A 229235-nucleotide genomic window follows, 5' to 3' on the forward strand; every position below is an offset into this window, starting at 1 on the left:
GGGATTGCTGGTATTTGTTGAACTGTGCATAATCAGCTCCAGAACGTTTTTGAATGCAGCACGAATAACCACCCGGCCAGGTGGTTTTTTTTCGCCTGCGATTTGGTCGTGCGGGTGAATTGGGTGTCCTGCGCATCCGTGGTAGCTTTCTGTCTCCACAAAAGAATGCCTCGGAGGTTGGATACATGAAGCTGAATAGGGAGTTGCAGCGCGCACTTTTGGAAGAGTTGCGAGATTTCTATCCTCGCCGAAGTCCATCGGCGTACCACCTGGACGGACACTCTCAGGTCGAGTGCACAAGCAACCTCCTGTACCTGGAGGAGCACGGACTCGTTGAAAGCGGCGTGAAACTCGGAATGAACAGCGGATCTGTGACATTCACTCAGGCACGGATCACAGCAAGAGGAATGGACTTTCTTGAGGAGGATGGAGGTCTTGGCGCAGTCCTTGGAACCGTAACGATCAAAATTCATGAGGACACCCTCCGCGATCTCCTGGAAAGGAAAATCCTTGAGAGTGATGCGCCGCCAGAAGAGAAGAGCCGTCTGACCCAGGGACTGAAAGAGCTCTCTGGCGAGGCCATAAAACACCTGACATTGAAACTATTGGATGAGGGGGTTGGGCACCTGCCGGCAGCAGTTGCGCTAATTGGTACGTACCTTCAGTAACCCCACTGGCGACATTGGCGGTCGCCAGCTCGAACTTGGCGTAACCGATTTTCGAGCGCTCACCACCAGCCGAGCCCCACAACTCAAGCCAGAACTCTGGTAGGTCCAGTCCGGCAATCGAAGGAATGATTTCGGTACTTTCAGGGCTGCAACGCCCCGCAATTGATACCTGCACAACCTGGCTCTGCGTGACCTTCATGTCAGGCGACCTTCACGGAGGCTTTCAGCTGCGCAAGAGCGCTCTCGGCATGATCAATCTCGCGAAGGATGCGTGCACGCTCGACCTGATCTACCCGGCCATCAGCCATCGCCGCATGCGTCTCGACAGTTACCTCGGCAAACTCAAGCGTGGCGCGGCCCAGCGCTTCGTGGATGTCGATCGCTTTGGGCTGATCCGTCTTGAAAATCGAATAACCGAACTCGCCAGCCAGCGCAGCCAATGGCCGCATGTCCTCGGTATGCAGCAGCAAGGAGTACAGGTGCTTCACGTTGAACCAAGCGCCGTCGTAGTTTGCGTTAGCGCGCTGGAGCAGGCTCACCGGCGGCATGCTCATCAAGGTGGCGAGATTCTTGGTGTGCGCATCCTCTACAGTGGCGTCACAAGCCCTCAAAAAATCCTGCATACCTAAAACCTCGAAATTCTTTACGTGGCGCCTTGCAGGTGCAGAGGCGATCATTTTCTCAATTGAACGGCGGACAGGGATGTCAGGCGGCGGACTGAGCGCCCTTCTGGGGGATGCACAGCTCACGCGCAGTAATTTTCCCGCCAGTCAACTCTTCTGCCTTGAAAGCTTTTTCAGCGCGCATCGGGTGGATACCAGCAACCCAGTACGAAACTGCTGCCTGTGAAACGCCGAGCGCCAAAGAGGTTTTTGTTTGCCCGCCGAAGTAGTCGACGAGCCTTTCGATAGGGGTCATATGAGAGCCCTCCTGATAAGCCTGCTTATATCCTAAGTAGAAGCACGCTTATTTGCAAGCCGATAAGGGAACTTATAAATTCATGTGCATGAGCACACTTGCAGAACGCGTAAAAGCAGCCCGTGAACACGCCGGCCTGAAGCAGGCGCCCCTGGCAAAAATGGTGGGGGTTGAACAGCCTGTTATTTCCCAGCTGGAGAGGGGCAAAAACCTACAGAGCGCGCATCTTCCAAAGATTGCGCACGCCACAGGCGTGAGCGCTATTTGGCTGTCGGACAACATTGGGCCGATGGTTGTCGAAGCTAGAGAAGAGTCGAATGTGTCCATGGCGGAGCAGCCGGCACATAGTTATCGCTACCCAGTGATCAGCTGGGTATCAGCCGGCTCCTGGGCCGAGGCCGTAGAGCCCTACCCTGCCGGCATATCGGATCGCTACGAGTTTTCCGAATACAACTCGAAAGGCCCAGCTTTCTGGCTTGAGGTGAAAGGCGACTCCATGACCTCCCCGGTCGGCACGAGCATTGCCCAGGGTTCCCTAATCTTGGTAGACACAGAAGTCGAGGCGACGCCGGGCAAGCTTGTTGTAGCTAAGCTCCCAGACAGCAACGAAGCCACCTTTAAAAAGCTAGTCAGTGATGGTGGGAAGCTGTATCTAAAGCCGCTTAACCCTGGGTACCCCACTGAAGTCTTTGATGAGAACTGCCGGATCGTTGGCGTAGTAGTGCAGGCCACCCAGAAGTTTCACTATTGAGTGCGGAGGCCCCATGCCTCTCACCAAACCGAACCAGCAACTGCGCAGCGGCCTGAAAGAGGCTGGGGCCCTGCTCAAGTGGTCGGGCGTTGATCTGATGCAGGCTGTCCGAGGCTGGCCAGGAAGATGAAGTCAAGAAATTGCTGAAGATCGCGGCGAGCTACAAGGTGATGGAGGACGAACTCGCGAGTTATGCGGATGAGGTGAAGGTGGAAAGGATTGCGCTAGGGAAGGTCGAATAATTGATGGCGCTAGAGCTGATAGCTTAATAGCAGAACAACAGCAAAACAAAGGAATGAGGCCCAGTATAATAATGAGCGATATCAAGGACTTAGTTAGTTTTCCGGGCGTCTTAGGCCCAGGCCCCGCCCAGGGTGAGCTTTTCCATGTCGAAAGACAGATCGAAATCGACGGCGTGGAAATGGGGGTGCTCGAAAATGGAGTCCCCTACCTCACAGAAAGCGGTCTTGCACGAATGTGCGGGATTGATAGGAAAGTGCTCAATCGCCTGGCTATCAATTGGCCAGAAGAGAAGTTAAAAGAGCGCGGGAACGCCATTAACGAAATGCTCCAATCTGCCCAGTATTTCGAATCTGGACTGTACTTAAAGTCAGAACTCAACGGCTCGGAAGTAAATGCCTACACAGAACCTGTTTGCATGGCGCTTCTTGAGTACTATGCATTTGTCACAAAGGATCCACGAGCAGAAGCAGTAAAAGCGTTCCGTCGCCTAGCTCGGGAGACATTCCGAACACTAGTCTATACGGCGGTGGGGTATTCGCCTGAACAGAAGGTTCTTGAGAGCTGGCGCCACTTCCACGACCGAGTCGACATGACGGCAACATCTGTTCCATTTGGCTATTTCAGCGTTTTCAGAGAAATAGCATCTATGATCGTCCCCATGATTCGGGCTGGAGTTATGATTAGCGACAGAGTCGTTCCAGACATCTCAGTCGGAAAGGCGTGGAGCGAGCACTGGGTGACCAACAGCCTTGAGGCAACTCATGGTGGGCGTAAAAAATACGACCACGAGTATCCTCTTTACTATCCTCAAGCCAAAAGCAACCCGCAGCCCTCCTTTGCATATCCCGACTCGGCTCTCGGCGATTTCAGAGCCTGGCTTGTAAAGACTTACATCACCAGTAAATTTCCGACATATCTGCTTGGTCAGACCAAAAAAGGCACCGTCCAATTGGCCATTGCTAACAAGGCTCTTGAGGCCTTTTCCGCAAAGACCTTACCTCCACCAAAGAAAAAGTGAAAATCAGTCAGTCTCCGCTACTTTTCAAACTCAACATCTTCTACAGCTGAAAAAGGCCCGGTACAGCGCTGGGCTTCTTGTTTCTGCCCTTCCCGCCCCTAAGTCGATCCGCACCATGCCAGCAGAGCCCGCCAATGGTGGCTGTGCGCCATGAATGGTAAGGTGCGGGCTCAATCTCAAGGACGGACGCGCCGTGCATAGACAACTTTCTTTCATTGCGATGGCATCGCTTACCCTCTGCTTTTCCGCTCACGGAGCGCAGAAGCCGAATGAGGATTTTGAGGAGTGCAAGCGGATGGAGCACTCAGCGAAAACCGTCATGGAGTCGCGGCAGTCAGACGTTCCAATGTCGGCGCTGTGGGAAATTGCCGAAAAATCTGATAGCGAGTACATCAAAGAAATGTACAAAATTCTAATCCGTAGCGCCTATGAAAAGCCGAGGTTCTCACTTGAGGAAAATCAGAAAAAAGCGGTGATCGACTTTCAGAACGATTTTTTCTCAGCTTGTATGCGTAATGCTGAAAAGCGATCACGAAAGAAGGCATGAACGAGTACAGCCAATAGCCCGCCAAGCGCGGGCTTTTTCATGCCTAAGAGAAAGCGATTCACGAAATATATGCACTAATGCATGACTGTGCTTGCCAATGCTGAGAAACGCAAATACTGTATATAAAACCAGTATAAGTAAGGAGCGCCACATGCCCAGCCCAGCATCTATCACATCGAAACCGTCCTCGTCGTACGAAGCGGCAGGTCGCCGCCTGCAAGCCCTTATCGCCGCACCAGGCGTTCAAAAGGTACAGGCAGTTACAGTGGTTAGGCTGGATCACGAATCACCCGAGGATTGGGAGCGCTTACTGGACGAGATCGGCGAAACATCTGGCGTCCGGGTCGAAGTCCTAGAGGGCGGCACCGCCAGGATCGGCTGGCGAGAATACTGCGACGCATAAATGAGCCCGCCGCTGAGCGGGCTTTTTATCGGCCGAAGGAAAATATATAAGCATGCTTATTGACGAATAAAATAAGCTGACTTATATTTTATCCATCGAGTCACCCCGCAGGGCCTCGCCAGGGCCTCAACAGGCCCGCCGCTCTTTAACAGTTCGACGTGACCACCGCGACGTACCCAGGCAATCACCTGGGTCGGAAGAAGCTAAATCGCCGCCCATGCAGCCTCTGGATAGCTGCCGTACTCCCTCATGTGAGTGCGCGAAACCACGCAAGCCAGCCAGGAAGAACACCGGACACGAAATGTGTGACCTGGCCAGAGATATGAATCGGGCGATGCGCGTGATGGAGAAACGAACAACCGAGAAATCCTCGGGGGTTCAACTGGACAGCATCACTGAGCAGCCTTCTCGCGAGGGCTGCTTGGGATGACAACCACTCGGAAATTAATTGCATGGCCAAGTCATTCAAACAAATGATCAAAGACGGTGACCTGAAGCGTGCCGATGCGATGAAGGCGCGCCTGGAAGATCTCCATGAGGAGCCTGGCTTCAACCTTCGCGCTGAAGGCGACGAGCTGGAAGAGAGCATCGATGCGCTGGCTGACTTCATCTTCGCCGGTGGCCAGATTCCTGCACTGGAAGTTCGGCCTCGCGCTGATGGCGGTATGTGGGTTGTCGACGGCCACCGTCGCCGTCGCGCCTACCTCAAACTGGATCAGGCCGGCCGGTTACCGAGAGTACCGAGCAAGGACGATCCTGAGCGCCTGGAAGCATGGATCCCCATTGTCCCTTTCGAGGGCAATGATGCAGAGCGTGTGGCCCGCGTCATCACCAGCCAGGAGGGAAAGAAGCTCTCCCCTCTGGAGCTGGCCGACGGCTACAAGCGACTTACTGCATTCGGATGGGCGCCAGACCAGATTGCCAAGAAGATCGGCAAGACCCGGCAACACGTTGAACAGGTGATGACCTTGGGCAACGCCAATACAGATGTTCAGCAGCTGGTTGCGTCGGGCCAGGTCTCGGCGACTACGGCAGTTCAGGTTGTGCGTCAGCATGGCGAGGATGCGGGCAAGGTACTCGGCGGCGAGCTGCAAAAGGCGAAGGCCACTGGCAAATCAAAAGTGACCGCGGGATCGATGCGCGGCCCTACGACGCCTCGTCAGCAGCTCGAAGCGGTACGCACTGCAGCGCAAGAACTGGTGAAATCGCTTCCGGATGGATGCCTGGAGAGCTCAGGGCCCACGCTCAACCTGCCAACCGAGTTAGTGCTGGGGTTGCAGCGAGCAATCGCAGCTGCTGATCGGGTCGCATAGCAATTCAATTGCGCGCCGATCCAATGTCCTTACGACAGCTTGTCATTAACTGCCCGAGCACCTGGTACTCCCCAGCACCAGGCCGCATCGGCCGTCACTCTCTGAATGAACCAAGGGCCTCTGCTTGCAGGCATGGCAAGGGCGAGAGTGACGACCAGTGCGGATTAAGCGTTAGTAGCGATGGTATTCCTGACCGCCACGATCTCTATCGTAGCCGCGCCCATGATCACGTCCATGTCGATCACCATCATGCCAATAAGGCCAGCATCCGCTGAGTAACAGTGCTGCTGACAACACGACGATCCAAACAGTTGTACGTTTCATTTGAGTATCTCCGGACGGGCGAAGCCCGACCTTGTTCTGGTTTGATCCGCCCAATCTGAAGAGGTTCAAGCCCAAGCTTTACGCCCCCCTTAACTCTCCGACACCACTCGCATGCACTCCCCTTCGCGCCCATCGGCAACCAGCGGAGCGGATGAGTGCAGCCGAGTTTTGTTGGACCAGCACCCGCCACTCTGGAGGCAATCATGTCAGCACTACCCAAGGCACAGCTCGAATACGACAACCGCATGCCGCCACCGGTGAGCGATGACGACCTGGCCGAATCGGAATGGCTTGAGGCAAACGCCGAGCGCCTGCTGATGGGTTACCGGATCTCCTGGGGCTATCAGCCTGCAGAACGTGGCGAGGTCACCCAGGCCGACTTTGCAAGGGCAGTGCAGGACCACCTGAACCAGCGCCAGATTGACGGAGAGGACCAGCAAGACGCCTTCGGCCAACTGGTGATCAGCGCCATGGGCTTTCGCAGCTCGGGGCTCCTGATGGATCTGGCGGTGTACCTGCTTGGTAAGAAGTCAGCCTTGAAGGACATCGCGCTCGAGCTATTGAAGCCTCACGCAGAGGCCGCCGTGGCCTTTGAACAGGAACAGGCGCGCTTAGAACAGGAGTGCGGGTTTTGAGCCCTCACATCCTCATTGACCAGGCTTTGGAAGGTGCTGCCGACCCAAGCAGCCAGGCAGACATCGACGTACTGGTGCAAAGCCTAATCACGCGCCTCTACACAGACGGCGCAATCACCACCGACGAATTCAACCACTACTGCAAGCGCCTGATGGAAGCCTGTCAGCGGCGCAAGGAGGCAGCATGACCACTTCTCCAGTCAAATCGCTCATCGACGAGCAGTTGGAAGACATCACTGCCCATAATCTGCGCGAGGCCTACAGCCTGGCCGAGCGCCGTGGCTTCTTCGGGCCGCCAGTTGAGCAGTACGCAGAACCTGGTTACCGCGGGCGCGTGCTGCAGGTCCTGCGCTATCGGGTAGCCCAGTTGGAGCAACGGCAATGAGTGGAGCCGGCGCGCATAAGCGTGGCCAGCATCTGGCGATCCGTTGCGCCAAGCTACGCCGGGAAGGTCTATCGCTTTCCGAGGTAGCCCAGGCCACTGGCATCAAGAAAGAGCAAGCCAACGCCAAGATCATCCTGGGCGAAAGGCTGCTGTCGCTGGAAGAGTCGTGATCGCCCTTCTCTACTGGCGTAGCTCCTTCCCTGCCCTCGCCCTCTGCACCTTCGCAATGCTGATCAGCACCCTCGCCGATCACCTCGCTCAATAACCCACTTCCTTCAAAGCTGCGCACCTGCGCGGCGGGAGACAGTCATGCCTGCAACAAACCTCGCTCTTTGGGACGAAGTCGAAAGGACTGACCCAAAGTTCACTAAAGAGTACACCGGCCCCGGTGGTTTCACGGGTACCGCAGTGAACGCTCAATACCTCGCCAAACGCGCTACGGAGCAATTCGGCCCATGCGGTACCGGCTGGGGTTATGAAGTGATCGAGGAGCGCTTCGACATCGGCGGCCCGCTGCTGAACAAGGAAGGCGCGCTATTAGCCCACGCCCAGGTGCACACCCTCAAGGTGGCTCTGTGGTACCTGGGCGGCGATGGTGAGCGCAAGACGATCACGCACTACGGGCACACCCCATTCATCACGCAAAACCGGTTTGGCATCAGCACCGATTTCGACGCGCCGAAGAAGTCCCTCACCGATGCGATCGGCAAATGCCTGAGTCAGCTTGGCTTCTCCGCTGACGTTCGCCTGGGGCTCTACGACGACATCCACTACGTCAACGAACGCCTCGGAGAGGCCGAGATCGAGCGCGCCGAAGACAAGATCGAAGCGAAGGAGCGGCTGGCCGCCGAGTACCGGGAATGGCTGACTGAAACCCTCCATCTGATCGGTACTGCGCAGTCACTCAACGAGCTGCAGCAGATCTACAAGTCTGCCATGCGCAAGCTGGACCTTCGAAAGAACGATCCAGAACGCGAGGCCCATAAGCTCAAATTCACCCGTGCCAAGGACGCTCGTAAAGCGGACCTTGAAGACTCTTTGGAAGGTGCAGCATGACCGAACTTTACGCATTGACTGGCCAGATGGCCGAGCTCGCCGCCCTATCGGATACGGACGACGAAGGACTTCGCCAGGCCATCCAGGACACCATGGATGGCATCAAGGGTGAGTTCGAAGTGAAGGCCGACAATATCGTCATGCTACGCCGGAACATCGAAGGCGACATTGACGCAATCGACAAGGAAGTCGACCGCCTGAACGAGCTCAAGCGCATCAAAAAGAACACCGTGGGCCAGCTCAGCGACTACCTGCGTCGGAACATGGAAGCGGCAGATGTCAAATCGATCAGGCGGCCGCTGTTCACCATCACCTTAGCCCTATCGCCCGAGCGGGTGATCGTCGACAACGAACAAGCAGTACCTGATGAGTTTGTTTCGTTGAAAAGCGTGATCACTCCTGACAAGAAAACAATCGCCACCCGCCTCAAGGAAATCCGCGATCACAACGAGGCGGTGCGCAAGCGTATGGCCGTCGGCGAGGACGCGGAAGCCGAGCTACTCGAGGAACCATCCTGGGCCCACCTAGAGCGCGGCGAAAGCTCGATTCGCATAAAGTGAGGCAATCATGAACAGTAACCACCTCAACCTAGTCGAGCAGCAGCGACAAATCACCGAGACTATACCGACGCAGGCCACCCAGTCCCTAGCCGTTTGCGGGCGGATCGACAAATTGAAAAGTCCACCGAGAAATACGCCGCCGCACCGCCAGCACGGAGGGCGGCATACGCATTAAGCCAGCCGCAAGCAAGTCTGAGTTACGATTTGTAGCGGTTGGAAAAGCCACCAAATTTTGTGAAAAGCAGCTCTCGGCAAAGCCCCTCCAAATCACCGTATACAGACTTCGCTCCGATATTTAGCGTAACGAGTTCCGACCGAATGCGTGCGATATTATTTCGTTTTATTTTTACTCTGTAAGCCCTATCACTAGGAAATTCAGAGTTAGGCTCAACACCTATTGTAAACACTCCGCTCTGATGTTTAATCCGATCGTTCGTCACATCTGGATCGAAGAAACAAAAACCAAATTTTTTTGCTATATCAACTCCATCAAATACGCCGGGTGGTAGATCTTTCGCTCCCAGCCAGGGCGCACAGCCGTCCGCATGATCGCTGGGGATCATATAAACCACAGCATCACTTTCAGCTAAGCCGACATAGTCACCGTCTAGCGGAACTGGACAATTAAATTCGTCTCGTTGCTCAGCAGTAAGTTCAGAGACCCTTCGCCTGCTATATCTAACCCCATCAACGGCGAAGAAAAGTGCAATCGTAGGGGATAAGCTCCAATCAAGTAATCGAGTGGGCAAACCAAAGTGCTGTGCAAGCGTCAAAACGTCCCATGGATTTTTGGAACTAAAAGAATGATACGCATGCCTTTGAGATTCAAAAATCTGCAATGCTTGTTGAGCAAGCTGCAAAGCACTGCTCTTATTCGGCCGACTAGATACATAACGAGATAATCCGGAAGAAATACCCCAGGCAATATCGGATTGCCCTCTGTAAACAGCACCTGCTAACGAACCAGATTTATTATTTATGTCGATAATAGTCTGCAGGTATTCCGAAACACTTTCCACCTGAAAGTCTTCAATAAACAGCTTAGATGAAGCTGATTTTACTTGCACCACGAAATCACTCCTTGTTTTACGGGTTGGTAACCTTCCTTCTGCAATTAATACATAAAATCCCCCAATTCGCCACCGTGGAAGGGTCGCACCTGCCTGGAGAAAACCATGACTTACAACCGCGCACCGGCCGACGGAATTGAAGAGGTAGACCATGGCCAAGACTGGAAAAGAGCGATCTGCGAAAACCGCCGAGAAGCGGTTCGAGTTCGACGAGAAGGAGTTGCGGCACCGGCTACGGCTGGGCACCCGGCAGAAGCTTGAGGAAGTGATGGCCTGGAACGGTATTGAGGAGATCAGCGAGGCAGTCCAGAACCTGATCCTCAACGCTCACGCCCTGGGCCCGACTCTTTCCTACCAGGCAATCGAAAGTCCGCGCCACAAAGTAACGGTAAGTGAAAACGTGGCGCGGATGATTCAGGCCGCCGGCCAGCGCCAAGCATCGCGACTCGACGCCGAAGAAGCATAGCCATGTAGCGCGCCGACTTCAGAAGCCTGACGCGCCAGCTTTTCTCATATCACCAAGGCTTGCGCGACAGTTCAACGAAGCCAGCCAGGCTGAGCTGAGGCGCAATCCGGGAGGCGAGGTTGGAGGCCTGGAATCAGGCCAACTTGGATAGTATTCCTATTAGAACGACGACGAAGACTATCGCGCCAATTATCTGCATAGCGGGCTTATCCGCCTCGTCCTGAGCTGCTTTCCGTCGCTCATAAGCCATCTTGCCAGCCATGACTCTGCGCGGACTCTTGAATCCGTCAGGCCTGCTCCTTCTGCCCATTTTTTCTCCTTAGCCCGGCCCCATGCCGGTAACCCGTAATACCCCAACCCATACCAAATTGCCACCACCGGTCACGGAGGGCGGCGCATAACTGAGGTAAACCCAATGCCCATCCTCCACAGCGTAATCCACAAGATAGACAAGAAGCCCGATGGCACCCCGGCCGCTCTGCACCTGGCTGCCGCTGAGCAGGTCGATAGCTCAGCCCGTGATGACCTGATGCAGCAACTCAACGAAAGCTATAACGCTACCACCGGCAAGGCCTGGGGCTTCTTTCACCATGAGTCAGGGGCTCACCCATTCAGCGGCTGGCTTGCCAAGTACCTGGCCGGCGGCTTCGACTTCTTCAACTTCAGCGTCATCGCCGCTAGTCATCTGACAAAGCTAATGGAAGAGTCGAACCTGACCACAGGCGGGCACGCACTCTTCTGTCACTACCAGCAAGGCCTGACCGATTACCTGACCATCGCACTGGTACAGGAAACCGAAGCGATAGCCATGACGGAAGACCTGCACCTGAAGGCAGTAATGCGCCTGGACCTGGACCGCATCCGTCTGGCGGCGCGCGTCAACATCAGCGAGTGGAAGAACAACCCACAATCGAAGCAGTACATCTCGTTCCTGAAGGGCAAGCAGGGCCGGAAGCTCAACGACTACTTCCGCGATTTCATTGGCTGCCAGGAAGGAATCGACGGCCCAGGCGAAACCCGGACACTGCTCAAGGCGTTCAGCGACTTCGTGGATAGCGAGGACATTGTCGAAGAGGCGGCCCGTGAGAAGGCCTGCACCCTGGTCAACTACTCCATGGCCCAGGCCAAGATGGGTGAGCCGATCGCACTTGAAGAGCTGTCTGGCCTGATCGACGAAGACCGGCCGAAAAACTTCTACGACTTTATCAAAGCGAAGGACTACGGGCTTTCCGAGACCCTGCCGCCGGATAAGAAAACGCTGAACAAATTCCGGCGCTTCACCGGCCGAGCCGAAGGCCTGTCGATCAGCTTCGAGGCGCATCTTCTGGGTGACCAGATCAAGTTTGACGAAGAAGACGGCACGCTGACGCTGCGCGGGTTGCCCACTCAACTGACCGAGCAGCTCAAACGCGCAAGCGTCTGACATCAAAGGCTGTGCCGCACTCCTGACGGTGTGCGGCGCTTACCGGGAAGAGCTTTCAAAGCTACCCGGAAGAAACGGTGATCCGCCTCGCCCTTTCTTTTTCTTTCGGCCTTTCACTTTCTTGGCGCCGATAGCTTTTTTCATCGCCGCCTTCGCAGCTTCTTCCGACGTTAGCTCTATGCCATCTGCTGCAGCTTTCGACTTCGCCGAATCGAGACCATTGATGAACCTTTGGGTTCGCTTATCGAGTTCCACTTTCACCCCTGATCGGACTCCATGCCGGTCCCCGTAATATCCCATATCTCTGAACAGCACCAGCCGAAAAGGGCGTCGCGCTATAGCAGGACGTTACATTATCGCATCGAAATCCCTTAATGTTGGCGTATAAGCTTCAATCTAATTTCTTCATCGGCTGATGACACCCATTCGTCGAACATAGGGAGCTCATCAGGCATTTTAGATAGCCAGCCCTCACGCTCGAACTTCTTGTAATTCCTACTAAGGGTAAACTCAAAAGCCTTGCTCATTTGATTCTCAGGGCTCATCCGCGCCCACTGACAAAGTGTGCTCACGCAACTATAGAATGTTTCTGTTTGACTAATTAAAACATTGTATTTATCAGAAAAACTCTTACCCCAAATGGCACGACACTCCTGCAAAACACCTAGGAATTCAGCCTTGGACTCTTGGTTCCTTTTAAGCCTAGCCTCGAAGCCGGGTATATATAACTCTAAAACCCCGGCAGGCACCATTTCTCTACCAGCTTCAAATTGCAGCAAACAAAATTGAGCGTCATTAAAAGCAGACTTAGAAATTTCTTTATACTTTAAGGATGCAACTGCAACTCTTTGAGCTAAAGCGTGGTCAGATTCGGCACCTAACTGCTGGCGCCAAGCGTTAATCCCGGCAAAAGCAAGGAACACCGCTGCAACAGTAGCTGCAGATGAAAAGATTTCGAACAAATCGTGAATATTGGCAACTTTGAAAAACTGAACATCAAACGGTACACCGCCCCAGACAGCGCCAGCGCTAAATAGCAATACACATCCGCACCAAACAACCCAATCCTTTCTCAAAGCCATTCTCCCGAATAAACCAATTCCAGATTATGCCGTAGCTTTTTGCCATCGGCGAGGATCCCCTATGCACGTCTTGTTCTGCAGTTACGGAAATGACTCCATTGCCCTGATCCAGTGGGCGCATGAGCGCGGCCTGAAGGATGTCGTGTGCCTCTACTCTGACACCGGCTGGTCCGCAAGCTGGTGGGCCAACCGTGTAGCCAAGGGAGAGGCACTGGCCCAGGGCTACGGATTCACCACCGCCCGCACCAAATCGGAGGGAATGCTCGAACTGGTCAAGCGTAAACGCGGCTGGCCGGGCGCTGGCGGACAGGGCCAATTCTGCACTGCGGAGTTAAAAGTGATTCCAGCATTGGAATGGCTCGACTCCAACGACCCAGACAAAGAGGCAACAGCCATGACAGGCGTCCGACGTAGCGAAAGCCGGCACCGTTCAGATGCCGAAGAGCATGTAGTGGAATCGGAGCGGCATGGCAATCGGGAGCTATGGCAGCCTCTGGTACGGCATACCGATGAAATGCGCGACGCCCTGATCCATCGCGCCGGCTTCGAAGTCCTGCCGCACCGCTCGCTTGAGTGCTATCCGTGCATCAACGCGAACATCGACGACATCCGGCTTCTTTCCGAGGACCGAATACAGCTGATCGACATCACAGAAAAAGACCTGGGCTTCACCAAGAAGGGCAAGCCCCGCGTGATGTTTCGCACCGCGAGCCGCAAAGGTGCCGTTGGCATCCGTGCCGTCGTGCAATGGGCGGCAGCGCCCAGGCCGCGCGACCAGATGGAATTGTTCCAAACTGAGTGCGAATCAGGCTACTGCGGTGGATGACTACTTGAACGCTGCGACCAAACCTGTCATTGCGCCTATCAACCCCACCGCAATACCAAACCAGTAGCCAAAGGCTTCCCGACGATGCTTTTCCTCTTCTCGAATCGCAGATCGAACTACCTTCAACCCTTTGTCGGTTAGATACCGGGGCTGCTTGGTATTTTTATCCCAATCAACTGTTTCATATATGCCGTCTTCATCAACACCAGGCATTGGCACAGCCAGCTTGTCTGCCTTATTTCTGTAGTAGCGCGTCTGGATCAGGCGCTTCCACTCGTACAGCTCTTCATCCTGCATGTCGTAATACTGCTGCTCGCCTCTCTCGTGCGATTCCAGAGATTCGGCTGGCCTCTTTTTATCGAGGGCCTTCTGCGATTTGCTCTGCTTAAGCAATTCCAGCCGGTACTGCACGTAATTCGGTAGCTGCCACATCCGTGTTCCCCCCCCCAATCAATGAACCCGCAATATATACGGCGAGGATCCCCTAGGTCCGCACAACAGAAGAAACACCCCTTCGACTTCAAAACCCAATACGGACTCGGGCGCTGGCCATCTCCTAAGAGACAGATATGTCAGAGTCTGGTGCCCCTAAAGACCATGTTTCTATGGTGATCAAGATACCGGCACTGCTCAGGATGGAATTCGCCAACATTCTTGTTCGGATCAATGCTCCAAGCTTTCATAACTTGCTCAGCTCCAGGCACCGTCAGAAGGTCACCATTGTCGCTGAAAGAAATCCATCCGCGATCAAATAGCTTGTCAATGTGAGGAGCCAGCATTAGCCCGTTGTTACCATCCAGTCGCTCGTTATTCGCGCAGTCTTTCCACGGTTTGATGTGACTGGCAATCAGAAAGCTCTGGTCGTTAACACCCGTCAGGCGGCACTGCGATTCGAGCGCTAAAGCTCGCTGGCGAAAGATACCCTGCCCTCGGCGAGCCCGAATCAATTGCTCCTTTTCTGTCTCTGGAATATCTGCAGAGTTCTGAATTTTGATTTCTGCTACATCCGCCTCGATTAATAGTTTCAGATCACGAATGTTCCGAAGTGCATCTGGGCTGCTCACGCCGGCTATGTCGAGAACCAGCTCTCCTAACTCTGACGAAATCGCCGCGAGGTAGCAGCCCTGGTTTCCATTACCGTTGGCTTGTAGGGGAGAATTTTTCTTCGGCAGGAGCGGCTGGATACGATCAATATGAGCCTTTGGAGAAAGCGGAATAGATAATGCGGTCCACTCGATCGGCACCAGCCATCCGCTATTAGCCCAGTTAGCACCCGTCAAACCAAACGCTTCAGGCTTCACAGCCTCTGAATAGTGCTGCCTGGCAACACCCACAGCCTTGATCTGCCCATCAGCGTAGGAGACAACAACGTCGCCAGGTTTCACCTGGGTCAAATTATCGTATGTACTGTTACGGACCCCATTCTTGTTGGCTTTGGGTGACCAAATGTAGCCGCCTTCAAACTCAGATTTGAATGTCTGCTTGTGGTTAACCCACCAGAAGCGCTGCATCGGTTGTGATGAGCTAGCTGAAGCGCGTCGAAAAACAGCGGTTCCATTTGCCCTATCAATTGACTGACACTTCCAACCCGCGGCAATCCATTGGTGAGCACACGCGTGGCCATCCTTAGTGCGCGAATTTGCCCACCAAGCGTCATGGTTCCGTGCACTAAGTGGCAGGCCGTTGACTAGCGCATCGATCTGACCAAATGTCAGTTTGACGGAGTCCTGGGGTTGGACTCTCAGATAGTCTGCTAACGGCGTGTATTTACTCAATGCCCACCTCCTTGTTTGAGGATGAGAGCATATTGACATCACTCTGTGACCGCAACAGCGTCAACCAACCGCCGATGGCGGCACTGGCGCGGGCCAATGACCCGTGGCGCGTTACTGAACGGGTATCGGAGGCGGCTTAAGCCCTGCCGGCTACCAGCTTGGCACCCAGCTCACGGCCGGCCACCTGCGCCAGGCCACGGTCAACGTAAGTGCGATCACCCGCAACAACCGGCATCACCACTTCGCCGGCCCGCTTCACTTCGACGCTGATCCGCCAGGTCTCCCGGCCCTCCTCGTCCTTCTCGCACTCCATGTAGTTCCAGAGCTGAAAGCCTTCGTGCTCATCATAAATATCGTGCTTTGTCATGGGCTTGCTCGTTTGAGTGAGGCGCCATCGTAGCACCCACCGCCTGGGCCTGGCCCGGCAAGGACTCCCCATGCCTACAGAAAACAAACAAGCCGAGCCAGCGTTCAACCTGGACACCCCAGACGGCGGCCGCGGCTATATAGCCAACCTGTTCAAGACCGTCCTCAAGCGCCACGACTACCGCCAGTACATCAGCGAGCGCCTTGCCGGCGACTTCGCTTGCACGCTGGCACAGCACTTCGAGGACATCACAGCACGCGAGGCGGCCCTGCAGCATCGCCTGACCGCCGCGGATGAGCGGGTGGATGCGCTCGAGCAAGAGGCTGAACGACTGAATAGCGTGAAGCTGGCTCTGAAGGAGCTGGCAGAAAGTCGTGCTGATAATTGCTCGGTGTATCGCGTCCAACTTTCTGAGCGTGACGCGCTGCTCAATCTCGGCCTGACGATGATCAATCGCGGCATCGTCAGCTTTGACGATCAGCTCGAGTACCGCCAGAAGCTGCACGCACTCAACACTACCGCGGAGGGCTGTGTGCACGAGTTCATCCCATTTACTGAGGGCTGCTCGAAATGCGGCGAACCTTACACCGCCGAGGGCGCGAGCCATGAAGCGTGAGCGGCGAGAAGTTGTGAAGGACATGGCTCGTAGGTACGCGCAGGGCGTTATTGAAAGTCTAGAAACTATCTGGCAGTTCCCGGAGCTGACGGACGAAGAGTTTGCCGTGATGGACAGGGAAATTCAGCTTATCGCCAAGCGCATCGGGAAAACTCGCACATTTATCAGCTTTGTGGAGGCCGACCATGAGTAACGAAATGATCAGCGTGCCCCGTGACACATTGCAAAAGTGGTTGGACGACATCGGCCCAAGCCGGCATGTGACCCAGTACGCCAGCTTGAAGCGTGACGAGCTGCGCGCCCTTCTCGCCAAGCCCGATGCCGATATCCCGGCATCGGTAACTGGAGAAGACGTTTTGCGCTGGATGGATGAGCACGCAGCTGCCCAACCCCAGGGCGAGCCGGTGCACATGGTTCGCTCTCATGGTTCGTGCTGCTGGGAGGAAATGCGCGGCGAAAGCCTTGAGCTATGCCAGGCACAGCCAGGCGAGTACGAGATCCCCAAGTTCTACACCGATCAGCCCGCGCCGGCGGCCGTAGTGCTCGACGGCTACTGCATCATGCCCCGCCAACTGACCGCCGAGAATGGCGCTAAAGCCTTGCTGCTCGGCGAGTTCAAGCTGCTGGTCACCGAGGAATGCCCTGAATGCTGCGAGCTTGAAGAGCCAACCGAAGGATGCTCAATCTGCGACGGCGAAGGCGACTACGGGCAGAAACACACCATCCCGTGGGACCAGATCAAGCTCATCTACAGCAAGACTGTAGCGGGCCTGGTCTTGAAAGCTGAGCCGGCCAAATCCCGATAGGAGTACATTTGTACTCCACCCACAAAAACCTCATCCCTCCCCCTTCAAAGTCAGCCGCTATAGCGGCAAGGACGAAGTCATGCCTGCACAAAAGCCAATCATCATGTACGACGCTCCAGAGGCAGCCAGCTTGCAAACGGTAACCGGCTGGGTTTCCGCTGATGGCCGCTTTTTCGGCACAGACGAGGATCTTGCCCGCTACTGCGGCGCAACTCATCGCCGCTGTGATGTGAACCCGGAACACCAAATTTATGCGGTGAACAGCTACTGCGCCGAGTGTCGCCAGGCAAGACGCCAGGCGAAGTTCGCGGCCATGCCGATCAAGGAGTGGGCCGGAGAGCCGCTGGTTATCTTCGATGGCGACAAATACTTCTTAGATGAAGACAGCCTGCGCTACTACCTCATCGACAGCGATATCGATCTGGCCGACCTGCAGCTCTGCATTTGCGAACCAAACTACCCCAGTCAAATCGACCCGGCTGACCACTTCTGCGATGACTTGCCGGAGGACGGCGAAATCCGAGACGACCAATTGCTCGCCGCATTCGAACTGCTGAACGAGATGATCCGCCAGTCCGAGCCCTTGTCGTGGTCCGGAGGCGAGTTCGCCGCATCTCTGCCGCAATCGCTCCTTAATGAAGTAGCGGCTGCGCGGGTGACACCGTGACCGCCACCCTCTGGTTCGCCTACGTCTTCATCTACAAGGGGCCTAGGCCATGAATGCCAACTGCAAATAGTCGGGAAACCGTCAGTTCGCCGCGTTGAACATAGGGGCTCATCACACTAGGAGTACCTCATGAAAAACTTTGCAGAAGCAGTCATCGTCATTGCCCCTGTGGCCAGCCGTAAATCCAGAAATCGCTTCTTCCGCGACTACGACAGATGGACTAACTGCCTACTTATGCGGCGCCTCATCAACCTTCACGAGCGTCAAGATCTGCGTAAGCAAATCGCAGAGGCCTATTTAGCCTCCTTGATGTAACAACCCCCACTACATCCTGCCGCATAGCGGCAGGCCCACCTTCTGCCGCCCAGCGCGGCAAGGACATCAAATGACAATCAATTCAGCGCGGCCCCGAATGGGCTGTGGGAGATAGCTATGGACGGAATTCAGTTCCTGTCACACGAAGAGGTCTGCACCCTTACCGGGGCCAAGACGAAAGCCGGTCAGGTGCAGGTTCTTAAGAGGAACGGCATTCGCCACACGATTAAGCGCAGCGGCTGGCCTTGCGTCATCGCCTCGGCCTTAACTGGCGAGCTGGTCGCAGCAAAAACAGAAAAACCAAAATGGCAGCCGCGGCTGGTGAGTTAAATGGGAAGGAAGCCAACGACGTCGGACAGCGTTACGCGTCTCAGAAAACGCAAACAGCGCAGCGGGACCATCTATTACTACTACGACACGGGAGGCGTGCCGAGAAAAGAGATCCCCCTCGGCAGCGATTACGGCATGGCCATAGTTGAATACGCGAAGCTGGAAAAGAGCCGGACGTCATCGGCAATGGTTCAAGACGTGCTGACCTTTTCCTATGTTGCAGACAAATACATGGTCGAGGTGGTGCCCACCAAAGGATCCGCCACACAAAAAGACAATGCCCGTGAGTTGAAGCAACTGTTGAAGTTCTTCGACGACCCCCCTGCTCCACTTGAGGCGATTGAGCCAAAACACGTAGTTCAGTATCTACGACAGCGCGGTAAGACCGCGCCTGTAAGAGCCAATCGCGAGAAGGCACTTCTTAGTGCAATTTGGAACTTTGCCCGAAGCAGCGGCTACACAGCTTTAGCCAACCCTTGTGCTGGAGTGAAGGGGCACAAGGAAGTTGGGCGAGACCACTACATTGAGGACGAGATGTTCGCCCTGGTGTACAGCCATGCTGAACAGCCACTCAAGGATGCTCTCGACCTTTTCTACCTGACTGGCCAGAGAATCGCGGACACCCTGAAGATGGATGAGCGAGATATTCGTGACGATCGGCTAGCGGTCCAGCAAGGAAAGACACGGGCAAAAAGGAGGATTGAGATTACTGGAGAGCTGAAAGTCGTGATTGACCGCATCCTGGCCAGAAAGGCTGGGCACAAAATTAGAACTAGCCGACTTATCGTCATGGACAATGGCCAGCCGATGACTAGCAGCATGTTGCGAGGGAGATTTGACGCTGCACGTGAAGCTGCAGGCGTAGAGAAAGGAGATTTCCAAATGCGTGACTTACGCGCAAAAGCTGGCACCGACAAGGCGGAATCCAGTGGAGACATTCTACAAGCGAGGGATCAACTAGGGCACACCACGGTGGTGATGACCGAGAACTACATCCGTAAACGGATAGGTAAAAAGGTAACCCCAACAAAGTGAATTGCGGAGCAACATTTGAAATTGCGGAGCAGAAATAAAAAGGGCTCGCCTGATAAATCACGCGAACCCTTGATAAATATGGTGCCCGAAGCCGGAATCGAACCGGCACGCCCTTACGAGCGGGGGATTTTAAGTCCCATGCGTCTACCAGTTTCGCCATTCGGGCGGTAGCGCTATGCAGCAGCGTGGAAGGGGTTAATCAGGATCAAGCCATTCCGGTGCATTTGCGGCAAGGGGAGGAATATATACATCCCTTTGCACTGAAGCAAGGTCGTAGAGCCCTTTTGGCAATCTGCACCCTTTTACTTCTTCGACAGAAAAAAGCGCCATAAATCATTGATCTACAGTGCTCATCCAACAATGTGGTGCTTTGTACGTCCTGTACCGTTACCGGCTTGAACGTGAGCTCACTGAAGGTTTTCGCGAGTTGCGCAGCTTAACATGCGAAATATCTCGCAACCAACTGATTTTCAAAGGCTTATGCGTCCGCCAGGCGCTGAGCGGGATCAAGCGGGATCCAATCCTGATCGAACACTGCGAGCAAACGCGCGTGATGCGCTATTGATGATGAGAAGGGAGAAAAAGCAGTCAGCGAAGGGTTCGCCCAGCACGTACGACCTCGCCATCCATGAACCGGTAAAGAGTCGTCTGTGCTGGGCGAACAGGCGCAAGTTAGAAGTAAAACATCACATGTTCAACTGTCATCAATCGGCCATCCGAGCTTGCCAAATTCCGCTGCCGTCGGACCTATCCGGGTCGATGGTCAGCAGTCGCCCAGCAGACAGGGTTTGGCCTGTTAAACTTCCGGGCCTTTCGAAAGGAATCGACGATATGCCCATGCCTCAGTTTTTTCGCCGCCCCCTCCCACGACGCACGCCTGCGATCTTGCTCGGCTTTTGCGCGTCCATCGCCGGCGCTGCCGATCAACCGGTCTTTCCCGATGCGGCCGCCAGTGATCCGGCAAAACTGGGGTGGATGGTGGGTTCACCGCCTCCTGCTGAACGCACGGTACGTTTTGAAGATGGCAGCTATTTTCAGTTCCCGGCCATGCGCTGGAGCGTGTCGAACTTTCGTCAACTGATGCCCACGATCAACGTATCCCGTGGCCTGGGCGCTCCCGTGGCACTGCCCACGGCTTTGCGCAGTGATATCGACAGCCTGAGTTTCACCCCCATCGGCACTCAACAAGCAATGACTTGGGAGCAGTCGCTGGCCGCCACTTACACCGACGGGATCGTGGTGCTGCACCGCGGGAAAATCGTTTATGAACGCTACTTTGGCGTGCTCACACCCGAGGGCCAGCATGCGGCGATGTCGGTTACCAAGTCGGTAGTTGGCACGCTGGGTGCCACCCTGGTGGCCGAAGGTCGAATCGATGCCAGCAAACGGGTCGTCGACTACGTCCCCGAACTGGCACATTCCGCCTTCGCCAATGCCAGCGTGCGCCAAGTACTCGACATGACCACCGGGCTCAAGTACAGCGAAGACTACGCAGACCCGAATGCCGAGGTTTGGGCCCATGCCCAAGCAGGCAATCCTCTGCCAAAACCCAAGGGCTACGCAGGTCCGAGGACCTATTACGAATTCCTGCAGAGCGTGCTGTTGGAAGGCGAGCACGGTGTTGCGTTCAGCTACAAAACCATCAATACGGATGTATTGGGCTGGGTGATTGCCCGCGTCAGCGGGCGCAATGTCGCCCAGTTGCTGTCGGAGCGGATCTGGAGCCGCCTTGGCGCGGAACAGGATGCGTACTTCACTGTGGACTCGATCGGTACCCCGTTTGCCGGTGGCGGCCTGAACACCGGTCTACGCGACCTGGCGCGCTTTGGCGAGATGCTGCGCAATGATGGGCAATTCAATGGCCAGCAGATTATTCCGCAAGCGGTTGTCGCCGATATTCGCCAGGGCGGCGACAAGCAGGCATTCGCCAACGCCGGTTATGCGTTGTTGAAAGGCTGGAGTTATCGATCGATGTGGTGGGTTACCAATAAGGATGGCGGTGCTTTCATGGCGCGCGGGGTGCATGGGCAACGGATATATATCGATCCCAAGGCACAGATGGTGATTGTGCGTTATGCGTCGCACCCGGTGGCCAGCAACTCAGCCAATGACCCGGTCACCCTGCCCGCTTTCGATGCCCTGGCTGCTCACCTGCAAAGACTGCCCTGAGTGAAATGGTGCGGCGGCGCACGATGCGGATCGCCTCAGCCGGCGTAGCTGGTAAAACCACCGGCAAACGCTCGGCGCCCGGCCCTGATTTCAGTGCGCAGTTCACCAATAAGGTTGGAAATGGATCGAACACTGGTGAGCTCTGCTGTCGAGACCCCGGTCAGCAGCAGATCCACCCGCCCCGACTCCGGCTCGAACACCTTGATCATCAATGCGCCGTTAGGGCTCAGGGTGCAGGCGCAGGCAAGCGGGAGAAAGCCGGACTCCAGAATGTGGCAGAGTTCAACAGTCGAGAGCATCACTTGCTCCTTGCGGGGGTGTTTATCGAATTTGTTACCCAGCGTAGGCGAACGTAAGGGCTACCGCTTCGGTCGTTGAGAAAAAAATGCCAACTGCCGCTCATTTTCGATAGAAAGTGGGTATGACGAACTTCCAACACCCAGTTCAAACCTTGCCGCGCCAGAAGCTCGCAGCCGAAAGCGCACCGCGACACAGCCAGCACACTCGCAAAACTGACCTCCACGGCAAAAAAACAGTTGTTCTTTTATTGCCCTTCGATACTGCGTGATCAAAGGGCAAGCCGCTTCGCCTAGCGGCCTATTTTCATATAAGACCTATATTGAACTGATGAAACACGCCGGTATCAATAATGCATAACAATCCATATGACATTTTTGTGACAACTTGAAGATAGCTGCCGTCTACCCTCGCACACTTGAGGTGCAGTAGTTGTCCATAGCGAGCCGGTGAGGTGCATATATGAAAAATAGAGCGACAGTCATTTGCACACAGGACGGGCAAATTCTCTTCGTGCGTAAACAACGTTCGAAATGGACGCTACCGGGCGGCAAGGTCGAACCCGGAGAATCCGTGGCCAATGCCGCTATCCGAGAGTTGCGAGAAGAAACAGGGTTGGACGCCAGCGAATTGCTTTACATCCTGCAGGTGGACGCCGGCAATGTACGCCACCATGTCTTTGAAGCGGCGGTCATCAATGTCGAAGATGCACGCCCCCTCAATGAAATTGCCGACATTGAATGGCATGCCTATGGCGCGGCGAACGGACTTGATGCCACCGGCCCGACCAAGACCATTGTCAGTTCATTCTTGCGGCGCTTGTAAGCGCGGGCCCGAGGCCTCAGGCCTGAAACCCGCTGCGCCGAGCCCCTGGTCATAAGTTGCAACTGTGCTGAAGTTCGAAGGGCAGAAAGACCGTATCGACCACGGCTGAAAATGGCGCATCAATTGCCAGCAACGGCCATAGGACGCCGTTATTGTCCTTGGCCAGATTCCAGTCGATCCGGACACCCAGATACGGACAACGAAATTCCGTCGTGCGAGCCAAAACAGCAGTACAACCGCTGATCAAAACCGAACCGATCACCAACATCACTTTCAGATACACGCAACGTCCTTATTACTGTCTGGGGCAAATCGCGCGCATTCTCACACAACCAAGACAGTTGCACCTTACAGAGTGACGTTTCTGGCGCAACGTCGACACTTCATGCCATCCACACCAGCGCGGCCAGCCCGACCATCAGGGTATTGAGGCAGACCAACCCGAATCCGAACCGCACCAGCTCGCCCTCCTCCTGGGTGCTGGTCTTGGCCAGCCCGAGGACCAGCATCACAATTGACAGCGAACCCAGTGCCGCATGACCTGCCGCGCTGTTCTGTACCGCGGCCAGCAGCAAGCGTGACGATTCAGGCAACAGTGCGATGGCCGGCATGAAGATCGCGTTGCCGCCCACATTCGAACCGGTCATGTACCCGGAGAGCGCCCCGAACCCCGCGATCAGCGGCATCACCGCCGAGGGCGCCAGCCCTGCCAACGTCTGCACCAACCCCGACAGAAAGCCCGCCTTGACCATCATTTGCGACATGGCGAGAAAAAAGAAAATCGTCAACAGCGGCCGTTTGGTACGAACGGCCAGACCACGCAGCAGCCCATGCTCATTGAGCTCATGACGGCGCAAATCCCTTTTGTAGAGCAGCAGGCCGATCAAGACCAACGTCAGCGCAACACCCGGGGAGGCAAGCGGCTTCCAGGTCACCTGGGCGCCCTGCACCAGCCAGAGGTCCTGCCACTGCGTGACGGCGCTCAGCACCTTCAATGCGACGATACAGGCGATCAGTGCCAGATACGGCCACGCCTGTCTCGGCCAGCGTACGCCTTCGCCCTGCTGACCATTGCGACGTACACGCGACAGTGCCCACAGCAACACGGAACAGGCCACCACCAGGCCCGCGCCGACCCCGGCGACCTCCGGCCCCATCCAGCGGCTCGCGCCGTACAACACACTCACAAAAAGCAGCCAGAAAGCCCCCAGCACACCGAGCGCTCGGGCCTGTCGCACACCCGCCAGATACAGCGCAACAGTGCCGAGCGCCAGGAACACCAGTGAGCTGGTCAGTGCCGAGGTGGACGCCAGCGCCGAGGCATCCAGATGCGCCAGCGAAGCACCGATCACCGTGGCCAACCCCAAGGTGCCCCAGGGCATGATCGCCATGCCGGTCAGGGCGATGCGCAGTGCCACGCGTCGCTCAAACAGGCTGAGCAGCAACGGCACCGTGGCAATCAGGGACACCCCGAAGCCGGTCATCGACTCCAGCAACGGCGCCAGGCCCAGAACGATGAATACCACTTGCTGCGTGCGATCCAGCCCGAGGGATTGCACCCACTGACTCAGCACAAGATTGACGCCCAAGCGCTCGATGAGAATGACGAACGCCATGCCCGGCACAATGACAAACGCTGTGCTGAGAAACAGCACCGCAGTATCCCGACCCGCCGCGAGCAAGGTTAAGGTTTGCCATACATCAGCAGCCCCTGCCAACCACAAAACGGCCACCAGCGCGGTCCCTGCCATGGCCGCCTGCACCGGCGGACGGCGTAGCACCATGAGCATGAACATCACGAGCAATACGGGGGAAAGATGCACCAATATCGACATGCCAGAATTATCCTGTGGGGTTTCTCGACGGCTCCTGAAAAGCAGGAACGGGCGAGATAATATTTCTTTCACGAGGATAATTTTTCGCTGAATCGTGGTAGTTTTCGGGAAATTATCTCACTTAGCCATCATGCCAAAACCATCCGCTACCACGCCTTACGCCCTAGATGGATTCGATCGCGCCATTCTGGAAATCGTCCAGTTCGACAACACGACGCCCCTGCGCCTGCTGGCCGATCGGGTAAACCTCTCCTCGGCCTCGGTGCAACGCCGCCTCAAGCGCATGGAGGAATGCGGGGTGATCACCGGTAACGTGGCAATCGTCGACCCTACGCAGGTGGGAAAAGCCATCACTATCGTGGTGGAGGTCATGACCGAGCGCACGAGCATCGACGCGCTGGAGTCCATGAAAAAGCATTTCGCCGTGCCTGAAGTCCAGCAGTGTTACTACGTCACCGGTGAAGCCGACTTCGTTCTGATCGTCAACGTTGGCTCCATGCAGGAGTACCAGGCCCTGGCGCGACGCCTGTTCGCCGAGAACGCAAACGTCAGGTGGTTCAAGACCATGGTGGCGCTGGATCGCTTGAAGGTAGGGCTCGAAGTGTCCTGCACGGATAAGTAGCATCCGCCTCCGGGGTTGTTGCTCAATCCCAGGCAGCACTCAGAGCCGATAGTCTCTGAACAGCTCTTCTTTGATGATCAGCAACGCGTCTTCGTAGTAACGTTCGCCGCGAGCTTCACTGAGGGGGACCGAGCGGACGCTTTTGCTTCCATCGCGCGGCGTATGCTCGCAGGTGATAAAAAACTCCGCAGTCTGCGGGTTGAACTCCAGGTAGTAGAACAACTCCCTACCCTCACGGTCCCAATAGCCAATTTCGCGCCGCATCATTTACCACTCCGTGACGGTGAAGGAAGCCCATTCTACGGACGTGATAGCCATGCTTGAATCCTTTGAAGATCAGCATCTTGTGAAATGGGCGCCTTGCCGGGGAATTCTGCGACGCTGGCCGGGTCCATCCACAAACCCCCGAGGCCATTATTTCGGCCACCGGCTTTACCTGAACCACTCGCGCCAGCATCATCGCCTGCTCACACTCATGGAGGACCTGCAACATGCTCAGGGAATTTTTCGATGGGCTCTTCAACCGCCCTCCTACCCAAGACGGGTTCGCCCAGAAGATGATCAAGGCCGCTCGCGACAGCGGCTACAGCGCCACGCTTGAGTACCTGCCAGACGAATTCCGCCTGCGTCACGGCGATAACGGTTTCTTCAATCTGCACAACGCTTACCGCGACTACCTGAAAGCCGATAAACAACACAAGCCACAGGTTCTCTCTGGCTATCTGGCCACCCTGCTCGGCGCCGAGAACAGTCCGATACTGACCTTCGAGCAAGTTCGCCCCTTGCTACGGCCGGTGATCCGCAACCGCGCCATGCTGGAAGAGGTGCGCCTGCATCACGCCCGCAGCGAAGGCTGGGACTCACCCTACATCGTCGCGCATCGGCCATTGGGCAAGGATTGCGTGACCTTGTTGGCGGTCGACTACCCAGAGACCACATCCACCCTGACCAAGGGCCCGCAGGATGATTGGGGCATCAGCTTCGACGAAGCCTTGGCCATCGCCCTGGACAACCTGCGTGAAGCTACGCCCGATGCATTCGAAGAGATCATCCCCGGGCTTTACCTGGGTGCCTGGAAAGACGGCTACGACACCAGCCGGGCGCTGCTGCCCGATGTTCTGCAGCGCGCGCCGATCAAGGGCCAGCCGGTGTTTATGATGCCCACCCGTGATGTGCTGATGGTCACCGGGGACAAGGACCCCGAGGGCCTGCGCCATATGATCGAGCTAAGTTGTCAGGCCGTGGAAAACGGCCGCGTCCTTTCCGGCCAGATCTACACCTACGATGAGCGTCAGATCATTCCTTTCGTCCTGCAGGATCCGGAACTTACAGAGCGGCTGGACGCCCTTGCACGGCTGATGTCCCAAGGTATCTACAGCATGCAAAAGGAGATGCTGGACAAGGTCCATGAGGATCAGAAAGAAGATGTATTCGTCGCCACGTACATGCTCTACGAAAACGCTGAAGACAATGGCAAGACCTTCTCCATAGCGGCCTGGACAGAAGGGGTCGAGACTTCCCTGCCCAAGACTGACCGGATTGTTCTGGTGCAACCCCATCATGAAGGCTCGGCAGTGACCGAGGTGTTCGCCTGGCAAGACGTCGAGTCGGTACTGGGGGAACTGCTTGCACCCGACAAAGACCTCTACCCGCCCCGCTATCGCACCCTGGGTTTCCCCAATGCCGAGCAACGGAGTCGCCTGACGCCCATCGGCTGAGCAGCGGTTTGGAATGACGCTTGTGGCGAGGACGCCTGCTCGCGCTGGCCGGCAGGCATCACGGAGCGCGCAGGCCCGCCCCTTCACACAACAGTAAACCTGCCACAGGCAGCAGCTCGAACTTCATCCCCCCTGAACGGATTAAGGGAACACTTGAACAGCCTTGCCCACCTCAGAATCAAATTGACCATCGGCGCAATCGTTGGCCTGCTGCCGGTCACACTGGTGTTTATCCAGGGGGCGTACGCGGCCCTGGTGCAGATCGTGGGACGGCTAGGCATTGGCTCTGACACCTTTGTGCACGCGCTTATCATCATTGGCATTGCGACGTTCAGCCTTGCAATGGGCTGGAAGATCTATGCCATCGCAATGAGTTCCCACCCCAGGTTCCACAACAAATGCCTGCTGGTGTCGGGGGTCTTGACGGGAACTGCATTGGGCCTGCTGATGGTGGCGCTGGAGATGGGCTCCGACAGTCTGTATTGGATCATTTACCTGACGCCCAGCATTACCGCGACGGCGATGCTGGTCGTAACCCAGAAACGCATCGCTTTGGCGTCCAGAACCTAGGATTGAACCAGGGGCCACGAGAAGTATCGAGTTGGGAAATGGCAGCCCGGGCCCCACTCGGGCAACACTTTTCCCCGCTATCGCTCACTGACTCAAGAACTTCACGAAAATCAGCTCGGGATCACCGGCGTCAAGATTCTCGATTCTGCCGCTGTCTTGATAACCGAGCTGCCTGAGCAACTGGCGCATCGGCTCGTTCGAGGTGTTGGCCGAAGTGAAGATTTTTACCCCAGCGGAGCAGCGCTCCAGATGCGTCACCAATTGTTGGCCTATGCCACTGCGTCGCCATGCGCTTGAAACCACCACCAGCGAAATAAACCACTCTGCAAAAAAGCTTCGGTCGAGACAGCCATAACCGACCGGCACCCCAGGCTGGTTCGCAGCACAGGCCACCCAGCATTCTCCCGCAACTACGGCGCGCTCGATGTCATCCCGGCGGCCGGCATCGATCCGGGTCACGGGATCGATCTCCACCAGAAATTCTATGTCGCTCAAGACCGCCTGCCTGATGTGCCAACTCATTCACTTGCCCTCCATGCCGTGTATTTCAGCCCCACTGTTCACCCTCACTCCCGGCCGATCAGCGTCAGCAGTTCGGCAAAGCTGCCTGCCACCCGGCACAGGCTTGCATCCGGATCGACACCGTCGAAGGAAACGATTGGCAGCGGAGCTTCACCCCGGGTATCGAACGCGAACAACTGGCCGCCGCCATCGCTGCCAAATACAAACAACCCGGGAGCGATGTCCGCGAACATCTCGATTTGCTCAAGATCCGAGGCTGTTTCAGCCGGGTCCAGGCACAGGGTGAAAAAGGGATCAGGTAGCTCGCCTTCACCACCGTTGCTACCGGCCAGCAACTGGTAATACTCCAGAGGTAGAACCGATGGGGCCACGGATCGGAGGCGCTCCAGAGCGTCGACAGGTGCGCCCTCATGTCCAACCCAGCCAGAATTGATCTGCACCGATAAAGCTCCCTGATTCGGCTTCGCGCCGGTCTGAACACCAATGTCCACCTCAGCCAAGCCTGCCTCGGCCTGCGACCTCAGGTTTAACTGAGCAGGCCCGAAGCTTGGGGGCACGCGAAAACCAATGCAACGAGATTTGCACGACGCTCCGCTGCGCCGTCCAGTGGTAGCCGGCGCATTGAATCGATGAACTATGATTCTTGTTCCACCCGAGGAAAACCATGATGTGTGGACGCTTGAGCCAGTACCGCGGCATTCACGACTTCGTCGCGGCCCTGGGCATGCCCGGGGCCATGGTCAACAGGGTCGGCGAGCAGGCCCTTGGCTGCTACAACGCGGCGCCGACGATGCAATTGGCCCTGCTCCATGTTGCCGGCGACACCTTGCATGCCGATACCGTGCGCTGGGGTTGGCGTCCGCACTGGGCCAAGGATCGGACCGTACCGATCAATGCCCGAATCGAAAAGGTCGCCCACGGCCCTTTTTACCGGCAAATCTGGCCGCACCGGGCGATATGTCCCATCGACAGCTGGTTTGAGTGGGTCGACGAAGGTAGCCCGAAAAAACAGCCCTACCTGATCAGGCATCGCGACGGGTCGCCTATCTTCTGCACATCGATCGGACAACTGCCCGGTCTCGATGAAGGCCACGGCCAGAGCGACGGCTTTGTGATCATCACTGCCAACGCTCAGGGCGGCATGGTCGACATTCACGACCGACGCCCGGTGGTGCTTTCCCCCGAAAGGGCCCGGGAATGGCTGGACCCGGCAACACCAGGAGAACGCGCCGAACAGATGGCGCTGCAGCAAGGGGAAACCGCAGAGGCCTTCGAGTGGTTCAAGGTCGGCACCGCCGTGGGCAATGTTCGAAACCACGGGGCGCAATTGCTGGAGCCACTGGCAGACACGGTCAGTGGCGAAGTGAGCCAAGCCAACAACGATTTGATGTCCATCGGCCCTCTGCATGAATAACCTGTAGACGCGTCGCTCACCGCCCGAACAAAATGACGCACTCCCTAAAGGGCCGCCGCGGAATTGTTATTGAATGGCAAAGAAACAACAGATGCACACCGAGGCCGCGACTGCTGCCGATATTGAACGATCCATTCAGGCCCTTAACAAAATGGCCGAACGCCTCTGGGGAGATGGCCGAGAGGTCGAAGCGAAAGCGCTCCTGGACGCGCTGGATGGATTAAACAGGGCGTTGGACCGTATCAGAATCGGCGAAAGCCGAAGAGTCAAAACCCTTCATTAAGCCCCCATGCTGACCGCAAATGATGTGCAAATCAGGCCGACAACTTCGCTCCTCTGGTGCTGCTCTCTGCGCAAGCAAACACCGGTTCCACACCATCATCAGCCTGTGCCTGGCACTGAGCATGACGACTTAGTCACCCAGGAATTTCAAGAGTTGAGTCAATACCGACTCTTCTTGAGCATCCAATGCGGCTTTGATCTCGCTACACCGACCCTTCAGCGACACGCTATCGCCAGCCAGTATTTTTCCATTTGGGCTGCATATATCCAGCGCAACACAGAAAATGCCGGCACCGACTTCCTCACCATCAAAAACAAGCTCAACTTCCTTGGGGAAAAACGTGACATAGACACATATTTTTTGACCCGAGTAGAAGTAGTGACCCTTGTTTCTCGTCAGTGAAATATTTTGACTTTTCGAAGCCTTCCTATATAGGCCGTCTAAAAACCCTTCAAGAACATTAACAATGTCTAGCCCTTCACTCACTATCCAGCTCCTTGCGACTCAGGTATTTCAGTACGCCTCCAACAGCGCTAAGCCGAAGCCAAGAGCACTTCCATAAACGCCGGGCCTGGCAAATCCCTCACCTGCCCTTCATCAGTAACGACACAGCCAGCGGCGCCCGCGAAGAGTTCCTGATCTTCAGAAGCGATGTTCAGCCTGCAAACTACTCGATAGCGAAACAACCAGCCCTGCGCGACGCGACCGCACAGCTCCACCACCTGTTCATACCCGTCAATACCCAAAGGCCCGGCACCATGAACTGCTGCAAGCCGGGTGGCCGCGTTAAGCGCCTGGATATCGTTATTTGCAGGATCTTCGTGCATCCGGGTTGGCCTGGATTGGTAATAGGGCTTGGCGTACGTGCGGCCCGCGGATGGTCGTTTTGCTAGCAAAGCCTGCGGTCGACCCAGGGCAGCACGCGCATGGGCTGCTGTTTTACCCGAACCCTGCACGCCAGGACAATCGCATGCAGCGTCAAACCTCCTGAACCTCGGCAGTTCTGGCATGCAGCCGGACCACCCGCAGCACCGTAATAACACCCAGGATCGGCGCCAATGCAAACACGCCAAACAACCAGCCAGCGGCGCTTGCCGTGCCGGCGATGCCGCCGGGGTCCGTGAGGCCAGCGACGTTGGCCACCATCCCCGCCAATGCTGCACCGAGCGCAGTGGCGAACAACTGCACGGTGGTGATGGACGCTGCCGCCAGAGCCTGCTCGCCTGCCGAGGCGACCTGAAACACGCGGGTCAGCAGATGGGGCCAAGCCAACCCCACGCCCAATCCGATGGCCACAAGCGCAAGGCAGATCGGCGTGATCGCGAGCCCGCCGCCAGTACTTTCGATGGGCATCAAAACGGCAAGCGCTGCCATGCCGGCCAGGCCGAGGATCGGACCGGCGAGGATGGCGTACCGGATGCTTTTACCCGTCGCCCCTGCGCTGGCAATTGACCCCAGCGTCCATCCGGCTGCCATAAGCGCTGCAAGATAACCGGCGGCAAGCGGGGACTGATGGTGAAGGACCTGCAGGAACAGCGGCACGAATATCTCGCCACTGGTAACCGCGACCGCAAGCAGCGACATCGTTGCATACAGCGCACCCAGCGCTGTTGTAATGCGCAATGCACCTTCCGGCAGCAGCCTATGGCGGGCGCGGCCTTCAGTGGCCACCAGCAGAGCCGTCAGGACAGCGGCGGCGACCAGGCCTGCGATGTTCCAGGACAGGGTCGAGGAAACACTGCCGAATGAAACGGCGAGAACCGCCGACGTCAGGAGAACGAGTTGGGCGAGTGGAAGCGGCGAGCGTTCGCCTTTATCAGCCCTGCGCTTGGGCAATACGGCGACAGCCAGCAGGGCAAACAGCACCGCGGCTGGGATCAGCGACCAGAATGCCGCTCGCCATACACCCAGTTCAGCGAAGATCCCGCCGACGGCAGGCCCGACCAGGGTGGCCACGCCCCACATGCCCGAGACTAACGCCATCGCGCGCGGCCATAAGGCTTCATCGAACACCAGCCGGATCATGGCGTAGGAAAGCGCGAACAAAAAACCTCCGCCCAGCCCCTGAATCAGACGTCCCGCCAGCATGACGGGCATTGACGGGGCACTTGCACAGATGAAGGTGCCGATCGCAAACACCAGCGAGGCAATAACGTAGGCGCTGCGCGGCCCGGCGCTGGTGAGCAACCTCGCCGACAGGGCCGATCCGAGGATGGAGGCTGCGACGAACAGGGTGGTGTTCCAGGCGTAATAGTCGATACCGCCGATGTCCGAGACGACGGAGGGCAGAATCGTGGTGGCGATATACACATTGATCGCATGCAGCACGACACCCCCTGCGAGCGCGAGCGAACGCACACCATTCCAGCCAGACAGCAAGGCGGCCCACCCGGTTCTTGAGTGACGGTCCTGCGTCGAGGCGCTCGCCTCTGACGCAGTTTGCGAATAGTGACCAGAAGGAATATGACGCTTGTCCATGTGCACTCCACTTCGAGAATTCACCCGCGGCAGCGAATGAAGGCTTGCAAAGGCAAGCCGACGCTCTTTATAAAACCTCATGTATAGATGAGGTCAAGAGAGAGCAGACAGTCATGATCGATGTGCACGTGCCACTTTCGGTTGGAGAGTTGGCCCGCAGAAGCGGGGTCACTATCGCAACCGTGCATTTCTATGAAGCAAAAGGCCTGATTCAAGGGCAACGTAGCGCGGGCAACCAACGTCGTTATGCCCGGGACACTCTGCGCCGCATTGCCATCATCAAGATCGCGAAGCGTGCGGGTGTGCCGCTCGCGGCGATCAAGGACGCGCTGGATGGGCTTCCTTGCGGACGACCGCTGACGGCAAAAGATTGGACGCAGCTCTCAACGATCTGGAGGGACATGTTGACTGAGCGCATTCGCAGCCTCACGCAACTGCGCGATCAGCTCGACGGTTGCATAGGCTGTGGCTGTCTCTCCATGGACGACTGCCCTCTTCGCAATCCAGGCGATCGTCTGAGCCAGCTCGGGGAAGGTGCCGTTTTGCTCGAGAAAGACACCACGCCACCCGCGTGAACGAATCTACGAGCGTCATAACCGGCCAAAATAATACGGTCTTATTTGTCGTACGGGTCGTTGCGCCGACTCCCAAGCCGCATTTTTTCTAGGCCTTGTCTTGCTGCTGGTATTGAGCAACCAGCTTGTCCAGAAACTCAAAGAGCTTCAGGTTCATCTCGGCATAGGAATGGCTGCGCAGCGTCGCCGGCTGCTGTACGAAACGACGACCTGCCGACGCCGCAAGTTCTTCGCTGGAAGCGTTGATCAGTTGCTCCACCACGTCCGCCGTGAACTCCATATGGCACTGGAAGCCATAGACCAGATCGCTGTACTCGACAATCTGACGCGGGCAGCCCTCACTGTAAGCGAGGACCTTCGCATCCGGCGTCAGGCCCGGCATATCGTTGTGCCAATGCCCCACTTCAAGCACATCGCCAAAATGCGCAACCTTGGCATTCCCCTTCCCCGCCTCCGTCAACACGATCGGGAACGTGCCGATTTCTTTTTCCGGACTGTGGCCATGCGCAGCACCCAGCGCCTCACCGATCAGTTGCGAGCCGAGGCAAACACCCACCACGGCCTTGTTGGCCTTGACGGCTTTCACGATCAAATCGCACTCGGCCGCTGCGTCAAAATGAGCGCACTCCTCCTTCGTCGTCGCAGGAGACTGTGGCCCGCCCAGCACCACCAGCAGATCAATGTTCTCCACGCTCGCGGGCAAGGCATCCAATCCATGGACGCGCGAATAACTCGCTTCGTATCCACGCTCCCGAACCCAGGTCTCATAGGCACCGGGCGACTCGAATGCTTCGTGAACCACGAAATGGACGTTCATTAAAATTCCTCGATGGGCAATTGCGCGGTGGGACGGATCGAATGACACGCAAAATACTATATGACACATTGTGTCACTAGCAAGTCTGACGTTTCCAAGATGCCGCCCTAAAGCCCCTGGCTCGAGTCACGTTCTAGATCGAAGGCCTGCGCCGCGCGCTCAGACTTTGCAGCAGCTGCGCTGCTCAAACGAGTCCATTTACTTCCCTGTCTTTTTCAGGGAAACCGGAATGCCCCAAACCAAGTCTTCCATGCCCACACTTCCAAGCATCTGGGTTTTCATCGGCTGAATGCGAGCAAGCACCTGGCGGCTTTTCTCGTTGAGCGTTGGCTGCGCGTTATCGACGAACTTCTTCGTCAGCTCGACTGGAGCAGGCCTCACATAAACCTGAACGTCGCGCAGTGCGCATTTTATGTTTTGTGTGTCGACGGCTTTGCAGGTTTTCTTGTCATAGCTCACCGCCGGCGTTTTCAAGTGGAAGCGGTCGCTGAGCAGTATCTGGCCTGGTTGGATGTTAAAGGCCAATGGTGCATAAGCGTCTGGTATCTGCGCTTGCAGTTTTATGGACTGGACATCCCTCATCTTCGTGCCGTCGGTCCAGCCAGCGTCCGATACCTTCTCGCGCGTGTTGTACTTTTGCTCTGTCCAGCCAACGCATTGGCCGGAGGCCACGTGCACCGTACTGCAAACATTCTGCGAGTTGGTCTTGTCCTGGTAGGTCTCACTACGCCAGTACTTCTCCTTGAGAAATTGGCGATACAGCACTGCGGACAGATTCACCGTTCCACGGCCACTGGCCTTTGGCTGCCCTTTTGCGGCTCCCACTTGGGCAAGGGAGCTGTCTATCTTGTAATCGATCCCGCCAGACATCAGATAGGTTCCGGGCGGGACAATGTGGACTTCGAGGAAGTCCCACAGAAAGACTGTTTCCTTGATTTTCTCCAGGTCGTTATTGGCAAACGCCTGCATATAGCCTTTATCTGGCTGGTCCTTGTTCTTGAAAATGACGCGATGAGAGTAGCTTGAGAGGTCCGTCACACTCTTGTTCGGCATGAGTGCCGGCACCAGCACCACGGACATGCCGTCCCGAGTAGCGCCATCGATGATGTCCAGGAGTTGATTGGTCGGGTCCTGCATGGCATTGCCATTGATGCCGGAGTTGCCAAGAGGTACGCAGGCCGTCAATAAGGTCGCTGCACCCAGCACAGCGAAGGAGAACGGGTGCTTTGACAGAGTCTTCATTGGATATCCTTATCGGTAACGGGGCGATGGCTAAATCGCGCTATTTTGCGGTCGAGCCTATGCAGCGACAAATAGATCGAATGTGCTAATGGCAGCTAGCCATATCTGCCGCAGTACTCCAGGCCCGACACCGTGTCGAAGAGATCGTTAAGCCAAGGAAACAAGGAGAAACTTGCGCAGCGCCTGCCGATGGTTGCGGACCATCTGGCAAAAAACGGGGCGATAAAAATCGCTGCCGTAAGGGCTGTGGGACGATGCGTCAGTGAGCAACGGCAACGGCGCCAAATACATCGTGGTGCCAGAGGGAAACCACCCTATGTCTCCCGCGCGATGTAATTTCGTTGCCGCTGGATCGATGGTCTCGATCCCAAGGGGTTTAAACATGCGGCGCAGGGTCCAGGATCAGGGTCTCTACCTGGAACAGAGGCACGTGAGTGAGGACGGCGAAAGGTCGTTGAACAGGCACCCGCTGAAGTGTGTGGTCCGCTCTTCCATGAGCCTCAACATCGTGAAAATTCTTCAATCGAAATAAACCATAACCCACCAGGCAACAAACCCACTTAACGCGACCGTATGGACAATGAGTAAATCGCGTACACCTATTGGTCTGTCGGAAACTAACCAGTAGGCGATGACCAACGGATAGGAAACCAGACAGGTAACGCCTAAAACAGCCATCGCCAGCACAAATCTGAGGTCAGTTAAAAAGCCGGGTGGACTGGCCAAGCAGCCAATGAAAGCGACTGCGCCCAATGAAGCAACGATTATCAAAAACGCTATGATCACTCGCTGCGCATCAGTCTGATACTCCATAACTCTCAACTTTCAATCCTTTAAAGGGGGGGCTTGACCGCTGGCCATGATATCGCAGCCAGCGTTCAATAAGTGCCGAACGTAATACCAGATCTGTTGCAGGGGCCAGGGGCAATACAAAGGCGTATGCAAGAGGATGCCGCGCCGGCACTAAGTAAAAACCCTCAAATTAACCCATGAATGACAACTTGCTCAAAGCGCCGCATAGACGAGGGATGATAGCCGGCTAGGTCGAGGATCGATCATCGTATGGCTGCCCGAGGTCGTGGTGACAAAACCAAAACTCACTTGCCTTTCGGGATCGGCGAAACTTATCGGACCGCCAAGCCCGATATGACCAAAGGTGCCTGGGCCCATTGCGTGGGAAGCCGCTGGATCGAGTTGCTGCTCCAGCATGCAGCCTAATCCATAACGCATTGGGCGCATCCATATCCGATCCATGCCATGACTGTGCTCTCGAGTGAATTCACTGAGCAGTTCACGGCTGATGAAGTTTCCCGCCATTAATGCACTGTAGAAACCGGCCAAGCCGTGAGCCGTGCCATGTCCGCACACAGCCGGCTGCCGATAAGCCCACCAGCGAGGGTCACTGGTCCGTTTAGGCACCATTCCGGGATTGGTGAAGGCGTATGTCGCGATATGCGATGGCTCGTTTTTCAGCACTGTTCGCAGCGCTTGCGAGTAAGGATCACCGACTCGGCCCGTGGCATTGTCGAAACGAGCGATACGATGAAAGTGTTTCTCGTCCACGCCAAGGTGAACGTCGAGGTCATGGGGGTCCAGAATCTCTTCGTGGATAAAGACACAAGGGTCTCGTCCGTCCACACGACGAATCAACTCACCGAGAATCCAGCCAAAGGTAGTGGTGCCGTACCCCAGGTCTGTGCCCGCTTCCCACCAAAGCGGCTCGGCCTCCAGGACCCGTACCATGTGCTCCCAGTCATACATCATGGCGTTATGGTCGGGCGCTCGCAGCGCCGGCAGGCCCGCGGTGTGGCTCATCACCTGACGCAGGGTGACCTTTGCTTTCCCGCTCTGGGCGAATTCAGGCCAGTAACGCGCCACAGGCGCATCCAGCTCCAGCTTGCCCTGCTCAACCAACATCAGAACGGCCACCGCAACATAGGGCTTTATAACGCAAAAAGTATTGGCCAACGTATCGCGCGTCCAGGGCTTAGTGCCCTCTTGATCCGCCATACCGGCCCACAGGTCGACGACCACCTCTGCGCCTACCTGCACGCAGAGCCCGGCCCCACGCTCCTGCGGATCATCAAATATGTCCTCGAAGGCCTGCTTGACCGCTTCGAACTGCTTCGCACACATCCCTTGCGCTTTCATGCTAAGACTCCTCGTATTTGAAGTATTGCCTTGATACTTGCCAAACTTGACCATCATCAAATCTGCCAGGCGATAAGAAATATCCCGCCGCCTGGCAGACCAGTACTTAAGTAACAACACGCTGGTGGACTGTAAAATTTATAGCTTATCGGTGGCGCCCGCCATCAAGCAGATAATGTTTATGGGAGAACTCACCCCCGCGACCGAGTTTGAGAGTGCGCCATGGAAAAACGATTGGCTCGCTTGTAGGTGCCGAAGTCATTGAATCTGACACCGGCCTGCGCCATGACTTTATGAGCATAAGGTGCCGTCATCTGGCGAAGATAGAACGGGTCTCTCACAACGAAGTGGTGAATACTGTGAGTACTACCGAAGTTGAAACAGAACATTTGAAATGGCCATAACCACCAAGGGTTCATCACCTGAGTTTGCTGTAATGCATTACGCGGAGCAACATCACCATAATAGTGCATATTTGAACTTATAAAAAACAGGCAGAACTGCCGTATCAAATTTGGAGCGATCAGAATAACGACCACGCTATTGACGACATCCATAATCGCCAATGTTGCAGCAGAACTGTGAACCTCCTGTCCCATGACTGACCCAAGCCAGACATACAGGTGGTAGCCGAGGAACACATACCAGCATCCCCAATACAAAAGGCCGAAAGGCGTATTGAGCCGAATAATCTTGCCTAACAATTTTACCTTTTGCCGCCATCCTGGCGCGAAAACCGCATTTAGAAAACCAAATACAAATCCATCCATCAGTTTCAATAACCGTAGTATTCCCCATGGGCTACCACTGGTCGTGATCCATGCTTCAACATCCGAGTCAGTTCCGGACTCCTTATGATGATGAAAATGCAGACTGCGTCTCAGCCAGGGACTGGGCATCCCCGGCCGAGCCAGCCAGCACATAAACATCATGACGTTATGGGCCAGCGGTTGCTTTCTGAAATAAAGGCGATGAATCAAATCATGTTCGATTTCATGAATGAATGAAGTCAGCAGCGCATTGATCAAAATACAGCTCCATCCTGGGATAAAACCCTTTATGTAGAGCCCTCCCGTGACGATCATCCCTACTAGGGAAAACGCCATGACACTCGCACCCAGAGCATTCTGATACTGCAAGATCGGATAACGCTTGCGTAGCTCATTTCCATGTTCGGTAATTCTCCGAGTTACATGATCAATCTTTTCCTGATCGGTATTTAGGCGATCAATTTCGATGGCTTTTTCCAAGACCTTCATCAATTCATCCTCTGCTTGCGTCGGGGAAGTACCAGCTTCGTCAAGCCGGCCAAGTCAATTGTTGCAGCTATAAACAGTACGCATTGAAATTCACCGCGTGAATTCACGCGCATCATTCAAGAAATACGAAATCGACTGTTCGCCAAAAAAAAGTTGCCAGAATCATTCCAAGCTTTAAAATGATAAAACAAGTTAAATTCTTTGCAACTGTGTATTTTGGGTAAGCTCAGCGTTACAGGTATTTGTGTAAGGATTTAATAATTTAGTTACAGTTTGCATAAGTATAAAACGACTGCGTACAAGTATTGCCAAGGAGGCACCATGAGACTGCATCGCATCAAATATTTCCGGCTCTCTCTACAAGAACCCGAGGGCACCGTAGAGAAAACAACCAGCCATGATGTATTTGACGCCATGTTTTGCGATGAACCCGCAGACAGTGCCGTAAATCGCGCAGGCCTCGAAAGGCTAATCCGCTACATACAGTGCGGAGATACTGTGGTAGTGGACAGCATGGCAACGCTCACCTCCAGTACCGAGCAGTTGTGCACCATCATTCGCCGGCTGATTGAAAAGCAGGTAACACTAGAGTTTTTGAACGAGAACCTGATTTTCCGGCATGACTGCCTTGAAGTTGTGGAGCCCATCATCGCGGTAATGGAGCTGCTCGCAGAGTTCGAGCGCGCTGCTAGAAGGGAGAAACAGGCAGTCGGAATTGCTACCGCAAAAAACCGCGGCTCTTATAGAGGTCGCAAGAAGAAACTGTCGGACAATCAGGTTGTAAGTTTAATTGACCGCGCCTGCGCTGGAGAAAGCAAATCTAAATTGGCGCGTGACTTTGATATCAGCCGTCAGACGCTTTATCGATACTTGAGATCTACATAGAGGCCTCTGCAGGCACTTACTGATTCGATACCTATTTCGTGATTTATTTGAATTTAGGCTTTTCGCCGGCCGGTGCATCGTAGACACCTTGGGCGACAGTCGCCGGTCATGGCTGAACGATTTCACCGCCTGAGGTATCAACTCGGTACGACTATCAATCGGTTTCTACGGATGGGGACTCGTCCCCTACCACCGAATGCCGAAGCCGCTTCAAGCGAGCAAAATCCGCCTTTTTGCGCATCGGAAATGGTGTGCAGCAGTCTCTGACAGTGCCGGGGTTTCCCAATTTTTACCTTAAGTGGTTTCGTCCTTATGACCGCTATTATCTAGTACCAAAAAAGGCACCGCCGCGTTGGCGGAAGGGGAAAGGTAGGTACTGAAATCCAATTAGTGGCTGGATGTATGTACTTTCCTCATTTGTCCAGATTCAGTACATGGTGCATCCGTAAGCCAATTATTTCCCGCAACCAAGCAGTGTGAAACTCCATTTCCTCCAGAGAAGTACCCTCAGCCAATCGATATTCAACCTCTTCGTCCCTTGGCCCCCGACACACGACGCTAAAATAGCAATGACGGTCATAACTGGCTAACACGTAAGGGCTGATACAAATAATGTCGCTAAATGGCACCTGCACCTCGGTGGGCTTACGACCGCGACGGGTGACCGTGAGGGTAAGCAGTTGCTGGTTTTCGTCGAACGTGAAGGCCAGCACTCTAGCGGCAGAGGAAATCCAGGCGAAGACCAGCCCCATGAGCACAACACAACCAATCAGCATCAGAATGAGCGTCGACATTTTGAGGCTAGACCCATCGCTGTTCGGTTCACTTTGCATCGCGTCGAACCCGAGAAGTAGCAGTATCGTCAGCACTAAGCCTGGCAACAACCAAAGCACCACAAAGCTGAAACCCAAAACGGCCGCACCCGTGCTGCCAACGGTCATTAAGTCCGGGCCGCGATGCCAAATTGGGGGGTGGGCGGCGGGGCTGTCAGTGCTTGACGCGACTAGAGGCGCTGCGGCGCGGTGAGGGGGACTTTGACGAGGCATCTAGCGGGCTCCAGGATGGCTGCGTAGACGGTACCACTACTACCAGACCGTCTGCCCCAGGATCATCAGGCTTTTTTCACTGCATTTCATCCGTTTCGCACTCACCTGCGGCACATCTTCCGCGCCCCACTGGACCATGTACCTGAGCTTTTTGGAGGCTAACACCTTCCAGAATTGTCATGAGTAGCACCTTGAAGAAGCCACGCCACTTCCCTCCCCCACCTTTTCGCCCAAAGCCTGTCTCGACACATCCAAAAAAATTTGAACTGCTTTTGCCCGCACTCGCCTAATGTTCAGCCTGTGAAAAATCTCACAGGCAATTTGCCAAAATCGGCATACCCGAGAGGTGGGCAACATGGCTAAAGATGAGAAGAAAAGCAAAGGTGAAGCTTCGAAAGCCAGCAAGGAATTAAAAGACAAGAAGTCATCACCGGCAAAGAAATCAACTGCGGCTTCTGCTCTTTCGAAATCCTCTGAAAAGAAAGACAAGAAAAAAGACGTCGAACCAAAGAAATCTGCAAAAAAAAATGATAGCAAGCCAGAAAAAGCTAAGAAATCAGAGAAGGCGGAAAAGCCTGCTAAAAAGAAAAAGTGAAACCTGCTAGGGCTTTACGCCCTAGCTTTCTCAAGCGGTGCGGCCTTTAAAAAGCCCCGATACTCGTCGCGCGCCGCGCCGTATGGCTTTTACGTCTTCAGTTATTTGTCATGTTTGCTAAGGCGTTTTTAAATCCTCACTAGGCTTTGCCCACTCAGCGGTCATTCAATCGATATATTGAACTGCTTTTGCCATAAGGTTCGGGCGATCAAAGGTATCTATGGAGTCGATTTTTCCAAGCATGTCCTTAACCTTTGTTTTGAAGGTGTGGTTGTCCATATCGATCCAATAACGCTTTGGGCGATTGTTTTTTTCGTCGTATTCAGACGTCGTCGGATCTTGGCTCCGGTAGGGCTCATACAGTGGAATTTCAGGTAATGGACGTTGAATATCCATAAAATTTTGCAAGAAATCCCACAGCGCACATGGCTTTTGCGTCGTATTGTCAGGGGTTATCAGGGCACTCAAATTGATGGTAGCGGCACTGTAGCGATGAGCCAGTTGCAATCCATTCGTCGCTAATCCTTGGCGATCCGGCGAAGTTACGATATATGCATCGAACTCGTGAAATGGCGCAACTATGTCGTGGGTTTGACCTTGTTTTTTAACATCCGCGCTATTGAAAATAGTCACCTGCCCTGTAACACGGTTCAACTCCCATAGTGGACCGCCAGGAGGTCGAAACCAAACTCGCGGGAAGTAATTGACAATGACGCTGCTAACCAGCCAAGGGGGAAGTAGTATTTTTGAAACGAATACGGTAATGGAGTTATTTAGCAGCTCTCTTATATTGAATCCCGCTGAATCCATTTCGAACAACAAATCAATCACGATGCACAGTGGAAGGAGAATAATTAACCCCCACTTGCAAAACGTCCTAAGTGAGAGCCAAAACTGAGACCGGAAGGGCAACTGCGCGAATCGAAATCGCTCATGATCATATCGACAGTGCAGCTCCACGTCTTCGAATGGGCGTGGCACGTAGTTCCTACTCGCTTTCATCTCAGCCTTTTCTTTCTCCCACTGCTCCCAAAAACGCATACTTTCTGGTTTTGGGTCCTCCATGATGTTGTCTGGAACCACATCCTGCGTGTAGCCCCAAGGCAAGCGGGTGCCGGTGAATTTGTGCAGGACACTTCGCTTTTCGGAGCCTGCCTGCAAGGGTATGCGGTCCGACCGGTAAGCTTCGTGAGAATAGTAGAGCTGTGGTTCAGCGGTTTTTGACATGATTAGTCCTTGGTCGTGAGCTCTTCGACCCTGAACGGGCGGTTGATTTTGTCAAGGTCAATTGCGCACGTATGGCTCAGTAGATGCACAGCTCCATTGCATCCGTGTACATACGCTGTCTTTATAAATTGCAGGGCTATCAGACGTTTTTTTAGCTGATTGCGGAAGTGATTGCCCAAATCCCAGGCAATAAAAAACCCCGTAGATCATTGATCTACGGGTCTTTAGAGTGGGGGCCGAGGTTGGAATCGAACCGGCGTAGGCGGATTTGCGATTCATATAAAACCTCCATGTTTTCAGTAAGTTAATGAGGAATCGATTCCGCAAGTGCCCTACTCTAGCAAGACTGAAGCCCACGTCCTATAGGGGGTAGGATTTTGATTGCGGAACTGATTTCTTAGGGGCTTCGAATGGTCAAAAGAGGTCAGTCATGAGCTGCTGCTTTCAGCCAATCGCGACCCCGCTCCACGACAACTTGGTTGCTCCCTCGACATTCTTGTGAGAGGTTTAAGTTTTGCTAATTTTCAGGAAGAACATCGACATTCGATCGACGGAAGTAAAAGACTGGATGCTTTTGAAGCAAGTTCGTCTCGCAGCCCTTTTGGACACACCAACGGCGTTTGGTGTGAGCTACCAGACTGCCGCCCTATACAGTGACGAACGAGCCTCGTCGGCCGGAACTGAATTCTGGCTGGCCGTGAAGGACAATAAACCGGTTAGCATGATCGGTGCGGCGGTCAGTGGCGCGAATCGCTATAACTTGATCGGGATGTGGGTTGAACCTACTGCGCGAGGCTCTGGTGTGGCAGCTCAGCTGGTTGAGGCAGTGAAATCTCGCGCGATAGAGAAAGGCCATGATCATGTTTTTCTGGACGTCTCTCCCGACAATGCCAGAGCCTCAAACTTCTATCTGAACCAGGGGTTTTCGTTCATAGATGAATGGGAACCTTTAGAAAGTCATCCCCATATCATGGTTCAGACAATGCTCTGGACTATTCAAAGCTAACTGGCAAGCTCTTCTGCTGGCTGGCCGTTGTTTGCGGATGTCTGCTATCGGCCATTTCCTGCCTCTCGCGGAGGTAAAATAGCGGCCCGGTTCGTCGAATCGCAGGGTGTTACTCCGGTGGAGATTCAGACACCCAATTAGAGCCCACAAGCTGAGCTAGAGTGGTAACCAGCGAATCGCTCTCACCAGTACCTTCAATGCAGGCTACCTAGCTTATGATTTGGAATCACTTAATTACCGCTCACTTAATCGCTGAAATAAGAGAGCTTTCCGCGTCAGAGCGCTGGCTGTATCCAGACGACCCTGGAGGCATACAAGTAGTGGAATTGAGCACGCGCGTTAGTTCTCCAAAGGAATACAGTGCCTTCCGAGATACCCCTGAAGGCGCCTATTTGTTGTATGTAATCGAGGCATACGAGAATGCCATGAATGATGATTGGCTTCCCTATGAAATCATCGGCCTTCCGCTTGAGCGCGCACGGGAATTTATCATACAAGTCGCAAGTGAGTTGGAGTCGGGCCCGACACCTCAATTCATTCCAAACCTAAGGGCAGTTTATTCAGCACTCTCTGCTCTCTAAATCGACTTGACATGTCTGGTCAAGAGGGCTGCTTCTGGCCGATTACTGCCGTCGTAACTGGCAGGTATAGGTTGAAGGCAACTCATCACCTAGTTTTACCCATACACCGATTGTGCTCGGGCCTTTTCAATAAAGGGCATTGATTGGCGTAAAGATTGCCCCATTTTTGCCCCACTCAAACACATCCTTTTCCAGCAACCAGGTAGCCATATTGAAACCAGGGGAATAAGGATAGGGATTCACCCTCCTGCTACTGAACCTAACAGCAGCTATCGGCCAATAGCAGTCGTTCGTGGGCGGCTGCTTTCGATCCAATGCAGCCCTTCTTTTTCATTGCGTTTGTATCTGTCGGCTCTCGACAGGCCCGGCGCATCGGGCTTGCATTGAACTAGCGGCGTTCCAATGTATGCGTATTTGAAGGACATACTGGCGCGGCTGCCGATGCAACGGGCGAGCGAGATCGTCGAGCTGTTGCCGCATAACTGGAAGTCGATTCAGTCTTTAGAAACATGAGCGTTCGCGCTAGCCTGTGCATCAACGACTAAAATTTCGGTGAAACCCTCGCTCAAGCGTGGAGGCTGAAGTGCTTTAAAAACGTTTCTAATAGCATTCTCAGGAACCATCTCATCATTAGGACGCAATTGATTACGTGCCAAACAGTCTTCCAACGAAGTAGTGAACCAAGTAGCTACCACATCTACCCCATGCTTCTTGGCAGCCTGTATGAGCGATTCCCGCCCACAGCACTGAACCAGGATGGCATCAAAGATTACAGCGCCAGGCTCAACTAAAAGCGTCGATTTGGCCCAAGTGCTTTTTCCTGCACCCTGAGCGCCTATCAACAAATACAGACGAGAAGGCTTGGGAGTCACTAGCAGAGTCTCTGATAGGACAAGGTGAGCCCTCTGCCAAGCCAGTCTATTTAGCTCAGCATTAATAATGCGGCCCTTCTCCGTCTGTAGGAAGTGATCTGGATTGATGTGCATGAAGACGGCCTGCCAGGAAAAGCGTGAATGTAGCAATTGAAAGCAGGGTGCGCCGGAAACTGTTTTTACGCAGGAGTTCGGAAAGGTCAGCCCTAAGCCGTGAAAATCTACGTCTACACAACAGCATCGAAGGTGTGTTAGCCAGACGCTTACGCTCCAATTGCTGCTGGGACTGTTTCAGTCGAAAGGTCAGGTGAGGACTTAGAACGCGGCTTAGCGATTCTTTCCCTGCGTACATGGATTAAAAATCTGGCTAATACTCTCGCTGGTACCTACATAAGTTTTGGTACCTGGTACTGCCACAGCCGAGTAACTCTTACGATCGGTTACCTGAATAAAATTTCCTTGCCCAGCCGTGAAGCTCTCAGTGTTTGGCGGCACTAGCACGCTAAGAAACTGGGCTTTCTTGTCGAGGGCTAAGGCTCCTCCCACCGTAACTGGCGCCAGCATGGCGGCCCAACGTTTACTGAAAAGGTAGAAGGTGTCGGCTGCGGCTCTGCCACTTTGCATGTGGGCACACTGCACATCGCTGGCGTTGATGACTTCAGCCTGCTGGTAGACGCCGCCCTTATAGAGGGCCAGCACTAGCTTGCTCTTTGTCAGCACACCTAGGCCTTGCTTGGGTCTGCACACTTGCAAATCACCATAGGGAAATAAGCACCAGTTGGTTTCGGTGATAGTGACGATTTCGTCTGCGCTGAGCTTCAGATCGCGTTCAATATTGGCGCGGGCTTCCGGGGTTTCGTAAGGGATGGCGCATGCGCTCAATAGAGTTGCGAGGGTAACGGCGAGTAGCGGGGTTCTCATCAAGCGTCCTTTGCTGTTGTAAGGCAGATGTAAATGACGAATATTTTTTGCAAATCTCTTCCTTCAACATTCTACGAGTCAAGCAATCGCGAGAGCGGAGAAAATAGCCGTCGTTGAGATTGGGTTCTGAGACAAGAACATCAAAGCAGACGATGTGATCGACAAACTCTGGCCGCTGATGACGGCTGAGCAGATCCTCCACCGGTCTACGCAACGGGAAAATTATACAGATCGCGCTGAGCTTAAGGAGCTGTTGGAGAGTCTGCTAAAAATAGTCGTTTGAATTTCTCGACAGCTAGCGCGCGACTGAGATCCATTTTGTGTCAGATGCCGCGTCGTGCACTGGCGTCCAAAAAGCAGTTATCGTGAGTGTCCTCTTTTGGCCGAAAGCTGTCGCTTCCACGAACCTAACTTGAATACAACAATGGCTGAGGGGCAAGGTCGTTCATAGCCAAAAACGGCAAACATCCAAGCCAACATCCACCCTCAACTCATGCTCAATTGAGAGAGACTTCTCTTCAAATCGACGCTAAAAACAGGCTAATTGCGGAAGCGATCCAAAAAATTGCGGCAGCGATTGCCCAAATTTCAGGCAATAAAAAACCCCGTAGATCATTGATCTACGGGGTCTTTAGAGTGGAGGCCGAGGTCGGAATCGAACCGGCGTAGGCGGATTTGCAATCCGCTGCATAACCATTTTGCTACTCGGCCCCAAGTATCCAATACCCATGAAGCAGTGCTGGACACATACAAACTTGAACAGCGAACGAGATCTTTATCACCTCGCAACTCTTTGTTTTATAAAGAGTTTTTCCGCTTTCCCGTTAAGGAGTGGTCGCAATTATGGACTTGTTTTTCGTTCATGGCAACTCCCTCTGTGATTTTTTTCAACATTTCCCGTGACTTGCGTGATTTCACCCTGGAGAGGGGCAATGCGGCACCTGCTCCAGCGGGTGATGCCCCCCCCGCAATGATTGAGATTGGGCGTCGTTGCTTATTGCTCTCGCCGCAGTGTCTATACGCCGACGTGCTCGGGACCCGCTAGAATCCTGCGACTATCCGAGCAGATGAGAGCCAGGTTCATGAGCATCGATTTCGACACGGTTTACCCACGCCAAGGCACCGGAAGCACTAAATGGAGTCGCTACCCGGCGGATGTCCTGCCGATGTGGGTTGCTGATATGGATTTTGCCGTGGCGAGCGAAATCATTCAGGCCCTGCAACAGCGTCTGGAGCATCCACTGCTCGGCTACAGCGTGGCCCGCGATGAAGTGCGCGAGGCGATAGTGGCTGACTTGTGGAGCAAGTACGCCTGGCGGGTGCAGCCCGATGAGTTGCTGTTTCTGCCCGGCGTCGAGCCCGGGTTCAATATGGCATTGCGGGGTTTTGTCGAGCCGGGGCAGACGGTGGTGGTGCAGACGCCCAATTACCGTCCGCTGCGCATGGCGCCGGATAACTGGAACTTGCCAAAAATTGAACTGGCCTTCGAGCGCGACGCTCAAGGTGATTACCTCACGCCTCTGCCGGCCCTGCGCCAGGCCCTGCATGGCGCAGGCGCACTGCTGTTGAGCAACCCGCACAACCCGCTGGGCAAAGTCTTTCCGCGGGAAGAGTTGCTGGCCGTAGCCAACGCCTGCCTGGAACAGGGCGCGCTGATCATCTCCGATGAAATCCACGCTGAACTCTGCTTCGACGGGCGCCGGCATATCCCCACGGCGTCCCTGAGCCCGGAGATTGCCAAGCGCACCATCACCCTGATGTCGGCCAGCAAGGCTTACAACATTGCTGGGATGAAAACCTGCTTCGCCATCATTCAGGATCAATCCACCCGGGAACGCTTCAACAATGCCCGGGCCGGCATGGTCGATAGCGTCAGCCCCCTGGGGCTGGAAGCCACCCTCGCCGCCTACAGCCACGGTGGCCCCTGGCTGAAGGCCCTGATCGAGTATCTGCAAGCCAACCGTGACTACCTGTTGCACGCCGTGCAGAGCCGTCTGCCGGGGGTGGTGATGCACGCGCCGCAAGGTACTTATCTGGCCTGGCTCGACTGCAGCGCACTGGGCCTGGACGATCCCCATGGCTTCTTCCTCAGCCAGGCAAAAGTCGGCCTGAGCGCCGGCCTGGAATTTGGCGACGATTGCGGCCAGTTTGTGCGCCTGAATTTCGGCTGCCCGCGAGCCCTGCTCGAGGAAGGGATCCAGCGCATGGAGCGCAGCCTGCAACAACGTTGAGTGAAGCCGGCGGGGAGGTGCAATGCCTCCTCGCACACGGGTCAGCGCCTGATTTATCCAGGCTCAGCTCCCCCGCCCCATGGAAATCAGACAATTCGTAGACAGCATAAGGATTGGTCTTATTCCCAGGTCTACGCCAGTTCCGCGAGCATGTAGCGCTCATTCACTCCGTGCCAACGAATGTCCGGGCCGCTCTGTAGCAGGCCAATTCAAGCATCCCTGTCATCGATGTCGATGACCGGCCATCTCTCGGAGTACGCCCATCACCCCCACTGGACGAAGCAGTCTATGGAAGTTACCAACAACTGGTTCACCCACAGTCATGCCCAGCATGATGTGTACCTGATGATTGTGTGTGAACCGGGCCAGGACCGTTCGGCATTCAGTTATGTGGGACGGGTCAACTGCAAGGGCCATCATCCCTGCTACGCCTTGCGCTTCAGCTCGCCGCCCTTCGGCCATGACTACCTGTCCGCCGTTGCCGCACTTGAAGCGGGCTTGGCCCACAGCCATGCGATTATCGAGCGCTGGACCAGCCAAAGCCTTTGCTACTGCGCACGCTAGCGTGTAAAAAACTTCAGTCGCCGAGCCGAGCGCCCCTCGGGCGATGCAAGGTGCCGGACAGCCGCATCACCGCCCTTTCACTGAAGGAAACTCACCCGATGCCTTATATCAATCTGCAAATCACCAAGGGCGCCTCCCGCGAGCAGAAGGCCCAACTGGTCAAGGAGTTCACCGACTCCCTGGTGCGGATCCTGGGCAAGAAGCCCGAACAGACCCATATCGTGATTCAGGAGATCGACCCGCAGGACTGGGGCTTTCGTGGCTTGTTGAGCGACGAGCCCGAAGACTAGGCCTTATACGGCATCCGCCCGAGCTCACTCGATTGGTTCATCCGCCGCCGAAGCCTGCATGACGGCGGCCGCACCGACCGCAGCGTCCAGGCCGGCATTGACTGAGCGCACGAAACCCGCGCTACTCATCCCCTCAAGACCTGCCGCAGTGACGCCTCGATAGCTGCGCAGTACATCCAGCAACTGCTCGGGGCGGTACGTGTCCAGTAACTGGCTGGCGTCCATCACCACTGCATCCACCGCCCTCCGGGCAATGGCTTGGGGCAGCCCCTGGGCCAGGGCATGCTCGAACATGGCCTGGGCCAACAGCGCCGGATACGCCGGGCCAGTCCCCACCAGCGCACTCAAATAGTTGAGGTCGGCTTCAGTGAAGACTTCGTCGGCGCCACCGCAGGTTTCAAACAGGCACTGGGTAAAGGCTTTCTGCTCGGGTGTCACACTCGCGGTCGCCAACCAGGGGGTATAGGACTTGCCGATTTCAGCCGCCGCATTGGGCATGGCGCGAATCACCTGGGAGCAGCCGGTGTGACGCACCAGGCTGGCCATGGAGACCCCGGCCATCAGCGAAATCACCAAGCGCTGCACGCCGTCAAAACTGACCGCGGGAAACTGCTCGGGGCGTACCGCGACAATAATGACCTGGCACTGCTCCAGCAGCTCCTGGTTACTGCGGGTCATGCGCACCTGCGGCCACCGGGCATGCAGCGCCAGCTCTCCGGTGGAACGGCTCGACAGAATCAAGGCCCGAGGTTGGACAAAGGCTGTTTCAAGCATCGATTGCGCAAGCGAACGGCCAAGCCATCCGCTGCCACCGATAATGCCAATCGTGGGTTCGCCGAACATAGTGCCTGCCTTTCAGTCGGTCATGGCGCGATCCTAGAGGCTCGCCCCCCGCCCGGCAAGAATAAATGTACAGCAGCGTCCACCTTGTTGACACCGCTGTACATTGACCCCTGAGGCATACCGCTATCAGTGATTCAGTGGTTCGCCGAGCACGGGCTGGGCCGCCCTGAACTGCGGATGAGCATCGGCATCCCACGGAAAGAGACCACTGCGCGACGGCCAGACCACCTGGTACAGAGGGAAGTCATTGCCTTCGTAGTACCAGCGGGCAAAACCCACGAACTCGCGGTAGTGGGCCTTGGGCACCGGCACAAAGCAGCATGAATACCCCTCCAGCAAGGCGTCGGTGGGTTTATTCAGGTCAATCGGTTCGCCATCGCGCAGTGCCTGGCCGACGATATTCAGCAGTTGCTGCCCAACGCGCGATGGCACGCCGAAGATGATCAGCTCCGGGTGTTTGAAGGTTTCAAACAGACCCACAGTGAAGCTGTAGGCTGGCTCCTCGCCCTCTTCCAGAATGCCTACGCAATGCCAGCCAAACTCGGCCACATTGTCCAATAGCTTGCGCTCGCTCGCGTCCGTGCCAACCGTCCTGACCATGATCCTGCCTTCGATAATTCAGAGGGTCGGCATTTTGCCACAGCTGTGCCAGGCCGCACCGGCAACCTGATCCGGAAAGCCCGCTGGATGGCCAATTCGGGAAAAAAAAGGCGAAAAAAAACGCCACTCCGAGGAGTGGCGCTTTCATCGCTGGGGGTCGAACGACCGGTCCCGGCGTTTCTTACAGGGCCAAATCCGACGCAGGGTTGCTTGGCTGCTCAGCCTTGGGCTTGGCAGCGGCATCCTGAGGAACGGCAATGTTGCCGATCGCCGGTGGTGGGTCGAGTTGCAGGACCTTGGCGGTGTACGCCCACTCTTGAGCCACGCGCTCAGGACTGACGTTCAGCGCAGTGCCATAGCTTGGCACGATCTGGTGCAGCTTCTCTTGCCAGGCTGGGGAGGCAACCTTGTCCTTGAAGACCTTTTCCAGCACGTTCAGCATGATCGGCGCAGCGGTGGAGGCGCCTGGTGATGCACCCAGCAGGCCGGCAATGCTGCCGTCCTTGGAAGCAACGATCTCGGTGCCCAGCTTGAGCACGCCGCCCTTCTCTTCATCACGCTTGATAATCTGTACGCGCTGGCCGGCTTGCCATAGGCGCCAGTCTTGCTGCTTGGCTTGTGGGAAGTATTCCTTCAGCGCATTGAAACGGTCTTCGTCCGACAGCATCAGCTGGCCGGCCAGGTATTCCACCAACGGGTACTGCTCGACGCCGACTTTGGTCATCGGCCAGATGTTGTGGGTGGTGGTGCTGGTCAGCAGGTCGAAGTACGAGCCTTCCTTGAGGAACTTGGTGGAGAAGGTCGCGAATGGGCCAAACAGGATGACCCGCTTGCCGTCCAGCACGCGGGTGTCCAGGTGCGGAACCGACATCGGCGGCGCGCCAACCGACGCCTTGCCATAGGCCTTGGCCAGGTGCTGCTCGGCGATCGTCGGGTTATCGATGACCAGGAACGAGCCGCCCACAGGGAAGCCGGCGTATTCGCGCGCTTCTTCGATGCCCGACTTCTGCAGCAGGTGCAAGGCACCGCCACCCGCGCCGATAAACAGGAACTTGGCGTCGGTCTTGGTTTCGCTACCGTCTTTCAGGTTCTTGTAGGTCACGCGCCACGAACCGTCTTCGTTGCGGGCGATGTCACGCACTTCGCTCGACAGCTTCAGGGCGAAGTTCGGTTTGGTCTGCAGGTGGGCAACGAACTGGCGCGTGATCTCGCCGAAGTTGACGTCAGTGCCGATTGGCGACCAGGTGGCTGCGACCTTCTGCTGCGGATCGCGCCCTTCCATCATCAGCGGGACCCATTTCTTGATCTGCACCGGGTCTTCGGAGTACTGCATGCCGGCGAACAGCGGGCTGGCCTGCAATGCCTCGTAGCGCTTCTTGAGGAAGGTGATGTTGTCGTCACCCCACACAAAGCTCATGTGCGGCGTGGAGTTGATGAACGAGCGCGGGTTTTTCAGGACATTTTGCTGAACCTGCCAGGCCCAGAACTGACGGGAAATCTGAAAGGCTTCGTTGATCTCGATCGCCTTGGGGATTTCGACCTTGCCGTTCTTGTCTTCTGGCGTGTAGTTCAGCTCAGCCAGGGCCGAGTGACCGGTGCCGGCGTTGTTCCAGCCATTCGAGCTTTCTTCGGCGACGCCGTCGAGACGCTCGACCATTTCCATCGACCACTCCGGCTCCAGCTCATTGAGCCAGACCCCCAGGGTCGAACTCATGATGCCGCCGCCGATCAGCAGCACATCGACTTTCTTCGGTTCAGCCGCGTACGAGGACGAAAGCCCCAGCGACATAGCCAGGCCCAACAGAGCCGTGTTCACCTTTTTCAACATACTGTAGTACCTACGATAGAACGCCATCCGCCCTTCCAACCCTGATCACAAGCCACCCGGCTCACGGTATGGCAGCCGCCGGGACCTGCGTGTTCAGAAGATATGGAGGGTGGGCACACAAGGCCGACATGCAGCTCGACCCCACTTTTATATCGCTCTTGTGCTGACTTCTTATTCGTATTGGCTTCAGCGACGGGAGTGACACTGTTTTTCTGTTGCTATGTCATCGGGACGCAGGACATAAACAGTTCGACTCACCCCATAGACAGGATGAATCGATTCACCTGAAATAATATCATTACAGCATCAGCTGTGTCTTGGCTCGGCGATAGGCCGGCCGCAGGCCGCCTTCACTGGCTGTCGAGCAGACGAAACGATAGGCTGATGCGCTCCCCGGCATCCGGGGCCTTGGGAATTGCATGCAGCCATTGCGTCTGCACCGCATCGGACATGTAGAGCATCGAGCCACTGCCCAGCAGATAGGAAAACTCCAGGCTGCGGTCCTGCTTGTGGCGGTAGACGATAGGCCGCGCACAGCCCAGGGATACGATCGCGACCCCGGTGCCTTCGACCATCTGCTCTTTGGCATCGGAGTGAAAACCCATGGACGAGCTGCCATCCGGGTAGTAATTGATCAGGCAATTGTTCGGTCGAAAGCCCAGTTGCTGCTCAATCAGGCTGCACAACCGCTCCAGTTCCTCAGGCATCGGCTGGGCTGGGTAAGTGATCTGCGAATAATCGTACGGCGCACCGAAACTGGCGGTCTTGCGCGCACGCATGCGCTCGTCCCATTGCACCGATTGCTGCAGGCCTTCGAACAACGCCTGCGGGTCGGGAATGAAATCGGTAAACAGCTCAATGTTCGGAGGAGTCATGGCAACGCGGCTCTGAGTGGTGGAATCAGCGACCGGCAGTCTAACCCGGACGGCGTCGCACACGAACCCGTGCCCCACAAAAACGCCACCCCGAGGAGTGGCGCTGTTGCTGGGCCAGGGCTGGAAAAACCGCCCGCGTCAGGTGCTCAAGCCTTTTTCAGCAGGTCCAGGGCGACGTCGACAATCATGTCTTCCTGGCCGCCGACCATGCGCCGCTTGCCCAACTCCACCAGGATATCCACGGTCTTCAGGCCATAGCGTGCGGCCGCCAGCTCGGCGTGGCGCAAGAAGCTCGAATAGACCCCGGCATAACCCAGGGCCAGGGATTCACGATCGACCCGTACCGGGCGATCCTGCAACGGCCGCACCAAATCATCCGCGGCGTCCATCAAGGTGTAGAGGTCTGTGCCGTGGTTCCAGCCCAGACGCTCGGCGGCGGCGATAAACACCTCCAGCGGCGCGTTGCCGGCACCCGCGCCCATCCCGGCGAGGCTGGCGTCGATGCGGTCGCAGCCCTCCTCCACCGCGGTGATGGAGTTGGCCACGCCCAGGGACAGGTTGTGGTGGGCATGCATGCCGGTTTCAGTCTCTGGCCTGAGCACCGCCTTGAATGCGCGAAAACGCTCGCGCACATCCTGCATGGTCATCGCCCCGCCGGAGTCGGCCATGTACACACAGGTCGCGCCGTAGCTTTCCATCAGCTTGGCCTGCTGCGCCAGGTGCTCGGGCGCGATCATGTGGCTCATCATCAGGAAGCCCACGGTGTCCATGCCCAGTTCCCGGGCGAATTCGATGTGCTGCCTGGACACATCGGCTTCGGTGCAATGGGTGGCGACCCGCACCACCCGCGCACCGGCGTCGTAGGCGGCCTTGAGGTCGTGCACGGTGCCGATGCCCGGCAGCAGCAAGGTAGCGATCTTGGCGTGGCTGATGACATCGGCCGCCGCTTCGATCCATTCCAGGTCGGTGTGGGCGGCGAAGCCGTAGTTGAAGCTCGACCCCTGCAGGCCGTCGCCGTGGGCGACTTCAATGCTGTCGACCCGGGCCAGGTCCAGGGCGCGGGCAATGTCCTGCACGTTCTTGATCGAGTACTGATGGCGCACCGCGTGGCTGCCATCGCGCAGGGTCACATCGGAGATGTACAGTTTTTTACCGGGGTTGAAGGTCATCACGGTTCTCCTCAGGCCTTGAGCATCGACTGGGCCATGCGCTCGGCAGTGGCCAGGGCGGCCGAGGTCATGATGTCGAGGTTGCCGGCATAGGCCGGCAGGTAATGGGCGGCGCCTTCGACTTCAAGGAAGATCGAGGTCTTGAGCCCACTGAAGGCGCCCAGGCCCGGGATGTGCAGCGGGGCTTCGGGGCTGATCACCTCGAACTGCACCTGTTGCTTGAGCCGATAGCCCGGCACATAAGCCTGCACTGCAGCCGCCATTTCACTGATCGAGGCTTCGACCAGCCCCTGGTCGGCAGCCTCGGACAGCACGAACACCGTGTCACGCATCATCGGCGGCGGTTCGGCCGGGTTCATCACGATGATTGCCTTGCCCCGGGTCGCGCCGCCAATGGCTTCAATGGCACGCGAGGTGGTTTCGGTGAACTCGTCGATATTGGCGCGAGTGCCGGGGCCGGCCGACTTGCTGGCAATCGAGGCGACAATTTCCGCGTAGTGCACCTTGGCCACCCGCGACACGGCCGCGACCATGGGAATGGTCGCCTGGCCGCCACAGGTCACCATATTGACGTTGAGCCGGTCGAGGTTCTGCTCCAGGTTCACCACCGGCACGCAGTATGGGCCGATGGCCGCCGGGGTCAGGTCAATCAGGCGGATGCCCGGCTTGACCGAGCGCAAAAATGCATCGTTCTTGACGTGGGCGCCGGCACTGGTGGCGTCGAACACAAAGTCGATATCGGCAAACTCCGGCAAGCGCACCAGGCCTTCGATGCCCTCATGGGTCACGGCAACCCCAAGCCGGGCAGCGCGGGCCAGGCCGTCAGAGGCCGGGTCGATACCGACCATGGCGCCCATTTCCAGGAACCTGGCGTTGCGCATCACCTTGATCATCAGGTCGGTGCCGATATTGCCCGGACCTACGATCGCGACTTTCAGTTTTCTACTCATGCAAATACTCCAGGACGGCGGGCATCCGTGCCCGCCTGAACGATCAGGTGGCCTGTTCCAGCGCGGCGGAATGCGCGGCCGAGGCTTTCTTTTCCAGTTGGGTGTAGACGATGTAGGTCAGGACCACGCCGCTCAGCATCACCGCCGAAAGGAAGTACAGGCCCGAGGACAAGGTGCCGGTGTATTCCTTGAGGGCGCCGATCCCGAACGGACCGATGTAGCCGCCCAGGTTGCCGAACGAGTTGATCAAGGCGATGCCGGCCGCCGCCGTGGCCCCGGACAGGAAGCGCCCCGGCAAGACCCAGAAGATCGCCGTCACCGAGAACAGACTGAACGCGGTCAGGCACAACGCCGCCAGTTGCATCCCCGGCACTGTCAGCCAGGCACTGAGGAACAGGCCCAGAGCACCGAGGATGTAGAGCACGGTGAGGTGGCCATATCGGTCATTTAGGCGATCGGAACTGCGCGGCACCAGCAGCAGGCCGATCACCCCGAACACATAGGGAATCGCCGAGATAAAACCGGTGCTCAGGTCACTGCCGCCAAACTGATGCACCAGGGTCGGCAGCCACAGGCTCAGGCCGTAGGTGCTCAGGGTGCTCGGCAGGTACAACAGGGCCAGGATCAGCACCCGGCGGTCGGTCAGTGCCCGCAGCGGGTTGGTGTGTTCGGTCTGGCCATATTCCTTGCGGTCCTTGTCCAGTTCGCCAAGCAGCCACTGGCGATCGGCCTCGGCCAGCCAGCGGGCATCCTTGGGGGTGTCGGGCAGGATCTTCAGCGTCGGCCATGCCAGCACGATGGCCGGAATACCGATGGTGATAAACAGCCATTGCCAGCCCGCCAGGCCACCGATGCCATTCATGCCCAGCAACCAGCCCGCCAGCGGCCCGGTGACCATCAACGCGATCGGTTGCGAAAGGATAAAGAAGCCCAGCACCTTGCCCCGGTTGCGCACCGGGAACCAGCGGGTGATGTAGTACAGCACGCCCGGGAAGAACCCGGCCTCCGCCGCACCCAGCAGGAAACGCATCACATAGAAGCTGTAGGGCCCGGTGACGAATGCCATGCCCACGGTGATCAGGCCCCAGGTAATCAGGATCCGCGCGAACCAGCGGCGCGCGCCAAAGCGCTCGAGCAAAAGATTGCTCGGGACTTCAAAGATGAAGTAGCCGATGAAGAACAGGCCCGCACCAAAGCCGTAAGCCATATCGCTGAGGCCGATGTCGGCGTTCATGTGCAATTTGGCGAAGCCCACCGCAGAGCGGTCGATGAAGGCAACGAGGTACAGCAGGATCAGGAAGGGAATCAACCTGAGCGTCAACGTGCGAATGATCCGAGCTTCCGGATTCATAGTCTTCTCCAAATTGTTTTTGTTATGGGGTCGTCAGCCCCCGACCGATCCCAGCGTCGAATGCGCTCGGTGTCGATCAGGTGGAGAGACAATATAGTAATACTATTTAACGCACAACGATTTCAAAAAGGCTTTTTATCGGGTAGATTTGGCAAAACAGCCTGCAATTAGTCATACAATAAGAGTGACCGCACCATGACCGATAAAAAAGTACCCCTGCGTTCCGCCCAATGGTTCGGCACCGCCGACAAGAACGGCTTCATGTACCGCAGCTGGATGAAGAACCAGGGCATCCCGGACCATGAGTTCCAGGGCAAGCCGATCATTGGCATCTGCAACACCTGGTCCGAGCTGACCCCCTGCAACGCCCACTTTCGCAAGATCGCCGAACACGTGAAAAAAGGGGTGCTGGAGGCCGGTGGCTTCCCGGTGGAATTCCCGGTGTTCTCCAGCGGCGAATCCAACCTGCGCCCCACCGCCATGCTCACGCGCAACCTGGCCAGCATGGACGTCGAGGAAGCCATTCGCGGCAACCCGGTGGACGGCGTGGTGTTGCTGACCGGCTGTGACAAAACCACCCCGGCCCTGCTGATGGGTGCTGCCAGCTGCGACGTGCCGGCGATCGTGGTCACCGGCGGGCCGATGCTCAATGGCAAACATAAAGGCAAGGACATCGGTTCCGGGACCGTGGTCTGGCAAATGCACGAAGCCTATAAAGGCGGGCAGATCAGCCTCGACGAATTCCTCTCCGCCGAAGCCGGGATGTCGCGCTCGGCCGGCACCTGCAACACCATGGGCACCGCTTCGACCATGGCCTGCATGGCCGAAGCCCTGGGCACCTCGTTGCCGCACAACGCGGCGATCCCGGCGGTGGATTCGCGCCGTTATGTGCTGGCCCACCTTTCAGGCATGCGCATCGTCGACATGGTCCGCGAAGACCTGCGCCTGTCGAAGATCCTGACCAAGGCCGCGTTCGAAAACGCGATCCGGGTCAACGCCGCCATCGGTGGCTCGACCAACGCCGTGATCCACCTCAAGGCCATTGCCGGGCGCCTGGGCGTCGAGCTTGACCTTGAAGACTGGACCCGCATCGGCCGCGGCACCCCGACCATCGTCGACATGCAGCCTTCCGGGCGCTTCCTGATGGAAGAGTTCTACTACGCCGGCGGCCTGCCCGCGGTGATTCGCCGCCTGGGCGAAGCCGGCCTGCTGCCCAACCCGGACGCTCTGACTGCCAATGGCCAGAGCCTCTGGAAAAACTGCCAGGCGTCGCCGCAATACAACGACGAAGTGATTCGCCAAATCGACAACCCGCTGGTGGCCGATGGCGGGCTGTGCATCCTGCGCGGCAACCTGTCGCCACGGGGTGCGGTGCTCAAGCCTTCGGCCGCGACCCCGGCGCTGATGCAGCATCGCGGCCGGGCGGTGGTGTTCGAGAACTTCGACGACTACAAGGCGCGCATCGCCGACCCCGAACTGGACGTCGACGAAACCTGCATCCTGGTCCTGAAGAACGCCGGGCCCAAGGGTTACCCGGGCATGGCCGAAGTCGGCAACATGGGTTTGCCGCCCAAGGTCCTGGCCAAGGGCGTGACCGATATGGTGCGCATCTCCGACGCCCGCATGAGCGGCACCGCCTACGGCACCGTGGTTCTGCACGTGGCGCCGGAAGCCGCTGCCGGGGGGCCTCTGGCCGCGGTGCGCAACGGTGATTTCATCGAGCTCGACTGTGCCGGCGGCCGCCTGCACCTGGACATCAGCGACGAGGAACTGCAAGCGCGCCTCAGCGACCTGAAGCCGGACACCAGCGCCAAGATCTTCTCCAGCGGCTATAGCCGGCTGTATGTCGACCACGTGCTGCAAGCCGACGAAGGCTGCGACTTCGACTTCCTGGTCGGCTGCCGCGGCTCCGAGGTGCCTCGCCACTCCCATTGACCCGTAACCCTGTAGCCACTGCCGAACCTGCGAGGCTGCGCTGGCCCTCAACCGCCACGCAATACCCCCGCTGCAACACCGGCGTCTTCAAGGACCAGCGCAGCCTCGTTCCTCGGCAGCGGCTACAGGATTTGCGACAAACCGTGGCGCTGCTGAAAACAGCACGGCGGCGGAGTATCAAAATCATCCAAACCCGCGCCGACTGTGCGGTCCATGGCGGCTGAATCCGCCAGGAGCGATGCTATGATGCACGGCATTTCGCCAGAGCAACGTTGCTGTTATGGATTACCAGACGCCCAAACCACGTAAAAGCATGCATGCCCAAATTGTCCAGGAACTGGGCATGCACATCGTTTCCGGCCGCTTCAAGCCGGAAGAGAAGCTGCCATCGGAGGCCACGTTGTGCGAGGAGTATCAGGTCAGCCGGCCGGTATTGCGCGAAGCAACCCGGGTGCTCAGCGCCAAGGGCCTGGTGTACTCCAAGCCGCGGGTCGGGACCGTGGTGCGGCCGCGTGTCGAATGGCACCTGCTGGACCCGGATGTACTGTTCTGGCAGATGCAGTCCACACCCCACAGCGAGTTCTTCAACACCCTGGCCGGGGTGCGGCGGATTCTCGAACCGGAAATCGCCGCCCTGGCAGCGACCACCGCCACCGATGCCGACATTGCGGTCATCGAACACGCCTACCAACGCATGGAAAACGCCCAGACCCGGCAGGAGTTGCTGCAGCCGGACCTGGACTTCCATCGGGCCATCGCCGACGCAACCCACAACGACCTGCTGGCCTACATGTGCAACATGCTGTCGTTGCCGCTGCGCGAATCGATCAACGTCACCAACCTGCGCCCCAATACCCAGCAGCTCAGCCTGCCGCGGCACAAGGCGATCCTCACCGCGATCAAGAACCGCGACGCCCTGGGCGCGCGGCATGCCTCGCTGGTGCAACTCGACGACACCCGCGTCGCCCTCGATACCGTGATGAATGTCCTGACGCCGCTGTAGCGCCGCCGGGCCATGCGCCAGGGGTCGGCGACCGGGCTTTTTCCCCAAGGAGCCAGTCATGACCCCATCACACCCCCTGCCCCAAGCCTTCCTTGACGCCATGCACCAGCTGCTCGGCGATCGTTTCAGCACCGCCACCGCCGTGCGCGAACACCACGGGCGCGACGAGTCGCTGTACGACCCGGTACTGCCGGATGCGGTGGCCTATGCCCACAGCGTCGATGACATCAGCGCCATCCTCGGCCTGTGCCATCAACACCGGGTGCCGGTGATCCCCTACGGCAGCGGCTCGTCCCTGGAAGGCCACCTGCTGGCGGTACACGGCGGCATCAGCCTCGATGTGTCGGCCATGGATCAGGTGCTGAGTTTCGAACCGCAAGACCTGAGCATCACCGTGCAACCGGGCATCACCCGCAAGGCGCTCAACGAATACCTGCGCGCCAGCGGGCTGTTCTTCCCCATCGACCCCGGTGCCGATGCCAGCATCGGCGGCATGTGCGCCACCCGGGCTTCCGGTACCAACGCCGTGCGCTACGGCACCATGCGCGAAAACGTATTGGGCCTGACTGCAGTGCTGGCCGACGGCCGGGTGATGCGCAGCGGCTCGCGGGCGAAAAAATCCTCGGCAGGCTATGACCTGGCACGGCTGTTTATCGGCAGCGAAGGCACCCTCGGCGTGATCAGTGAAATCACCCTCAAGCTGCACCCGCAACCCGAGGCCATCAGCGCCGCCGTGTGCAGCTTCGCCTCGGTCGAAGGCGCGGTGCAGACAGTGATCGAGACCATCCAGATGGGCGTGCCGGTGGCCCGTGCCGAACTGGTCGACACCTTGGCGATCCAGGCCCTGAACCGTCACTTCAAGCTGACCCTGCAAGAATCCCCGACCCTGTTCCTGGAATTCCACGGCAACGCCGCCAGCGTCGCCGAACAGGCGCAAACCGTCGAAGAGCTGGCCGACGGCAACCAGGGCACCGGCTTCCAGTGGGCCACCCAGCAGGAAGAACGCAACCGCCTGTGGAGTGCGCGGCACAACGCGTTGTTCGCCTTCCTCCAGCTCAAGCCCGGTTGCCGCGCCCTGTCCACCGATGTCTGCGTGCCGCTGTCGAAGCTCGCTGAATGTGTGGTCGGCGCCGAAAACGACCTGCGCCAGTCCTACCTGCCGGCACCGATCTTCGGCCACGTCGGCGACGGCAACTTCCACGTCTGCCTGCTGCTCGATCCGAACAAACCCGAAGAATTGGTAGAAGCCGAACGCCTCAACCACGCCATCGTCCACCGCGCCCTGGCCGCTGGCGGCACCTGCACCGGGGAGCACGGCGTGGGCTTGCACAAAATCGATTTCATGGTCGAGGAGCACGGCCAGGTGGCCATCGACACCATGCGCGCGATCAAGCAGGCACTGGACCCGCAGAACCTGATGAACCCGGGGAAGATATTTCGCCGCCTGGGCTGATCGCCGAGCAGGCGCACCCTGGGCATGCTCTGCAATAAAAAAGGCCGACCGTCATCAACGGTCGGCCTTTTTCGTATGGCCGGTCAGTTTCAGCTCAGGGCGTCACGGCTGCTGACGCTGTCCACCAGGCGCTGGATGCCCAGGGGGTTGGCGTTTTTCAGGGCCTCGGGCAGCAGGCTGTCCGGGTAGTTCTGGTAGCACACCGGGCGCAGGAAGCGATCGATGGCCAGGCTGCCGACTGAGGTGCCGCGCGGGTCGGAGGTGGCCGGGTAAGGACCGCCGTGGACCATGGCCTCGCAGACTTCGACGCCGGTCGGGTAGCCGTTGAGCAGCAGGCGCCCGGCCTTCTCTTCCAGCAGGCTGAGCAGGCCGCCGAAGACCTCGAGGTCCGCCGGCTCGGCGATCAGGGTCGCGGTCAGTTGCCCGCGCAGGCCGTGCAGGGCCTGGGTCAGCTCGGCCTGATCGGCCACCTCGACCACCACCGTGGTGGGGCCGAACACTTCTTCCTGCAACAACGGGTCGCCCTTGAGCAGCAGCCCGACATCGGCCTTGTACAGTTGGGCATGGGCCTGACGCCCCGTTTGCGCGGTGCCGGCCAGGTGCTCGATACCGGCATGGGCCTGCAGGTTGTCGAGGCCGTGGCAGTAGCTTTTCAGGCCGCCGGCATTGAGCAGGGTCTGCGCCGGTTGCTCATTGAACAGTGCGACCAGGTGCTGCAGGAAGTCGCTGAACTGCGGCGAACGAATGCCGATCACCAGCCCCGGGTTGGTGCAGAACTGCCCTGCCCCCATCACCACCGAAGCTGCCAGTTCCTTGGCGATGGTCGCGCCACGCTGCTTCAGCGCCTCAGGCAGCAGCATCATCGGGTTGATGCTCGACATCTCGGCGAACACCGGGATCGGCTGCGGGCGCGCAGCCGCCATGTCGCACAGGGCGCGACCGCCGCCCAGGGACCCGGTAAAGCCCACGGCCTGGATGGCCGGGTGCTTGACCAGCCACTCACCGACGCCCGCACCGTAGATCATGTTGAACACCCCGGCCGGCATGGCGGTTTTCTCGGCGGCGCGGATGATCGCATCGGCCACCCACTCGGCCGTCGCCATATGCCCACCGTGGGCCTTGAACACCACCGGGCAACCGGCGGCCAAGGCCGCCGCGGTATCGCCACCGGCCGTGGAGAACGCCAGGGGGAAGTTACTGGCACCAAACACCGCCACCGGGCCCAGGCCGATGCGGTACTGGCGCAGATCCGGCCGTGGCAGTGGCTGACGATCAGGCAACGCGCGGTCGATCCGCGCACCATAGAAATCGCCTCGACGCAGAACCTTGGCGAACAGGCGCATCTGGCCGCTGGTGCGTCCGCGTTCACCCTGGATCCGGCCCGCCGGCAAGGCGGTTTCCTGGCACACCTGGGCGACGAATTCATCACCCAGGCCGTCGATCTCGTCGGCAATCGCTTCCAGGAACTCGGCACGACGGGCCGCCGACAGGTTGCGAAACGCCGGATAAGCAGCCTTGGCCGCCAGGGCTGCGGCGTCGACTTCGGCCTCGGTGGCCTGATAAAAATCGAATGGCAGGGCCTCGCCGGTGGTGGCGTCATGGCTGCGCAGGGTGACCTTGCCTGCGGCGCTGCGGGTGCCTGCGATGTAGTTTTGACCGCTGATGCGCGTCATCTGTTGCTCCTTGACCTGATAGAGGGAGGATAAGTGAACGGGCTCAAAGTGCCCTGACTGTCCCTGGTGCCAGGGGTTCGGCCTGCGCGGCAATCCCGTTGCGCAAGGGCGCGCCGAACTCGCTCATTTCGATCTCGAACGTGTCGCCCGGCCGAGCCTCGATCCCGTCGGCAAACGACAGGGTGGCGGTGCCGAAATAATGCACGTGGACATCACCGGCCCGCAGGAACTGCGCGTACTTGAAATGGTGGTATTCGAGGTTTTCCAGGCTGTGGCACATGTTCTCCTCGCCCGAGAGGAACTCCTTCTCCCACAGCACCTGGCCAGCGCGATGGATGCGGCTGAAGCCCGACAGGTGCCTGGGCAGCTCGCCCAGGCGCAATTCCGGGCCGTAGGCACAGCGGCGCAACTTGGAGTGCGCCAGGTACAGGTAGCTGCGGCGCTCCAGCACATGGTCGGAAAACTCGTTGCCCAGGGCATAACCCAGGCGATACGGCAGGCCGTCATGGCCGATGACATAAAGGCCGACCAGTTCCGGTTCTTCGCCGGCGTCTTCGGCAAAGGTCGGCACGGCAAAGTCCGCGCCCGGGCGCACGACAATGCTGCCATCGCCCTTGTAGAACCATTCCGGTTGCGCCCCGACCTTGCCGCTGCCCGGCTTGCCGCCTTCGACGCCCCATTTGAACATGCGCAGGGTGTCGGTCATGGTCGACTCATCCTGGGCCTTCTGCTGGTGCATCTTGTCCCGGGTCGAGGCGCTGCCCAGGTGGGTCAGGCCGGTGCCGCTGACCAGGCAATGGGCCGGGTCGACGTGGTCCAGCGGTGGCAGCACGCGGCCGTCCTGCAGCAGCTGCGCGTACAGCGGGCCGGCTTGGCTGCCCTGTTGCAGCACCTGCTCCTGCAGGCTGCGACCCGCGGCAATCGCCGCCAGGGCCAGCTCGCGGGTGGAACTCGCCTGGTTCACGGTGAGGATTCGCTCACCTTCGACAATGCCGACGTGGCGTTCACCGGTGGTGCTCTCAAACTGAATCAATCGCATGGCAGGGGCCTTCTTTGGGCAGGAGTTTGTTAGGGGCATGGGCTGAGCATCAGCCGTGACATGCGCCACTTTACGAATCGCCCCGCAGGCTGCCTAATGAGAACCCCTGCCCTCGCGATAACTTTTAGTCATCCCCATGATCGCTTCCCTACCCTCTTTGGTTTCCCGTCTGCGCCTGCGCCAGTTGCGCCTGCTGATTGCCCTGGAGGAACACGGCTCGTTGCACAAGGCCGCCGAACAGGTGGCGATCACCCAGCCCGGGGCGACCAAGGCCCTGAATGAGATCGAGTCGGCGTTCGGTACTCGGCTGTTCACCCGCACCAGCCAGGGTCTTGAACCCAATGACCTGGGACGCTGCGCGATCCGCTATGCGCGTTTGATCCACAGCGACCTGGCGCACCTGCGCGAAGAAATGCTCGGCATCCTCCAAGGCCAGGGCGGGCGCATTTCGGTGGGCATCATCATGGGCGCAGTGCCGATGCTGGTCAGCAGCCTGGCGCGACTGCGGCTGACCCAACCCGAGCTGTCGGTGGAAATTGTCGAAGACACCAGCGCCCGCCTGCTGGGCCTGATCGACCAGGGGCGCCTCGACCTGGCGATCTGCCGCACCAGCGTCAGCCCACGTCCGCAAGCCTATGACTGCCAGGTGCTGAACCAGGAACAGCTGCGGGTGGTGGCCAACCCCCGGCACCCGCTGGCCCAGGCCGAATCGTTGCAGTTGGCGCAGCTGCAGGGTTATGGCTGGATCATCTACCCGGCCAACATGCCAATGCGCCTGGTGCTGGAACGGGAGTTCAGCGAGGCCGGCCTGGAGTTCCCGCGATTCCCCCTGGAAACCGCCTCGACCTTCACCACCCTGATGCTGCTGCAGCAGGACCCGCAGTTGATTGCACTGATGCCCGAAGAAGTCGCCGAAGCCGCCGCGCGCATGGGGGTGCTGGTGTCCCTGCCGCTGCACATGCGCTCGCGCAGCGAACCCTATTCCCTGGTGACCCGTCAGGGCGTGCAGCTGTCGCCGAGTGCCAGGCTGCTCTGGGACACCCTGCAGGACGCCGACTAGGCCAACTGCTGATACAGCGTCATCGGCAGGCGGATGCCCTCGTTCAACGCCCGCGCATACGCCTGCTGCTTGGCCTGCCCCGGATGATGAATGCCCAGGGCCGCCAGGCGCTGCATCTGCTGCGCCAGGCGCTTCTCGAACTGCTCGTCGAGCAAGTGCGGAGCAATGGCGATCACCAGCAACCCCGAGCCTGGCGATTGCGTACCGCTGCGAAAGTCCGGCGCGTCCAGCGACCAGTTGCCGCCACCGACGCAGCCCGCCAGCACTTCGACCATCAACGCGATATTGGCCCCACGGCTGCCGCCAAAGGCCAGCAAGGCGCCGTGCATGGCCTCCCGCGCGCTCAGGGTCGCAGCGCCCTGGGCATCGACCGCCCAGCCGGCGGGGATCGCCTCGCCGGCCTGCGCCGCCTTGAGGATATTGACGAACGCCGTGGCGCTGCTGGCCTGGTCGATCAGCACCTGGCGCCCATCGCCACTGGGTGCGGCGAACGCCAGGGGGTTGGTCGAATACATCGGCTGGCGCTGGCCGAGCACCGTCAACAACGGCGGACCGTTGCAGAAGGCCAGCGCCACCAGGCCCTCGGCAGCCAGGCGCCGGGTGTAGTAGCCCAGCTCGCCGCAGGTAAAGCCGTTGTGTTGGGCGAACAGGCTGATACCCAACTGCCGGGAGTTGTCGCACAGGGCGCCAAACGCCTGGTCGAAACCCAGTTGCGCGATGCCCTGGCAGGCATCGCTGCGGAGCATCGCCGGGGCGACCTGAGTGATCAGCGGTTGCGCGGCGCAGGCAATGCGCCCGCTGACGAAACCGCTCAGGTAGTCGGGCAAGTGCTCGAAACCGACGCTGGCCAAGCCATGGGCGTGGGCCGACACCGTGGCCTCGGCCAGGGCTTGGGCCACCTCCTGGCTGGCGCCGGCAGCCAGGCAGCACTGCCGGGCAAACGCCCGGGCCTCTGGCAACGACAGGTGCTTGAACGCTGCGGGTGATTGCATGGGCTCTCCATCAAGGCCGGGGATGAGGTTGCCGGTTACTCCACCAGGCGTGGCGCACCGACGTCAGCGGCCTGCTTGTCGAGGCCGAACGAGCCGAGGATTTCAGCAATCTCGCCCGAGGCATGCAAGGCCTCGATATTTTCATTCAGCGCCAGGCCCAGCGCGGTGTTGGCCTTGGTGTGGGGGAAGCCGGTCTGCCCCGGTTCCAGGGTCGCCTTGACCCGTGGGTCGGGCTCCGAGACCTTGATGCTCTTGCCCTGGTACGCGCCCTTCTGCTGCGACGCCACGCCCACGGCGAAGCTGTCCACACCCACGGCGATGCGTTTTGACGCCAGGTCCTGGGCCATGGCCACCGGGTTGGGGTACAGCACCAGGTTGTCGCCAAAGGTCTTTTTCAAGTCGTCGACCCACAGGTAGCCCTGCACCGTGCCGATGCGCTTGCCCTCGAGCTCGGAGATTTTCGAAAAGCCCTCACTGGAGATGATGCCCATCACGTCCAGGTACAGCGGCGCGGACAATCCCAGGGCCTTGCTGCGCTCGGCGGTGCGGTACCAGTCGCCGATACCGACATCGGCCCGCCGCGCGATCACCGACTGGATCACCGCTGCCGGGTCGACCACCGTGGCCTTGATCTCCAGGCATTCGCGGGCGGCGATGCGCTTGATGATCTCGCCGTCGACCCCGCTCAACTGGTTGCCCGGCCCGGGGATCGAGTACGGCGGGAAGACCCAGGCGGCGACTGTCAGCACCCCCGGGGTCAGGGTTTCAAACTGATGGGCCGGCTTGCAGTCCGCCTGGGCCGCGCCGGCCATCAGGGTGGAACAAAGGACGGCCCAACGGGTCATGCATTTGAAGGAGCTAATCATGGCTTCACCTGTGCAAGGGTTGCATTAAGAGAGCAGCAGCCGAAAAACGGCCCGAGTCGGTCATGCGTGCTGGCTGGGTGCCAGTCTTTTCTCCAGTGCCGCCACGCCCAGGGTCGCAGGCGCACAAACAGCGGCATACATCAGGCCGGCCAGGGTCAGCACCGGCATGTACTCGAACGTGGATGAACCAATGGCCGAGGCGCGGCTGACGATCTCCGGCAGCGCGATGGTGAAACACAGCGACGAGGCCTGGAACATCATGATCGAGAACCCGAGCAACGATGGCAGCGCCACTCGCAGCGCCTGGGGCAGGATGATGAAGCGCAGCGCATCGAGGCGATTCAGGCCAATCACCTCGGCCGCCTCGTTCTGGCCCTGGGCCACCGCCTCGATACCGCCACGGATGATCTCGCTGGTATAGGCCGCCGTGCAGTAGGCCAGCGCCAGGGCCGCGGCCCAGAACGAGCTCAGGGTCAGGCCCGCCGAGGGAAGGCCGAAATAGAAGTACTGCAACAGGATCAACGCCGGTGCGCCGCGCCCCAGTTCGACAATCAGCAGCGAGGGGTAGCGCACCACCCGGCGCGGTGCCGACACGCCCAGTGCCAGCAGCAACCCCAGGACCACCCCCAGCGCCAGGCTGACGGCGGTGACCTGCATCGACAGCACAAAGCCCTTCCACAGCTCGGGAAACCAGGCCAGCCACATCGTCAGGAGCTCGCTCATCGGGCAATCCTCTGTTTCAGGGTGGCCGCCAGCCAGCGCGAGAACAGCGCCACCGGCACGCTCAGAATCAGGTAGACCACGGCCGCCGCGCTGTACACCCCCAGCCCTTGAAAGGTCTGCTGGGACATCTGGTACGCCTGGAAGCTGATATCGCCCACGCCGATGGTCGAGGCCACGGCCGAGTCCTTGAGCAGGCCGATGGCATAGGTGGCCGAGGTGGGAATGGCGATGCGCACCAGTTGCGGCAGGACCACATCAAAGAACCGCTGGGGGGCCGAGAGGTTGAGCACATGCGCTGCCTCGTACTGGCCCTGGGGAATCGCGGCAAAGGCCCCGCGATAGACCTCGGACATATGCGCCGCGGTGATCAGCCCCAGGCCCAGCACCGCCGCGGCAAAGGGCGACAAGGCGATGTAGCCGCCACCAATGCCGAAGAAGATGAAAAACAACCAGACAATCGGCGGAATCGACCGCAGGGTCAGCACCAGCATCGCCGCCAGCCAGCGGCAGAATTTCAGGTTCGACATGCGCAGGGCGCAGAGCGGAAAGCCCAGCACCATGCCAATGCAGAAGGCGCCCAGGGTCACGGCCAGGGTCCAGGGCACACCGCGCAACAGGACCAGCAGAATATCCAGCATCAGCGATTCCTCACGGCCTGGAGAAACTGCACCACCCGCGCATGCTGCGGCTCGCGCATCACCTGGGCGCTGGGCCCCTGCTCGATAATCCGCCCTTCGGCCATCACCACCACCCGGTCGGAAACGGTCTCGGCAAAGTGCATCTCATGGGTCACCACCAGCATCGACATGCCCTCGCGCGCCAGCTCCTTCATCACCGCCAGCACTTCCAGGCCCAGCTCGGGGTCGAGGGCCGAGGTCGGCTCGTCGAACAGCATCAACTCCGGGTCCAGGGCCAGGGCACGGGCAATGGCGATGCGTTGCTGCTGGCCGCCGGAGCAGCGCGCCGGGTAGGTATTGGCCTTGTCCGCCAGGCCGACCCGGTCCAGCAACTGCAAGGACCGGGCATCCGCCTCCCTGGCGCTGCGGCCCAGGGTGCGGATCTGCGCCAGGCTGACATTGCGCAGCACCGTGAGGTGCGGAAACAGGTTGAACGACTGGAACACCATGCCGATGCGCCGGCGCAGCTTGAGCAACTCGCTCCTGGGCAGCGGGCGCCCGGCTTCGATGTGCACCCCGGCCATGCTGACCCGACCCCGAGTCGGCGGTTCCAGTTGGTTGATGCAGCGCAACAGGGTGCTTTTGCCGGAGCCGCTGGGGCCGATGATCGCCACCACCTCGCCCTTGGCCATTTCAAAGCACACATCATGCAAGACGGGATAAGGGCCGAACTGCTTGTGGATCGCATCCAGGCGCAGGAACGGTTCGGCGCTGGACACCGGGCGCGGCGCCAGGGCGGCGGCGCTTTCGATCACGGTCATGCTGCTCATTGTTTTTTTCTCCGGACAGGGTAGACGCCATGCCTGCAAGAATCAGGCAACAACCGCTGTTATCGATCGCCGTCGACTAAGGGGGTACGGGAAAGCTTGACCGCTCCAGTGGCGGTAATCAGCACCTGCTCTTCGAGCTTCACGCCTTCATGGCCGCCCTGCTCGCCGATGTAACTCTCCACCGAGAGCACCATGTTTTCCTCGAAGTGACCGTCATAGCCCCACTCGGCAAAGTCCACCGCGTAGGCCACGCTGGGGTACTCGTCGACCAGGCCCACGCCGTGCAACATCATCATGTAGCGGTTGTGCTCGAACTGCCTGGGCACCGGCCAGCAGCCCTCGGCGAACTCGCGGAACGACAGCCCGGGACGCAGCAGCTCGAGGTTGAAGTTGATTTGCTGCGAGGCAATCTCCAGCAGGTCGTGCTGGGCCGCCGTCGGTGCCTTGCCGGGGCAGATAAAGCTGCGGGAAATGTCCGAGAGATAACCCCCCGGCCCCACCATGTCGGTGTCGAAACAGACCATTTCCCCGGCGGCGATGACTTTGTCCGAAGCATCCTGGAACCACGGGTTGGTGCGCGGTCCGGAGTTCAGCAGGCGGCTCTCGGCCCACTCCCCGCCCTGGGCCACGTTGGTCCCGTGCATGATGCTCCACAGCTGGTTTTCGGTGATGCCCGGCACCAGGCTGGCGCGCATGCGGGCAATCGCCAGGTCGCACACATCCATCGACACCCGGTGGCTGGCGATCTCCTGCAGCGACTTGATCAGCCGCGCCTGCTCCATCAGCGGCTGGGCATCAAACAGCTGGATGCCCCTGGCCTTGAGTTTTTCCGCGCCCCAGGGGTCGCAGCGGTCCACCGCCAGGCGGCGATTGCCGGCGCCATGCCGGGTCATCAGGTCGGCCACTTCCAGGGCCCAGCGCTCGGCCTTCTCCTCGACCCGGGGGCCGGCCAGGAAATACAGCCAGGGGATGGCCGGGCGAATTTCGTCGATGGTCTCGATGTGTTCGCTGTTGTGCCGGCTGCTGGTGAACTCGAACAGCACCACCGGACCATCGGTGGCCACAAACACGTAGCGGCTGGGGGAATGCATCACCCACAGGCCAAGGTTATTGGTGTCGGTGGCGTAGCGAATATTGATCGGATCGGCCAACAGCACGCCGGCGTAATCGTGCTCGCGCAGTTGCTGGCGAATGCGCTCCAGGCGGTACTGGCGCAGGGCCGGGCGATCGATGGCGGCATAGGCCGCCAGCAGGCCGTTATCGACCGGGGCCAGGGCATGCCCGGTAACGCTGGCATCGCTGCGATAGTGCAGCGGGCCTGGGGGTACGGCATTGAGCAGCTCGGTGAAATCGGTATCCGTGTGCATGCAACAACCTCCGCTGGGAAGAGTTTGACGTTAATCAAAACCAATCGGACCAACTTTCGGGGCAGTGACTTAAAGGCTTGGGAAACGGATGACGGCTGTCTTTCTTATTTTCAGGGCACGCTAATAGCGCTCGCTAGAGGTCCTTGACCAGGCGCAGGGCGTCGTAGATCGCCGCATGGGTGTTACGCGATGACACCGCATCGCCGATTCGGAACAATTGGAAACGCCCCTGGGGGTTGGTCACCACGTTTTGCACGGTGCCGGCAATCAGGTCCATGTATTCCACGGCGCCTTCATTGGTGGCCAGGGGTTGCAGTTCGAAATACAGCTCGTCCAGGGGCCGGGTGCCATGGTTGACCACGATCTGGTCCACCCGCCGGGTTTTCTCCAGGTCGCTGTAATCGGTGCCGATGGTCGCCAGCAACTGGTCGCCCTCACGGTCCACGGCCTTGAGTCGGTAAGTGACGGTAAAGGTGGTGTCCAGTTGTTGCAGCGAGCGCATGTAAGGCACCAGGTTCATGCCCATTACCTCCGGCGCGAACGAGCGGTCGGGGGTCATGATCTCGGTCCTGGCCCCGCTGCGGGCAATGAACTCGGCGGCCTGCAAACCCGCGTGATCACCGGCATCGTCATACACCAGCACATTGCGTCCGGGCTTCACGTCGCCGGAAATAATGTCCCAGCTCGACACCAGCCACTGGTTGCCCCGTTGCAGGACTTCGGTGTGGGGCAGCCCGCCGGTGGCGACTATCACCACGTCGGCGTTTTCATCGAGGACCATCGCCGCATCGGCCCAGGTGTTGAAGCGGAACTTGACCCCCAGGCGCTCGCACTGCGCCATGCGCCAGTCGATGATGCTGATCATTTCCTTGCGCCGCTCGGACTGCGCGGTCAGGCGAATCTGCCCGCCGGGCTGGTCGGCCACTTCCAGCACCAGCACCTCATGCCCGCGCTCGCCAGCGACCCGTGCGGCTTCCAGGCCACCGGGGCCGGCGCCGACGATCAGGATCTTGCGCTTGCGCGGGGCCTTGGGCACCTCGTGGGGCATGGTGGTTTCGCGGCCGGTGGCGGCGTTGTGGATGCAGTAGGCGGCGCCGGCGTTGTAGATCCGGTCCAGGCAATAGTTGGCGCCCACGCAGGGGCGGATTTCATCTTCCCGGCCCTCGATGATCTTGCGCACGATGTGCGGGTCGGTCATGTGCGCGCGGGTCATGCCCACCATGTCCACCAGGCCGGCGGCAATCGCATGGCGGGCGGTGGCGACATCGGGAATCTTCGCCGCATGGAAGGTCGGGAAGCCGGTCAGGGCGCGAATCTCCCCGGCAAAGTCCAGGTGCGGTGCATTGCGCATGCCCTGGATCGGGATGATGTCGGTCAGCCCGGCATCGGTGGCGATATTGCCGCGAATCACGTTGAGAAAGTCGACCATGCCGCTGTCTTTCAGCAGTTGCGAAATGTGCAGCCCCTCCTCTTTCTCAAGCCCGCCCGCCAGCACCTCGTCACCGGTGTAGCGAATGCCGACGATAAACGCCGAACCGACCCGCTGGCGGATCGCGCTCAGCACCTCGAAGGTGAACCGCAGGCGATTGTGCAGCGAACCGCCGTAGGCGCCCTCCAGTTCGTTGGTCAACGGCGACCAGAACTGGTCCATCAAGTGGCCGTAGGCCTGCAGCTCGATGCCATCCAGGCCGGCGGCCTGCATGCGTTCGGCGGCGTCGGCATAGTCGCGGACGATGCGTTCGATATCCCAGATTTCGAGCTTCTTGGGGAAGGCCCGGTGCGCCGGCTCCTGGTTGTGCGAAGGCGACACCACCGGCAGCCAGTCGCCCTTGTCCCAGCGGGTGCGCCGCCCCAGGTGGGTAAGCTGGATCATCACCGCCGCGCCATGCTCGTGGCATTCGTCGGTGAGGTCTTTCATCCAGCCGACCACTTCGTCCTTGTACGCCAGGATATTGTTGAACACCGGGGGGCTGTCGCGGGAGATCGCCGCCGAGCCTGCGGTCATGGTCATGGCCACGCCGGCCTTGGCGCGTTCGACGTGATAAGCCCGGTACAATTTCTTCGGCATACCCTCTTCGGGGTACGCCGGCTCGTGGGAGGTGGTGATAATGCGGTTGCGAAGTGTCAGGTGCTTGAGGCGATAAGGCTGAAGAAGCGGATCGTTATTCATATCGGTCTCGCATACAGGTCATCAGGCAAGGCAGACGATAGACCCCAATGTACACCAGTGTCAATAACGTCGACGGTGGTGTATATTCACCCCCATCAAGGTCAAGTGGACAAGGAAAAAACGCCCCATGAAAGCAACCACCAACAGTGCGGAAGCGGCCGGCCGCGGCTCTCTGGAGAGCTGGCTCAACGCGGCCTATGAGAGCCTCAAGGAATCGGGGGTGGATGCAGTGCGGGTGATGCCGCTGGCGAAGAAACTCAACCTGTCGCGAACCAGTTTCTACTGGTATTTCCAGGACCGCGAAGCGCTGCTCGAAGCCCTGGTGAGCCTGTGGAAGAACAAGAACACCTTCAACCTGGTGTCACAGTCCGAGGCCTATGCCGAATCCATCACCGAGGCGATTCTCAACGTCTTCGACTGCTGGCTGAACAGCGAGCTGTTCGATTCGCAGTTTGAATTCGCCATGCGCAGTTGGGCCCTGCAATCGCCCGAAGTGGCGGAAGAAATCCGCCAGGCCGATGCCCAGCGGGTGCAGGCCCTGGCAAGCATGTTCGACCGTTTCGGCTTCGCCCATGACGCCGCCGTGACCCGGGCGCGCTCGATCTACCTGACCCAGATCGGCTACATCAGCATGAACACCCAGGAGCCGCTGGCGCAGCGCATGCGCTACATCCCCGAGTACTTGAAGATCTTCACCGGGGTCGAGCCCGAACCCCGGGAGCTGGAGCGCTTTTATCGGCGCAACGGGTTTTCTTCGGCCGACCTGCAGGGCTGAAGCGCGCGCCATCGGCGGCGTGCGCACCCCTCACTCATGGCTGCTCGCCAGGCAGCCCCGGTATCAGGGGCGCCAGCGGCATGGCCTGGGCATCCTGCTCGTCCCACAGGCGCCGGTACAGACCGCCCAGCTCGAGCAATTGACGGTGGTTGCCGCGCTCGACGATACGCCCCTGATCCAGCACCAGAATCTGATCGGCATACTCCACCGTGCGCAGGCGATGGGCAATCATCACCACCGTGCGGCCCTCGGCCAGGCGCGATAAAGCCTGCTGGATATCGGCCTGGGCGCAGGGGTCGACCGAGGCCGTGGCTTCGTCCAGCAGCACGATGCGCGGTGCCTTGAGCAGCATCCGGGCAATCGATAGCCGCTGGCGCTCGCCGCCGGACAAGCGCAGGCCGCCCTCGCCCAGCGGCGTGTCATAGCCCTGCTCCAACTGTTCGATAAAGGCTTGGCAATGGGCCTCGCGACAGGCGGCGCGCACCGCCTCCACACCGGCCTCGGGACGGCCGATGCGCACGTTATCCAGCACCGAGCCGTCGAACAGCTGCACATCCTGGAACACGAAGCCGACCTGCTGGTACAAGGCGTCGGTGCCCAGGGCCTTGAGATCAACCCCGCCCAGAGTGATCTGCCCTTGCTGCGGGTCGTAGAAACGCCCGAGCAAATGCAGCAAGGTCGACTTGCCACTGCCGGACGGCCCGACAATCGCCGTCACTGAACCGGCCGGCACCGTGAAGTCGATGCCCTGCACCACCGGCTCCCGGGCATAGCCGAAACTCACCTGTTCAAAGCGCAGCGTCGAATCCTCGGGCACCGCGACTTCGGTGGTTTCAGCCAGGATCGGTTCCGCCATCAGGGCACTCAGGCGCGCCGAAGACTGGCTCATCATGCGCAGTTGCGTGAGGTAGGCCGCGACCTCCAGCAGCGCGTCGATGATCTTGTACGACACCAGCACAAACAACAGCCAGGTCGCCACGTCCAGCGACTGCTCGACAAACAGCCAGGCCGCCATCAGCAGCAGGCTGACCAGGCCCATCTCGATCATCAGGCGCAACAGCTGCACCCCGCCGCCGCCCCAGGCTTCGATGCCCAGGCTGCCACGGCGGATGCTGGCGAAGGTTTCTTCAAGGCGCGCGAGCATGCCGTCACAGCGATGGAACAGGCGCAGGGTGCGAATACCGCTGACAAACTCCACCAGCAGCCCCGAAGCCATTTGCAGGCGTCCGGATTGCCGCGTGCCTTCGCGCAGCAGGTAACCCATGCACCCCTGGTACAGCGCCCAGCCCAGGGGCAAGGTGACCAGCAGGCTCAGGGTCAGGCGCCAGTCGACCCAGACCAGCAGCAGGCAGAAAATCAGCGGCACGCTGATCCCGGCAATGACTTCGGCGATCAAGTGGGTGAAGACGTCCTCGACCCGCTTCACATCATCGGTCAGGGTTGCCGCCAACTCGCCGATCCGCCGCTGATGGAAAAATCCCAGGGGCACCAGGCGCAAGTGATCGGTCAGCGCCGCGCGATAACTCATCATCAGGTCATAGGCCCCGATAAAGCAGTCCATCTGGCCGAAGTGGGAAAACAGCAACTGGCCGATCAGACAAGCACCCAACGCCAGGCCCAGCCCCCACCAATCAGCACTCCCGGCGCTGCCGGCGAGCACCCATTGCAGCCCCAGCCAGGCCAGGAAGAACGGCGCGATGGAACAGGCCTGGGCCAGTACCCGCAGACCGATGCCGCGGTACACCCGGTACGGCTGGCGACCGGCAATGCGCACCACATCCTCAAGCATCGACATCCCTGACCTCCTGTTGGCGAATATGCCAGGCATGGGCCTGGAACTGGCTGTGCCACAAGCGCTGGTAAGTGCTGTTGCCGTGGAGCAATTGGGCATGGGAGCCGGACGCGACAAGGCGCCCCTCCTCCAGCAGCAGAATCTGCTCGGCATGACGCACCGCGTACAAGCGATGGGCAATCACCAGCACCGTGGTCTGCGGGTAACGCTTGCGCAACGCCGCATAAAACGCGGCCTCGGTCAGGCTGTCGGCAAAGGCCGTGGCCTCGTCAAGCACCAATACCGGGGCTCCCGCCAGCAGCGCCCGGGCGATGGCGATCCGTTGCCGCTCGCCTCCGGACAAACGCGTCCCGCGCTCGCCAACCTGGGTGTCCAGGCCTTGAGGCAAGCTGCGCACCAGGTCCCGGGCCTGGACGATGGCCAGTACGTCGTACAACTGCCGATCACTGGCCAGGGGCTTGGCCAGTCGCAGGTTCTGCGCCAGGCTGCCCTGGAACAGAAACGCGTCCTGGCTGACCACGGCAATGGCCTGGGCCCGGTCTCGATCGCCGAGACTGGCCAGCGATACCTCACCGAGCAGCACCTCGCCACTGTCGGGCGGCAACAGCCCGGACAGCAGATAGGCCAGCGTCGACTTGCCGGAACCGGAAGGACCCACCAGGGCGTTGAAGCTGCCGGGGCGCAACTCGAGGTTCAGGTCCTGCAGAATCGGCCGCGTCTGGTAACTGAACGACAGATGCTGCAAGCGCACCCCGGCATGGGCCGGCAAGCGGCTGCTGACCTGCACGGCCACCGGAACCAGCAGTGGCTGGATCCGCTCCACCCCACCGCAGATCTCGCGGATCGCCGAAGAAAAGAACATCAGGCGCAGCAGCGGCTTGAGCAAACCGCTGCCCAGCACCAGAGCCAAAATCAGGTTGGGCAGCGGTAACTGGCCCTGGGCGTTGAGCCACAGCCCCAGGGGCAGCAACACGAAAATATTGGCCGTCAGCAGCACGACAAAAGCCGACCAGCCAGGCACCGCCTTGCGGCTGAAGCCTTCGACCAGGCGGTGGTACGCCTCCAGCCGCTCGCGCAGCAACTTGAAGGAACTGGCGCTCTGGCGGAACGCCTTCATCACCGGAATCCCCCGCAGGTACTCCACGGTGGCGCCGTTGAGCTGTTCGGTGGCGATGTTATAGCTGCGCACCCGCTCGTCCATGCCCCGCGACATGCAGGCCTGGGCCAGCCATGCCGGGATAATGGTGCTGAGCGCCGCCAGGGCCATGCGCCAGTCCAGCCAGAACAGAAAGCCGCCCGCAGCCAAGGGCGTGACCACGGCGGCGATCAGCTCGATGCTGTGGTGGGCGATAAAGGTTTCCAGGCGCTCGACGTCATTCAGGATGATCTTGCGCAAGCCGCCGGAGCTGTAGCGGCCGAGCATCTGCAACGGCAAGCGGGTCAAGGACTGGGCCAGGCGCAAGCGGACCTCGTAGAGGATCTGGAACGCCGCCACATGACTGAAATAGCCGCCGAGGGTCAGCAGCCCGTATTTGCCCAGCAGCGCCAGCAGCACCAAACCGGCCAAGTGCAGCAGGTCCCGGCCTGGCGGGGCATCGAGCAAGGCCAGCTCCGCCGCGCGGTACAACAGGTAATACAGCAACAGCTCCAGCAGCGCCGAGCCGGCGGCCAGGCTCACGGCCAAGCCCAGCCGAGCGCGCTGCCCCGCCAGCAAACCGATCAGGGTGGCCATCGGCGACGCGCGTTCCGATCCGGGGTTGGAAGATTGCATGGGCTCTCCTGAGCTGAAAATGCGCAGGCGCAAGGATAGAAACTCTCACCCAAGATGTAAATGCGAATCACTACTGATTGATCTCAAGCCTGCACCAAGCAAAAAAACTAAACCTTTTGCCCGGCCGCTGGCTCAACAGTAAGACGACATCCTCGTCCCCTGATAATGAAATGGAGATCACCATGAACACACTGCTGATGAAACAGATGGGCCTGTCCTTCCTGCTGCTGGCCGGTACCGTGGGCAGCGCCGCTGCCGCCACCTCCAACAGCTTCGTCAATGACGCGGCGCAAGGCGGAATCAACGAAGTCGAAAGCGCCAAGCTGGCCCTGGAAAAAAGCAGCGCAGCCGACGTCAAGGCGTTTGCCCAGCAGATGGTCACCGACCACACCAAGGCCAATCAGGAGCTGACGACCCTGGCGAAAAAACTCGATATCGAGGTGCCGGATGAAGCCTCGCTCACGGAAAAAGCCAAGAAGATGATTCTCGAAATGCGTGACGAATCCTTCGACAAGGCCTACGCCAACAACCAGGTCAAGGCTCACGAGGACACCGTCGCCCTGTTCAAAAAAGAAGCCGCCTCCTCGGATAACGCCGAACTCAAGGCGTTTGCCCAGCAGACCCTGCCGACGCTGGAGCACCACCTGGACATGGCGAAAAAACTGCAGGCGCAGCACGCCAAGTAACCGCCGGCCCGAACGCCCCAAGCAGCACCCGGACCCCGCCCGAAAGGCGGGGTTTGCATGGGAGCTCAATCATTGGGCAGCGGCATGTCCTTGTCGCTGGGGATGCCATCGCCGGCGCTGGGCTCGTTCCAGTCTTCGGGGCGCTCGCGGGTTACCACCTCGGGGCGCGCCAAGGGGTCCTTCTGCAACGGGTCGAACGGCTCGGCAGAGGGCTCGGCCGGTGCCGGATCGGGGCGTGGGGTTTGCGCTTGATCGTCGAAACTCGAATCAGTGGACATAAACACCTCAGGGCTTGGGTCCAGCCAACCTGGGCCATGATCTTTCGACGTTCGGAGCGGCGGTGCAGTGCATTCGAGGTGACGAATGGCCTGGGCTTGACTTGGGTCACGGAAATGCAATTGTCCTACAATTATTTTGAACCTTTTTGAACGAAATCGATTCTTTCTCACAAGCTAATGGAGGGCCTTATGGGAAACCCGGCAATTTACGTAATCGAATACCACCTACAGGGTGCACACAAGACCTTCGTCATCCGCGCCGACGGCATGGATAACGCACAGGCCTGGCATTGGGCCAGTTGTGACGCCGGCATCGGCACCATCCCCAAGTCTTCCCGGGACAAGGTCAAGCGCGTCACCCGCCCCCTGGCCGAACGCTACGGCCTGACCGATGTGCAATGGCGCCCCTCGACCCAAATCGACTGGACCGGAGAATCAAGCCTGTGAACGCCCACGCCCTGAAGACCAGCCTCGACTGCAACCCCTGGGACGAGGAAATCGCGCGCAACACCCAACTGTTCTTCGAGGCCGACCGCCTCGACGACCTGGCCTACACCATCATCGGGGGCCAGGACGGCCAGGACGCCGTGTGGGAACGCTACAGCCAGGCCAAGAAAGCCGCGGACGCCAAACGCACCGAGGCCTATCAGGACTGGATGCGCATCCGCCGCGCCATCCAGCAATCACCTCATGCTTCGTGATTACGAAATCCACTACCTGCTGCAGGGACACAAAAAAGTGTCCCTGCACGCCTCGACCCAGATGACCGAGTTCGACGCCTGGTTCTGCGCCGCCCTCGACTGCGCCATCCCCCTGCGCGAACTGCCGTCGCTGCGTTCCCTGGCCATCATCAAAAGCATCCTTGAGCCCCACGGCATCAGCTCGGTGCGCTGGAACTTGGCGCCGAAGACCTCGGTGGCTCAGAAGTAGTGTTTCATTGCAGTTTGTGGTGTTTCCAAGCTTTGGATTTTGGGTTGGTTAACGAGCTTAAAGACACAGCGCTGTAACGGGCGAATATAGCTCAGACGTATTGTGTTCATCGCGCAGCCTCGCCTTTCAATCGCTGACTGCCGGCAAAAAGCGGATGGAGCGAATAATCTCGAGCGTCGCAGGAAGGGCAGTTTCAGAAGTGGACTGAAGTTTTTTTCCTGGGGTTTCGGAAATGTCTCTGGAATCGTAGCCAAGCTCGAATCCACCATTGCTAGTGATCAACGTATGGGTATTATCGCCCAGAAAAAAACTAAGACTTCTAACTTGGCCCGGCAAGGAGCTATTAAGAGGAAACGACGATATCTGGGCGATATTAAAGTAAGCGGGGTGCAAATTCTCAAAGCGACGTATGTTGTAGTATCGGATATTTTCTGTGGGCTCAACGGGAAGCAATTTTAGGCATAACTCCGTGGCATTACCGGGGTAGCAAATGAAGGATGTCGATGGTGGCTTTTCACCATTCACATAGCGATCGTAACTGAAATAGCCATACGGATAGGGTGATGAACTCTCGTCAGCCTCTGCTCTTCCTCCCTCTTTTGCAACGAACTCGAAAGCACAACCCTGTAGCGAAAGCACATAGCGCTGCATGCCTTTGAGCAGTTTCTTATCACCAAGATCAGACGCCCTTTCAGCATCGGTGGCGGTTTCACCCACTGCGAATTGTGAGGCGAGGCCCATTAGCAGACCAGCCATAAACAGAGGGATCAGGCGTATTGTGTTCATCGTGGCTCCTCACCTTTCACTCGCTGACTGCCGGCAAAAAACGGATGGAACGAATAATGTCGAGCACCTCCGGTAAAGCCCCCTCGGAAACGGGAAGTACTGGTTTGTTGCGGGCTTGCCAGATTTCGCGAGGGTCGGTTCCGAGAAAGATACTGCCGTTTTCGGTAACAAGCGTATGGTTTTCATCGCCAATACATAGGCTGAGGCTACGTGATCGAGGCGGGGCGACTCCAGTGGAGGTTGAGATATACGCCTCAGTGTAGTAGTGCGAATTGAGCGAGCCCAACTTGCGCATCTGGATATCGCGAATATCTTCTGCGGAAAGTTCGCGGTACTCCTTAAACTCTATTGGGCATATTTTAGTGGCTGCGCCTGATCGGCAACTAAAGTAGAGCGATGGCGGCTTCTTACCATTCACATAGCGGCTATAACTGAAAAAACCATACGGATAGGGCGAGAAACTCTCGCTTTCCCTGGCTCTTCCTCCTTCTTTTGCAACGAACTCGAAAGTACACCCCTTTAGCGGAAGAACATAGCGCTGCATGCCTTTGGGCAGTTTTTTATCACCGGACTCAGACACTCTTTTAACATCTATGGCGGTTTCACCCACTGCGATAAATGGGACAAGTCCCACGAGCAGACCGGCCTTAAGCAGGGGAATCAGGCGTATTGTGCTCATCGTGGTTCCTCATCTTTAACGTGGTAATTCTCTGGCAGAAACTGCATCACACCGCTAGCGTCAGGAAAGATACTTTGGTCAAGTAGCAGCACTTGCGCGTAAGCATAGGCGTGATAACGGTCGACTAAACCGTTGAGTTGCGGATCGGTACGGTTGATGTGGCCGGGTAAATTGATCAGGCAACTCACGCGACGGAAGGACACATTTTCGTAAAAGGTGAAGCGTTGGCCCGGCCATTGTTCGCTACTGGTATGCAGGGTGAAGGGGTGACGGGTATTAGACGATGCCACATCCGCTTCCCGGTTAGCTTTGTTCATGGACCAGTAGTATCCGGCACTGTCGGCAGAGTCGTATTTCTTAATTGCGATATCAGTGCGCCAAACCACTATTTGCCTTGGCAGTTGCGTTTCCACTTCCTGCAATGGCTGATTGCTGCGTTGAGCATTAGCCTGCTGTTGTGCCTGCCTCAACCTGCGCTCCACATCAGCATCAATTACACGGCCACGCCAGTGCCAATAGTTGAGGTAATTGCTGGGATGAGTGAGTTGCAGGAAGCCTCGCCCTATCCAAGGCGCATACCACCGATTAGTGGCATTTATTTCTTCTGTCACTCGTAGCCAAGCAGTTTCCTGTACGGCGTTTCCAAAAAAGGTAGCCATACGAACTGGGGTGTTGATGGTGTATTTGCGCAGCGCGCAATTTAGTTCGGTTGAGTGGCTTTGGACTAGTTGACCGGCTTCAGGCCGCACCCTTTCATATACGATCTGAGCAGGAATACCTGCCCCGAGCCCACGCAACGCCCGTGCCGGAACCATCTGCCTAAGTTCGGCAGGACTCAACCACCCACACCTCCTGAAGACCTCAATAAACCGCAACGGATGAAAGTGATAATGCACCTTGCCCAAGGCCAGCCCCTCTTTCACCGCATCCTCCCAAAACGCCAGCGCTCCATGGTGGCGCTTGAGCTTGTCGTAGGCCTCAGGTGACAGGCACAGGCTGAGCAGCACGTTGGCCGGCACGTCGTTTGGATCGTCGCCTTTGATCCAGCCCCAGCGCTGGTCGAAGTCGTCGCGCGACCACTCGGTAGGGAGTTTGGCCACGCAGTAGCTCAGGCGCTTGCGCATGCTGGCGTTGTGGATCTTGGCGTAGGCTCGGGCAAGGCGGTCTTTGTAGTGCAGGGCCGTGTCCAACGCCTTGGCGGCGGCATGCACGGCTTCGCCCAGCACTCCCGGCAAGCTCGGCGCGGGGTTGGGGGTGGGCGCCATGGGTTCGATCAGGTCCAGTAACTGTTTCGAGTCGCAGCGACTGTTGCCATCGGTGTCGTCGTCGATAAAGGTCCAGCCGAGCCAATCGGGGAAATCGGCGTCGCTGTACACCTTGACGCCTGCCGGGTTGAGGTCGACGAACGCTTGCACGCCGCCCGGGCTGACGATCTTGCGCACATGGGGCAGACGCCCGCCTTGCATGTCCGTTGCGGCAGGTGCATCGGGACCGAGGATGCGTCCGAAGCGCAGCATTTCATAACCGGCGCTGGGGCAGCCGGGGTAGTGTTTGACCGCGGTTTTATACAGGTTGTAGCCACCCTCGGGTTCCGTACAGCGGCCGATCACGACGCCCTCGCGGTCGCGAGTAGTGAGGGTGATGGTTCCTCGAATTTCGCTCAGGCTGATGATGAGATCAGCCGGTGTCCGGCCACTGCGGGTGGCGTGCCAGTGACGCCAATCTTCGAGGGACAGGTCCGCGGGCGGTGCGTTCGCTGCGGCGCCGTACTGGGCCGGTACGCGGATGGTGCGCTGGGCGACCGTGGTTGCCGCCGCCACCGTTGACCACCAGTTGGCCGCTTGGGCGGGTGTGCCGTTGAGCCGGCGGATGCGCTCAGGCGTGGTGTGGAAGCGTTGCGCGACTGAATTGAGGCTGTCGTTGATGCCCCCCGAACCCGGGTGACCGGTGCGCACCACATAAGCCTTGCTCTCGGTACGAGGGTCCTGGGCGTAGAGCACCGTGTTGGCGGGCAGCACGATATGCATATCGCCCCATACGCTGGTGCGCCGGCCTTGCGGGGCGGTCAGTGGACCGGTACTGCGGCCCATGAGGGCTTCCACGTTGCGCTGGTCGGCGACGATCTCGAAGTGGATGCGATTGGGTTTTCCGTAGACGGCCCCGGCCTTGCCGATCGAGTCTTTGCGATAAACCTTGTCGCCTTTTTTCAGCGGCGTTTCGGTGCCCGGTTTGTTGGCCACGGTGTGCAGGTGCTGGTAGATGGAATAGAAGGTCACACCCACCCCTTCGCCGATCTCGGTTTGGTGCTTGTGAGCATGACGCCATTGCTGGTCCAGCCGGTGTAGTACAGCAGTGGGTGGGCGGCCTGGACCTCGGCGCTGGCGCTGTTGAGCGGCATCGGGTCGCTGTGACGGGCAAACACGACCTCACCATCGGCGATGGCGCGGACGGGTTCGGGATCGTTCGGTGCGCCTGGGGCTACCAGGTGCACGCCACCATGCCAGCCGAACTGGTGGCTGACGGTAAAGGCCCCCTTGCCGCTTTTCTCGCCCAGATTGAAGGTGCCATCGTCGATCGTATCTGTCTCTTGAAGATCGGCGTTGCGCAGGAAGGGGAAGCTGACAAGCATCTGAAGCGCTCCTGGGGCCGGTCCGCTACTCGGACAGTGGCAGGCTGGTCGGATCAAAGGGAAGACCGGGCATTGGCTGGCCATCGAGGGACAGCGCGTAGCCGCTGCCACCAGCCTGCTGTTTCAGCGGCCCCTTGATGTTGATGGCGACGCCGTCCAGGGTGATGCCGCCATCGTGCAAGGTGATGGTGCCGCCGGGGCCGCGCAGTCGGACGATTTCTCCGGCCTGCAGGTCGATCACCTGCGAGCGATGACGAATAGCCTGACCTGCCTGCAGTTCGGATCGACCTTCCACGCTGTGTTCCTGATGCCCGCCGATGCTGACCCAGTGGTTGGCCGTGGTTTTGTCGCGGCGATGGTTGCCGACCTCTTCGGTGCGGTCTTTGCCGGTGCGGATGCTGTGATTGCGGCCGATGGTCAAGGAGTCGTCCTGGCCGATATCGTGCCGGCGGTCTTGGCCGATATTGACTTGTTCGTCGTTGCCGACCGTCTCTTTGCGGTCGTGGCCGATGCTGATGCTATCGTCGTGTTCGACTTGTTCGCTGCGATCATTGCCAACGAAGGTGGTTTCGTCGTGGTTGATGTGGATGTTCTGGTCTTTTTGTGCGTGGACGTAGATTTCCTCCTGATCCTTTTCGTCCTCGAAGCGCAGTTCGTTGAAGCCTTCGCCTTTGTGGGTCTTGCTCTTGATCGTCATCCGGGTCTTATGACGGGGTAGTTCGTAGGGCGGCAGTTGCAGGCGGTTGTAGGTGCGGCCGGTGATGATCGGTTGATCGGGATCGCCGTCGAAATGGTCCACGATGACTTCCTGACCGATACGCGGGATGGCCATATGGCCCCAGGTGGCGCCCGAAATGTTCTGCGAAACGCGGATCCAGCAGGAGCTGTATTCGTCCTCTTTCCCTTCTCGATCCCAGGGGAATTGCACCTTCACTCGGCCGTATTCGTCGGTAAATATCTCCTCATTTTTTGGGCCGACCACCGTGGCGTTCTGCGGGCCGTCGATACGAGGTTTGCGCAGCGGTTCGGCGCGCCATTCGGCATCGTCCGGCACCAATTCGGCCTGGTAGCTGTAGTGCGTACCCAGCTGTGCTTCGGCACTTTCTTCAGCCTGGCTGGTGTGCTGCTTTCCGTGGTGAACGATGCTCACCGGGCGCCAGCCTCGGTTCAGGTCTTCCCGTGGGTGGCCCGCGAGAGTGAAGGAGATACCCGGTTGCAGGCGCGGATCATCGCCCTCGACCAGGGCCATACGCGCATCACGCCGATGACCACGCAGGCGGTTCTCAGCGAAGGGTTTGCCGGCCTCATCAAACTTGGCTCGGGCCGGGTAATCGTAGCGTTCGTACTGTCGGCCTTGATGGTCGAGATCGGCGCCATCACGACTGTGTTGATGGCCATAGCGCGGATGGTGAAAGGTGTAGTCGCGCTGGGTCTGGCGCGCCGTGCGTACGTTTTCACTGTAGGCGAATCGGCGTAACGCAGGTTGCGGCTGATCGCCGCCGGGTGCGGGGTTGTATTGCACCGGCTCATCCCCCACCCGCCCGTGGATAAACAGGCGATCGCTGTGGACCAGTTGGTGACCTTCTGCACTGTGGCGGAAGGAGTAGAAAAAACCTTCCTCACGCATGATGCGTTCGACAAAGTGGTAGTCGGTGTCGCCGGCCTGCACGCAGTATTCGCGGGCTTGGTGTTCGGTGGTGAGGCGTTGTTCGTAGTCTTGAGTCAGCCCGTGGGCCTTAAGCACTGCCTCAGTAATCTGCGGAACGGTAAGAGTCTGGAAAATGCGCCAGTCGGAACTGAGCTTCAACCGTGCCAGACGTGGTTCTACCACCGCCGAATAGTGTGTACGCCTGAAGCCGCTGTCGTGCTGAACAAAGGAGGACACGGCGCCGTGCACGTAACGCATCGGTGCCTCGCCATGCCAGAGCGTCAGCAATGCCGGACGATCCAGCACCTGCCCAAAGTCGACGGCCGGGTTGGCACTGGTGAGTTCCACCGCGAGGTGGAAGGTCTCGGACAAACCTTCGTGCAAGGTGAACTCAACAACGTCAAAAGACTCGTTACCAATACTGAAGGTAAAGCGCAGATCGGATTGGCTTGGCATGCTCTATTCCCGGCAACCTGATTGCAGGCCCTCAAAAGTGGGCATGCCTGGGTGTAGCCGGCAGAAGCCTGCACGTGTTTCATGGCCCGCAGATATGAGACCTTGCTGAAAAGACCCACAGAAAAATCGCTTAAATCACCTGATCTGGAGCCTGGCTCCCTTTGTTGAGCCGAAAATCCCCCTAGCCACACCCCGGAGTTCAAGCGCAAGACACCGAGTGCAACCCACCCCGGCGTCCCCTACCATGCTCCGGCAAAGAGCCCTTGGACCCACGACTTTTCAGGTACCGCCATGCCCGTCGCCGCCACTGATGACCCTTATGCCGACGCCAGTGCGTTTCTGGCGGCGCTGGACCCACAGTGGGCCGCCCATATCCAGCGGGTGGGCCGCTGCCTGCATCAGCCCAAACCGACCCGCGACCCTTTCCAGGCGCTGGTGCGGGCGATTGCCTATCAGCAATTGCATGCCCGGGCCGGCGACGCGATCCTCGGGCGGCTGCTGGCGCTGTACCCCGGCCAGGCATTCCCCAGCCCGGCACAGATCATCGCCACCGATCCACACACCCTGCGTGGCTGCGGTTTTTCCGCGAGCAAGCTGGCAACTATCCAGGGCCTGGCCGAAGCGGCGCAACACGGGGTGATCCCCAGCTATGAACAAGCGCTGCAGATGACCGATGCAGCCTTGATCGAGCGCCTGGTCGCCTTGCGCGGGGTGGGCCAGTGGACCGTGGAGATGTTGTTGATCTATACCCTGGAACGTCTGGATATCCTGCCCGTCGACGATTTCGGCGTGCGTGAGGGCTACCGGCGCCTGCAAAGCCTGGACGCACAATTGACCCGCAAGCAGATGGCCGCTACCGCCCAGGCCTGGAGCCCCTACCGCACCGTGGCGGCCTGGTATTTATGGCGGGTTCCGGCACACCCGGCCCGGGGCGCGGACACCACGGATTGAGCGTCAATTCAAGCGCAAGACTCGGAGTTTTCGACGCCGGAAATCGGCCTATGCTGCTTGCAACCTGACCTACCCCAGAGAGCCGACATGAAGCAACCCACCCTGCCCCACAGCCCTGGCGCCGAGTCTGAAGACGATCGGCGCTGGCTGGCGATAGAGGCTCGCGACCCAGGCGCCGACGGGCAGTTTGTCTACGGGGTGAAAACCACCGGGGTCTACTGCCGCCCCAGCAGCTCAGCGCGCCTGCCACGGCGGCACAACGTCGAGTTTTTCGATACTGCCGAGCAGGCCGAAGCTGCCGGTTATCGCCCCAGCAGGCGCGCGGCGGCGGATCAGACCAGCACCGCACAGCAGCATGCAGCTCTGGTGACCCGCGCCTGCCAGCTCATCGAGCAGGCCGAGGCTGCGCCCAGCCTGAATGCCCTGGCGCAGCAACTGGGCTTGAGCCCTTATCACTTCCACCGGGTGTTCAAGGCCATCACCGGGTTGACACCCAAGGCCTACGCCAGCGCGCACCGGGCCAGGAAGATGCGCCAACAGTTGACACGTGGCGGCTCGGTGACCGAGGCGTTGTATGACGCCGGCTTCAACTCCAACAGCCGCTTCTATGAATCCTCCAACGACGTACTGGGCATGAAGCCTGGCGAGTACCGCGCCGGTGGGGCCAACACCGAGATTCGCTTCGCCGTCGGTCAATGCTCGCTGGGGGCCATCCTGGTGGCGCAAAGCAACCGCGGGGTCTGCGCCATTTTGCTGGGCGATGACCCCCAAGCCCTGGTCACGGAACTGCAAGACACCTTTGCCCAGGCGCGCTTGATCGGTGGCGACCGGCAGTTCGAGCAATTGGTGGCCAAGGTCGTGGGGTTTATCGAGGCCCCGGCCCTCGGCCTCGACCTGCCCCTGGACCTGCGCGGCACCGCGTTTCAGGAACGGGTGTGGCAGGCCCTGCGCAGCATCCCGCCGGGCAGCACCGCCAGCTATGCCGAGATCGCCGCGCTCATCGGCGCGCCGAAAGCCTTTCGCGCCGTGGCCCAGGCCTGCGGCGCCAACAGCCTGGCGGTGGCCATTCCCTGCCATCGGGTGGTGCGCAGCGATGGCCAGCTGTCGGGCTACCGCTGGGGCGTGGAGCGCAAGCGCCAACTGCTGGAGCGTGAGGCGCAGTGAGCCGGCGCGCTCCTGGTCCCCGACAAACACTGGCACGATGGCCGCCGCACCCGTTAAGGTGACCGACCTCGACCGCGCCCCGCACGGGTCGCCCTGCCGCGTTGCCGCAACCCCGGACCGCACTGACAGACCGCTCAAGGAGCCGCCATGAGCCTGGAAACCGTTAAACACTTTCTCGCCGCAAACGCTTCCGACCTCTCGGTCATCGAGCTCGAAGAAAGCACCGCCACCGTCGCCCTCGCCGCCAGCGCGCACAATGTCGAACCGGGGCAAATCGCCAAGACCCTGTCGCTGCGGGTCAACGACCAGGTCATCCTGATCGTAACCCGTGGCGACGCACGCCTGGATAACAAGAAATTCAAGAGCCACTTCGGGGTCAAGGCCAAGATGCTCGACGCCAGCGAAGTGCAGGCCCATACCAGCCACCCGGTAGGTGGCGTCTGCCCGTTCGGCGTGCCGGACACCGTCGCGGTGTACTGCGATGTCTCGCTCAAGCAATTCGACGAAGTGCTGCCCGCCGGCGGCGCGACCAACGCTGCGGTACGCATCTGCCCGCTGCGCATGGCGCAACTGGTCAGCGCGCAATGGGTCGACGTGGCCCAGGCCTGACCCTCCAACGTCAAGGACCGAGAATGGCATGGAAAGCCTGTAGTCCCGCGGGCTGAACACACCTTTCGATCAAGCCTGGGGCTGCACCACCCCGCGTTCCTCCAGCAAGCGCACGAACATGGTCAGGCTTTGCGAGACCGTGCCCCGGCGCCACACCAGCCAGGTGCGCAAGTAGCGAAAGGCTTCCGACAGCGGCCAGATGCTCACGGTGCTGCACCCGGGCATGCTTTCGAGCATGCTGCGCGGCATCAGCGCCAGGCCGGCACCGGCGCTGACGCAGGCGAGCATGCCGTGGTAGGACTCCATTTCGAAAATCTTCCCCGGCACCGCCGCGTCCTGGGTGAACCAGCGTTCGAAGTGATGCCGGTACGAGCAGTTGGCGCGAAAGGCGTAGATGTTTTCGCCGTTCACCTCTCGGGCGCGCTGGATCGGCCGATGGTGCAGCGGCGCGATCAGCACCATTTCCTCTTCGAACGCCGGCACGCCTTCCAGGGCCGGGTGCAGCACCGGGCCGTCGACAAAAGCCGCCGCCAGGCGCCCTGCCAGTACGCCGTCGATCATGGTCCCGGAGGGGCCGGTGGACAGGTCCAGTTCAACTTTGGCGTAACGCTGGTTGTAGGCCGCCAGCAACCCGGGGATCCGCACCGCCGCCGTGCTTTCCAGGGAGCCCAGGGAAAACGAGCCCTGGGGCTCTTCGCCGGCCACCGTGGCCCGGGCCTCTTGCACCAGGTCGAGGATGCGCCGGGCGTAGTCGAGAAAACTCCAGCCGGCCGGCGCCAGGCGCAGGCGGCTTTTCTCGCGGATAAACAGGTCGACCCCCAGGTCCTGCTCCAGTTGCTTGATGCGCGTGGTCAGGTTCGACGGCACCCGGTGGATCTGCGCCGCAGCGGCGCTGATGCTGCCGTGCTCGGCCACGGCCTTGAAGATTTCCAGCTGTACCAGATCCACCGCATTCTCCAAACGTGAAAGAAAGACTCAGTATTATTCAGTTTCCAGAAAACAAACGCCACCGTAACCTGCGTCCATCCCCACCCAGCAGGACGGTGCCATGACTCAGGTTTCCAGCGTCACCCACGCCATCTCGATCAACCCCGCCACCGGCGAACAGATCGGCCACTACCCCTTTGAATCGGCCCAGGCCCAGGAAGCGACACTGGCGCGCGCCGCGTCGGGGTTCAGCCTGTGGCGCAACACCCCAGTGGCACAACGGGCCGCCGCGCTGCTGGCCCTGGCCGCTGAGCTGCGCAACGACGCGCAACAGATGGCGAGCATGATCACCCGGGAAATGGGCAAGCCGATCACCCAGGCCCGTGGCGAAATTGAAAAATGCGCCCAGCTCTGCGAGTGGTATGCGGCCCAGGGCCCGGGCATGCTCAGCGCCGAACCGACCCTGGTCGAAGGCGGCAAGGCGCGGATCGAATACCGCCCGCTGGGGCCGATCCTGGCGGTGATGCCGTGGAACTTCCCGATCTGGCAAGTGCTGCGTGGCGCGGTACCGGCCCTGATCGCCGGCAACACTTACGTGCTCAAACACGCACCGAATGTCATGGGCAGCGCCTATTTGCTGCGCGATGCTTTCCAGCGCGCGGGCTTCGCCGAGGGTGTGTTTGAAGTGCTCAACGTCACCCCGGACGGCGTCTCCAGTGCCATCACTGACCGCCGCATCGCCGCCGTGACTCTCACCGGCAGCGTCCGCGCCGGCATCGCCATCGGCGCCCAGGCGGGTGCCGCGCTGAAAAAATGCGTGCTGGAACTGGGCGGCTCCGATCCGTTTATCGTGCTCAACGACGCCGACCTCGATGCTGCCGTCAAAGCCGCGGTGATCGGCCGTTACCAGAACACCGGGCAAGTCTGCGCAGCGGCCAAGCGGCTGATCGTCGAACAAGGGGTGGTCGAGGAATTCACCCGCAAGTTCGTCGACGCCACTCGCCTGCTGGCCGTGGGCGATCCCCTGGCCGCCGATACCTACATCGGCCCCATGGCGCGTTTTGACCTGCGTGACGAACTGGACCAGCAAGTGCGCGACACCCTGGAAGAAGGCGCCACCCTGCTGCTCGGCGGCGCCAAGGCCGAAGGTGCCGGCAACTTCTACCCGGCCACGGTGCTGGCCGATGTCACCGATCAGATGACCTCGTTCAAGCAGGAGCTGTTCGGCCCGGTGGCCTCGATCATCACCGCCCGCGATGCCGAGCACGCCCTGGCCCTGGCCAACGACAGCGAGTTCGGCCTGGCCTCCACCGTCTACACCGCCAACCTGGAGGTGGCCGAGTACTTCGCCCGGCACCTGGAAACCGGCGGCGTGTTTATCAATGGCTACTGCGCCAGCGATCCACGGGTGACCTTTGGCGGGGTGAAAAGAAGCGGTTTTGGTCGCGAACTGTCGCACTTCGGCGTACGCGAATTCTGCAATGCGCAGACGGTGTGGCTGGACCGCAACTGAGGGCCGCAATCCGCCCGTAAGCCTTGGCTTACGGGCGGGCACTGCCGAAAGGATCCTGGCCGGCGATCAGGCCTCGGGTTGGGCCAGGGCCATCAGCTTTGACAGAAGCGGATGCGGTTACCGAACGGATCATAGACTTCCAGCACCTGGCCCCAGCCCTGCTGGACAATCTGTGGACGCCCGTAGCCGTAACGCTTGGCCAGCAGTTCGTCACGCAGCAGCTCGATATTGTGCATTGGCACAAATACGGTCGAACCCGGGCTGGCATCGCCGTGGTGCTCGGACAGGTGCAGTTGCAGGCCGTCGCGGCTGAGGCCCAGGTACAGCGGCAGATCGGCTTCGAAGCGGTGCTCGAACTCGACGCCGAAGCCCAGGAAATCCAGGTAGAACTCCCGGGCCTTGGCTTCATCGAACATGCGCAGGATGGGGATGGGTTTGTCGAACGTTATGGCAGGCGTAGTGGCTGGCTGGGCGTGGGCGGTTTGCTCGGGCAGCAGCGCCGCCGCGGTGTTCCAGTCCTTGTAGCCCAGTTGCTGCGCCACCAGTTCCAGTGCGGCGGAGTGAGACACCACTTGATCGCGCGTCTCCAGCGAGGCACGCAGCCGCTTGGCCATCTGTTTGGCTTGATCGATCGAAAACATCGTTGCTCCTGTGATCGAGGCATTTCGGTGCTCGCATTGCCAAACCTCGACTCTCAAGAGTGGCGATAGGATTGGGAACAACAACACATGCTTTCACCTTTCCCTTGTGCGGGAGCGAGCGGCGGGCAGCAGCGGCCGGCGGCGATCATACCCAAGCCTGCGCCCGGTGGCGAGGGCGCAGCAGGAGCCTGGCCCTCGTAGACGCGCAGAACCGAATGCCCGGTCCAGGGTCATAGATCGAGCCCTTTTTCAGACGGACCCTGCCCCGTGCCTATTCGCCTGCCCCTGGTTATCGCCGCCACCGCCGCCCTGCTCAGCCTGTCCGGCTGCACCCAATACCGCTATGTCCAGCCCGACAGCGCCGAAGGTCGGCAATGCGTAGCCAAGCTCGATGCCGATGTCGCTCAGTGCGAGCAGCGCGCCAGCAAGCAGTTGGAGGCCGATACAGGCATCTACGACGCGATGATGGCCAGCTATCAGAGTTGCCTGCACAACAGCTCAAGAGACGCGCCCCAAGGGCAAGTGTGCGGCCCGGCCCCGGTCGACCCTCGCACCGAACAGGCGCGAAGCTGCCGCCAGGGTTACAAGCTGTCCTTTACCGGCTGCGGCGGCCGTATCGAAGAAGTCCCCCGTGAATGAACCCTGCCATTGGCGCCACAGGGCACCACGCCATCAATAGCGAATCGCCATTTTTTTGCACGGCGCCCGGAATTTTTTTTGACTCTTGCGACTCAGATCGTCAGGTGGAACACCAACGTATCCACTTGGCAGGACCGTTGTGCGGCTGGCGATATTGTTCATTCAGCCCACTTCCACTCCGCCCCATGGCCGTGATGAGGCCCGACCGCTAGAGCTGACTTACATGCAATCAAACGTCCGTAGCGTTGATGTTCCGTTGTTGCTGCAAAACCTGCGCTCAGGAACAACTCCGTTACACATTGCTCTGGAAAAGCGCCTGCCGTTTTTCTCCCCCCTGCTGAGCCACTCCCACTATTTACGCCTGATCAAGGCCTACTACGGCTTCTACCAGCCTCTGGAGCAACGCCTGCTGCAGAGCGGCGCGGTGCCGGCCGACTTTGGCCTGGACCAGCGCCTCAAGGCCCCGACCCTGCGCCGCGACCTGCTGGCCCTGGGCCTGGATGACGCCGCCATCGACGCCCTGCTCCAGTGCCCGTCGCTGCCTGGCACGCCTTCGGTCCAGGCCTGCCTGGGGGTGCTCTATGTGCTGGAGGGCGCCACCCTGGGCGGGCAGATCCTGCGGCGCGAGATTGCCGCCCGCTTGCAACTGGACGCGGACAACGGCGCGGCGTTTCTCGACATCTATGGCGCCGCCACCGGCCGCCGCTGGCGCGAGTTCACCGACTACCTGGGGGCCTGGCCCCTGGAGGCCGACGCACGGCAAGAGGCGGTGAACGCCGCCCAGGATACGTTTTCATCTTTTGAACACTGGCTTGACCGCTCGGAGGTGCTGCTATGAACCCATTGGACAAAAAAGCCTTCGAAGAGCTGCTGGCCAACTGTGATGACGAACCCATCCGCACCCCCGGCGCGATTCAGCCCCACGGCTTGCTGTTGACCCTGGCCGAGCCCGAGTTACGCATACTGCAGATCAGCGCCAACGTCCAGACCCTGCTGGGCCGCACACCGGACGAGAGCGTGGGCGCGCCGTTGGAGCATTTGATCGGCGCCGAGTACACGCAGCAGGTCGAACTGGCAGCGCACCACGATAACCAACTGGAAGCACCCGAGCTGTTCTTTTCACTGAATGGCGGTGTGTTCGAAGGTTTCGTGCACCGCCATCAGGGCGTGCTGGTGCTGGAGCTGGAGGTTCAGGCCGAGCCGGCCAAGGTCGCGGGCCAGGCCACCAACCTGGGGCGAATGCTGCAACGCCTGCAGGCGGCCAAAAGCCTGCAGGCGCTGTATGAAATCAGCGTGGAGGAAATCCAGGCCATCACCGGTTATGACCGGGTCCTGATCTATCGCTTCGAGGAAGAAGGTCACGGCCAGGTGATCGCCGAAGCCTCGTCGCCGTCCATGGAAGTGTTCCAGGGCCTGTTTTTCCCGGCCTCCGACATCCCCGAGCAGGCGCGCGAGCTGTACCGCACCAACTGGTTGCGCATCATCCCCGATGCCGACTACCAGCCGGTGCCGCTGGTGCCCAAGCTGCGCCCGGATACCGGTCAGCCGCTGGACCTGAGCTTCGCCAACCTGCGCAGCGTGTCGCCGATTCACTGCCAGTACATGAAGAACATGGGGGTGCTGTCCTCCATGAGCATCTCGCTGCTCAAGGGCGACAAGCTCTGGGGCCTGATCAGCTGCGGCAATCGCCAGCCACTGCATGTGCCCCACGAATTGCGCAGCGCCTGCCAAACCATCGGCCAGGTGCTGTCGTTGCAGATCAGCGCGATGGAAGCGCTGGAAGTCAGCCGCCAGCGCGAGGCCAAGGTCGAAACCCTGGCCCTGCTCAACCAGACGATGATCGACTCCGCGGAAAACGTGTTCGACGGCCTGGCCCAACAACCGGAGCTGCTGCTGGCCCTGGCCGATGCCGGCGGCGTGGCGATCATCGAAGACAAACAGTTGCACCGCTACGGCAACTGCCCCGAGCCCGATGACATCCGCGCCCTGCACAAATGGCTGCAAGCGTCGTCGCAGAAGGTGTTTTCCAGCCACCAGCTGTCGTTGCTCTACCCGCCTGCCGCCGCCTTTACCCAGGTCGCCAGCGGCGTGCTTGCGATGAGCCTGCCCAAGCCGGTGGACAACGGTGTGCTGTGGTTTCGCCCCGAGGTGAAGGAAAACATCAACTGGAGCGGCGACCCGAACAAGCCGCTCAACCTGGAAGACTCCGAATCGGGCCTGCGCTTGCGTCCGCGGACCTCGTTCGAGATCTGGAAGGTGGAAATGGCCGGCATCGCCACCAAGTGGAGCCATGGCGACCTGTTCGCCGCCAATGACCTGCGGCGCTCGGCGCTGGAAAGCGACCTGGCGCGCCAGGTGCTGCGTGAACAGCGCGCGGTACAGGCCCGGGACGACCTGGTGGCGGTGGTTTCCCACGACCTGCGCAACCCCATGACCGTGATCTCGATGCTGTGCGGCATGATGCAAAAGGCCTTCAGCTCCGACGGCCCGCACACCTCGCGACGCATCTCGACCGCCATCGACACCATGCAACAGGCCGCCGGGCGGATGAACACCCTGCTTGAAGACCTGCTCGACACCTCGAAAATCGATGCCGGGCGCTACACCATCAAGCCGCAAGCGCTGGAAGTCGGGGAAATGTTCGAAGAAGCCCAGGCCCTGCTCACGCCGTTGGCGCTGGATAAGGACATCGAGATCTCCTTCCAGGCCGAGCCGCAGCTGTCGATCCACGCCGACCCGGAGCGTCTGTTCCAGGTGCTGTCGAATCTGGTGGGCAACGCCATCAAGTTCACCCCGCGGCGCGGCAAGATCGGCGTGGTGGCGATGTCCTCCGGGGAGGACATCGTGTTCAGCGTGCGCGATACCGGCGAAGGCATTCCCCAGGATCAACTGCCCCACGTCTTCGACCGCTACTGGACCATCAAGGACGGCAACCCCACCGGCACCGGGCTGGGGCTGTACATCACCCAGGGCATAGTCGAGGCCCATGGCGGGCGGATCGAGGCCGAAAGTGAAGTCGGGACCGGGACCGAGTTTCGCTTTACCGTGCCCAGGAGTGCGGTCACCACCAGTTGATCAATGTCAGTCACGTCGTCGGGTGCCCTGACCCGGCGGCGCTGCGGGGTCCTGGACGGCCCGCTGCCGGTCGGGCGTGTGCAGTACCACCCGGCATTTGCCGCGACCGAATAGGTGCAACCGCCTATTGAGCAATGGCCATGCGCCGCTTGGCTTTGTAGCAATCGTTGATGTCCAGCGCCTTCTGATAAAACGCCTGGCGTTGCGCGCGGTTGCTGTCCCCCAGCAGGCGGTAGATTTCCGCCTGATAGTCGCGGCTGCTGCCCCACTGCATCACCAGGCCCTGGGGTTGCTCGCGGCGGCACTCAAGCCTGACCACCGGCTGCGGAAAGTACTGCGCGTAAGCCGGCATGGCGTCCTCCACAGCATGCAACGCTGCCTGGTACTGCGGGGTGTCGGTGAATGGCAGGCACCAGGATGAAATTTCCAGCGCCGCCGGCGCAAAACCCTGGGTCAGGCTGTGCTCAAGCAAGGGGCAGGCCTTGGCCTTCACCTCCTCGCTTGGATAAAGCATCACGTAGATCAGCGCCAGGCGATATTCGGCCACCGGGTGTTGCAGCGCAGCGGCCTGTTCCAGCAGGCCTACGGCCGGCCGCATCAAGGCGCCGGCCTGGTCGATCAGCAGCATGCCTCGCTGCTTGTCCTCGGCACTCGCGGTGGGCATGTCGGCAGGCACCGCTTCCAGCTTGCTGTTGGCCTGTTGCAGATAAGGCACAGCTTGTTGGTAGAGGCTTTCTGCCCGAGGATCGATCGACGCCGCACCGGCCAGGCACACCTGGGGCAAGATGCACGCCAGCAGCGCGTAACGGCAGCGAAAAACAGACATGGGGGGCTTCCTTGCAGGACGGCGATGAAGGTCGGGCAGGATACAGAGCGTACGCCGTCGCAGCCACTCAAGCCGGCCCCCGGACTAGGGCCGCACCAGGTCCTTGCGCCGCCATAGCCACGCGAACAGCGCATTGAGCGCGGTGCACAGGCCGCCCGCCACCAGACCCAGGGCCAGGAACAGCAACGCCCCCTGGCCAAATCGTGATGGCCAGGGATAGTCGGCAGACACGGAGGCCTGGGCATAGTCGAGAAAATGGGGCAGCGCGGACATCAGCCAGATCAGGCCACTGCTGATAACCCCGCCGACCAGGTAACGCCAGGAGGTGTTCAGGCAACGTTCCACCAGCCACAGGACCGGCCAGCACACCAGCATGCCCAGCAGCCCGCCAATCAGGAAGAACAGGCAGAAAGCGCCCAGGCTGTGCTCCATGAACAGGGTCGCCGCCAGGCCCAGTGTCAGCCCGCCCGACAGCGGCACGGCGATGATTGAACCGGGGCTGCGCCTGTGCACCGGGGTGCGGCTGGGCAAGCGTTCGATGCCGAACAGCACCAGGCTGGACAACAGCCCCAGGGCCAGACCGCCCGCCAGCGTCGACCACAAAAGTGTGCCCAAGGGCAGGCCCAGCAGCAGGTTGGCCGCCAGGCTCTGGAGCAGCGCGCTGAGCAGGTGCCGCAGTCTGGAGCCTGGGCAGCGCCGATCCCCCCACAGCAGCAAGGGGATCCCCAGGACAATGGCAATCACGCTGCCAAACAAAAACCCCGAGAACAGCGCCGCAGCGCTCGGCCCCAGGACCAACGCCTTGGCGCCGGCATACACCAGCCCGCCGCACATCGGCACGGCAAACAGCCGCAACTCGCCGTCAGGCGCCATAGCCTCTCCCCCCGGTTCGACAATGGGCGCCAATGTACCGGGGCTGCGAGGCCGGAGCCAGGCCTATTGAAACAGGCCGCGCAATCAGTCCGCCTGTACCGTGAGCTGGCGCTGTTCGCCCAGGCCGCTGATGCCCAGGCGCATGGTCTGGCCCGGGCGCAGGTACACCGGTTGCGGCTTGATGCCCAGGCCGACTCCGGGCGGGGTGCCGGTGGAAATCACATCACCGGGTTGCAGGCTCATGCAGCGGCTGAGGTAGGCGATCAACTGCGGCACGCTGAAGATCAGGGTCCGGGTATTGCCGCTCTGGTAGCGCTGGCCATCGACCTCCAGCCACAGGTCCAGGACGTGCGGGTCGGGGATTTCATCACGGGTCACCAGCCATGGGCCGAGGGGGCCGAAGGTGTCGAAGCCCTTGCCCTTGTCCCAGGTGCCACCGCGCTCGAGCTGCCATTCGCGCTCGGACACATCGTTGATCACGCAGTAGCCGGCCACGTGCTGCATGGCGTTGGCTTCGTCGATGTTGCGCCCACCGGTGCCGATGATCACGCCCATTTCCACTTCCCAGTCGGTCTTGCGCGAACCCCGAGGGATCTGCACATCGTCGTTGGGGCCGCAGATGGCGCTGGTCCACTTGTTGAAGATCACCGGTTCCTTGGGTACCTCCATGTTCGACTCGGCAGCATGATCGGCGTAGTTCAGGCCGATGCAGACAAACTTGCCGACCTGGCCGACGCAAGCGCCGATCCGTGGCTGCCCGGCCACCAGCGGCAGGCTGTTGGGGTCGAGCGCGGCCAGGGCGGCCAGGCGCTGCGGGCTCAAGGCCTCGCCTGCAATATCGGTGACATGGGCCGAGAGGTCGCGGATCTGGTTGTTGGCATCCAGCAGTCCCGGTTTCTCCGAGCCCTTTTCGCCATAACGCAATAATTTCATGTGCTGCTCCTGCTTTTTCTAAAAGGGGTAAGCCCAGGCTCAGATGCTCATGCCGCCATCGATCACGTGCACGCCACCGGTGGTGTAGGCCGATGCATCGCTGCCCAGGTACAGCGCCAACTGGGCGATTTCGCCGGCAGAGCCGATCCGGCCCATGGGCTGGCGATCCAGGAACTGCTGATACACCTGGGCCTCGCTGACGCCCTGCTGCGCGGCCTGTTCGGCAATCCGCTGACGCAGCGATGGCGACTCCACGGTGCCCGGGCAGATGGCGTTGCAGCGGATGCCCTGGCCGATAAAGTCGGCGGCCACAGCCTTGGTCAGGCCGATCACCGCGGCCTTGCTCGCGGTGTAGGCAAAACGGTTGGGCACGCCTTTGACGCTGGACACCACCGACGCCATGTTGATGATCGAACCGCCGCCGCGCTCCAGCATGCCCGGCAAAAAGGCGCGAATCACCCGGTACATGGCGCTGGCATTGATCTCCATCGAGCGCGCCCAGGCCGCTTCGTCGCACTCAAGGATGCTGCCGCTGTGCACATAACCTGCGCAATTGAACAGCACGTCCAGGCCACCGATACGCTGGCAGGCGTCAGCGATGGCGCTGCTTGAGGTCACATCCAGCAGCAGCGGGGTCACGCCGTCGATGCCGTGCAGGCTGTCGATATCGATGTCGCTGGCAAACACTTCGGCGCCTGCCTCGGCAAAGGCCAGGGCGCTGGCCCGGCCTATGCCCTGCCCGGCCGCCGTGACCAGGACCCGTTTGTCGCGCATGTTCATCGGCCTTCCACCTTCGCAGTGGCATCAGCGGCCTTGGCCTTGCGCCCCAGCATGGCAGCGGGGATCGCCAGGATCAGCCCGCCGCTGACAAACAGGCACAGGGCCAGGACGTAGGTGCCGTTGTTGATATTGCCGGTGAGGTTTTCCGCCACGGCCGTGATCATCGAGCCGGTAAAACCCGAGAGGTTGCCGATGGCATTGATCATGCCGATCCCGGCAGCCGCCGCGACCCCGGACAACACAGTGCCCGGCAGGGTCCAGAAAATCGGCATCAGGCTCAGGATCCCGGAGGCGGCGACACTCAGGAACAACACCGAGAGCAGCAGGTTGTCGGCAAAAAACGCACTGAGGATCAGCCCCACACCGCCGATAAAAGCCGGGATCGCCGCGTGCAGCCGGCGCTCGCCGGTACGGTTGGAATGCCGTGCATTGAGCAGCATCGCCACCGTGGCCACGGCATAGGGAATCGCCGTGAGCAAGCCGATGTTCAGGCTGTTGGTGATGCCGGTGCTCTTGATGATCGACGGCATCCAGAACGCCAGGCCGTAGAAGCCGGTATTGAAGGTCAGCAGGATCAGCACCAGCAACCACACCCGCGGGTTGAAAAACACCTCGCTCAAGCGGGTGGCCTTACCCTGGTTGTCGCTTTGCAGATTGGCCTTGAGCAGGGCTTTCTCTGCCGCCGACAGCCACTTGGCCTTGTCGATGTTATCGGCCAGGCAAACGATGACCACGAACGCCATGATGATCGACGGAATGCCCTCGATGATCAGCATCCACTGCCAGCCGGACAGGCCCTGCACCCCTTGCATGCTGTTCATCAGCCAGCCGGAAAGAATGCCGCCCAGGGTCAGGCTGATGGGCATCGCCATCAGGAACCCGGACATCACCCGGCTTTGGCGATGGGTTGGAAACCAGTAGTTGAGGTACAGGATCACCCCGGGAAAAAAGCCGGCTTCGCAGATCCCCAGCAAAAAGCGCAGCACGTAGAACATGGTGTGGGATTCGATGCCGAACAGCCCCGCCAGCGGCACGGTGTAGGCCACCGCCATGGAGATCACCGCCCAACTGAGCATGATCCGGGCGATCCAGAAGCGCGCGCCGAAGCGATGCAGCAACAGGTTGCTCGGCACCTCGAACAGGAAGTAGCCCCAGAAGAACATGCTCGCGCCCAGGGCGTAGATGGTGTTGCTGAATTGCAGCTCGTTGAGCATGTCCAGCTTGGCAAAGCCGATATTGACCCGGTCCAGGTAGGCGGCCATGTAGCACAGCAACAGCACCGGCAGGATGCGCCAGATGACTTTGCGGTAGGTGCGGTCTTCAAAATCCAGTTCGCGGGCTTGCGCCTGCGCCGGCAGGTGCTCGGAGATGGTTTGCATGGAGATAACCCCTGGGCATGTGGACATGCCTGATTGTTTTTATCGAATGGGTCGCGCCGGCTGAGTCGTTCAGCCGGCGGTGCAGCGGATTACACGGCCTGGTTGGTATTTTCCCCATTGACCAGGCGCGTCAGGTGCAGCGGGTTGCTGTTCTGCAAAGCCTGGGGGAGCAAGGCGTCCGGGAAGTTCTGGTAGCACACCGGGCGCAGGAAACGCTCGATGGCCAGGGTCCCGACCGAGGTGCCTCGGGCATCGGAGGTGGCCGGCCAGGGACCGCCGTGGACCATGGCGTCACACACTTCGACCCCGGTCGGATAGCCGTTGACCAGGACCCGGCCGACCTTTCTTTCCAGCAACGTCACCAGTTCGCCAGCGTGCCCCAGCTCGGTCGGCTCGCCGATCAGGGTGGCGGTCAGTTGCCCGTGCAGGCCGTGCAAGGCCGCCAGCAACTCGGCGCGGTCGGCCACTTCCACCAGCACCGTGGCCGGGCCGAAGACTTCTTCCTGCAGCAGTTCGGCGCCGCTCAGCAGCAGGCTGACATCGGCCTGGAACACCTGCGCCCGGGCTTGCTGGCCCTGTTGCGCCGCGCCCGCCAGATGGCGGATCTGCGGATGCGCCCGCAAGGCGTCGCAGCCCTGCACATAACTGCGCAGGCCCCCGGCATTGAGCATGGTTTGCCCGGGCTGCTCGCCGATCAGGGTGCTCAGGCGCCGGATAAAGGCGCTGAACTGCGGCGAACGGATACCGATCACCAACCCCGGGTTGGTACAGAACTGCCCGGCCCCCATCACCACCGAAGCGGCGAGTTCGGCAGCGATCTGCTCGCCTCGGGTCGCCAGCGCTTCGGGTAGCAGCAGCACCGGGTTGATGCTGCTCATCTCGGCAAACACCGGGATCGGCTGCGGCCGGGCGGCGGCCATATCGCACAGCGCGCGGCCGCCCTTGAGTGAACCGGTAAAACCCACGGCCTGGATCAACGGGTGCTTGACCAGCGCTTCGCCGACCCCGGAGCCGAAAATCATATTGAACACCCCGGCCGGCATGCCGGTTTTCTCGGCGGCGCGCACGATCGCTTCAGCCACCCGCTCGGCGGTCGCCATGTGCCCGCTGTGGGCCTTGAACACCACCGGGCAGCCGGCGGCCAGGGCGGCAGCGGTGTCGCCGCCGGCGGTGGAGAACGCCAGGGGGAAGTTGCTGGCACCGAATACCGCCACCGGGCCCACACCCAGGCGGCATTGCCGCAGGTCGACCCGGGGCAGCGGCTGGCGTGCCGGCAGCGGCAGGTCGATGCGCGCAGCGTAAAAGTCACCCCGGCGCAGGGTCTGGGCAAACAGGCGCATCTGGCCGCTGGTGCGCGCCCTTTCCCCTTGGATACGACCTGCCGGCAGCGCGGTTTCACGGCTCACCAGGGCCACGAAATCGTCCCCCAGGGCATCCAGCTCGGCGGCGATGGCATCAAGAAATTCGGCGCGGCGCGCGGCCGGCAAGTGGCGGTAGAGCTGGTCGGCCTGGGCAGCGGCATTCGCCGCGGCGTCGACTTCGGCCAGGGTGGCCTGGACGAAAGCACCCGGCAGCGCTTCGCCGGTGCTGGCATCGACGCTGTGCAGCAGCACCGAGCCAGCGGCGCTGCGGCCGCCGGCGATAAAGTTGTGACCGGACAATTGGGGCATGACAGTCTCCTGACCCGGATTGAAATCTGGTCCGTACTCTACTGCCCGGTCGCGATTCTTTCCCAATGGCATTTTTGGATTAACCGATAACGCCCCGTTATCGGAAGCGTCGCTTCATCGGTGCCCTTTCAACCGCCCTGTTCCCGGGTCAGCCGGGCGTTTTCCAGGAGTATTTCGGCAAACTCCAAGGCCGCGCCCACCAGCGGCTCGCCCTTGCGCGTCAGGATCCCGTAGTCCTGGGGCACCAGGTGCAGAGGCGTGTCCAGGGTCCTGAGCTGGCCGCTGTCGAGCAGCGGCTTGACCATGGCATCGGGCAGCATGCCGATCATCGGCCCCCGTTGCAGGACCTGGAGAAAGGTCTGCATGGAAATGGTGTCCACGGTATTGCGCGGCATCTCCACCCCGGCGTCGGCGAACGCCAGCTCCATGCGCCCGCGAATCGGGGTGCCGACCGGGTACAGGATCCAGGGCAGGTCCACCAGTTGCTGCAGCGAGATCGGCCCGGCCTCGGCCAGCGGGTGACGGCTGTTGACCACGATGCAGAACGGCTCCGGGGCCAGGGGCTGGAAGTCATAGCGCCGGCGCTGGCTTTGTTCGGTGAAGCGCGCCACCGCCAGGTCGAGCTTTTTCTCTTCGAGCATCTCCATCAAGTGGTTGCTGGTCTGTTCCACCACTTCGATCGACAGCAACGGCCAGCGCTGCTTGATCTGCAAAATGGCCTCGGGCAGCGCGATCGCGGTCGCGGCAAAAATCCCGCCGACCTTGAGATGGCCGTGGCCGCCTTCGCGCAGGCTGCTGATCTGCCCGACAAAGGCCCGGGCATCATTGAGGGCAATCTGCGCATACCGCACCACGTGCTCGCCCAGGGCAGTGGGCGGCATGCTGCGCGGCTGGCGTTCGAACAGGGCGAAGCCCAGCAGGCTCTCGATTTCCTTGAGCATCTTGCTGATGGCCGGCTGGCTGAGGTTCATCTGCTGCGCCGCGAGGTGCATGTTGCGCGTGCGTCCCAGGGTGTCGATCAGCAGCAAATGCCTGAATTTGAGCCAACCGCAGAAGCTTGAAAATGACAGGTCCGACATGACACTCCCCCGCAAAACAATAACCGTACGTTATCGATAATTGAAAATATGTCATTGGAGTTTATCGGCCGCCAGCCCTAGCGTGAAGGCTTTACGGACCTGGAATAGTCGTCATGTCGATATTGCTTACCCCACACAACACCCTGCCCGCCGATGGCGTGAGCGGCACCCTGATCGGCCGCGCCTGGGTCCCGGGAGCCATCGCCGGCCCATCGGCCATTGCTCTGCGTGCCGACGGCGTGTTCGATCTGTCGGCACGTTTTGCAACCTTGAGCGAGCTGCTGGAGTCGGATTCGCCGCTGGAGGCGTTGCGCCAGACCCCAGGCACCTTTATCTGCAGCCTCGACGAGCTGCTGGCCAATAGCGGTGCCGGCAGCGACCCGGGCAAGCCGTTCCTGTTGCCGCCCCTGGACCTGCAAGTGATCAAGGCCGCCGGCGTGACCTTCGCCGCCAGCATGATTGAGCGGGTCATCGAGGAGCAGGCCGGCGGCGATGCGGGCAAGGCCGAAGCGGTTCGGGCCATCGTCCACGGGGTCATCGGCGACAACCTGCGCTCGATCGTCCCCGGCTCCGAGCAGGCTCAGCGCCTCAAAGCGCTGCTGATCGAACAAGGCATGTGGTCGCAATACCTGGAAGTCGGAATCGGCCCGGATGCGGAAATTTTCACCAAGGCCCCGGTGCTCGCCGCGGTCGGCAGCGGCAGCCAGATCGGTATCCACCCCGGCTCGCAATGGAACAACCCCGAGCCGGAGGTGGTGCTGGCGGTCAACAGCCGAGGGCAGATCCACGGCGCGACCCTGGGCAACGACGTCAACCTGCGGGACTTCGAGGGGCGCAGTGCGCTGCTGTTGAGCAAGGCCAAGGACAACAATGCGTCCTGCGCGATCGGGCCGTTCATTCGTCTGTTCGATGAAGGCTTCAGCCTGGATGACGTGCGCCGCTGCGTGGTCGACCTTGAGGTGCGGGGCGAAGATGGCTACCGGATCCAGGGCTCCAGCTCCATGGACCAGATCAGCCGCGATCCCCAGGACCTGGTGCAGCAGACCCTGAACGCCAATCACCAATACCCCGACGGCTTCCTGCTGTTTCTCGGTACCCTGTTCGCCCCGACCGAGGACCGTGATCACGTCGGCGGCGGTTTCACCCATAAGCTGGGAGACCAGGTCAGCATCAGCAGCCCATTGCTGGGCAGCCTGCACAATCAGGTGACCCACAGCAGCGAGGCCGCGCCCTGGACCTTTGGCCTGAGCGCCCTGCTGCGCAACCTGGCCGCGCGCGGCCTGCTCGCCCGCTGAGGCCGCCGCCGGTATCGATTCATCCCAATTACAAGAGAGAACCGCACCATGAGCGACACCCCGAGACGCCCGCTGCGCAGCGAACAATGGTTCAACGACCCTGCCCACGCCGATATGACCGCGCTCTACGTCGAGCGCTACATGAACTACGGCATGACCCGCGAAGAGCTGCAATCGGGGCGGCCGATCATCGGCATCGCCCAGACCGGCAGCGACCTCACCCCGTGCAACCGCCACCACCTGGAGCTGGCACAGCGGGTCAAGGCCGGGATTCGCGATGCCGGCGGCATCCCCATGGAGTTTCCGGTGCACCCTATCGCCGAGCAGACTCGCCGGCCCACCGCTTCGCTGGACCGCAACCTGGCCTATCTGGGGCTGGTGGAGATCCTCCACGGCTACCCGCTGGACGGCGTGGTGCTGACCACCGGCTGCGACAAGACCACCCCCGCCTGCCTGATGGCGGCGGCCACCACCGACCTGCCGGCCATCGTGCTGTCGGGCGGGCCGATGCTCGACGGCCATCACAAGGGTGAGCTGATCGGCTCCGGCACCGTGCTGTGGCATGCACGCAACCTGCTGGCCGCCGGCGACATCGATTACGAAGGTTTTATGGAAATGACCACCGCGGCCTCGCCCTCGGTCGGTCACTGCAACACCATGGGCACCGCGCTGTCGATGAACGCCCTGGCCGAAGCCCTGGGCATGTCGCTGCCAGGCTGCGCGAGCATTCCGGCGCCCTACCGCGAGCGCGGGCAGATGGCCTATGCCACCGGCAAGCGTATCTGCGAGCTGGTGCGCCAGGATGTACGCCCGTCACAGATCATGACCCGCGAGGCGTTCGAAAATGCGATTGCCGTGGCCTCGGCCCTGGGTGCTTCGAGCAACTGCCCGCCGCACCTGATCGCCATCGCCCGGCACATGGGAGTCGAGCTGAGCCTGGATGACTGGCAACGCATCGGCGAAGACGTGCCGCTGCTGGTGAACTGCATGCCAGCCGGCAAGTACCTGGGCGAAGGCTTCCACCGCGCTGGCGGCGTACCGGCGGTGATGCACGAGTTGCAAAAGGCCGGGCGCCTGCACGAGGACTGTGCGTCGGTCAGCGGCTTGAGCATCGGCGAGATCGTGCGCAATAGCCTGACCAGCAATGCCGACGTGATTCACGCCTTTGACGCGCCACTCAAACACCGTGCGGGCTTTATCGTGCTCAGCGGCAATTTCTTCGACAGCGCGATCATGAAAATGTCGGTGGTGGGCGAGGCGTTTCGCAAGACCTACCTCTCCGAGCCCGGTGCGGAAAACAGCTTCGAGGCGCGGGCCATCGTGTTTGAAGGCCCTGAGGACTACCACGCACGGATCAACGACCCGGCGCTGGATATCGACGAACGCTGCATCCTGGTGATCCGTGGCGTGGGCAACGTCGGCTACCCGGGCAGCGCCGAGGTGGTGAACATGGCCCCGCCCGCAGCCCTGATCAAGCGCGGCATCGACTCCCTGCCGTGCCTGGGCGACGGCCGCCAGAGCGGCACCTCGGCCAGCCCGTCAATTCTCAATATGTCGCCGGAAGCGGCCGTGGGTGGTGGCCTGGCACTGCTGCAAACCAACGACCGGCTGAGCGTCGACCTCAACGCGCGCAAGGTCAATCTGCTGGTGGATGAGGCCGAGCTGGAGCGGCGCCGAGCGCTGTGGAAACCCAGTATCCCCGCCTCGCAAACCCCGTGGCAGGAACTCTACCGACAACTGGTCGGCCAACTCTCCACTGGCGGCTGCCTGGAACCCGCCACCCTGCACCTGCGCATCATCGCCCGCAGCGGCGAACCGCGGCATTCCCACTGACCGTCGGCGACCCATACAAAAACGCCACTCGATTGAGTGGCGTTTTTTTTTGCGCCGGCTTAGCGGCCGGTCATCAGGCTCTGCAAGCGGGCCTGGGCCTGCTGGACGTTTTTCGCCTGGCTGTTCAGTTCTTGCAGCAGGGCATTCAACTCGGCCTGGACTGCAGGGTCCTGGACCTTGACCACCGCCCCGGAAATCTCGATCTGGCCTTTGTGAGCGTTCACGTAATCGGCAATCTTCAGGCTGCTGTCGAAGGTGCCGTTGATCTGCGGCAGCACCTCGCGAAAGGTGTTGGCCGGCACGCTGACGGTCTTGTCGTAGGCCTTGTCATACACCACCTTCAAGTCCTCGGGCTGCTTGAGCTGGGCATGCGCCGCATCCGCCTTGGCCTGTTCGCTGGTCAGTTGGGTACTCATGTTATTGAGTCCGGCCTGGATCGCCTGGATATCGTCACGACGGGCGATGACATCGCCCAGGGAACGCATCGACCCCTTCTGCATCAGCTCGCCCAAAGGTTTGACCGACGCGTCCATGCCGGCATTGAAATCGCTGATCACCGCGTAGTGACGGCTGTAGTCGCCAAACGCTTTGCTCTCATCCGCGGTCAGTTGCGGCACGCGTACGCCAGGCTTGTCGAGGATGCGGGTCTGCAGAAACTGGCTGAACGCTGCGCGCTGCTCGGGCTCTTTGTCGCCACAAGCGGCCAGTACCAGGGGCAGCGCCAGAACCAGCAGCAAACCGGGACGAAACAGGGACTTCATGTCATGGACCTCCGAAAAAAGATAAGCGCTTGCCGGGGTCGACCCCTGAAAAGCGTCGGCGAGCATACGCGCTCGACGCCAGTCAGACCACCGCTTTCACCCGGGGTTCGCCCGATCTGCCCTGCCATGCCCGAGGCCCCGATCTTCAGTAGATATAAGCCAGGCGAAATTGCAGCGAATGGTCGGTCATCGGCCCGGAGCGCACCGCCACGTCGCGCCAGTACTGGCCCATCACCTGCCACTGTGTGCCGAGCATAGTGGTTGCAGACAGCCCCACGGTGCCGTTGTTGTGGCTGGTGTCCAGGGTCTGCCCGTCGAGGGTCTCGCGCGAGCCCCAGTTATGCCGGTAAGACAGGGCCACCGAGGTCTGCGGGGTGAAGTTGTAGCGCAAGTGATTGTGCAGTTGGATCAGCGGGTCGCGGTGGGCGCCGGTGTCGCGCTGCTCCTGGTAGAACTCGGTTTCGCCAATCACGTCCCAGGTCCACTTGTCGTTGAAGCCATGGACATAACCGACCTGGAAATCCGCCGCCCAGCGGTTGTTGCTCAGGGCAAACCCCTGGTTCTTGTGGTCGCCGGTGGGCGCGGTGATGAACATCGACCAGCCCAGGTGCCGGTTACGCTCCATGTCGGCCAGGGTCCAGAGTGTGGCGCCAAAGGTGATGTCACCCAAGCCGGTGTACTTCTGCCCGCTGGCCCCCAGGTCCTGATGGCCGTAGGGGATGACGATCTGCGGGTCCCAGATATAGCCGGTGTTGAAAAACTCGGTGAAGTGCACCAGCCGCAGCACTTCGACGGTCAGGTCGAGGTCAAGGTTGTCGGCGACTTTTTTACCGCCCTGGTACGACTTGTCGATTCGCGGGTTCTGCTGGTACAGCAACAGCAGGTCGGTGCCCGCCGGCAGCGCCGCGTAGTCGCCGGAGTCGGGCTTGACGTCGGCCTGGGCCTGGCCGGCCAGCAAGGCCAATAACAGCGAGCACGGCAAGGCAGCACTTTTGCTGGAAAAAAGCGTTTTCATCAGTTCACCTGTCTAGCGGATATTGTTGTTGGAATGGCTAAGGCACGGCACGCCCGTGAGCCTGCCCGGCAGATGCCGGGGGGGCCCCGTGACGCTTTACTGGGCTGCGGCGGTGTCGGTCAGCGCACGCAAATCCAGGCTGCGCTTGATGATGTACTGGTGGATCAGCTCCATTTGCGGCATGTCCAGGACCCCGGCAAAACTCGGCATGCCCTTGTTCATGAAGGCCCCGCTGACGATGCCGACAAAGGCCAGGTGCTTGTCCGGCGTCAGGTAGCGCAGGTCGGGAATCACCCCGCCGCTGGCCGCGTTCAGGCCGTGGCAGGCGCCACACATGCCATTGAACAAGGTCCGCCCCTGCTTGATCTGCTCCGCCGAGGCGGTCAGTGCTGGCACTTGCGGTGGCAGCACCGGCGCCTGGCGCGGTGGCGGCAGCTGCTCCTTGGCCCCGAGCTTGAATACCAGCACCCGGGACTCGGGCCGGACCTTGCCCTTGTCGGTCAGTGGCCCGGCAATCAGCGGCATGATCCCGCCCCAGCCGGCCATGAAGGCCACGTACTGCTCGCCCTTGATCTGGTAGGTGACCGGCCCGCCCAGCACCCCGGAGTTGGCGCGGTGCTCCCAGAGTGGCTCGCCCTTGTCGGCGCTGAAGGCCATGACCCGGCCATCGGAAGTGCCCTGGAACACCAAGTTGCCGGCGGTGCTCAAGGTGCCGCCATTACCCGACTCGACATAGTCGTGGGTCCAGGCGGCCTGCTGCTTGACCGGGTCCCAGGCAATCAGGTGCCCGCGCCAGGCGCTGCGGATCTGGTTCAGGACCTTGGGATCCTCCGGCAGGTCCGGCACGTCGAGGCCGAAATTGACCACCGACTTGCTCGGCAGGAACAGCGGTTTGTCTGCCGCCTTGAGCTCGGCCAGGGTGTCCTGGGCCGGGATATAGACGTAGCCGGTGGCCGGGTTATAGGACATCGGGTGCCAGCTGTGGCCGCCGAGAAAGCTTGGCTGCACCACCTTGGGCGCCTTGGAGTAATCGGCCTGGGCGGTGAGGATCGGGCGCCCGGTCTTGGGGTCGAGGCCGCTGGCCCAGTTGACCTGGACGAAGTTGCGCCCGGAAATGAACTGGCCGTTGGTGCGGTCGATGACGTAGAAGAAGCCGTTCTTCGGCGCCTGCATCAGCACCTTGCGCACGGCGCCGTCGATCTTGATATCGGCAAGAATGATCTGCTGGGTGGCGGTGAAGTCCCAGCGGTCCCCCGGGGTCACCTGGAAGTGCCAGACGTATTCGCCGGTATCCGGGCGCAGGGCGACGATGGACGACAGGTACAGGTTGTCGCCCTCGCCCTGGCTGCGGAACTCGTAGTTCCAGGGCGAGCCGTTGCCAGTGCCGACATACAGCAGGTCCAGCTGCGGGTCATAGGACATCGAATCCCACACCGTGCCGCCCCCGCCCCACTTGACCCAGCCATTGCCCTTCCAGGTTTTCATGGCCTTGGCCATGGCCGGGTTTTCCGGTGGCAGCGCCGGGTCGCCCGGCACGGTGAAGAAGCGCCAGGCCTGTTTGCCGCTCTCGGCGTCATAAGCCGTGATGTAGCCGCGCACGCCGAATTCGGCGCCGCCATTGCCGATCAGCACCTTGCCTTTGACCACCCGCGGTGCCCCGGTGATGGTGTAGCTCTTGTTCGGATCGAGGATGGTGTTGACGCTCCAGACCTCTTTGCCGGTGGCGGCGTCGAGGGCAATCAGACGTCCGTCGAAACTGCCCAGGTAGACCTTGCCCTGCCACACCGCGACGCCACGGTTGACCACGTCGCAGCAGCCCTGGCTGAGTTTCTCCATGGGGATCTTCGGGTCGTACTTCCACAGCGGCTTGCCGCTGGCAGCATCGAAGGCATAGACGATGCTGAAGGCGCCGGTGGTGTACATCACCCCATCGACCACGATCGGCGTGGCTTCGGTGCCACGGTCGATGTCGAGCTTCTGGGTCCAGGCCAGGCCCAGGCCGGCGACGTTCTTGTCGTTGACCTGGTTCAGCGGGCTGAAGCGCTGTTCATCGTAGGTGCGCCCGTGGGCCATCCAGTTCTGGGGTTCCTGGTCAGCGTTGAGCAGGCGTTTCTCGTCGACTGCGCCTGGGGTCGGCGGCGCGGCCAGGGCCAGGGTCGAGAGGCAAATAGCAGCAAGCGGTATCAAGCGTTTCATTATTCTTGTTATCCCGTTCTGGGTGACAGCGTGGCAGGCACTTGCAGGGCGCCTGTCCGGTGAACGGGATTAGATCAAAGCTGGATCAGCAAAACGTGTCTGTGTATGCCAGTTATTTGCATCTGCGTGCCATATTGATTTTTTGTCCGGTACGCGCGCGGCGCCCCATGGCCAAAGGCCCGGCAGCAGCGGCAGGCTGAAAATAAAACAATGGTTTTCCACCCCCTGCCAAATTATGCTCCGCGCAAGGAACGCCCGGAGATCGCACATTGATCGTCCGGTTCTACTGGCACGGAGGCTGGGATCAATGTTCAAACTCAGAAGGAAAACATGGGCTTTGCTGCTGGTTTATATCGTCGGGGTGAGTGGCTACATCTATTACCTCTACGTTGAAACCCAGGGAATCCTCACTGAGAACATCAACAACAAGCTGCTGTATGCCGCGCTGGGCACCGCAGCGATCCTCGGCGACAACTACCACGACCACCTGGTCGACAAGCAGTCAAAGACCGAAGCCGAAGACCTGGACGCCATCAACCGGCTGTCGCGGTTCAACGAAGCCTTGGGCACAGCGTTTGTCTACACCGTGATCAAACGCGAGGGCGTGGCTTACCTGGCCAGTTCCAGCGCGTCGAAGACCGAGGTCGAGAACCAGAATTTCGTGCGCTTTTTCGACCCCTACCCGGACGCCAGCCAGGCATTGGTCGACAGTTTCGAAAGCACCAAGCCGGTGTGGATCGACTACACCGATCACTGGGGAGACTTTCGAGCGGTGTTCGTGCCCCTGCACTCCAAGGACGGGACCGTCTACGTTGCGGGTGCGGAAATCACCCTGGCCGATTACTACCACCAGCTCCATCGGGACTCCCTGCACCACATCATCCTGGCGATCCTGGTGTTTCTCGCCTTCAGCCTGCTGTTTGTCGTGGACCTGCTGCGCGTGCGCTCTCACCTGCAGCAACTGCAGATCAACGAGCAGGTGCTGAAACAGGCCAAGAATGCCGCTGAAGATGCCGACCGCTCCAAAACCCGATTCCTGGCCACCATGAGCCATGAGATCCGTACCCCCATGTATGGCGTGATCGGTGCGACCGAGCTGCTCGCCGACTCGCCCTTGAGCCCGGAACAACGCGGCCTGGTGAAGACCATCCACAGCAGCGGACGCACCCTGCTGTCGCTGATCGACAATATTCTCGACCTGGCGAAAATCGAAGCCGGCAAGCTTGAACTCAAGCCCCGGGTCTTCGAGTTGCGCACCCTGATTGCCTCCAGCGTCGAGATGATCCGCCAGGGGCTGCAGGACAAACCGGTGGTGCTGGAGGTGCAGATTTCGCCCCAGGTCCCGGCGCTGGTGAAGACTGATGCCGACTGCCTGCACCAGATCCTCATCAACCTGCTGGGCAACGCGGTCAAGTTCACCGAGACCGGCAAGGTGTCGCTGGTGGTGACCACCAACGGCTATGGCCCCCGCGCGCGCCTGGCGTTTTCCATCTACGACACCGGGGTCGGCATCCCCAACGAGCTGCAAGACAGCCTGTTCAAGCCCTTTGCCCAGTTCGAGGGGCCGATCAACCAGCGTTTTTCCGGCAGCGGCCTGGGCTTGTCGATCTGCAAGAACCTGGTGGAAGCGCAAAATGGCACCCTGTCCTTCAGCAGCCAGTTTGGCGTCGGCTCGATATTCTCGTTTTCCCTGCCCATGGAGCCGTTCTCCGGGGCGGAGATCCCCAAGGGCGAGGAGCAGGATGTGGTGGTGGACTTCGACTCGTCGTTCGCCGAGCGCTTCCCCCTCGACATCCTTCTGGTGGAGAACCACCCGGTGAGCCAGAAAGTAGCGATGGCGATGCTGCAACGGCTCGGTTACGCACCGCAGCTGGCAGACAATGGGCTGGAGGCGATCAAGTACTGCGTGGGCGCGATCCCGGACCTGATTCTGATGGACATCAACATGCCGGTGATGACCGGACTCGAAGCCATCGAGGAAATCCGTGACCTGCCCTTGAGCGAGAACTGCTACATCGTGGCCTTTACCGCGAGCGCGTTTTCCAGCGAGGTCGAGCGCTTCAGGGCGGCGGGCGCCAATGACATCCTGACCAAGCCGGCCAACCTGCAGGCCTTGACCAGTGTGTTGCAACGCGCATCCAACTACCGGCAACAGATCCAGGCCAGCGCCCCGCCAGTGGACACGCGTTCCCGTCAATGACCCATCAAGGCACCAGGGCGGTAACGGCCACGGGCGAGCCCGAACCTTCCTGCAGCCGCAGTACCCCGATGACCAGCGTCGCGCCCTTGGCCGGCAACTGGTCAAGGTTGGTCAGGCATTCGAGGATGATGCCGTTTTTCTCCAGCACCTGGCTGTTGGTGGCGTACACCTCATCCTGGCCCGGATCGGCGCCATGGGTGTCGATGCCCACGCCGGCGATCTGGCGCTTCTCAAGTAGGAATTTGCTGGTCTCGGCACCGACACCGGGGAAGTGCGGGCCCTTGGCGTCTGCATTGATAAAGGCCTTGGGGTCGTTCCACAGGGCTTGCCAGCCGGTGTAGAAAAGCACCAGCGAGCCCTTGGCGATCGTGCCGTGCTCGCGTTCCCATTTTTCGATGTCCTGCACGCCGATCACGTAGTCGGCGTTGGCTTTGGATTGGCTGCGCACATCAATCACCACCGCCGGCCGGATCAGGGACTCGGGCGCATAGCCGTCGATGCCCATGCCCTTGGCGTGAAAACTGTTGGGCGCATTCATATGGGTCGCGCTGTGCTCACCGATACTGAAGCGCCGCAGGTAATAGCCGTCCTTGTCCAGCGTTGCCACGACATCGAAGGTCACTGGCGGGTCGTTGGGCCATAACGGTATGGAGGGGCTGATAACGTGGCTGAGGTCGATGACCTTGCGAAACTGGAGACTGTGCATTCCCTGGACTCCCTTGTCCTCGGCGAAACTCTTGGCCACGCCGACCGCCAGAAACGCGGTCAGTACGCCAATGGATGCCATTTTGAAACGGCTGTTTTTCTGCGTTGATTTAACCATGACGTCTGAGTGCTCCATCAAACAATAAGAGGATCCTGCCCTGGTGCCCGACTCTGTGTGGCTGCCCGAAAGCACCCAGGAAAAGCCTGCACAGTGTGACTAAGTGAGCGGCGCTTTTCATCAGCCTCCAAAAATATCCAATCCCCCACTTTCACCCTGTAGCCCTGTAGCCCTGTAGCCGCTGCCGAGCTTTCGCGGTGTTGCGAACGCAGGCCAGAGCCTTCGGCAGCGGCTACGGGCCTGATATGATCAGCGCCCCCTGGCGAGTGCCCGCTGCAAAAAAGGATTTTGACGTGCCAACCCTCGATCAACTGCTCAACCTCACCGACCCGGCGCTGCCCTTGATCGAGGCGTGGATCGCCCGCTCCCCTCATCGCTGCGAATGGCTGGCGCCGGCGCCGGATCGCGAGGCCATCCTGCTGGCACTCGGCGTGAGCACCCGCTCGGTGCTCGGGGCCATGGCTTACGAAAGCGGTGGGCTGTTGATCGATGACGGCTGGCTGCGACTGCTGGGGTCGGGCCATCCACAGCTGCCACGCAACCTGCGGGACTGGAACCAGGACCGCATCCAGGGGGCGATGCTGGTCGCCGACGATGCCGTGGGCGGCTTCTTCGCCATCAACGGCGGCAGCCTCGGCGACGATACCGGGGCCCTGTACTACTGGGCGCCGGACACCCTGCGCTGGGAAGCCCTGGAAATCGGCTACTCGGACTTCGTCGAATGGGCCCTGAGCGAACGCCTCGGGCAGTTCTACCAGGACCTGCGCTGGGACGGCTGGCAGCGTGAACTGCCGCAGCTTGGGGCAGACCAGTGCATGAGCTTCTACCCGTTCCTGTGGACCGCCGAAGGCAGCATCAACAGCAGCAGTCGGCGCGCCGTGCCGCTGGACGAACACTACCGGCTGAACCTGGAACTGGCGCAAAAGCTCGACGCTCCGGCCTGAGATCCGGCGTCAGCCACCGGGGCTCAGCGGGGAATCACGATGTAGTCGTTGCGCTGGACCACCCCGCGATGCTCGCCCTCCACCAGGTGGATATAGCGCCCGTCCACGGCATCGATCGGCAGGCAGTCGTCTACGTCCATCAGCGCGTCGGTATGGGCCTTGCTCCAGTGGCTGAGCATCTGCCGCTTGCCCTTAGCCTTGGCTTCAGCCTTGTCATGGGCCACCACCAGCAGGTAGTGGTGGGCCTCGCCGAAGGCCTGGGCCTCATAGCCACCGAGGTTGATGAAATACAGGCGCGGGGCCCCGGGCAGAGGCGCCAGCGGGCTCAACTGCACCTTCCACCCTTCCACGCCATCGACCTGCATCCACGAATCGACATGCAGCCCCGCCGGGCTGCCAAACCAGCCTTCGCGCAGTTGCGGGTAGGCCGCTTCCAGGCTGTCGGCGATGGCGAACACCACGTCGTGGACCTCAATCTTGGCCCTGGGGTGTTTGCCCCCCAGCATCACTACAAAAAGCATTCTGTTCCTTGGTTACCTGCCGCCGGCGGCAGCGATTTCAGGGTGATGGTCCCGGTCGGGGCTCATCAGGCAAGCGCCATATTCTTCACCATGTTGCGTCTGATTGCTGAGGTTTTACCGCGCCCGGGACACTCCCGCGCGGCTTGCAGCACATTGCAGCTAAAGGCCAATCGCCAGCAGCCGATAGCCACACAGGCCATGCCATTCGCTGGCAAGGATTGCGGCGTGGGGCACGACGGCCCCGCCATTGGACAACCAGGAGATGGTCTTGAAGCACACATTCAACGCGCTCGCGCTAGCGGCGGCGCTGGTCTCGCCGACGCTGCTGGCGGCCCCGGACTTTACCGTGCATGACGTTGCACTCGGCATGCCCTATGACGAAGTCAATCTGCTGCTTCAGGAAACCTGCCCCCGGGGCTGCATGACCTACACCGGCTCCGGCCCGGCGGGCATCCATTCGCTGACGGTGTTCCTGCGCTACCAGACCATCTACTTCAGCAACACCCGGCGCACCGAGGTCAACCGCGACAAGCCCTATGAATCGGCGACCTACACCTTCGGCCCCGATCACAGGGTCATTGCCCTGGAAGCCGAGGTAAAAGGCTCGCTCACCGCCGGCAAAAAGCTCGCCGACGAGGCCCTGGCCCGTTATTCAGGCCCGTTGCAGGCGTTCACCCAGACCAACAAGGTCGCGGTACATGCCCAGGCATCGCTGGATCACCTGTCCTACCTGTATGCGCCGAATATGACCGGCAAGCAGTTCGAGCTGAGCGTGATCGAGCCTGCGCGCTCGCGCATGGCGGTGACCCGGGTCAACTACTGGGACTTCGACGCCGTGCGCGCCCTCGAAGCCGCCAAGCCCGCCGACTTCATGACCGTGCGCGGCCCTGCCGGCCTGGGCCTGGTGCCCCGCGAAGCCAACGCCGCGGAAGCGGCCAAGGCCCGTCGTTACCCGGCACTGGAGATCGGCACCCAGACCCAGGCCGTCAACGGCAACGACAAGGTGCAGGTGATTGCCGAACAGCATGACGGCAATAAAAACCCGCCCAGCCAATTGCTGGTCAACGGTGCCCTGATCCAGAAGTCGGCCCTGCTCAGCGACGGCATGTCGTTCGAAGCTGTGCAGCACCTGGGGGATGGGCTTTTTCTGGTGAGTGCCGCGTGGGCCGGCAATGGCTGCAGTGCCCAAGAGCAAATACTGCTCAAAGTGGTCAACGGCAAGGGGCATCTGTCCGAACCCTTTGGCCGCTGCGAACCGCAGATCACCCAGCATGCCGGCACCACCTACTTCAACTTCGCCGAAACCGAATACGAGCCGCAGCAGACCCTGGCCACCCCCTGAAGCATCCCCCACCTATCGCGTAGCCGCTGCCGAGGCACGAGGGCTACGCCGGGCCACCTCAGCGCCCATGCACCGGGTTACTCCACGGGTGCATGACGGCCAGCGCAGCCTCGCGCCTCGGCAGCGGCGACAAGGATCGGTGGCGGCACAGACTGTTTTCCCCTGTAGCAGCTTTGCGCATTGACGAAGAAATTCATCAATGGTCATATGCGCGCCAGTTTCAGGTGTCCCATGCCGCCGTGCATGGGATTAAACGGGAAGCCGGTGCGTCACTTCGGTGATCAGTCCGGCGCTGCCCCCGCAACGGTAAGCGAGCGAAGCATTCGACAGACCACTGTGCTCCGGCATGGGAAGGTGAATGCTTCATGACCCTCGCGAGCCCGGAGACCGGCCTGCAACTTCGTTTGGCAACCCCGCGGTGGGCGGGCGCAGTCCGGTTTGCGTGGGCGCGTGCGCCTGCGATTCCTTATGCGTTGTTCCCTCCGGGTTTCATTCTTTCCTGACTCAGTTGGAATAGCATGTCCCGCAATCCCCTGCTCCAAAGCCTCGCAAGCCGATCCCTGCCGATCACCTTTGTCCCCTGCATGGCCTTTTCATCCCTGACCTTTGCCGAAACCGACCACCGTGCGCTCGCCTTGCCGGCGACCCTGGTCAGCGAAGTCGCCAAGGGCGATGACACTTCCCTCAGCACACCGCTGCCCGCCGGCTCACGGCTCAACCTGAGCGCCCTGGAAAACCCCGCCAGCACCAGCAGCATCGGCCAGGACGCCATCGACAACCGCAATAACCTCACGGTGCAGGACGCGGTGACCCGCTCCCCGGGCATCACCAGCATCGCCGCCCCGGGCAACGGCAACACCGCGCTGGCGGCGCGGGGCTTTACCGGGCACAGCTCGGTCATGACCCTGTTCGACGGTGCCCGCCTGTACACCGGTGCCGGCAGCCTGACGTTTCCGGTCGACCCGTGGATGGTTGAACGCATCGACGTGATCCGTGGCCCGGCCTCGGTGCTCTATGGCGAAGGCGCCACCGGGGCGGTGGTCAATGTGATCTCGAAGAAGCCCTTCGAAGGTGAAGTGCGCAACCGCCTGCGCCTGGGTTATGGCTCCAACGACCGCCAGCAGCTGGGCCTGGACAGCGGCGGCTCCCTCAGCGACACCCTGAGCTATCGCCTGACCCTGAACCAGCAGCAAAGCAACGGCTGGGTCGACCACGGCGACTCGCGCAGCCTGGCCCTCAGTGCGGCCCTGCGCTGGCAGGCCAACGATGACCTGAGCTTCACCTTCGCCCATGAGCGTGGCGACAGCGAGCCGAGCAGTTACTTCGGCACGCCCCTGCTCGACGGGCACTACCGCGACAGCCTGCGCGACAAGAACTACAACCTGCGCAACGCCGTGCAGCGCTACAACGACGAATGGACCCGGCTCAACACCGACTGGAACCTGAGCGACAGCGTCAGCGCCAGCAACCAGCTGTATTACATCAAGAGCCGACGCCATTGGCGCAACGCCGAAACCTACAGCTGGGACAGCCCCCGCCAGCAACTGCTGCGCAACAGCTACCTGGAGATCAAGCACGACCAGGAGCAGATGGGCGACCGTCAGAGCTTCACTTTCAACCATTCGCTGTTCGGCCTGGACAGCCGCACGGTGGTCGGTACCGAGTACAACAAAATCAGGTTCGCCGTGGGCAACAACTCGCCCTATACCGATGTCGGCGGCGACTACATCGACCCTTGGCAGCCGGCAGCGGGTTACTTCCAGAGTCGCTCGGCATTTTCACCCCAGACCGCCAGCAGCACCCACACCTTTGCCCTGTTTGCCGAGAACCGCTTGCAGCTGTCCGAGCGCTGGTCCCTGGTGACCGGCGTGCGCCGCGACCAGAACCACATCGAGCGCGACGACCAGCGTGCCGGCAGCCGCAGCGACCGCAGCCTCACCGGCGGCAACTGGCGCGCCGGGCTGGTGTTCGCGGTCACCGACCAACTGTCGCTGTACGGCCAGTACTCGACCAGCGAGGACGGGGTCAACAACCTCATCAGCCTGAACCCGAGCCAGCAGCAGATGGACCTGACCGAGGCCCGGCAGACCGAGTTCGGCCTCAAGCAACAGTTCTGGGACGGGCGCGGTGAATGGACCCTGGCGGCCTACCATATCGTCAAGAAAAAACTGCTCAGCAGCGACCCGGTCACGCGCCTGGCGCAACAGGTCGGCCAGCAGTCCGCCGACGGCCTGGAAGCATCCCTGGAGCTGGCCCTGGCCCACGACTGGCAGGTCTCGGCCAATGCCGCGCTGGTGCGGGCCGAATACGACGACTTCGATGAAGTGGTGTCGGGCCAGGTGGTCTCGCGCACCGGCAATCGCCCGAGCAACGTGCCGCGCCGCAGCGCCAACCTGTGGTTGAACAAGGCCCTGAGCCAGGACCTGACAGCCGGCATGGGCCTGCGTTTTGTCGACGCGCGTTATGCCAATACGGCCAACACCACCCAGGTTCCGGGCTACACGGTGCTCGACGCCAACCTCGGCTGGCAGCTGCAACGGGATGTGCGCCTGGGCCTGCAGCTCAACAACCTGCTCGACCGGCGCTACGCCGTGGCCCAGCAGAACAATGGCCAGCAATGGCTGATGGGTGAGCCGCGCTCGTTCTTCGTCACCGCCGACTACAGCTTCTAAGTGCCTGCCACGCTGTAGCGGGCAACCCTCGGGCGCGTTTAACGCCGCCCGAGCCAGGCACCAGGGACCCCGCAGGTTCCCGGCGCTGGCTGCTGGAAGAGCAGCAGACAATCAGCAACCGGCTGTTGCGCCTGGTGCATCCCCACGCCTCATCTCCCCGCGACCCCAGCCTGGCGGCCAGCAAGCGGGCTGGCATGCTTTCTGCGTTAACGCCATTGCGCCCGACTTCGGGCCCTGCCGTTCCAACCCAGAGGCCTTGCATGAATCACTCTTTCGCCCGACTCGGCATCAGCGCCGGATTGCTTTTCTCCTCCCTGCTCCACAACACCGCCAGCGCCGCCGTGGTGGATGCCGAGCGCCTGCAGACACTCGACCGGGATATCCGCCAGGCCACCCCGCAACTGATCGAGCTGCGCCACGATATCCATCAACACCCGGAGCTGGGCAACCGCGAAGTGCGCACTGCCAAGCTGGTGGCCGCGCGCCTGCGTGAGCTGGGCCTGGAAGTGCAGACCGACATCGGCCACACCGGCGTGGTCGGGCTGTTGCGCGGCGGCAAGCCGGGACCGGTGGTGGCCATTCGTTCCGAACTGGACGCGCTGCCGGTCACCGAGCAGACCGGCCTGCCCTACGCCTCGACCGTGACCCAGGCCTACAGCGGCAATGACTTCAGCCAGGCCGGAAAGCAAGTCGGAGTCATGCACGCCTGCGGCCACGATGCGCACATCGCCATTGTGCTGGGGGTGGCCCAGGTCCTGGCGGCGCACAAGGACAGCCTGCCCGGCACCATCAAGTTCATTTTCCAGCCGGCCGAAGAAGGCGTGCCGGTGGGAGAAACCGGCGGCGCCCGGCTGATGATCGAACAAGGGGTGCTGGCCAACCCGGCGCCGCAAGCGATCTTCGGCCTGCACGTGGGGCCGGGGGTGTCCGGCACCCTTTCGGTCAGTCGCCAACGCACCACCGCCGCCTCGGACAACTTCGTCGCCACCATCACCGGCGAACAGACCCACGGCGCCTTCCCCTGGGCCGGGATCGACCCCTTCCCCCTGGCGGCGCAGATCATCCTCGGCTGGCAGACCATCCCCAGCCGCCAGGTGAACCTGGTGGCCCTGCCCGCCCCGGTGATCTCCATCGGCAAGATCGACGCCGGCGTGCGCAGCAACATCATCCCCGCCGAAGTGCGCATGGAAGGCACCCTGCGCACCCTCACCGACGCCCAGCGCGACGATGTGATCAGCCGCCTGCAACGCACCGCCAGCAAAATCGCCGAAAGCGCCGGGGCCAGCGCCAAGGTCGAGATCCTCCCCGGCAGCTACCCGGCCGGTTACAACAACACCGATCTGGTGGACAAACTCCTGCCCCAGCTCGAAGCCTCGTCGGGCAAGCCCGTCACCCTGGGTTCCGGGGTCTACGCCGCCGACGACTTCGCCGAATACTCGCGGCGTATTCCGGCGCTGTTTTTCGGCCTTGGCGTCACTCCTGACGGTATCGACCCGGCCAAGGCCTGGCCCAACCACTCACCCAAATTCCTGGTGGACGACCAGGCCCTGCCAGTGGGCGTGCGCGCGTTGTCGCGGGTGACCCTGACCTATCTCGCCAACAACGGCTACAAGTAGCGGGCTGCCGGGCCGCGTGCTGCCCGATGCAGGGCGGTACGCAGCCTCCGCACTGGATAAAAAGTAATAACCATCACACTTTTTATTCTTTTATTTAATCAAGCACATTCGCCAACATTGCCCGTCCGCTTGCTCGTGATTGCCTGCCATGCCCAGCACATCCCATCATCATTTCACTCGCCTGTTCAGCAAAAACTACGGTTGGTTGCGCGCTCGGGTCAGCCGTTTGCTGGGCTGCCAGGACAGTGCCGAGGACATTGCCGCCGAAGCCTTCATGCGCTTGCTGGGGATCGAGGATCTGGCCGCGGTGCGCGAGCCCCGGGCGCTGCTGACCACCATCGCCAAACGGCTGATGATCGATCACTGGCGCCGGGCCGACCTGGAGCGGGCGTACCTGGCGACCCTGGAGGAACAACCTCACAGCGAGCTGCCCTCCCCCCAGGAACACGCGATGCTGATCGAAACCCTGTTGCAGTTGGACCGCCTGCTCAAGGGCCTTGGGCATCAGGCGCGGCAGGCGTTTATCCATAGCCTGTTCGACGGCATGACCTACGAACAGATCGGGCGTCAGCTGGGGATTTCCAAAAGCCGCGTCCATCAGCATATGGAGCAGGCGTATCTGTGTTGCCTGGAGGCCTTGGCGCAATGAGTACGGATTCGCAGCAACAGATCCGGATCGAAGCCGCCCGCTGGTTGGCCTTCCTCCATTCCGGCGAAGCCGATGAGGCGCGCCACGCGGCGTTTCTCGACTGGCAGGCGCGCAGCCCGCAGCACGCCGAATGCATCGCGCGGATCAACCAGCAGCTGGGGTTTATCCAGGCGTCGAAGCTGCGCGATCTCAACCCCCGGCAGTTGCAGCAAGCCCTGGATGCACCCTCCAGCCGCCGCCGGTTCTTGCGCACCAGCCTCGGCCTGGCGGGACTGGCGGTCACCACCGGATTGCTCAGTCGCCTGGGCAGTACCGGCCTGGCCTGGCCGGGTGACCTGTACACCGGGATCGGCGAGCGCAGCCAGTTCCAGCTGCCCGATGGCAGCCAGTTGACCCTCGACGCCGCTTCCCGCATCAGCCCGCATTTCGACGGCGCCGAGCGCGGCCTGACCCTGCACGCCGGGCAATTGCTGCTGGACGTGCGCCAGCACTCACAACGGGCGTTTGTCCTGCAGGCAGGCAACCTGCGGGTCGAGGCCCGGCAACAGCGGCTGTTGTTGCGCCAGGAAGCCAGCGCCTGTTACGTCGCCGCCCTGGATGCCGACTTGAGCCTGCACGGCGCCAGTGCCAGCCGCACCCTGCCCCACGGCCACTGGGCTCGCTTGAGCCGCGACGGCGCCTGGCACACCGGCCCCGCACCCGACAGCGAGACCCTGTGGCTCAAAGGGCTGTTCGAAGCCGATGCCCTGCCCCTGGAGCAGGTGGTGGCCGCCTTGCGCCCTTACCACCCCGGCCTGTTGCACCTGTCGCCGGCGGTAGCCGGGCTGCGGGTCAGCGGCCTGTTCCCCCTGGATAACAGCCACCAGGCCCTGGACATGCTCGCCAGCATCGCGCCGATCCGGGTCACTTGGCGCAGCCGCCTGTGGGCGAATATCGAGCCGGCATAAGCTAGGAACAAATCGATCTGAGCCGCGACTGGAAATGACCCGGGCTGCCCCGTCAACCCGGCAGTCACTCTCAACCAGGATCGATAAAAAAATGCCCCATGTCGCGTGCGTGCGCATCCCCCTGAACCGCTTGACCTTGGCCATTGCCCTGGCCGGAGCGCCGCTGCTGCCAATGCTGGCCGCGCCGCTGCAAGCCGCCGAGCAACGTCAGCACTACGCCATTGCGGCGGGTCCGCTGAACAGCGTGCTGCTGGCGATCTCCCGGCAAAGCGGGCAACTGATCGCCTTTGATCAGCACCTGATGGAAGGCCTGAGCAGCCCGGCGATCACCGGCGACCTGGACCTGCAACAGGCACTCTCACGGGCCCTCAAGGGTTCCGGCCTGCACGTGCAGCGTGAGGCGTCGGGCGCCCTGAGCATCCAGGGCCAGCCGACTGCGGCGGCGGACGCGACCGTCAGCCCTGCGCCCCGCAGCGAAGCCAGCACCCCACGCCTGGAAAGCGTGCTGGTGACCGCGCAGAAACGCGAGGAAACCCTGCAACGGGTGCCGGTGCCGATGAGCGTGGTCAGCGGGCGCAAGATCGAAGACACCAATGCCGGCGCCAGTGCCACCCAGATCACCCGCTTCATCCCCAACACTTCGTCCGCCACCATCGACAACCAGCGACCGCGCTGGTGGATCCGCGGGATCGGCACCGGTGACCAGCGCGCCAATACCGTCAGCCCGGTGGGCATCTACCTCGACGACGTGTACCTGAACAACGTCGACGCCACCAGTTTTCCGTTGTTCGACCTGGACCGGGTGGAAGTGCTCAAGGGCCCCCAGGGCACCTTGTGGGGCAAGAACACCACTGCTGGCGCGATCAATTTCGTGTCGCGCAAACCCGACTTCAAGGACAACCCCGGCTACCTCAAGCTCGATGCCGGCAGCCATGCCAGCCGCACGGTGGAAGGCGCCGCCGGGACCGTGCTGGTGGATGACAAGATCGCCGGCCGGGTGTCGTTCCGCCATAACCAGCGCGACGGTCTGGCCGAAGACAACAGCAGCGGCGGACGCAGCGGCGATACCCAGGACGACGCCCTGCGCCTGCAACTGGCGGTGAACTTCAACGACAGCCTGGACGGCGTGTTCAACCTGCATTACCGCACCTTCAAGAGCCGTGGCAACGGCCTCGACGGCAGCACCGCCGGGATCCTCGCCCGGGGTGCGAACGGCACCAATGCCTTCGGCTATAGCCCCAGGCTGTCGCGGACCAACGTCGACTACACCCTCGCCGGCAAGGATGACCTGGAGCACAAGGGCGGCTCGGCCACCCTCAACTGGCAACTGGGGGACCTGACCCTGACCTCGATCAGCGCCTTCGAGGATGTCACCCGCACCATTCGCGGCGACAGCGACTACACCCCGGCCGACCTGGCCCGTGGTTATCGCGACCTGCACAGCCGCCAGTGGTCCCAGGAGCTGCGCCTGGCCTCGCCCAAGGAACAGACCCTGAGTTGGGTCGCCGGGGTGCACTACTTCCATGAAAAGCTCGACTACACCGAAGCCCGCGCCGCCGTCGACGGCAGCTTCCTCACGCCCTACTTCAACAACACCCAGACCGAGCAAGGCAACACCAGTTACGCCGTATTCGGCAGCACCACCTGGCAGGTGACCGAGCCATTGCGCATCACCACCGGGCTGCGCTGGACCAGCGAACAGAAAGACATCGACCTCAACCGCGTGGCGGCGGTCGGCAGCGCGCAATTCAGTGACCCCAGCCGCTGGTGGTCGCGCAGCAGTGTCAGCAACCCGTTGCAGGTCACGGCGGTCCAGGATGAAAGCCGGACCTGGAACGACTTCACCTGGGACGTGACCCCCGAGTACCAGCTCAACGATCACGCCCGGGTCTACCTGCGCTACGCCAAGGGGTTTCGTTCCGGCGGCTTCAATACCGGCGCCACCAGCCAGGGCAGCGTCGCCACGGTCGACCCGGAGTACCTCTCGGCCTATGAACTGGGGCTCAAGTCCGAGTGGTTCGATGGCCGCCTGAACCTCAACGGCAGCGTCTTCTACTACGACTACAAGGACATCCAGCTCAATGCCGTGGTCGGCACCAGCACCGGGGCGCTGTCGACCCTGACCAACGGTGCCCGCGGCAAGTTGCGCGGCGCCGAGCTGGAAATTGAAGCCCTGCCGGTGGACGGCCTGCACCTGCAGGCCGGGATCGGCCTGCTGCACAGCGCGTTCACCGACTACCAGTCCGGCAGCGATGATTTTTCCGGCAATCGCTTTGTCCGCGCCCCCAGCGTCTCGGCCACCTTTGGTGTGGAGTATCGCTACCCCCTGGGCATTGGCGGCTACCTGATTCCGCAGACCGACTGGAGCTACCGCAGCAAGCAGTACTACTTCGCCAACAACCAGACCGATCCGGCCCTGAGCGAAGACGCCTTCGCCCTCGGCAATGCCAGCCTGGCCTGGCTGTCCCAGGACGAAAAACTGCGCATCTCGCTCTACTCGCAAAACATCACCGACCGCAAATACGTCAATCACTCGTTGCCGGTCTCCTACGGCGGCAACGCCATTTTCTACGGCGAGCCACGCACCCTCGGGCTGTCCGTCACCACGCGCTGGTAATTCATTCGTCATTGATCGAGGAGCAACACATGGAAATCTATTGGTACCTGACCGCCCCCGATGGCCCTCAGCCCTGGACCGCCAGCGGTTCGCGCGCGGTGACCTACCCCTACCTGCAACAAGTGGCGCGGGCCGTCGACCACCTGGGCTTTACCGGGGCCCTGCTGGCCACGGGCGCCCACGACCCCTGGATTCTCGGGGCATCGCTGATTCCCTTTACCGAAAATTTCCGCTTTCTGATCGCCATCCAGCCCGGGCTGATCTCGCCCACCCTGCTGGCCAAGATGGCCCTGACCTTCAGCCACCTGTCCAAGGGCCGGCTGCTGCTCAATGTGGTCAGCGGTGACGCCAACACCCTGGGCGCCTACGGCCTGAACATGAGCCACGACGGCCGCTATGCCCTGGGCGACGAGTTCCTGAGCGTGCTCAAGCCGCTGCTGGCCGGTGAGACGGTGAACTTCAAGGGCGAGTATTTCGATATCCGCGAAGCACGCCTGGCCCTGCCCGGCGGCCCGCAATATGCGCCGCCGCTGTGGTTTGGCGGCTCGTCCGAGGTGGCCCAGGAAATTGCCGCAAAACACGTCGACACCTACCTGAGCTGGGGCGAAACCCCGCCCCAGGCCGCCGAGAAAATTGCCCAGGTACGCCAGCGTGCGGCGGCCCATGGGCGCACCCTGCGCTTTGGTATCCGGCTGTATGTGATCCTGCGCGACACCGATGAAAAAGCCTGGGCCGCAGTGGATGAGCTGTACGCCGGGATGGACGATCAAGCCATCGCCAACCGCCAGGCCCTGGCGAAGAATTCCGATTCGGTGGGCCAGGCACGCATGACCGCGCTGCACGGCGAACGCCGACCACAGAACGCCCGCGACCTGGAGATCTACCCCAACCTGTGGGCCGGCATCGGCCTGGTGCGTCCCGGCCCGGGCACCGCGATTGTCGGCAGCCCGGACACCGTAGAGCGGGTCATCAAGGAATACGCCGATGCCGGCATCGAGGTGTTTATCCTCTCCGGCTTCCCCCTGCTCGAAGAGGCCTACCGCTTCGGCGAACAGGTGCTGCCACGGCTCCCGGTCACGCGCCTGCCGAGCCAGGCAGTCGAGGCCGATACCGAGCAGCGCTTTACCTGGGGCAACCTCTGGGACAGCCCGGTCGCCAGTGCGGAGCAACCCTCATGAGCCGCGCCCAAACCCTGCGTATCGGCAGCCATCCGATGAACCTGTCGCTGTTTATCCTGCGCCAGCGCCGGCACCTGGAGGCACTGGCCGAGGCCCGGGGCTTGGCCGTGCACTGGCTGGATTACGCCGAAGGCCGTGACAGCGGCAGGCTCCTGCAACAAGACCAGGTCGACTGGGTCGGCACCGGCTCGACACCGCCGCTCTATAGCCGGGCCGCCGGGGTCGACCTGGTCTACGTCGGCGCCTCGGCCTCGCGCCAGACCAGCAGCGCCTTGCTGGTGCTGGCCGACAGCCCGCTGCAGCGCATCGACCAGCTGCGGGGCAGCCGCATCGCCAGCACCGTGGGTTCCTACACCGATCACTTCCTGGCCCAGGCCCTGCACAGCCACCACCTGGACTACCAGGCCGTGGAGGTGCTGGACCTGCCCGGGCGCGAAGGCCAGCACGCGCTGCAGGCAGGTCGGGTCCAGGCCTGGGCCGCCCTCGACCCGCTGCTCAGCGAGCAGTTGCAGACCGGCCAGGTGCGAGCCCTGGGCCAGGCCGGCGACTTCATCCCCAATCGCTCGCTGTTCTGGGCCAACCGGTCCTGGGTCGAGCGCGAGCCGCAGCAGGCGCAGTTGGTGTTCCAGGCCCTGGCCGAGAATGACCGCTGGATCGCCGGGCATATCGAGCAGGCAGCCGAGTTGCTGGCCGGCAGCCACCCGCAACAGGTTGCCGCCAGCACCTGGGCCGCCAGCCTGCGTCAGCGCCCCTGGGGCATTGAGCCGGCCCGGCAGCCAATCCTTGACGAGCAGGACCAGCAGGCCCGCCTGCTGTTCAGCGCCGGGCTGCTGAACAATGCCCTGCCACCGAGCCTCGGCCGCGACTTGTCACTGTCCACGGAGCTGTCATGAAAGCATCGAGCCCTAGCGCCTTCGCGCTGTTCACCAGCCTCGGCCTGAGCGCCTGGCTGCTGTGCGCCAACGCCCAGGCCGAGCCACTGGAACTGCGCATCGGTTACCTGCGTGGCCCTTCGGACCTGTCCCTGGTACGCGACACCGGCGAGCTGGAAAAAGAGTTGGCCGGGCTTGCGGTCAAGGTCCGCTGGCTGGGGCCGTTCCCGGCGGCGGCGCCGGCCTATGAAGCCCTCAATGGCGGCTCCCTGGACCTCACCAGCGGCAGCTCCACCGCCTTTGTCACGGCGATTGCCGGGGGCATGCCGATGAGCATGTTCGGCTACCAGCCGATGCCGGCCAATGGTGAAGGGATTGTGGTCAAGGACCAGGCACCGATTCACAGCCTGGCCGACCTGCCGGGCAAAACCGTCGCGGTCAACCGGGGCGGCACCGGCGAGTACCTGTTGTCCCGCGCCCTGGAAACCGCCGGCATCGATGAAGGCAGCGTGCACAAGCAGTACCTGAGCCCCACCGACAGCAGCTCGGCGTTTGCCTCCGGGCATGTGGACGCCTGGGCCACCTGGGACCCGTACCTGGCCCTGGCGCAAAACAATTACGGCGGGCGTCTGCTGATCAACGGCCAGCAACTGGGTTCGGAGAACGCCGCCGGCTACTTTATCCGCCAGGACTTCCTCGCGGCTCATCCCCAGGTGGTGAAAGCCGTGCTGGAGGTGCTGCAACGCAGCAACCGCTGGGCCCGCGATCACCCTCTGGAAGCGGGTCGGATCTGGGCCAGGCAGATGGGCAACCAGAGTGAAGAGGTCGCTCGGCAACTGGGCGCGACCAACACCTCGCCCTTGCTGGCAGTGGGTGCGCAACAGGTGGAGCAGATCCAGCACATTGCCGACTGGTACTGGCGCAAGCAGATCATTCGCCAGCAGCCGGTGATCCTTGAGCATGTGGTGGACCTGGGCAACGCCGAGTAAGCCGACCGGGATACCGGGCTGCGCGCCCGTTATCCCGGTGGTTGGGTCAGCGCCGGACCTTGACCCAGGCCATCAGCAGCGCCGAGGACAGCACCCCAACAGTCATGAAGATGTAGGCCGCCCCCGGGTTGCCGGTGAGGCCGATCAGGTGGCCGACGATCCACGAACCGATAAAGGCCCCCAGGGCACCGCAGGCATTGATCAGGCCAATGGCACCGCCGAACACGTTGGCCGGGATGATCTCCGGGATCAGCGCGAAAAAGGGCCCGTAGGGTGCGTACAGCGCCGCGCCGGCAATGCTCAGCAGGGCGAACGACAGCCAGAAGTGGGTCGAGCCCAGCAGGTACGAGCAGAAAAACGCCAAGGCCCCCAGCGCCAGCAGCGGCCAGATGAAATGTTTGCGTTGCTGGGATTTGTCCGAGGCCCAGGACACCACCAGCATCGCCGCCACAGCCGCGACATAGGGCACCGCGCTCAGCCAGCCGACGGTGACGATATCGGCGGCCGCCGCCTGTTTGATGATGGTCGGCAGCCACATGATGAAGCCGTAGACCCCGATGCTCCACAACGCATGCACACAGCACAGCTGGATCACCACCGGGCTGGTAAAGGCCTGGCGATAGTTGCGCACGGCCTTCAGGCCTTGCTGCTCACTGGCCAGGGTCGCGGCCAGTTGCGTCTTTTCCTCGCGGCTCAGCCAGTCGACCTGTTCCGGTTTGTCCCGCGCCATGCGCCACCAGACAAAGGCCCAGAGCACCGCCGGAGCGCCTTCGATGATGAACATTTCACGCCAGCCCCAGGCCTGGATCAGGTAGCCCGAGAGCACCGACATCCAGAGCACGGTGACCGGGTTGCCCAGCACCAGGAAGGTATTGGCCCGGGAGCGTTCCTTGCGGGTGAACCAGTTGCTGATGAAGATCAGCATCGCCGGCATTACCGCGGCTTCAACGATACCCAGGGAGACGCGGATCACCATCAGCATCGGGATATTGGTCACCAGCCCGGTGGCCATGGCGCAGACGCCCCACAGGATCAGGCTGCAGAACACCAGTTTGCGTACGCTGTATTTCTGCGCGTAGATGGCCCCCGGCACCTGGAAGAAAAAGTAGCCGAGGAAAAACAGCGCGCCGATCAGCGACGACGTGCTCTTGCTGATGCCCAGGTCCTGCTCGATGCCCACGGCGCTGGCGAAGCCGTAGTTGGCCCGATCCAGGTAGGCCAGGCTGTAGGTGATGAAAATCAGTGGAATCAGGTACAGCCAGCGTTTCGGCGCGAAGGCCGTGGACGCCTCGCCGCTAATGGCCGGCAGCGGCAGTGACCGGGATTTGAGTGTGCTCATGGGTGTCCCCTGTTGTTGTTTTTTTCAGGTACGCAGTACGGTTTCACACGACGCTGGTCAGGCCGCCGTCGACAAAGATGGTTTGTCCGTTGATGAAGTCCGACGCCGCGGAGGCCAGGAACACCGCGGTGCCGCACAGCTCCTCGACCCGCCCCCAGCGCCCGGCCGGCGTGCGTTGGCACAGCCATTGGGAAAACGCCTGGTTGTCCACCAGCGCCTGGTTCATCTGAGTCGCGAAGTAGCCCGGCGCCAGACCATTGGCCTGGATCCCGTGGCGTGCCCATTCGGCGCACATGCCCTTGGTCAGCATCTTCACCGCGCCCTTGGACGCGGCGTAAGGGGCGATGGTCGGGCGCGCCAGTTCGCTTTGCACGGAGCAGATATTGATGATCTTGCCGCGACCGCGACCGATCATATGCCGCGCCACCGCCTGGGAGACATGGAACACGCCGTCGAGATTGACCCGCATCAGCTCGTGCCAGTCATTGGCAGCGAAATCCTCCAGCGGCGCGCGACGCTGGATCCCGGCGTTGTTGACCAGGATATCGATGGCCCCGTACTGCGCCTCGAAAGCGTCGATGGCCTCGAACAACTGCGCGCGGTCGGTGACGTCGAATACCGCGATCTCGACCTCAAGCCCTTCGTCGCGCAACAGACTGGCAATAGACTCAGCCTTGTCTCTATTGCGATCGTTGATCACCACCCTGGCGCCGGCGGCGCCCAGGCCCCGGGCCAGCTCCAGGCCGATGCCCTTGCCGGAACCGGTGATCAGGGCCGTGCGGCCTTCAAGCAGGAAGCTGCTGGTGCTGAATGACATGCTGTTCTCCGTAAAGCGGCCGTTTATTGTGCTGCAGGCCTTGGGCGCCAGTTCACCCCAGGGCACGGACAACGTCCAATCGTCATTTCTGATCTGGTCATCAAAATCTATGATCACCATCCCAGACCCCAGCCAGCCCCGGAGCCACCCCGTGGAAATCAAACATTTGCGCGCCTTCGTGACCCTGGCCCAGGAGCTGCACTTCGGTCGCGCGGCCCAGCGCCTGTCCATCGTGCAGCCGGCACTGAGCATGCAGATCAAGCTGCTGGAAGAAGAGCTGGGCGTGCGTCTGTTCGAGCGCAACCGACACTCGGTGGCGCTGACTCAGGTCGGTACGATCTTCCTGCCCGAGGCGCGCGCCACCCTGCACCAGGCCGCCCATGCCGCCGACGTGGCCCGGGCCTCCGGGCGGGGGGAAATCGGCCGGGTGCGCCTGGGGTTTATTTCCTCAGTGCTGCCCCAACTGCTGCCTGACCTGATCCGGACTCTGCATGAGCGCTTCCCGCGGATCGAACTGGAGCTCAAGGACATGCCCGGCCCGGACCAGGCCACGGCGCTGAAAAATGCCCAACTGGATTTCGGCCTGATGCGCTTGCCAGCGATCATCCCCGGGATCCAGACCCGTGAGGTGCTGCAGGAAAGTTTTATCGTCGCCCTGCCCGGTGACCATCCCCTGGCCTCCAGCAGCAGCCTGCACCCCACGGACCTGGCGCAGCTGCCGCTGCTGATCCTGGCCCGGCGTTACGCGCCAGGGTTTTACGATGGGCTGCTGCAGGCGCTGGAGCGCCAGGGCGCGCAGTTGCAAATCGCCTCGGAGCTGGGCGAATTCACCACCATGCTGGCCCTGGTGTCGGCCGGGCTTGGGGTCGGCCTGCTGCCAGCCAACGCCGGGCGTGCGCTGCCGGCCAATGTCATTGCCAGACCCCTGGACCTGGGCAGCTACCGCGCCACCACCGGCCTGGCCTGGGTCGACCTCGACAGCGCAGTCAAAACCACGGTGTTCAGCCTGCTACAGGAGTTGTTGTTCACTGCCTAGGCCTGCACCAGCTGTTGCAGGGTCAAGGCATCCTCGACGGCATGGCCGCTGGCCGTGTTGTCGAAGATGCACCAGGTCGGGATCTGCGCCGCACGTGCGCGCCGCACCTCATCCGCCAGTGCCTGCAAGCGGCTGCGGGAGTAGGCACTGTGATAGATCCGCGGCGAGCCATGCCAGCGCCAATACTGCAGGCCCGACCAGCCCCGGGGCTGATCACCGCCGGCAATCGGCGACGGGTCGGCCGCGACCTGGGCGATCTGCAATTCAACCAGCAAGGCCTGGGCGTGAAGCCAGCTGGCATGGCGCGGTTCCAGCGCCACCGGCCCGGCATAGCGCTGGCGCAAGGCCTCGAAAAACCCTCGGGCCGTGGCCTCGTCGTAACTCAGGGATGGCGGCAATTGCACCAGCAGGCAGCCCATGGCGGCCCCCAATTGCAGGCACTGGCCGAGGAATTCGTCGAGCAGCCCGTCACAGGCCTGCAAGCGCTGCACATGGGTTATCTGCTTCGCCAGTTTGACCGAGAAGGCAAACCCCGGCGTCACTGACTGCCCCCAGCGCAGGTAGGTTTGCGGACGATGGGGGCGGTAGAACGAGCTGTTGATCTCCACCGCCGAAAGCTGCGTGGCATAGCGCTGCAACTGACTGCCCTGGGTGGGAAAGCGCGGCCAATGCTCACGGGGCAGGCTCCAACCGGCGCAGCCGATTGCCAGCGCCGGCCTGGCGATCGGGGCGTTCAAAAGAGCACCGCAGCGGCATCGCGCATAAATATCTCGACGGTCTTCGGTCCGACCCCGGCAAACGCCAGCAGCCGCTGCTCGAAGGCCTTGCGGTCGAGGCTGGCGGCCCGGATCTCGCCGACCTGGCCCGAATACTCATCGAGCAACGCCTGACACAGACTCGACAGGCGCTGCGCGGTGCTTTCGTCATAGCGCACGTAATGCGCCTCGCCGAGCATCCGCACCAGCTCGCGATGGCTGCACGCGGCCAGTTTGCGCGGGGTATCGCGCCCATGCTGCTGCACGATCATCCGGTAGGCCCGGGCTGCGATATCGGCCTGGATGCGCTTGCCCATCAGGAAGCTGGCGATCAACCAGCAGAACAACGCCGGTTCAGCCCCCGGCTGCAAGTCGATACCCAGGTCACTGGCACTGATCGCGCGGCCCATAGGTGCATCCCTTTTGTTCTGGCAGGTACTAGGTCAGAACCCGCCGCGCGCACCGGGGTTCCACCGGAATGCGGCCTTCACTCCAGGGGCGCAAAATCCCCCGGCAAGCGAATGAAGGCCTCCAGCCAGCGGTTGGCCGGGTGGTGATAAACCCTCCGGCCGACCGCCATGGGCACACTGGCGAACATCTCCGACTCGGCCATCAGGAACGGCACGCCCATGCCACGGCCTGCACCGTGCCATGGGCCGTCGCCTCTCAGTGCTCGGGGTTCAAGGAATGGCGGGCACGGCGCCGGGGGTGGCCAGCGCCACCTGCGCACCGGCCTTGCGCCCGAACACTAGGGTTTCAACGGCCTGGGCAAAGGTCCGGCCCTGTAGCCAGAACCCGTCATGAATGATGCTCAAGACGTAGCAGCGGCCCTGTTCGTCCATCAACAGCGCGCCGTGGCCGTGATGGACTTCGGCGATGCTGACCAAGGTGCTGCCCAGGCGTTGTTGCCAGGCCAGAAAGTCTTCGTCCCCATGCAGGTGCTCGAAGGTGCCAAAGACGACATCGCTGGTGGCGCACTCTTCGCCTGTGTCACAGGTGCCCACCTGCAGGCCGGCGAGCTGTTGGAGCAGGGCTGTGGCCGGGTGCCAGGACGGAACGAAATCCGGGAGCGGTTCAGTGTGGGTGGCCGGCCAGCCCGCGGCCAGGAACAAGGGGCGAAGGGTCTCGGGAAGGTCGATCGGCAGGGGCATGGGCAATGTCCGGTCACAGTCAGTGTTTGAATATTTTCAAGGATAATGCTGTGATTGCGCCCGCGACACCCCGAGTTGCTGGAACGACTGCATATCAGGCCGGCCGGTAGCCCCGCTTTTTTCAGAGATACGCCCGAAATGGATAGCCAAGAAACGACAGCCGGGATGTCGACGCCGCCCCACGGCGACGGCATGCAGCAACGCCTGGCCGACATCGCCGCCACGACCGCCCTGGTCCTGGAAACCAACAACCTGCGCGGTGGCAAAGACGCCGTGGAGGCCCTGAACAGCCTCAAGCGCCTGATCGCCCGGTTTGCCCAGCAGAGTGTCTCCCCCTTGTCCCTGGCGCAGTGGGTCATCACCCACGACGGCCTCGACTCGCAGGCGCGCCAGGCGCTGTGCGTCCTGGCCGGACGGCCCCTGGACTTCGTCGAGATCGATGCCCGCACCGGCTACTACGACGCGAAGAATGTCGGCTTCGACGGTGTCGACCAGGCGCGCTGCCAGTACGTGGTGTTCGCCGATGCCGATTGCCTGCCCTGCGTCGACTGGCTGCAACAATTGCTTCTGCCCTTCACCGAGCCTGACGCACCGGTCGCGGTGGCCGGGCGCACCAGTTACGCGCCGAGCATCACCGGCAGCGCACTGACCTCCATCGACTTCATGTACTTCCCCAGCCCGCTGCGCAGCGGCGCCACGCGTAATTTCTACGCCAACAACGTGGCCTTTCGCTGTGACACTTTCGAGCAGCACCGCTACGAGCCCCTCGATGGCGTGTACCGCGCCCACTGCCAGGTCATGGGCTTGCGCATGCAGGCCGCAGGCGTGGCGGTGGCTTATGCGCCGCGGGCGCACACCGAACACCGCCTGCCCGACAGCCAGGGCGAAGTGATCAAGCTGCGCTGGCTACGGGGCGGCGACAGCGTCGACCTCACCCCCTACCTGGTACGCGCCTATATGCCGAGCTGGCTGCAATGGCTGGGACGCAGCGGGCCGATCGGCCCCTTGTGCGTGATGGCCGGGCGCCTGGGCTACAGCCTGCGAGCGCTGAATCACCAGGATCTGCCGCCCGTGCATGGCGTACGGCGCCTGGCGGCGATGGCCGTCGTGATCGGCATGTCGCTGCTGGATACTGCCGGCGCGGTGATCCGTGGCTGCGGCGTCTCGGTGGGTCGCGCCAGTGCCCGTCACAGTGAAGCGCTGTCTTATCACCGCAACCTGGATTGATCCCCATCCCTCCCCTTTTGTCGCCGCCCATCAAGTGCCCACAGGAAGTCAGCATGAAACCCCATTCGATTGCGTCACTCGGCTATTCCCTGGCGTGCCTGGCACTGCTGACACTGAGCGGCCAGGCCCAGGCCGCGCCCTCCGAGTTCAGCGGGCGCGGGGTGTTCCACTTCGCTTCCGGCACCGGCTGCGCCACCGCCAGCAGCGTTGACAACAGCTGCAACCGCATCGCCCTGGACGTGGCCGACGCCCGTGCCAGCGTCGACGCCCAGACCCACGCCATCGTGATTGCCGCCGACGCCAAGCACGACAGCAAGACCGTGATCGGCGATGTGCTGCTGCACGGCAGCGGCCTGGCCGCCGATGGCCAGCGCGTGCCCCTGAGCCTGCATGTGCTGCTGCGGCGCACGGGCCAGGTGTGGAAGTCCGACACCTACGTGCACTCCCCGGTGCGCGGCAAGTTCAGCGCGATCGAACTCGATCCGTACCAGATCAGCGTCCGCGAGGGCAGCAGCGAACGCGTACTGTTCACTGCCGAGCAGGCCCGCAAGGTCCTGGCCCAGCCGTCGCTGGCCGCTCGTGTCGCCAGTTACTTCGTCGCCGTACGCCCCAGCGACGCCAAGAACCCGGCCGCCGATGACATCACCATCGCCCTCGGCGTCGGTCGCGTCTCCAAGTCCCTGATGCGCGCCAGCTTTACCTCTGACCAACCGAACAGCGCCGAATTGAACCCACTGCTGGCGAGCGGCACCTGGAACCTCAAGTTGCAGGCCCTGAGCGGCCAGATCCCGGTCTGGGTGGTGCAGCGCCAACTGTTCGTGTTCGGCCTGGAAGACAGCCCGCTGCTCAAGGACGTGCGCCAGCGCGGGTTCAACAAGCGCGACACCCTGGAACTCGGCGCTATCAACGGCAAGGGTTACCTGCGTTACAACGGTGTTGAAGAAAGCTTTCCCGAGGCCGCCGCCTCAGGTGCTGCCTTTATGCGCGACAGCTTTATCGGCCTGATCCTGGCATGGCATCGCAGCCCACAGGTTGTGACTTCGGTGGCCAGCGGCGGCGCGCCGCAGCCCGCCCAATGAATGTGCTCGAACACAGCGCCGACGCCGCTGACTTCAGTTGCCTGGCCACGCCCAGCCCTGAGGGTCTGGGCGCGCTGCAAGCGCGTCTGGTGGACCGCATCAAGCGCGCAGCCCTGTCGCGCCTGCACCGCAGCCCTCGTGGCGAGCGCCTGCTGCTGCGCATGTACCTGGCCGGCGAAGACGCCACGGAACGCGCGCTGCTCGACGAATTGATGCCGCAATCGCCGCCCTGGCTCGAACGCCAGGTCGAACAGCACCTGGCCGATGAACGCCGGCACGTGACGCTGTTCACCGAGGCCTTGCGCGCGGTCGGCGACGACGGCGCCACACGCCTCGAACCGGACTGGCTCAGCCGGCGCAAGATCCAGCGCTGGCAACGTCTGGCCCATGAGTACGCCGGGCATTTCGAACACGGCCTGCTGGTGCCCGCCTATGCCACTGGGCTCTGCGCCGAGCAGATGGCCGAGCGAGTGCTGGGCCGACACTGTGGGGTGATTGGTGCCGAACACGGCCTGTACCCGCTGTTGTCTCGGGTGCTCGCCGATGAAAAAGGCCATGTGCGCCTGTGCGAGAACACCCTGCGCCGCATCGTCGCGCCCCGGGAGTTGCCGCATCTGGCGCGCTTGCTGAAAGAGATTCGTGCCGTCGATGCCCGTTTTGGCGTGACCGGCGCGCTGGCAATGTACATCGCCGGCTGGGTGTTTGGCGGCTTGCGCAGCACAGGCGGCCATGCCCGATGAGTTCACGCATTCTGTACCTGGCGACTGCCGACGCCCGCGGCCACCTGATGCGCGCGCAACTGCTGGTGCATGCCCTGCGCCAGGCCGGGGCCCAGGTCGATGTACTGACCACCTCTGAACAAGGGCAGCGCTTCCTGCAGCGCTTTGGCGTCGACTCCGAGATCCTGTCCGAGCACTACGCGGTGCAGTTCGACAGCGAGCAGAACATGCTACGCAAGGCCACCAACCGCAATGTCGCCCATTACCTGTTTCGCCCCGCCCGCATGCTGCGCGATATCGGCCGCCTGCGTCGGCGGCTGCAGCACGCAGACCTGGTGATCAACGACTCCTTCCACCCGGCGCTGCTGTACATGGGCATGCTGCCCGGCTGGCGGCGCAAGGTGGTGCATGTGTACGGGGCGAGCCTCAAGGTCGCCCTGATCAACAATTTCGAGGGCATGTGGCCACGCCAGTTCGGGCGCCTGTTCGGCTGGATTGTCGGGCGCCAGATCGACGCGGCGCGTGCCTCGATCGAACATGACTTCGCCTACGACATCGACGACACCCAGGCCCCGGCCCTGTATTGCCTGCCGACCCCGGTGGCCCTGGCCAACCCATTGCCCGCCGAAACCTGCGACGGCGCGGCGGTGTACCTCAACCCGCATTTCAGCGAGCCGGCCCTGGCCGACGCCTTGAGCGCGGGCCTGGCGGCTGCGGGCCTCGATGCGCACCGGGTCGGTGAGGGTTATGCCGGGCGCGACGGCTGGCTGGCGGTGGACCCGGACTGGGCCAGCCGTGCGGCGCAGGCGCAATTGATGGTGTCGGCACCGGGCATGGCCGCACTGTCGATTGCCCTGGTCTACCAGCGGCCGATCATCCTGGTCCTCAGCGACCAGCCCGAACAAGCCACCAATGCGGCCCGCGCCGCCCAGTTGCAGGTGCTGCACCGAGTGGTGACCTGGCGCGGCGACGGGGCCGACTTCCAGCGCCAGGTGACTCAGGCAGCGACGCAACTGGCCGCCGCGGCGCCGAGCCCGGCAAGCGCGGCAGGCCCGGAACGCGCCCAGGCGCGGATCGACGCCTGGGTCAGCCGCCTGCTCAGCCTCTGAGTCCTCTGCAATGCGCCAGCCCTCCCCCAGCGCCCCTTGCCGCACCCGGTCCCGGACTATCGCCAGGCGCTGCTGGCGTTGCTCGGCCTGCTGCTGGGCCTGGGGGTTTTCATCGCCCTGGAGCACAGCATTACCCCGCACTACAACTGGGTCACGCCGCTGGATGAGCTGATCCCGTTCATCCCTCATTCGTGGTGGCTGTATGTGCTGTTTTTCCCGTTTGTGGTGCTGGCGGCGGCCTACACCAGCGCCGACGGCTTCAGGCGCTTGCGCAGCGCCACCGGGCTGGCGTTCGTGGTCGCCCTGCTGTGCTTCTGGCTGTTCCCCGAGTTCGTGCCACGGCCCGATATCGGCGCACTCGACAATGCTTTTCTGCAACAGCGCCTGAGCCGGATGTGGCAGCTGGACCTGGCGTCCAATGGCTGCCCCAGCCTGCACGTGGCAGTGACCGGCCTCGCCTGCCGGGCGCTCTGGGATCACCCCCGGCGCTGGCTCACCGCAGGCGTCGGGCTGCTGATCTGCCTGTCAACCCTGACCCTCAAGCAACACACGCTGGTCGATGTCGCCGGCGGTGTGCTGCTGGCCCTGGCCTGTGCCCTGGCCACCCAACGACAAGGAAGCAACGCCCGTGTCCCCGTCTAACTCCCGTGCCGGCAACAACCAGGCGCTGAATGCCTTTGCCCCGGCCGCCGAGCTGTTTGCGCTCAAGCCCTGGATCAGCCTGTTGGCGCTGCTGGCCGACTGGGGCCTGATCGCTGCGGCCTTCGCCGGCGCCATCTTCTGGCCGCACCCCGTGACCTACCTGCTGGCGGCGCTGCTCATCGCCCGCAGCCAGTTGGCGCTGGCGGTGATCATGCATGAGAGCGCCCATGGCGTGCTGTTGCCGCGGCAGAAGCTCAACGACCTGCTCGGCCAATGGTGCGCCGCCGGCCCGCTGTTTATTTCGATGCAGACCTACCGCGCCGGGCACCTCAAGCATCACCTCGACCCCATGCAGCATGACGACCCGGTGGTCGCGGTGTTTGGCCTGGGGGACTACCCACTGCCACGGGGCAAGCTGGCGACGCGGCTGCTGGCGGATCTATGCGGGGTGGGTTACGTCATCAGCGCCTTCAAGTTCGCCCGGGGCGACTACCGCGCGATCATGCCCAAGGTCGACAAGTCGCCGCGGCAAGTGCTCTCGGAAGTCTGTTCCATGCTGCTCAGCAATGGGCTGTTGTTCGGCCTGCTGGCCTGGGCGGGACACCCCTGGCTCTACCTGGGCTTGTGGTTGCTGCCAGCCATTACCCTGCTGCCGCTGATGGGCCGGGTGCGGGCGATCATGGAACATGCCGGCCTGCCCGCCTGTGACGATCAGAGCCAGAACGCGCGCAGTATTGTGCGGCCGAACTGGCAGACCTTTATCTGCGGCCCCCATGGCATCCACTACCACATTGAGCACCACCTCTATGTGCGGCTGCCCTTCTACCACCTGCAGCGGGTGCATCGGCAATTGGTCGCGCAACAGTTGGTGCCGAGCCGCAATCTCTATAACGGCTACATCGGGGTCTTGCGGGAGGTCAGCTACCCGGCAGCGAAATCGCCGGCCTGACGCCCCGGGCAAATCAGCCCGCCGAGCGAACGAGGCGGTGCATGGCCACCCCGTAAAACAGCAGGGCCAGGGCCGCCAGAGATCCACCGCCCAGCCCTATGTAGGCGAAACCGAGCTGACCGCCGACCCAACTGCCCAGCAGTGCGCCGCCGCCAATGCCGATGTTGTAGATGCCGGAAAACATCGCCATCGCCACATCGGTGGCATCCGGCGCCAGCACCAGCACCTTGGATTGCAGGGCCAGGCCAAACCCCATGATCGCCATGCCCCAGACCACACTGAGGATCCCCAGGTACTCGACCCCGGCGCTGGCCGGCCACAACAGCAGCAGGCACAGGGTGAGCAAGGTCACGGCGGTCATCAGGAAGCGCTGCGGGCCGTAGCGGTGAAACCAGCTGAAGCACAGCGACCCCAGGATCCCGGCACCGCCAAACAGCAGCAGGATCAGGGTCACCACCTCACCGCTGAGGCCGGCCACTTCCTGCACGAAGGGTTCGATGTAGCTGTAGGCGGTGAACTGCGCGGTCACCACCAGCGCCGTCAGCACATACACGGCCACCAGCGCCGGGCGCTTGAACAGCAGCGGCAGGCTGCGCAGGGAGCCCGAGTTCTGGCTCGGCAACAGCGGCAAGGCCCGGGTCAGCCACAACACCAGCAGCGCAGCAAACCCGGCGATCACCAGAAAGGTGGTGCGCCAGCCCATGGCCTCGCCCAGCAGCCGGCCCAGGGGAATGCCCAGCACCATGGCCAGAGACGTGCCAGTGGCCAGCAGCCCCAAGGCCTGCACCTGCTTGCCCTCCGGCGCCAGGCGCACGGCCAGGGAGGCGGTAATGGACCAGAACAGGGCATGGGACAGCGCCACGCCGATCCGGCTGACCAGCAACATGCCGAAGCTGGTGGCGAGGCTGGACACAATATGGCTGGCGATAAACATCCCGAACAGCACCAGCAACAGCTTGCGGCGTTCGACGTTGCGCGTCAGCAGCATCACCGGCAGTGACGTCAGGGACACCACCCAGGCATAAATCGTCAGCATCAGCCCGACCCGTGCGGTGGACAGGTCGAAGCTGCTGCCGATCGAACTCAACAGCCCCACCGGCACGAACTCGGTGGTATTGAATACAAAGGCCGCCAGCGCCAGAGCGATGACCGGCTGCCAAGTAGCCTGAGGTGTAGCCGCAGAATTGCTCATGTAAAGGTCGTAGTACTCAATCGATGATCAAACAGGTCCAGGCTGGACCCAAGGCTGCGGGCAAGGCGGCGCATCCTGGCGAACGGCACCCGCAGGGGATGCATTCTATAGGCTTGTGCGACGCCTGTTTGCACTCATCGAACGGATTTTCAAGCCAGCCGCCTGCGGCCCGGCACTGACATTGACCTTCAATAGATTCGGACGAGGTCCGCCCGAGGCTTAAAAATACTTGAGCCAGACAATGTCCCGACGCCGCGCCTTGAGCGCCGAAAACCAGCGCACCGGCGGGTACAAGGCCAGGGCCAGCAACCCCGCCACCAGCCATACCGCCCACACGGAATCGAAGCCGAAGTAGCGGCCCTGATTCAGGCCGAAACAGGCCACGGCCACCAGGTACAGGACCTTCAACACATACAGGTGCAACAGGTAGAAAAACATCGGCGCCGAACCGAACACTGTCAGCGGCAGGAGCCAGCGACTGCCCTGGCGGCGCTCAAGCCACAACAGCAGCAACAGGCCGAGGCTCAGGGTCAGGCTGATAAACAGCAGCGACGGCGGGTACTTGGTGATGTTGAAAAAACTCATCAGGGTCTGCAACCAGGTCTCCCCCACCGCCCACGGCTTTTCGCCATAACCATTGAGCAGGCGCAGCGCCCCAAACCCCACCAGCCCGGCCAGCCCCGCCATCAGCAGGCTGCGCTGGCGCAGCGCAGCATCCGCCGCCCTGCCGAACCAGGGTCCGAGGGCGTAACCCAGGCCGATCACGCCGATCCACGGCAGCACCGGGTACGAGGTGCGCAGACGCAGGGTTTCGGAAAACTCGATCCAGCCGCGGTCATGCAACACCGCCCACGGCAGGTGCAAGGCCGAATCCGGCGTAAAGTGCAGACCGTCCAGCAGGTTGTGCCCGGCGATGATCACCAGGCTCAGCAGCAACAGCAGCGGCCGTGGCAGCCAGACCATGGCCGACAACGCAAGCATGCTCAGGCCGATGGCCCAGATCACCTGCAGGTAGATCACCGTCGGCGGCAACTGGAAGGTCCAGGCGAAGTTCACCAGGGTCATTTCCAGCAGCACCAGGAACAGCCCGCGCTTGAACAGGAAGGCACAAACATCGGCCTTGCCGGCGTACTTCTCGCCAAACAGATAGGCCGACAAGCCGGTCAGCAGGACAAACACCGGGGCGCACAAATGGGCCAGGGTCCGGCTGAAGAACAAGGCCGGCTCGGTGCCAGCGACATCCATGGGATCCGTGACCTGGCGATGCAGGAAAAAGGTTTCACGCACGTGGTCCAGCAACATGAACACAATCACCAGCCCCCGTAACGCGTCGATGGAGAGCAGGCGACCGGCAACGGTAGGACGAACAACAGTTTCAGGCATGGAGTTTTCGCAACGCAGGGGTTGAAGGTTCTGCCTTGGACGCAGCGCAGAACCGGATTTGTGGTTATCTTATAACATTGTGCTTATTCGCGAAAACATCCTCGTGGAAAATCCCTGAAATGAGGCAGCCTGCTCCCGTTGCGCCGGGTTGGCGCAACCGTGCACAGCGCTCTCCTTCATGCCCGGGCCAACTCCGCTAACCCAGGGTTGGCCCCTATCCGCGCCGAGTGCCGGTTTATTCCGCCGAGCAGTCACGCGGCGTAATGCCCTTCTCCTTGGCATAGGCCGCAGACTTGGCCTCGATCAGCGGACGCAGAGTGGCGCGGTCCGCTTGCAGCCAGTCGCTGACCAGCACCCACTTCTGCCCGTCCCACTGTTGCACCCGGGCGGAGCCGCCGCCTTCGTGGTCGGCGCAGGACAGTTTCAACGGTGCCAGCAGCCCTTCGAACCCCATGGCCTTGAGGCGTGCGGCGTCGATGTCCAGGTGCTCGAACGCCCAGCGGGTTTCTTCGCCGTTCAGTGGACGCTGGCCAAACTTGGCCTGGCCGGTGCGCAGCGCTTCCACCGCAATCGCGGCGTTGATCAGGCCGATGTTGTAGTAGACCTTGCCGAAGTAGCTGGGGTCTTTGAGGTTGCTCTTGCCGGCATCGAGGAGGTGTTGCTTGAGCCGCTGATGGATCTCGAAACCGTCGCCCCCCGGAAACGGCGCCAGCGCCTGGTAGCCCTTGGCGGCGGTGCCGGCGGGAATCACATCGGCCTCGGAACCGGCCCAGACGTCACCGATGATGTGGTCCACCGGGATGCCAAAACGCACTGCGGTCTTGATTCCTACAGGAGTCGACACGCCCCAGGTGCGCAAAAACACCCAGTCCGGGTTGATCTGCCGCACCTGGCGCCATTGGGTCGATTGCTCGCTGCCCGGGTCCGCCACCGGTATCTGGATATTCTCGAAACCGTACTTCTGCGCCAGCAGTTGCATCGGCGCCTGGGTTTCGCGGCCGTAGGCCGAATCGTGGTAGACGGTGACGATCTTCTTGCCCTTGAGCTTGTCGAACCCGCCCTCGCGCTGGGCGATGTAGTTGATGCCCACCGACGCCTGGCCGTAGTAGTTCAGCAGCAGCGGGAAGGCATAGGGGAATACGCTGCCGTCGGTGGACTCGGTGCGGCCGCCGGCCCCGTCGATCAGCGGGATATGGTCGACTGCCGCGCGGTCCATCAAGGCGTAGGAGGCCGGCGTGCTGTGGGTGAAGAAAAACGCCGTCGGCGCACCGTCCAGGCCTTTCTTGTAGCGCTCATAACATTCGATGACCCGGTCGGTGTTCCACTCGGTCTCGCACTCCTGCCAGACCAGCTTGACCCCGTTGACCCCGCCCTCGACCTCGTTGATGTAGCGGAAATAGTCGATCTCCCCGGCCCACCACGGAATCCCGCTGGAGGCATAGGCGCCGACCCGGTAAGTGGCCAGGGGAATGAACTGCTGGTTATCGGCGGCCTGGGCGCCAGCCGGCGCCAAGCCGGTAAAGAGACCGAGGGCCAGGAGGCTGGCAGCCAGGGTGCGATGCAAGGTTTTGCGCATGGGGGTGGCTTCTTATCAAGGGTAAGGGGTCGCCCTCCCGTGGCCGGGTCGAGTCATCGGTTGCGCCTGACCTGAACCACAATCCATGCCAACAATATAACCGCTCAAAATCAATGACTTAAAACCGACATATGGAGGTCGACGCTGTACGCGGGATGACAGTCTATTGATCGGCTGTTGCTTGGCGAACAGTGCTCGGATACTGGGCCATTCACTCAATCGGGTGCCGTCGACGCGCCTTGAGGCAAATCGCCAGCACCGGCACTTCTGCCGCTTGCGTTCGGGACTGCGGGCCCGCTAACATCGCGAATAGTTCTTATCCGCAGATGCACCTCCATGTCGACCGCCGAACTGCCCATGCAACACGCCGTCAATGTGCTCTACACCGAGCACCACGGTTGGCTATTGGGCTGGCTGCGAAAAAAACTCGGCTGCCCACAGAATGCCGCCGACCTGTCCCATGACACCTTTGTCCGCATCCTTTCTTCGCGCGAGGCCCTGGGTGGTATGCGCGAGCCGCGGGCGTTCCTCACCACCACCGCGCGGCACCTGATTATCGACCGTGCCCGCCGGCGCAAAATCGAAGACGCCTACCTGCGGGAACTGGCGCTGACCATTGACCTGCTCGAAGGCTGCCAACAGTCGCCGGAGCAGATCCTGGTCACCCTCGAAGCCCTGGAACAGATTGCCTTCGTCCTCGATGGCCTTGGCCTGAAGGCGCGGCAAGTGTTCCTGATGCACTTTCTCGAAGGCTTGCGCCAGGCCGAGATTGCCAGCCGCCTGCAGATTTCCGAGCGCATGGTACGCAAGCATCTGATGAATGCCCTGGTGCATTGCCACCATGCATTGGATGTGTAACCGCTGATGGGCCAGCCGAAACCGACGATTGAAGAGCAAGCGGCCAACTGGGTGATCCGCCTCGGTGAAGGCGAACTCGACGCCCACGAGCAACAGGCGTTCGAGCACTGGAAAACCCAGGACCCGCGCCATGCCGCCAGCTTGGCGCGCCTGCAAGGTTTTGTCGGCCACCTGCAAGCCCTGAGCGCGCAGCAGGCGCCGGTCCAGGCGGCCCTCGATGCGGCCCTGGTCAATCGTCGACGCCACCTGGGCGCCACAGCCATGCTCGGGGTGCTGCTCGCCCTGCCCCTGGCCCTGATGCTGCGCAGCTACCCACTCAGCTACCTGCTGGCCGACCAGCGCACGGCGCCGGGCGAATGGCACAGCCTGCGCCTGGAGGATGGCTCGCAGTTGGTCCTGGGCGGCGCCAGCGCAGTGGACATCACCTTCAACGGCCAGCAGCGCGAGGTCGAATTGTTGCGCGGGGAAATCCTGGTGCAGGTCGCCCACGACCCCGCCCGGCCATTCACCGTGGTCACCGACGATGGACGCATGCAGGCACTGGGCACACGCTTCACGGTGAAACGCGAAGCGCCGGGCACCCTGCTGACCATGCTGGAATCCAAAGTGGCAGCCAAGGGCGCCCACAGCAGCGTCGAGACCCAGGTTCAGGGCGGGCAACAGGCGCGCATCACCTCGGAGCAGGTCGAGCTGCTGGGAAGCGTCGACAGCGCGTTGTTCAATGACGCCTGGCAGGCCCATCAATGGGTGGTCCAGGACCGGCCATTGCCGCAAGTGCTTGATGAACTGGCCCGGCAGTATGGCGGCCATGTGCAGTTCGACCGTGAGCAACTGGCCGACCTGCGGGTATCGGCAGTGTTGCCGCTGGACGACCCGCGCCGCGCCCTGCAATTGATTGCCGATGCCTTCCCGGTCCGGGTCCATTCGTACGGCCCCTGGTGGATCAGGGTTGAGCGCCTGGAGGCGCACCCGCACTAATTTCTGCAGGCAGGGTTCCGCTTTTTTTACCTGCCGCGTCAAGGAAGAAAGAACCCCATGACAGGAACTTCTTCCATGCCGTCAGATTGCACCCCAATGCCCCACATCCAGCGTCCCCGCGTACCCTTCGCTCCCCTGGTCCTGGCCGTCAATCTGGCGACTTGCACCCTGCTGGGGCTTGGGCTGTGCATGCCCCTCGCGGCCCAGGCCCAGGCTCAACAGCGCTATGACATTCCCGCCGGCCCCCTGGGCCCGGCGCTGAACCTGTTTGCCCAGCAATCGCGAGTTGCGCTGATGTTCGACGCCAAAACCGTCGCCGGCCTCAACAGCCCGGGCCTGCAGGGCGAGTTTGAAATCAACCAGGGCTTTGCGCGGATTCTCCAGGGCAGCGGCTACCAGGCCCGGCAAAGCGACAACGGCTTCGTGCTGATCCCCGCCGTCACCACCGGCAGCCTGGAGCTGGCCCCCACCGCCATTACCGGGCTGAACAGCGAAGAAAGCACCACCGGCCACCTCAAGGGCTATGTCGCCAAACGCAACATGAGCGCCACCAAGACCGACACCCCGATCATTGAAACCCCGCAATCGCTGTCGGTGGTGACCAGCGACGAGATCCGCGACCGGCAATCGGAAACCCTGTCCCAGAGCCTGGACATGACGCCGGGCTTTACCAGCCAGCCAACCAGTTTCAACCGCACCTCGGACCGTTTCCGCATCCGTGGTTTCGATGTCGAGTCGGCCACTGGCGGCTCCTTGCGCGATGGCCTGCGCCTTCAGAACAACTCCTATGACGGGGTGCAGGAGCCCTACGGCCTGGAGCGCGCCGAAGTGATCCGTGGCGCGGCCTCGGTGCTCTACGGCCAACTGTCACCCGGTGGCCTGATCAACACCGTCAGCAAGCGCCCAAGCCAGACGCCCTACCATGAAGTCAACGTGCAGGCCGGGCAGAACAACCGCAAGCAACTGTCCGCCGACTTCACCGGCCCCCTGGGCGACAGCGAGACCCTCAGCTATCGCCTGACCCTGCTCGATCGCAAGAGCGACACCAGCAGCGACCACATCGGTAACGACAAGATCTACGTCGCCCCGGCCCTGACCTGGCGTCCGGACGATGACACCTCGCTGACCCTGCTGTCGTTCTACCAGAAGACCGAAACCCGCTTCTCCGCGCCGCTGCCTTATCAGTTGGTCAAGGGTGTGGGTGACAACCGCTACCAGATCGGTCGCCATGACTTTATCGGCGAGCCGGACTACGACGAAATGAACGGCGAGATGTCCGCCCTGGGGTATGAATTCGAACACCGCTTCGACGAGCACACCCGCATCAGCCACAAGTTGCGCTACTACCAGTCGGACGTGACCTGGCGTTACCTGCAAGTGAATGCCACCAAAACCACCCTCGACAATTCGCTACGCACCGGCATATTGAGCCGCCAATACAGCGACCGTGAAGAGCGCTCCCGGGGCCTGGCCAGCGACACCAGCGTCGAAAGCAAATGGCAGTTCGGCCAATGGGACCACACCTTCCTGGTGGGTTTCGACGGTTACGACACCAGCTACGACTCGCACAACTTCCGGGGCAATGCGCCGGCCCTGAACCTGAGCACCTACAACTACGGGCAGCCGGTGGTGGTCAATAAATCACTGGCCCAGGACCGGGGCTCCCAAGTCGACACCCTGCAAAAAGGCATCTATTTCCAGGATCAGATCAAATTCGACGAACACTGGATTGCGCTGCTGGGCGGACGCCATGACTGGGCCGACCAGAGCACCGAGCTGTTTCGCACCTCGGCCAAGACCAGCCAGAGTGATGAGTCCACCACCTGGCGCGCCGGCCTCGTGTACAAGGCCGACAACGGCCTGGCGCCCTATCTGAGCTACAGCGAGTCGTTCTTCCCGGTGGCGGGCCTGAACAAGCAGAACCAGGCCTTTGTACCCACCGAAGGCAAGCAGTATGAAATCGGTATCCGCTACCAGCCCGAAGGCAGCGCCACCCTGCTGAGCGCGGCGGTGTACGAACTGGTGCAGAAAAACGTGCTGACCCCGGACCCCACCGACACCACCTCCACCTACTTTGTCCAGACCGGCGAAATGCGCTCCCGGGGCCTAGAACTGGAAGCCAAGACCGAGGCCACTCCCAATCTGAGCCTGATCGGCTCCTACGCCTACATCGACGCGCGCATCACCAAGAGCAACGTCGTCGGCCAAGTCGGCCAGCGCAGCGAAGACACGCCCTACCACCAGGCCGCACTCTGGGCCGACTACCGTCTGGCCGAACTGGGACTGCCCAAGGCCAGGATCGGCGGCGGCGCCCGCTACAAAGGCACCACCCAGGCCTCGGCAGTGCCGTCGCAAATGCCGGCCTACACCCTGTTCGACGCCCGGGCCAGCTACGAAATCGACCCCAACTGGGAAGTCGCGGTCAACGCCAACAACGTCACCAACAAACGCTACACCTACTGCGAAGCCGCCATCTGCCGCTATGGCGACGAGCGGCAACTGGTCAGCTCCATCACCTATCGCTGGTAAGCGGCGCCTGCAAAAGCGGCCGTTGCGGTCTGAGAGACAGATCGCGGCGGCCGCCACGCGGCCGAACAGGAACAAGCGCCCTCACCACAGGCCAGGTTTCAAACCACACCAGCCTCCCGCATCCCGCCCCTCAGTCACGCCCCCTGTACACAGGGCTGTTTCTGCATGAATCAGCACAAGTCTTCAGTGCTTAAATGAAATTTCTTATTCCGCTGTGCGAAAGTAGATTCCGTATTGACCACACAATTTATTGATGACAGGATCAATTTCGAATAAATAAACGCCCAGCGAAACAGCTTTTGTCGCTGGACAGGCGTCTCGAACAACACGCTGTCGACGCAAACGACCTCAAACCTCCCCCCACTTTGGAGATTTTTGCGATGAGCCCCGATACCCCCCGCCCAGCCGTGGAGTCTGTCCTGCACGGAAATATCCTGGTGGTGACCCTCGACAACCCTCCCGTCAACGCGCTGGGGGTCGAGGTACGACGCGGACTGCTGGCCGCGATCGAACAGGCCGACAATGACCCCGAGGTGAAAGGCGTGCTTCTGGTCGGGGCCGGTCGCCACTTCGCCGGGGGCGCCGATATCCGCGAATTCGGCAAGCCGCCCCAGCCGCCTTCATTGCCCGAGGTGGTCAACCGCATCGAGAGCTGCCACAAACCGGTGGTGGCAGCGATCCAGGGCGTGGCCCTGGGAGGTGGGCTGGAGGTGGCGCTTGCCGCGCATTACCGGCTGGCCGTCAGCGGCTCGCGGCTCGGCTTGCCCGAGGTCTTGCTAGGTCTGCTCCCGGGGGCCGGCGGTACCCAGCGCTTGCCACGCCTGATCGGCGCCGGCCCGGCCCTGGACCTGATGCTGAGCGGCCGTCATCTGGGGGCCGAAGAAGCCCAGGCCCTGGGTCTGGTCGATCAATTGTCCGGCAGCGCCGATGTGCTCGCCGAGGGTCTGGCCTATACCCGTCAACTTCTCGCGGCAAACGCCGGAGTCCGCCGCACCCGGGACGCCCAGGCCCTGGCCGAGCCGGCCAGCCACTACGCCGCAATCGATGCCGCACGCGTTGGAACCATCAGCAAAGCCCGGGGCCTGCTGTCCCCGCTGAACATTATCCTGGCGGTCGAGGCAGCCCTGGAGCAGCCCTTCGATGACGGCCTGCGCCTGGAACGCGAGCTGTTCCTGCAATGCCTCGCCAGCCCGCAGCACAAAGGCCTGGTGCATGCCTTCTTCGCCGAGCGCGAAGTGCTCAAGGCACCCGAAACCCGCGACGCCACACCCCGCCGAATCGAACGGGTGGGCGTGATCGGCGGTGGCACCATGGGCGCCGGCATTGCCGTGGCTGCACTTGATGCCGGCCTGCACGTGACCCTGATCGAGCGCGACCCAGGTGCCCTGGCGCGCGGCCAGGCCCGTGTCGAGCAGGTCTACGACGCCTTGATCGCCAAGGGTCGCCTGAAGGCCACCGACAAAGTCGCAACCCTCACACGCTTCAACACCAGCCTCGACTACGCCAGCCTGGCCCAGGCCGACCTGGTGATCGAGGCCGTATTCGAAGACCTCGCCGTCAAGCAGGCGGTATTCAGCCAGCTGGATCAGGTCTGCAAGGCCGGCGCCATCCTCGCCAGCAACACCTCCTACCTGGATATCAATGCCATTGCCGACAGCACCTCGCGCCCTGCCGATGTGCTCGGGCTGCACTTCTTCTCTCCCGCCAACATCATGAAACTGCTGGAAATCGTGGTCCCGGCCAAAGCCTCGGCCGAGGTGGTGGCCAGTGCCTTCGCCTTCGCCAGGCAACTGAACAAGGTTCCGGTCCGGGCCGGGGTCTGCGATGGTTTTATCGGCAACCGGATCCTCGCGGTGTATCGCCAGGCAGTCGACTGCATGATGGAAGACGGCGCCTCGCCCTATCAGATCGACCAGGCCCTGCGTGACTTCGGCTACCCCATGGGCCCGTTCCAGGTGTCGGACCTGGCCGGTGGCGACATCGGTTGGGCCACCCGCAAACGCAAGGCCGCCACCCGCCCCGCCGAAGCCCGTTATGTGCAGATTGCCGACCGCCTCTGCGAACGCGGCTGGTTCGGGCAGAAGACCGGCCGTGGCTATTATCTCTACCCCGCCGGCGCGCGCAGCGCCACGCCCGATCTCGAAGTGCTGGCGATCATCGACGCCGAACGCGCTCGGGCCGGCATCACCCCTCGCAGCTTCAGCGAATCGGAAATCGTCCGCCGCTACATGGCCGCCATGATCAACGAGGGGGCCAATGTGGTGCATGAAGGCATCGCCCTGCGCCCCCTGGATGTCGATGTGACCTTTATCCATGGCTACGGCTTCGCCCGGCACCTGGGTGGCCCGATGAAGTACGCCGACGGGATCGGACTGCCTCAGGTGCTCGCCGATATCCACGAGTTCGCCAAAACCGATCCGCAGTTCTGGAAGCCCTCGCCGTTACTGGTGCAGCTGGTGGAACGCGGTGCCAGCTTCGACAGCCTCAACCAGCCGCACTAACCGGGGGAAGCCAACATGGATTTGCGTTTTACCGAGCAAGAAGAAGCTTTTCGCAGTGAAGTACAGGCCTTTCTCGCCGAACAGTTGCCTGTGGACCTCAGCGAAAAAGTGGCCAACGGCAGGCACCTGTCCAAGGCCGACATGGAGCAGTGGCACTCGATCCTCAATGCCCGTGGCTGGCTGGCCAATCATTGGCCGGTCGAACACGGTGGCCCGGGGTGGAGTGCGTTCGAGAAGTTTATCTTCGAACACGAATGCAGCCTGGCCAATACGCCGCGCATCGTGCCCTTCGGCGTCAATATGCTCGGCCCGGTGCTGATCAAATACGGCACCCCGGAGCAGCAACGCTACTGGCTGCCGCGCATTCTCGATAGCACGCACTGGTGGTGCCAGGGCTATTCGGAACCCGGCGCGGGCTCGGACCTGGCAGCGGTGAAAACCAGCGCCGTGCGCGACGGTGACCACTATGTGGTCAACGGCCAGAAGACCTGGACCACCCTCGGCCAGCACGCCAACATGATTTTCTGCCTGGTGCGCACGGACCGCGAAGCGAAGAAGCAGGAAGGCATCAGCTTCCTGCTGATCGACATGAATTCGCCTGGGGTCGAGGTGCGGCCAATCATTACCCTGGAAGGCGCCCACGAAATCAACGAAGTGTTTTTCACCGATGTGCGGGTGCCGGTAGACAACCTGGTGGGCGAGGAACACAAGGGCTGGACCTGTGCCAAATACCTGCTGACCTACGAACGCACCAACATCGCCGGGGTCGGCCTGTCGATGGCAGCCCTTGAACGGGTCAAGCGCCTGGCCGCCCTGCAGAGCCGCAACGGCCGGCCACTGGCCGAAGACCCGGCCTTCTCTGCGCGACTGGCACGGGTCGAGATCGACCTGGAAAACATGAAGACCACCAACCTGCGGGTCATCGCCGCAGTGGCCGGAGGCGGCGTCCCTGGCGCAGAAAGCTCGATGCTGAAGATTTGCGGCACGGAAATCCGCCAGGAGCTGACCTCATTGATGCGCCGGGCCATGGGTTCCAGCGCCCGGGCCCTGGTGCCTGAAGCCGAGGCAGACGACTTCAGTGCCCTGGACCTGGGCCCGGCGTTTGCCGCCAATGCCAGCGCCCAGTACTTCAATAACCGCAAGCTGTCGATTTTCGGCGGGTCCAACGAAATCCAGAAAAACATCATTTCGAAAACGATTCTCGGGCTATGAGGGCACGCACATGAACTTCGAACACAGCGAAGAGCGGCGCATGCTCGCCGACAGCCTGAACCGCTTTATCGCGGAGCAATACAGCTTTGACAAACGCGAACACATTCTCCAGGCAACCCACGGCTTCAGCCGCGAGATCTGGCAGCAACTGGCCGAGCTCGGTGTGATCGGCGCACTGCTCAGCGAAGAGCACGGCGGCTTTGGCGGCGGCGGTTTCGACATTGCCGTGGTGTTCGAAGCCATCGGTCGCGGGCTGCTGGTCGAGCCGTTGCTGGGCAGCGCGATACTGGTCGGCGACGCCATCGCCACGGCCGGTTCCCCTGAGCAGAAGGCCCTGCTGCAGGGCATTGTCGACGCCAGTCTGCTCGCCGCCTTCGCCCATGAAGAACCTGGCACTCACTATGAAACCAGTCGGGTCGCCACCCGCGCCGAGCATGACGGCCAAGGCTGGCTGCTAAATGGCAGCAAGGCCATGGTGCTGCATGGCGAGCACGCCGACCTGTTGCTGGTCTCGGCACGCGCCGCGGGTGCCATTGACGACGAAGCAGGAATCTCCCTGTTCCTGGTGCCGAGCAACACTGCGGGTCTGCGGATACAGGGTTGCGCCACCATCGATGGCGGCCGCGTCGCCCAGGTGCAGTTGGACAACGTGAAGCTCTCGGCCGACGCCCTGCTGGGGGCCGAACACCAGGGCTACGCCACCCTGGAGCGTGCCATTGGCCGGGGGGTGCTGGCCCTGTGCGCAGAAGCGCTGGGGGCGATGGAGGTGGCCAAGCAAGCCACCCTGGATTATCTGCGTACCCGCAAGCAATTCGGCAGCCTGATCGGCAGCTTCCAGGCCCTGCAACATCGCATGGCAGTGCTGCTGCTGGAGATCGAGCAAGCCCGCTCGGCGGTGATCAACGCTGCCGCCGCCCTGGACGCCGACCGGCTGACTCGCGAGCGGGCACTGTCGGCGGCCAAGGTCAGCATCGGGCGCATCGGTACCCTGGTGGCCGAGGAAAGCATCCAGTTGCACGGCGGCATCGGCATGACCTGGGAACTGCCGCTGGCCCATTACGCCAAGCGCCTGGTGATGATCGACCATCAGTTGGGCGATGAAGATCACCACTTGCAGCGCTTTATTGCCCTCGGCAAAGAACTCGCCGCATGAACTCCATGTCGATGACCCGGCATCGCGCCGCCGCAACCATCGCAGGTGTCGCCGCCTTCCTTGACTGGCGCGCAGCGGGCTACTTCACGCTGCGCTGAAAGCCTCCACCGGGCGGGTCCGCAACTGCGCTATCCAGGGTTGAAATACCCCGGCAAACGTAGTTGAGCCCCCCACTCAGCCCCCTCGTCTTTCGCGCCCGCTTGCATGACCCTCGCCTTCGGCTGGGTCAGGGGTTGCTACGCCCGCGACGAAGCCTGGCATTGCCTGCTGCCTCCTCAGCAGCCTCCAGGTGCTGCGAGCAGGCTAACCCCGGCATGGACGAATACGACGTGGGCGCTCCTAAAAATAAAAACAACAACATAGGTAAGATCCATGCATTCGGCATCCAAACCTTTACTGCCCCTTTCCACCCTGTTGGGTGGTTGCATGCTGCCCCTGGTGTGCCAGGCACAACTGATTGAAGACAGCCAGTTGAACCTGGGCGCCCGCAATTTCTACATGAACCGCGACTTCCACGGTGAGGCAACGCCACAAAGCAAGGCGGAAGAATGGGCCCAGGGTTTTACCCTGCGTTACCAGTCTGGCTACACCGAAGGCACCGTGGGTTTTGGCGTTGACGCACTGGGTACACTCGGCCTCAAGCTCGATTCCGGTGGTGGCACGGCCCATACCGGGGCACTGCTGGCCGACCGCGGTGGCGATGTCGCCGATCAATACGGCTCGTTCGGCCTGACCGCCAAAGCCCGGGCCGCCAGCAGCGTATTGAGCATCGGTACCCACGAGCCGCTGCTTCCCGTCGCCTTCAGAAACGATACCCGCCTGCTGCCGCAGACCTTCAAGGGGACGCAACTGGTCTCCAGTGACCTGAAGGATCTTACCCTGACCCTCGGCCAGTTCACGGCGGTACGCCTGCGCAACTCCACGGACTACGAGGACATGAGCATGTCGGCCCTCGCCAGAAACGGCCGCCAGGTCGCAGGCCGGGTCAGCAGCGATCGTTTCAGCTATGTCGGGGCCAGCTACGCCGTAACGCCCGCGCTCAAGGCCAGCTATTTCTACGCCGAGCTCAAGGACAACTATGACCAGCACTACGGCAACCTGACCCATGATGCGCGGCTGACCGACAGCCTCTCGCTGAAATCCGAAGTGCGTTACTTCAACAGCGGCAGCCAGGGCCGGGCTGAGGTGGACAACCGTTACCTGGGGATCATGGAAACCTTCAGCTACAAGGGCCATGCCCTGGGCTTCATCTATCACAACCAGAGCGGGCGCAGCGGCCTGCCCTTTATCAACGGTACCGACCCTTACGGATTCAATACCTCGACCTACAAATCCTTCATCAACGCCGGGGAGGACGCCTGGCAGTTGCGCTACCGCTACGATTTCGCCGCAGCAGGCCTGCCCGGTCTGACGTGGATGAGCCGCTACGTGCAGGGCAACCACTTCAAGATCGGACAACGCAATGGCCGAGAACGAGAATTCGATACCGACCTGGCTTATGTGATCCAGCAAGGTCCGCTGAAAAACCTCGGCCTGCGCTGGCGCAACGTGGTGTATCGCGCCAACTATACGGCCAACGTCGATGAGAACCGGCTGATCGTCGAATACAACCTGAAAGTCTGGTAACCCCCGCCCCCAGCTGCCGGCACTGGCCGGCAGTTGCCTACTCCCGGCTCACGGCCGCCGTGGGCCCCTGGAACTCGTCCGAAACCTTGTCCAGACGCAGGTGCGCTTCGCGGTACTCCCTGGCAAAACGTGCCACCAGAGCCTCGGCTGTCGGTACATGGTCAAGCACACCAATACCCTGGCCACAGCCCCAGATTTCCTTCCAGGCCTTGGGCCGCTGGCGGTCGCTGCCGAAATTCATCTGTGAGGGGTCGCTACTGGGCAGGTTCTCCGGATCGAGCCCTGCCGCCTGCAATGACGGTTTGAGGTAATTGCCATGCACCCCGGTGATCAGGTTGGTGTAGACGATGTCGTCGGCACTCGCCTGGCTGATCATCTGCTTGTAGCCATCCACCGCATTGGCCTCGCGGGTGGCGATAAAGGCCGAACCGATATAGGCCAGGTCAGCCCCCATTGCCTGGGCCGCGAGGATTGAGCTTCCAGAAGCAATCGAACCCGAAAGCAACAGGGGCCCGTCGAACCATTGGCGGATTTCCTGCACCAGGGCAAAGGGCGACAGCGTCCCGGCATGCCCGCCCGCCCCCGCCGCGACTGCGATCAAGCCGTCAGCCCCCTTGTCGATGGCCTTGTGCGCGAATTTATTGTTGATCACATCGTGCAGCACGATGCCGCCGTAACTGTGCACCGCCTGGTTGATCTCGGGGCGCGCACCCAGGGACGTGATGATGATCGGCACCTTGTGCCGCACACAGACCGCCATGTCCTGCTCCAGGCGCTCGTTGGAGCGATGGACAATCTGGTTCACGGCAAAGGGGGCCGAGGGCCGCTCGGGATACAACCGATCATGCTCGGCCAACTCCCGGGTAATGCGTTCGATCCACTGCTCCAACTGCGCCGCAGGGCGGGCATTGAGTGCCGGAAACGAACCGACGATCCCGGCCTTGCACTGGGCGATCACCAGCTCCGGGGTGGAAATGATAAACAGCGGAGCGGCCACCAACGGCAGGCGCAAACGCCGGGACAACACCTCGGGCAAGCTCATGGAGCACCTCCTTTCAGAGCGATCAACATGCTCGTCACCGACGAAATTCGGCAACTGAGCCAGGTCCCATGCGCCTGCCGCTCCAGGGCTGGCGGCACAAGGCGTTTGTTCACTTGGTGGCCAGGGCGATCCCCGGACTGACCCTCGCCGCCCCGGCGGTTCCGGCAGAGAGCAACACCAGCAACCCGGCCAGCAGGTACATGCCGATGCCCAGGTACATGCTCGATACGTGGCCACCGGTATGGCTGTTGATGACCCCGTTGAGCCACGGCGTCACCGCCGGCCCGAGGTTGCCCAGGCTGCTGATCAGGGCAATGCCGGCCGCTGCGGAGGCCACAGACAGGTATTCGCTGACCAGGGCGAAAAACAACGGTGTCGCCGCCTTGATTCCCAGGTACGCCAAAGACAGCGCCGCCACCGACATCACCAGATGACCGTTCAACAGCGTGGTGATGCCCAGGCCGAACACTGCCAACCCCATGCAGCAGACAAAGTGCCAGCGCCGCTCACGGCGTTTGTCCGAGTGCAGACCAATGACGATGGTGCCGACAATGCCGACGATGTTGGGGATAGTGGTGATCAACCCCACCAACAACAGGTCCGCCACACCCCAGCCCTGGATCAGGCTCGGCATCCAGAACACCAGCATGTAGGTGGCCCCCAGGAACATGAAGTACGCCGTGGAAAGCAGGTACACCTTGGGATCGCGAAACATCTGGCCCACGGTGTGCAGGGAGCGGTCCTTGCGGTTCTTCAATTCCTGCGCCAGGTCGTCGCTCAGCAGGCGTTTCTCAGCGGTGCTCAGCCACTTTGCCTGATCCGGGCCATCCTGCAGGTAAAGGAACGCCACCACCCCCAGCACACTGGCCGGTAGCCCCTGGAGCACGAACAGCCATTGCCAGCCATTGAAGCCGGCCACGCCGTTGAGGTACTTCAAGATGCTGCCGGACAATGGCCCGGCGATCAGGCCGGCGCACGCCGCAGCCGTCATGAACAAAGCAATCACCTGGCCACGCCGGGCCGCCGGGAACCAGAAGGTGAAATACAGGATGACCCCAGGGAAAAACCCGGCTTCAAACGCCCCAAGCAAAAACCGCAGCACGTAGAACTGCAGAGGGGTGCGCACGAACATCATCGCCGATGCCACCAGGCCCCAGCAGACCATGATCCGCAGCAGGGTCTTGCGCACCCCGCTGCGCTGCAACATCAGGTTGCTGGGCACTTCGAACAGGAAATAGCCGACGAAGAAAATGCCCGCGCCCAAGCCGTACACCGCGTCGCTGAACGGCAGAGTCTGCTTCATCTGCAATTGTGCGTAGCCGATGTTGACCCGATCAAGGAAGGCAACCATGTAGCACAGCATCAACAACGGCAGCAGGCGCCAGCGGATCCTGGAATACAGCGAGTCGAGCCGAGCAGCATGGGTCGGCAGGGATTGCGGACCTTGGACGTTTATTATTTTTGTTGTCATGGTCATCTCCGGCAGAGTGGGTAATTGCTGGGACGGGGGGATCGGTGCTCAGGTGCCCGCAGTTTCACGCTCCTGCAGCAGGCGCCACATGACTTTGCCCGAGCCGGACTTGGGCAGGCTTTCGACGAATTGCACCTGGCGCGGCACCTTGTAGGCCGCCATGTGTTCACGGGACCAGTCGATGATCTGCTGCTCGGTGGTCTGGCCCCGAGCTTCGCTGCGCAGGACCACCAGCGCCTTGACGCTCTCGCCCCGGTAGGCGTCCTGGCTGGAGATGATGCAGGCCTCGTGCACCGCCGGATGCTTGAACAGCAGGGCTTCCACCTCGGCCGGCCAGACCTTGAAGCCGCTGGAATTGATCATCCGCTTGAGCCGGTCGGTGAGAAAAAAGTAGCCCTCTTCATCCATATGCCCCAGGTCGCCGGTGCGGAAAAACCGCTGCCCCTCCAACTCGATAAAGGCCGCCGCCGTAGCCTCGGGGTTGCGCCAGTAGCCCTGGAACAGCATCGGCCCACGACTGACGATTTCCCCGACCTCGCCGGGTTCGAGCTCGCGCAGGGTATTGGGGTCGACCACCCGCGAATCGACGCCGAAGAACGGCATGCCCAGGCACTGCAGCTTGGCCCGTTCGGGTGGGTTGCCATGGGTGGCCGCTGCGGTTTCGGTGAGCCCGTAGCCTTCGAGGAAGGTCAGCCCGAACTCCTGTTGCAGGCGCTCGGCCACGGCCTGGGGCATCGCCGCCCCGCCACCGTTGATATGAACCAGCCCGCCCAGGCCGAAATCCTTGTAGTTGGGGCTGCCGAACAGGTCGATGACCATGGTTGGAATGCAGGTCCAGTGGGTGACCTGGTGCCGCGAAATCAGGCGCCCGGCGAGCTCCCGGTCCCAGCGCGGCAGGATCACCGTGCTGGTGGCATCGAACACCGCGCGCAGGACAAAACACACCAGGCCGGTGATATGGAAAAACGGCACCACGCCCAACCCCACTGAGGCCACCGTGGACTGGGTCCAGCAGCCGGTGACGGCATTGCTCATCAAGCTGCGGTGGCTGTGCATGCAGCCTTTGGGATGGCCAGTGGTGCCTGAGGTGTATTGCAGCATCGCCAGATCGTCCGCCTCGGCGGTGTGCGGACCGAGGGGCCAGGCCTGGTCGAGGATCTCGCTCCAGCGCAGGCAGGCTGCGGGCAATGCCGGCTCAGCGCGCAGCCAGGCATCGGTGGCCTCGGCAGCAAGCTCGGCCGGGTCCATGGCGGAGACAGGCGGCATCGCGTCGCTGTAATGGGTCACCAGCACCTGCCGCAGGCGTTCGTGAGGTTCAAGGGTTGATTGGGCGGCCTGCACGGTCGCCGCCAGGTCGGCGGCGCAGATCACCACCTGTGCCTGGGCGTCCTGCAATTGGTAGGTCAACTCCTCCATCTTGTTCATCGGGTTGACCGGCACCACCACCGCATTCGCCCGCAGGATGGCGTAATAGGCAACGACGAATTGCGGGCAGTTCTGCAGGTACAGCGCCACCCGATCACCAGCCTTGACCCCCACGCGTTGCAGCCAGCCGGCCACGGCCTGCGCCTGGGCCTGCAAGGCGCTGAAACTCAGGGGCTGGCCAAAAAACAGGTAGGCGGTCTTGTCCGGGTAGCGCCGCGCAGACACCTCCAGGTTGAACCACAGGGAAGTGGCCGGGACCGATAACGCGTGTGGCAGGCGTTTAGGCCAGACGCGTTGGTGGGGGCGCACGCTGCTGATAGTGGGCATCGAGACTCCTTGACTCCGAAGGTGATCAAGCACGAGTTGCGCTGGCAGGGGCTCTTGCGGATGTCCCCCGAGCGGCCTGGATCAGGGCCGGCAACGCTTGCGCGACCTGGCGCCTGGGCCCTGTTCGCGGCTTGCCGGCGCTGAACGCGATAAGGCAGGCACAGGTCGCAGTGGCCGTCACATCAGGGCCGATCCTGCCCCATGACGCAATCCTATTTCAATCTTTTTTATTTCGCACTGCGGAATATGGTTCCATATATCTCATGAAATAATTAGATTCATCCGCTTAACTGGACTTAAATAGACCTTTGCGAAACACCGTACAGCCATCGCTGGCACGGGAAGCAACCCTTGATTCCTGTCTCACTGACTGACCCACACGAGCTATCGCCCATGACCGCCGTTCATCCGCAACTACCGCAGCAAGACCCCTTCAACGGTTTTTCCGCCCATATCGGCCTGGTCCTGCACGAGTACAGCCAGGCGCAAACCATCATCGGCTTCACCGTGCAGGCCCATCACCTGAACCGGGCCGGCAACCTGCACGGCGGAGTGATCGCCTCACTGGCGGACTCGGCCATGGGCATGAGCGGAACCTGGCACGCCGTCCCCGCCCAGCGGCGACTGGCCCTGACCCTGTCGCTGAACATCATCTACATGGCTGCAGCCGCCCCCGGGACCGAGGTCCGAGCCGTGGCACGGACCCGGGGCGGTGGCGCCAAGATCTTTATGGCAACCTGCGACCTGCTCGACGTCGAAGGGCAATTACTCGCGAGCGCAGAAGGGGTTTTCAAGCGCGGGCGCCTGGCGCCGGATGGCGACTGAGGCGGTTGCGCGGCGCGCGTGCAGACAAGCCCAATACAAGCGCCTGCCACGCACCTGCGAAACCGGGTTTCGACAGGGAATCGGCGATGTCAATTCAAGCGGTTCCGCGCTACCATTTTTCAGTTGAATTTCACGAACCTGCTGTGTGGTCACTCGGGTCTGTAGGAAAACTTGCCGAGCAAAGATCAGGCAAGGCAAAAACAGGCGAGGAAGCGCAGTGTAGAGGCCTACATGAGCATTCTGAGCGTGTTTTTAACGCAGCATGATCGAAGCGCAGGTAGTTTTCGTGCAGACCCTAGGCACTGGACCGGCACCAGCCCCCATCGGATACGCCTATGCACGACCAGAACGATTCCCCGGAAAAAGACCCCAAGGACCGCAAGTTCGTCGAGGCCCTGGCCCGTGGCCTGGAAGTCCTGCGGGCCTTTACCCATGGCCATGCGGTGCGCGGCAACCAGGACATCGCACGCATTACCGGGCTGCCGAAACCGACGGTTTCGCGCCTGACCTACACCCTGACGCAACTGGGCTACCTCAAGTACAACCAGGACCTGGAGAAGTACCAGCTCGACTCCGCCGTGCTGGCCCTCGGGTACGCCTACTCCGCCAGCCTGCGGGTGCGCCAGCTCGGCAAGCCGTATATGGATGAGTTCTCGCGTCGGACCAACACCACCGTCAGCCTGACCTGCCGCGATCGGCTGTCGATGATTCACGTCGACAGCAGCCGCCCGCCGGAAGTCGCCAGCCTGCGCATGGAGCCCGGCGTACGCCTGCCCCTGGCCACCAGCGCCGCCGGGCGTGCCTACCTGGCCGCCACGCCGAAAAACGAGCGCGACCATCTGTTGGGGGAAGTGGCGAAAAAGGCCGGCGACGAATGGCCGGCCCTGGAAAAATCCCTGGAAGCCTCGTTCCGCGAATACGAGTCCCTGGGTTTTTGCCTGTCCCTGGGCGAGTGGGACCGCAACGTCAATGGCGCCGGCGTACCGCTGCACCTGGCAGACGGCAGCATCATGGCCCTGACCTGCGGTGCCCCGAGCTTCCAGCTGTCGAGCGAGAAACTCGAAAACTCCCTGGCCCACCAACTGGTGATGCTGGCCCGGGACCTGGAAAGCCTCGGCGTGTAAACCCGGGCCCAGGCCGATGACCAGGGACGTCGCCCTGGTCATCGGCCTCGACGCTTACAGGCTGGGAAACGCGAACTGCGTGGATTCCTGAGTGGCCGCCTTCGGCCAGCGCTGGGTAATGGCCTTGCGTCGGGTGTAGAAACGCACGCCATCGGGGCCATAGGCATGCAGGTCGCCGAACAGCGAGCGTTTCCAGCCGCCAAAGCTGTGGTAGGCCACCGGCACCGGCAAGGCCACGTTGATCCCGACCATGCCGACTTCGATCTGATCGGCAAACAGCCGCGCCGCTTCGCCATCCCGGGTGAAGATGCAGGTGCCATTGCCGTATTCGTGCCCATTGATCAGGGCGATGCCCTGCTCCAGGCTCGCCACCCGCATCACGCACAACACCGGGCCGAAGATTTCGTCGCGGTAGATGCTCATCTGCGGCGTGACCCGGTCGAACAGGCAACCGCCGATAAAAAAGCCCTGTTCATGCCCCGGCACTTGCAGCCCGCGACCGTCAGCCAGCAGCTCGGCACCCTCCTCGACCCCGGCGTCCACATAGGCACTGACCTTGGCCAGGTGCGCAGCCGTCACCAACGGCCCCATGTCCAACCCTGGGGATGTGCCCGGGCCGATTTTCAATGCCGCAATCTGTGGCAGCAGGCGCTGGATCAAGGCATCCGCCACCTGATCGCCGACGCACACCGCCACCGAGATCGCCATGCAGCGCTCGCCGCAGGAACCGTAGGCCGCGCCCATCAACGCCCCGACCGCACTGCCCAGGTCAGCATCGGGCATCAGCAGCGCGTGGTTTTTCGCCCCGCCCAGGGCCTGGACGCGCTTGCCGCGCCGGGTGCCCTCGGCGTAGATGTACTCGGCGACCGGGGTCGAGCCGACAAAGCTCAGGGCCTTGACCTGTGGCGCTTGCAGCAGCGCATCCACCGCTTCCTTGTCGCCGTGCACCACGTTGAGCACGCCCTTGGGCAGGCCCGCCTGGTTCAACAGCTGGGCGATCAGCAGGGTCGAGCTGGGATCGCGCTCCGAAGGCTTGAGGATGAAGCAGTTGCCACAGGCGATGGCCAGGGGGTACATCCACAACGGGACCATGGCCGGGAAGTTGAACGGGGTGATCCCGGCCACCACACCCAGGGGCTGGAAATCTGACCAGCAATCGATGGCCGGCCCGGCGTTGCGGCTGTATTCGCCCTTGAGCAGCTCCGGGGCGCCACAGGCGTACTCGACGTTTTCAATGCCGCGCTTGAGCTCGCCCAGGGCGTCTTCCAGGGTCTTGCCGTGCTCCAGGCTGATCAGTTGCGCGATGGCTTGCTGATGCTCTTCGAGCAACTGCTTGAAACGGAACAGGACCTGGGCGCGCTTGGCCGGCGGTGTGTCGCGCCACCCCGGGAAAGCCGCCACGGCCGCCTCTACCGCCAACTGCACGGTGGCGCTGTCGGCCAGGGTCAGTTGGGCGATGCTGGCGCCGGTGGACGGGTTGAAGACCGCGACCTGGCGCGTGCCCCCAGCCAGGAGTTGGCCATTGATCAAATGTTCGATGCTCATGCTCGGTACAACCTCGCTGAAGCGGGCGCCGTGGCGCCCGGAAAATTAATGGCTGAGGGCCGCCTGGACGGCGATCTCGACCAGGATGTTCTCGGCCGCCAGGCTCGATTCCACGGTGGCCCTGGCCGGCAGTGCGTCTTCCGGTACCCAGGCATCCCAGGCGGCGTTCATCTGGGCGAAGTCCTGCACCGCGTGCTTGAGCCAGACCTGGGCGAACAGGATGCGGCTCTTGTCGCTGCCGGCTTCGGCCAGCAGTTCGTCGATGCGGGCCAATACCTGGCGGGTCTGGCCCTGGACATCCTGGCTGCGGTCGGCGGCGACCTGGCCGGTGACGTAGACGATGCCGTTGTATTCCACGGCGTGGCTCAGGCGTTTGCCGTTGGGCTGGTAGCGTTTGATGGTCATGCTGGCCTCTCTTCAGGGGTCGGTGCGGCCGAGGTATTCGACCGGTTTCAAGAAATCGCGGGCGAACGAAACCCGTGACGGCGATCAATCGCCGTCGGGCAGGTTCAGTTCACAGGTTCAGGCAGCGGCCACCCCGGCGGGCGGCCGTCAATCAGCCAGGCATGCGCCGCAGGCTGCGGGCCGCACTGGAAATGGCACGGGCGGCATTGATCACCTTGGGTGCCAGTTCGCGCCGGGCGTCCTCGAGGTTCCAGCGGCTGAACGGCACCGCCACGTTGACCGACCCCAAGGGGTAGCCGGCGGCATTCACCACCGCTGCCGCGACGCTGATATCACCGGCGTAGTACTCCTCGTTGGCGTAGGCATAACCTTCAGTGCGTGCCTGCTCGATCACCGCCTGCAGTTGCCCGAGGTCGGTCACGGTGTTGGCGGTGTAGGCCTGGCGGTTGGACTGTTCGAGGATCGCACCGGACTCCGCCGCCGGCAGCGCCGACAGGTAGGCGCGCCCCGCCGCCGTGCAGTACATCGGCAGGCGCCGGCCCAGGGGAATATGCAGCGAGATCTGCTTGTGGCTGGGGAAGCGCGCCACGTAGAGCATGTCCAGGCCGCAGGGCTCCAGCAGGTTGCAGCTCTCTTCGATATCGCGGTTGAGTTCATGCAGGTACGGGTTGGCGCGCTCGATCAGGTCGCTGGTCTGCAAGTATCCGGTGCCCAGGTCCAGGGACATGGGGGTCAGCCGGTAGCGCTTGGTGTCCGGCTCCTTGCACAGGTAGCCCAGGGCCTCGAGGGTGAACAAGGAGCGTTGCACCGTGCTCTTGTTGAGCCCGGTGGCCTCGGCGATTTCCGCCGGGCTCATGCTCGGCTGCCCGGCGCGGAAGATCGCGATAATGGCCAGCCCCTTGGACAGCGCAGTGACAAACAGCGGGGATTCTTCAGGTGTGGTCATCAGGCAACAAATCCTTGATTGAGTGTGACTGCCGCGTCTGGGGCGCGGCTAAAAGCCGGACAGTGTGCAGGATACTGGCTGCCCGCGTTCATTCGAAGTGGCTCAGGACAATTCCCGGTTCGAGCACTGGGCAATTGCGTTGAAAACGGTCGACCGCGAACGGCTGCATGCGCTCGTCCACCACCCCGGTGACCAGCGCCCTGGCCAGCAACTCGCCAGCGGCCGGCGCGCCGGCATGGCCATAACACCAGCCGGCGCTCAGGTGCAGCCCGCCCAGGTGGGGGTGGGCGCCGAGCAGCGGCCCGAAGTCCTTGGAGATATGCACCAGCCCGGCCCATTGGCGCAGGATCCGCGCCGCCCCCAGTTGCGGGAACATTTCGGCGTAGGCCTTGGCCGTGGCGGCCATCACCGGCACGTCGGCGCCGAGGCTGACTTGCGGGCGCTCGGCCACTTCGGCGCCGCCCACCACTTCGCCACGGGCGGTCTGGTGCATGTAGCAAAGGCGGTCGAGCAAGGCCACCGCCGGGCCGATCAGGGCCCGGGTCGGCTCCAGGGCCATGGCCTCCAGGCGCATCGGGTAGCCTTCCAGCGGCACCCCGGCCATGTCCGCCAAGGCATTGCTCTGGGCGCCGCCGGCCAGGACCAGGGTGTCGCAGGCAATCCGCTGCTGGCCGACCCACACCCCTTCCACCTGGCCGTCGCGACGGTCGATGGCGCTGACTTCGGTGCGATAGCGCACATCCACTCCCCGGGCCTGACAGGCCTTGAGGTAGCCGTGCATCGCCGCATGATGCGGCGCCACCCCGCTGTCGGGCAGGTGCAACGCGGCGCTGACCCGTTCATGGGCCAGGGCCGGCAGAACCTTGCGCAAGCGCCCGGGGCTGAGCATTTCCGAGTCGATGCCGCAGTCACGGTGGACCTGCAGCGTGCGCTGCAGCAACTGGGCAGTGGCCTCGCGCTCGCCGACCATGGTGTAGCCGCGGCGGGAGAACATCACGTTCTGCCCCAGGCGCTTGGACAGCCCCAGCCACAGGCAGTTGGAGTGGGCGAAAAAGCGCGTCCATTCCGGCGAACTGAAGGCTCCGCGGATCAGCGTGCCGTTGCGCCCGGAAGCCCCGCCCTGCCAGTAGCCGGCGTCGAGCACCAGGATGTCGCGCACCTTGAGCTCGGCCAGGTTGAACGCCAGGGCCAGGCCCTGGATGCCGCCGCCGACAATCACCACCGACGCCTGGCGCGGCAGCTTGCTTGATTCCGTCATTGCAAAGGCTCCACCACATCCACCAGCCCCGCCGCCTGGGCCACGGTCAGGCTGCGCCTGGGTGGGCGCAGGGTCGGTCGGGCCAGGGCCTGCAACGGCAGACCGCTGCGGGCGCTGACAAAGGCGCGCAAGGCATCCCAGCACGGCTGTCCCTGGCACGGGCCCATGCCGCAGGAGGTCAGGCGCTTGATCACTTCCAGGTCGACGATGCCCTCATCGATCAGCGCCGCGACCTCCTTGCCTGACACGTCCATGCAGGGGCACAGCAGCAGCGGCTCAAGATCACTGACCGGCAATACCTGGTCGGCCCGCGCCGCGCGGCCGATGCGCTGGAAGCGACTGTTGCCGCTGCGCAACTGGCCCAGGCCGTGGGCCGCGCTCTGAAATTCCAGGCTGGCCTCCTGCAACCAGGGGCCGACGTGCACCAGGGCATCACAGACAATCGGCTGCTCGAACATGACGCTCTCCACCGCATGCCGGCCCTTGATGCAACACAAGCCCTCCAGGCTCTTGACCGCCACCACCGTCACCCCGAGCTGACGCAGGCGTTCGGCGACCTGGGTTTCCTGGCCGGTGCCGGCGACCACTACCGCGCGCCCTGGTGCCACTGCGCACTCATGGGCCAGGGCCAGGGCGCAGCGGGCGTCCATCACCCCCGGTAGCCAGGCCCCCGGCACCAACGGCGGACAACTGCGGCTGCCGGTGGCCAGCAGCACCTCGCCGGCACTCAGGGCCACGGCACCCTGGCTCGGGTCCTGGGGCGCGGCCAACAACAAGTCGCCGTCGCGATAGGCGCCAAACACCTCGACCCCGTACAGGGTGCGCACCGCCGCCACCACCTCGGGCACCCGCTGCCCGGCCGCCTGCAACCCGCGCCCAGGACCAGGGCCACGGGACACCAGCAACACATCCCGCCCCTGCTCGGCCGCCGCATTGGCCGCCGCGCACCCGGCAGGGCCGGCGCCAATCACCAGCACCTCGCAGCTCAGGGCCCGCCCCTGGGGCAATATCTGGCCCGCCAGGCGCGCACGGTCTGCCGGCCGGGCTACGCCGGCCAGGAACGCGAGCAGGGCTTCCCACACCTGAAACAGCCGGTTGCCACTGGGGATCAGGTTGCTGTGCTCGAAGCCGCCCTGGATCCAGCCCGACGGGATCCAGCGCGCCAGTCGCAACAGGTCGAAGCCGGGGCTGGGCCAGCAATTCTGCATCTCGGCCCGCAGCCCGGCGCGCACCCGGACCTGATCCAGGCGCACATTGGGCACGCCATCGACCCGCGCCAGCACGCCATTCACGTAACTGCCCGACAGGCCCATGGGCCGGTGCGACTTGCGGGTCCAGGCCAGGGTGCGAACGCCGTTGGCCAGCAAGGCCGCGGCCAGGTGCTCACCCGGCCGGCCCTGCAGAGCGTGACCGTTCCAGAAAAACTCCACCGCCTGCTGCGCACCGTGGGCCAGGCGCGGACACGGCCGGCTCATGGCTGCGCCCTCTTCTTGGCCCGGCTCTGGGCCGTGAGGCTGATGGCCAGCATGATGATCGAGAGCAGGGTCATCAGCGTCGCCACCACCGCGATCACCGGGTCGATTTCCGAACGCAGCGAACTGAACATCTTGCGGGTCAGGGTCGAGGTGTCGCCGCCGCTGATAAACAGCGAAATCACCGCCTCATCCAGGGACACGGCAAAGGCGAACATCGCCGCGCCGATCACCGAAAAACGGATCTGCGGCAGGGTCACGTCAAAGAACGCCCGCAGCCTGGTGGCGCCGAGGATGCACGCCGCGTGTTCCTGGGTCATGTCATAGGAACGCAGCCCGGCCTCGACGTTGATGATCACGTAGGGCAAGGCCACCAGGGTATGGGCCAGCACCAGGCCGAACAGGGTGTTGTTCAGCTCCAGCCGCGCATAGACGAAGAACAGGCCGATGGCGGTGAAGATCACCGGCACGATCATCGGTGCCAACATCAGCCCGCGCAGCAGCGCGGTGAAGCGCTTGCCACTGACATGCAGGGCATAGGCCGCCGCCGTGCCGAGGCTGGTGGCGATGAGCATGGTCAGGGTCGCGGTGAACAGCGAGATCCGCGTCGCACTCTGCCACTCAAGGGAGCCGAAGTAATTGAGGTACGACTGCCAGCCCAGGGACTTGGGCGGGAAGCTCAGGTAGCGCGCATCCGACAGCGACATCGGCAGCACGATCAGGGTCGGCGCAATCAAAAACACCATCGCCAGCAGCATGAACAGGTAGAGCCAGCTGCGCTTGGCCTCGCGGACCAGGTTTCGGGATAGACGGGACATGGCTTCACTCACTCCGCTGACGAAGGCCGGCGACCTTCTTGACCAGGTACATCAGGGCCAGGGTCGCCAACAACAGAATCACCCCCAGGGACGAGGCCGCGCCCCAGTTGGCGTACATCGACACGTCGCTTTCGATGCGCATCGACAGCATCTGCACCTTGCCGCCGCCGAGCAGTGCCGGGGTCACGTAGAAGCCCAGGCTGAGGACGAACACCAGGGTCGCGCCAGCGGTCAGCCCCGGCAGCGACAACGGCAGGAACACATCACGAAAGGCCCGCGCCGGCGAAGCGCCGAAGGTGGCGGCGGCCTGCTGGTAGATCGGGTTGATGCTCTTCATCGCCGCATACAGCGGCAGGATCATGTACGGCAGCATGATGTGGGTCATGCCGATCACCGTGCCGGTGAGGTTGTGCACCAGGGCCAGGGGCGTGTCCACCAGGCCCAGGCCGAGCAGCATTTCGTTGACCAGGCCACGGCGTTGCAGGATCACCAGCCAGGCGTAGGTGCGCACCAGCAAGGAGGTCCACAGCGACACCAGGAGCAAGGCCATGGCCAGGTTGGCCAGCAGGCGCGGGCCGTGGACCATGCAATAGGCGTAGGGGTAGCCGATCACCACGCAGATCGCGGTGACGATAAAACTCACGCTGAATGTCTGGCTGAAGGCCAGGGTGTAGATCGGCTGCAGCAGGCGGCTATAGTTCTCGGTGGTCCACTGACCCTCGGCGTCGAACAGCGACAGGCCAAACAGCCAGCCGATCGGCAGCACAAAGGTCACCAGCACCAACAGCAAGGCCGGTAGCCCCGGGCTCAGCAGCCACCAGCCATGGCGGCGGCCGGCGCGTTGCAATTGCTGGCGATGGGGGGCCTCGCCAGGGTTGAGGGCCAGGTTCATGGCGCGTCCCCCACCACCAGGGTGTCCATCGGGTGCAGGCCCAGGCGTACCTGTTCACCACGCTGCGGCAAGCGCTCGACCTCGGAACTGCGGGTCGGGCGGCGGATCGAGACTTCGGCGCCCTGCTCCAGGGTGATCTGGATCAGTTGGCTGTCGCCCTGGTAGATCACATCGCGGACCTGGCCTTGCAAGCCGTTGAAACCCGGCGTGTCGGCGCCGATAAATTGCAGTTTTTCCGGGCGCACCACCAGGTTCGGGTTAAGCAGTGGGCCAGCGGGCGGCGTGCATTGCAACTGCGATTCGCCAAGCCACACCCCGCCATCGCGGACCTGCACCGGCAGGCATGAGGACTCGCCGACAAACTCGGCGATAAAGCGGTTGGCCGGGCGCTCGTAGAGGTTTTGCGGGGTGTCGATCTGCTGGATGCGGCCCTTGGTCATCACCGCGATGCGATCGGACAGGGTCAGGGCTTCGCGCTGGTCGTGGGTCACATAGACCACGGTCATGCCCAGGCGCTCGTGCAGACGGCGGATCTCCAGTTGCATGGTTTCCCGCAGGCGCTTGTCCAGGGCCGACAGCGGTTCGTCCATCAGCAGGATCTTCGGTTCAAAGACAATCGCCCGCGCCAGGGCGATGCGCTGGCGTTGGCCACCCGACATTTCATCGATGCGCCGCTCCACCAGGTGATCGAGCTCCACCGTGGCCAGGGCTTCGTGCACCCGACGGCGGATGTCCTCGCGCTTGTAGCCCCGCAGCTTGAGCGGATAGGCCACGTTCTGGAACACGTTCATATGGGGAAACAGCGCGTAGTTCTGGAACATCATCCCCACGTCGCGCTTGTGCGGCGGTTCGAAGACCATCTCGCGGCCACCGAAGCGAATGCTGCCGCTGTCGGGCTGGACGAACCCGGCCAGGGCCATGAGCAAGGTGGTCTTGCCCGAACCGGACGAACCCAGCAGGGAGATGAACTCGCCACTGCGGATGTTCAACGACACATCGTCCAGGGCGGCGAAGGCACCGTAGGTCTTGGTCAATCGCTCGATGTCGATGGCGATCGACTGGCTTTTTTCTTGGGACATAGTCAACTCAGCGCAAGGTAAAGGCTCAACTTCAGGGCCGCCAACCACGCGGCCCGCAACCTCCCCGGCGGCCTGGGCCAGCGGGGAGTCGAGCATGAATCAGTTCTGGATAAACAGGTCGAAGCGGCGTTGCAGCTCGGCCTGGTTGTCCACCCACCAGACCGGGTCGAACATCGCCACCTTGTCGATGTTGGCCGGCGCGGTGGGCAGCGTGGCCGCCATCTGCGCAGGAATGATCCCGGTGTCGTAGGCCTTGCTGTTGATCGGCGGGTTGGGGATCAGCATCACCAGCCGTGCCTGGCTCTCTGCGGACATGATCTGGCCGATCAGCTTCATCGCCAGTTCCTTGTTTGGCGCGCCCTTGGGCACCACCACGCAATCGTAGTCCAGCAGCGCCTGGTCGTAGGTGTAGTCGACCGCTTCGCCGCCCTGTTTCAGCTCATTGACCCGCGAAGCCCAGATCGACAGGAAGTCCACTTCACGGCTGCGCAGCAACTGTGCCGAATCGCTGCCGCTGCGCCACCAGTTCACCACTTGCGGCTTGATCCTCTCCAGCACCTTGAACGCCCGCTCGACGTCCAGCGGGTAGAGGTTTTTCGGCGCCACGCCATCGGCCATCAGCGCCAGTTCCAGGGTGGTGAACGGTTGTCGGTACAGCGAGCGCGCGCCCTTGAAATCGGGATCGAAGAACTCTTTCCAGTTCTTGGGCACCGCCTTGCCGGTGTCGGTGGCCCAGGCCATGACCGTGGAATAGGCATTGCTGGCGATCCAGTTCTTGCCGTACAGCCCCTTGGCCACGCCCGAGGTGTCGATCACCGAGAAATCCAGGGGTTCGGTCAGGCCCTGGCGCTCGGCCAGCACGCAATCGTTGGAGGCCAGTTCCACCACATCCCACTGCGGCTTACCGGACAGCACCTGGGCACGCACGGCGGCCAGGCCATCCATGTTGTCTTCCTTGATGGTCACGCCCAGGGCCTTGGCCGCGGGTTCCAGGTAGGCCTTGCGCTCGGCATCCTGCAGGGCCCCTCCCCAGCCCGCGAAGGTGATGCTCGGGGCGGCCTGGGCGGCGCCGATGCACAGCAGTGAGAGGGTCAAGGCGCTGATGGTTCTGGTGCTGGCGGTGATCTGCATTGGGTGTATTCCCTGGGTCGTTGTCAAAGGACAGGCAACAGCTGAAACGCGGGCGTCCTGCCCTCCAATCGAACTCGATCCTGATTTTTATTCTGGGTATCGCCGGTGTCGCGGGTATTCAATCGTTGAAATTCAGCATCACATGCCGCACGCAGGTGTAGTCCTCCAGGCCATAGACGCTGAGGTCCTTGCCGTAGCCGGATTGGCGCTGGCCGCCGTGGGGCATTTCCGTGGCCAGGGTCATGTGATCGTTGACCCACACGCAACCGTACTGCAATTGGCTGGAGGTGCGCAGCGCACGCTTCACGTCGCGGGTCCAGACCGAGGCCGAGAGACCGTACTCGCTCTGATTGGCCCAGGCCATGACTTGCTGTTCGTCGTCGAAGCGGGTGACGCTGACCACCGGGCCGAAGACTTCCTTCTGCACGATTTCATCTTCGTGGCGCACTCCGGCAATCAGGGTGGGGGCGTAGAAGAATCCGGGGCCATCCACCACCGCGCCGCCCACCAGCACTTCGGCATGGGCCAGCCCACGGGCACGCTCGACGAAGCCGGCTACCCGCTGTTGCTGGCGGCGGCTGATCAAGGGCCCGAAATCGCTGCTCGGGTCGGTGGGGGCACCGGTCTTGAGCGTGGCAATGTTCGCGCTCAGGGCTTCGACAAAGCGGTCATGGATTGCATCGTCCACATACACCCGGCAGGCAGCCGTGCAGTCCTGGCCGGCGTTGTAATAGCCGCCGGTGCGCAACATGTTCACCGCAGCGTCGATGTCGGCATCGGCAAACACCAGCACCGGCGCCTTGCCCCCCAGTTCCAGGTGGGTGCGTTTCAAGTTGCTCGCCGCCGCCCGCACCACTGCCTGCCCGGTGGCGATATCGCCGGTGACCGAGACCATGCGGATCTTCGGGTGGCTCGACAGCTGCTCGCCCAGGCTGGCGCCGCGCCCGGAAAGGATATTGACCACCCCGCGCGGGAAGATCTCGGCGCACAACCGGGCCAGGTACAGAGCACTCAGGGGCGTCAGTTCCGATGGCTTGAACACCAGGGTATTGCCGGCGGCCAGGGCCGGCGCGAGTTTCCAGGCGGCCATCAGCAGCGGGTAGTTCCAGGGTGCGATCAACCCGACCACCCCCAGCGGATCGCGACGGATCATGCTGGTGCGCCCCGCCACATACTCCCCGGCGGCACTGCCCGACAGGCAGCGGCTGGCCCCGGCAAAGAAACGGAACACATCGGCCACCGCCGGCATTTCATGGCCAATGGCTTTTTGCAGCGGCTTGCCGCAGTTCTGGCTTTCCAGGGTGCCTAGGGCCTCGGCGTGGCGCTCGATGGCATCGGCCAGCTTGAGCAGCAGCGCGGCACGCTGGCGCGGCGGGGTCGCGGCCCAGGCCGGAAAGGCCCGTTCGGCGGCGTCCACGGCCTGGTCCAGCTGTGCCGGAGTGGCTTCGGCAATGACGGCCAGTTGGCGCTCATCGGCCGGGGCGATTACCCGCTCTTCGGCACCCAGGCCCGGGACCAACTGACCATCAATCAAAAACTCACGGTAGATCATGACAAGCTCCAGAAAAATGACCCGCCTCAGCGGGCGTCTTGAAAGCGATACCAGCTGTAGGCCAGGCGTTGGCCCAGGCGCAGGAACGGCTGGAAGGGAAAGCGTTGCGGCACCTGGTGCAGGAAGCTCGCGGCACTCGGCAGGCCGGTGCCCATCACCATGTCCGCCAGGCGCTGGCCGGCGTGCAGCGAAAACGACACGCCGCTGCCGGCATAACCACCGGCGCTGAACACTTGGTCCAGGCCCGGCACCTGATAGATGTAGGGCAGCGAGTTCTGGCTCACCGCGACCCAGCCGCCCCAGCCGTAGTCCACTGGCACCTGGCCGAGCACCGGGAACTTGCGCCGCAGGGAGTCGAGGAGGAACTGACGGTGCACCGGGTTCTCGGCCTCGCGCCCGGTCACGGCGCTGCGCCCGCCAAACAGCAGGCGGTTGTCCGGCAGGCGGCGGTAGTAGAACAACAGGTTGCGCGTATCGAACATGCAGTCAGTGGACGGCAGACTGTTGCGCACCTGCTCGGCGGATAACGGCGCGGTGACGATGATCTGCGAATGCACCGGCAGTACCCGGCCGGCCAGTTGCGGATGCAGGTCCGACGAGGTGTAGCCGTTGGTCGCCACCACTACTTTGCGGGCCCGCACCACACCGCCCGGGGTCACCAGCAGGTGGCCCTTGGCGTCACTGCTCCAGCCGGTCACCGGCGACGCCACGTGAACCCTGGCCCCGGCGGCGCGGGCCATGCGTTGCACGCCCCAGGCCAGTTTCAACGGGTGCATGGCAAAGCCGTCGGGCATGCGCAGCGCACCAAAGGATTCGGCCCCGGCATGGGCGCCCTGCAATTGCTCGGCCCCGACAAAATGCGCGGGGTAACCCAGCACCTCGTTGTACAGCCCGGCCTCGCGCTTGAGGCTTTCGGTGTGGGCGGCCTTGGTCGCCACTTTGTACACCCCGTCGGGCTGCACGTCGCACTCGATCCCGCCCTCGGCGATCAGACGCTTGACCGTGGCCAGGCCCGCCTGCATTTCGCCGAAGTAGGCCCGGGCGGTGTCCTTGCCGTAGCGGCCGATCAATTCCGCCAGGGGCACTCGGCCGCCGGATATCCGCGCAAAACTGCCATTGCGCCCGCTGCAGCCCCAGGCCGTGGTGTTGGCTTCCAGCACCAGCACCTGGGCGCCGTGATCCCGGGCCAGGTGCAGGGCACAGCTGAGGCCGGTATAGCCGGCGCCGATCACCACCACGTCGACGTCCAGCGGCCCGGTGACCGGGCCGTCATCCGCCGGCGCCTGGCCGGCGGTATCGACCCAATAGGAAGCGGAGTGAGCTTCGCCCGTGCCGGGATGGGAATGCACCAATGGATCGTACATCTGGCCTCGCATTATCGCTGTGCGATATCAACTAATCGGTTTTTAACAGACTAGAAGCGAATGTCGATATCGGTCAACGATTATTTCTAACAATTTTCCCCGCTGTCGATTTCGAAAATCGCATTGACAGGCAATCAAATAACCATAAGACTTGACTTTATTCGATTTTTAATTATCGCAATGCGATATTTAACAGCGAATCAGCGACCTCGATGACGCCTGAACAATAATAAATTTACGTTTCGCCACCTTGTGCCAGCCTGCCAACCACCCCTGTATCTGGGCTGACGGCTGCCCGAAACGCACCTCATAGGAAAATCGATATGAAACGGTCCCCTCTTTCCCTTCCCCGCTGCATCGCCGGCTGCCTGCTGTTGAGCGCGCACCTGAGCGCCGGCGCCGCCACCCTGACCTTCTCCGGTTGGGGCGGTGCCCTGCAGGACGCCGAGCGCAAGGCCTACCTGCAACCGGCCGCCGAGGCCCTGGGCATCACCATCAAGGAAGACAGCATGGATGGCCTGGCCGCCGTGCGCGCCCAGGTGCTGTCGGGCAAACCCAAGTGGGACATCGTCGAACTGGGCAGCATGGAATGCGCCCAGGCCCAGCGCGAAGGCCTGTCCGAACCCCTGGACTACAGCGTGATCGGCACCGATGGCGTGGATAAAAACGTGGTCGGCCAGAACTGGATCGGCACCCACGCCTACGCCACGGTGGTGGCCTGGGCCAATGACACTGGCAAGCCGGTGGCGAAAACCTGGAACCAGTTCTTCGACCCTTCGGTAAAAGGCGCCCGCGCCCTGTACCGGCAACCCTGGCTGACCATGGAAGCCGCACTGCTGGGCGATGGCGTGGCCCCGGACAAGCTCTACCCGCTGGATGTGGAGCGGGCGTTCCGCGCCCTGGAGCGGATCAAGCCGCAAGTCGCCAACTGGTGGAGCGCGGGCGCCGATTCCGCGCAATTGCTGCGCAGCCGCGAGGTGGATTTCCTGGCGATCTGGAATGGCCGGGTCAACGACGTCAAGCATGACGACGCCAATGTCGACTACAGCTTCGACGGCGCCCTGCTCAGCCACGACTGCCTGATCGTGCCCAAGGGCGCGCCGAACAAGGCCCTGGCGATGCAGGTGATCAACCAGATCATGAGCGCGAAAAGCCAGGCCATGCTCGCGACCTTTATTCCTTACGCGCCGGTCAACAGCCATGCCTACCAGACGGGGCTGATCAGCGAAGAGCTGTCCAAGCGCCTGCCGACCTCGCCGCAGAACGCCTCGCGCGTGGTGATGGTCAACCCCGACTGGTGGGTCGATAACCAGGACGCCATGCAGAAGCGTTTTGCCCTGTTCGTCGCCCAGTAAGCCCGCCCTCCACTCTCGAACGATCCGGCAGCCCAGGCGGGCTGCCCTTGAAACACAGGGGAACACCATGAGCAACACCATGAAGGCCGCCGTACTGCACCGTGTCGGCGAAGCGTTGAGCATCGAGCAGGTGCCGATTCCAGTACCCGGGCGCGGTGAAGTGCTGATCAAGGTGGTCGCCTGCGGCGTGTGCCACAGCGACCTGCACGCCATCGACGGCGACTGGTCTGAGCTGCCCCTGCTGCCGTTGATACCCGGCCACGAGATCACCGGGCACGTGGTGGCTCAGGGCGAAGGCGTGCAGCAACCGGCGATTGGCGAAGCGGTGGGCGTACCGTGGATGTACAGCGCCTGCGGCACCTGCGAGTACTGCCTGGCGGGCATGGAAACCATCTGCGCCCACCGCGAATCCACCGGCTACAGCCAACCCGGCGGCTACGCCGAATACATGCTGGCGCCAGCGGCGTTTGTCGCGCGGATTCCTGACGGCGTGGACCTGTATGCCATGGCGCCGATTCTGTGCGCCGGGGTCACCACGTATCGCGGGCTGATGCGCTCCAGGGCCCGTCCCGGGCAATGGGTGGCGGTGCTCGGCATTGGCGGCCTGGGGCACGTGGCGGTGCAATACGCCAAGGCCATGGGCTTTCGCGTGGTGGCGGTGGACGTCTCGGCCGACAAACTGGAACTGGCCCGCGGCCTGGGCGCCGACCGCCTGATCAACGCCCGGGAAGAGCCGGTGCAAGCGATCAAGGAGCAACTCGGCGGGGTCCACGCGGCCCTGGTCACGGCAGTGGCCAACGCCGCCTTCGAACAGGCCGTGGGCATGCTGCGCCCGGGCGGCACCGCCGTCTTCATCGGCTTGCCCGGGGGCGACGCCGACACCGTGCGCGCCTCGATCTCGGCCATCAGCGGCTGGGAACTGACCATCACCGGCTCCAACATCGGTACCCGCCAGGACCTCAACGAAGCGGTGGCCTTCGCCGCCCGGGGCCAGGTCACGGCGCAGATCGTCACCGAGCCGCTGGAGGCAATCAACCAGATATTCGAGCGCATGCGCAAAGGGCAACTGGTGGGGCGCACGGTGCTGAAAATCGCCTGAACACCACCCTCCCCCCAACGCAAAACGCCGTTTGCCCCGAGTGAGCAAACGGCGTTTTTTTTCGGCGGCCGGACGCGCCATTGCGGCGCGCCCGGCAGGCACTCAGTGCGGTGCGCGGGGGATGGTCTTGAGCAGGTCCTGGGGGCTGATATGGCCGACCACTTGCTCGTTGACGCTGCCCGGCAACGGCAGGCCGAGGATGTGGCCCTTGATCTTGCCGATCACGTGCATTTCGCACGGCTTGCAATCGAACTTCAGGGTCAGCACTTCATCGCCGTGCACCAATTGCATCGGCGCGACCTTGGTCCGCACCCCGGTCACACCCTTGGCTTGTTTCGGGCACAGGTTGAAGGAGAAACGCAGGCAGTGCTTGGTGATCATCACCGGCACTTCGCCAGTTTCCTGGTGGGCCTCGAAGGCGGCGTCGATCAACTTCACCCCGTGACGGTGGTAGAAGTCGCGGGCCTTCTGGTTGTAGACGTTGGCCAGGAACGACAGATGCGCTTCCGGGTACACCGGTGGCGGGCTGGTCTCGGCTTTGCGGCTACCCCGTGGGTGAGCCTCGATCCGCGCGGCGGTCAGGGCTTCGATGACTTCCCGGCGCAGGGCCTTGAGCTGGGAGTTGGGAATGAAGAACGCCTGGGGCGCATCCAGCTTGATCCCGGTGGCGTGATATTGGGTGGTGCCCAGCTGGCCCAGCAGGTCCTGCAGTTGTTCCAGGGCCTGCTCCGGCTTGTTGGCCACGCCGAACGGGCCATCCAGCACCACGCTGGCGCTGACACCTTCCTCGCTGGTGGCGCTCAGTTCCAGGCGCTCTTCGCGCAACTGCACCGTCCAGGCCAGGCCTACCCGACGCTCGGCGGAAGTCTTGACCAACGCCTGCTGCCAGTTGTGGTCCAGGTTGCGGCTCAGGGGATGCAAGGGCCGCAGGCGGTGCAGGCCTTCGGGCATCTCATTGGGTTCGACGCGATAGCGGTAGCGTTTCTCGCCGTCTTCCTCGAATTCGCCCTTGGCTTCGGCGATGTTGGCGCGAAAGCCCACCACCTCGCGCTTGACCTGCACATTGAGGCCGTCGCCGTTGGACAATGGCTCGCGGGTCACCACCTGCAAGTCACGCTTGCCGACTTTTTCCACCACGCCCACCAGCAGGCCGGTGAAGGTCGGCGAGTCGAAGGCGCCGATGTCGATCTTGCGCTCGCTGACGAAGTAGTCGGTGCTGCCACGGTGGAAGGTCTTGTCCGGGTCGGGCACGAAGAAGTGCGCGGTGCGCCCGCTGGAGGCCCGGGCCAGGTCCGGGCGGTCTTCGAGCACGGCGTCCAGGCGCTGGCGGTAATAGGCGGTGATGTTCTTCACGTAGCCCATGTCCTTGTAGCGGCCTTCGATCTTGAACGAACGCACGCCGGCCTCCACCAGGGCGCGGATGTTGGCGCTCTGGTTGTTGTCCTTCATCGACAGCAGGTGTTTCTCGTAGGCGATGACCCCGCCCTGCTCATCCTTGAGGGTGTACGGCAGGCGGCAGGCCTGGGAGCAGTCGCCACGGTTGGCGCTGCGGCCGTTCTGCGCGTGGGAGATGTTGCACTGCCCGGAAAAGGCCACGCACAAGGCACCGTGAATGAAGAACTCGATGGCCGCGTCGGTCTCGTCGGCGATGGCGCGGATCTCTTGCAGGTTCAGTTCGCGGGCCAGCACCAGTTGCGAGAAGCCGGCCTGGTCGAGGAACTTGGCCCGGGCCAGGGTGCGGATATCGGTCTGGGTGCTGGCGTGCAGCTCGATCGGCGGAATGTCCAGCTCCATCACCCCCAGGTCCTGGACGATCAGCGCATCGACGCCGGCATCGTACAGTTGGTGGATCAGCTTGCGCGCCGGCTCCAGCTCGTTGTCGTGGAGGATGGTGTTGATGGTGGTGAACACCCGGGCATGGTAGCGCCGGGCGAACTCCACCAACTGGGCGATATCGCTCACTTCGTTGCAGGCGTTGTGCCGTGCGCCAAAGCTGGGGCCGCCGATGTACACGGCGTCGGCGCCATGCAGGATGGCCTCGCGAGCAATGGCCACGTCACGGGCGGGGCTGAGCAATTCCAGGTGATGTTTAGGCAGGGACATAATTTTTTTAGTCAGGCTGGTCACGGTCGAGGCGTGCATTGTAGCGGCCAAATGCGCGACCGGCACCCGTGTGCTGCCAGGTGGCGGCCACGCCTTGCGCGCAACCGCCGAAACCCTCGGTGAATCAGGCCTTGGCGGCCATGGCGGTGACTTCCACCCGCATGCCTTCGACCGCCAATGCCGCCACGCCAACGGCGGCGCGCACCGGCCAGGGCTTGGCGAAGAAACGCTGGTAAACCTCGTTGAATGCGCCGCGGTCGGCCATGTCGGTGAGGTAGATGGTCAGGTGCAGGACCCGGTCCATGGAGCTGCCGGCCTTCTCCAGTGCGACTTTCAACGCTTGCAGGGTGCATTCGCTTTGCCGGGTGATGTCCCCCAGCTCCAGGCTGCCATCGGCATGGGTCGGGATCTGGGTCGAGACCAGCAGGCCGCCAAAACCGGCAACGTCGGAGGAAATGGAGTCCGCGTCAGGATCGGGAATAAAGGTGATGTCGTGGTGGGCCATGGGCTGCTCTTGTTCAAGGAGTGAGTAAGGAAAAATCTGCGCGGCAGTTTACCGCCCCGCGCCGGGCTGTTGTCCAATCGGCGGCCGGCCCCACCGTGCAGCCAGCCTCCCTCCTGGCAAAACGCCCCCACCGGTGCTGGCCGATGGGGGCGTTGCGCAGCCGGGCTGGAGCGCGTCGCCGCGCTAGACGATCGCGGGAAAGCCCTCGACGCTGTCCGGCCACGGGGTCAGGATTTCGAAACCCTGGTCGGTCACCGCCACCATGTGCTCCCACTGGGCCGAGAGCGAGTGGTCCTTGGTCACCACGGTCCAGGCATCGGCCAGGGTCTTCACGTGGCGCTTGCCGGCATTGAGCATGGGTTCGATGGTAAAGATCATCCCGGCTTTCAGCTTCAGGCCCTGGCCCGGGTAGCCGTAGTGCAGCACCTGGGGCTCGTCGTGGTAGATCTTGCCGATGCCGTGGCCGCAGTATTCGCGCACCACACTGAAGCCGTCGCGCTCAGCCACGCTCTGGATCGCATGGCCGATATCGCCCAGGGTCGCGCCCGGGCGCACGGTGCGGATGCCGGCGCACATCGCCTCATAGGTGGTGGCGACCAGGCGCCGCGCCTCGGGGCTGGGCTCGCCGACGAAGTACATGCGGCTGGTGTCGCCGTACCAGCCGTCCTTGACCACGGCGATGTCGATATTGACGATATCGCCGTCCTTGAGCACCCGGCCCGAAGGAATGCCGTGGCACACCACCTCATTGACCGAGATGCACACGGTCTTGGGGAAGCCGTGATAACCGATATTCCCGGCAATCGCCCGCTGCACGTTGACGATGTAGTCATGGCAGATCTGGTCCAGCTGATCGGTGCTGACCCCGGCCTTGACGTGGGGCGTGATCATGGCCAGGACTTCGGCGGCCAAGGTGCCGGCCACTTTGGACTGGGCCACTTCCTCGCGCGTCTTCAACACGACTTTGCCATTCATGGGCGGGCACCCCCGACGGCACGCATGGTGGCGCCGCGAGACGTCTCCGCCAGCTCGCTCAGTTGCTTGAGGTCGAGGCCACCGGCCTGTTCGGCGCGGATCAGCAAGCGGCAGATACCGCTGTGGTCCAGGTCCGGGTACAGCTCGGCGAGCATGCCGATGCGCATCCAGTGCTCGGCCTGGGCATTGATCGAACGGCTGAGGGCATGGCTGGCGACCCGCAGATTCTCATGCATGGCGTCTGAAATTTTGACGATTCCCACAAACATCACCTGATACGAAGTGTATATGTTTCGTATATTGCCTGATGGCAGTACGCAATTGCAATTGCGCTGCAATCTGCCCGAGCTGCAGCGCTGGGCACCGCTGCCAAACGAGGCGCTCCCCGAGCATTCGATTAAATCGAATGCTCCCTTGAGTTTTTAGTATTTGTCGATTGCTCCCCCGGGTCTTAGTCTCTCGATCCATACCGGTCTGCGCTCGCCGCGCAGCCTTGGAGATGCCAGCCCCACGGGCTCGACCGATCGGCATCCGGAACAATAAAAAACCAGCATTGGCCGCACACGCGGCGCCCTGACTCGTCTGCCATAACTACAACATTGCAAGAGCGCCAGAGAGCGAGAGGAACCTACCCATGCAATTCCAGTTTCTGTTACCCACCAAAATCGTCATGGAGCCCGGCCTGCGCCAGCGCACCGGCGAATACCTGACCGGCCTCGGCTTGCGCCATGTGCTGCTGGTCACCGACCCGGGGGTCAAGAACGCCGGCCTGCTCGACAGCATCTACGCCAGCCTGGAGCAGGCCGGGATCCGCTATGACGAGATCGCCGACGTCAAGCCCAACCCGCGCAGCGAAGACGTCAACCGTGCCGCCGAGCTGTACCGCGGCAAGGGCATCGACGGCGTGCTGGCCGTCGGTGGCGGCAGCGCGATGGACGCGGCCAAGGCCATCAGCGTGCTGCTGACCCATGAAGGCCGGGTCGAAGACTATGAAGGTGCCTTTACCCTCAAGGGCCCGGTGCTGCCGATCGTGGCGATCCCGACCACTGCCGGTACCGGCAGCGAAGTGACCTTCTTCTCGGTGATCACCGACACCCGCCGCCAGTTCAAGATGAGCCTGCTCGACTACCGCATCGGCCCGGTCCTGGCGCTGCTCGACTCGGACATCACCGCCACCCTGCCGCCGCACATTGCCGCCGCCACCGGGATGGACGCCCTGACCCACGCCATCGAGGCCTACACCGGCAAGCCGGCCAACCCCATCAGCGACGGCCTGGCCCTGCATGCCATCCGCCTGATCGCGCAACACCTCAAGCCCGCCGTGCAAGAGCCGGACAACCGCGAGGCCCGGGAACAGATGCTGATCGCCAGCCTGATTGCCGGCATGGCCTTCGGCAACGCCGACATCGCCAGCGTGCACTGCATTTCCGAAGCCATCGGCGGCATGTACGACACCCCGCACGGGGTCGGCAATGCGATCTTCCTGCCGTTTGTGTTCAGCCATAACCGCGACGCCGACCTGCGCCGCCACGCCGATGTCGCCTACGCCCTGGGCATCGACCCCAACCTGAGTGCGGTGGCTGCAGCCGAAGCGGCCGTGGAGCAGTTGTTCCGCATGAACCGGGAGCTGGGCATCCCGCGTTTCGCCGATGTGGCCGGGGTGCGCGAAGAAGACTTCCTGGCCATCGCGCAGAAGTCCAAAAGCAATATTTCCGATGCGAGCAACATCAAAGACATGTCCGTCGAGAGCTACCTCGATGTGATCCGCGCCGCCTACAACTACTCAGCTTGAGGCCAGACCCATGAGCGCATCGACTTCCTCTCCTCATCTGCGCCGGACCCTCGGGCCGGTCTCAGTGCTGCTGTTCGGCCTGGCTTTCATCGCTCCGCTGATCGTATTCGGCACCTACGGCGTGATTGCCCAGGCCAGCCAGAACACCGTGGCGCTGTCTTACGTGGTGGCGTCCATCGGCGTGATCTTCACCGCATTGAGCTACGGTCGCCTGGTGCGGGTGTTCCCCGCAGCCGGCTCGGCCTACACCTACACCCGCAAGATGCTCAACCCCAACATCGGCTTCATGGTCGGTTGGGCCGCCCTGCTCGATTACTTCTTTATCCCGATGCTGATCTGGCTGCTGGGTGCGAGCTACCTGAGCCTGGCCTTTCCCGATGTGCCGCAGTGGTGCTGGATCACCGGTTTCATTGTCTCCACCACCCTGCTCAATATCCTCGGGATCCAGGTCGCCAACCGGTTCAACATCATCCTGATGCTGATCCAGCTGACGATCATCGCGGTCTTCATCGGCCTGTGCTGGCACTACGTGGCGGCAATCAACGGCCCGGGCGGACTGCTCTCGGTCAAGCCGTTCTTCAACGTCGACGTGCCGTTCTCGGCGACCATGGCGGGCGCGGCCATCGCGGCCTATTCGTTCCTCGGTTTCGATGCGCTGTCGACCCTGAGTGAAGAAACCGTCGAGCCGGAACGCACCATTCCCCGGGCGATCCTGCTGGTGGCCCTGATTGGCGGCAGCCTGTACATCGGTTCCTCGTACTTCATGTACCTGGCACACCCGGCGGGCGTGTTCGAGAACATCGACGGCGCAGCCTTCGAAATCGCCAAGACCATCGGTGGCGACCTGTTCTTCGGCGTGGTCCTGACCGGCATCATCATTGCCCACTTCGCTGCCGGCCTGTCGTTCCAGGCCAGTGTCGGGCGCCTGCTGTATGCCCTGGGCCGCGACAACCAGCTGCCGCAAAAGCTGTTCGGCGTGCTCCACTCGCGCTACAAGACCCCGGTGTTCAACATCATGCTGTCCGGTGCCTTTGGCCTGGTCGGGTTCGGCCTGACCATCGCCACCGCCACCTCGCTGGTGAACTTCGGCGCCTTCCTGGCCTTCACCGCCGTCAACCTGTGCGCGCTGAAACTGACCTTCGACCGCAAGGTCGGCGACAAGGCCGGCGTGCTGCGCGGGGTGCTGTTCCCCCTGGCCGGCGCCTTCACCTCCGGCTGGATGCTGATCAGCCTGGACCAGGACGCGCTGATTCTCGGCTGCTGCTGGGTCCTGCTGGGCCTGGTGTACCTGGCCTGCCGCACCCGCCTGTTCAGTGTCGCGGTGCCGGAACCGGCGCTCTGACCCCCTTCTTCCAAGCCCCCCTGTAACGGCCCCTTCATGCGCATGCTCCATGCGCCTGCCGGGGCAGTTGCGACTTTTTCAAGGCGGCGGCCTCCCCGCCCCACAGGAGAACCCATGCAAACCTGCCTGCTGATCAATGGCCAACTCATCGCCGGTGAAGGCGAAAAACTGTCGGTGCTCAACCCGTCCCTGGGCACCACCCTGGTGGAAATCCCCGAGGCCAGCCTGGCCCAGGTCGACGCCGCGGTCTGCGCCGCCGACGCCGCCTTCGACGCCTGGTCCCAGACCACGCCCAAGGACCGTTCGCTGCTGCTGCTGAAACTGGCCGACGCCATCGACGCCCACGCCCAGGACCTGGCGCGCCTGGAATCCGACAACTGCGGCAAGCCCTACGCCGCCGCGCTGAACGATGAGCTGCCGGGGGTCGCCGACGTGTTCCGCTTCTTCGCCGGCGCCAGCCGTTGCCTGCAAGGCAGTGCCGCCGGCGAGTACCTGGCGGGCCATACCTCGATGATCCGCCGCGACCCGGTGGGCGTTGTGGCCTCCATCGCGCCCTGGAACTACCCGCTGATGATGGCCGCCTGGAAACTCGGCCCGGCCCTGGCGGCCGGTAATACCGTGGTCCTCAAGCCGTCCGAGCAGACGCCATTGACCGCGCTGAAGCTGGCCGAATTGATGGCCGGGATCTTCCCGGCCGGCGTGGTCAACGTAGTCTTCGGCCGTGGCCCGAGTGTCGGCGCGCCCCTGACCAGCCATCCCAAGGTGCGCATGGTGTCGTTGACCGGCTCGGTGGCCACCGGCAGTCGGATCATTGCCGGCACCGCCGACAGCGTGAAGCGCATGCACATGGAACTGGGGGGCAAGGCGCCGGTGATCGTGTTCGACGATGCCGACATCGATGCCGCCGTCGAAGGCGTGCGCAACTTCGGTTTCTACAATGCCGGCCAGGACTGCACCGCAGCCTGCCGCATCTACGTGCAAAAAGGCATCTATCAGCAGTTCGTGCAAAAGCTTGGCGCCGCCGTGGCCAGCCTCCAGTACGGCCTGCAGGACGACCCGAACACCGAGCTTGGGCCCTTGATCACCCGCCAGCACCTGGAGCGGGTCGAGGGCTTTGTGCAACGTGCCCGCGAGCTGTCCCATATCGAGGTGGTGACCGGTGGCCAGCGCGTTGACGGCCCGGGTTTCTTCTTCGAGCCGACGGTGCTCGCCGGAGCCCGCCAGGACGACGAAGTGGTGCGCCATGAAATCTTCGGCCCGGTGGTTTCCGTGACCGAGTTCGACGACGAAGCCCAAGCCCTGGCCTGGGCCAACGACTCCGACTACGGCCTGGCCTCCTCGGTGTGGACCGCCGATGTCGGTCGCGCCCACCGCCTGGCCGCACGCCTGCAATACGGCTGCACCTGGGTCAACACGCACTTTATGCTGGTCAGCGAAATGCCCCACGGCGGCGCCAAGCTCTCGGGTTATGGCAAGGACATGTCGATGTATGGCCTGGAGGACTACACCACCATCCGCCACGTGATGTTCAAGCACTAGGTTGCCGGGCAAGATCCGGCAGCGGCACCCACGCTGCTGCCGGCCGGGCAAAGGCCGCAGCCCTGCGGCCCTCCCTGAATAACCGAACCTGGCGTGGGCATTGCGCCCGACGCCAGGTGTCGGCGCGGCCTTTCAGAGCGCCGAAGGTTTGATCAACGACCGGTACTGGTGAGGTTTGCGCATCAGCACCAGGTCCTTGCGCCGCACCACGTTGGTGGCATAGCCGCTGGCCAGGTTGCCGGTATCGATACTCGCCACCGCCACCCCACGGGTCGTCTCCACCAACGCTTCACGCCGGGGAAAGGCGAAGGTGTCCGGGCCGAATACGCCGCTGGCGCCGAAGCTGCCGCTGGCCGCGTCCTGGCTGTTGGCAAAGGCGAAATACAGATTGTTCTCGCCCCCGCGTACCCGCCCCAGGTGCCAGTGATACGCGTCTGCCCCCATGGGAATAGGTGCCTGCTGCGGTATCTGGCTGCCGGCATGGGCACCCGGCACCGGCCCGCTCAGCGCCGCCGGGCAGGCAATCAGGTCGCAGCCTTTGAGCGCCAGGATCCTGCCGGCTTCCGGCACCAGGGCATCGTCACCCAGCAACAGGCCGACCCGGGCGAAGGGCAGATCGTAGGTGCACCACCGCCCGCCTGCCTCGGCCCAGCGCCGATCCTGCGCACTCAAGTGGATCTTGCGATAGCTGCACAGCAGGCCCTCGGGCCCCACCAGCACTGCCGTGTTGTAGAGCTGCCCCTGGTGCGCTTCCACCAGGCCGGCGACCAGGTACAGGTCGAGGCTGCCCGCCAGCTCAATCAACCCGGCCACACTCGGTCCGTCCAGGGGTTCGGCCATCTGCGCGCCAGCAAAGGGCCCGCTCAGCGACAGTTCCGGCAGCACCAGCAGGCGCGCTCCGGCACGTTGCCCCTCATGGGCCAGTTCGCGGATGCGCCCCAGGTTCTCGGCTTTGTCCGGGCCGGGGTTGAACTGGCCGACGCCGACCTGGGCCACGCCACCGGCCGGCAGCGGCTCAAGGCCGTACAGGCGGAAAAAGTCCAGCGGGTTCCAGGTGTAGGAATTGTTCAGCAGTTCCTTGTACAGCGCCGGGCGCCGCAGGCCCTGGCGTGCCTGACGCTCGGCGCGCACCCGCGCCAGGTCGATCTGGCCCAGCACCACGCCGTCGCCGGTGTCGCGTGCGGCCTGTACCGAACCGTCGGGCTCGATGATGCAACTGCCGCCACTGAACTGCACCCCGCGCTCCAGGCCCCAGCGGTTGCCCTCGATCAGGTAGCAGCCGTTTTCATAGGCGCGGTTGATCCAGTACGGCGCCGGGGTGCGCTCGGCGAGCCAGTTGCTCAGGTGGCAGATCACATCGGCGCCGGCCAGCGCCGTGACCCGCGCGGTTTCCAGGAAGTGGATGTCCATGCAGATCAGCAGCGCGATCCTGCCAATGGGGGTCTCGAACACCTGGTGCTCAAGGTCGCCGCACACCGCCCACTTGGGTTCGGAGATATAGGGGTGCGTCTTGCGGTGCACCCCCACCAGCCCTTCGGGGCCGACCAGAAAGGCCGAGTTGTAGTACAGGTCGTCGACCGGGTCGACCTCCGGCATGCCGACGACGATGTGGCAGCCATGGCGCCTGGCCAATTCGGCGAAGCGCGCGCTGGTCGGCCCGGGGATTGGCTCCACATAGGGCGCGACCTCTTCGCGGCTTTGCCAGCAGTAGCCGGTGGTGGCCATTTCCGGGGCGACTATCAGCTGTGCCCCGGCCTCGGCCGCCTCTTCCACCAGCGCGTACAAGCGCTCGATATTGCCTTGCTTGTCGAACAGGGTCGGCTCGAACTGAACCGCCGCGACGTTGATCGATGCTGTGCTCATGGGTCGTTTCTCCGTGATTCAGGCTTGCGCCGCCAGCCCGTCCGGGCGCGGCCCCTGGTAGTCCTGCGCCGGGCGCCAGGTGGTGGGCATGTCCTGGGGGAAGGTCTTGAAATAGTAACGGCCACGGGTCGCTACGGTGAAGGTCACATGCAGCAGCGGGCCCACCAGCATGGCGATGAACGAGGCGTAATACAGCGGATAGGCGCCGAGGATGCCCGCCGCGCCGATGGCCACCGCGACCAGCAGCGAAATCACGCCGCAGGGGTTCCAGGAACGCAGGTATTCGCGGCGAAATTCGACGAAATCACTGGGCGCCAGGTTGAGCATTTTGCGGCAGACGAAATAGTCGGCGAGGATGATGAACACCCAGGTGTTGGTCAGGATCCCGGTGATCGCGAGGAAGGTCCCGGTGTATTGCAGGATATTGAAGATGTAGAACACCACCCCCAACCCCCACACCAGCACCATCCACCACTGCCGGCCCGGGCGGTAGTTGAAGGCCATGTCCATGGTGTTGGACAGCGCGATCGACCCCGAATAGAGGTTCATCACGTTGATCCGGATCTGGGTGATGATGGTGAAGATCACCCCCACCAGGGCAATCACGAACGGAAACACGAAGCCCGGATCCAGGGCCAGGGCAAAGGGATCGCCGCTCTGGATATGGGGCATCAGGGTGTAGGCCAGGAATGCGCCGCAGAGCATCACCGCGACAATCGGGATCAGCATCCCGAGCATGATGGTGGCGGTGCCCTTGTGGCTGATCCCGGGTTTGGCGAAGCGCCCGTAGTCGGTGGCCAGCAGGCCCTGGAACACAATCTGCCCATTGGCCATGTTCATCACCACCCACAGCGCGGTGCCATCGACCTCGCCCCGGGCGAACCAGCCGCTGGGGCCGACCGCGTCATAGTTGTGGGTCAGTTGATAGAGGCAGAAGCCGAACAGCAGGATGAAGATCGGCACGCCCCAGGTCTGCAGGAACTGCATCGACGACATGCCCTTCCATACGAACCAGATGGTCACCAGGCCGATGCTGGCAAAAATCAGCACGCCCTTGAACGAATCCACCTCGACCCCGGCATAGTGCGCGATCGCATGGGAAACGATGGTGCCCTCGAACAGGAAGTAGAAGATGAAGTTCACCGCGTAGATCAACGAGGTGAACGCCGAGCCCAGGTAACCGAAACCCAGCCCCCGGGTCAGCAGGTTGAGCGATAGCCCTTCCTTGCTCGCCAGTTTCATGATGCAGGCACCGATGATGGTCGCCAGCACCACCATGTAGCCGATGGGCAGCAACAGCGTCGGCCAGCCCACCTTGTAACTCATGTCAGCCCCCAGGCTGAACCAGAACATGGCCGTGGAGTTGCCCAGCAACACCAGGATGATCGCCGGGATCGGCCAGCGATAGCGGCTCGGCACCCGGCCGACGGCGTAGTCTTCCACTGCCTCGGCCTCAGTGATGTCCTGAGGCCCCTGAAACCACTCTTTGAACTTACTCATCTGCGTTTCCTTGTTGTTTTATGCGCGAAATGAACCAAGTCATGGGTATCTCCCTAAATGTCCGAAGCGGCTGGCTCAGCCAGAAAAATTGACGGTGCTCGACAGTTAGAAAAGGTGTTGCGGCCGCGCTGAGCACGGCCTTTTTCTTGTTATGGGTATTGCGCTATTGCCTTGCGGCGGCTCAGTAGCGAGCGGTGAGCATTTTCTTGCGGGTGAAGAACTCCACGCCGTCGCGGCCATTGGCGTGCAGGTCGCCGTAGAAGGATTTCTTGTAGCCAGAGAACGGGAAGAAGGCCATCGGTGCCGGCACCCCGACATTGACCCCGAGCATCCCGGCGTCGATGTCATCGCGGAACTGGCGCACGGCCTTGGCGCTGTCGGTGTACAGGCAGGCGCCGTTGGCGAACTCCGAGCGGTTGGTCAGGCGGATGGCTTCGGCCAGGTCCTTGACCCGGACAATCGACAGCACCGGGGCGAAGATTTCCTCCTGCCAGATTTTCATCTGCGGCGTCACGTGGTCGAACAGCGTCGGCCCGACAAAATAGCCGGGGCCGGCACAGGCCGCGTCCTGGCGGCCGTCGCGGAGCAAGGTGGCGCCTTCGCGCTCGCCGCTTTCGATATAGCCCAGGGTGCGCTGGCGGTGTTCGTCACGAATCACCGGCCCGAGGAACACCCCTTTGTCCATGCCGTTGCCGATGCTCAGGCCGTCGGCTTCCTGTTTCAGGCGCGCCACCAGGGCATCGGCAATCTCCTCGACCACCACGACCACCGCACAGGCCATGCAGCGCTCACCGGCCGAACCGAAGGCCGCGGCGATGATGTTCTTCACCGTGATGTCGAGGTCGGCATCGGCCAGCACGATCGAATGGTTCTTGGCCCCGGCCAGGGCCTGGACCCGCTTGCCGTGGCTAGCGGCCTCGCGGTAGACGTACTCGGCCACCGGCTGCGAGCCGACAAAGGACACGGCCTTGACCTCGGGATGGCGCAGCATGCCGTTGACCACGTCGTGGGCACCGTGCACCAGGTTGAGCACGCCCTTGGGCAGGCCGGCCTCAGTGAACAGTTCCACCAGGCGCTGGGCCAGCAGCGGCGTACGCTCGGAGGCCTTGAGCACGAAACTGTTGCCGCAGGCGATGGCCAACGGGAACATCCAGCACGGCACCATCATCGGGAAATTAAACGGCGTGATGCCGGCGATCACCCCCAGCGGGTAACGGTACATGCCCGACTCGATACCGGTGGCGATATCCGGCAGCTGGCTGCCCATCATCAAGGTCGGCGCCCCCGCGGCGAACTCCACGCACTCGATGCCGCGCTGCACTTCGCCGTAGGCTTCTTCGTAGCTCTTGCCGTTTTCCTGGGTGATCAGCCTTGCCAGTTCTTCCTGGCGCTCGATCAACAACTGCTGATAGCGGAACAACACCCGCGAACGCCGGGGCACGGCCACCTGGCGCCAGCTGTCGAACGCCTCGGCCGCCACCGCCACCGCGTCATCCAGTTCGGCGGCGGTGGACAGCGGCACCCGCGCCAGCACTTCGCCGGTGGCCGGGTTGCGCACGGTGTCGAAGTGCTCGGTCCGCGAGGCCTGCCATTGGCCGTTGATGTAGTTTTTCAGGGTCAGGATTTCAGTTGGGGCGTTCACGCTCAGCTCCTTTTTTATAGATTCTTGTGGGGGACGATCAGGCCAGGGCCGGCTCGACGGCGGACGCTGCGCGCTGGGCCGCAGCGGCATCTGCCAGGATCATTTCAGCGGCCTTCTCGCCGATCATCAGGGTCGGCGAACAGGTATTGCCGGAGACGATCGTCGGCATGATCGACGCATCGGCAATCCGCAGCCCGGCAATGCCGTGCACCCGCAGGCGCTCATCGACCACTGCATCCCGGCCCTGGCCCATCTTGCAGGTGCCCACTGGGTGAAAAATCGTGGTGCCGATGGCGCTGGCCGCTTCGCGCAGTTGGGCCTCGCTGTGCAAGCTGGCGCCGGGCAGGTACTCCACCGGTTCAAAGCTGGCCAGGGCCGGGGCGGCGACAATGCGCCGGGTCAGGCGAATGGCATCGGCGGCGACGTGCAGGTCGGTTTCATGACTCAGGTAATTGGGCCGGATCAGCGGCGCCGAGCCCAACTGGGCATCGCGAATCGCCACGCTGCCGCGGCTTTGCGGACGCAGGTCGCAGACCGAGGCGGTAAAGGCCGGGAACTCATGCAGCGGCTCGCCAAAGCGTTCAAGAGACAGTGGCTGCACGTGGTATTCGAGGTTAGCGCTCGTCTGCTCCGGGCCAGAGCGGGCGAAGGCGCCCAACTGGCTCGGCGCCATGGCCAGCGGGCCGCTGCGGCTGACCATATATTGCAGGCCCATGTTCATCTTGCCCAACAGGCTGGAGACCATCTGGTTCAGGGTGCGGCCATTGCCGATGCGATAAATCAGCCGCAGTTGCAGGTGGTCCTGCAGGTTGTTGCCGACGCCGGGCAGCTCGTGGCGCACGCCGATCCCCAGCTTTTTCAGCAACGGTCGCGGGCCGATCCCCGAGCGCTGGAGCAAGGTCGGCGAACCGATGGCGCCACAGCACAGGATGACTTCCCGGCGCGCCCGAAAGCGCTGTTCCCGGCCCTGGTACTGGGCCAGCACGGCGCTGGCACGGCCGTTGTCCAGCTCGATGCGCGAGGCTTCGACGCCGGTCAGCACGGTCAGGTTCTTGCGCTGGGCCACTGGCCGCAGAAAGGCCTTGGAGGCATTCCAGCGCACACCGCGTTTCTGGTTGACCTGGAAGTAACTGCAGCCTTCGTTGTCGCCGCCATTGAAGTCGGCGATGGACTCGATGCCGGTCTGCGCCGCCGCCTCGCGAAAGGCATCCAGAATGCCCCAGGACAGGCGTTGCTCCTCAACCCGCCACTCGCCGCCGGCGCCATGTTCGGCGCTGTCGCCGGCGTAGTGGCTCTCCGAGCGCTTGAACAGTGGCAGCACGTCTTTCCAGGCCCAGCCGGCATTGCCCTGCTCGGCCCACAGGTCGTAGTCCCGGGCCTGGCCACGCATGTAGATCATGCCGTTGATCGAAGAACAGCCGCCCAACACCTTGCCCCGGGGATAACTCAGGGAGCGGCCGTTGAGGCCCGGTTCCGGTTCGGTCTTGAAGCACCAGTCGGTGCGCGGGTTGCCGATGCAGTACAGATAACCCACGGGAATGTGGATCCAGGGATAGTTGTCTTGCCCGCCCGCTTCGAGCAGCAGCACCCGATGCTGGGGGTTTTGCGACAGTCGATTGGCCAACAGGCAACCGGCTGGACCGGCACCGACAATCACGTAGTCATAGAGCACATCAGCAGCTTGCATGGGATCCTCGCGGGACTTTTGTTGTTATCCGGGGCCCATGCTATAAGTTTGTTTTTCAAAAAAAACTATCCATTTAAGAACACCCCCTGTGCGTTTTTAAACAGTGCCCCTCGCGCCCTGCCGATGGAAATCCCACCATGTTCGACTGGAACGACCTGCGCTTTTTCCTTGAGCTGCACCGCAGCGGGCGCCTGCTGCTGGCGGCCCGCCGCCTCAAGACCACCCATGCCACCGTGGCCCGGCATATCGATGCCATCGAGAAGGCCATGGGCAGTCAACTGTTCGTGCAGCAGGCCCAGGGCTACACCCTGACCCCCGCCGGCCAGGCCCTGCTCAAGCATGCCGAAGCCATGGAAAACGTGGCCTTGCTGGCCCAGGAAGAACTGACCCAGACCGTCTCGCCCCTGGGCAAGGTGCGGATCGGGGTCACCGAAGGCTTGGGGGTGATGTTTCTGGCGGCGCGCCTGGGTCCGCTGTTCGAACGCTTCCCGGGGCTGGAGGTGGAACTGGTGGCGGTGCCGCGTTTTGTCAGCATCATCAACCACGAGGCGGACATCAGCATCCTCCTGGAAAAACCCAGCATCGATCAGTTGATCGTGCGTGAGCTGACGCCCTACACCCTCGCGCTCTACGCCAGCCCCGACTACCTGGCGCGCATGCCGCCGATCGAGCAGCGCGAGAGCCTCAATGCCCAGCAGTGGATCGGTTATGTCGACGACCTGCTGTTCACCCAGGAACTGTCGCTGCTGACTCACTTCTGCCGCCACCCGCGGGTGGTGTTCACCAGCACCAGCGTGATCGCCCAGCAGCAGGCGGCGCAAAGCGGCCTGGGCCTGGCGGTGCTGCCGCGCTACATGGGCGACCAGGACCCTTTGCTGCGCCCGGTGCTGCCGGAGCTGAGCATCGAGCGCCACTACTGGATGTGCACCCGGCGCGACCTGCACCACTCGGTGCGGCTGCGGATTGTCTGGGACTACCTGATGGAACTCTGCACCCACCATAGCCCGCTGCTGCGCGGCGCCGAACGGGTGTCCGAGCGCCCATGAAAATTGCCTGCCTGCACAGCGCCCACAGCAACATCGCCGTGTTTGAAGCCGCCGCACGCCAGCTGGGGCTGGCCGACGGCACACTGTTGCATGAGGTGCAGCCGCAGTGGCTGACCTTGGCGGAACAGGCCGGCGGCCTGACGGCCGATATCGAACACGGGGTACGCACGGCGCTGCTGCAACTGGCGCAGCAGGCCGATGCGGTGATGCTCACCTGTTCCACCCTGGGCCCGGCAGTGCCGGGGGCGGCGCAGGCATCTGCGGTGCCGCTGTTGCGGGTCGACGCGGCACTCGCCGCACAGGCCGTCGAGCATGGCGGCCGGGTGCTGGCGCTGTGCGCCGTGGAAACCACCCTGCAGCCGACCCTGGCGCTGTTCAGCGCAGCGGCCAGTGGCAGTGGAGCCCGGGTCGAGGTGCGCCTGGTGCCTGGCGCATGGGCGCTGTTCAAGGCCGGCGATGACGAAGGTTATCTGGAGGCCATTGCCGACGCGGCGAGTGCCGCTTATGCCGAAGGCTTCAGCCTGGTGGTCCTGGCCCAGGCCTCCATGGCCGGTGCCAGCGAGCGTGTGAGCAACGGACCGCCACCGCTGAGCAGCCCGGTCGCCGGGTTGGCCCGAGCCGTGGCCGAACTGTCGCGCCGGCGTTGAGCCTGTCCGCGCCGCCCTAGCCCGCCGCGCCCAGGTAGTAGTTCTGCAACTGTTCACGCCCGGCCAGTTCCGCCGCCGGGCCCGCTTGCGCCACCTGGCCGTTTTCCAGCACATAGGCGTATTGGGCGTAATCCAGGGCGATGTTGATGTTCTGTTCGGCCACCAGCAGGCTCAAGCCTTGCTCGCGATTGAGCCGGGCCAGGGTCTCGAAAATCTCCTCCACCACCTGGGGCGCCAGGCCCATGGATGGCTCGTCGAGCAGCAGCAGTTGCGGCTCGGACATCAGCGCGCGGCCGATGGCGACCATCTGCTGCTCGCCGCCGGAGGTGTAGCCGGTGAGGCGTTTGCGCAACAGGCGCAAGCGCGGGAAGTAGCCGTAGATCCGCTCCAGCCGCTGGTTCAGCACCTTGCGTGACGGGCGCCCGGCAAAGCCGCCGATCAGCAGGTTCTGCTCCACGCTCAGGTGGCTGAAGCAGTGCCGCCCCTCCAGCACCTGGGCCAGCCCCGCCAGCACCAGATTGGCCGGGTCGGCACCGGTAATTTCCCGGCCCTGGTAGACAATCCGGCCCTGGGTCACCTCCCCCCGCTCAGCCCGCACCAGGCTGGAAATCGCTTTGAGGGTGGTGCTCTTGCCGGCGCCATTGGCCCCGAGCAACGCCACCATCTGCCCCTGCCCGACCTGCAGCGAGACCCCGCGCAAGGCCAGGATCGACTGCTCGTAGAAAACTTCGACCTGCTCTACGCGCAGCAATGGCGCGGCGATCTCCGGGCTCTGGCTCATCGGACCTTATTGCTCCTGGCTGCAGTTGCGCGGGGTGATGCCTTTTTCCTTGGCGTACTGCGCCGCAGAGGCTTCGATGATCGGACGCAGCAAGGCGCGGTCGGCCTGGACCCAGTCGCTGATCAGGTTCCAGCGCTGGCCATCCCATTGCTGGAAGCGCACCGCACCACCGCCTTCATGGTCGGCGCAGGACAACTGCAACGGCTGCACCAGGCCCTTGGCGCCCAGGGCCTGCAAGCGCGCATCGTCCAGGTTCAGGTGCTCGAAGCCCCAGCGCACCTGTTCCCCGGTCAGCGGTTGCTTGCCGTATTTTTCCTGGGCCAGGCGCAGGGCCTCGACGTTGAGGATGCCGTTGACCACGCCCAGGTTGTAATACACGGTGCCAAAGCGCTTGGGGTCGGCCAGGTTGCCCTTGCCGGCGTCGACCACGCTTTGCTTGATGCCTTGCAGCACCGGGAAATCGGTGCCCGAGGGGTGGGTGGTGATGGAGATGAAGCCCTTGGCAGCGGCACCGGCCGGCACCACGTCTTCTTCGGAGTTGCTCCAGATATTGCCGATGATGTGATCCGCCGGGTAACCGACCTTCTGCGCCGACTTCAGCGCCACCGGGTTCATCACCCCCCAGCCCCGCAGAATCACCCAGTCCGGCTTCAGGCGCCGGATGTTGAGCCATTGCGATTGCTGCTCGTTGCCCGGGTGCGGCACTTCCAGCAGGGTCAGTTCAAATCCGGCGTTGCTAGCCAGGGTCTGCAGCACGCCGTTGGTTTCCTTGCCATAGGGCGAGCCGTGGTAGAGCACGGCGATTTTCTTGCCCTTGAGCTTGTCGGCCCCGCCTTCGCGCTGGCCGATGTAATTGATGATGGCCGAGACCTCTGAATAGGGGTTGAGCTGCAGCGGGAACACATAGGGGAACACGCTGCCGTCGGTGGAATCGGTGCGCCCGTGGTTGATGGTGATCAGCGGCAATTTGTCGGCGGTGGAGCGCTCCAGGGTGGCGTAGGCAATGCCCACCGACAACGGGTTGGTGGCTGCGGCCGGCGCACCGTTGAGGCCCCCTTTGAGGCGCTCGTAGCATTCGACGCCCTTCTCCACCACGTACTCGGTTTCGCACTCGCTCCAAGTCAGCTTGACCCCGTTCACCCCGCCCTTGGCGTTGATGTATTGCAGGTAGTCGATAAACCCGCCGAAGAACCCGGTGCCGCCGGCGGCGTAGGGTCCGACCCGATAGCTTTGCAGGGGGAAGTACTGTTCGTTGGCGGCCTGGGCGCCGGCGCTGAGCCCGGCGGTGAGCAAAGCCAGGCCCAGCGCCAGGCGGCGCAGCGATGTGCGGTGAGTCATGTAGGCAGTTCCTCGTGGGGACAGTAGCGGGTGGTGGTTGAATTCAAGGGCGGTTCAGTAACGCAGCGGCCAGACCCGGGCCCGCTGGCGCAAGCGCTGCCAGAGCCGGGCCAGGCCTTCGGGTTCCTTGATCAGGAACGCGATGATCAAGGCGCCAAACAGCATTTTCTGCAGGTTTTCCAGTTGCCCGGAGTCGATCAGCCCGGTCGGCAGCAAGGCGCAGAGGTTGCCCAGCAGAATCGGGAACAGCACGATAAAGGCCGCCCCCAGGAAGTTGCCGAGGATGCTGCCCAGGCCGCCGATAATGATGATGAACAACACCTGGAAGGACCGGCTGAGGTCAAAGCCGTGGGGTTCCACGGTGCCAAGGTAGGCGAACGCCCACAGCGAGCCGGCTACCCCCAGGTAGAAGCCGCTGATGGCGAACGCCAGCAGCTTGGCCTTGAACAGACGGATGCCGATCACCGCCGCGGCGGTGTCCATGTCGCGCACCGCCATCCAGTTGCGCCCCAGCTCGCTGCGCACCAGGTTCTTGCCGAGCCAGAACAGCCCGGCCACCAGGCTCAGGGTCAGCAGGTATCGGCCCCGGGGCGAGCTGAAATCCAGCCCGGCAATCAGCAACGGCGGTGAGGTGATGACCCCGGAAGCGTTGTCGTTGGTAAACCAGCTGAAGCGGGTCAGCACCCACTCCACCACGAACTGTGCGGCCAGGGTCGCCACCAGCAGGTAAAAGCCTTTGATGCGCAGGCTCGGCAAGCCGAACAGCACCGCCACCAGCGCCGCGATCACCCCGCCCAGGGCGAAGCTGGCGAGCAACGGCAGGCCGGGCACCCGCAGTTGCAGGTTGTAGGCGGCAAACGCGCCCACCGCCATGAACGCCGCCGAGCCCAGGGACAGTTGCCCGGCATAACCGGTCAGCAGGTTCAGCCCCAAGCCGGCCAGGGACAGCACCAGCAGCGGCACCAGGATCGCGCTGAACCAGTAGTCGTTGCCCAGCCAGGGCACCGCGACAAACGCGAACGCCAGCAGCAGCCACAGCCCCAGGCGGTCCTGGCGCAGGCGAAAGGTACGGCATTGGGCGGCGTAGGTGGTGCTCAGTTGACCGGCTTCTTGATACAGCATGAAGGCATTCCTTGAATAAATTCAGACCCGCTCGATGGCACGTTCGCCAAACAACCCGGCCGGACGCACCAGCAGAAACAGCAAGGCCAGGACATAGGGCACCCAGTTTTCGATGCCGCTGCCGATGATCGGCCCGAGGTAGATCTCGGCGAGTTTTTCCGCGGCGCCAATGATCAGCCCGCCGACAATCGCCCCGCCGATCGACGAGAAGCCGCCGATGATCAGCACCGGCAACGCTTTGAGCACCACCAGCGACAGCGAGAACTGCACCCCCAGCCGCGCGCCCCAGAGCAGCCCGGCCACCAGCCCGACAAAACCCGCCACCGCCCACACCAGGGCCCAGATCCGTGGCAGGCGAATGCCCACCGCCAGGGAGGCCAGGGGGTCGTCGGCCACCGCGCGCAACGACAGGCCGACCCGGGTCCGGTTGAACAGCAGCGACAAGGCAATCACCAGCAGCGCGGCGGTGCCGGCGGCGAACAGATCGAACTGCGAGAGCAGCATGCCGCGGATCTCCAGCGGCTCATCGGCGATGCCCAGTTCCAGGCCGTGCACCTGGGCGCCCCAGAGCAACTGGGCCAAGCCTTCAATCAGGTAGGACAGGCCCAGGGTGGCCATGAACAGGATGATCGGCGGCCGGTTGACCAAGGGCCGCAGCACCGCTTTCTCGATCAGCAGCGCCAACAGCACCATGCTCGCCAGGGTCGCGACAAACGCCCAGAAGAACGGCAGGCCGCGCTCCAGCAGGCTGACAAAGGTCAGCGCGGCAAACAGCACCATGGCGCCCTGGGCAAAGTTGAACACCCCGCTGGCCTTGTAGATCAGCACAAAACCGATGGCCACCAGGGCGTACATGACCCCGGCCAGCAGCCCGCCGATCAGCACTTCGAAGAAGAATTCCATGCTCAGCGCCCCTCGCTGCGTGGGCGGCGCGAGCCAAGGTAGGCGGCAATCACCTCCGGGTTGGCGCGCACCTGTTGCGGGCTGCCATCGCCGATCTTGCGTCCGTAGTCGAGCACCACCACGTGGTCGCACAAGCCCATGACCACGCCGATGTCGTGCTCGATCAACACCACCGTGGTGCCGAATTCACGGTTGATGTCGCGGATAAACTGGCTCATTTCGCCTTTCTCCTGGGCATTCATGCCGGCCATGGGTTCGTCCAGCAGCAACAGGCGCGGCTCGGCCGCCAGGGCTCGGGCCAGTTCCACGCGCTTTTGCAAGCCATAGGGCAACTTGCCCACCAGCACATCGCGCCAGGGATGGATGCGCAGAAACTCGATCACCCGCTCGGCGTGCAGGCGCTGGGCGTCGTCCTCCCGTGGCGCTCTGCCAAGCCGCAGCATCTGTTCCAGCCAACTGCTGCGGCGCTTGAGGTTGCGCCCGGTGAGCACGTTGTCGAGCACGCTCATGCCCTTGAACAAGGCGATGTTCTGGAAGGTGCGGGCAATGCCGCGCTCGGCGGCCTGGTGCGGGCGCATGCGACGCCGGGTTTGCCCGGCATAGTGGATGCTGCCGCTCTGGGCCTGGTAGACACCGTTGATGATGTTCAGCAGCGAACTCTTGCCGGCGCCGTTGGGGCCGATCAGGGCGCAGATCTCCCCGGCCTGCACCGCAAAGCTGATGGAAGTGATGGCCTTGACGCCCTTGAACGACAGGGAGATGTCATCCAGGCGCAGCAGTACGGATTCTGGGGTTGCGCTCATGGGGGCTCGCTACACGGATTGAGGAAGCAGTCGGGTCGGCGCATCGGCGCTGGCGTGCTGGCTGCCGGGCTCCTGCCAGTTGCCCGGGCGTACGCCCAGGGCGGCAAAGAACTCGGCGCTCTGCGGGGTCAGCGCCGGGCCTACCAGCAACGGCACCCGCAGCCGGCTCATACCCAGCACATCCAGCAGCGGCCGGCGGATCAGCCAATGGCCGAGCCAGCGCCTTACGCGGTTGCCGCCCGGGGCCATTGCCCAGTGGTACAGGCGATGGCTCAAGGTGCCGGGCAGCGGCAGCCGCTCCCGGGCCCAGAGTTCCAGGCGGGCATAGGATTCGCGGGTGCCCAGCACCAGGGTCGGCCCCAGCTCGCGGCGGTCGGTGTCGCGGGTGGCCAGGGCCTCGGGGAAGTTCAGGCAGAACCCGGCGCTGAGCCAGGGCGTCAGCAGGTAGCGCGCCTGGCCGCTGGCGGCGAAAACCCGGGCCGCCAGGGCCTCTTCATCCGGCCCCAGGCGTTCGCGCGCCAGCAACTTGCGCGCACCCTCCAGCAACTGCCCATGGCTCAGGCGCCGGGGCGGTTGGTCGTCAGTGTCGTGGAAGACAAAAGCCGTGCTGGTGGATTCGGCCACGTGCGCCGGGGCCGCAGCCAGCGTGCCGGCGAGCCACGTTTCATAGGCCGTCAGCGTCGGGTCGGCGCCGGCATCCAGCCCGCGTCCATCCAGGAACAGCAGCAGCCGGGTCGGGCTCTGCGCCTCGCGCACCTGCTGCACCCCCGCCTCGGCTTCGGCCAGGACAAAGGCCGGTTGCAGACGGCGCAACAGCGGGCGGTGGTCGAGGTCCGGGTCGAGCAACGTCACGCTGCCCCCCAGCCATTGCGCAGCCAGAGCCAACAGCAAGGCTTCGGCCCGGGCCTGGCTGATGATCAACAGATCATCCTCGCGGGCAAACCCGCTCTGTTGCAGCGCTGCCGCCAGCCGGCCGACCTCGTCAGCCAGTTGCTGCCAGCTGCGCGGATGCCAGATGCCCAGGCGCTTATAGCGAAGGGCCGTGGCCGCGCCTCGGGTGGCGGCTTGCTGCAACAGGGCCAGGGGCAAGGTCTGGGTCATGGAGGGTTCCTTGGGAAATGCTCAGGCAAACGCCATTGCAGCCTCCGTGCCAGCCTCTAAACCTATATTTATCAATCAGTTATAAAACAGCCCGAGGGCCCCGATCTGTATCACCCCAGCGCAGCCTGCTTAATCTCTGTTGCTCCACCAACACCTGGAATCAGTACCGGCAAGCGGCACCAGCGCATAGAACACAAAGGAATTAATAAATAAATAATCGATATTTATAGTTATAAAAATAGGGGCGTACTCTCGCCTCATCCCGTCATTGATGACCACAGTGAAGTGCCCCATGAATCCGACTGCCAACCTCATCGACTTCGTCAGCTACCGCAAACGCAAACACGCTCAGCAACGGGCACGGGCCATGTGGGAAATGTACGCACGCAACGCCGGCTACCAGGCCTTGCAATGGGTCCAGGCAGCCCAGTCGACCGAGACCCGTCACGGGTGAGTGCGCAGCAACCCTCGCGCTTTCTGGCGAGCGCCGACGATCCCGTGCTGGAGCTCAATGCCCTCGATACCCAGGAGGAAGACCCGACCAGTGAACGGGTCGGGCAGAACCTGCAGCGCCTGCGCGGCAAGCGCCACCTGTCCCTGGACGCCCTGGCCCGCCAGTGCGGGGTCAGCCGGGCGATGCTGGCGCAGATTGAGTCCGGGCGCAGCGTGCCGTCGATCAAGGTGCTGTGCAAAATCGCCAAGGGCTTGAAGGTGTCGGTGGCGGCTTTTCTCGAACACCGGGCCTTTGAAGGCGTGGCGGTGTTGTCGGTGAACCAGAGCAAGCGCCTGGTCAGCGCCAGCGGTGACTTTGTCAGCCGCGCGCTGTTCCCGTTCGATGTGGCACGCCAATCGGAATTCTACGAACTGCGCCTGCGGCCACTGGGCGAGGATCAATCCGAAGGCCATGGCCCGGGGGTGCAGGAGAACCTGGTGGTGGCCCAGGGCGTGATTGAAATCAGCGTCAACGACGAGCGCTACCTGCTGTCCACCGGCGACTCGATTCTGTTTTATGCCGACCAGCCGCACCGCTACCGCAATCCGGCGGACAGCGAGGCCGTGGCCTACCTGGTGGTGACCTACCCGGAACGCCTGGACTGATTGACCCAGCCAGATCGCAGCCATGAAAAAGCCCGGCAGGGTCACCCCTGCCGGGCTTTTTCAATGGCGGTTGCTTCAGCAGGTGCAGCACATCAGCGGCATGCCGTTGCAGCTCATCATCATCGGCATGCTGCAGTCGTTCATCATTTTCATCATCAGGGCGCAGCAGTTTTTCATCATGTCCATGTTCATGCCGGCCATCGGCATGATTTTGCACAGCATGCCGTCGGCCATCATGGTGCATTCCATCACGCACTTCATCGAAGGCATGGGCATGCCCATCATCGGCATTGGCATCATCATGTTCATCATCGGCATGGCCATGGCCGACTGGGACATGCACATCATGCTCATGTTGCCGCAGTGCATCATCATCGGCATGCCGCAGTTCATCATCATCTGCATCATTTCAGCGCTGTTCTTGAACATGGCCATGTCCATGCCAGCGGCCGGCATCATCTTGCACTGCATGCCGTCGTCCATCATTTCGCAGCTCATGGTCGCCATCATCATCGGCATGCCCATCATCGGCATCATCGGCATGTTGGCGTTCATCGGCATTTGCATCTGCATGGCGTTCATCATGGTGTTGCTCCCTGAAGGTTTCGATAGTTGGACGAAGCGGATGGAGGCGATTCTAAGGACTCCCCGGCAGGCGACAAGGTGGCTATCGAACAGCAATAACCGCTGCTAAAACGTCCTTAGTGCGTGCGCCGGAACAGTACATGCTGCTACAGCAGCCTAAACAGCGTCATGACAGATAAAGCGCAGGCCATCACAGTGTTTAGTCGGTTTTAGATATGCGAATAGAAACTATATAAATAACCGAAAGAAATATTCGTTCTAACCAGCTGAAAGTTTTTTCAGTGGCACCGCTTATTCCACTCAACTGCAATCCGAATACTTTTTAATCTTTTATCGCTATTAGGCGCCGCCCCTATACTGGCCACTTAGTTCAACTATTCAACTAAGGACGTTCCATGCCTCGACGCTTTTTATTGGCCGCGCTGTGCCTGGCGGTCGCCGGTTGTGTCAGCCAGCCGCCCGCCTCCGTGCACACCAAGGACCCCGCCAGTTCAACCCTGATCGGTGATGCCGGGCGCCCGGCGCAGGCGCAGTGGGTGCGCACCGAGCTGTATTTTTCGGTGGGGCCGCTGCAAGGCACGCAAGGCGTGATCAGCCCGGAGCGCTGGCGGGTGTTTCTCGACCAGGAAGTGACCCCGCGCTTTCCGGATGGCTTCAGCGTGCTCGATGCCTACGGCCAATGGCGCGATCGGGGCGCCAAGGAACCGGAGCGCCTGGGCACCAAGGTGATTGTGGTGCTACATGAGAACAACGCCCGGCATGAAGCCGACATCGAAGCCATTCGCCTGGCCTGGAAGCGCATTACCGGCGACCTGTCGGTGTTGCGCCTGTCGCAGCCGGCGCAAGTCTCGTTCTAGGTTCGGCTACTCGGGGCTGACGCCGGGTGCGGCCGATTCAAGCGCCACCCGGCGCCCGCCCCGGCCCAACAGCCCCAGCACCAGCGCCCCTGCCAGCAATACCCCAAGCCCGAACAAGGCGCCGTAGCCGACAAAGGCCACGCTGGAATACAGCATGTACAGGCACAGTCCGCAAAACAGCAGCGGCAGCACCGGGTACAACGGCACCTTGACCGGGCGCGGCACCTGGGGAAAGCGCCGGCGCAAGATCAGCAGCGCCAGGCTGCTCAGGCTCAGGAACAGCCAATACACCGGAGTGATGTACTCGACCATGCTGTTGAAGCCGCTGTGGGTCAGGCTGCCAAACAGCACCAGCAACAACGCCACCGCCCCTTCGGCGAGCAACGCCCGACGCGGTACACCATCGCGCTCCTCCCAACTGCCCAGGCCCCGCAATTGCGGTACATCGCGCGCGGCAGCGTAGGTGGTGCGGGCGCCCACCAGCAAGGTCGAGTTGATGCTGGCGATGGCCGAAACCCCGACCACCAGCAGAATCAGGAGTGCGCCCGGGGCGCCGAACGCACGCTCCAGCAACTCCACCGCCGGCGCATTGCTCGCGGCCAGCCCGGCAAACCCCAGGCCGCGAACGAACGCCCAGTTCAGCGCCAGGTAAATCACCAGCAGCACCGTCAGGGCGCCGAGCATGGCAATAAAGATCCCGCGCCGCCCGTCCCGCACTTCGGCCGACAGCGTCGCCGCATCGCTCCAGCCACCAAAGGCCAGGAACACAAAAATAAGCGCCGCCGAAAATCCGCCCAGGCCGCTGTTTTCCGCCAGCACCGGGGCCGTAGGCAGTGGCGGCTCAATCCCCTGCCAGGCCAGCCACACCCCTGCCCCGGCAATGCTTAAAAAGCCCAGGGCGAGCAAGGCCACCAGCCAGGTCTGGGTGATAAAGCCAATGTGCTTGCCGCTGAGATTGAGCAGCACCGGGGCCACGATCAGCCCGGCGGCAAACAGCCCGCTGCCATACGGCCCCAGGGGAAACACGGCGTTGAAGTAGTCGGCGAACATAAACGCCGACAGCGCGATCCAGCCGGTGTGCATCACCGAAAACCGCGACCAGGCGAAGACAAAACCCAGGCGTTCGCCGTAGGCGGTGCGCAGGAAGTGGTAGTCCCCGCCGGGATGGGGAAAGGCCGTGGCCATCTCGGCGAAACACAAGGCGCCGACCATGGACGCCAGCCCGCCGAGGATCCAGACCCAGTAGAAATGCTCCAGGCCCACATTCAGCGCCACGGTCGGCGCGGTCTTGAGGATATCGGTGGTGATGACCATGCCCAGGGTCACCAGCAGCGCCTGGAACACCGGCAGATGGCGCCCGGGGCCGGCGTTGGCGTGTTCACTCATGGCAATACTCGTCAGGTAGGCGCCACCGCGAACGGTGGCGCCCTGGCTCAAAAGCCGTAGGTGGCGCGCGCGTAGTAATAGGCGCCATTGGTGCCGATTGGCGACAGCACGTCATACGGCAGGTTGCCGCCGTAGTTGATCTGCGAGTTGGAGCGGTCCGGGTAGTTGTCGGTCAGGTTGTTGCCGCCCAGGGCGATGTCGAAGGTCGGGGTGAATTTGTACTGCACCTCGGCATCCAGCTGCCACACCGCGCCGTAGGTCTGCTCCGGCTGCGAGTCGCCGAAGTCGAAGACCCGGGTGGTCTCGCCCTGGCGCGTCAGGCGCCCGAGCAGGCCCCAGTGCTGGCTGGCCCAGTTGGCCGAGAACACCAGGCGATCCTTGGGGGCGGCGTCGGTCAGGGTGTTGCGTTCCTCGACGCCCACCAGGGCGTCGGCGCCAATGCCCAGGGCGCTGAGCTGGGACGGCGTGCCCTTGGTCTTGGTGACCTTGGTGTGGTTGTAGGTGTAGGCGCTGGTCAGGCCCAATTGCCCTTCGAAGAACGGCTGGTGGTAGTTGAGCACCAGCTCGGCGCCATCGGTGCGGGTGTCGGCGGCGTTGGTGAAGAAGTTGACGTCATGCACCCCGGCCACGCCGAAGTTGTCATTGATGTACTGCTCCAGGGCGTCGCTGCCAATGCGCTGGGACAGGGTGATGCGGTCTTTGACATCGATGCGGAACACGTCCAGGGACGCGTCGAAGCGTTCGCTCAATTGCGCGGTCAGGCCCAGGCTGAAGTTTTTCGAGGTCTCCGGGTCCAGCTTCTCGGCGCCCAGGGCGCGGGCGATCGGGTCGTTGACCGACAGCACGCGGACATCGGTCAGGGTACCGCCGGTGCCGAAGTTGCTGGTGGTGTGCTGGAAGCCGGTTTGCGCCAGGGACGGCGCGCGGAAGTTGTTCGACACCGCGCCGCGCAACGCCCACTGATCGGTCAGGCGATAACGCGCGCTGAGCTTGCCGGTGAGCTTGCTGCCGGCATCGTCGTAATGCTCCCAGCGGGTGGCGGCGTCGACGAACAGGCGGTCGGTCACATCCCCGGACAGCTCGGCATAACTGCCGAACACATTGCGATCCAGGTCGGCCTCTTCGCTGGGGCGCAAACCGTTGGCACCATCGGCGCCACTGCCGGTGTACGAGGCTTCGTCGCCAGCGGTGGTCAGGTAGTGCTCGTAGCGGTATTCACCGCCCAGGGCCAGCACGAATGAGCGCCCACCCAGGCGCAGTTCGCGGTTGAAGTCGAGGTTGGCGGTGGTCTGGCGCAGTTCGTAGTCGCCGGTGTCGAAACGGGTCGGCGAGTCCGGCCCCAGGGTCACGTTGAGGGTGCGCCGGGTGGCGGATTCGAAACGGTTGCGACCATGGGTCAGGCTGCTGTCGAAATCCCAGTCCTCGCCGATCAGGCCCTTGAAGCCGGCGGTGGCCGACAGGTCGAGGTTGTCCCCCAGGGACTGCGGCAGATAACCGTTGGGATAGAACTGCGGCTGCTCCGAGGGATAGCGGTAGAACTCGGCGCCGGTGGTGTGGCGCTGGTTGTAGGTGCCGAAGGAATAGGCCTTGCCGCCGGCCAGGGGCAACTCGGAGTTGAACCAGGCGTTGACGTCACGCGCCACCCCATCGCCCATCACGTAGTTGCGCTGGCCCGGGGTATCGGCAAAACCGTCGAAGCCGGCGCGGTTGGTCGGGTTGCGATCCTTGTACTCGGTGCCGCCGCGGACAAAACCGCCGTCCTCCCCCAGGCGCGTGCCGATCTTGGCCGTGGTCAGGCTGTTCTGGCCGTCGGTGGTGGTCTTGCCGATCGCGTCCTGGTGGGTGTGATAGGCACCGTAGGTGGTGGAGACTTCGCCGCCTTCCGGGGCGTCGTCGAGGATGATGTTGATCACCCCGGCAATTGCGTCGGAGCCGTACTGCGCACCCGCGCCGTCGCGCAGCACTTCAATGCGCTTGATCGCGCTGATGGGGATCGAGTTGAAGTCCACCGGCGCGGTGCCCCGGCCGATCTTCGACGAGTCGTTGACCAGTGCCGAGGTGTGACGGCGCTTGCCGTTGACCAGCACCAGCACCTGGTCCGGGCTCATGCCCCGCAGTTGCGCGGCCCGCACATGGTCGGCGCCACCGGAGTTGGACTGGCGCGGGAAGCTGAACGAGGGCAGCAGGGTCTGCAAGGCCTGGCCCAGTTCACCGTTGCTGGCGCCGGTCGACTTCAGGTCGGCAGCGGTCAGCACGTCCACCGGCACCGGTGAATCGAGCACGGTGCGCGCGGTGCCGCGGGTGCCGGTGACCAGCACCGTGCCCAGGCGTGCATCGCCGTTTGCCTGGGTGGCTTCTTCGGCCTGGGCCGGGAACTGGGCAATCGCAGTGACGACAGCCGCCGCCAGTAAAGAACGAGATCGGTGATACATGGAACAGCTCCTTGAATCGCAGCTGATACCGGCCCTGGCCGACAAAAGTAGTCGACCATCAAGGCTGGTTTATCTCTGCTTTAGTTTTAAGTAATCCGAAAGGCAGAACGCGCTTAATCCCAGAAAGTGCGATTAATCAACGCCTGGAAAGAAGGGTTTAGTGCACACCCCAATGTCAGTAAAACGCCCCATGGCACCGATGCTAGGCGAGACGCCGCACATTGCAAAAGAACTAATAACGCTTAGGTTAGATCAGCCGAACCAACGGCTGCCCAGGCAGCAAAAGTGCTGCTGCAACAACAGGCGGCTTAACTTTCATGCAACTAATCCGGGCACAGAAAAACCCTTGTCGATGATCAACAAGTTCAAAGACTTCAATAGTCACGAGTCAATACTTAGTTGCAGCAGTGGCTAATCGAAGTCCTTGTTCAGCCATTCATCCTCGGCAATGTCCAGGGCCTCGCCACTGAAGCGCTGTTCGCGAAACGGATCGGCGTGCAGATGAAAGCCATTGCGCTCCCAGAACCCCGGTTGTTCGTGCTCGACAAACTCCAGGCCGCGCAGCCATTTGGCGCTTTTCCAGAAGTACCGCCCGGCCACCACCAGGCGCAACGGCCAACCATGCTGCGGGGCCAGGGGCTGGCCGTCATAGGTCAGGGCCAGCAGGCTGTCGGGGTGCAGCAGGTCGTCCAGCAGCAGATTGGTCTGGTAATCGGGGTCGGCATGGGCCATGACGAACCCGCTGCGCGGCTGGATATCCAGGGCCTGCAACAGGTCGCTCAGGTGCACCCCGCTCCACTGGGTGTCGAACTTGGACCAGCGCGTCACGCAATGGATATCGCACCGCAACTGCCGCTGGGGCAAGGCCAGCAGATCGGCGTAGCTCAGTTGCCGCGGCCGGTCGACGGCGCCGGACAGCCTCAGGGACCAGGTGTCGAGGTCGTACTCGGGCACCGCGCCCTCGTGCAGGATCGGGAAACGCTCGGTCAGCACCTGGCCCGGCGGCAGTCGCCCGCCATGGGCCGGATCGGCCTTGGGCGCGCGGCTTTTGCGCACCCGGGCAGCCTTGTCATGCATGGCAAGTCCTCAGTCGGCCACGGGGATCCACGGCGCGCGCGCCACCTGGGCACTGTCGCCAAAGGCCGGCAGCTTCTGCGCCAGGTCGCGGACGTTTTTCACGTCCAGGTCCAGCAGTTGCTGACGGGTGATCAGGGTCGGCGGTACCAGCACCTTGTGCCCCGGGTTGTCGCCGGCGATCAACATGGCCAGGCTGCGCACACTGATGGCCCCGGCCACCTGCGGGTTGACCGCGGCGGTGGCGGCCCAGGCACTGCCGGGCTCTTTCATGATCTGGATATCGGCGGTGGAAATGTCGGCGCTGTAGATTTTCACCTGCTGCCCGCGACCGGCTTCATCCACCGCAATTTTCGCGCCTTTGGCGAACTCGTCGAACGGGGCGAAGATCACGCTGATGCTGGGGTTGGCCCGCAGCACGGCACTGGCCTGGTCGGCCACCGAGTTGGCGATCGGCGGGTTTAGGGTGCCGAAGCGGGCCTTCTCGACAATCCCCGGGTTCGCGGCCTTGACCTGGCGCCAGATCTCGTCGCGGCGCTCCATCGGGGTAAAGCCGCTGATGTAGACATAACCGGCATCGAAGCGCGGGCCGTTATCCTTCAGCGCCTGATCCAGGGCCAACTGCGCCAGGGCGTGGTGGTCCTGTTCGACCTGGGTCACCTGGGGGCTGCCAAGGTCGACATCGAAGGCCACGACCTTGATGCCCTTGGCAATCGCGCGGTCGATCGGGCCCTTGAGGGTTTCCGCCAGGCCCAGCTGGACAATGATGCCGTCCACCCCCAGATCAATCGCCTGATCGATCATTTCCCGCTGGCTGGCAGCCTGTTGCCGAGCATCGAATACCCGCAGGGTCGCCCCCAGGGCCTCGGTCTGTTTCTCCACCCCGCGCAGATAGGCTTCAGTGAAATCGCCGGAGAACAGGTAACCCACCAGGGCGATCTGCACCTGGCCCTTGTCGAACGGCGCCGGGGCGCCGGGCAGCGGCTTGGCCTGGGCGTTGAGGGCCAGGGCCGAGAGCACCGCCCCGGCCAGGCAGTGGCGAACGAACAGCTTGATTGATCCGTGCATGAGATTTCCTAGGCAACCAACAAAACCGGCTCAGCGCGCCCGATGCGCGAGGCCGAAGGTGAACATCAGGGCCAGTACCAGCACCAGGCCCTTGACGAAGTCCTGGGCGTAATACGGCGCGTTGAGCATGGTCAGGCCGTTGAGCAGCGTCGCCACCAGCAAGGCCCCGACCAGGGTCCCGAAAGCGTTGGGCTTGCGCGCACCGAGCACGGCAAAGCCGATCAGCGCCGCGCCCAGCGCATCCAGCACCAGGCCGTTGCCGGAGCTGACATCCCCCCGCCCCAGGCGCGCCGCCAACAGCAAGCCTCCCAGGGAAGCGAGCAACGCCGAGAGCACATACGCCAGCAACTTGAAGCGCTGCACCGGCGCACCGGCCAGGCGCGCAGCCTGCTCGTTGCCACCAATGGCGTAGAACAGCCGACCGATGCGCGTGCGCTCCAGGAACAGCCAGACCACCAGCGCCACCAGGGCGGTGATCAGCACCGGCACCGGCACCGTGTCCCATAGCCGCCCACGGCCCAGGGCCAGGAACAGCGCACTGAAGCTGCCCTCGGCCTCGTCGCCATTGGGCAGGGTCATGCCCACCGCAATCGAACGCCCGCCCGTGGGGATCAACTGCACACCGATCACCAGAAACATGCTGCCCAGGGTCGCGAGAATGTCCGGCACCCGCAGCTTGACGATCAGCCAGCCATTGAACAGGCCCACCAGCGCCCCGCCCGCCAGGCTGATCAACACCGCCGGCAGCGCGCCCCAGCCCAGCACCACCATCACGTAACTGGCGATCATCAGGCTCATGGCCGCCACCGCGCCGATCGACAGGTCGAGGCCGCCGACGGCCATGGTCAGGGTCACGCCCAGGGCCAGCAGCGCGACGATCGACACCGACTGCAAGATGCTGAACAGGTTGCCGACCCGCAGGAACGCCGGCTCCGCAACGCTGAAAAACACCAGGATCAGCGCCAGCAGCCACAACAACCCATAACGGATCGCGGCCTGCAGCAGACGCTCGGTGACAGGGGGCGCTGAGCACCCGCGAACGTGAATCAGGCACTGGCTCTACTCCTTGATGTGGCGGCAATCGGCGCAATCGTCGATGGCGCGCCGGCACCGGCCAGCGCGGCGACCAGGGTCGCGCGGGCCAGGTTGGCGCGGGGGTATTGGGCAACCACGGCGTGGTCGCGGACCAGCAGAATGCGGTCGGCAATTTCCAGGGCTTCGTCGACGTCGGCACAGATCACCAGGGTCGCGCGGCCATCGGCGCTGTCGCGCAGCAACTGGCCAATCTCGCGCCGGGCTCGCACATCGACGCCCTGGAACGGCTCATCGAGAATCAGCACCCGGCCCTGCCCCAGCAACCAGCGCCCGAGCACCACTTTTTGCTGGTTGCCACCGGACAACGCGCTCATCGGCAGGTCGATACCGGCGGTCTTGATCCCCAGGGCCGCAACCTGGGCCTGGACCGCCGTCGCCTCGGCGCGGTTGCGGATGAAACCGGCCCGGGTGAAGCGCTCCAGAAACGGCAGAGTCAGGGTCCGGCGCAGGGAAAAGTCGGCGATCAGCGACTGGCTGGCGCGATCTTCGGCGGCGTAATACACCCCGCTGGCAATCGCCTGGCGCGGCGAGCCCGGCTGCCAGTCGACAGCATCCAGCTGCAACGTGCCGGCCGCCGCTTCGCGCAGGCCGAACAGCAGCTCGGCGATCTCGGTTTTACCGGCCCCCAGCAGCCCGCACAGCACCACCACTTCGCCTTCATGCAGGCGCAGGTCAAAGGCCTGGCTATGGGGCCAGACTTGCGCCGCACGCAGGGCCAGGACTTCCCTTCCGGCCGCACGCGGCTGGTAGACATGGGTGTCCAGGGCCTGGCCGAGCATGGCCTCTACTGCCGCCGACAACTGCCCGGCACCGAACTCACCGGCCAGTTGCCCGTCGCGCAGCACCAGCGCGCGGTCGGCCAGGCGTTGCAGATCGGACAGGCGATGGGAGATGTACAGGATCGCCACCCCCCGCCCGCGCAAGGTATCGATCAAGCCGAACAGGCGTTGGGCCTCGACATCGGACAAGGCGGCAGTGGGCTCATCCAGAATCAGCAGCCGTGGCTGCAAGGCCAGGGCCCGGGCCAGCACCACCAGCTGCCGCTCGGCCTGGCCCAGGTGTTCGATCGGGTGCTCCAGGGGCAATTCCAGGCCCAGGCCGGCGGCGATGCTGGCGGCACGTTCCAGCAGGCGCCGGCGGTTGAGCCAGAAGTCCGCGCCTGGCTGGCACAGTTCATCCAGCAGCAGGTTTTCCGCCACGCTCAAGCCCGGGGCAATGCCATCGTTGACCTGCTGGTGCACGGCGACAATGCCCAGCCGCCGCGCCGACAAGGGCGAGCTGAAGCGCCGGGGCTGGCCGTCGAGCCACAGTTCTCCGGCATCTGCGGCCTGGCTGCCGGCGAGAATTTTGACCAGGGTCGATTTGCCGGCGCCGTTGGCGCCCAGCAAGGCCACCACTTCACCGGGGAAAATATCCAGGCTGACCCGGTCCAATGCCCGGTTGGCGCCGAAGGTCTTGCTTAGTTCACGCACACGAATCAGCGGCTCGGGTGCCACGGCGACAGGCGCACTCATAAAAAATCCCGGAACAGGATGGCCGCTAAAAAATCCAGCGAACACAAAAGGTTGAGGCGGGGATTAAAAGCATTCCCTTATAAACATTCCAATAGTTCTATCGCATAGAAAATATTTTATGGTTATAAGCGATGCCGCGCCTCGAGCCCTTTTGCACCATCACCCCCAGCCGCGCGATGCTCATGATTTGCCTGGGTTGCCGCCGGTGCTTTTGCCATCGCCAACGGGTAGCCGCGTGGCAGACGTAGTCAGTGCGGCATCAAACCGCGCTGCTATCGAGCTGGGCTAGCGCGGCGTTGGCGTGCCGCCCGGCCCCTGGGCGGCACGCGCACTCATCAGGCCGTCGGCCGCACGCGGAACGCCAGGTATACCGGCCCGAACGGGAAGGTACTGACCTCCAGTTCATCCAGCGGGTTGAGGGTGTGGGTCCGGGTCCCGGCGTTGCTGTACAGGGTATGGCTGGGCGATACCGCGATGTTGATCTTGCCGGCACCGGCCTGGATGAAGGTGGACTTGAAGCCTTCGGTCACGTCTGCGCCAAGGGTCAGGGTGACATCGCTGTCGCTGATCACCAGGAACGATTTGCCGGAGTCGGCCATGCCCAGGGACTGGCTGGCGCTGATCGACACGTTGGGGTGGACATGGCCGCCAGCATGGTAGGTGACCATGCGCGGGTCGGCGAATACCCGGGCAAAGCGCGCGACGTAGTTGACGCTGGCGCGCATGTCATCGAACTGCTCGATCACATAGGTGCCAACGCTGCCCGAGGTCTCGGCGTCCGGGTCCAGAACCCACTTGCGTCCCACCAGCAGGCCGAGCTGGGTATTGGCCCGCACCCCGGCCCGCAGCTCCTCAAGGAACAACTGGCTGATCTGCCCGCCGCCCTTGCCCTGCACGTAGGTAAAGCGCGCAATCGAATGGCTGTCGCCGGTAGGGCTGCCCTGGGCGGTATCGACCCGATAATCGACAAAATCCGCGGAAACCGTGGTGGTGGTCGTGTTGCTGTTCGGCGCCCAGCTGAAGTCCAGGACCCGCCCGGTCTTGACCTGTTCCAGGGAGGTGGTGGTTTGGGTCGTGGTGGTGGAACCCGATTGCTTCAAATCATCGGTCATGGTGCTCATCCTTAAGGGGTAGTTGCAGGTAATTGCCCCGCCACGACTACCGCGTTAGCGCGGCCGTCGCAAGCCCGGCAACACCCGCAACGCTCACCCCAGCACCGGAATCACCCGTGACGGCTTCACCGATTTGAAGGAAAAACTCGAGTAGATCTCTTTCACCGCCGGCAGGGTTTGGAGGACTTCGCGGGCGAATTCGCCGAAGGATTCCAGATCCTTGGCCACCACTTCCAGCAGGAAGTCATAGCGCCCGGAGACGTTGTGGCAGGCGACGATTTCCGGGATTTCCAGCAGCCGCTGTTCAAAGGCGCGGGCGGTGTCCTGGGAGTGGGACTCCATCATCACGCTGACAAACGCCGTGACTCCAAAGCCCAGGGCCTTGGGTGAGAGGATCGCCTGGTAGCCGACGATGACTTCGTTTTCTTCGAGGATTTTCACCCGCCGCCAGCACGGCGAGGTAGTGAGGGAAACACTGTCGGCCAACTCGGCGACGGTGAGTCGGGCGTTGCCTTGCAGGGCGCTGAGCAGGGCTTTGTCGGTACGGTCCAGGCCAATAGGCATTTCTTGCCTCTTTATCTTGTTTTTATTTGGTTTTGTTCCATTTCGCCGTTAATTCTCGGGCAAATTTGGAATTTATCGCAGCGAAATTGAGCATAGCATTACAACAAAACCGGGAGCATTCACCATGCACAATAAAAACAATGAACTGGGCTTTTCCACCCGTGCGATCCATCACGGCTACAACCCGCTGGACAACAACGGCGCGCTGATCCCGCCGATCTACCTGACCTCGACCTTTGCCTTTGCCACCGCCGAATACGGCGCCGGCTGCTTTGCCGGCGAAGAAAGCGGGCACTTCTACACGCGCATTTCCAACCCGACCCTGGCCCTGCTGGAAACCCGCATGGCCGCCCTGGAAAACGGCGAAGCCGGCGTGGCCTTCAGCTCCGGCATGGGCGCGATTGCCGCGACCTTCTGGACGTTGCTGCGACCGGGTGACGAGATCATCGTCAATCGCACCCTGTACGGCTGCACCTTCGCCCTGCTGCACCACGGCATCGGCGAGTTCGGGGTCAAGGTGCGGCATGTCGACATGTCCAACCTCGCCGAACTGCGGGACGCCATCGGCCCGGACACGCGCATGGTGTATTTCGAGACCCCGGCCAACCCCAACATGCAGTTGGTGGACATCCAGGCCGTGGCCGAAATCACTGCGCGCCACCGCAACCTGACCCTGGTGGTGGACAACACCTACTGCACCCCTTACCTGCAACGCCCCCTGGAGATGGGTGCGGACGTGGTGGTGCACTCCGCCACCAAGTACCTCAGCGGCCATGGCGACATCACCGCCGGCATGGTGGTCACCAGCCAGGCCCTGGCCGACCGCATTCGCCTGCAAGGGCTGAAGGACCTGACCGGCGCGGTGCTTTCGCCCCAGGACGCCTTCCTCCTGATGCGCGGCCTCAAGACCCTGTCCCTGCGCATGGAGCGCCATTGCAGCAACGCGCTGCAGGTCGCGCAGTACCTGCAGAATCACCCGGCGGTCGAGTGGGTCACCTACCCCGGCCTGCCATCGTTCCCGCAATACGAATTGGCCCAGCGCCAGATGAAACTGCCAGGGGGCATGATCGCCTTTGAACTCAAGGGCGGGCTGGCCACCGGCAAGCGCTTCATGAATGCCCTAGAGCTGTTCAGCCGCGCCGTGAGCCTGGGGGATGCCGAATCCCTGGCCCAGCACCCGGCGAGCATGACCCACTCCACCTACACCCCTGAAGAGCGCGCGCACCACGGGATCTCCGAGGGGCTGGTACGCCTGTCGGTGGGTCTGGAGGACATCGCCGACCTGCTGGCCGACGTGACCCAGGCCCTGGATGCCTGCGCGTGAGGGAGGTTGCCATGGCCACGCCTATTACCATGCCCCCTGGCGAGCACAGCGCCGAAGACCTGGACCCGCAGGAAACCCGGGAATGGCTCGATGCCCTGGCTTCGACCCTGGAAGCCTGCGGCCCGGAGCGGGCGCGCTACCTGCTCAAGCGCCTGGAGGAATTCGCCGGCGAACACGGCATCAACCGCGAGGCCCAGGCCTTTTCCGCCTACCGCAACACCCTGTCCCTGGCGCAACAGGGCAGCTACCCCGGCGACCTGGCGCTGGAAGAGCGCATCACCGGCCTGCTGCGCTGGAACGCCCTGGCCATGGTGGTGCGGGCCAACCACGCCTATGGCGAACTGGGCGGACATATCGCCAGTTACGCCTCGGCGGCGGAGATTTTCGAGGTTGGCTTCCAGCACTTTTTCCGTGGCGACGGCGAGGCCGGGCAGCGTAACGCCGACCTGGTGTTTTTCCAGCCGCACTCAGCGCCGGGAGTCTATGCCCGGGCCTTTCTCGAAGGGCGCCTGAGCGAGGAACAACTGGCCAACTACCGTCAGGAAATCAACGGCCAGGGCCTGTGTTCCTACCCGCACCCCTGGCTGATGCCGGACTTCTGGCAGTTCCCCACCGGCTCCATGGGCATCGGTCCCATCAGCGCGGTGTATCAGGCGCGCTTCATGCGCTACTTGCAGCACCGGGGCATCGCCCAGACCGAGGGCCGCCATGTGTGGGGCGTGTTCGGCGACGGCGAGATGGACGAGCCGGAATCCATCGCCGGCCTGTCCCTGGCGGCCCGCGAGCAGTTGGACAACCTGACCTTTATCGTCAACTGCAACCTGCAGCGCCTCGACGGACCGGTGCGCGGCAACGGCCAGATCATCCAGGAGCTTGAAGCGCTGTTTGCCGGCGCCGGCTGGAACGTGATCAAGGTGCTCTGGGGTTCGGAGTGGGATGCACTGTTCGCCCGCGACAGCGACAACCTGCTGCTCAAGCGCCTGGCGGCCACCCCGGATGGCGAGTTCCAGACCCTCGGTGCCCATGACGGCGCCTACAACCTGGAACACTTCTTCGAGAAGGACCCGCAGGTGCGGCGCCTGGTGGCGCACATGAGCGCCGAGGAGATCAACGGCCTCAAGCGTGGCGGCCATGACTTGCGCAAACTCTACGCCGCCTTCGCCGCCGCCAAGGCCTGCAAGGGCCGGCCGACGGTGATCCTGGCCAAGACCAAAAAAGGCTTCGGCATCGGCGCCGCCGGCGAGTCGCGGATGACCGCGCACCAGGCGAAAAAACTCGATGTCGCCGCCCTGCTGGCGTTCCGTGATCGCTTCCACCTGCCGCTGTCGGACACCGATGTCGAGCAGTTGCGCTTCTATCGCCCACCTGCCGACAGCCCGGAAATGCGCTACCTGCACGCCCGGCGCCAGGCCCTGGGCGGGCCGTTGCCGGCACGCAAGAGCCAGGCGCCGCAGATCCCGGTGCCGGCCCTGGCCACGGCAGGCGGGTTTGCCTTACAGGCCGACGGCAAGGAAATGTCCACCACCATGGCCGCGGTGCGCATGCTCACCGCCTGGCTCAAGGCCCCGCAGTTGGGGCCGCGCGTGGTGCCGATCGTGGCCGATGAGGCGCGCACCTTCGGCATGGCCAGCCTGTTTCGGCAGATCGGGATCTACTCGCCCCACGGCCAGCTGTACGAGCCCGAAGACTGCGGATCGATCCTTTCCTACCGTGAATCCCGGGACGGCCAACTGCTCGAAGAAGGCATCACCGAGGCCGGCGCCCTGTCGTCCTGGGTCGCGGCGGCCACCTCGTATTCGGTGCACGGCGAGCCGATGCTGCCGGTGTACATCTACTACTCGATGTTCGGCTTCCAGCGGGTCGGCGACCTGATCTGGGCCGCCGCCGACCAACGCTCCCGCGGCATCCTGCTGGGGGCCACCGCAGGCCGCACCACCCTGGGCGGCGAAGGCCTGCAACACCAGGACGGTTCGAGCCTGGTGATGGCCTCGATGGTGCCCAACTGCCGGGCCTGGGACCCGTGCTTTGCCGGGGAGTTGGCGGTGATCCTCGACCACGCCGCGCGGCGCCTGCTGGAGCAGCAGTGCGACGAGTTTCATTACGTGGCGGTGATGAACGAAAACTACCCGCAACCGTCCCTCGATGCTGAATTGCACGCCGATGTGTTGCGCGGCCTCTATCGCTATTCGTCCAGCTGTGAACAGCCGTCCCAGGTGCGCCTGCGGCTGGTGGGCAGTGGCGCGATCCTGCGTGAAGTGATCGCCGCCAGCGCCCTTCTGGCGCGGGACTGGGGCATCCACAGCGAGGTGTTCAGCGCCACCAGCTTCAGCGAATTGGCCCGCGAGGCCCGAGAGGTCGAGCGCGACAATCGACTGACCGATGCCACCCGTCACAGCCACCTCGACAGGTGGCTGGGCGGCACCCGGCCGATCATTGCCGCCAGCGACTACATCCGGGCCTGGCCGCAATTGATTGCCCAATACCTGAAGGCGCCCTACACCACCCTGGGCACCGACGGCTTTGGCCGCAGCGATAATCGGCACAACCTCAGGGCATTCTTTGAGGTGGATCAGCACAGCATTGTCATTGCCGGTTTAAAAACCCTGGTGGAGCATGACGGGCTTGACCCGGGCATACTGGCCGCCGCAATCGAGCGCTACACCCCCGACCCGGTGCGCGCCGCGCCCTGGGATCGTTGAATGACCTGCAACACCTTTTGAATCGTTAACCCACAGGAGTGGAATCCCCAATGAGTCGCATCAATAAGAAAGCCACCCAACTGCTCAGCGCCATGATTCTCGCTGGCCTAGCCTGCCATTCGATGGCCGCCGACAGCATTCGGATCGGCATCGCCGGAGCCAAGACCGGCCCGGTGGCGCAATACGGTGACATGCAATTCAGCGGCGCACGCATGGCCATCGAGCAGATCAACGCCAAGGGCGGCGTCAACGGCAAACAACTGGTGGCGGTCGAGTACGACGACGCCTGCGACCCGAAACAAGCGGTGGCCGTGGCCAACAAAGTGGTCAACGACGGCGTCAAGTTCGTGGTCGGCCACCTGTGCTCCAGCTCCACCCAACCGGCTTCGGACATCTACGAAGACGAAGGCATCGTGATGATCACCCCGGCCGCCACCAGCCCTGAGCTGACCTCCCGGGGCTACAAGATGGTGTTCCGCACCATCGGCCTGGACAACGCCCAGGGCCCGGCAGCAGCGCGCTACATCGCCCAGCTCAAACCGACCAATGTCGCGGTGCTGCACGACAAGCAGCAGTACGGCGAAGGCATTGCCAGCTCGGTCAAGGAGATCCTCGGCAAGGAAGGGATCAAGGTCGCGATCTTCGAAGGCATCAACGTCGGCGAGCGCGACTATTCGTCGATCCTGGCCAAGCTCAAGCAAGCCAATGTCGACTTCGTGTACTTCGGCGGCTACCACCCGGAAATGGGCCTGCTGCTGCGTCAGGCCAAGGAGAAGGGCCTGACCGCGCGCTTCATGGGCCCTGAAGGCGTGGGCAACGACTCGATCTCGCAGATCGCCAAGGACGCCTCCGAAGGCATGCTGGTGACCCTGCCCAAGTCCTTCGACCAGGACCCGGCCAACAAGGCCCTGGTGGAAGCCTTCGAAGCCAAGAAGGAAAACCCCAGCGGTCCGTTCGTGCTGCCTTCCTACTCGGCAGTTGAAGTGATTGCCGGGGGCATCGCCGCGGCCAAGAGCGAAGACCCGGAGAAAGTCGCCGAGGCGATCCACAAAGGCACCTTCAAGACCCCGACCGGTGACCTGAGCTTCGACGAGAAAGGCGACCTCAAGGACTTCAAATTCGTGGTCTACGAATGGCACTACGGCAAGCCGAAGACTGCGGCGCAGGAAAGCGCCGGGCTCTAAGTTCCGTATTGGACGGTGCTGCACTGTTGCAGTGCAGCACCCTCTCCAGGCAGGTGTAATGATATGTAGCAGTCAAGACAAGAACCGCTCTCGGAACCGTTCCAATATTCAACTCTAGCAGTGCAATATCCTAGAGCACTACTCGGACATATTGACTGTAACCACGTTGCAACTTGCGCCAAACAAGTACTTGTCCCAAAAAAACACTTAAATAATAAGACCTTAGAACTGCACCTAGGACAGCCACCTTCAACAACGGCTGTCATTCATGGAAAAATAATTCCATTTAGACCCACTTAAAACAGTGCATGGTCGCCGTTACCGCATGCCCGAAAAATGCTCCACCGTCGCCGCCATCTGATTGAAACGCCAGCAGCGCAGGCGCTTTACCGCCCACCACCACCAGCCTGACGCCAAAAAAACGGCGCATGCATAACCATATGGCCGTTCAAAGTAGTGAAAGTAAGAAAGAGCAATCTCCGAGTGAAAGTGTCGGACTTTATACTGATAAAAATGCCACTCCCCTCCTTTGCAGACTCCAACCAGACGCAACTACCAAGCACCTTCAGCAAACTTTTTCATCACTGCTAAGAGTCGCCAAATGCTTTAGCAAAGGCCTGTGCAACGACGCGACAGCATTAACTCGAAAAAATTCAAAAATAAAATTTGCGTACTAAATTAACTTTTGTTTATTGTGCCTCCCACACACTAAACACAGTCAGGAAGACGCATCTTTATAAGTGTCGTCTTTTTCAAGGAGGAAAGAGCATGGATCCTTTTGTCGGTGAAATCCGCCTGTTCCCCTGGGATTGGGCACCTGCTGGATGGTTGCCCTGCCAAGGCCAATTGCTGAACGTCAGCAGTTATGTGGCACTGGCGTCATTGCTTGGCAAGCGCTATGGCGGCGACGGGATAAATACCTTCGCCCTGCCCGATCTGCGAGGCCGAGCAGCGATGGGGGTCAATCCCTCGATCTCCTCCAGCCCTCCCATTGATCTGCACCCCCTGGCAGAAAGCAGCGGCAGCGAGACTGTGATGCTCGGGCTCAATATGCTGCCTGAACACATCCATACCGCTTTTGCGTCCAGCACTACCGGCACGATTGGACCCTCCGGAGGCATCCCGGCAACTGCCGCAACCACGGCAGGCGCAGTCGCCAAGCAATTCACTTATGTGCCCATGGTCGATACGAGCCAGAAAATCGCGCTGAACCGTGTAGTTGCTGCCAATGCCCAGTATGGGGTGCCGAACATGCAGCCCTCGATCTGCCTCAACTTTTGCATCGCCAGCACGGGCGTCTACCCGCCGCATCCTTAATCACAACGGCCCCCACCTCACTTTCATAGGGACATGATATGTCTGAAGCCTACCTCGGAGAGATCCGCATGTTCGCCGGCGATTACGTGCCGGAAAATTGGACGCTTTGCGATGGAAAACTGCTTCCTGTGAGCACCAACCAATCCCTCTTCAGCCTGCTGGGCACCCTCTACGGCGGCAATGGGCAAACCAACTTCGCAGTGCCCAACCTCTGTGGTCGCATTCCCGTCGGCCAGGGCGAAGGCACCGGCCTGGCGCCTTGGGTAGTAGGGCAAACCGCCGGTGTCGAAAACGTCACCCTGACATCAGCGCACACGCCGGCCCACAGTCACACCTTCACTGTCAGCAAGGCGGCTGCGACCACCGCGGCCGTGGTAGAAACCGGTCAACCCAACAATCGCTCCTTCGGCGCCTTCAAAGCCGTGGCCTCGATCAAGGGCCTGTACAGCGCAGGCACCGGCACCAGCGCCCCGGTGACGCTCAGCCCGGCGTTCCTCTCGGCCGAGGGCGGCCAGCCACAGCAGAATGTGGTACCTCACAGCAATATGATGGGCTCGCTGGCTATCAACTACATCATGTGCATGGTCGGTTTTTACCCCACTCGCCCGTAACCGCCTTTTTAGCCAATGGAATGACTGCTCATGGATGCCTTCATCGGTGAAATCAGACTTTTTCCCTACAACTTCGTGCCGCAAGACTGGGCGATATGCGACGGTACGGCACTCAACATTCAACAGAACCCCGCCCTGTTCTCGGTCATCGGCGGCAAGTTCGGCCAGAACGGCAATGTCAGCTTCAACCTGCCCAACCTCAATGGTCGCGTGGCCATGGGCACCGGCACTGGAACCGGCCTGACGCCAAGAACACTGGCGGACAAGGTGGGTGGTGACCGGGTGCCGCTGACGGCATCGAACATCGCCAGCCACAGTCACATGGTGCTAGCCAAGGAGGGCACGGAAATCTCGGCCTCCCAAGACGTACCAGACACCAGCAGTTACCTGTCACAACCGCGCACCCTGCGCCTGTACAACCCGCTACCCAGTGGCGCCGCCTTCAGCATGGAAGCAACCACGGTGGGCAAGACCGGTACCCCCAACGCCATGAGCGACGCCACTCGCAGCACCCTGCAGCCGTACCTGACCCTGGTCTATTGCATCTGCCTGTCGGGTGAATATCCGATCCGGGCCTCTTGAGCGATATCGAGGTGATCCAGGCGCTGGAGTCGATGATTGCGCCCGAGGCTGCTTGCAGTTTGCGCAGGCAGACCGGGTCGGATCAGGGCTTTATCCAGGCGCTATTCGTCGCACGCCGCTGGCAGGAAGTCAGCGGTGCGCCCGGCTGGAGTGACGCCCAGCGCCGCGATTTTCTGCTCGGCCAGGCTGAACTGCAAAGCCGGCACTACGCACAGCACTATCCAGCTGCCGATTTCCTGATCCTGGTTCATGAACAGGCCCCAATCGGCAGGCTTTGTGTCCACCAGAGCGAAAGCGAGGTGCGGGTTGTCGATATCGCCCTGCTGCCCGGCTATCAGAACCAGGGGCTAGGTAGCGCCTTGCTGCATGGCGTACTGGCGTTGGCCGATCGGCAGCACAAGCCCTGTGGCCTCAGCGTCGAACAGCTCAGCCCGGCGCGTCGGTTGTATGAGCGCCTGGGTTTTAGGGCGCTGGACGGACAAGGCTTCTATACCCAGATGCAGCGCGCTGTCACAGCGGAAGCCGCATTGAACACGCCTTCACTCATGACGGCCGACTAAGTATCTGCGCTGGGAATTGAACATGGAACGCTGACGCTTGATCGCCCTAAAAATTAGCTTTCCATTACGGCGCGGACCGCATCCCGATTGCTGCCGCGCGTTTCACTCCCCAAGCCATACATGCTTTCAAATCGAAACATGGCAGGAAGCCTCATGAGAACTCTCCTCACGCCCTTCGGTACCTGGCTGACACACAAACTGGCGATCATTTGCCTGTTATTGATGGCCCTGACCACTTCGACCCTGGCGCAAGCCGCCGCGCCGGTCATCACCTCTCCGGCTCCAGGTTCGACCCTGCCCACCGTCGCCGTCGGCGGTTCAGTGAACATCACCATCACGTCCAGCGGAGGCGTTTTGCCCATCGACGGCTGGTATGAGTGCGACATCGACAATTGGGACGGCAACCCCTGCCTGCCACCGGGACTGACGCTGGATAATTCGCCTGGCAGTGCAACTACTTCGCTACATGGCTCGCCTACCACTGCTGGGACCTATCACTTTGCCGTATCGGTTCTAGGCAACGACAGTCTGGCGGGCGTTGCCTTCTACGATTTGGTGGTCACGGGCGCCAGCGCACCCACCGTCGGCCCGGTCAGCGCCACGTTCGCCGCCAACAGCAGCAACAACCCGATCTTCCTCAACATCAGCGGCGCCGCCGCCACCAGCGTCGCCGTGGCCAGCGCGGCCAGCCATGGCACCGCCACCGCGAGCGGCACCAGCATCACCTACACCCCGACCGCCGGCTACTCCGGCACGGACAGCTTCACCTACACCGCCACCAACACAAGCGGTACGTCCAGCGCGGCCACCGTGACCATCACTGTCAGCGCGCCAACGATTACCATCGCCCCGGCTTCCCTGCCGAACGGTACGGCGAATGTGGCCTATGCGACTCAGACCATCACGGCCACCGGCGGTACCGCGCCCTACACCTTCGCCATCAGCAGCGGCAGCTTGCCCACTGGCCTGTCCCTGAACACTGCAACCGGCGTCATCAGCGGCACTCCCACCGCCGCCGGAAGCTACAACTTCACCGTGACCGCCACCGACGCCAACAGCGCGACCGGAGCGCATCCCTACTCCGTGACCATCAGCGCGCCACCGATTGTCATCAGCCCGACCACACTGCCCAACGGTACGGCGAGTGTGGCCTATGCACCCCAGACCATCACGGCCAGCGGCGGCACCGTCCCCTACACCTTCGCCATTAACAGCGGCAGCCTTCCCACTGGTCTGTCCCTGAACACTGCGACCGGCGTCATCAGCGGCACCCCTATCGCTGCTGGCACCTACAACTTCACCGTGACCGCCACCGACTCCAGCAGCACGACGAACACACAGGCCTACTCCATAATCGTCGGCGTTGCCCCGCCAGTTGCAGGCCCGGTAAGCGCCACGTTCGCCGCCAACAGCAGCAACAACCTGATCAACCTCAACCTCAGCGGCGGCGGCGCCGCTACCAGCGTCGCCGTGGTCAACGCGGCCGGCCATGGCACCGCCACCGTCAGCGGCACCACGATCACCTATACCCCGACCGCCGGCTACTCCGGCGCGGACAGCTTCACCTACACCGCCACCAACACAAGCGGTACGTCCAGCGCGGCCACCGTGACCATCACTGTCAGCGCGCCAACGATTACCATCGCCCCGGCTTCCCTGCCGAACGGTACGGCGAATGCGGCCTATGCGACTCAGACCATCACGGCCACCGGCGGTACCGCGCCCTACACCTTCGCCATCAGCAGCGGCAGCTTGCCCACTGGCCTGACCCTGAACACTGCAACCGGCATCATCAGCGGCACTCCCACCGCCGCCGGAAGCTACAACTTCACCGTGACCGCCACCGACGCCAACAGCGCGACCGGAGCGCATCCCTACTCCGTGACCATCAGCGCGCCAACAATTGTCATTGCTCCAACCACCCTGCCGAACGGTACGGCGAGTGTGGCCTATGCAACCCAGACCATTACGGCCAGCGGCGGCACCGCGCCCTACACCTTCACCACCAGCAGCGGCAGCTTGCCCACTGGCCTGTCCCTGAACACTGCAACCGGCGTCATCAGCGGCACTCCCACCGCCGCCGGAAGCTACAACTTCACCGTGACCGCCACCGACGCCAACAGCGCGACCGGAGCGCATCCCTACTCCGTGACCATCAGCGCGCCAACAATTGTCATTGCTCCAACCACCCTGCCGAACGGTACGGCGAGTGTGGCCTATGCGACCCAGACCATGACGGTCAGCGGCGGTACCGCGCCCTACACCTTCGCCATCAGCAGCGGCAGCTTGCCCACTGGCCTGACCCTGAACACTGCAACCGGCATCATCAGCGGCACTCCCACCGCCGCCGGAAGCTACAACTTCACCGTGACCGCCACCGATGCCAACAGCGCGACCGGATCCCGTGCCTACTCCGTGACCATCAGCGCGCCAACAATTGTCATTGCTCCAACCACCCTGCCGAACGGTACGGCGAGTGTGGCCTATGCGACCCAGACCATGACGGCCAGCGGCGGTACCGCGCCCTACACCTTCGCCATCAGCAGCGGCAGCTTGCCCTCTGGCCTGACCCTGAACACTGCAACCGGCGTCATCAGCGGCACTCCCACCGCCGCCGGAAGCTACAACTTCACCGTGACCGCCACCGATGCCAACGGCGCGACCGGAGCACGTGCCTACTCCGTGGCCATCAGCGCGCCAACAATTGTCATTGCTCCAACCACCCTGCCGAACGGTACGGCGAGTGTGGCCTATGCGACCCAGACAATAACGGCCAGCGGCGGTACCGCGCCCTACACCTTCACCACTAGCAGCGGCAGCCTGCCCACTGGCCTGTCCCTGAACACCACGACCGGCATCATCAGCGGCACTCCCACCGCCGCCGGAAGCTACAACTTCACCGTGACCGCCACCGATGCCAACAGCGCAACCGGATCCCGTGCCTACTCCGTGACCATCAGCGCGCCCACCCTGGTGCTGACCCCGGCCTCCCTGGGCGCCGGCACCACAGGCAGTCCCTATAGCGCCACCTTCAGCACCTCCGGCGGCACCGCGCCTTATACGTACAGCGTCACCGGCAGCCTGCCGGCCGGCATGACCCTGAACACCAGCAGCGGCGTGCTCAGCGGCACACCGACGGCCAGCGGCAGCTACAACCTGACCATCACCGCTACCGACGCCAACGCTGCCAACACCTCCAAGGCCTACACCTTGACCATCGCCGCCGTGCCCATCACCGTGCCGGCGTCGAGCCAGATCCTGGCCTCGGGGCAGACCGCCACCGTCGACCTGACCCAGGGCGCCACCGGCGGCCCCTTTACCCTGGCGACGCTGGGCACCGTGACCCCCGCCTCCGCCGGCCGGGCGATGATGATGGGCCCGTTCTCGATGCGCTTCGTGCCGTCGGCGGCCTTTGTCGGCACCGCGGTCGTCACCTTCAGCCTGCAGAACGGCAGCGGCTCCAGTGCTGCCAGTTCCGTGAGCTTTATCATCGAGGCGCGCCCGGACCCGAGCAGGGATGCCGAGGTGATCGGCCTGCTCAACGCCCAGACCCGGGCCGCAGAACGCTTTGCCAGCACCCAGATGGACAACTTCAACCGCCGCCTGGAGCAGTTGCATCAAGTGTCCTGCAACCGCAACTCGTTCAATGCCAGCGTGAGAAAAGACGGGCACGAGGTGCCCATGCAGGAAATATCCAGCGCCGTGCAGAAACAACTGGGCGGCTCGGCCAACACCACCGACGAAGAGAAGAGAAAGACCGCAGCCGAAGTCGAAGACGGCTGCAAGCAAGACGCCATCGCCTACTGGAGCGACGGCTTCATCAACAACGGTTCGACCCACACTCGTGGGGCGCGGGACAACAGCTTCACCACCCTGGGCCTGAGTGCCGGCATCGACTATCGCCTGTCACCGACCGCGATTGCCGGTGTCGGTATCGGCTACGGCAACGACCGCAGTGACATCGGGGACAACAAGACCCGCAGTGACGCCGACGCCATCGGTATCGCCACTTACCTGAGCCTGAACGTGGCGCCCCAGGTATTCGTCGACGGCCTGCTGGGCTACAACCGCATCAGCTTCGATTCGAGGCGCTACATCACCGGCAGCAACGATGACTACGCCAAGGGTTCCCGTGATGCCGACCAGTTGTTCGCCTCGCTGACCACCAGTTACGAGTACCGCCAGGGCCCGCTGTCGCTCACCCCTTACGGGCGCTTGAACGCCAGCACCACACGCATGGACGCCTTCCGTGAGAGCGGCGGCGGCATTTACGGGCTGTCCTATGACGAGCAGCGGCAACAGAACTTCACCTCGTTTATCGGCCTGCGCACAGGGTATGACGTGCCGACCCGACTCGGGGTGATGACGCCCAAGGTCGGGCTGGCCTGGGGCCACAACTTCAGCGGCAGCAGCGATTACAAGATGCGCTACACCGACCAGGGTGACGACGGCATTCTCTACCGCTTCAAGCCCGACCCGCTGGACAGCGATTTTGCCAACCTTGACCTGGGTCTGGACTTCAACCTGGGTCGGGCCTGGCAGATGGGCTTCTCCTACAAGACCGCCCTGGGCAGCGACGAGCGTAGCGACACGTTCCGCATCGGCGTCAACGGCAAGTTCTAGCCCGCAGCAACGGATGACGCCGGCTCCGGCGCCATCCGCCTCTCCCGCACCCTGCGCCCATCCCGTGGCGCAGGGTCATCAACGTCCTACCTTTACTTGCCGGCGTGCAGCACCTGCGGTTCCGGCATGGCCGAGGAATGGTGGTTGAGGATTTTCCACTGCCCGCCTTCCTGCTCGTAGACAAAGGTGTAGCGCGCCTGGACCTGGCGACTGCGACCGTCGGTGCCGGTCAGGGTGAAGGTGTAGACGCCGCTGTCCATGGCCACATTGCTGCCCAATTGGCGGATTTCCCGGTAGTTGATCTGGCCCACGGGCTTGAGTGCCAGGAAGTGCTCGAAGTAGTCCTTGATCTGCGCCGGGGTGGTGCGCACCTGGTTCGACACTGTGGGCTGCAACACCGCATCCGAGGCATAGAGGTCGACCACCGCCTGGGCGTCGCCGGTCTGCAAGGCGCCGTTCCAGCGGTCGAACAGGCCGGCGATTTCACGATCCTGCTGGCTGCTCGGCTGTTGCGCCACGCTGCTGTAGACGTAGGGCACGGTCTCCAGGGCATGGGCCAGGGGCGCGCCCAGGACCAGCAACATGATCAGGGCCGAGGTTTTCAATTTCATGGCGATTCTCCAGTGGGGGGCAATGGCCACAGTCTGTGGTCCGGCGCACGCGCCGCCATCGGCCAACCGGAGGCATTTGCCTATGCCATTTGGCAGATGGTCGCCGCCCCCGTTAACACGGTTTAATAGCGCCCCTGCCCGAACGAGCGTGCCTGAGCGCCGGAGCCGCCCCTTGCCCACCCCGCCCCATGATCCCGCCAGTGCCCTGGCGATTCGCACCCAGTATCGCCAGGCGCAAAGCCGCGCCGCACGCCTGCGCCTGCTGGTGGACACCGGCCAGGAACTGACTCAGCTCAGCCCCCACGCCAAGCGTCAGCGGGTGCTGACCCGCGCCTGTGGGTTCCTGGCGATGGACCACGCCATGCTGCTGGAATGGGACGCCGCCGGTGAGGTCCACAGCCGCGCCAGCCTGGGCAACAGCGAACGCCTGCAGAGCCTGGCCCGCAGCACCGACCGCGCTTTGCGTGCGCCGCACTGGCAGGAAAACCCCGGGGCGCCGTTGCCCAGCGAGCTGCGGGTGCCCTTGCGTGGCGGCGATGGCACCAGCTTTGGCGCCCTGGTCCTGGCCAACAGCGTCAGCATCAGCGCGCCGGACAACGAAGACCTCGAATCCCTGCAACTGCTGGCCACCCTGCTCGCCGCACACCTGGAGAACCAACAGTTGCTCGATACCCTGGTGGCACGCGATCGCACCTTGTCCGAGCTGGTGGACCGCCTGTTCCGCGCCCAGGAAGACGAACGCAAACGCGTGGCCTACGACCTGCATGACGGCCTGGCACAAACCCTCGCCGGCCTGCATCAGCGCCTGCAAGGTTTTGCCGGTCGCTGCCCGCCCCTGCCCGGGGCACTGGACGGCGACCTGCAGGACATCCTGGCCCTGGCCCAGCATTGCGTGGGCGAAGGCCGGCAATTGATCGGCGGGCTGCGGCCGACGGTGCTGGATGATTTCGGCCTGCTCAAGGCGGTCGACAAAGAGGCCGATCGCCTGCGCGACGCCGGGATCCAGGTGCTGTGGCACGAGCGTTGCGCGGCGCGCCTGCCGAGCCAGACCGAGATCGGCCTGTTTCGCATCGCCCAGGAAGCCATCAACAACATCCTCAAGCACGCCCAGGCCAGCCAGGTGCAACTGGCCCTGGAGCTGCACGCCGGCCAGGCCTGGCTGCGGGTCGAGGACAACGGCCTGGGCTTTGCCCGCGGGCAGGCCCTGGACCATGCCGACACCCAGCACCTGGGGCTGGCGGCAATGCAGGAGCGGGCCAGCCTGCTGGGCGGGCGCCTGACCTGCACCAGCTGCCCCACTGCCGGCACCCGACTGCTGGCCTGCGTGCCCTGTACCGCGCAAGGAGCCTTGGGATGAGCACTGCCAGCAACCCCGTGCTGCGCCTGGTCCTGGCCGACGACCACGAAGTGACCCGCACCGGCTTTGTCGCTCTGCTGGCCGGTCATCCCCAGTTCGAGGTGGTCGGCCAGGCCCGCGATGGCCAGGAGGCCGTGGCGCTGTGCGAGCGCCTGCTGCCGGACATCGTGATCCTCGATATCCGCATGCCGCTGCTCAACGGCCTGGGCGCGGCGCGGCTCCTGCAACAACGTTTGCCGGAGTTGAAAGTGGTGATCTTCACCATGGACGACAGCCCGGACCACCTGGAGGCGGCCATGAACGCCGGGGCCGTGGGCTACCTGCTCAAGGACGCCAGCCGCGACGAAGTGATCGACGCCCTGCAACGGGTTGCCGCTGGCGAAGCGGCGCTGAACAGCGCCGTCAGTGCGCGCCTGCTGCGGCGCCTGACCGAGCGCGGCGGCAACGGTGCTGCCAGCGAGCAACTGACCCCGCGCGAACGGCAAGTCCTGGGGCTGGTGGCCGATGGCAGGAGCAATCGCCAGATCGGCGAGCAGCTCGGCATCACCACCGGCACCGCCAAGGCCCATGTCGAACGGGTGATCGGCAAACTCGGCGCCGCCGACCGGACCCAGGCCGCCGTGCGCGGCATCGCCCTGGGCCTGGTGGCGCAACCGTGAGGCTGTGGCGCGCCCGCTACTGGGCCGACCTGCCGCTGCGGGGCAAGGCGCTGGTGGTGATTTCCCTGCCGCTGGTGATTCTGCTGCTGTCCCTGGTGCTGATCTACACCACCGAGCGCCAGACCGCCCGCGCTGAAGAGGACGTGCGCCGGGTGCTGCTGGTGCAGGGCGATATCCAGGCCGTGCACACCCTGCTCGCCGAAGCGGCGGCCAGCGTGCGTGGCTACCTGCTGACCCGGCGCGAAGACTTCCTGCCGGCCTATCGCCAGGCCAGGCCGCTGATCGACGCCGCGCTGCAACGCCTGGACAGCAACGTGCGCGACCCCCGGGTGCGTGAACAGCTGGACGCCATCGCGCCGCTGATCGACAGCAAAGTCGATGGCCTGGCGGAGATGCTTGAAGACCGCCGGGCCACCCCGGAGCTGATCACCAGCATCCTGATCAGCAACAAGCACATCCTCGACGAGCTGCGCGAACGCATCGCCACCATGCGCACCCTGGAAGATTGGCTGCTGGCCGAGCGCACCATCGCGGCCGCCGCCACCCGCGAACGCCTGCTGCTGTCGACCTGGCTGGCGGCGGTGTGCGGGCTGTTCGGGGCGATTGTCGCGGTGCTGTTTCTGTCCAAGGGCATTGTCGCCCGGGTGCAGCAGGTGCAACGCAATGCCCAGCGCCTGGCCCTGGGCCAACCCTTGTGGCCGCAACCGCCGGAGCAGGATGAAATAGGCCAGTTGGGCACCCGCCTGGTGGAAGCCGGGCACCTGCTGGCCGAGCGTGAACGCGCCCTGCGCGACAACGAGGAGCGCCTGCGGCTGATCATCGACGGGGTCAAGGATTACGGTATTTTCGCCCTCGATACCGACGGCTACGTCACCAGTTGGAACGCCGGGGCCGAACGGATCAAGGGCTACACCGAACAGGAAATCATCGGCCGGCATTTTTCCCTGTTCTACCTGCCCGAGGAGTGCCCGCAGCATCCCGAACTGGCACTGCGCGAAGCCACCCGCGACGGTGATTTCATGGAAGAAGCCTGGCGCTGCCGCAAGGACGGCAGCCGGTTCTGGGCCAGTGTAGTGATTACCGCGCAGTACGACGCCAGCGGCGCCTTGCGCGGGTTTTCCAAGATCACCCGCGACATCAGCGACCGGCGGCTGGCGGAAATTGCCCTGCGCACCGCCCGTGAAGAAGCCGAGCGCGCAAGCCGCGCCAAAAGCGAATTCCTGTCGCGCATGAGCCATGAACTGCGCACCCCGCTGAACTCGATCCTGGGCTTCGCCCAACTGCTCGACATGGACGCCTCCCACACGCAGAAAGCCCAGGTCGGGCACATCCTGCGGGCCGGCCAACACCTGCTGACCCTGATCAACGAAGTGCTGGACATCGCCAAGATCGAGGCCGGGCGCCTGCCCCTGAATATCGAAGCCGTGCCCCTGACCCAGGTGCTGCAAGAGGCCCTGGCGCTGGTTTCGCCGATGGCCGCAGCGGCCGGGATCCAGGTCCTGGAGTTGCCAGCGCTGGCCGACGACAGCGGCATCGTCGCCGACCGCCAACGGCTGGTGCAGGTGCTGCTGAACCTGCTGTCCAATGCCATCAAATACAACCGCGCCGACGGCCGGGTGCAGATTGAGGTCAGGGTCGAGCCACCGCGCATCGCCGTGGCCGTGGTCGACAGCGGCAAGGGCATCGCCGCCGAACGCATGCCGCAGTTGTTCAAGCCCTTCGAGCGCCTGGAAACCGACCCCAACGTCGAAGGCACCGGCCTGGGCCTGGCCCTGAGCAAAAGCCTGCTGGAGATGATGGACGGCAACCTCAGCGTGCTCAGCCAACCCGGCGTGGGCTCGAGCTTCACCCTGGAGCTGCCCTTCGCTCGCCTGCCCCACCACCCGCCGCCACCCCGGGCGATCGCGCCGACTCCAGTCCCGGCCAGCGTGGTCGGCTACCGCGCCAAGGTGCTGTGCATCGAGGACAACCTGTCGAGCCTGGCCCTGATCGAAACCCTGCTGCAACGCCGCCCCGGCCTCAAACTGCTGTCGAGCATGCAGGGCCAGATGGGCCTGGACCTGGCCGACCAGCACGCGCCGCAGTTGATCCTGCTGGACGTGGCCCTGCCGGACATGGACGGCCTGACCCTGCTGCAACGCCTGCGTCGCTCGCCCATCACCTGCGCCACGCCGGTGCTGATGATTACCGCCGATGCCAGCGAGCGCACCCAGCAGGCGCTGCTCGATGCCGGGGCCACGGCAGTGCTGACCAAGCCACTGCATATTCCGGCGTTCCTGTCCCACCTCGACCGACACCTGCCGGAGCCCCTGTGACCACTGACCTGCGCATCCTGATCATCGATGACCAGCGGCCCAACCTGGAGCTGATGGAGCAACTGCTGGCCCGCGAAGGCCTGAGCAATGTACTCACCAGCACCGAGCCGCTGCGCACCCTGGACCTGTTCAACAGCTTCGAGCCGGACTTGGTGATCCTCGACTTGCACATGCCGGAGTTCGACGGTTTTGCCGTGCTCGAACAGCTCAGCCGGCGCATCCCCCAGGGCGAGTACCTGCCAATCCTGGTGCTGACCGCCGACGCTACCCGCGACACCCGCCTGCGCGCCCTGGCGCTAGGTGCCAATGATTTCATCAGCAAGCCCCTGGATGCCCTGGAAACCATGCTTCGGGTCTGGAACCTGCTGGAAACCCGCGCCCTCTACAACACCCTGCGCACCCTGGTGCCGGCGGACCGCATCGACTTGCTGCGCCGCCGCTAAGCCCCCGGGAACCAGCCTGCGACCTTGCACCACGGGGCCCGCAAAACCTCAGCAACGAGCGCTACCTGTATTGCGCCAACGCCTGCCGTTACGGCGACGAGCGCAACCTGGTGGGGGCCATCAGTTACAACTGGTAGGGCCTTGGACCAAACGCCATGGGTGATGCCGGCAGCACCGCGCCAGCCGCGGCGGGTGCGGTCGCGTTGCTGTCTGCGCAAAGGCTGCTTTACTCAGTCAACCCGACGCTGTGCCCGTCGTCCCTGATGCGTGAATGCTGCCAGGGGCCGGCGGGCGATTCATGAGGAAGCCCCGATGGAACGCCTGACTGCGCAAGACTTCAGCCCCGAATTGCTGGAACTCTACGACTACTACGCCCACGGCCGGATCAATCGCCGCCAGTTTCTCGACCGGGCCGCGGCCTTTACCCTGATGGGCATGACTGCCAGCGCGACCCTGGCCGCCTTGAGCCCCAACTATGCGCTGGCCGAGCAAGTGGCCTTTACCGACCCGGACATCGTTGCCCACTACATCACCTACCCCTCGCCCAAGGGCCATGGCCAGGTGCGGGCCTACCGGGTGCACCCGGCCAAGGCCAGCGGCAAGGTGCCGACGGTGGTGGTGGTGCACGAAAACCGTGGCCTCAACCCTTACATCGAGGATGTGGCACGACGGCTGGCCAAGGCCGGTTACATCGCCCTGGCCCCGGACGGCCTGAGTTCGGTAGGCGGTTACCCGGGCAATGACGATCAGGGCCGCGAGCTGCAAGCCAAGATCGACCCGCAAAAGCTGATGAATGATTTTTTCGCCGCCGTCGAGTGGCTGATGAAGGACCCGGCCGGCACCGGCAAGGTCGGGATCACCGGCTTCTGCTATGGCGGTGGCGTGGCCAATGCCGCAGCGGTGGCCTACCCCGAGCTGGCGGCCGCCGTGCCGTTTTACGGACGCCAGCCCAAGACAGAAGACGTGGCACGGATCAAGGCACCGCTGTTGCTCCACTACGCCGAACTCGACAGCGGGATCAACGAAGGCTGGCCCGCCTACGAAAAAGCCCTGAAAGCCGGCGGCAAGACCTACGAGGCCTTCGTCTACCCGGGGGTCAACCATGGCTTTCACAACGACTCCACGCCGCGCTACGACGAAGCCGCCGCCAACCTGGCATGGGAACGCACCCTGGCCTGGTTCAAGCGCTATCTCGCCTGATCCCGCCTGTAGTCGCTGCCGAGGCACGAGGTTGCACTGGCCGTCATCGACGCCGTGTTGGGTCAGGTAGATACGCGGGGTTGTTGCAGCCTGCGCGGGTCATCACGGGCTGCGGCGGCGGTAGAAGCTGGCGGCCAATACCAGGAATATCAGGCTGCCGGTGGCGACCTGCTGCCAGTAGAAGTTCCAGCCGATCAGCAGCAAGCCATTGGCAATCACATTGATAAACAGCACCCCCAACAAGGTGCCCAGTACATTTGGCCGGCCCTGGCGACTGAGGGTGGTGCCCATGAATACCGCACCGATGGCGTTGATCAAAAAGGCATTGCCCGACATCGGCACGTAAGCATTGACCGTAGAGCTGAGCAGAATCCCCGCCACCGCGCAGGCCAGCGCGCTGCCGACAAACACCCGGGCCAGGATCCGCCGTGGCGACAGGCCCGAGTAATACGCCAGCTGCGGCTGCGCGCCCACCGCCTGGATCTCGCGACCCAGCCTGCCCCGTGCCAGCACCAGCCCATAACCGCCGGCCAGCGCCGCCACCAGGTACAGCGGCAGCGGGATGCCCAGCAGCAACAGGCTGCTGATGCCGGGCAACACGTCCTTGGCGATGTAGATCGGCTGGCCACCGTCCGACAGCAACTGCTGGACGCTGGTGCCGATAAACAGCGTGCCCAGGGTCGCCAGGAACGGCGTGATCCGCAGCCCGGCAATCAGCAGCGCATTGAACAGCCCGGCGCCGGCTCCTGCCGCCAGGGCCACCAGAATCGCCAGTCCCAGGCCAAGCCCGGCGTTCAGGCTGACGACAAAACCCAGGCTGGCGAAGTCCAGGGCGGTGCCCACCGACAGGTCGATGCCACCGGCGGCCACGGCCCAGGTCATGCCGATGGCGACCACCGCCAGCAGCACAAAGTTGTTGAGCACCAGGCTCGACAGATTGCCCACGCTGAGAAAGCCCGGGGCGCTGAACGAGAAAAACAGCACAATGCCCAACACCAGCAACGGCAGGATCGCAGGCAGGCGATCGAGCAGGGCCAAGGCGCGCGCCCGCGGGTTCAGGGTCAGGCCGCTCATGGGTGGCCCTCCTGCTTGGCCACGGCGGCGGAAAACGCCACCACCAGCAAAATCAGCACTCCCTGCACACCATTGACCCAGAAGCTGGAGATGTTCAGCAGCTGAAAGCCGTTGATCAAAAAGCCCAGGAGCAAAGTTGCAAGCAGGGTCCCGGGAATATTCGCCGTCAGGCGCCGGGAGAACACCACGCCCAGAAAGGTGATGGCCACCACCGACAGCAGCATCTCTCCCGAGCCGGTGGTGCTGCCGCTGAAAAACGCCGCCGAGCACAGGGCCGCGACCGCCGCGCAGGCGCCGGCGATCAGGTAGCTGGAAAACACATAGCGCTTGAGCCCCAGGCCCGC

Annotated in this window: 218 protein-coding genes, 2 tRNA genes, 2 pseudogenes and 1 riboswitch (2 of these 223 cut by a window edge); of the genes and pseudogenes, 105 read left to right on the forward strand and 117 right to left on the reverse strand. The window is 62.3% G+C overall.

Features of this window, described 5'->3' with window-relative positions; all coding sequences use genetic code 11:
* A protein-coding gene (locus JFU57_RS24945) for a Rha family transcriptional regulator (protein ID WP_201131116.1) crosses the window boundary here: on the reverse strand, positions 1-30 show its beginning. Its footprint begins 795 nt before the window's first position; the window shows 30 of its 825 coding nt (coding positions 1-30); it begins with the start codon at positions 28-30; its stop codon lies beyond the left edge, outside the window.
* Positions 31-185: 155 nt separating this feature from the next.
* Here JFU57_RS24945 and JFU57_RS24950 point away from each other — a divergent pair, with 155 nt between their 5' ends.
* Positions 186-668 (forward strand): DUF2513 domain-containing protein, encoded by a 483-nt coding sequence (locus JFU57_RS24950; RefSeq protein WP_201131117.1) that lies wholly within the window; start codon positions 186-188, stop codon positions 666-668.
* A 200-nt stretch (positions 669-868) separates the two neighbouring features.
* Here the strand turns inward: JFU57_RS24950 and JFU57_RS24955 are convergent, their stop codons facing one another.
* Both JFU57_RS24955 and JFU57_RS24960 read right to left on the reverse strand, forming a co-directional pair.
* Positions 869-1345: a phage regulatory CII family protein gene (locus JFU57_RS24955; RefSeq protein ID WP_242487519.1), complete on the reverse strand. Its 477-nt coding sequence runs from the start codon at positions 1343-1345 to the stop codon at positions 869-871.
* A gap of 28 nt (positions 1346-1373) precedes the next feature.
* Complete coding sequence (locus JFU57_RS24960) at positions 1374-1586, reverse strand: transcriptional regulator (protein WP_201131119.1); 213 nt, start codon at positions 1584-1586, stop codon at positions 1374-1376.
* 82 nt (positions 1587-1668) lie between these two features.
* Here JFU57_RS24960 and JFU57_RS24965 point away from each other — a divergent pair, with 82 nt between their 5' ends.
* The 11 genes from JFU57_RS24965 to JFU57_RS25015 all read left to right on the forward strand — a co-directional run bounded on the left by JFU57_RS24965 (position 1669) and on the right by JFU57_RS25015 (position 8821).
* On the forward strand, positions 1669-2337 hold the full coding sequence (locus JFU57_RS24965; protein WP_201132195.1) for a LexA family protein: 669 nt from the start codon (positions 1669-1671) through the stop codon (positions 2335-2337).
* Between the two features lie 313 nt (positions 2338-2650).
* Positions 2651-3598, forward strand: coding sequence for a hypothetical protein (locus JFU57_RS24970; protein ID WP_201131120.1), 948 nt, complete (start codon positions 2651-2653; stop codon positions 3596-3598).
* Positions 3599-3791: 193 nt separating this feature from the next.
* Positions 3792-4145, forward strand: a complete 354-nt coding sequence (locus JFU57_RS24975) for a hypothetical protein (protein ID WP_201131121.1) — start codon at positions 3792-3794, stop codon at positions 4143-4145.
* A 151-nt stretch (positions 4146-4296) separates the two neighbouring features.
* Positions 4297-4548 (forward strand): DUF1654 domain-containing protein, encoded by a 252-nt coding sequence (locus JFU57_RS24980; RefSeq protein WP_201131122.1) that lies wholly within the window; start codon positions 4297-4299, stop codon positions 4546-4548.
* 452 nt (positions 4549-5000) lie between these two features.
* Positions 5001-5861, forward strand: coding sequence for a ParB/RepB/Spo0J family partition protein (locus tag JFU57_RS24985; RefSeq protein ID WP_201131123.1), 861 nt, complete (start codon positions 5001-5003; stop codon positions 5859-5861).
* Positions 5862-6388: 527 nt separating this feature from the next.
* Positions 6389-6820, forward strand: coding sequence for a hypothetical protein (locus tag JFU57_RS24990; protein ID WP_201131124.1), 432 nt, complete (start codon positions 6389-6391; stop codon positions 6818-6820).
* On the forward strand, positions 6817-7008 hold the full coding sequence (locus JFU57_RS24995) for a hypothetical protein (RefSeq protein ID WP_201131125.1): 192 nt from the start codon (positions 6817-6819) through the stop codon (positions 7006-7008). Before JFU57_RS24990 ends, JFU57_RS24995 begins: the two co-directional genes overlap by 4 nt.
* The gene (locus tag JFU57_RS25000; protein ID WP_201131126.1) at positions 7005-7205 is read left to right on the forward strand and encodes a hypothetical protein; all 201 of its coding nucleotides are present in this window, start codon (positions 7005-7007) and stop codon (positions 7203-7205) included. Before JFU57_RS24995 ends, JFU57_RS25000 begins: the two co-directional genes overlap by 4 nt.
* A complete protein-coding gene (locus JFU57_RS25005; protein ID WP_201131127.1) occupies positions 7202-7375 on the forward strand; it encodes a hypothetical protein in 174 nt (57 codons plus the stop codon). The genes JFU57_RS25000 and JFU57_RS25005 overlap by 4 nt, the downstream gene beginning before the upstream one ends.
* Positions 7376-7514: 139 nt before the next feature.
* Positions 7515-8261 carry a hypothetical protein gene (locus tag JFU57_RS25010; RefSeq protein WP_201131128.1) on the forward strand — a complete coding sequence of 249 codons (747 nt, stop codon included), beginning with the start codon at positions 7515-7517 and terminating at the stop codon, positions 8259-8261.
* Positions 8258-8821, forward strand: a complete 564-nt coding sequence (locus JFU57_RS25015; RefSeq protein ID WP_201131129.1) for a siphovirus Gp157 family protein — start codon at positions 8258-8260, stop codon at positions 8819-8821. Before JFU57_RS25010 ends, JFU57_RS25015 begins: the two co-directional genes overlap by 4 nt.
* A 197-nt stretch (positions 8822-9018) precedes the next feature.
* Here the strand turns inward: JFU57_RS25015 and JFU57_RS25020 are convergent, their stop codons facing one another.
* Positions 9019-9891: an FRG domain-containing protein gene (locus JFU57_RS25020; protein ID WP_201131130.1), complete on the reverse strand. Its 873-nt coding sequence runs from the start codon at positions 9889-9891 to the stop codon at positions 9019-9021.
* Between the two features lie 151 nt (positions 9892-10042).
* On the opposite strand from JFU57_RS25020, the gene JFU57_RS25025 reads away from it, so the two are divergent.
* The gene (locus JFU57_RS25025; protein WP_201131131.1) at positions 10043-10357 is read left to right on the forward strand and encodes a hypothetical protein; all 315 of its coding nucleotides are present in this window, start codon (positions 10043-10045) and stop codon (positions 10355-10357) included.
* Between the two features lie 415 nt (positions 10358-10772).
* Entirely contained in the window at positions 10773-11780 is a 1008-nt protein-coding gene (gene yejK, locus JFU57_RS25030; RefSeq protein ID WP_201131132.1) for a nucleoid-associated protein YejK, read from the forward strand.
* Positions 11781-11819: 39 nt separating this feature from the next.
* Here yejK and JFU57_RS25035 read toward each other — a convergent pair whose 3' ends face one another.
* Together JFU57_RS25035 and JFU57_RS25040 are read right to left on the reverse strand one after the other, a co-directional pair.
* The gene (locus tag JFU57_RS25035) at positions 11820-12041 is read right to left on the reverse strand and encodes a hypothetical protein (protein WP_201131133.1); all 222 of its coding nucleotides are present in this window, start codon (positions 12039-12041) and stop codon (positions 11820-11822) included.
* A 110-nt stretch (positions 12042-12151) separates the two neighbouring features.
* Positions 12152-12856: a hypothetical protein gene (locus JFU57_RS25040; RefSeq protein WP_201131134.1), complete on the reverse strand. Its 705-nt coding sequence runs from the start codon at positions 12854-12856 to the stop codon at positions 12152-12154.
* Positions 12857-12923: 67 nt separating this feature from the next.
* Here JFU57_RS25040 and JFU57_RS25045 point away from each other — a divergent pair, with 67 nt between their 5' ends.
* Positions 12924-13688, forward strand: a complete 765-nt coding sequence (locus JFU57_RS25045) for a phosphoadenosine phosphosulfate reductase domain-containing protein (RefSeq protein WP_201131135.1) — start codon at positions 12924-12926, stop codon at positions 13686-13688.
* Here JFU57_RS25045 and JFU57_RS25050 read toward each other — a convergent pair whose 3' ends face one another.
* From JFU57_RS25050 to JFU57_RS25060, 3 genes are all read right to left on the reverse strand, one after another.
* Positions 13689-14120, reverse strand: a complete 432-nt coding sequence (locus JFU57_RS25050) for a hypothetical protein (RefSeq protein WP_201131136.1) — start codon at positions 14118-14120, stop codon at positions 13689-13691.
* A 140-nt stretch (positions 14121-14260) separates the two neighbouring features.
* The gene (locus JFU57_RS25055; protein WP_201131137.1) at positions 14261-15463 is read right to left on the reverse strand and encodes an HNH endonuclease; all 1203 of its coding nucleotides are present in this window, start codon (positions 15461-15463) and stop codon (positions 14261-14263) included.
* Positions 15464-15599: 136 nt separating this feature from the next.
* Positions 15600-15830 carry a hypothetical protein gene (locus JFU57_RS25060; protein ID WP_201131138.1) on the reverse strand — a complete coding sequence of 77 codons (231 nt, stop codon included), beginning with the start codon at positions 15828-15830 and terminating at the stop codon, positions 15600-15602.
* A gap of 70 nt (positions 15831-15900) precedes the next feature.
* On the opposite strand from JFU57_RS25060, the gene JFU57_RS25065 reads away from it, so the two are divergent.
* The 7 genes from JFU57_RS25065 (at position 15901) to JFU57_RS25095 (ending at position 19599) form a co-directional block, all read left to right on the forward strand.
* Positions 15901-16446 (forward strand): hypothetical protein, encoded by a 546-nt coding sequence (locus tag JFU57_RS25065; RefSeq protein ID WP_201131139.1) that lies wholly within the window; start codon positions 15901-15903, stop codon positions 16444-16446.
* Positions 16436-16639 (forward strand): hypothetical protein, encoded by a 204-nt coding sequence (locus tag JFU57_RS25070; RefSeq protein ID WP_201131140.1) that lies wholly within the window; start codon positions 16436-16438, stop codon positions 16637-16639. Before JFU57_RS25065 ends, JFU57_RS25070 begins: the two co-directional genes overlap by 11 nt.
* Positions 16632-17252, forward strand: a complete 621-nt coding sequence (locus tag JFU57_RS25075; protein ID WP_201131141.1) for a hypothetical protein — start codon at positions 16632-16634, stop codon at positions 17250-17252. Before JFU57_RS25070 ends, JFU57_RS25075 begins: the two co-directional genes overlap by 8 nt.
* Positions 17253-17331: 79 nt before the next feature.
* Positions 17332-17919: a hypothetical protein gene (locus tag JFU57_RS25080; protein WP_201131142.1), complete on the forward strand. Its 588-nt coding sequence runs from the start codon at positions 17332-17334 to the stop codon at positions 17917-17919.
* Between the two features lie 129 nt (positions 17920-18048).
* Entirely contained in the window at positions 18049-18234 is a 186-nt protein-coding gene (locus JFU57_RS25085; RefSeq protein WP_201131143.1) for a hypothetical protein, read from the forward strand.
* Positions 18235-18351: 117 nt separating this feature from the next.
* The gene (locus JFU57_RS25090) at positions 18352-18564 is read left to right on the forward strand and encodes a DUF4224 domain-containing protein (protein WP_201131144.1); all 213 of its coding nucleotides are present in this window, start codon (positions 18352-18354) and stop codon (positions 18562-18564) included.
* Positions 18565-19599, forward strand: a complete 1035-nt coding sequence (locus JFU57_RS25095) for a site-specific integrase (RefSeq protein ID WP_201131145.1) — start codon at positions 18565-18567, stop codon at positions 19597-19599.
* A 79-nt stretch (positions 19600-19678) separates the two neighbouring features.
* Here the strand turns inward: JFU57_RS25095 and JFU57_RS25100 are convergent.
* Positions 19679-19765 (reverse strand) — tRNA-Leu (locus JFU57_RS25100).
* Positions 19766-20430: 665 nt separating this feature from the next.
* Here JFU57_RS25100 and JFU57_RS25105 point away from each other — a divergent pair.
* Positions 20431-21768: a serine hydrolase domain-containing protein gene (locus JFU57_RS25105; protein WP_201132196.1), complete on the forward strand. Its 1338-nt coding sequence runs from the start codon at positions 20431-20433 to the stop codon at positions 21766-21768.
* Positions 21769-21803: 35 nt separating this feature from the next.
* Here JFU57_RS25105 and JFU57_RS25110 read toward each other — a convergent pair whose 3' ends face one another.
* Positions 21804-22067 carry a DUF1652 domain-containing protein gene (locus tag JFU57_RS25110; RefSeq protein ID WP_078473078.1) on the reverse strand — a complete coding sequence of 88 codons (264 nt, stop codon included), beginning with the start codon at positions 22065-22067 and terminating at the stop codon, positions 21804-21806.
* Positions 22068-22527: 460 nt separating this feature from the next.
* On the opposite strand from JFU57_RS25110, the gene JFU57_RS25115 reads away from it, so the two are divergent.
* Positions 22528-22890 carry an NUDIX hydrolase gene (locus tag JFU57_RS25115; RefSeq protein ID WP_078473079.1) on the forward strand — a complete coding sequence of 121 codons (363 nt, stop codon included), beginning with the start codon at positions 22528-22530 and terminating at the stop codon, positions 22888-22890.
* Positions 22891-22939: 49 nt separating this feature from the next.
* Here JFU57_RS25115 and JFU57_RS25120 read toward each other — a convergent pair whose 3' ends face one another.
* On the reverse strand, positions 22940-23173 hold the full coding sequence (locus JFU57_RS25120) for a YceK/YidQ family lipoprotein (protein ID WP_201131146.1): 234 nt from the start codon (positions 23171-23173) through the stop codon (positions 22940-22942).
* Positions 23174-23273: 100 nt separating this feature from the next.
* Positions 23274-24725 carry an L-lactate permease gene (locus tag JFU57_RS25125; protein ID WP_201131147.1) on the reverse strand — a complete coding sequence of 484 codons (1452 nt, stop codon included), beginning with the start codon at positions 24723-24725 and terminating at the stop codon, positions 23274-23276.
* A 130-nt stretch (positions 24726-24855) separates the two neighbouring features.
* Between JFU57_RS25125 and JFU57_RS25130 the strand changes: the two genes are divergently transcribed.
* Complete coding sequence (locus JFU57_RS25130; protein WP_201131148.1) at positions 24856-25347, forward strand: Lrp/AsnC family transcriptional regulator; 492 nt, start codon at positions 24856-24858, stop codon at positions 25345-25347.
* A gap of 39 nt (positions 25348-25386) precedes the next feature.
* On the opposite strand, the gene JFU57_RS25135 is transcribed toward JFU57_RS25130, so the two are convergent.
* Positions 25387-25614 (reverse strand): hypothetical protein, encoded by a 228-nt coding sequence (locus JFU57_RS25135; protein ID WP_238596220.1) that lies wholly within the window; start codon positions 25612-25614, stop codon positions 25387-25389.
* Between the two features lie 224 nt (positions 25615-25838).
* Here JFU57_RS25135 and JFU57_RS25140 point away from each other — a divergent pair, with 224 nt between their 5' ends.
* Positions 25839-27065, forward strand: coding sequence for a hypothetical protein (locus JFU57_RS25140; protein ID WP_201131149.1), 1227 nt, complete (start codon positions 25839-25841; stop codon positions 27063-27065).
* Positions 27066-27218: 153 nt separating this feature from the next.
* A complete protein-coding gene (locus tag JFU57_RS25145) occupies positions 27219-27635 on the forward strand; it encodes a hypothetical protein (RefSeq protein WP_201131150.1) in 417 nt (138 codons plus the stop codon).
* An 84-nt stretch (positions 27636-27719) separates the two neighbouring features.
* Here the strand turns inward: JFU57_RS25145 and JFU57_RS25150 are convergent, their stop codons facing one another.
* The gene (locus tag JFU57_RS25150; protein ID WP_201131151.1) at positions 27720-28157 is read right to left on the reverse strand and encodes a GNAT family N-acetyltransferase; all 438 of its coding nucleotides are present in this window, start codon (positions 28155-28157) and stop codon (positions 27720-27722) included.
* Between the two features lie 44 nt (positions 28158-28201).
* Positions 28202-28648, reverse strand: a complete 447-nt coding sequence (locus JFU57_RS25155) for an SMI1/KNR4 family protein (protein WP_342032592.1) — start codon at positions 28646-28648, stop codon at positions 28202-28204.
* A gap of 176 nt (positions 28649-28824) precedes the next feature.
* Between JFU57_RS25155 and JFU57_RS25160 the strand changes: the two genes are divergently transcribed.
* Together JFU57_RS25160 and JFU57_RS25165 are read left to right on the forward strand one after the other, a co-directional pair.
* Positions 28825-29571 (forward strand): SOS response-associated peptidase family protein, encoded by a 747-nt coding sequence (locus tag JFU57_RS25160; RefSeq protein ID WP_201131153.1) that lies wholly within the window; start codon positions 28825-28827, stop codon positions 29569-29571.
* Between the two features lie 73 nt (positions 29572-29644).
* Positions 29645-29854, forward strand: coding sequence for a hypothetical protein (locus JFU57_RS25165; RefSeq protein WP_078473087.1), 210 nt, complete (start codon positions 29645-29647; stop codon positions 29852-29854).
* A gap of 129 nt (positions 29855-29983) precedes the next feature.
* Here the strand turns inward: JFU57_RS25165 and JFU57_RS25170 are convergent, their stop codons facing one another.
* From JFU57_RS25170 to JFU57_RS25180, 3 genes are all read right to left on the reverse strand, one after another.
* Complete coding sequence (locus JFU57_RS25170; RefSeq protein ID WP_201131154.1) at positions 29984-30340, reverse strand: hypothetical protein; 357 nt, start codon at positions 30338-30340, stop codon at positions 29984-29986.
* Between the two features lie 47 nt (positions 30341-30387).
* On the reverse strand, positions 30388-30681 hold the full coding sequence (locus JFU57_RS25175) for a hypothetical protein (protein ID WP_078473089.1): 294 nt from the start codon (positions 30679-30681) through the stop codon (positions 30388-30390).
* Positions 30682-30832: 151 nt separating this feature from the next.
* Positions 30833-32332 carry an MFS transporter gene (locus JFU57_RS25180; RefSeq protein WP_242487517.1) on the reverse strand — a complete coding sequence of 500 codons (1500 nt, stop codon included), beginning with the start codon at positions 32330-32332 and terminating at the stop codon, positions 30833-30835.
* Between the two features lie 113 nt (positions 32333-32445).
* Here JFU57_RS25180 and soxR point away from each other — a divergent pair, with 113 nt between their 5' ends.
* Positions 32446-32907, forward strand: coding sequence for a redox-sensitive transcriptional activator SoxR (soxR, locus tag JFU57_RS25185; protein ID WP_078473113.1), 462 nt, complete (start codon positions 32446-32448; stop codon positions 32905-32907).
* Between the two features lie 88 nt (positions 32908-32995).
* Here soxR and JFU57_RS25190 read toward each other — a convergent pair whose 3' ends face one another.
* The 6 genes from JFU57_RS25190 to JFU57_RS25215 form a co-directional block, all read right to left on the reverse strand.
* Positions 32996-33724, reverse strand: coding sequence for a type 1 glutamine amidotransferase (locus tag JFU57_RS25190; protein ID WP_201131155.1), 729 nt, complete (start codon positions 33722-33724; stop codon positions 32996-32998).
* 198 nt (positions 33725-33922) lie between these two features.
* Positions 33923-34966, reverse strand: a complete 1044-nt coding sequence (locus tag JFU57_RS25195; protein WP_201131156.1) for a hypothetical protein — start codon at positions 34964-34966, stop codon at positions 33923-33925.
* A 147-nt stretch (positions 34967-35113) separates the two neighbouring features.
* Entirely contained in the window at positions 35114-35350 is a 237-nt protein-coding gene (locus JFU57_RS25200; RefSeq protein WP_078473093.1) for a hypothetical protein, read from the reverse strand.
* A gap of 135 nt (positions 35351-35485) precedes the next feature.
* Entirely contained in the window at positions 35486-35779 is a 294-nt protein-coding gene (locus JFU57_RS25205) for a hypothetical protein (protein ID WP_153050279.1), read from the reverse strand.
* 192 nt (positions 35780-35971) lie between these two features.
* Positions 35972-37117, reverse strand: coding sequence for a serine hydrolase domain-containing protein (locus tag JFU57_RS25210; protein WP_201131157.1), 1146 nt, complete (start codon positions 37115-37117; stop codon positions 35972-35974).
* A 191-nt stretch (positions 37118-37308) separates the two neighbouring features.
* Positions 37309-38376 carry a fatty acid desaturase gene (locus JFU57_RS25215; RefSeq protein WP_078473095.1) on the reverse strand — a complete coding sequence of 356 codons (1068 nt, stop codon included), beginning with the start codon at positions 38374-38376 and terminating at the stop codon, positions 37309-37311.
* A gap of 321 nt (positions 38377-38697) precedes the next feature.
* On the opposite strand from JFU57_RS25215, the gene JFU57_RS25220 reads away from it, so the two are divergent.
* Positions 38698-39261, forward strand: coding sequence for a recombinase family protein (locus tag JFU57_RS25220; RefSeq protein WP_201131158.1), 564 nt, complete (start codon positions 38698-38700; stop codon positions 39259-39261).
* A 413-nt stretch (positions 39262-39674) separates the two neighbouring features.
* On the opposite strand, the gene JFU57_RS25225 is transcribed toward JFU57_RS25220, so the two are convergent.
* Positions 39675-40202 (reverse strand): hypothetical protein, encoded by a 528-nt coding sequence (locus tag JFU57_RS25225; protein WP_201131159.1) that lies wholly within the window; start codon positions 40200-40202, stop codon positions 39675-39677.
* A 451-nt stretch (positions 40203-40653) separates the two neighbouring features.
* Between JFU57_RS25225 and JFU57_RS25230 the strand changes: the two genes are divergently transcribed.
* Entirely contained in the window at positions 40654-40902 is a 249-nt protein-coding gene (locus JFU57_RS25230; protein ID WP_201131160.1) for a hypothetical protein, read from the forward strand.
* 165 nt (positions 40903-41067) lie between these two features.
* On the opposite strand, the gene JFU57_RS25235 is transcribed toward JFU57_RS25230, so the two are convergent.
* The gene (locus JFU57_RS25235; RefSeq protein ID WP_207202232.1) at positions 41068-42129 is read right to left on the reverse strand and encodes a hypothetical protein; all 1062 of its coding nucleotides are present in this window, start codon (positions 42127-42129) and stop codon (positions 41068-41070) included.
* Positions 42130-42664: 535 nt separating this feature from the next.
* Here JFU57_RS25235 and JFU57_RS25240 point away from each other — a divergent pair.
* Both JFU57_RS25240 and JFU57_RS33520 read left to right on the forward strand, forming a co-directional pair.
* The gene (locus tag JFU57_RS25240) at positions 42665-43135 is read left to right on the forward strand and encodes a GNAT family N-acetyltransferase (protein WP_201132199.1); all 471 of its coding nucleotides are present in this window, start codon (positions 42665-42667) and stop codon (positions 43133-43135) included.
* A 971-nt stretch (positions 43136-44106) separates the two neighbouring features.
* Positions 44107-44229, forward strand: a pseudogene (locus JFU57_RS33520) (transposase domain-containing protein); the annotation flags it as partial.
* Here the strand turns inward: JFU57_RS33520 and JFU57_RS25250 are convergent.
* The 3 genes from JFU57_RS25250 to JFU57_RS25260 form a co-directional block, all read right to left on the reverse strand.
* On the reverse strand, positions 44211-44702 hold the full coding sequence (locus JFU57_RS25250) for an AAA family ATPase (protein ID WP_201131161.1): 492 nt from the start codon (positions 44700-44702) through the stop codon (positions 44211-44213). The pseudogene JFU57_RS33520 and the gene JFU57_RS25250 overlap by 19 nt on opposite strands.
* Positions 44703-44915: 213 nt before the next feature.
* Complete coding sequence (locus JFU57_RS25255) at positions 44916-45509, reverse strand: hypothetical protein (protein WP_201131162.1); 594 nt, start codon at positions 45507-45509, stop codon at positions 44916-44918.
* A 637-nt stretch (positions 45510-46146) separates the two neighbouring features.
* A tRNA-Cys gene (locus tag JFU57_RS25260) sits at positions 46147-46220 on the reverse strand.
* A 371-nt stretch (positions 46221-46591) separates the two neighbouring features.
* On the opposite strand from JFU57_RS25260, the gene JFU57_RS25265 reads away from it, so the two are divergent.
* From JFU57_RS25265 to JFU57_RS25275, 3 genes are all read left to right on the forward strand, one after another.
* Complete coding sequence (locus tag JFU57_RS25265) at positions 46592-47740, forward strand: MalY/PatB family protein (protein ID WP_201131163.1); 1149 nt, start codon at positions 46592-46594, stop codon at positions 47738-47740.
* A 288-nt stretch (positions 47741-48028) separates the two neighbouring features.
* Positions 48029-48304 carry a hypothetical protein gene (locus tag JFU57_RS25270; protein WP_078474081.1) on the forward strand — a complete coding sequence of 92 codons (276 nt, stop codon included), beginning with the start codon at positions 48029-48031 and terminating at the stop codon, positions 48302-48304.
* A gap of 80 nt (positions 48305-48384) precedes the next feature.
* Entirely contained in the window at positions 48385-48594 is a 210-nt protein-coding gene (locus tag JFU57_RS25275; RefSeq protein WP_274522662.1) for a tautomerase family protein, read from the forward strand.
* Positions 48595-48618: 24 nt separating this feature from the next.
* Here the strand turns inward: JFU57_RS25275 and JFU57_RS25280 are convergent, their stop codons facing one another.
* From JFU57_RS25280 to JFU57_RS25310, 7 genes are all read right to left on the reverse strand, one after another.
* Positions 48619-49437 (reverse strand): pyrroline-5-carboxylate reductase family protein, encoded by an 819-nt coding sequence (locus JFU57_RS25280; RefSeq protein WP_201131164.1) that lies wholly within the window; start codon positions 49435-49437, stop codon positions 48619-48621.
* 126 nt (positions 49438-49563) lie between these two features.
* Entirely contained in the window at positions 49564-50037 is a 474-nt protein-coding gene (locus JFU57_RS25285; protein WP_201131165.1) for a DUF4262 domain-containing protein, read from the reverse strand.
* Positions 50038-50218: 181 nt separating this feature from the next.
* Positions 50219-51865 carry a malate dehydrogenase (quinone) gene (mqo, locus tag JFU57_RS25290; protein ID WP_201131166.1) on the reverse strand — a complete coding sequence of 549 codons (1647 nt, stop codon included), beginning with the start codon at positions 51863-51865 and terminating at the stop codon, positions 50219-50221.
* Positions 51866-52215: 350 nt separating this feature from the next.
* Positions 52216-52740: an alpha-ketoglutarate-dependent dioxygenase AlkB family protein gene (locus JFU57_RS25295; RefSeq protein ID WP_078474086.1), complete on the reverse strand. Its 525-nt coding sequence runs from the start codon at positions 52738-52740 to the stop codon at positions 52216-52218.
* Positions 52741-52886: 146 nt separating this feature from the next.
* Complete coding sequence (gene dmpG / locus JFU57_RS25300; protein WP_201131167.1) at positions 52887-53909, reverse strand: 4-hydroxy-2-oxovalerate aldolase; 1023 nt, start codon at positions 53907-53909, stop codon at positions 52887-52889.
* A gap of 11 nt (positions 53910-53920) precedes the next feature.
* Positions 53921-54859 (reverse strand): acetaldehyde dehydrogenase (acetylating), encoded by a 939-nt coding sequence (locus JFU57_RS25305; RefSeq protein ID WP_078474088.1) that lies wholly within the window; start codon positions 54857-54859, stop codon positions 53921-53923.
* A gap of 43 nt (positions 54860-54902) precedes the next feature.
* Positions 54903-56210: an MFS transporter gene (locus JFU57_RS25310; RefSeq protein ID WP_201131168.1), complete on the reverse strand. Its 1308-nt coding sequence runs from the start codon at positions 56208-56210 to the stop codon at positions 54903-54905.
* Positions 56211-56405: 195 nt separating this feature from the next.
* Between JFU57_RS25310 and JFU57_RS25315 the strand changes: the two genes are divergently transcribed.
* From JFU57_RS25315 to JFU57_RS25325, 3 genes are all read left to right on the forward strand, one after another.
* Positions 56406-58145: an IlvD/Edd family dehydratase gene (locus tag JFU57_RS25315; protein WP_020294811.1), complete on the forward strand. Its 1740-nt coding sequence runs from the start codon at positions 56406-56408 to the stop codon at positions 58143-58145.
* A gap of 280 nt (positions 58146-58425) precedes the next feature.
* Positions 58426-59148 (forward strand): FadR/GntR family transcriptional regulator, encoded by a 723-nt coding sequence (locus JFU57_RS25320; RefSeq protein ID WP_020294812.1) that lies wholly within the window; start codon positions 58426-58428, stop codon positions 59146-59148.
* 58 nt (positions 59149-59206) lie between these two features.
* Positions 59207-60601: an FAD-binding oxidoreductase gene (locus tag JFU57_RS25325; RefSeq protein ID WP_201131169.1), complete on the forward strand. Its 1395-nt coding sequence runs from the start codon at positions 59207-59209 to the stop codon at positions 60599-60601.
* 89 nt (positions 60602-60690) lie between these two features.
* Here JFU57_RS25325 and JFU57_RS25330 read toward each other — a convergent pair whose 3' ends face one another.
* Entirely contained in the window at positions 60691-62274 is a 1584-nt protein-coding gene (locus JFU57_RS25330; RefSeq protein WP_201131170.1) for an aldehyde dehydrogenase (NADP(+)), read from the reverse strand.
* Between the two features lie 43 nt (positions 62275-62317).
* On the reverse strand, positions 62318-63313 hold the full coding sequence (gene araD1 / locus JFU57_RS25335; protein WP_201131171.1) for an AraD1 family protein: 996 nt from the start codon (positions 63311-63313) through the stop codon (positions 62318-62320).
* Between the two features lie 136 nt (positions 63314-63449).
* Between araD1 and JFU57_RS25340 the strand changes: the two genes are divergently transcribed.
* Positions 63450-64373, forward strand: coding sequence for a LysR family transcriptional regulator (locus JFU57_RS25340; protein WP_201131172.1), 924 nt, complete (start codon positions 63450-63452; stop codon positions 64371-64373).
* Here JFU57_RS25340 and JFU57_RS25345 read toward each other — a convergent pair.
* The 7 genes from JFU57_RS25345 to JFU57_RS25375 all read right to left on the reverse strand — a co-directional run bounded on the left by JFU57_RS25345 (position 64370) and on the right by JFU57_RS25375 (position 71938).
* Complete coding sequence (locus JFU57_RS25345) at positions 64370-65365, reverse strand: Ldh family oxidoreductase (RefSeq protein ID WP_201131173.1); 996 nt, start codon at positions 65363-65365, stop codon at positions 64370-64372. The two genes, JFU57_RS25340 and JFU57_RS25345, sit on opposite strands and share 4 nt — an antisense overlap.
* A 35-nt stretch (positions 65366-65400) precedes the next feature.
* Positions 65401-66231, reverse strand: coding sequence for an ABC transporter substrate-binding protein (locus JFU57_RS25350; RefSeq protein WP_078474095.1), 831 nt, complete (start codon positions 66229-66231; stop codon positions 65401-65403).
* Positions 66232-66291: 60 nt separating this feature from the next.
* Positions 66292-66954 carry an amino acid ABC transporter permease gene (locus tag JFU57_RS25355; RefSeq protein WP_078474096.1) on the reverse strand — a complete coding sequence of 221 codons (663 nt, stop codon included), beginning with the start codon at positions 66952-66954 and terminating at the stop codon, positions 66292-66294.
* Positions 66951-67592 carry an amino acid ABC transporter permease gene (locus tag JFU57_RS25360; RefSeq protein WP_078474097.1) on the reverse strand — a complete coding sequence of 214 codons (642 nt, stop codon included), beginning with the start codon at positions 67590-67592 and terminating at the stop codon, positions 66951-66953. Before JFU57_RS25360 ends, JFU57_RS25355 begins: the two co-directional genes overlap by 4 nt.
* A complete protein-coding gene (locus JFU57_RS25365) occupies positions 67592-68401 on the reverse strand; it encodes an amino acid ABC transporter ATP-binding protein (protein WP_078474098.1) in 810 nt (269 codons plus the stop codon). Before JFU57_RS25365 ends, JFU57_RS25360 begins: the two co-directional genes overlap by 1 nt.
* Before the next feature lie 59 nt (positions 68402-68460).
* Positions 68461-69768 (reverse strand): M24 family metallopeptidase, encoded by a 1308-nt coding sequence (locus tag JFU57_RS25370; protein ID WP_201131174.1) that lies wholly within the window; start codon positions 69766-69768, stop codon positions 68461-68463.
* A 133-nt stretch (positions 69769-69901) separates the two neighbouring features.
* The gene (locus tag JFU57_RS25375) at positions 69902-71938 is read right to left on the reverse strand and encodes an NADH:flavin oxidoreductase (protein ID WP_201131175.1); all 2037 of its coding nucleotides are present in this window, start codon (positions 71936-71938) and stop codon (positions 69902-69904) included.
* A gap of 127 nt (positions 71939-72065) precedes the next feature.
* On the opposite strand from JFU57_RS25375, the gene JFU57_RS25380 reads away from it, so the two are divergent.
* Entirely contained in the window at positions 72066-72713 is a 648-nt protein-coding gene (locus JFU57_RS25380) for a TetR/AcrR family transcriptional regulator (protein ID WP_201131176.1), read from the forward strand.
* Positions 72714-72747: 34 nt separating this feature from the next.
* Here JFU57_RS25380 and JFU57_RS25385 read toward each other — a convergent pair whose 3' ends face one another.
* Positions 72748-74508, reverse strand: coding sequence for an ABC transporter ATP-binding protein (locus JFU57_RS25385; RefSeq protein ID WP_201131177.1), 1761 nt, complete (start codon positions 74506-74508; stop codon positions 72748-72750).
* Positions 74495-76276, reverse strand: a complete 1782-nt coding sequence (locus JFU57_RS25390) for an ABC transporter ATP-binding protein (protein WP_242487531.1) — start codon at positions 76274-76276, stop codon at positions 74495-74497. Before JFU57_RS25390 ends, JFU57_RS25385 begins: the two co-directional genes overlap by 14 nt.
* Before the next feature lie 182 nt (positions 76277-76458).
* On the opposite strand from JFU57_RS25390, the gene JFU57_RS25395 reads away from it, so the two are divergent.
* A complete protein-coding gene (locus JFU57_RS25395) occupies positions 76459-76962 on the forward strand; it encodes a DUF4142 domain-containing protein (protein WP_078474107.1) in 504 nt (167 codons plus the stop codon).
* A gap of 65 nt (positions 76963-77027) precedes the next feature.
* Here JFU57_RS25395 and JFU57_RS25400 read toward each other — a convergent pair whose 3' ends face one another.
* Complete coding sequence (locus JFU57_RS25400; protein ID WP_020294829.1) at positions 77028-77240, reverse strand: hypothetical protein; 213 nt, start codon at positions 77238-77240, stop codon at positions 77028-77030.
* 189 nt (positions 77241-77429) lie between these two features.
* Here JFU57_RS25400 and JFU57_RS25405 point away from each other — a divergent pair, with 189 nt between their 5' ends.
* Genes JFU57_RS25405 through JFU57_RS25415 form a run of 3 tightly spaced genes read left to right on the forward strand, consistent with a single transcriptional unit; the run spans position 77430 to position 78170 of the window.
* Positions 77430-77687, forward strand: coding sequence for a DUF6555 family protein (locus JFU57_RS25405; RefSeq protein ID WP_020294830.1), 258 nt, complete (start codon positions 77430-77432; stop codon positions 77685-77687).
* Positions 77684-77941 carry a hypothetical protein gene (locus JFU57_RS25410; protein WP_201131178.1) on the forward strand — a complete coding sequence of 86 codons (258 nt, stop codon included), beginning with the start codon at positions 77684-77686 and terminating at the stop codon, positions 77939-77941. The genes JFU57_RS25405 and JFU57_RS25410 overlap by 4 nt, the downstream gene beginning before the upstream one ends.
* A complete protein-coding gene (locus JFU57_RS25415; protein ID WP_078474104.1) occupies positions 77931-78170 on the forward strand; it encodes a DUF6555 family protein in 240 nt (79 codons plus the stop codon). The genes JFU57_RS25410 and JFU57_RS25415 overlap by 11 nt, the downstream gene beginning before the upstream one ends.
* Before the next feature lie 126 nt (positions 78171-78296).
* Here the strand turns inward: JFU57_RS25415 and JFU57_RS25420 are convergent, their stop codons facing one another.
* The 5 genes from JFU57_RS25420 to JFU57_RS25440 are packed head-to-tail and all read right to left on the reverse strand — an operon-like array spanning position 78297 to position 84368.
* Entirely contained in the window at positions 78297-78956 is a 660-nt protein-coding gene (locus tag JFU57_RS25420; RefSeq protein WP_201131179.1) for a hypothetical protein, read from the reverse strand.
* Between the two features lie 16 nt (positions 78957-78972).
* Positions 78973-79635 carry a hypothetical protein gene (locus JFU57_RS33340; protein WP_242487530.1) on the reverse strand — a complete coding sequence of 221 codons (663 nt, stop codon included), beginning with the start codon at positions 79633-79635 and terminating at the stop codon, positions 78973-78975.
* Positions 79632-81911, reverse strand: a complete 2280-nt coding sequence (locus JFU57_RS25430) for a LysM peptidoglycan-binding domain-containing protein (RefSeq protein ID WP_201131180.1) — start codon at positions 81909-81911, stop codon at positions 79632-79634. The genes JFU57_RS33340 and JFU57_RS25430 overlap by 4 nt, the downstream gene beginning before the upstream one ends.
* A complete protein-coding gene (locus JFU57_RS25435) occupies positions 81908-82264 on the reverse strand; it encodes a hypothetical protein (protein WP_201131181.1) in 357 nt (118 codons plus the stop codon). Before JFU57_RS25435 ends, JFU57_RS25430 begins: the two co-directional genes overlap by 4 nt.
* Before the next feature lie 25 nt (positions 82265-82289).
* On the reverse strand, positions 82290-84368 hold the full coding sequence (locus JFU57_RS25440) for a type VI secretion system Vgr family protein (RefSeq protein ID WP_201131182.1): 2079 nt from the start codon (positions 84366-84368) through the stop codon (positions 82290-82292).
* A 291-nt stretch (positions 84369-84659) separates the two neighbouring features.
* Between JFU57_RS25440 and JFU57_RS25445 the strand changes: the two genes are divergently transcribed.
* The 3 genes from JFU57_RS25445 to JFU57_RS25455 all read left to right on the forward strand — a co-directional run bounded on the left by JFU57_RS25445 (position 84660) and on the right by JFU57_RS25455 (position 87092).
* Complete coding sequence (locus JFU57_RS25445) at positions 84660-85319, forward strand: DNA-3-methyladenine glycosylase family protein (RefSeq protein ID WP_201131183.1); 660 nt, start codon at positions 84660-84662, stop codon at positions 85317-85319.
* Between the two features lie 87 nt (positions 85320-85406).
* A complete protein-coding gene (ada, locus tag JFU57_RS25450; RefSeq protein WP_201131184.1) occupies positions 85407-86483 on the forward strand; it encodes a bifunctional DNA-binding transcriptional regulator/O6-methylguanine-DNA methyltransferase Ada in 1077 nt (358 codons plus the stop codon).
* A 147-nt stretch (positions 86484-86630) separates the two neighbouring features.
* A complete protein-coding gene (locus JFU57_RS25455; RefSeq protein ID WP_078469111.1) occupies positions 86631-87092 on the forward strand; it encodes a YbaK/EbsC family protein in 462 nt (153 codons plus the stop codon).
* A 69-nt stretch (positions 87093-87161) separates the two neighbouring features.
* Here the strand turns inward: JFU57_RS25455 and ptrR are convergent, their stop codons facing one another.
* Positions 87162-88040 (reverse strand): putrescine utilization regulator PtrR, encoded by an 879-nt coding sequence (gene ptrR, locus JFU57_RS25460; protein ID WP_201131185.1) that lies wholly within the window; start codon positions 88038-88040, stop codon positions 87162-87164.
* A 100-nt stretch (positions 88041-88140) separates the two neighbouring features.
* Here ptrR and JFU57_RS25465 point away from each other — a divergent pair, with 100 nt between their 5' ends.
* Positions 88141-89532, forward strand: a complete 1392-nt coding sequence (locus JFU57_RS25465) for an aldehyde dehydrogenase family protein (protein ID WP_201131186.1) — start codon at positions 88141-88143, stop codon at positions 89530-89532.
* 92 nt (positions 89533-89624) lie between these two features.
* On the opposite strand, the gene JFU57_RS25470 is transcribed toward JFU57_RS25465, so the two are convergent.
* A complete protein-coding gene (locus JFU57_RS25470; protein WP_201131187.1) occupies positions 89625-90173 on the reverse strand; it encodes a glyoxalase superfamily protein in 549 nt (182 codons plus the stop codon).
* 267 nt (positions 90174-90440) lie between these two features.
* On the opposite strand from JFU57_RS25470, the gene JFU57_RS25475 reads away from it, so the two are divergent.
* The 3 genes from JFU57_RS25475 to JFU57_RS25485 all read left to right on the forward strand — a co-directional run bounded on the left by JFU57_RS25475 (position 90441) and on the right by JFU57_RS25485 (position 93887).
* Entirely contained in the window at positions 90441-90812 is a 372-nt protein-coding gene (locus JFU57_RS25475) for a hypothetical protein (RefSeq protein WP_078469106.1), read from the forward strand.
* Between the two features lie 223 nt (positions 90813-91035).
* Positions 91036-91650 carry a biliverdin-producing heme oxygenase gene (locus JFU57_RS25480; protein ID WP_201131188.1) on the forward strand — a complete coding sequence of 205 codons (615 nt, stop codon included), beginning with the start codon at positions 91036-91038 and terminating at the stop codon, positions 91648-91650.
* Positions 91647-93887 carry an ATP-binding protein gene (locus tag JFU57_RS25485; protein ID WP_201131189.1) on the forward strand — a complete coding sequence of 747 codons (2241 nt, stop codon included), beginning with the start codon at positions 91647-91649 and terminating at the stop codon, positions 93885-93887. The genes JFU57_RS25480 and JFU57_RS25485 overlap by 4 nt, the downstream gene beginning before the upstream one ends.
* A gap of 124 nt (positions 93888-94011) precedes the next feature.
* On the opposite strand, the gene JFU57_RS25490 is transcribed toward JFU57_RS25485, so the two are convergent.
* The 7 genes from JFU57_RS25490 to JFU57_RS25520 form a co-directional block, all read right to left on the reverse strand.
* Complete coding sequence (locus tag JFU57_RS25490) at positions 94012-94713, reverse strand: hypothetical protein (RefSeq protein ID WP_201131190.1); 702 nt, start codon at positions 94711-94713, stop codon at positions 94012-94014.
* Between the two features lie 84 nt (positions 94714-94797).
* Complete coding sequence (locus JFU57_RS25495) at positions 94798-95586, reverse strand: hypothetical protein (protein ID WP_201131191.1); 789 nt, start codon at positions 95584-95586, stop codon at positions 94798-94800.
* Between the two features lie 84 nt (positions 95587-95670).
* Entirely contained in the window at positions 95671-96519 is an 849-nt protein-coding gene (locus tag JFU57_RS25500; protein WP_201131192.1) for an ureidoglycolate lyase, read from the reverse strand.
* 39 nt (positions 96520-96558) lie between these two features.
* Positions 96559-97299, reverse strand: coding sequence for an SDR family oxidoreductase (locus JFU57_RS25505; RefSeq protein ID WP_078469098.1), 741 nt, complete (start codon positions 97297-97299; stop codon positions 96559-96561).
* Positions 97296-98678, reverse strand: coding sequence for an MFS transporter (locus JFU57_RS25510; protein WP_201131193.1), 1383 nt, complete (start codon positions 98676-98678; stop codon positions 97296-97298). Before JFU57_RS25510 ends, JFU57_RS25505 begins: the two co-directional genes overlap by 4 nt.
* An 89-nt stretch (positions 98679-98767) precedes the next feature.
* Entirely contained in the window at positions 98768-100348 is a 1581-nt protein-coding gene (locus tag JFU57_RS25515; protein ID WP_201131194.1) for an aldehyde dehydrogenase (NADP(+)), read from the reverse strand.
* Between the two features lie 128 nt (positions 100349-100476).
* The gene (locus tag JFU57_RS25520; protein ID WP_078469095.1) at positions 100477-101427 is read right to left on the reverse strand and encodes a LysR family transcriptional regulator; all 951 of its coding nucleotides are present in this window, start codon (positions 101425-101427) and stop codon (positions 100477-100479) included.
* Between the two features lie 113 nt (positions 101428-101540).
* Between JFU57_RS25520 and JFU57_RS25525 the strand changes: the two genes are divergently transcribed.
* Both JFU57_RS25525 and JFU57_RS25530 read left to right on the forward strand, forming a co-directional pair.
* Positions 101541-102722: a fumarylacetoacetate hydrolase family protein gene (locus JFU57_RS25525; protein WP_078469094.1), complete on the forward strand. Its 1182-nt coding sequence runs from the start codon at positions 101541-101543 to the stop codon at positions 102720-102722.
* A gap of 48 nt (positions 102723-102770) precedes the next feature.
* Complete coding sequence (locus JFU57_RS25530) at positions 102771-104555, forward strand: IlvD/Edd family dehydratase (RefSeq protein ID WP_020298887.1); 1785 nt, start codon at positions 102771-102773, stop codon at positions 104553-104555.
* Positions 104556-104614: 59 nt separating this feature from the next.
* Here JFU57_RS25530 and JFU57_RS25535 read toward each other — a convergent pair whose 3' ends face one another.
* The 3 genes from JFU57_RS25535 to JFU57_RS25545 form a co-directional block, all read right to left on the reverse strand.
* A complete protein-coding gene (locus JFU57_RS25535; protein ID WP_201131195.1) occupies positions 104615-105316 on the reverse strand; it encodes a DUF3053 domain-containing protein in 702 nt (233 codons plus the stop codon).
* Between the two features lie 145 nt (positions 105317-105461).
* On the reverse strand, positions 105462-106331 hold the full coding sequence (locus JFU57_RS25540; protein ID WP_201131196.1) for a transporter: 870 nt from the start codon (positions 106329-106331) through the stop codon (positions 105462-105464).
* 96 nt (positions 106332-106427) lie between these two features.
* Positions 106428-108527, reverse strand: coding sequence for a PQQ-dependent dehydrogenase, methanol/ethanol family (locus tag JFU57_RS25545; RefSeq protein WP_201131197.1), 2100 nt, complete (start codon positions 108525-108527; stop codon positions 106428-106430).
* A gap of 307 nt (positions 108528-108834) precedes the next feature.
* Between JFU57_RS25545 and JFU57_RS25550 the strand changes: the two genes are divergently transcribed.
* Complete coding sequence (locus JFU57_RS25550; protein WP_078469090.1) at positions 108835-110727, forward strand: ATP-binding protein; 1893 nt, start codon at positions 108835-108837, stop codon at positions 110725-110727.
* A gap of 4 nt (positions 110728-110731) precedes the next feature.
* Here the strand turns inward: JFU57_RS25550 and JFU57_RS25555 are convergent, their stop codons facing one another.
* Positions 110732-111550 (reverse strand): cyclase family protein, encoded by an 819-nt coding sequence (locus tag JFU57_RS25555; RefSeq protein WP_078469089.1) that lies wholly within the window; start codon positions 111548-111550, stop codon positions 110732-110734.
* A gap of 293 nt (positions 111551-111843) precedes the next feature.
* On the opposite strand from JFU57_RS25555, the gene JFU57_RS25560 reads away from it, so the two are divergent.
* Positions 111844-112494 (forward strand): DUF2625 domain-containing protein, encoded by a 651-nt coding sequence (locus tag JFU57_RS25560; protein ID WP_078469088.1) that lies wholly within the window; start codon positions 111844-111846, stop codon positions 112492-112494.
* A 23-nt stretch (positions 112495-112517) separates the two neighbouring features.
* On the opposite strand, the gene JFU57_RS25565 is transcribed toward JFU57_RS25560, so the two are convergent.
* Positions 112518-113015: a DUF1543 domain-containing protein gene (locus JFU57_RS25565; protein ID WP_078469087.1), complete on the reverse strand. Its 498-nt coding sequence runs from the start codon at positions 113013-113015 to the stop codon at positions 112518-112520.
* A 268-nt stretch (positions 113016-113283) separates the two neighbouring features.
* Here JFU57_RS25565 and JFU57_RS25570 point away from each other — a divergent pair, with 268 nt between their 5' ends.
* From JFU57_RS25570 to JFU57_RS25610, 9 genes are all read left to right on the forward strand, one after another.
* Positions 113284-114357 (forward strand): hypothetical protein, encoded by a 1074-nt coding sequence (locus JFU57_RS25570; RefSeq protein WP_201131198.1) that lies wholly within the window; start codon positions 113284-113286, stop codon positions 114355-114357.
* Positions 114358-114562: 205 nt separating this feature from the next.
* A riboswitch (cobalamin riboswitch) is annotated at positions 114563-114767 on the forward strand.
* Between the two features lie 108 nt (positions 114768-114875).
* The gene (locus JFU57_RS25575; protein ID WP_201131199.1) at positions 114876-117029 is read left to right on the forward strand and encodes a TonB-dependent receptor; all 2154 of its coding nucleotides are present in this window, start codon (positions 114876-114878) and stop codon (positions 117027-117029) included.
* 260 nt (positions 117030-117289) lie between these two features.
* On the forward strand, positions 117290-118645 hold the full coding sequence (locus JFU57_RS25580) for an amidohydrolase (RefSeq protein ID WP_201131200.1): 1356 nt from the start codon (positions 117290-117292) through the stop codon (positions 118643-118645).
* A gap of 148 nt (positions 118646-118793) precedes the next feature.
* Entirely contained in the window at positions 118794-119294 is a 501-nt protein-coding gene (locus JFU57_RS25585; RefSeq protein WP_078469083.1) for a sigma-70 family RNA polymerase sigma factor, read from the forward strand.
* Positions 119291-120241, forward strand: coding sequence for a FecR family protein (locus tag JFU57_RS25590; RefSeq protein WP_078469082.1), 951 nt, complete (start codon positions 119291-119293; stop codon positions 120239-120241). The genes JFU57_RS25585 and JFU57_RS25590 overlap by 4 nt, the downstream gene beginning before the upstream one ends.
* A 91-nt stretch (positions 120242-120332) precedes the next feature.
* A complete protein-coding gene (locus JFU57_RS25595) occupies positions 120333-122858 on the forward strand; it encodes a TonB-dependent receptor domain-containing protein (RefSeq protein WP_201131201.1) in 2526 nt (841 codons plus the stop codon).
* Between the two features lie 29 nt (positions 122859-122887).
* On the forward strand, positions 122888-124036 hold the full coding sequence (locus JFU57_RS25600; protein ID WP_201131202.1) for an LLM class flavin-dependent oxidoreductase: 1149 nt from the start codon (positions 122888-122890) through the stop codon (positions 124034-124036).
* Positions 124033-124929, forward strand: coding sequence for an ABC transporter substrate-binding protein (locus JFU57_RS25605; RefSeq protein WP_201131203.1), 897 nt, complete (start codon positions 124033-124035; stop codon positions 124927-124929). Before JFU57_RS25600 ends, JFU57_RS25605 begins: the two co-directional genes overlap by 4 nt.
* Entirely contained in the window at positions 124926-125897 is a 972-nt protein-coding gene (locus tag JFU57_RS25610; RefSeq protein ID WP_201131204.1) for an aliphatic sulfonate ABC transporter substrate-binding protein, read from the forward strand. The genes JFU57_RS25605 and JFU57_RS25610 overlap by 4 nt, the downstream gene beginning before the upstream one ends.
* Before the next feature lie 46 nt (positions 125898-125943).
* Here the strand turns inward: JFU57_RS25610 and JFU57_RS25615 are convergent, their stop codons facing one another.
* Both JFU57_RS25615 and JFU57_RS25620 read right to left on the reverse strand, forming a co-directional pair.
* Positions 125944-127236, reverse strand: a complete 1293-nt coding sequence (locus JFU57_RS25615) for an MFS transporter (protein ID WP_078469078.1) — start codon at positions 127234-127236, stop codon at positions 125944-125946.
* 43 nt (positions 127237-127279) lie between these two features.
* Positions 127280-128053 carry an SDR family NAD(P)-dependent oxidoreductase gene (locus JFU57_RS25620; protein ID WP_201131205.1) on the reverse strand — a complete coding sequence of 258 codons (774 nt, stop codon included), beginning with the start codon at positions 128051-128053 and terminating at the stop codon, positions 127280-127282.
* A 151-nt stretch (positions 128054-128204) separates the two neighbouring features.
* On the opposite strand from JFU57_RS25620, the gene JFU57_RS25625 reads away from it, so the two are divergent.
* On the forward strand, positions 128205-129089 hold the full coding sequence (locus JFU57_RS25625; protein ID WP_201131206.1) for a LysR substrate-binding domain-containing protein: 885 nt from the start codon (positions 128205-128207) through the stop codon (positions 129087-129089).
* Here JFU57_RS25625 and JFU57_RS25630 read toward each other — a convergent pair.
* From JFU57_RS25630 to JFU57_RS25645, 4 genes are all read right to left on the reverse strand, one after another.
* Positions 129086-129826, reverse strand: coding sequence for a DUF72 domain-containing protein (locus JFU57_RS25630; protein WP_201131207.1), 741 nt, complete (start codon positions 129824-129826; stop codon positions 129086-129088). The genes JFU57_RS25625 and JFU57_RS25630 overlap by 4 nt on opposite strands.
* A complete protein-coding gene (locus JFU57_RS25635; RefSeq protein ID WP_201131208.1) occupies positions 129823-130254 on the reverse strand; it encodes a DNA methylase in 432 nt (143 codons plus the stop codon). Before JFU57_RS25635 ends, JFU57_RS25630 begins: the two co-directional genes overlap by 4 nt.
* Positions 130255-130331: 77 nt before the next feature.
* Positions 130332-130475: a hypothetical protein gene (locus JFU57_RS25640; RefSeq protein ID WP_201131209.1), complete on the reverse strand. Its 144-nt coding sequence runs from the start codon at positions 130473-130475 to the stop codon at positions 130332-130334.
* Positions 130476-130524: 49 nt separating this feature from the next.
* Complete coding sequence (locus JFU57_RS25645; RefSeq protein ID WP_201131210.1) at positions 130525-130995, reverse strand: SUKH-3 domain-containing protein; 471 nt, start codon at positions 130993-130995, stop codon at positions 130525-130527.
* A 165-nt stretch (positions 130996-131160) separates the two neighbouring features.
* Between JFU57_RS25645 and JFU57_RS25650 the strand changes: the two genes are divergently transcribed.
* The 6 genes from JFU57_RS25650 to JFU57_RS25675 are packed head-to-tail and all read left to right on the forward strand — an operon-like array spanning position 131161 to position 136720.
* Positions 131161-132222, forward strand: coding sequence for a glycosyltransferase (locus tag JFU57_RS25650; RefSeq protein WP_201132202.1), 1062 nt, complete (start codon positions 131161-131163; stop codon positions 132220-132222).
* A 53-nt stretch (positions 132223-132275) separates the two neighbouring features.
* On the forward strand, positions 132276-133301 hold the full coding sequence (locus JFU57_RS25655) for a hypothetical protein (RefSeq protein WP_201131211.1): 1026 nt from the start codon (positions 132276-132278) through the stop codon (positions 133299-133301).
* Positions 133298-134041: a hypothetical protein gene (locus JFU57_RS25660; protein ID WP_078469071.1), complete on the forward strand. Its 744-nt coding sequence runs from the start codon at positions 133298-133300 to the stop codon at positions 134039-134041. Before JFU57_RS25655 ends, JFU57_RS25660 begins: the two co-directional genes overlap by 4 nt.
* Positions 134038-135129, forward strand: coding sequence for a hypothetical protein (locus tag JFU57_RS25665; protein ID WP_201131212.1), 1092 nt, complete (start codon positions 134038-134040; stop codon positions 135127-135129). The genes JFU57_RS25660 and JFU57_RS25665 overlap by 4 nt, the downstream gene beginning before the upstream one ends.
* Before the next feature lie 36 nt (positions 135130-135165).
* On the forward strand, positions 135166-135771 hold the full coding sequence (locus tag JFU57_RS25670; RefSeq protein ID WP_201131213.1) for a phosphatase PAP2 family protein: 606 nt from the start codon (positions 135166-135168) through the stop codon (positions 135769-135771).
* Positions 135758-136720 (forward strand): fatty acid desaturase, encoded by a 963-nt coding sequence (locus tag JFU57_RS25675; protein WP_201131214.1) that lies wholly within the window; start codon positions 135758-135760, stop codon positions 136718-136720. The genes JFU57_RS25670 and JFU57_RS25675 overlap by 14 nt, the downstream gene beginning before the upstream one ends.
* Before the next feature lie 13 nt (positions 136721-136733).
* Here JFU57_RS25675 and JFU57_RS25680 read toward each other — a convergent pair whose 3' ends face one another.
* From JFU57_RS25680 to JFU57_RS25690, 3 genes are all read right to left on the reverse strand, one after another.
* Positions 136734-137912: a sugar transporter gene (locus JFU57_RS25680; RefSeq protein ID WP_201131215.1), complete on the reverse strand. Its 1179-nt coding sequence runs from the start codon at positions 137910-137912 to the stop codon at positions 136734-136736.
* Positions 137913-138131: 219 nt separating this feature from the next.
* Positions 138132-139295: a DUF1624 domain-containing protein gene (locus JFU57_RS25685; RefSeq protein ID WP_201131216.1), complete on the reverse strand. Its 1164-nt coding sequence runs from the start codon at positions 139293-139295 to the stop codon at positions 138132-138134.
* Positions 139296-139530: 235 nt separating this feature from the next.
* Entirely contained in the window at positions 139531-140871 is a 1341-nt protein-coding gene (locus JFU57_RS25690) for an ABC transporter substrate-binding protein (protein ID WP_078469065.1), read from the reverse strand.
* 336 nt (positions 140872-141207) lie between these two features.
* Here JFU57_RS25690 and JFU57_RS25695 point away from each other — a divergent pair, with 336 nt between their 5' ends.
* The 7 genes from JFU57_RS25695 (at position 141208) to JFU57_RS25725 (ending at position 151728) form a co-directional block, all read left to right on the forward strand.
* Positions 141208-141729, forward strand: a complete 522-nt coding sequence (locus JFU57_RS25695; protein WP_078469064.1) for a sigma-70 family RNA polymerase sigma factor — start codon at positions 141208-141210, stop codon at positions 141727-141729.
* A 6-nt stretch (positions 141730-141735) separates the two neighbouring features.
* Positions 141736-142707 (forward strand): FecR family protein, encoded by a 972-nt coding sequence (locus JFU57_RS25700; protein ID WP_201131217.1) that lies wholly within the window; start codon positions 141736-141738, stop codon positions 142705-142707.
* A 75-nt stretch (positions 142708-142782) separates the two neighbouring features.
* A complete protein-coding gene (locus JFU57_RS25705; protein ID WP_242487405.1) occupies positions 142783-145236 on the forward strand; it encodes a TonB-dependent siderophore receptor in 2454 nt (817 codons plus the stop codon).
* A 380-nt stretch (positions 145237-145616) separates the two neighbouring features.
* Positions 145617-147737, forward strand: coding sequence for a 3-hydroxyacyl-CoA dehydrogenase NAD-binding domain-containing protein (locus tag JFU57_RS25710; RefSeq protein ID WP_201131218.1), 2121 nt, complete (start codon positions 145617-145619; stop codon positions 147735-147737).
* A gap of 15 nt (positions 147738-147752) precedes the next feature.
* A complete protein-coding gene (locus JFU57_RS25715; RefSeq protein ID WP_201131219.1) occupies positions 147753-148949 on the forward strand; it encodes an acyl-CoA dehydrogenase family protein in 1197 nt (398 codons plus the stop codon).
* Between the two features lie 10 nt (positions 148950-148959).
* Positions 148960-150102, forward strand: coding sequence for an acyl-CoA dehydrogenase family protein (locus JFU57_RS25720; protein WP_201131220.1), 1143 nt, complete (start codon positions 148960-148962; stop codon positions 150100-150102).
* A gap of 372 nt (positions 150103-150474) precedes the next feature.
* A complete protein-coding gene (locus JFU57_RS25725) occupies positions 150475-151728 on the forward strand; it encodes an OprD family porin (RefSeq protein ID WP_242487406.1) in 1254 nt (417 codons plus the stop codon).
* Between the two features lie 37 nt (positions 151729-151765).
* Here JFU57_RS25725 and JFU57_RS25730 read toward each other — a convergent pair whose 3' ends face one another.
* The 3 genes from JFU57_RS25730 to JFU57_RS25740 form a co-directional block, all read right to left on the reverse strand.
* On the reverse strand, positions 151766-152770 hold the full coding sequence (locus JFU57_RS25730) for an NAD(P)H-dependent flavin oxidoreductase (protein WP_201131221.1): 1005 nt from the start codon (positions 152768-152770) through the stop codon (positions 151766-151768).
* 109 nt (positions 152771-152879) lie between these two features.
* Complete coding sequence (locus tag JFU57_RS25735; protein ID WP_078469056.1) at positions 152880-154241, reverse strand: MFS transporter; 1362 nt, start codon at positions 154239-154241, stop codon at positions 152880-152882.
* A gap of 48 nt (positions 154242-154289) precedes the next feature.
* A complete protein-coding gene (locus JFU57_RS25740) occupies positions 154290-155993 on the reverse strand; it encodes a long-chain fatty acid--CoA ligase (RefSeq protein WP_201131222.1) in 1704 nt (567 codons plus the stop codon).
* Positions 155994-156386: 393 nt separating this feature from the next.
* On the opposite strand from JFU57_RS25740, the gene JFU57_RS25745 reads away from it, so the two are divergent.
* Both JFU57_RS25745 and JFU57_RS25750 read left to right on the forward strand, forming a co-directional pair.
* Positions 156387-156818: a PaaI family thioesterase gene (locus tag JFU57_RS25745; protein ID WP_201131223.1), complete on the forward strand. Its 432-nt coding sequence runs from the start codon at positions 156387-156389 to the stop codon at positions 156816-156818.
* A 335-nt stretch (positions 156819-157153) separates the two neighbouring features.
* The gene (locus tag JFU57_RS25750) at positions 157154-157942 is read left to right on the forward strand and encodes an IclR family transcriptional regulator (RefSeq protein WP_020299389.1); all 789 of its coding nucleotides are present in this window, start codon (positions 157154-157156) and stop codon (positions 157940-157942) included.
* Positions 157943-157996: 54 nt separating this feature from the next.
* Here the strand turns inward: JFU57_RS25750 and JFU57_RS25755 are convergent, their stop codons facing one another.
* From JFU57_RS25755 to JFU57_RS25805, 11 genes are all read right to left on the reverse strand, one after another.
* Entirely contained in the window at positions 157997-159487 is a 1491-nt protein-coding gene (locus tag JFU57_RS25755) for a CoA-acylating methylmalonate-semialdehyde dehydrogenase (RefSeq protein WP_078469053.1), read from the reverse strand.
* A 45-nt stretch (positions 159488-159532) separates the two neighbouring features.
* Positions 159533-159892: a RidA family protein gene (locus tag JFU57_RS25760; protein ID WP_078469052.1), complete on the reverse strand. Its 360-nt coding sequence runs from the start codon at positions 159890-159892 to the stop codon at positions 159533-159535.
* Positions 159893-160043: 151 nt separating this feature from the next.
* On the reverse strand, positions 160044-160838 hold the full coding sequence (locus JFU57_RS25765; protein ID WP_078469051.1) for an IclR family transcriptional regulator: 795 nt from the start codon (positions 160836-160838) through the stop codon (positions 160044-160046).
* An 88-nt stretch (positions 160839-160926) separates the two neighbouring features.
* On the reverse strand, positions 160927-162096 hold the full coding sequence (locus tag JFU57_RS25770) for an NAD(P)/FAD-dependent oxidoreductase (protein ID WP_242487408.1): 1170 nt from the start codon (positions 162094-162096) through the stop codon (positions 160927-160929).
* The gene (locus tag JFU57_RS25775) at positions 162093-163571 is read right to left on the reverse strand and encodes a 2Fe-2S iron-sulfur cluster-binding protein (RefSeq protein WP_201131224.1); all 1479 of its coding nucleotides are present in this window, start codon (positions 163569-163571) and stop codon (positions 162093-162095) included. The genes JFU57_RS25770 and JFU57_RS25775 overlap by 4 nt, the downstream gene beginning before the upstream one ends.
* Complete coding sequence (locus JFU57_RS25780; protein WP_020299019.1) at positions 163568-164386, reverse strand: ABC transporter permease; 819 nt, start codon at positions 164384-164386, stop codon at positions 163568-163570. The genes JFU57_RS25775 and JFU57_RS25780 overlap by 4 nt, the downstream gene beginning before the upstream one ends.
* A 4-nt stretch (positions 164387-164390) precedes the next feature.
* Positions 164391-165278: an ABC transporter permease gene (locus JFU57_RS25785; RefSeq protein WP_078469048.1), complete on the reverse strand. Its 888-nt coding sequence runs from the start codon at positions 165276-165278 to the stop codon at positions 164391-164393.
* Positions 165275-166357 carry an ABC transporter ATP-binding protein gene (locus JFU57_RS25790; RefSeq protein ID WP_201131225.1) on the reverse strand — a complete coding sequence of 361 codons (1083 nt, stop codon included), beginning with the start codon at positions 166355-166357 and terminating at the stop codon, positions 165275-165277. Before JFU57_RS25790 ends, JFU57_RS25785 begins: the two co-directional genes overlap by 4 nt.
* 99 nt (positions 166358-166456) lie before the next feature.
* The gene (locus JFU57_RS25795; RefSeq protein WP_201131226.1) at positions 166457-167488 is read right to left on the reverse strand and encodes an ABC transporter substrate-binding protein; all 1032 of its coding nucleotides are present in this window, start codon (positions 167486-167488) and stop codon (positions 166457-166459) included.
* Positions 167489-167606: 118 nt separating this feature from the next.
* Positions 167607-169037 (reverse strand): gamma-aminobutyraldehyde dehydrogenase, encoded by a 1431-nt coding sequence (locus JFU57_RS25800; RefSeq protein ID WP_201132206.1) that lies wholly within the window; start codon positions 169035-169037, stop codon positions 167607-167609.
* A gap of 29 nt (positions 169038-169066) precedes the next feature.
* On the reverse strand, positions 169067-170404 hold the full coding sequence (locus JFU57_RS25805; RefSeq protein WP_201131227.1) for an NAD(P)/FAD-dependent oxidoreductase: 1338 nt from the start codon (positions 170402-170404) through the stop codon (positions 169067-169069).
* 323 nt (positions 170405-170727) lie between these two features.
* On the opposite strand from JFU57_RS25805, the gene JFU57_RS25810 reads away from it, so the two are divergent.
* Together JFU57_RS25810 and JFU57_RS25815 are read left to right on the forward strand one after the other, a co-directional pair.
* Positions 170728-171759: an ABC transporter substrate-binding protein gene (locus JFU57_RS25810; protein WP_078469043.1), complete on the forward strand. Its 1032-nt coding sequence runs from the start codon at positions 170728-170730 to the stop codon at positions 171757-171759.
* Between the two features lie 67 nt (positions 171760-171826).
* Positions 171827-172858, forward strand: a complete 1032-nt coding sequence (locus JFU57_RS25815; RefSeq protein WP_201131228.1) for a zinc-dependent alcohol dehydrogenase — start codon at positions 171827-171829, stop codon at positions 172856-172858.
* A gap of 102 nt (positions 172859-172960) precedes the next feature.
* Here the strand turns inward: JFU57_RS25815 and JFU57_RS25820 are convergent, their stop codons facing one another.
* The 4 genes from JFU57_RS25820 to JFU57_RS25835 all read right to left on the reverse strand — a co-directional run bounded on the left by JFU57_RS25820 (position 172961) and on the right by JFU57_RS25835 (position 176704).
* Positions 172961-174961: a peptidase U32 family protein gene (locus JFU57_RS25820; protein WP_078469150.1), complete on the reverse strand. Its 2001-nt coding sequence runs from the start codon at positions 174959-174961 to the stop codon at positions 172961-172963.
* 124 nt (positions 174962-175085) lie between these two features.
* Positions 175086-175466, reverse strand: coding sequence for a RidA family protein (locus JFU57_RS25825; protein WP_078469041.1), 381 nt, complete (start codon positions 175464-175466; stop codon positions 175086-175088).
* Between the two features lie 183 nt (positions 175467-175649).
* Complete coding sequence (gene map, locus JFU57_RS25830; RefSeq protein ID WP_078469040.1) at positions 175650-176441, reverse strand: type I methionyl aminopeptidase; 792 nt, start codon at positions 176439-176441, stop codon at positions 175650-175652.
* Entirely contained in the window at positions 176438-176704 is a 267-nt protein-coding gene (locus JFU57_RS25835) for a ParD-like family protein (RefSeq protein ID WP_078469149.1), read from the reverse strand. The genes map and JFU57_RS25835 overlap by 4 nt, the downstream gene beginning before the upstream one ends.
* A gap of 371 nt (positions 176705-177075) precedes the next feature.
* Between JFU57_RS25835 and JFU57_RS25840 the strand changes: the two genes are divergently transcribed.
* The 3 genes from JFU57_RS25840 to JFU57_RS25850 all read left to right on the forward strand — a co-directional run bounded on the left by JFU57_RS25840 (position 177076) and on the right by JFU57_RS25850 (position 181114).
* A complete protein-coding gene (locus JFU57_RS25840; RefSeq protein WP_078469039.1) occupies positions 177076-178233 on the forward strand; it encodes an iron-containing alcohol dehydrogenase in 1158 nt (385 codons plus the stop codon).
* A 10-nt stretch (positions 178234-178243) separates the two neighbouring features.
* Positions 178244-179575 carry an APC family permease gene (locus JFU57_RS25845; RefSeq protein ID WP_201131229.1) on the forward strand — a complete coding sequence of 444 codons (1332 nt, stop codon included), beginning with the start codon at positions 178244-178246 and terminating at the stop codon, positions 179573-179575.
* 114 nt (positions 179576-179689) lie between these two features.
* Positions 179690-181114: a gamma-aminobutyraldehyde dehydrogenase gene (locus JFU57_RS25850; protein WP_201131230.1), complete on the forward strand. Its 1425-nt coding sequence runs from the start codon at positions 179690-179692 to the stop codon at positions 181112-181114.
* 132 nt (positions 181115-181246) lie between these two features.
* Here the strand turns inward: JFU57_RS25850 and JFU57_RS25855 are convergent, their stop codons facing one another.
* From JFU57_RS25855 to JFU57_RS25870, 4 genes are all read right to left on the reverse strand, one after another.
* On the reverse strand, positions 181247-182977 hold the full coding sequence (locus JFU57_RS25855; protein WP_201131231.1) for a nitrilase-related carbon-nitrogen hydrolase: 1731 nt from the start codon (positions 182975-182977) through the stop codon (positions 181247-181249).
* Positions 182978-182995: 18 nt separating this feature from the next.
* Positions 182996-184477 (reverse strand): purine-cytosine permease family protein, encoded by a 1482-nt coding sequence (locus JFU57_RS25860; RefSeq protein ID WP_201131232.1) that lies wholly within the window; start codon positions 184475-184477, stop codon positions 182996-182998.
* A gap of 181 nt (positions 184478-184658) precedes the next feature.
* Positions 184659-186119, reverse strand: coding sequence for a CoA-acylating methylmalonate-semialdehyde dehydrogenase (locus JFU57_RS25865; RefSeq protein ID WP_421546589.1), 1461 nt, complete (start codon positions 186117-186119; stop codon positions 184659-184661).
* 37 nt (positions 186120-186156) lie between these two features.
* Positions 186157-187806, reverse strand: a complete 1650-nt coding sequence (locus JFU57_RS25870; RefSeq protein WP_201131234.1) for a GMC family oxidoreductase — start codon at positions 187804-187806, stop codon at positions 186157-186159.
* Positions 187807-187943: 137 nt separating this feature from the next.
* Here JFU57_RS25870 and JFU57_RS25875 point away from each other — a divergent pair, with 137 nt between their 5' ends.
* Positions 187944-188852 carry a LysR family transcriptional regulator gene (locus JFU57_RS25875; protein WP_078469032.1) on the forward strand — a complete coding sequence of 303 codons (909 nt, stop codon included), beginning with the start codon at positions 187944-187946 and terminating at the stop codon, positions 188850-188852.
* Positions 188849-189499, forward strand: coding sequence for an aspartate/glutamate racemase family protein (locus tag JFU57_RS25880; protein ID WP_201131235.1), 651 nt, complete (start codon positions 188849-188851; stop codon positions 189497-189499). Before JFU57_RS25875 ends, JFU57_RS25880 begins: the two co-directional genes overlap by 4 nt.
* Positions 189500-189515: 16 nt before the next feature.
* Here the strand turns inward: JFU57_RS25880 and JFU57_RS25885 are convergent, their stop codons facing one another.
* Genes JFU57_RS25885 through JFU57_RS25910 form a run of 6 tightly spaced genes read right to left on the reverse strand, consistent with a single transcriptional unit; the run spans position 189516 to position 195547 of the window.
* Entirely contained in the window at positions 189516-190280 is a 765-nt protein-coding gene (locus JFU57_RS25885) for an ABC transporter ATP-binding protein (RefSeq protein WP_201131236.1), read from the reverse strand.
* Between the two features lie 6 nt (positions 190281-190286).
* A complete protein-coding gene (locus tag JFU57_RS25890) occupies positions 190287-191618 on the reverse strand; it encodes an ABC transporter substrate-binding protein (RefSeq protein ID WP_201131237.1) in 1332 nt (443 codons plus the stop codon).
* Between the two features lie 54 nt (positions 191619-191672).
* A complete protein-coding gene (locus JFU57_RS25895; protein WP_201131238.1) occupies positions 191673-192740 on the reverse strand; it encodes a branched-chain amino acid ABC transporter permease in 1068 nt (355 codons plus the stop codon).
* 21 nt (positions 192741-192761) lie between these two features.
* Positions 192762-193643 carry a branched-chain amino acid ABC transporter permease gene (locus tag JFU57_RS25900; RefSeq protein ID WP_078469027.1) on the reverse strand — a complete coding sequence of 294 codons (882 nt, stop codon included), beginning with the start codon at positions 193641-193643 and terminating at the stop codon, positions 192762-192764.
* 2 nt (positions 193644-193645) lie between these two features.
* The gene (locus tag JFU57_RS25905) at positions 193646-194446 is read right to left on the reverse strand and encodes an ABC transporter ATP-binding protein (RefSeq protein WP_201131239.1); all 801 of its coding nucleotides are present in this window, start codon (positions 194444-194446) and stop codon (positions 193646-193648) included.
* A gap of 9 nt (positions 194447-194455) precedes the next feature.
* A complete protein-coding gene (locus JFU57_RS25910) occupies positions 194456-195547 on the reverse strand; it encodes an AMP-binding protein (protein ID WP_201131240.1) in 1092 nt (363 codons plus the stop codon).
* A 292-nt stretch (positions 195548-195839) separates the two neighbouring features.
* Here JFU57_RS25910 and JFU57_RS25915 point away from each other — a divergent pair, with 292 nt between their 5' ends.
* Complete coding sequence (locus tag JFU57_RS25915) at positions 195840-196001, forward strand: hypothetical protein (RefSeq protein WP_201131241.1); 162 nt, start codon at positions 195840-195842, stop codon at positions 195999-196001.
* Positions 195998-196645, forward strand: coding sequence for a helix-turn-helix domain-containing protein (locus tag JFU57_RS25920; protein WP_078469024.1), 648 nt, complete (start codon positions 195998-196000; stop codon positions 196643-196645). Before JFU57_RS25915 ends, JFU57_RS25920 begins: the two co-directional genes overlap by 4 nt.
* A gap of 75 nt (positions 196646-196720) precedes the next feature.
* On the opposite strand, the gene JFU57_RS25925 is transcribed toward JFU57_RS25920, so the two are convergent.
* Positions 196721-197230: a hypothetical protein gene (locus tag JFU57_RS25925; protein WP_078469023.1), complete on the reverse strand. Its 510-nt coding sequence runs from the start codon at positions 197228-197230 to the stop codon at positions 196721-196723.
* Positions 197231-197625: 395 nt separating this feature from the next.
* Between JFU57_RS25925 and JFU57_RS25930 the strand changes: the two genes are divergently transcribed.
* A complete protein-coding gene (locus tag JFU57_RS25930) occupies positions 197626-198087 on the forward strand; it encodes a DUF3574 domain-containing protein (RefSeq protein ID WP_201131242.1) in 462 nt (153 codons plus the stop codon).
* A 6-nt stretch (positions 198088-198093) separates the two neighbouring features.
* On the opposite strand, the gene JFU57_RS25935 is transcribed toward JFU57_RS25930, so the two are convergent.
* The 8 genes and pseudogenes from JFU57_RS25935 to JFU57_RS25970 form a co-directional block, all read right to left on the reverse strand.
* Positions 198094-199473, reverse strand: a complete 1380-nt coding sequence (locus JFU57_RS25935; protein ID WP_201131243.1) for an APC family permease — start codon at positions 199471-199473, stop codon at positions 198094-198096.
* A gap of 47 nt (positions 199474-199520) precedes the next feature.
* Entirely contained in the window at positions 199521-201905 is a 2385-nt protein-coding gene (locus tag JFU57_RS25940) for a TonB-dependent receptor plug domain-containing protein (RefSeq protein WP_201131244.1), read from the reverse strand.
* Positions 201906-202316: 411 nt separating this feature from the next.
* Complete coding sequence (locus tag JFU57_RS25945; RefSeq protein WP_201131245.1) at positions 202317-202982, reverse strand: sulfite oxidase-like oxidoreductase; 666 nt, start codon at positions 202980-202982, stop codon at positions 202317-202319.
* Positions 202983-202991: 9 nt separating this feature from the next.
* On the reverse strand, positions 202992-204047 hold the full coding sequence (locus JFU57_RS25950) for a substrate-binding domain-containing protein (protein ID WP_201131246.1): 1056 nt from the start codon (positions 204045-204047) through the stop codon (positions 202992-202994).
* Between the two features lie 30 nt (positions 204048-204077).
* Positions 204078-205101: pseudogene (locus JFU57_RS25955) on the reverse strand (ABC transporter permease).
* Positions 205094-206656, reverse strand: coding sequence for a sugar ABC transporter ATP-binding protein (locus JFU57_RS25960; protein WP_201131247.1), 1563 nt, complete (start codon positions 206654-206656; stop codon positions 205094-205096). Before JFU57_RS25960 ends, JFU57_RS25955 begins: the two are co-directional and overlap by 8 nt.
* A 335-nt stretch (positions 206657-206991) precedes the next feature.
* Complete coding sequence (locus tag JFU57_RS25965) at positions 206992-207768, reverse strand: hypothetical protein (RefSeq protein WP_201131248.1); 777 nt, start codon at positions 207766-207768, stop codon at positions 206992-206994.
* A 93-nt stretch (positions 207769-207861) separates the two neighbouring features.
* The gene (locus JFU57_RS25970) at positions 207862-208332 is read right to left on the reverse strand and encodes an Lrp/AsnC family transcriptional regulator (RefSeq protein WP_201131249.1); all 471 of its coding nucleotides are present in this window, start codon (positions 208330-208332) and stop codon (positions 207862-207864) included.
* Positions 208333-208456: 124 nt separating this feature from the next.
* Here JFU57_RS25970 and JFU57_RS25975 point away from each other — a divergent pair, with 124 nt between their 5' ends.
* From JFU57_RS25975 to JFU57_RS26010, 8 genes are all read left to right on the forward strand, one after another.
* Positions 208457-209656: a methionine gamma-lyase gene (locus JFU57_RS25975; RefSeq protein WP_201131250.1), complete on the forward strand. Its 1200-nt coding sequence runs from the start codon at positions 208457-208459 to the stop codon at positions 209654-209656.
* Positions 209657-209667: 11 nt separating this feature from the next.
* The gene (mdeB, locus tag JFU57_RS25980) at positions 209668-212355 is read left to right on the forward strand and encodes an alpha-ketoglutarate dehydrogenase (protein WP_201131251.1); all 2688 of its coding nucleotides are present in this window, start codon (positions 209668-209670) and stop codon (positions 212353-212355) included.
* Positions 212356-212405: 50 nt separating this feature from the next.
* A complete protein-coding gene (locus tag JFU57_RS25985) occupies positions 212406-213539 on the forward strand; it encodes a branched-chain amino acid ABC transporter substrate-binding protein (RefSeq protein WP_201131252.1) in 1134 nt (377 codons plus the stop codon).
* Between the two features lie 768 nt (positions 213540-214307).
* On the forward strand, positions 214308-214856 hold the full coding sequence (locus JFU57_RS25990; RefSeq protein ID WP_201131253.1) for a phage tail protein: 549 nt from the start codon (positions 214308-214310) through the stop codon (positions 214854-214856).
* 38 nt (positions 214857-214894) lie between these two features.
* On the forward strand, positions 214895-215467 hold the full coding sequence (locus tag JFU57_RS25995; protein WP_201131254.1) for a phage tail protein: 573 nt from the start codon (positions 214895-214897) through the stop codon (positions 215465-215467).
* A 30-nt stretch (positions 215468-215497) separates the two neighbouring features.
* Complete coding sequence (locus tag JFU57_RS26000; protein WP_201131255.1) at positions 215498-216049, forward strand: phage tail protein; 552 nt, start codon at positions 215498-215500, stop codon at positions 216047-216049.
* Between the two features lie 11 nt (positions 216050-216060).
* Positions 216061-216609, forward strand: coding sequence for a GNAT family N-acetyltransferase (locus tag JFU57_RS26005; RefSeq protein ID WP_342032575.1), 549 nt, complete (start codon positions 216061-216063; stop codon positions 216607-216609).
* A 153-nt stretch (positions 216610-216762) separates the two neighbouring features.
* Positions 216763-221232 (forward strand): putative Ig domain-containing protein, encoded by a 4470-nt coding sequence (locus JFU57_RS26010; RefSeq protein ID WP_201131256.1) that lies wholly within the window; start codon positions 216763-216765, stop codon positions 221230-221232.
* 92 nt (positions 221233-221324) lie between these two features.
* On the opposite strand, the gene JFU57_RS26015 is transcribed toward JFU57_RS26010, so the two are convergent.
* Positions 221325-221843, reverse strand: a complete 519-nt coding sequence (locus JFU57_RS26015) for an SgcJ/EcaC family oxidoreductase (RefSeq protein WP_201131257.1) — start codon at positions 221841-221843, stop codon at positions 221325-221327.
* 172 nt (positions 221844-222015) lie between these two features.
* On the opposite strand from JFU57_RS26015, the gene JFU57_RS26020 reads away from it, so the two are divergent.
* The 5 genes from JFU57_RS26020 to yghX all read left to right on the forward strand — a co-directional run bounded on the left by JFU57_RS26020 (position 222016) and on the right by yghX (position 227817).
* Complete coding sequence (locus JFU57_RS26020; protein ID WP_201131258.1) at positions 222016-223200, forward strand: sensor histidine kinase; 1185 nt, start codon at positions 222016-222018, stop codon at positions 223198-223200.
* Positions 223197-223859 (forward strand): response regulator, encoded by a 663-nt coding sequence (locus JFU57_RS26025; protein ID WP_078468999.1) that lies wholly within the window; start codon positions 223197-223199, stop codon positions 223857-223859. Before JFU57_RS26020 ends, JFU57_RS26025 begins: the two co-directional genes overlap by 4 nt.
* Positions 223856-226174: an ATP-binding protein gene (locus tag JFU57_RS26030; RefSeq protein ID WP_201131259.1), complete on the forward strand. Its 2319-nt coding sequence runs from the start codon at positions 223856-223858 to the stop codon at positions 226172-226174. The genes JFU57_RS26025 and JFU57_RS26030 overlap by 4 nt, the downstream gene beginning before the upstream one ends.
* Positions 226171-226617, forward strand: a complete 447-nt coding sequence (locus tag JFU57_RS26035; protein ID WP_201131260.1) for a response regulator — start codon at positions 226171-226173, stop codon at positions 226615-226617. Before JFU57_RS26030 ends, JFU57_RS26035 begins: the two co-directional genes overlap by 4 nt.
* 312 nt (positions 226618-226929) lie before the next feature.
* On the forward strand, positions 226930-227817 hold the full coding sequence (gene yghX, locus JFU57_RS26040) for a YghX family hydrolase (protein WP_201131261.1): 888 nt from the start codon (positions 226930-226932) through the stop codon (positions 227815-227817).
* Between the two features lie 102 nt (positions 227818-227919).
* Here yghX and JFU57_RS26045 read toward each other — a convergent pair whose 3' ends face one another.
* Positions 227920-228891, reverse strand: coding sequence for an ABC transporter permease (locus JFU57_RS26045; RefSeq protein ID WP_201131262.1), 972 nt, complete (start codon positions 228889-228891; stop codon positions 227920-227922).
* Positions 228888-229235, reverse strand: partial view of an ABC transporter permease gene (locus JFU57_RS26050; protein WP_201131263.1) — the end only. 657 nt of this gene lie beyond the right edge of the window; only the last 348 of its 1005 coding nucleotides appear in the window; its start codon lies beyond the right edge, outside the window; the stop codon is at positions 228888-228890. Before JFU57_RS26050 ends, JFU57_RS26045 begins: the two co-directional genes overlap by 4 nt.

Source organism: Pseudomonas sp. TH07 (assembly GCF_016651285.1).
Taxonomy (GTDB): Bacteria; Pseudomonadota; Gammaproteobacteria; order Pseudomonadales; family Pseudomonadaceae; genus Aquipseudomonas.

Bases quoted from the DNA above. Each gene is read 5' to 3' on its own strand.
- JFU57_RS24950 (WP_201131117.1), top strand. From the start codon at position 186: ATGAAGCTGAATAGGGAGTTGCAGCGCGCACTTTTGGAAGAGTTGCGA.
- JFU57_RS24955 (WP_242487519.1), bottom strand. From the start codon at position 1,345: ATGATCGCCTCTGCACCTGCAAGGCGCCACGTAAAGAATTTCGAGGTT.
- JFU57_RS24960 (WP_201131119.1), bottom strand. From the start codon at position 1,586: ATGACCCCTATCGAAAGGCTCGTCGACTACTTCGGCGGGCAAACAAAA.
- JFU57_RS24965 (WP_201132195.1), top strand. From the start codon at position 1,669: ATGTGCATGAGCACACTTGCAGAACGCGTAAAAGCAGCCCGTGAACAC.
- JFU57_RS24970 (WP_201131120.1), top strand. From the start codon at position 2,651: ATGAGCGATATCAAGGACTTAGTTAGTTTTCCGGGCGTCTTAGGCCCA.
- JFU57_RS24980 (WP_201131122.1), top strand. From the start codon at position 4,297: ATGCCCAGCCCAGCATCTATCACATCGAAACCGTCCTCGTCGTACGAA.
- JFU57_RS24985 (WP_201131123.1), top strand. From the start codon at position 5,001: ATGGCCAAGTCATTCAAACAAATGATCAAAGACGGTGACCTGAAGCGT.
- JFU57_RS24990 (WP_201131124.1), top strand. From the start codon at position 6,389: ATGTCAGCACTACCCAAGGCACAGCTCGAATACGACAACCGCATGCCG.
- JFU57_RS25000 (WP_201131126.1), top strand. From the start codon at position 7,005: ATGACCACTTCTCCAGTCAAATCGCTCATCGACGAGCAGTTGGAAGAC.
- JFU57_RS25005 (WP_201131127.1), top strand. From the start codon at position 7,202: ATGAGTGGAGCCGGCGCGCATAAGCGTGGCCAGCATCTGGCGATCCGT.
- JFU57_RS25010 (WP_201131128.1), top strand. From the start codon at position 7,515: ATGCCTGCAACAAACCTCGCTCTTTGGGACGAAGTCGAAAGGACTGAC.
- JFU57_RS25015 (WP_201131129.1), top strand. From the start codon at position 8,258: ATGACCGAACTTTACGCATTGACTGGCCAGATGGCCGAGCTCGCCGCC.
- JFU57_RS25025 (WP_201131131.1), top strand. From the start codon at position 10,043: ATGGCCAAGACTGGAAAAGAGCGATCTGCGAAAACCGCCGAGAAGCGG.
- yejK (WP_201131132.1), top strand. From the start codon at position 10,773: ATGCCCATCCTCCACAGCGTAATCCACAAGATAGACAAGAAGCCCGAT.
- JFU57_RS25045 (WP_201131135.1), top strand. From the start codon at position 12,924: ATGCACGTCTTGTTCTGCAGTTACGGAAATGACTCCATTGCCCTGATC.
- JFU57_RS25050 (WP_201131136.1), bottom strand. From the start codon at position 14,120: ATGTGGCAGCTACCGAATTACGTGCAGTACCGGCTGGAATTGCTTAAG.
- JFU57_RS25060 (WP_201131138.1), bottom strand. From the start codon at position 15,830: ATGACAAAGCACGATATTTATGATGAGCACGAAGGCTTTCAGCTCTGG.
- JFU57_RS25065 (WP_201131139.1), top strand. From the start codon at position 15,901: ATGCCTACAGAAAACAAACAAGCCGAGCCAGCGTTCAACCTGGACACC.
- JFU57_RS25070 (WP_201131140.1), top strand. From the start codon at position 16,436: ATGAAGCGTGAGCGGCGAGAAGTTGTGAAGGACATGGCTCGTAGGTAC.
- JFU57_RS25075 (WP_201131141.1), top strand. From the start codon at position 16,632: ATGAGTAACGAAATGATCAGCGTGCCCCGTGACACATTGCAAAAGTGG.
- JFU57_RS25080 (WP_201131142.1), top strand. From the start codon at position 17,332: ATGCCTGCACAAAAGCCAATCATCATGTACGACGCTCCAGAGGCAGCC.
- JFU57_RS25085 (WP_201131143.1), top strand. From the start codon at position 18,049: ATGAAAAACTTTGCAGAAGCAGTCATCGTCATTGCCCCTGTGGCCAGC.
- JFU57_RS25090 (WP_201131144.1), top strand. From the start codon at position 18,352: ATGGACGGAATTCAGTTCCTGTCACACGAAGAGGTCTGCACCCTTACC.
- JFU57_RS25095 (WP_201131145.1), top strand. From the start codon at position 18,565: ATGGGAAGGAAGCCAACGACGTCGGACAGCGTTACGCGTCTCAGAAAA.
- JFU57_RS25105 (WP_201132196.1), top strand. From the start codon at position 20,431: ATGCCCATGCCTCAGTTTTTTCGCCGCCCCCTCCCACGACGCACGCCT.
- JFU57_RS25110 (WP_078473078.1), bottom strand. From the start codon at position 22,067: ATGCTCTCGACTGTTGAACTCTGCCACATTCTGGAGTCCGGCTTTCTC.
- JFU57_RS25115 (WP_078473079.1), top strand. From the start codon at position 22,528: ATGAAAAATAGAGCGACAGTCATTTGCACACAGGACGGGCAAATTCTC.
- JFU57_RS25125 (WP_201131147.1), bottom strand. From the start codon at position 24,725: ATGTCGATATTGGTGCATCTTTCCCCCGTATTGCTCGTGATGTTCATG.
- JFU57_RS25130 (WP_201131148.1), top strand. From the start codon at position 24,856: ATGCCAAAACCATCCGCTACCACGCCTTACGCCCTAGATGGATTCGAT.
- JFU57_RS25135 (WP_238596220.1), bottom strand. From the start codon at position 25,614: ATGATGCGGCGCGAAATTGGCTATTGGGACCGTGAGGGTAGGGAGTTG.
- JFU57_RS25140 (WP_201131149.1), top strand. From the start codon at position 25,839: ATGCTCAGGGAATTTTTCGATGGGCTCTTCAACCGCCCTCCTACCCAA.
- JFU57_RS25150 (WP_201131151.1), bottom strand. From the start codon at position 28,157: ATGAGTTGGCACATCAGGCAGGCGGTCTTGAGCGACATAGAATTTCTG.
- JFU57_RS25160 (WP_201131153.1), top strand. From the start codon at position 28,825: ATGTGTGGACGCTTGAGCCAGTACCGCGGCATTCACGACTTCGTCGCG.
- JFU57_RS25165 (WP_078473087.1), top strand. From the start codon at position 29,645: ATGGCAAAGAAACAACAGATGCACACCGAGGCCGCGACTGCTGCCGAT.
- JFU57_RS25175 (WP_078473089.1), bottom strand. From the start codon at position 30,681: ATGCACGAAGATCCTGCAAATAACGATATCCAGGCGCTTAACGCGGCC.
- JFU57_RS25180 (WP_242487517.1), bottom strand. From the start codon at position 32,332: ATGGACAAGCGTCATATTCCTTCTGGTCACTATTCGCAAACTGCGTCA.
- soxR (WP_078473113.1), top strand. From the start codon at position 32,446: ATGATCGATGTGCACGTGCCACTTTCGGTTGGAGAGTTGGCCCGCAGA.
- JFU57_RS25190 (WP_201131155.1), bottom strand. From the start codon at position 33,724: ATGAACGTCCATTTCGTGGTTCACGAAGCATTCGAGTCGCCCGGTGCC.
- JFU57_RS25195 (WP_201131156.1), bottom strand. From the start codon at position 34,966: ATGAAGACTCTGTCAAAGCACCCGTTCTCCTTCGCTGTGCTGGGTGCA.
- JFU57_RS25200 (WP_078473093.1), bottom strand. From the start codon at position 35,350: ATGTTTAAACCCCTTGGGATCGAGACCATCGATCCAGCGGCAACGAAA.
- JFU57_RS25205 (WP_153050279.1), bottom strand. From the start codon at position 35,779: ATGGAGTATCAGACTGATGCGCAGCGAGTGATCATAGCGTTTTTGATA.
- JFU57_RS25210 (WP_201131157.1), bottom strand. From the start codon at position 37,117: ATGAAAGCGCAAGGGATGTGTGCGAAGCAGTTCGAAGCGGTCAAGCAG.
- JFU57_RS25215 (WP_078473095.1), bottom strand. From the start codon at position 38,376: ATGAAGGTCTTGGAAAAAGCCATCGAAATTGATCGCCTAAATACCGAT.
- JFU57_RS25220 (WP_201131158.1), top strand. From the start codon at position 38,698: ATGAGACTGCATCGCATCAAATATTTCCGGCTCTCTCTACAAGAACCC.
- JFU57_RS25225 (WP_201131159.1), bottom strand. From the start codon at position 40,202: ATGACCGTTGGCAGCACGGGTGCGGCCGTTTTGGGTTTCAGCTTTGTG.
- JFU57_RS25235 (WP_207202232.1), bottom strand. From the start codon at position 42,129: ATGTCAAAAACCGCTGAACCACAGCTCTACTATTCTCACGAAGCTTAC.
- JFU57_RS25250 (WP_201131161.1), bottom strand. From the start codon at position 44,702: ATGCACATCAATCCAGATCACTTCCTACAGACGGAGAAGGGCCGCATT.
- JFU57_RS25255 (WP_201131162.1), bottom strand. From the start codon at position 45,509: ATGAGAACCCCGCTACTCGCCGTTACCCTCGCAACTCTATTGAGCGCA.
- JFU57_RS25265 (WP_201131163.1), top strand. From the start codon at position 46,592: ATGAGCATCGATTTCGACACGGTTTACCCACGCCAAGGCACCGGAAGC.
- JFU57_RS25270 (WP_078474081.1), top strand. From the start codon at position 48,029: ATGGAAGTTACCAACAACTGGTTCACCCACAGTCATGCCCAGCATGAT.
- JFU57_RS25280 (WP_201131164.1), bottom strand. From the start codon at position 49,437: ATGTTCGGCGAACCCACGATTGGCATTATCGGTGGCAGCGGATGGCTT.
- JFU57_RS25285 (WP_201131165.1), bottom strand. From the start codon at position 50,037: ATGGTCAGGACGGTTGGCACGGACGCGAGCGAGCGCAAGCTATTGGAC.
- mqo (WP_201131166.1), bottom strand. From the start codon at position 51,865: ATGTTGAAAAAGGTGAACACGGCTCTGTTGGGCCTGGCTATGTCGCTG.
- JFU57_RS25295 (WP_078474086.1), bottom strand. From the start codon at position 52,740: ATGACTCCTCCGAACATTGAGCTGTTTACCGATTTCATTCCCGACCCG.
- dmpG (WP_201131167.1), bottom strand. From the start codon at position 53,909: ATGACCTTCAACCCCGGTAAAAAACTGTACATCTCCGATGTGACCCTG.
- JFU57_RS25305 (WP_078474088.1), bottom strand. From the start codon at position 54,859: ATGAGTAGAAAACTGAAAGTCGCGATCGTAGGTCCGGGCAATATCGGC.
- JFU57_RS25310 (WP_201131168.1), bottom strand. From the start codon at position 56,210: ATGAATCCGGAAGCTCGGATCATTCGCACGTTGACGCTCAGGTTGATT.
- JFU57_RS25315 (WP_020294811.1), top strand. From the start codon at position 56,406: ATGACCGATAAAAAAGTACCCCTGCGTTCCGCCCAATGGTTCGGCACC.
- JFU57_RS25320 (WP_020294812.1), top strand. From the start codon at position 58,426: ATGGATTACCAGACGCCCAAACCACGTAAAAGCATGCATGCCCAAATT.
- JFU57_RS25325 (WP_201131169.1), top strand. From the start codon at position 59,207: ATGACCCCATCACACCCCCTGCCCCAAGCCTTCCTTGACGCCATGCAC.
- JFU57_RS25330 (WP_201131170.1), bottom strand. From the start codon at position 62,274: ATGACGCGCATCAGCGGTCAAAACTACATCGCAGGCACCCGCAGCGCC.
- araD1 (WP_201131171.1), bottom strand. From the start codon at position 63,313: ATGCGATTGATTCAGTTTGAGAGCACCACCGGTGAACGCCACGTCGGC.
- JFU57_RS25340 (WP_201131172.1), top strand. From the start codon at position 63,450: ATGATCGCTTCCCTACCCTCTTTGGTTTCCCGTCTGCGCCTGCGCCAG.
- JFU57_RS25345 (WP_201131173.1), bottom strand. From the start codon at position 65,365: ATGCAATCACCCGCAGCGTTCAAGCACCTGTCGTTGCCAGAGGCCCGG.
- JFU57_RS25350 (WP_078474095.1), bottom strand. From the start codon at position 66,231: ATGATTAGCTCCTTCAAATGCATGACCCGTTGGGCCGTCCTTTGTTCC.
- JFU57_RS25355 (WP_078474096.1), bottom strand. From the start codon at position 66,954: ATGAGCGAGCTCCTGACGATGTGGCTGGCCTGGTTTCCCGAGCTGTGG.
- JFU57_RS25360 (WP_078474097.1), bottom strand. From the start codon at position 67,592: ATGCTGGATATTCTGCTGGTCCTGTTGCGCGGTGTGCCCTGGACCCTG.
- JFU57_RS25365 (WP_078474098.1), bottom strand. From the start codon at position 68,401: ATGAGCAGCATGACCGTGATCGAAAGCGCCGCCGCCCTGGCGCCGCGC.
- JFU57_RS25370 (WP_201131174.1), bottom strand. From the start codon at position 69,768: ATGCACACGGATACCGATTTCACCGAGCTGCTCAATGCCGTACCCCCA.
- JFU57_RS25375 (WP_201131175.1), bottom strand. From the start codon at position 71,938: ATGAATAACGATCCGCTTCTTCAGCCTTATCGCCTCAAGCACCTGACA.
- JFU57_RS25380 (WP_201131176.1), top strand. From the start codon at position 72,066: ATGAAAGCAACCACCAACAGTGCGGAAGCGGCCGGCCGCGGCTCTCTG.
- JFU57_RS25385 (WP_201131177.1), bottom strand. From the start codon at position 74,508: ATGTCGATGCTTGAGGATGTGGTGCGCATTGCCGGTCGCCAGCCGTAC.
- JFU57_RS25390 (WP_242487531.1), bottom strand. From the start codon at position 76,276: ATGCAATCTTCCAACCCCGGATCGGAACGCGCGTCGCCGATGGCCACC.
- JFU57_RS25395 (WP_078474107.1), top strand. From the start codon at position 76,459: ATGAACACACTGCTGATGAAACAGATGGGCCTGTCCTTCCTGCTGCTG.
- JFU57_RS25400 (WP_020294829.1), bottom strand. From the start codon at position 77,240: ATGTCCACTGATTCGAGTTTCGACGATCAAGCGCAAACCCCACGCCCC.
- JFU57_RS25405 (WP_020294830.1), top strand. From the start codon at position 77,430: ATGGGAAACCCGGCAATTTACGTAATCGAATACCACCTACAGGGTGCA.
- JFU57_RS25415 (WP_078474104.1), top strand. From the start codon at position 77,931: ATGCTTCGTGATTACGAAATCCACTACCTGCTGCAGGGACACAAAAAA.
- JFU57_RS25420 (WP_201131179.1), bottom strand. From the start codon at position 78,956: ATGAACACAATACGCCTGATCCCTCTGTTTATGGCTGGTCTGCTAATG.
- JFU57_RS33340 (WP_242487530.1), bottom strand. From the start codon at position 79,635: ATGAGCACAATACGCCTGATTCCCCTGCTTAAGGCCGGTCTGCTCGTG.
- JFU57_RS25435 (WP_201131181.1), bottom strand. From the start codon at position 82,264: ATGCTTGTCAGCTTCCCCTTCCTGCGCAACGCCGATCTTCAAGAGACA.
- JFU57_RS25440 (WP_201131182.1), bottom strand. From the start codon at position 84,368: ATGCCAAGCCAATCCGATCTGCGCTTTACCTTCAGTATTGGTAACGAG.
- JFU57_RS25445 (WP_201131183.1), top strand. From the start codon at position 84,660: ATGCCCGTCGCCGCCACTGATGACCCTTATGCCGACGCCAGTGCGTTT.
- ada (WP_201131184.1), top strand. From the start codon at position 85,407: ATGAAGCAACCCACCCTGCCCCACAGCCCTGGCGCCGAGTCTGAAGAC.
- JFU57_RS25455 (WP_078469111.1), top strand. From the start codon at position 86,631: ATGAGCCTGGAAACCGTTAAACACTTTCTCGCCGCAAACGCTTCCGAC.
- JFU57_RS25465 (WP_201131186.1), top strand. From the start codon at position 88,141: ATGACTCAGGTTTCCAGCGTCACCCACGCCATCTCGATCAACCCCGCC.
- JFU57_RS25470 (WP_201131187.1), bottom strand. From the start codon at position 90,173: ATGTTTTCGATCGATCAAGCCAAACAGATGGCCAAGCGGCTGCGTGCC.
- JFU57_RS25480 (WP_201131188.1), top strand. From the start codon at position 91,036: ATGCAATCAAACGTCCGTAGCGTTGATGTTCCGTTGTTGCTGCAAAAC.
- JFU57_RS25485 (WP_201131189.1), top strand. From the start codon at position 91,647: ATGAACCCATTGGACAAAAAAGCCTTCGAAGAGCTGCTGGCCAACTGT.
- JFU57_RS25490 (WP_201131190.1), bottom strand. From the start codon at position 94,713: ATGTCTGTTTTTCGCTGCCGTTACGCGCTGCTGGCGTGCATCTTGCCC.
- JFU57_RS25495 (WP_201131191.1), bottom strand. From the start codon at position 95,586: ATGGCGCCTGACGGCGAGTTGCGGCTGTTTGCCGTGCCGATGTGCGGC.
- JFU57_RS25500 (WP_201131192.1), bottom strand. From the start codon at position 96,519: ATGAAATTATTGCGTTATGGCGAAAAGGGCTCGGAGAAACCGGGACTG.
- JFU57_RS25505 (WP_078469098.1), bottom strand. From the start codon at position 97,299: ATGAACATGCGCGACAAACGGGTCCTGGTCACGGCGGCCGGGCAGGGC.
- JFU57_RS25510 (WP_201131193.1), bottom strand. From the start codon at position 98,678: ATGCAAACCATCTCCGAGCACCTGCCGGCGCAGGCGCAAGCCCGCGAA.
- JFU57_RS25515 (WP_201131194.1), bottom strand. From the start codon at position 100,348: ATGCCCCAATTGTCCGGTCACAACTTTATCGCCGGCGGCCGCAGCGCC.
- JFU57_RS25520 (WP_078469095.1), bottom strand. From the start codon at position 101,427: ATGTCGGACCTGTCATTTTCAAGCTTCTGCGGTTGGCTCAAATTCAGG.
- JFU57_RS25525 (WP_078469094.1), top strand. From the start codon at position 101,541: ATGTCGATATTGCTTACCCCACACAACACCCTGCCCGCCGATGGCGTG.
- JFU57_RS25530 (WP_020298887.1), top strand. From the start codon at position 102,771: ATGAGCGACACCCCGAGACGCCCGCTGCGCAGCGAACAATGGTTCAAC.
- JFU57_RS25535 (WP_201131195.1), bottom strand. From the start codon at position 105,316: ATGAAGTCCCTGTTTCGTCCCGGTTTGCTGCTGGTTCTGGCGCTGCCC.
- JFU57_RS25540 (WP_201131196.1), bottom strand. From the start codon at position 106,331: ATGAAAACGCTTTTTTCCAGCAAAAGTGCTGCCTTGCCGTGCTCGCTG.
- JFU57_RS25545 (WP_201131197.1), bottom strand. From the start codon at position 108,527: ATGAAACGCTTGATACCGCTTGCTGCTATTTGCCTCTCGACCCTGGCC.
- JFU57_RS25550 (WP_078469090.1), top strand. From the start codon at position 108,835: ATGTTCAAACTCAGAAGGAAAACATGGGCTTTGCTGCTGGTTTATATC.
- JFU57_RS25555 (WP_078469089.1), bottom strand. From the start codon at position 111,550: ATGGTTAAATCAACGCAGAAAAACAGCCGTTTCAAAATGGCATCCATT.
- JFU57_RS25565 (WP_078469087.1), bottom strand. From the start codon at position 113,015: ATGCTTTTTGTAGTGATGCTGGGGGGCAAACACCCCAGGGCCAAGATT.
- JFU57_RS25575 (WP_201131199.1), top strand. From the start codon at position 114,876: ATGTCCCGCAATCCCCTGCTCCAAAGCCTCGCAAGCCGATCCCTGCCG.
- JFU57_RS25580 (WP_201131200.1), top strand. From the start codon at position 117,290: ATGAATCACTCTTTCGCCCGACTCGGCATCAGCGCCGGATTGCTTTTC.
- JFU57_RS25585 (WP_078469083.1), top strand. From the start codon at position 118,794: ATGCCCAGCACATCCCATCATCATTTCACTCGCCTGTTCAGCAAAAAC.
- JFU57_RS25590 (WP_078469082.1), top strand. From the start codon at position 119,291: ATGAGTACGGATTCGCAGCAACAGATCCGGATCGAAGCCGCCCGCTGG.
- JFU57_RS25595 (WP_201131201.1), top strand. From the start codon at position 120,333: ATGCCCCATGTCGCGTGCGTGCGCATCCCCCTGAACCGCTTGACCTTG.
- JFU57_RS25600 (WP_201131202.1), top strand. From the start codon at position 122,888: ATGGAAATCTATTGGTACCTGACCGCCCCCGATGGCCCTCAGCCCTGG.
- JFU57_RS25605 (WP_201131203.1), top strand. From the start codon at position 124,033: ATGAGCCGCGCCCAAACCCTGCGTATCGGCAGCCATCCGATGAACCTG.
- JFU57_RS25610 (WP_201131204.1), top strand. From the start codon at position 124,926: ATGAAAGCATCGAGCCCTAGCGCCTTCGCGCTGTTCACCAGCCTCGGC.
- JFU57_RS25615 (WP_078469078.1), bottom strand. From the start codon at position 127,236: ATGAGCACACTCAAATCCCGGTCACTGCCGCTGCCGGCCATTAGCGGC.
- JFU57_RS25620 (WP_201131205.1), bottom strand. From the start codon at position 128,053: ATGTCATTCAGCACCAGCAGCTTCCTGCTTGAAGGCCGCACGGCCCTG.
- JFU57_RS25635 (WP_201131208.1), bottom strand. From the start codon at position 130,254: ATGGGCCGCGCGATCAGTGCCAGTGACCTGGGTATCGACTTGCAGCCG.
- JFU57_RS25640 (WP_201131209.1), bottom strand. From the start codon at position 130,475: ATGGGCGTGCCGTTCCTGATGGCCGAGTCGGAGATGTTCGCCAGTGTG.
- JFU57_RS25645 (WP_201131210.1), bottom strand. From the start codon at position 130,995: ATGCCCCTGCCGATCGACCTTCCCGAGACCCTTCGCCCCTTGTTCCTG.
- JFU57_RS25650 (WP_201132202.1), top strand. From the start codon at position 131,161: ATGTCGACGCCGCCCCACGGCGACGGCATGCAGCAACGCCTGGCCGAC.
- JFU57_RS25655 (WP_201131211.1), top strand. From the start codon at position 132,276: ATGAAACCCCATTCGATTGCGTCACTCGGCTATTCCCTGGCGTGCCTG.
- JFU57_RS25660 (WP_078469071.1), top strand. From the start codon at position 133,298: ATGAATGTGCTCGAACACAGCGCCGACGCCGCTGACTTCAGTTGCCTG.
- JFU57_RS25665 (WP_201131212.1), top strand. From the start codon at position 134,038: ATGAGTTCACGCATTCTGTACCTGGCGACTGCCGACGCCCGCGGCCAC.
- JFU57_RS25680 (WP_201131215.1), bottom strand. From the start codon at position 137,912: ATGAGCAATTCTGCGGCTACACCTCAGGCTACTTGGCAGCCGGTCATC.
- JFU57_RS25685 (WP_201131216.1), bottom strand. From the start codon at position 139,295: ATGCCTGAAACTGTTGTTCGTCCTACCGTTGCCGGTCGCCTGCTCTCC.
- JFU57_RS25690 (WP_078469065.1), bottom strand. From the start codon at position 140,871: ATGCGCAAAACCTTGCATCGCACCCTGGCTGCCAGCCTCCTGGCCCTC.
- JFU57_RS25695 (WP_078469064.1), top strand. From the start codon at position 141,208: ATGTCGACCGCCGAACTGCCCATGCAACACGCCGTCAATGTGCTCTAC.
- JFU57_RS25700 (WP_201131217.1), top strand. From the start codon at position 141,736: ATGGGCCAGCCGAAACCGACGATTGAAGAGCAAGCGGCCAACTGGGTG.
- JFU57_RS25705 (WP_242487405.1), top strand. From the start codon at position 142,783: ATGCCGTCAGATTGCACCCCAATGCCCCACATCCAGCGTCCCCGCGTA.
- JFU57_RS25710 (WP_201131218.1), top strand. From the start codon at position 145,617: ATGAGCCCCGATACCCCCCGCCCAGCCGTGGAGTCTGTCCTGCACGGA.
- JFU57_RS25715 (WP_201131219.1), top strand. From the start codon at position 147,753: ATGGATTTGCGTTTTACCGAGCAAGAAGAAGCTTTTCGCAGTGAAGTA.
- JFU57_RS25720 (WP_201131220.1), top strand. From the start codon at position 148,960: ATGAACTTCGAACACAGCGAAGAGCGGCGCATGCTCGCCGACAGCCTG.
- JFU57_RS25725 (WP_242487406.1), top strand. From the start codon at position 150,475: ATGCATTCGGCATCCAAACCTTTACTGCCCCTTTCCACCCTGTTGGGT.
- JFU57_RS25730 (WP_201131221.1), bottom strand. From the start codon at position 152,770: ATGAGCTTGCCCGAGGTGTTGTCCCGGCGTTTGCGCCTGCCGTTGGTG.
- JFU57_RS25735 (WP_078469056.1), bottom strand. From the start codon at position 154,241: ATGACAACAAAAATAATAAACGTCCAAGGTCCGCAATCCCTGCCGACC.
- JFU57_RS25740 (WP_201131222.1), bottom strand. From the start codon at position 155,993: ATGCCCACTATCAGCAGCGTGCGCCCCCACCAACGCGTCTGGCCTAAA.
- JFU57_RS25745 (WP_201131223.1), top strand. From the start codon at position 156,387: ATGACCGCCGTTCATCCGCAACTACCGCAGCAAGACCCCTTCAACGGT.
- JFU57_RS25750 (WP_020299389.1), top strand. From the start codon at position 157,154: ATGCACGACCAGAACGATTCCCCGGAAAAAGACCCCAAGGACCGCAAG.
- JFU57_RS25755 (WP_078469053.1), bottom strand. From the start codon at position 159,487: ATGAGCATCGAACATTTGATCAATGGCCAACTCCTGGCTGGGGGCACG.
- JFU57_RS25760 (WP_078469052.1), bottom strand. From the start codon at position 159,892: ATGACCATCAAACGCTACCAGCCCAACGGCAAACGCCTGAGCCACGCC.
- JFU57_RS25765 (WP_078469051.1), bottom strand. From the start codon at position 160,838: ATGACCACACCTGAAGAATCCCCGCTGTTTGTCACTGCGCTGTCCAAG.
- JFU57_RS25770 (WP_242487408.1), bottom strand. From the start codon at position 162,096: ATGACGGAATCAAGCAAGCTGCCGCGCCAGGCGTCGGTGGTGATTGTC.
- JFU57_RS25775 (WP_201131224.1), bottom strand. From the start codon at position 163,571: ATGAGCCGGCCGTGTCCGCGCCTGGCCCACGGTGCGCAGCAGGCGGTG.
- JFU57_RS25780 (WP_020299019.1), bottom strand. From the start codon at position 164,386: ATGTCCCGTCTATCCCGAAACCTGGTCCGCGAGGCCAAGCGCAGCTGG.
- JFU57_RS25785 (WP_078469048.1), bottom strand. From the start codon at position 165,278: ATGAACCTGGCCCTCAACCCTGGCGAGGCCCCCCATCGCCAGCAATTG.
- JFU57_RS25790 (WP_201131225.1), bottom strand. From the start codon at position 166,357: ATGTCCCAAGAAAAAAGCCAGTCGATCGCCATCGACATCGAGCGATTG.
- JFU57_RS25795 (WP_201131226.1), bottom strand. From the start codon at position 167,488: ATGCAGATCACCGCCAGCACCAGAACCATCAGCGCCTTGACCCTCTCA.
- JFU57_RS25805 (WP_201131227.1), bottom strand. From the start codon at position 170,404: ATGTACGATCCATTGGTGCATTCCCATCCCGGCACGGGCGAAGCTCAC.
- JFU57_RS25810 (WP_078469043.1), top strand. From the start codon at position 170,728: ATGAAACGGTCCCCTCTTTCCCTTCCCCGCTGCATCGCCGGCTGCCTG.
- JFU57_RS25815 (WP_201131228.1), top strand. From the start codon at position 171,827: ATGAGCAACACCATGAAGGCCGCCGTACTGCACCGTGTCGGCGAAGCG.
- JFU57_RS25820 (WP_078469150.1), bottom strand. From the start codon at position 174,961: ATGTCCCTGCCTAAACATCACCTGGAATTGCTCAGCCCCGCCCGTGAC.
- JFU57_RS25825 (WP_078469041.1), bottom strand. From the start codon at position 175,466: ATGGCCCACCACGACATCACCTTTATTCCCGATCCTGACGCGGACTCC.
- map (WP_078469040.1), bottom strand. From the start codon at position 176,441: ATGAATGGCAAAGTCGTGTTGAAGACGCGCGAGGAAGTGGCCCAGTCC.
- JFU57_RS25840 (WP_078469039.1), top strand. From the start codon at position 177,076: ATGCAATTCCAGTTTCTGTTACCCACCAAAATCGTCATGGAGCCCGGC.
- JFU57_RS25845 (WP_201131229.1), top strand. From the start codon at position 178,244: ATGAGCGCATCGACTTCCTCTCCTCATCTGCGCCGGACCCTCGGGCCG.
- JFU57_RS25850 (WP_201131230.1), top strand. From the start codon at position 179,690: ATGCAAACCTGCCTGCTGATCAATGGCCAACTCATCGCCGGTGAAGGC.
- JFU57_RS25855 (WP_201131231.1), bottom strand. From the start codon at position 182,977: ATGAGCACAGCATCGATCAACGTCGCGGCGGTTCAGTTCGAGCCGACC.
- JFU57_RS25860 (WP_201131232.1), bottom strand. From the start codon at position 184,477: ATGAGTAAGTTCAAAGAGTGGTTTCAGGGGCCTCAGGACATCACTGAG.
- JFU57_RS25870 (WP_201131234.1), bottom strand. From the start codon at position 187,806: ATGCAAGCTGCTGATGTGCTCTATGACTACGTGATTGTCGGTGCCGGT.
- JFU57_RS25875 (WP_078469032.1), top strand. From the start codon at position 187,944: ATGTTCGACTGGAACGACCTGCGCTTTTTCCTTGAGCTGCACCGCAGC.
- JFU57_RS25880 (WP_201131235.1), top strand. From the start codon at position 188,849: ATGAAAATTGCCTGCCTGCACAGCGCCCACAGCAACATCGCCGTGTTT.
- JFU57_RS25885 (WP_201131236.1), bottom strand. From the start codon at position 190,280: ATGAGCCAGAGCCCGGAGATCGCCGCGCCATTGCTGCGCGTAGAGCAG.
- JFU57_RS25890 (WP_201131237.1), bottom strand. From the start codon at position 191,618: ATGACTCACCGCACATCGCTGCGCCGCCTGGCGCTGGGCCTGGCTTTG.
- JFU57_RS25895 (WP_201131238.1), bottom strand. From the start codon at position 192,740: ATGCTGTATCAAGAAGCCGGTCAACTGAGCACCACCTACGCCGCCCAA.
- JFU57_RS25900 (WP_078469027.1), bottom strand. From the start codon at position 193,643: ATGGAATTCTTCTTCGAAGTGCTGATCGGCGGGCTGCTGGCCGGGGTC.
- JFU57_RS25905 (WP_201131239.1), bottom strand. From the start codon at position 194,446: ATGAGCGCAACCCCAGAATCCGTACTGCTGCGCCTGGATGACATCTCC.
- JFU57_RS25910 (WP_201131240.1), bottom strand. From the start codon at position 195,547: ATGACCCAGACCTTGCCCCTGGCCCTGTTGCAGCAAGCCGCCACCCGA.
- JFU57_RS25915 (WP_201131241.1), top strand. From the start codon at position 195,840: ATGAATCCGACTGCCAACCTCATCGACTTCGTCAGCTACCGCAAACGC.
- JFU57_RS25925 (WP_078469023.1), bottom strand. From the start codon at position 197,230: ATGATGAACGCCATGCAGATGCAAATGCCGATGAACGCCAACATGCCG.
- JFU57_RS25930 (WP_201131242.1), top strand. From the start codon at position 197,626: ATGCCTCGACGCTTTTTATTGGCCGCGCTGTGCCTGGCGGTCGCCGGT.
- JFU57_RS25935 (WP_201131243.1), bottom strand. From the start codon at position 199,473: ATGAGTGAACACGCCAACGCCGGCCCCGGGCGCCATCTGCCGGTGTTC.
- JFU57_RS25940 (WP_201131244.1), bottom strand. From the start codon at position 201,905: ATGTATCACCGATCTCGTTCTTTACTGGCGGCGGCTGTCGTCACTGCG.
- JFU57_RS25945 (WP_201131245.1), bottom strand. From the start codon at position 202,982: ATGCATGACAAGGCTGCCCGGGTGCGCAAAAGCCGCGCGCCCAAGGCC.
- JFU57_RS25950 (WP_201131246.1), bottom strand. From the start codon at position 204,047: ATGCACGGATCAATCAAGCTGTTCGTTCGCCACTGCCTGGCCGGGGCG.
- JFU57_RS25960 (WP_201131247.1), bottom strand. From the start codon at position 206,656: ATGAGTGCGCCTGTCGCCGTGGCACCCGAGCCGCTGATTCGTGTGCGT.
- JFU57_RS25965 (WP_201131248.1), bottom strand. From the start codon at position 207,768: ATGACCGATGATTTGAAGCAATCGGGTTCCACCACCACGACCCAAACC.
- JFU57_RS25970 (WP_201131249.1), bottom strand. From the start codon at position 208,332: ATGCCTATTGGCCTGGACCGTACCGACAAAGCCCTGCTCAGCGCCCTG.
- JFU57_RS25975 (WP_201131250.1), top strand. From the start codon at position 208,457: ATGCACAATAAAAACAATGAACTGGGCTTTTCCACCCGTGCGATCCAT.
- mdeB (WP_201131251.1), top strand. From the start codon at position 209,668: ATGGCCACGCCTATTACCATGCCCCCTGGCGAGCACAGCGCCGAAGAC.
- JFU57_RS25985 (WP_201131252.1), top strand. From the start codon at position 212,406: ATGAGTCGCATCAATAAGAAAGCCACCCAACTGCTCAGCGCCATGATT.
- JFU57_RS25990 (WP_201131253.1), top strand. From the start codon at position 214,308: ATGGATCCTTTTGTCGGTGAAATCCGCCTGTTCCCCTGGGATTGGGCA.
- JFU57_RS25995 (WP_201131254.1), top strand. From the start codon at position 214,895: ATGTCTGAAGCCTACCTCGGAGAGATCCGCATGTTCGCCGGCGATTAC.
- JFU57_RS26000 (WP_201131255.1), top strand. From the start codon at position 215,498: ATGGATGCCTTCATCGGTGAAATCAGACTTTTTCCCTACAACTTCGTG.
- JFU57_RS26010 (WP_201131256.1), top strand. From the start codon at position 216,763: ATGAGAACTCTCCTCACGCCCTTCGGTACCTGGCTGACACACAAACTG.
- JFU57_RS26015 (WP_201131257.1), bottom strand. From the start codon at position 221,843: ATGAAATTGAAAACCTCGGCCCTGATCATGTTGCTGGTCCTGGGCGCG.
- JFU57_RS26025 (WP_078468999.1), top strand. From the start codon at position 223,197: ATGAGCACTGCCAGCAACCCCGTGCTGCGCCTGGTCCTGGCCGACGAC.
- yghX (WP_201131261.1), top strand. From the start codon at position 226,930: ATGGAACGCCTGACTGCGCAAGACTTCAGCCCCGAATTGCTGGAACTC.
- JFU57_RS26045 (WP_201131262.1), bottom strand. From the start codon at position 228,891: ATGAGCGGCCTGACCCTGAACCCGCGGGCGCGCGCCTTGGCCCTGCTC.